At 45.1% G+C, this 230,686-nt stretch carries 225 protein-coding genes, 2 tRNA genes, 1 other RNA gene and 1 pseudogene (2 of these 229 only partly in view); 109 read left to right on the forward strand and 120 right to left on the reverse strand.

The window, feature by feature from the left end; translation table 11 throughout:
- The 6 genes in view from NHB35_RS09270 to panB are tightly spaced (at most 52 nt apart) and all read left to right on the forward strand, a layout consistent with a single transcriptional unit that may run on beyond the window.
- Positions 1–606: the 3' portion of an AI-2E family transporter gene (locus NHB35_RS09270; protein ID WP_353432077.1), read on the forward strand. The gene continues 384 nt to the left of window position 1, outside the view; 606 of the gene's 990 nt are visible here — the last part of the coding sequence; its start codon lies beyond the left edge, outside the window; its stop codon occupies positions 604–606.
- 10 nt (positions 607–616) lie between these two features.
- Positions 617–1,372 (forward strand): DnaA regulatory inactivator Hda, encoded by a 756-nt coding sequence (gene hda / locus NHB35_RS09275; protein ID WP_353432078.1) that lies wholly within the window; start codon positions 617–619, stop codon positions 1,370–1,372.
- A gap of 19 nt (positions 1,373–1,391) precedes the next feature.
- Positions 1,392–2,072 (forward strand): HAD family hydrolase, encoded by a 681-nt coding sequence (locus NHB35_RS09280; RefSeq protein ID WP_353432079.1) that lies wholly within the window; start codon positions 1,392–1,394, stop codon positions 2,070–2,072.
- Positions 2,069–3,472 carry a polynucleotide adenylyltransferase PcnB gene (gene pcnB, locus NHB35_RS09285; protein ID WP_353432080.1) on the forward strand — a complete coding sequence of 468 codons (1,404 nt, stop codon included), beginning with the start codon at positions 2,069–2,071 and terminating at the stop codon, positions 3,470–3,472. The genes NHB35_RS09280 and pcnB overlap by 4 nt, the downstream gene beginning before the upstream one ends.
- Positions 3,473–3,524: 52 nt before the next feature.
- Positions 3,525–4,052, forward strand: coding sequence for a 2-amino-4-hydroxy-6-hydroxymethyldihydropteridine diphosphokinase (gene folK / locus NHB35_RS09290; RefSeq protein WP_353432081.1), 528 nt, complete (start codon positions 3,525–3,527; stop codon positions 4,050–4,052).
- Positions 4,053–4,069: 17 nt separating this feature from the next.
- The gene (gene panB / locus NHB35_RS09295) at positions 4,070–4,885 is read left to right on the forward strand and encodes a 3-methyl-2-oxobutanoate hydroxymethyltransferase (protein ID WP_353432082.1); all 816 of its coding nucleotides are present in this window, start codon (positions 4,070–4,072) and stop codon (positions 4,883–4,885) included.
- An 8-nt stretch (positions 4,886–4,893) separates the two neighbouring features.
- Here panB and dnaJ read toward each other — a convergent pair whose 3' ends face one another.
- The 5 genes from dnaJ to hrcA form a co-directional block, all read right to left on the reverse strand.
- Positions 4,894–6,027 carry a molecular chaperone DnaJ gene (gene dnaJ, locus NHB35_RS09300; RefSeq protein WP_353432083.1) on the reverse strand — a complete coding sequence of 378 codons (1,134 nt, stop codon included), beginning with the start codon at positions 6,025–6,027 and terminating at the stop codon, positions 4,894–4,896.
- Between the two features lie 107 nt (positions 6,028–6,134).
- Positions 6,135–8,072, reverse strand: coding sequence for a molecular chaperone DnaK (gene dnaK, locus NHB35_RS09305; protein WP_353432084.1), 1,938 nt, complete (start codon positions 8,070–8,072; stop codon positions 6,135–6,137).
- A 191-nt stretch (positions 8,073–8,263) separates the two neighbouring features.
- Positions 8,264–8,818: a nucleotide exchange factor GrpE gene (grpE, locus tag NHB35_RS09310; protein ID WP_353432085.1), complete on the reverse strand. Its 555-nt coding sequence runs from the start codon at positions 8,816–8,818 to the stop codon at positions 8,264–8,266.
- A gap of 66 nt (positions 8,819–8,884) precedes the next feature.
- Positions 8,885–9,976, reverse strand: a complete 1,092-nt coding sequence (gene hemH, locus NHB35_RS09315) for a ferrochelatase (RefSeq protein WP_353432086.1) — start codon at positions 9,974–9,976, stop codon at positions 8,885–8,887.
- 52 nt (positions 9,977–10,028) lie between these two features.
- Positions 10,029–11,039 (reverse strand): heat-inducible transcriptional repressor HrcA, encoded by a 1,011-nt coding sequence (gene hrcA / locus NHB35_RS09320; RefSeq protein ID WP_353432087.1) that lies wholly within the window; start codon positions 11,037–11,039, stop codon positions 10,029–10,031.
- 37 nt (positions 11,040–11,076) lie between these two features.
- On the opposite strand from hrcA, the gene NHB35_RS09325 reads away from it, so the two are divergent.
- Together NHB35_RS09325 and recN are read left to right on the forward strand one after the other, a co-directional pair.
- On the forward strand, positions 11,077–11,982 hold the full coding sequence (locus NHB35_RS09325) for an NAD kinase (protein ID WP_353432088.1): 906 nt from the start codon (positions 11,077–11,079) through the stop codon (positions 11,980–11,982).
- A gap of 26 nt (positions 11,983–12,008) precedes the next feature.
- A complete protein-coding gene (gene recN, locus NHB35_RS09330) occupies positions 12,009–13,679 on the forward strand; it encodes a DNA repair protein RecN (protein ID WP_353432089.1) in 1,671 nt (556 codons plus the stop codon).
- Here the strand turns inward: recN and glnE are convergent.
- Positions 13,676–16,504, reverse strand: coding sequence for a bifunctional [glutamate--ammonia ligase]-adenylyl-L-tyrosine phosphorylase/[glutamate--ammonia-ligase] adenylyltransferase (gene glnE / locus NHB35_RS09335; RefSeq protein WP_353432090.1), 2,829 nt, complete (start codon positions 16,502–16,504; stop codon positions 13,676–13,678). The genes recN and glnE overlap by 4 nt on opposite strands.
- Before the next feature lie 78 nt (positions 16,505–16,582).
- Here glnE and NHB35_RS09340 point away from each other — a divergent pair, with 78 nt between their 5' ends.
- From NHB35_RS09340 to NHB35_RS09355, 4 genes are read left to right on the forward strand one after another with little or no spacing between them, the layout of a single operon-like run.
- Complete coding sequence (locus NHB35_RS09340; RefSeq protein ID WP_353432091.1) at positions 16,583–20,695, forward strand: YhdP family protein; 4,113 nt, start codon at positions 16,583–16,585, stop codon at positions 20,693–20,695.
- A gap of 14 nt (positions 20,696–20,709) precedes the next feature.
- Complete coding sequence (locus NHB35_RS09345) at positions 20,710–21,534, forward strand: carbon-nitrogen hydrolase family protein (protein WP_353432092.1); 825 nt, start codon at positions 20,710–20,712, stop codon at positions 21,532–21,534.
- 15 nt (positions 21,535–21,549) lie between these two features.
- A complete protein-coding gene (gene tldD / locus NHB35_RS09350) occupies positions 21,550–23,040 on the forward strand; it encodes a metalloprotease TldD (protein WP_353432093.1) in 1,491 nt (496 codons plus the stop codon).
- Between the two features lie 31 nt (positions 23,041–23,071).
- Positions 23,072–24,196, forward strand: coding sequence for a 3-deoxy-7-phosphoheptulonate synthase (locus NHB35_RS09355; protein ID WP_353432094.1), 1,125 nt, complete (start codon positions 23,072–23,074; stop codon positions 24,194–24,196).
- Positions 24,197–24,232: 36 nt separating this feature from the next.
- Here NHB35_RS09355 and NHB35_RS09360 read toward each other — a convergent pair whose 3' ends face one another.
- On the reverse strand, positions 24,233–24,802 hold the full coding sequence (locus NHB35_RS09360) for a cob(I)yrinic acid a,c-diamide adenosyltransferase (protein WP_353432095.1): 570 nt from the start codon (positions 24,800–24,802) through the stop codon (positions 24,233–24,235).
- A 42-nt stretch (positions 24,803–24,844) separates the two neighbouring features.
- Here NHB35_RS09360 and NHB35_RS09365 point away from each other — a divergent pair, with 42 nt between their 5' ends.
- The 5 genes from NHB35_RS09365 to proC are packed head-to-tail and all read left to right on the forward strand — an operon-like array spanning position 24,845 to position 30,386.
- Positions 24,845–26,335: an FAD-linked oxidase C-terminal domain-containing protein gene (locus tag NHB35_RS09365; RefSeq protein WP_353433437.1), complete on the forward strand. Its 1,491-nt coding sequence runs from the start codon at positions 24,845–24,847 to the stop codon at positions 26,333–26,335.
- Positions 26,335–27,486, forward strand: coding sequence for a glycolate oxidase subunit GlcE (gene glcE / locus NHB35_RS09370; RefSeq protein WP_353432096.1), 1,152 nt, complete (start codon positions 26,335–26,337; stop codon positions 27,484–27,486). Before NHB35_RS09365 ends, glcE begins: the two co-directional genes overlap by 1 nt.
- A 34-nt stretch (positions 27,487–27,520) precedes the next feature.
- Positions 27,521–28,798, forward strand: coding sequence for a glycolate oxidase subunit GlcF (glcF, locus tag NHB35_RS09375; RefSeq protein ID WP_353432097.1), 1,278 nt, complete (start codon positions 27,521–27,523; stop codon positions 28,796–28,798).
- Positions 28,795–29,520 carry a YggS family pyridoxal phosphate-dependent enzyme gene (locus tag NHB35_RS09380; RefSeq protein WP_353432098.1) on the forward strand — a complete coding sequence of 242 codons (726 nt, stop codon included), beginning with the start codon at positions 28,795–28,797 and terminating at the stop codon, positions 29,518–29,520. The genes glcF and NHB35_RS09380 overlap by 4 nt, the downstream gene beginning before the upstream one ends.
- An 8-nt stretch (positions 29,521–29,528) precedes the next feature.
- On the forward strand, positions 29,529–30,386 hold the full coding sequence (gene proC, locus NHB35_RS09385; RefSeq protein WP_353432099.1) for a pyrroline-5-carboxylate reductase: 858 nt from the start codon (positions 29,529–29,531) through the stop codon (positions 30,384–30,386).
- Here proC and ubiA read toward each other — a convergent pair.
- Positions 30,383–31,246 carry a 4-hydroxybenzoate octaprenyltransferase gene (gene ubiA, locus NHB35_RS09390; protein ID WP_353432100.1) on the reverse strand — a complete coding sequence of 288 codons (864 nt, stop codon included), beginning with the start codon at positions 31,244–31,246 and terminating at the stop codon, positions 30,383–30,385. The genes proC and ubiA overlap by 4 nt on opposite strands.
- Positions 31,247–31,254: 8 nt before the next feature.
- On the reverse strand, positions 31,255–33,324 hold the full coding sequence (gene recG, locus NHB35_RS09395) for an ATP-dependent DNA helicase RecG (RefSeq protein WP_353432101.1): 2,070 nt from the start codon (positions 33,322–33,324) through the stop codon (positions 31,255–31,257).
- Positions 33,325–33,354: 30 nt separating this feature from the next.
- Here recG and queA point away from each other — a divergent pair, with 30 nt between their 5' ends.
- The 5 genes from queA (at position 33,355) to secF (ending at position 38,875) form a co-directional block, all read left to right on the forward strand.
- Positions 33,355–34,401, forward strand: a complete 1,047-nt coding sequence (gene queA / locus NHB35_RS09400) for a tRNA preQ1(34) S-adenosylmethionine ribosyltransferase-isomerase QueA (RefSeq protein WP_353432102.1) — start codon at positions 33,355–33,357, stop codon at positions 34,399–34,401.
- Positions 34,398–35,555 (forward strand): tRNA guanosine(34) transglycosylase Tgt, encoded by a 1,158-nt coding sequence (tgt, locus tag NHB35_RS09405; RefSeq protein ID WP_353432103.1) that lies wholly within the window; start codon positions 34,398–34,400, stop codon positions 35,553–35,555. Before queA ends, tgt begins: the two co-directional genes overlap by 4 nt.
- A 132-nt stretch (positions 35,556–35,687) precedes the next feature.
- A complete protein-coding gene (gene yajC / locus NHB35_RS09410; RefSeq protein WP_353432104.1) occupies positions 35,688–36,014 on the forward strand; it encodes a preprotein translocase subunit YajC in 327 nt (108 codons plus the stop codon).
- 23 nt (positions 36,015–36,037) lie between these two features.
- On the forward strand, positions 36,038–37,897 hold the full coding sequence (secD, locus tag NHB35_RS09415; RefSeq protein WP_353432105.1) for a protein translocase subunit SecD: 1,860 nt from the start codon (positions 36,038–36,040) through the stop codon (positions 37,895–37,897).
- Between the two features lie 3 nt (positions 37,898–37,900).
- Positions 37,901–38,875 carry a protein translocase subunit SecF gene (gene secF / locus NHB35_RS09420; protein ID WP_353432106.1) on the forward strand — a complete coding sequence of 325 codons (975 nt, stop codon included), beginning with the start codon at positions 37,901–37,903 and terminating at the stop codon, positions 38,873–38,875.
- Positions 38,876–38,902: 27 nt separating this feature from the next.
- Here the strand turns inward: secF and NHB35_RS09425 are convergent, their stop codons facing one another.
- Positions 38,903–40,258, reverse strand: coding sequence for a 3-deoxy-D-manno-octulosonic acid transferase (locus NHB35_RS09425; RefSeq protein ID WP_353432107.1), 1,356 nt, complete (start codon positions 40,256–40,258; stop codon positions 38,903–38,905).
- Positions 40,255–41,640: an adenylosuccinate lyase gene (gene purB, locus NHB35_RS09430; protein WP_353432108.1), complete on the reverse strand. Its 1,386-nt coding sequence runs from the start codon at positions 41,638–41,640 to the stop codon at positions 40,255–40,257. Before purB ends, NHB35_RS09425 begins: the two co-directional genes overlap by 4 nt.
- Positions 41,641–41,729: 89 nt before the next feature.
- On the opposite strand from purB, the gene NHB35_RS09435 reads away from it, so the two are divergent.
- Complete coding sequence (locus NHB35_RS09435) at positions 41,730–42,344, forward strand: glutathione S-transferase C-terminal domain-containing protein (RefSeq protein ID WP_353432109.1); 615 nt, start codon at positions 41,730–41,732, stop codon at positions 42,342–42,344.
- Positions 42,345–42,372: 28 nt separating this feature from the next.
- Here the strand turns inward: NHB35_RS09435 and mnmA are convergent, their stop codons facing one another.
- Positions 42,373–43,485: a tRNA 2-thiouridine(34) synthase MnmA gene (mnmA, locus tag NHB35_RS09440; protein ID WP_353432110.1), complete on the reverse strand. Its 1,113-nt coding sequence runs from the start codon at positions 43,483–43,485 to the stop codon at positions 42,373–42,375.
- Between the two features lie 176 nt (positions 43,486–43,661).
- On the opposite strand from mnmA, the gene NHB35_RS09445 reads away from it, so the two are divergent.
- From NHB35_RS09445 to NHB35_RS09460, 4 genes are all read left to right on the forward strand, one after another.
- Positions 43,662–44,795 carry a Re/Si-specific NAD(P)(+) transhydrogenase subunit alpha gene (locus tag NHB35_RS09445; RefSeq protein ID WP_353432111.1) on the forward strand — a complete coding sequence of 378 codons (1,134 nt, stop codon included), beginning with the start codon at positions 43,662–43,664 and terminating at the stop codon, positions 44,793–44,795.
- A 29-nt stretch (positions 44,796–44,824) separates the two neighbouring features.
- Positions 44,825–45,175: a proton-translocating transhydrogenase family protein gene (locus NHB35_RS09450; protein ID WP_353432112.1), complete on the forward strand. Its 351-nt coding sequence runs from the start codon at positions 44,825–44,827 to the stop codon at positions 45,173–45,175.
- A gap of 41 nt (positions 45,176–45,216) precedes the next feature.
- Positions 45,217–46,584 (forward strand): NAD(P)(+) transhydrogenase (Re/Si-specific) subunit beta, encoded by a 1,368-nt coding sequence (locus NHB35_RS09455; RefSeq protein WP_353432113.1) that lies wholly within the window; start codon positions 45,217–45,219, stop codon positions 46,582–46,584.
- 111 nt (positions 46,585–46,695) lie between these two features.
- Positions 46,696–47,670: a tripartite tricarboxylate transporter substrate binding protein gene (locus NHB35_RS09460; RefSeq protein ID WP_353432114.1), complete on the forward strand. Its 975-nt coding sequence runs from the start codon at positions 46,696–46,698 to the stop codon at positions 47,668–47,670.
- Between the two features lie 96 nt (positions 47,671–47,766).
- Here the strand turns inward: NHB35_RS09460 and groL are convergent, their stop codons facing one another.
- Positions 47,767–49,419, reverse strand: coding sequence for a chaperonin GroEL (groL, locus tag NHB35_RS09465; protein WP_353432115.1), 1,653 nt, complete (start codon positions 49,417–49,419; stop codon positions 47,767–47,769).
- Between the two features lie 28 nt (positions 49,420–49,447).
- Positions 49,448–49,738, reverse strand: a complete 291-nt coding sequence (locus tag NHB35_RS09470) for a co-chaperone GroES (protein ID WP_173956397.1) — start codon at positions 49,736–49,738, stop codon at positions 49,448–49,450.
- A gap of 314 nt (positions 49,739–50,052) precedes the next feature.
- Between NHB35_RS09470 and NHB35_RS09475 the strand changes: the two genes are divergently transcribed.
- The 4 genes from NHB35_RS09475 to dacB are packed head-to-tail and all read left to right on the forward strand — an operon-like array spanning position 50,053 to position 55,522.
- Positions 50,053–50,895 carry a diguanylate phosphodiesterase gene (locus NHB35_RS09475; RefSeq protein WP_353432116.1) on the forward strand — a complete coding sequence of 281 codons (843 nt, stop codon included), beginning with the start codon at positions 50,053–50,055 and terminating at the stop codon, positions 50,893–50,895.
- Positions 50,895–51,518, forward strand: a complete 624-nt coding sequence (locus tag NHB35_RS09480; protein ID WP_353432117.1) for a response regulator transcription factor — start codon at positions 50,895–50,897, stop codon at positions 51,516–51,518. Before NHB35_RS09475 ends, NHB35_RS09480 begins: the two co-directional genes overlap by 1 nt.
- A gap of 7 nt (positions 51,519–51,525) precedes the next feature.
- Complete coding sequence (locus tag NHB35_RS09485; protein WP_353432118.1) at positions 51,526–53,934, forward strand: ATP-binding protein; 2,409 nt, start codon at positions 51,526–51,528, stop codon at positions 53,932–53,934.
- A gap of 46 nt (positions 53,935–53,980) precedes the next feature.
- Positions 53,981–55,522, forward strand: coding sequence for a D-alanyl-D-alanine carboxypeptidase/D-alanyl-D-alanine-endopeptidase (gene dacB, locus NHB35_RS09490; RefSeq protein WP_353432119.1), 1,542 nt, complete (start codon positions 53,981–53,983; stop codon positions 55,520–55,522).
- Here the strand turns inward: dacB and NHB35_RS09495 are convergent.
- From NHB35_RS09495 to NHB35_RS09525, 7 genes are all read right to left on the reverse strand, one after another.
- Positions 55,468–56,571, reverse strand: a complete 1,104-nt coding sequence (locus tag NHB35_RS09495) for an L-threonylcarbamoyladenylate synthase (RefSeq protein ID WP_353432120.1) — start codon at positions 56,569–56,571, stop codon at positions 55,468–55,470. The two genes, dacB and NHB35_RS09495, sit on opposite strands and share 55 nt — an antisense overlap.
- A gap of 2 nt (positions 56,572–56,573) precedes the next feature.
- Entirely contained in the window at positions 56,574–57,758 is a 1,185-nt protein-coding gene (locus tag NHB35_RS09500) for a 5-(carboxyamino)imidazole ribonucleotide synthase (RefSeq protein WP_353432121.1), read from the reverse strand.
- Positions 57,759–58,256, reverse strand: coding sequence for a 5-(carboxyamino)imidazole ribonucleotide mutase (gene purE / locus NHB35_RS09505; protein WP_353432122.1), 498 nt, complete (start codon positions 58,254–58,256; stop codon positions 57,759–57,761).
- A 64-nt stretch (positions 58,257–58,320) separates the two neighbouring features.
- Positions 58,321–59,220, reverse strand: a complete 900-nt coding sequence (locus NHB35_RS09510) for a phosphoribosylaminoimidazolesuccinocarboxamide synthase (protein WP_353432123.1) — start codon at positions 59,218–59,220, stop codon at positions 58,321–58,323.
- A gap of 5 nt (positions 59,221–59,225) precedes the next feature.
- Positions 59,226–60,290: a class II fructose-bisphosphate aldolase gene (gene fba, locus NHB35_RS09515; protein ID WP_215316174.1), complete on the reverse strand. Its 1,065-nt coding sequence runs from the start codon at positions 60,288–60,290 to the stop codon at positions 59,226–59,228.
- Between the two features lie 57 nt (positions 60,291–60,347).
- Positions 60,348–61,784 (reverse strand): pyruvate kinase, encoded by a 1,437-nt coding sequence (gene pyk / locus NHB35_RS09520; RefSeq protein WP_353432124.1) that lies wholly within the window; start codon positions 61,782–61,784, stop codon positions 60,348–60,350.
- A gap of 2 nt (positions 61,785–61,786) precedes the next feature.
- Entirely contained in the window at positions 61,787–62,998 is a 1,212-nt protein-coding gene (locus tag NHB35_RS09525) for a phosphoglycerate kinase (RefSeq protein ID WP_353432125.1), read from the reverse strand.
- A 211-nt stretch (positions 62,999–63,209) separates the two neighbouring features.
- On the opposite strand from NHB35_RS09525, the gene NHB35_RS09530 reads away from it, so the two are divergent.
- Genes NHB35_RS09530 through NHB35_RS09550 form a run of 5 tightly spaced genes read left to right on the forward strand, consistent with a single transcriptional unit; the run spans position 63,210 to position 66,512 of the window.
- The gene (locus NHB35_RS09530) at positions 63,210–64,133 is read left to right on the forward strand and encodes a branched-chain amino acid transaminase (RefSeq protein ID WP_215390642.1); all 924 of its coding nucleotides are present in this window, start codon (positions 63,210–63,212) and stop codon (positions 64,131–64,133) included.
- Positions 64,134–64,165: 32 nt separating this feature from the next.
- Positions 64,166–64,354 (forward strand): zinc-finger domain-containing protein, encoded by a 189-nt coding sequence (locus NHB35_RS09535; RefSeq protein ID WP_215316182.1) that lies wholly within the window; start codon positions 64,166–64,168, stop codon positions 64,352–64,354.
- 49 nt (positions 64,355–64,403) lie between these two features.
- Positions 64,404–65,438: a lipopolysaccharide heptosyltransferase II gene (waaF, locus tag NHB35_RS09540; RefSeq protein WP_353432126.1), complete on the forward strand. Its 1,035-nt coding sequence runs from the start codon at positions 64,404–64,406 to the stop codon at positions 65,436–65,438.
- A gap of 17 nt (positions 65,439–65,455) precedes the next feature.
- Positions 65,456–65,890, forward strand: a complete 435-nt coding sequence (locus tag NHB35_RS09545; protein WP_353432127.1) for a nuclear transport factor 2 family protein — start codon at positions 65,456–65,458, stop codon at positions 65,888–65,890.
- Positions 65,829–66,512 carry a DUF2946 family protein gene (locus tag NHB35_RS09550; protein WP_353432128.1) on the forward strand — a complete coding sequence of 228 codons (684 nt, stop codon included), beginning with the start codon at positions 65,829–65,831 and terminating at the stop codon, positions 66,510–66,512. Before NHB35_RS09545 ends, NHB35_RS09550 begins: the two co-directional genes overlap by 62 nt.
- Before the next feature lie 10 nt (positions 66,513–66,522).
- Here the strand turns inward: NHB35_RS09550 and NHB35_RS09555 are convergent, their stop codons facing one another.
- Positions 66,523–68,232, reverse strand: a complete 1,710-nt coding sequence (locus NHB35_RS09555; RefSeq protein ID WP_353432129.1) for a M48 family metalloprotease — start codon at positions 68,230–68,232, stop codon at positions 66,523–66,525.
- Between the two features lie 23 nt (positions 68,233–68,255).
- On the opposite strand from NHB35_RS09555, the gene moaC reads away from it, so the two are divergent.
- Complete coding sequence (gene moaC, locus NHB35_RS09560) at positions 68,256–68,732, forward strand: cyclic pyranopterin monophosphate synthase MoaC (protein ID WP_353432130.1); 477 nt, start codon at positions 68,256–68,258, stop codon at positions 68,730–68,732.
- Positions 68,733–68,784: 52 nt separating this feature from the next.
- Here moaC and NHB35_RS09565 read toward each other — a convergent pair whose 3' ends face one another.
- The 9 genes from NHB35_RS09565 to NHB35_RS09605 all read right to left on the reverse strand — a co-directional run bounded on the left by NHB35_RS09565 (position 68,785) and on the right by NHB35_RS09605 (position 76,673).
- Positions 68,785–69,303, reverse strand: a complete 519-nt coding sequence (locus NHB35_RS09565) for a pilin (RefSeq protein ID WP_353432131.1) — start codon at positions 69,301–69,303, stop codon at positions 68,785–68,787.
- A gap of 142 nt (positions 69,304–69,445) precedes the next feature.
- Complete coding sequence (locus NHB35_RS09570) at positions 69,446–70,150, reverse strand: TerC family protein (RefSeq protein ID WP_353432132.1); 705 nt, start codon at positions 70,148–70,150, stop codon at positions 69,446–69,448.
- Between the two features lie 87 nt (positions 70,151–70,237).
- Positions 70,238–71,131, reverse strand: a complete 894-nt coding sequence (gene sucD, locus NHB35_RS09575) for a succinate--CoA ligase subunit alpha (protein ID WP_353432133.1) — start codon at positions 71,129–71,131, stop codon at positions 70,238–70,240.
- A 15-nt stretch (positions 71,132–71,146) separates the two neighbouring features.
- Positions 71,147–72,316: an ADP-forming succinate--CoA ligase subunit beta gene (gene sucC / locus NHB35_RS09580; protein ID WP_353427238.1), complete on the reverse strand. Its 1,170-nt coding sequence runs from the start codon at positions 72,314–72,316 to the stop codon at positions 71,147–71,149.
- 187 nt (positions 72,317–72,503) lie between these two features.
- Positions 72,504–73,016, reverse strand: coding sequence for a recombination regulator RecX (recX, locus tag NHB35_RS09585; protein WP_353432134.1), 513 nt, complete (start codon positions 73,014–73,016; stop codon positions 72,504–72,506).
- A 17-nt stretch (positions 73,017–73,033) separates the two neighbouring features.
- Positions 73,034–74,125 carry a recombinase RecA gene (recA, locus tag NHB35_RS09590; RefSeq protein ID WP_353432136.1) on the reverse strand — a complete coding sequence of 364 codons (1,092 nt, stop codon included), beginning with the start codon at positions 74,123–74,125 and terminating at the stop codon, positions 73,034–73,036.
- Between the two features lie 119 nt (positions 74,126–74,244).
- Positions 74,245–74,778: a DUF2878 domain-containing protein gene (locus NHB35_RS09595; protein ID WP_353432137.1), complete on the reverse strand. Its 534-nt coding sequence runs from the start codon at positions 74,776–74,778 to the stop codon at positions 74,245–74,247.
- A gap of 61 nt (positions 74,779–74,839) precedes the next feature.
- Positions 74,840–74,916, reverse strand: a tRNA-Met gene (locus NHB35_RS09600).
- Positions 74,917–75,074: 158 nt separating this feature from the next.
- Entirely contained in the window at positions 75,075–76,673 is a 1,599-nt protein-coding gene (locus tag NHB35_RS09605) for an FMN-binding glutamate synthase family protein (RefSeq protein WP_353432138.1), read from the reverse strand.
- Positions 76,674–77,406: 733 nt separating this feature from the next.
- Here NHB35_RS09605 and NHB35_RS09610 point away from each other — a divergent pair.
- Positions 77,407–77,571 (forward strand): annotated as a pseudogene (locus NHB35_RS09610) (DUF6150 family protein); the annotation flags it as partial.
- 23 nt (positions 77,572–77,594) lie between these two features.
- Positions 77,595–78,206, forward strand: coding sequence for an MOSC domain-containing protein (locus tag NHB35_RS09615; protein ID WP_353432139.1), 612 nt, complete (start codon positions 77,595–77,597; stop codon positions 78,204–78,206).
- Positions 78,207–78,261: 55 nt separating this feature from the next.
- Here NHB35_RS09615 and NHB35_RS09620 read toward each other — a convergent pair whose 3' ends face one another.
- The gene (locus NHB35_RS09620) at positions 78,262–79,932 is read right to left on the reverse strand and encodes an MFS transporter (RefSeq protein ID WP_353432140.1); all 1,671 of its coding nucleotides are present in this window, start codon (positions 79,930–79,932) and stop codon (positions 78,262–78,264) included.
- Positions 79,933–80,265: 333 nt separating this feature from the next.
- Between NHB35_RS09620 and NHB35_RS09625 the strand changes: the two genes are divergently transcribed.
- From NHB35_RS09625 to ggt, 4 genes are read left to right on the forward strand one after another with little or no spacing between them, the layout of a single operon-like run.
- Complete coding sequence (locus NHB35_RS09625) at positions 80,266–81,351, forward strand: TRAP transporter substrate-binding protein (protein WP_353432141.1); 1,086 nt, start codon at positions 80,266–80,268, stop codon at positions 81,349–81,351.
- Positions 81,352–81,371: 20 nt separating this feature from the next.
- Positions 81,372–81,914, forward strand: a complete 543-nt coding sequence (locus tag NHB35_RS09630; protein ID WP_353432142.1) for a TRAP transporter small permease subunit — start codon at positions 81,372–81,374, stop codon at positions 81,912–81,914.
- On the forward strand, positions 81,911–83,356 hold the full coding sequence (locus tag NHB35_RS09635; RefSeq protein ID WP_353432143.1) for a TRAP transporter large permease subunit: 1,446 nt from the start codon (positions 81,911–81,913) through the stop codon (positions 83,354–83,356). The genes NHB35_RS09630 and NHB35_RS09635 overlap by 4 nt, the downstream gene beginning before the upstream one ends.
- 28 nt (positions 83,357–83,384) lie before the next feature.
- On the forward strand, positions 83,385–84,983 hold the full coding sequence (gene ggt, locus NHB35_RS09640; RefSeq protein ID WP_353432144.1) for a gamma-glutamyltransferase: 1,599 nt from the start codon (positions 83,385–83,387) through the stop codon (positions 84,981–84,983).
- Here ggt and NHB35_RS09645 read toward each other — a convergent pair.
- Entirely contained in the window at positions 84,970–85,599 is a 630-nt protein-coding gene (locus tag NHB35_RS09645) for a trimeric intracellular cation channel family protein (protein ID WP_353432145.1), read from the reverse strand. The two genes, ggt and NHB35_RS09645, sit on opposite strands and share 14 nt — an antisense overlap.
- Positions 85,600–85,688: 89 nt before the next feature.
- Between NHB35_RS09645 and maiA the strand changes: the two genes are divergently transcribed.
- Positions 85,689–86,387, forward strand: coding sequence for a maleylacetoacetate isomerase (gene maiA, locus NHB35_RS09650; protein ID WP_353432146.1), 699 nt, complete (start codon positions 85,689–85,691; stop codon positions 86,385–86,387).
- Here the strand turns inward: maiA and NHB35_RS09655 are convergent.
- From NHB35_RS09655 to NHB35_RS09665, 3 genes are read right to left on the reverse strand one after another with little or no spacing between them, the layout of a single operon-like run.
- Positions 86,358–87,287 carry an AEC family transporter gene (locus tag NHB35_RS09655; RefSeq protein ID WP_353432147.1) on the reverse strand — a complete coding sequence of 310 codons (930 nt, stop codon included), beginning with the start codon at positions 87,285–87,287 and terminating at the stop codon, positions 86,358–86,360. The two genes, maiA and NHB35_RS09655, sit on opposite strands and share 30 nt — an antisense overlap.
- An 18-nt stretch (positions 87,288–87,305) precedes the next feature.
- Entirely contained in the window at positions 87,306–87,830 is a 525-nt protein-coding gene (locus NHB35_RS09660) for a gamma carbonic anhydrase family protein (RefSeq protein WP_353432148.1), read from the reverse strand.
- Between the two features lie 51 nt (positions 87,831–87,881).
- Positions 87,882–89,084: an ammonium transporter gene (locus NHB35_RS09665; protein WP_353432149.1), complete on the reverse strand. Its 1,203-nt coding sequence runs from the start codon at positions 89,082–89,084 to the stop codon at positions 87,882–87,884.
- Positions 89,085–89,220: 136 nt separating this feature from the next.
- On the opposite strand from NHB35_RS09665, the gene NHB35_RS09670 reads away from it, so the two are divergent.
- Both NHB35_RS09670 and NHB35_RS09675 read left to right on the forward strand, forming a co-directional pair.
- Entirely contained in the window at positions 89,221–89,589 is a 369-nt protein-coding gene (locus tag NHB35_RS09670) for a Rap1a/Tai family immunity protein (protein ID WP_353432150.1), read from the forward strand.
- Between the two features lie 46 nt (positions 89,590–89,635).
- Complete coding sequence (locus tag NHB35_RS09675; protein WP_353432151.1) at positions 89,636–89,923, forward strand: membrane lipoprotein lipid attachment site-containing protein; 288 nt, start codon at positions 89,636–89,638, stop codon at positions 89,921–89,923.
- 55 nt (positions 89,924–89,978) lie between these two features.
- Here the strand turns inward: NHB35_RS09675 and NHB35_RS09680 are convergent, their stop codons facing one another.
- Together NHB35_RS09680 and NHB35_RS09685 are read right to left on the reverse strand one after the other, a co-directional pair.
- Positions 89,979–90,368, reverse strand: coding sequence for an OsmC family protein (locus tag NHB35_RS09680; protein ID WP_353432152.1), 390 nt, complete (start codon positions 90,366–90,368; stop codon positions 89,979–89,981).
- A 38-nt stretch (positions 90,369–90,406) separates the two neighbouring features.
- Positions 90,407–90,817 carry a rhodanese-like domain-containing protein gene (locus NHB35_RS09685; protein WP_353432153.1) on the reverse strand — a complete coding sequence of 137 codons (411 nt, stop codon included), beginning with the start codon at positions 90,815–90,817 and terminating at the stop codon, positions 90,407–90,409.
- Between the two features lie 58 nt (positions 90,818–90,875).
- Here NHB35_RS09685 and NHB35_RS09690 point away from each other — a divergent pair, with 58 nt between their 5' ends.
- From NHB35_RS09690 to NHB35_RS09730, 9 genes are all read left to right on the forward strand, one after another.
- A complete protein-coding gene (locus tag NHB35_RS09690; protein ID WP_353432154.1) occupies positions 90,876–92,138 on the forward strand; it encodes a putative Na+/H+ antiporter in 1,263 nt (420 codons plus the stop codon).
- A gap of 66 nt (positions 92,139–92,204) precedes the next feature.
- Positions 92,205–93,551, forward strand: coding sequence for a tRNA (N6-isopentenyl adenosine(37)-C2)-methylthiotransferase MiaB (gene miaB, locus NHB35_RS09695; protein WP_353432155.1), 1,347 nt, complete (start codon positions 92,205–92,207; stop codon positions 93,549–93,551).
- The gene (gene ybeY, locus NHB35_RS09700) at positions 93,541–93,999 is read left to right on the forward strand and encodes an rRNA maturation RNase YbeY (RefSeq protein WP_353432156.1); all 459 of its coding nucleotides are present in this window, start codon (positions 93,541–93,543) and stop codon (positions 93,997–93,999) included. The genes miaB and ybeY overlap by 11 nt, the downstream gene beginning before the upstream one ends.
- Positions 94,000–94,035: 36 nt before the next feature.
- The gene (locus NHB35_RS09705) at positions 94,036–94,863 is read left to right on the forward strand and encodes a transporter associated domain-containing protein (protein WP_353432157.1); all 828 of its coding nucleotides are present in this window, start codon (positions 94,036–94,038) and stop codon (positions 94,861–94,863) included.
- A gap of 17 nt (positions 94,864–94,880) precedes the next feature.
- Positions 94,881–96,401, forward strand: coding sequence for an apolipoprotein N-acyltransferase (gene lnt, locus NHB35_RS09710; protein ID WP_353432158.1), 1,521 nt, complete (start codon positions 94,881–94,883; stop codon positions 96,399–96,401).
- Between the two features lie 59 nt (positions 96,402–96,460).
- A complete protein-coding gene (gene glyQ, locus NHB35_RS09715; protein WP_353432159.1) occupies positions 96,461–97,345 on the forward strand; it encodes a glycine--tRNA ligase subunit alpha in 885 nt (294 codons plus the stop codon).
- A 31-nt stretch (positions 97,346–97,376) separates the two neighbouring features.
- Entirely contained in the window at positions 97,377–99,515 is a 2,139-nt protein-coding gene (gene glyS / locus NHB35_RS09720; RefSeq protein WP_353432160.1) for a glycine--tRNA ligase subunit beta, read from the forward strand.
- Positions 99,512–100,084, forward strand: coding sequence for a D-glycero-beta-D-manno-heptose 1,7-bisphosphate 7-phosphatase (gene gmhB / locus NHB35_RS09725; protein ID WP_353432161.1), 573 nt, complete (start codon positions 99,512–99,514; stop codon positions 100,082–100,084). The genes glyS and gmhB overlap by 4 nt, the downstream gene beginning before the upstream one ends.
- Positions 100,085–100,091: 7 nt before the next feature.
- Positions 100,092–100,826 carry a lysophospholipid acyltransferase family protein gene (locus NHB35_RS09730; RefSeq protein WP_353432162.1) on the forward strand — a complete coding sequence of 245 codons (735 nt, stop codon included), beginning with the start codon at positions 100,092–100,094 and terminating at the stop codon, positions 100,824–100,826.
- A 10-nt stretch (positions 100,827–100,836) separates the two neighbouring features.
- Here the strand turns inward: NHB35_RS09730 and rsmA are convergent, their stop codons facing one another.
- The 4 genes from rsmA to lptD are packed head-to-tail and all read right to left on the reverse strand — an operon-like array spanning position 100,837 to position 106,564.
- Positions 100,837–101,613: a 16S rRNA (adenine(1518)-N(6)/adenine(1519)-N(6))-dimethyltransferase RsmA gene (rsmA, locus tag NHB35_RS09735; RefSeq protein WP_353432163.1), complete on the reverse strand. Its 777-nt coding sequence runs from the start codon at positions 101,611–101,613 to the stop codon at positions 100,837–100,839.
- Complete coding sequence (gene pdxA, locus NHB35_RS09740; protein WP_353433438.1) at positions 101,597–102,616, reverse strand: 4-hydroxythreonine-4-phosphate dehydrogenase PdxA; 1,020 nt, start codon at positions 102,614–102,616, stop codon at positions 101,597–101,599. The genes rsmA and pdxA overlap by 17 nt, the downstream gene beginning before the upstream one ends.
- On the reverse strand, positions 102,591–104,012 hold the full coding sequence (locus tag NHB35_RS09745) for a peptidylprolyl isomerase (RefSeq protein ID WP_353432164.1): 1,422 nt from the start codon (positions 104,010–104,012) through the stop codon (positions 102,591–102,593). Before NHB35_RS09745 ends, pdxA begins: the two co-directional genes overlap by 26 nt.
- Positions 104,013–104,029: 17 nt before the next feature.
- Positions 104,030–106,564 (reverse strand): LPS assembly protein LptD, encoded by a 2,535-nt coding sequence (lptD, locus tag NHB35_RS09750; protein WP_353432165.1) that lies wholly within the window; start codon positions 106,562–106,564, stop codon positions 104,030–104,032.
- A gap of 32 nt (positions 106,565–106,596) precedes the next feature.
- Here lptD and NHB35_RS09755 point away from each other — a divergent pair, with 32 nt between their 5' ends.
- From NHB35_RS09755 to ruvB, 10 genes are all read left to right on the forward strand, one after another.
- Positions 106,597–107,598 carry a phosphotransferase gene (locus NHB35_RS09755; protein WP_353432166.1) on the forward strand — a complete coding sequence of 334 codons (1,002 nt, stop codon included), beginning with the start codon at positions 106,597–106,599 and terminating at the stop codon, positions 107,596–107,598.
- 11 nt (positions 107,599–107,609) lie between these two features.
- Positions 107,610–108,326, forward strand: a complete 717-nt coding sequence (gene murU, locus NHB35_RS09760; RefSeq protein ID WP_353432167.1) for an N-acetylmuramate alpha-1-phosphate uridylyltransferase MurU — start codon at positions 107,610–107,612, stop codon at positions 108,324–108,326.
- A complete protein-coding gene (pepP, locus tag NHB35_RS09765; RefSeq protein WP_353432168.1) occupies positions 108,319–109,680 on the forward strand; it encodes a Xaa-Pro aminopeptidase in 1,362 nt (453 codons plus the stop codon). The genes murU and pepP overlap by 8 nt, the downstream gene beginning before the upstream one ends.
- Positions 109,681–109,697: 17 nt before the next feature.
- Positions 109,698–110,855, forward strand: coding sequence for an FAD-dependent monooxygenase (locus NHB35_RS09770; protein ID WP_353432169.1), 1,158 nt, complete (start codon positions 109,698–109,700; stop codon positions 110,853–110,855).
- Positions 110,856–111,009: 154 nt separating this feature from the next.
- The gene (dusB, locus tag NHB35_RS09775; RefSeq protein WP_353432170.1) at positions 111,010–112,026 is read left to right on the forward strand and encodes a tRNA dihydrouridine synthase DusB; all 1,017 of its coding nucleotides are present in this window, start codon (positions 111,010–111,012) and stop codon (positions 112,024–112,026) included.
- A gap of 60 nt (positions 112,027–112,086) precedes the next feature.
- Entirely contained in the window at positions 112,087–112,326 is a 240-nt protein-coding gene (locus NHB35_RS09780) for a helix-turn-helix domain-containing protein (protein ID WP_215316311.1), read from the forward strand.
- A 55-nt stretch (positions 112,327–112,381) separates the two neighbouring features.
- Positions 112,382–113,962 (forward strand): bifunctional phosphoribosylaminoimidazolecarboxamide formyltransferase/IMP cyclohydrolase, encoded by a 1,581-nt coding sequence (gene purH, locus NHB35_RS09785; protein ID WP_353432171.1) that lies wholly within the window; start codon positions 112,382–112,384, stop codon positions 113,960–113,962.
- A 31-nt stretch (positions 113,963–113,993) separates the two neighbouring features.
- Complete coding sequence (gene ruvC / locus NHB35_RS09790) at positions 113,994–114,512, forward strand: crossover junction endodeoxyribonuclease RuvC (protein WP_353432172.1); 519 nt, start codon at positions 113,994–113,996, stop codon at positions 114,510–114,512.
- A gap of 47 nt (positions 114,513–114,559) precedes the next feature.
- Entirely contained in the window at positions 114,560–115,141 is a 582-nt protein-coding gene (gene ruvA / locus NHB35_RS09795; protein WP_353432173.1) for a Holliday junction branch migration protein RuvA, read from the forward strand.
- A 26-nt stretch (positions 115,142–115,167) separates the two neighbouring features.
- Positions 115,168–116,238, forward strand: a complete 1,071-nt coding sequence (gene ruvB / locus NHB35_RS09800) for a Holliday junction branch migration DNA helicase RuvB (protein WP_353432174.1) — start codon at positions 115,168–115,170, stop codon at positions 116,236–116,238.
- An 11-nt stretch (positions 116,239–116,249) separates the two neighbouring features.
- Here ruvB and tyrS read toward each other — a convergent pair whose 3' ends face one another.
- Positions 116,250–117,482 (reverse strand): tyrosine--tRNA ligase, encoded by a 1,233-nt coding sequence (tyrS, locus tag NHB35_RS09805; RefSeq protein WP_353432176.1) that lies wholly within the window; start codon positions 117,480–117,482, stop codon positions 116,250–116,252.
- 88 nt (positions 117,483–117,570) lie between these two features.
- On the opposite strand from tyrS, the gene NHB35_RS09810 reads away from it, so the two are divergent.
- Positions 117,571–118,698, forward strand: a complete 1,128-nt coding sequence (locus NHB35_RS09810) for an anhydro-N-acetylmuramic acid kinase (protein WP_353432177.1) — start codon at positions 117,571–117,573, stop codon at positions 118,696–118,698.
- A gap of 15 nt (positions 118,699–118,713) precedes the next feature.
- On the opposite strand, the gene erpA is transcribed toward NHB35_RS09810, so the two are convergent.
- The 4 genes from erpA to rplM all read right to left on the reverse strand — a co-directional run bounded on the left by erpA (position 118,714) and on the right by rplM (position 121,195).
- Complete coding sequence (gene erpA / locus NHB35_RS09815; RefSeq protein ID WP_215316323.1) at positions 118,714–119,088, reverse strand: iron-sulfur cluster insertion protein ErpA; 375 nt, start codon at positions 119,086–119,088, stop codon at positions 118,714–118,716.
- Between the two features lie 90 nt (positions 119,089–119,178).
- Entirely contained in the window at positions 119,179–120,237 is a 1,059-nt protein-coding gene (gene argC / locus NHB35_RS09820; RefSeq protein WP_353432178.1) for an N-acetyl-gamma-glutamyl-phosphate reductase, read from the reverse strand.
- Between the two features lie 118 nt (positions 120,238–120,355).
- Complete coding sequence (gene rpsI / locus NHB35_RS09825; RefSeq protein ID WP_173956463.1) at positions 120,356–120,757, reverse strand: 30S ribosomal protein S9; 402 nt, start codon at positions 120,755–120,757, stop codon at positions 120,356–120,358.
- A 9-nt stretch (positions 120,758–120,766) separates the two neighbouring features.
- A complete protein-coding gene (rplM, locus tag NHB35_RS09830) occupies positions 120,767–121,195 on the reverse strand; it encodes a 50S ribosomal protein L13 (RefSeq protein ID WP_173956464.1) in 429 nt (142 codons plus the stop codon).
- A gap of 406 nt (positions 121,196–121,601) precedes the next feature.
- Between rplM and NHB35_RS09835 the strand changes: the two genes are divergently transcribed.
- The gene (locus tag NHB35_RS09835) at positions 121,602–122,024 is read left to right on the forward strand and encodes an OsmC family protein (RefSeq protein ID WP_353432179.1); all 423 of its coding nucleotides are present in this window, start codon (positions 121,602–121,604) and stop codon (positions 122,022–122,024) included.
- On the opposite strand, the gene rnpB is transcribed toward NHB35_RS09835, so the two are convergent.
- The 13 genes from rnpB to NHB35_RS09900 all read right to left on the reverse strand — a co-directional run bounded on the left by rnpB (position 122,025) and on the right by NHB35_RS09900 (position 137,846).
- Positions 122,025–122,331: RNase P RNA component class A (gene rnpB / locus NHB35_RS09840), an RNA gene on the reverse strand.
- Positions 122,332–122,387: 56 nt separating this feature from the next.
- Complete coding sequence (gene pyrC / locus NHB35_RS09845; protein WP_353432180.1) at positions 122,388–123,452, reverse strand: dihydroorotase; 1,065 nt, start codon at positions 123,450–123,452, stop codon at positions 122,388–122,390.
- Between the two features lie 2 nt (positions 123,453–123,454).
- Positions 123,455–124,801, reverse strand: a complete 1,347-nt coding sequence (locus tag NHB35_RS09850) for a glycerate kinase (RefSeq protein ID WP_353432181.1) — start codon at positions 124,799–124,801, stop codon at positions 123,455–123,457.
- A gap of 9 nt (positions 124,802–124,810) precedes the next feature.
- Positions 124,811–126,634: an ABC transporter ATP-binding protein/permease gene (locus tag NHB35_RS09855; protein WP_353432182.1), complete on the reverse strand. Its 1,824-nt coding sequence runs from the start codon at positions 126,632–126,634 to the stop codon at positions 124,811–124,813.
- A 24-nt stretch (positions 126,635–126,658) separates the two neighbouring features.
- Positions 126,659–127,102 (reverse strand): dihydroneopterin triphosphate diphosphatase, encoded by a 444-nt coding sequence (gene nudB / locus NHB35_RS09860; protein ID WP_353432183.1) that lies wholly within the window; start codon positions 127,100–127,102, stop codon positions 126,659–126,661.
- A gap of 29 nt (positions 127,103–127,131) precedes the next feature.
- Complete coding sequence (gene aspS, locus NHB35_RS09865) at positions 127,132–128,931, reverse strand: aspartate--tRNA ligase (RefSeq protein ID WP_353432184.1); 1,800 nt, start codon at positions 128,929–128,931, stop codon at positions 127,132–127,134.
- A 16-nt stretch (positions 128,932–128,947) separates the two neighbouring features.
- A complete protein-coding gene (locus NHB35_RS09870; RefSeq protein WP_353432185.1) occupies positions 128,948–129,601 on the reverse strand; it encodes a DUF502 domain-containing protein in 654 nt (217 codons plus the stop codon).
- A 53-nt stretch (positions 129,602–129,654) separates the two neighbouring features.
- Positions 129,655–131,241 carry a ubiquinone biosynthesis regulatory protein kinase UbiB gene (ubiB, locus tag NHB35_RS09875; protein WP_353432186.1) on the reverse strand — a complete coding sequence of 529 codons (1,587 nt, stop codon included), beginning with the start codon at positions 131,239–131,241 and terminating at the stop codon, positions 129,655–129,657.
- 3 nt (positions 131,242–131,244) lie between these two features.
- On the reverse strand, positions 131,245–131,865 hold the full coding sequence (locus NHB35_RS09880) for a hypothetical protein (RefSeq protein WP_353432187.1): 621 nt from the start codon (positions 131,863–131,865) through the stop codon (positions 131,245–131,247).
- 53 nt (positions 131,866–131,918) lie between these two features.
- Positions 131,919–132,809: a Tim44-like domain-containing protein gene (locus NHB35_RS09885; protein WP_353432188.1), complete on the reverse strand. Its 891-nt coding sequence runs from the start codon at positions 132,807–132,809 to the stop codon at positions 131,919–131,921.
- A 56-nt stretch (positions 132,810–132,865) separates the two neighbouring features.
- Positions 132,866–133,609 (reverse strand): bifunctional demethylmenaquinone methyltransferase/2-methoxy-6-polyprenyl-1,4-benzoquinol methylase UbiE, encoded by a 744-nt coding sequence (gene ubiE, locus NHB35_RS09890; protein WP_353432189.1) that lies wholly within the window; start codon positions 133,607–133,609, stop codon positions 132,866–132,868.
- Positions 133,609–134,007 carry a DUF971 domain-containing protein gene (locus NHB35_RS09895; protein ID WP_353432190.1) on the reverse strand — a complete coding sequence of 133 codons (399 nt, stop codon included), beginning with the start codon at positions 134,005–134,007 and terminating at the stop codon, positions 133,609–133,611. Before NHB35_RS09895 ends, ubiE begins: the two co-directional genes overlap by 1 nt.
- Positions 134,007–137,846, reverse strand: a complete 3,840-nt coding sequence (locus NHB35_RS09900) for an FAD/FMN-binding oxidoreductase (RefSeq protein ID WP_353432191.1) — start codon at positions 137,844–137,846, stop codon at positions 134,007–134,009. The genes NHB35_RS09895 and NHB35_RS09900 overlap by 1 nt, the downstream gene beginning before the upstream one ends.
- Positions 137,847–137,979: 133 nt before the next feature.
- Here NHB35_RS09900 and ilvA point away from each other — a divergent pair, with 133 nt between their 5' ends.
- From ilvA to queF, 3 genes are read left to right on the forward strand one after another with little or no spacing between them, the layout of a single operon-like run.
- Entirely contained in the window at positions 137,980–139,500 is a 1,521-nt protein-coding gene (gene ilvA, locus NHB35_RS09905) for a threonine ammonia-lyase, biosynthetic (RefSeq protein WP_353432192.1), read from the forward strand.
- Between the two features lie 2 nt (positions 139,501–139,502).
- Positions 139,503–140,417 (forward strand): 5'-nucleotidase, encoded by a 915-nt coding sequence (locus NHB35_RS09910; protein ID WP_353432193.1) that lies wholly within the window; start codon positions 139,503–139,505, stop codon positions 140,415–140,417.
- Between the two features lie 2 nt (positions 140,418–140,419).
- Positions 140,420–141,247 carry an NADPH-dependent 7-cyano-7-deazaguanine reductase QueF gene (queF, locus tag NHB35_RS09915; RefSeq protein ID WP_353432194.1) on the forward strand — a complete coding sequence of 276 codons (828 nt, stop codon included), beginning with the start codon at positions 140,420–140,422 and terminating at the stop codon, positions 141,245–141,247.
- Between the two features lie 77 nt (positions 141,248–141,324).
- Here queF and ssb read toward each other — a convergent pair whose 3' ends face one another.
- Together ssb and NHB35_RS09925 are read right to left on the reverse strand one after the other, a co-directional pair.
- Complete coding sequence (ssb, locus tag NHB35_RS09920; protein ID WP_353432195.1) at positions 141,325–141,777, reverse strand: single-stranded DNA-binding protein; 453 nt, start codon at positions 141,775–141,777, stop codon at positions 141,325–141,327.
- Positions 141,778–141,869: 92 nt separating this feature from the next.
- Positions 141,870–143,036, reverse strand: coding sequence for an MFS transporter (locus NHB35_RS09925; protein WP_353432196.1), 1,167 nt, complete (start codon positions 143,034–143,036; stop codon positions 141,870–141,872).
- A gap of 37 nt (positions 143,037–143,073) precedes the next feature.
- On the opposite strand from NHB35_RS09925, the gene uvrA reads away from it, so the two are divergent.
- Positions 143,074–145,974: an excinuclease ABC subunit UvrA gene (uvrA, locus tag NHB35_RS09930; RefSeq protein ID WP_353432197.1), complete on the forward strand. Its 2,901-nt coding sequence runs from the start codon at positions 143,074–143,076 to the stop codon at positions 145,972–145,974.
- A gap of 41 nt (positions 145,975–146,015) precedes the next feature.
- Here uvrA and NHB35_RS09935 read toward each other — a convergent pair whose 3' ends face one another.
- Positions 146,016–147,998, reverse strand: a complete 1,983-nt coding sequence (locus tag NHB35_RS09935; RefSeq protein ID WP_353432198.1) for a monovalent cation:proton antiporter-2 (CPA2) family protein — start codon at positions 147,996–147,998, stop codon at positions 146,016–146,018.
- A gap of 11 nt (positions 147,999–148,009) precedes the next feature.
- Between NHB35_RS09935 and NHB35_RS09940 the strand changes: the two genes are divergently transcribed.
- From NHB35_RS09940 to rapZ, 9 genes are all read left to right on the forward strand, one after another.
- Entirely contained in the window at positions 148,010–149,002 is a 993-nt protein-coding gene (locus NHB35_RS09940; RefSeq protein ID WP_353432199.1) for a KpsF/GutQ family sugar-phosphate isomerase, read from the forward strand.
- 20 nt (positions 149,003–149,022) lie between these two features.
- Complete coding sequence (locus NHB35_RS09945) at positions 149,023–149,595, forward strand: HAD hydrolase family protein (protein WP_353432200.1); 573 nt, start codon at positions 149,023–149,025, stop codon at positions 149,593–149,595.
- Between the two features lie 17 nt (positions 149,596–149,612).
- Positions 149,613–150,254, forward strand: a complete 642-nt coding sequence (gene lptC / locus NHB35_RS09950; RefSeq protein WP_353432201.1) for an LPS export ABC transporter periplasmic protein LptC — start codon at positions 149,613–149,615, stop codon at positions 150,252–150,254.
- 9 nt (positions 150,255–150,263) lie between these two features.
- Entirely contained in the window at positions 150,264–150,815 is a 552-nt protein-coding gene (gene lptA / locus NHB35_RS09955) for a lipopolysaccharide transport periplasmic protein LptA (RefSeq protein ID WP_353432202.1), read from the forward strand.
- Positions 150,812–151,579 (forward strand): LPS export ABC transporter ATP-binding protein, encoded by a 768-nt coding sequence (gene lptB / locus NHB35_RS09960; RefSeq protein ID WP_353432203.1) that lies wholly within the window; start codon positions 150,812–150,814, stop codon positions 151,577–151,579. The genes lptA and lptB overlap by 4 nt, the downstream gene beginning before the upstream one ends.
- Before the next feature lie 201 nt (positions 151,580–151,780).
- Positions 151,781–152,104 (forward strand): ribosome-associated translation inhibitor RaiA, encoded by a 324-nt coding sequence (raiA, locus tag NHB35_RS09965; RefSeq protein WP_173956490.1) that lies wholly within the window; start codon positions 151,781–151,783, stop codon positions 152,102–152,104.
- Positions 152,105–152,137: 33 nt separating this feature from the next.
- Positions 152,138–152,599 carry a PTS sugar transporter subunit IIA gene (locus tag NHB35_RS09970; protein ID WP_353432204.1) on the forward strand — a complete coding sequence of 154 codons (462 nt, stop codon included), beginning with the start codon at positions 152,138–152,140 and terminating at the stop codon, positions 152,597–152,599.
- Positions 152,596–153,582: an HPr(Ser) kinase/phosphatase gene (gene hprK / locus NHB35_RS09975; protein ID WP_353432206.1), complete on the forward strand. Its 987-nt coding sequence runs from the start codon at positions 152,596–152,598 to the stop codon at positions 153,580–153,582. The genes NHB35_RS09970 and hprK overlap by 4 nt, the downstream gene beginning before the upstream one ends.
- Positions 153,583–153,585: 3 nt before the next feature.
- Complete coding sequence (gene rapZ, locus NHB35_RS09980; protein ID WP_353432207.1) at positions 153,586–154,476, forward strand: RNase adapter RapZ; 891 nt, start codon at positions 153,586–153,588, stop codon at positions 154,474–154,476.
- On the opposite strand, the gene mutY is transcribed toward rapZ, so the two are convergent.
- Both mutY and mutM read right to left on the reverse strand, forming a co-directional pair.
- On the reverse strand, positions 154,421–155,563 hold the full coding sequence (gene mutY, locus NHB35_RS09985) for an A/G-specific adenine glycosylase (RefSeq protein ID WP_353432208.1): 1,143 nt from the start codon (positions 155,561–155,563) through the stop codon (positions 154,421–154,423). The genes rapZ and mutY overlap by 56 nt on opposite strands.
- Positions 155,548–156,384: a bifunctional DNA-formamidopyrimidine glycosylase/DNA-(apurinic or apyrimidinic site) lyase gene (gene mutM / locus NHB35_RS09990; RefSeq protein ID WP_353432209.1), complete on the reverse strand. Its 837-nt coding sequence runs from the start codon at positions 156,382–156,384 to the stop codon at positions 155,548–155,550. Before mutM ends, mutY begins: the two co-directional genes overlap by 16 nt.
- 35 nt (positions 156,385–156,419) lie before the next feature.
- Here mutM and NHB35_RS09995 point away from each other — a divergent pair, with 35 nt between their 5' ends.
- From NHB35_RS09995 to pth, 6 genes are all read left to right on the forward strand, one after another.
- Positions 156,420–157,889, forward strand: coding sequence for a lipoprotein insertase outer membrane protein LolB (locus NHB35_RS09995; RefSeq protein ID WP_353432211.1), 1,470 nt, complete (start codon positions 156,420–156,422; stop codon positions 157,887–157,889).
- Entirely contained in the window at positions 157,882–158,766 is an 885-nt protein-coding gene (gene ispE / locus NHB35_RS10000; protein ID WP_353432212.1) for a 4-(cytidine 5'-diphospho)-2-C-methyl-D-erythritol kinase, read from the forward strand. The genes NHB35_RS09995 and ispE overlap by 8 nt, the downstream gene beginning before the upstream one ends.
- A 5-nt stretch (positions 158,767–158,771) precedes the next feature.
- A tRNA-Gln gene (locus tag NHB35_RS10005) sits at positions 158,772–158,848 on the forward strand.
- A 54-nt stretch (positions 158,849–158,902) separates the two neighbouring features.
- Positions 158,903–159,868: a ribose-phosphate pyrophosphokinase gene (locus tag NHB35_RS10010; RefSeq protein ID WP_173956498.1), complete on the forward strand. Its 966-nt coding sequence runs from the start codon at positions 158,903–158,905 to the stop codon at positions 159,866–159,868.
- Between the two features lie 148 nt (positions 159,869–160,016).
- A complete protein-coding gene (locus tag NHB35_RS10015) occupies positions 160,017–160,667 on the forward strand; it encodes a 50S ribosomal protein L25/general stress protein Ctc (protein WP_353432213.1) in 651 nt (216 codons plus the stop codon).
- 113 nt (positions 160,668–160,780) lie between these two features.
- On the forward strand, positions 160,781–161,371 hold the full coding sequence (pth, locus tag NHB35_RS10020; RefSeq protein ID WP_353432214.1) for an aminoacyl-tRNA hydrolase: 591 nt from the start codon (positions 160,781–160,783) through the stop codon (positions 161,369–161,371).
- Positions 161,372–161,374: 3 nt separating this feature from the next.
- Here the strand turns inward: pth and NHB35_RS10025 are convergent, their stop codons facing one another.
- Genes NHB35_RS10025 through NHB35_RS10045 form a run of 5 tightly spaced genes read right to left on the reverse strand, consistent with a single transcriptional unit; the run spans position 161,375 to position 165,505 of the window.
- Positions 161,375–161,641: a YfhL family 4Fe-4S dicluster ferredoxin gene (locus NHB35_RS10025; RefSeq protein ID WP_353432216.1), complete on the reverse strand. Its 267-nt coding sequence runs from the start codon at positions 161,639–161,641 to the stop codon at positions 161,375–161,377.
- 21 nt (positions 161,642–161,662) lie between these two features.
- A complete protein-coding gene (coaD, locus tag NHB35_RS10030) occupies positions 161,663–162,160 on the reverse strand; it encodes a pantetheine-phosphate adenylyltransferase (protein WP_353432217.1) in 498 nt (165 codons plus the stop codon).
- A gap of 36 nt (positions 162,161–162,196) precedes the next feature.
- Complete coding sequence (gene rsmD / locus NHB35_RS10035) at positions 162,197–162,793, reverse strand: 16S rRNA (guanine(966)-N(2))-methyltransferase RsmD (protein WP_353432219.1); 597 nt, start codon at positions 162,791–162,793, stop codon at positions 162,197–162,199.
- A 10-nt stretch (positions 162,794–162,803) separates the two neighbouring features.
- On the reverse strand, positions 162,804–164,141 hold the full coding sequence (locus NHB35_RS10040) for a pitrilysin family protein (protein WP_353432220.1): 1,338 nt from the start codon (positions 164,139–164,141) through the stop codon (positions 162,804–162,806).
- Positions 164,138–165,505, reverse strand: a complete 1,368-nt coding sequence (locus NHB35_RS10045; protein WP_353432221.1) for a pitrilysin family protein — start codon at positions 165,503–165,505, stop codon at positions 164,138–164,140. The genes NHB35_RS10040 and NHB35_RS10045 overlap by 4 nt, the downstream gene beginning before the upstream one ends.
- 63 nt (positions 165,506–165,568) lie before the next feature.
- Between NHB35_RS10045 and ftsY the strand changes: the two genes are divergently transcribed.
- Complete coding sequence (ftsY, locus tag NHB35_RS10050; RefSeq protein WP_353432222.1) at positions 165,569–166,459, forward strand: signal recognition particle-docking protein FtsY; 891 nt, start codon at positions 165,569–165,571, stop codon at positions 166,457–166,459.
- 95 nt (positions 166,460–166,554) lie between these two features.
- Positions 166,555–167,478, forward strand: a complete 924-nt coding sequence (gene rpoH, locus NHB35_RS10055; protein ID WP_353432223.1) for an RNA polymerase sigma factor RpoH — start codon at positions 166,555–166,557, stop codon at positions 167,476–167,478.
- Between the two features lie 30 nt (positions 167,479–167,508).
- Here rpoH and NHB35_RS10060 read toward each other — a convergent pair whose 3' ends face one another.
- Genes NHB35_RS10060 through NHB35_RS10080 form a run of 5 tightly spaced genes read right to left on the reverse strand, consistent with a single transcriptional unit; the run spans position 167,509 to position 171,557 of the window.
- Entirely contained in the window at positions 167,509–168,099 is a 591-nt protein-coding gene (locus tag NHB35_RS10060) for an SCO family protein (RefSeq protein ID WP_353432224.1), read from the reverse strand.
- An 11-nt stretch (positions 168,100–168,110) separates the two neighbouring features.
- Positions 168,111–169,004: a heme o synthase gene (cyoE, locus tag NHB35_RS10065; RefSeq protein ID WP_353432225.1), complete on the reverse strand. Its 894-nt coding sequence runs from the start codon at positions 169,002–169,004 to the stop codon at positions 168,111–168,113.
- Positions 169,001–170,104, reverse strand: coding sequence for a COX15/CtaA family protein (locus tag NHB35_RS10070; RefSeq protein ID WP_353432227.1), 1,104 nt, complete (start codon positions 170,102–170,104; stop codon positions 169,001–169,003). Before NHB35_RS10070 ends, cyoE begins: the two co-directional genes overlap by 4 nt.
- A complete protein-coding gene (locus tag NHB35_RS10075; protein ID WP_353432228.1) occupies positions 170,104–170,760 on the reverse strand; it encodes a hypothetical protein in 657 nt (218 codons plus the stop codon). The genes NHB35_RS10070 and NHB35_RS10075 overlap by 1 nt, the downstream gene beginning before the upstream one ends.
- A gap of 2 nt (positions 170,761–170,762) precedes the next feature.
- Positions 170,763–171,557: an SURF1 family protein gene (locus NHB35_RS10080; protein WP_353432229.1), complete on the reverse strand. Its 795-nt coding sequence runs from the start codon at positions 171,555–171,557 to the stop codon at positions 170,763–170,765.
- 14 nt (positions 171,558–171,571) lie between these two features.
- On the opposite strand from NHB35_RS10080, the gene NHB35_RS10085 reads away from it, so the two are divergent.
- Entirely contained in the window at positions 171,572–171,784 is a 213-nt protein-coding gene (locus NHB35_RS10085; protein ID WP_353432230.1) for a twin transmembrane helix small protein, read from the forward strand.
- A 64-nt stretch (positions 171,785–171,848) separates the two neighbouring features.
- Here NHB35_RS10085 and NHB35_RS10090 read toward each other — a convergent pair whose 3' ends face one another.
- From NHB35_RS10090 to NHB35_RS10120, 7 genes are all read right to left on the reverse strand, one after another.
- Positions 171,849–172,703 (reverse strand): cytochrome c oxidase subunit 3, encoded by an 855-nt coding sequence (locus NHB35_RS10090; protein ID WP_353432231.1) that lies wholly within the window; start codon positions 172,701–172,703, stop codon positions 171,849–171,851.
- Between the two features lie 29 nt (positions 172,704–172,732).
- A complete protein-coding gene (locus NHB35_RS10095) occupies positions 172,733–172,927 on the reverse strand; it encodes a DUF2970 domain-containing protein (RefSeq protein ID WP_353432233.1) in 195 nt (64 codons plus the stop codon).
- The gene (locus tag NHB35_RS10100; protein WP_353432234.1) at positions 172,924–173,508 is read right to left on the reverse strand and encodes a cytochrome c oxidase assembly protein; all 585 of its coding nucleotides are present in this window, start codon (positions 173,506–173,508) and stop codon (positions 172,924–172,926) included. The genes NHB35_RS10095 and NHB35_RS10100 overlap by 4 nt, the downstream gene beginning before the upstream one ends.
- 12 nt (positions 173,509–173,520) lie before the next feature.
- Positions 173,521–173,736, reverse strand: coding sequence for a cytochrome oxidase small assembly protein (locus NHB35_RS10105; RefSeq protein WP_353432235.1), 216 nt, complete (start codon positions 173,734–173,736; stop codon positions 173,521–173,523).
- On the reverse strand, positions 173,636–175,255 hold the full coding sequence (gene ctaD, locus NHB35_RS10110; RefSeq protein WP_353432236.1) for a cytochrome c oxidase subunit I: 1,620 nt from the start codon (positions 175,253–175,255) through the stop codon (positions 173,636–173,638). The genes NHB35_RS10105 and ctaD overlap by 101 nt, the downstream gene beginning before the upstream one ends.
- 42 nt (positions 175,256–175,297) lie before the next feature.
- Positions 175,298–176,455, reverse strand: a complete 1,158-nt coding sequence (gene coxB, locus NHB35_RS10115) for a cytochrome c oxidase subunit II (protein ID WP_353432237.1) — start codon at positions 176,453–176,455, stop codon at positions 175,298–175,300.
- Between the two features lie 180 nt (positions 176,456–176,635).
- Positions 176,636–177,436: a class I SAM-dependent methyltransferase gene (locus tag NHB35_RS10120; RefSeq protein ID WP_353432238.1), complete on the reverse strand. Its 801-nt coding sequence runs from the start codon at positions 177,434–177,436 to the stop codon at positions 176,636–176,638.
- A gap of 23 nt (positions 177,437–177,459) precedes the next feature.
- On the opposite strand from NHB35_RS10120, the gene NHB35_RS10125 reads away from it, so the two are divergent.
- Positions 177,460–178,206 (forward strand): ComF family protein, encoded by a 747-nt coding sequence (locus NHB35_RS10125; RefSeq protein ID WP_353432239.1) that lies wholly within the window; start codon positions 177,460–177,462, stop codon positions 178,204–178,206.
- A gap of 36 nt (positions 178,207–178,242) precedes the next feature.
- Positions 178,243–178,713 carry a tRNA (uridine(34)/cytosine(34)/5-carboxymethylaminomethyluridine(34)-2'-O)-methyltransferase TrmL gene (gene trmL, locus NHB35_RS10130; protein ID WP_353432240.1) on the forward strand — a complete coding sequence of 157 codons (471 nt, stop codon included), beginning with the start codon at positions 178,243–178,245 and terminating at the stop codon, positions 178,711–178,713.
- 10 nt (positions 178,714–178,723) lie between these two features.
- Here the strand turns inward: trmL and NHB35_RS10135 are convergent, their stop codons facing one another.
- Genes NHB35_RS10135 through NHB35_RS10150 form a run of 4 tightly spaced genes read right to left on the reverse strand, consistent with a single transcriptional unit; the run spans position 178,724 to position 181,003 of the window.
- Positions 178,724–179,746 (reverse strand): NAD(P)H-dependent glycerol-3-phosphate dehydrogenase, encoded by a 1,023-nt coding sequence (locus NHB35_RS10135; RefSeq protein ID WP_353432241.1) that lies wholly within the window; start codon positions 179,744–179,746, stop codon positions 178,724–178,726.
- 24 nt (positions 179,747–179,770) lie between these two features.
- Positions 179,771–180,295 (reverse strand): protein-export chaperone SecB, encoded by a 525-nt coding sequence (gene secB / locus NHB35_RS10140; protein ID WP_353432242.1) that lies wholly within the window; start codon positions 180,293–180,295, stop codon positions 179,771–179,773.
- Positions 180,296–180,321: 26 nt separating this feature from the next.
- Positions 180,322–180,576: a glutaredoxin 3 gene (gene grxC, locus NHB35_RS10145; RefSeq protein ID WP_215390516.1), complete on the reverse strand. Its 255-nt coding sequence runs from the start codon at positions 180,574–180,576 to the stop codon at positions 180,322–180,324.
- A gap of 1 nt (position 180,577) precedes the next feature.
- Positions 180,578–181,003 carry a rhodanese-like domain-containing protein gene (locus tag NHB35_RS10150; RefSeq protein WP_353432243.1) on the reverse strand — a complete coding sequence of 142 codons (426 nt, stop codon included), beginning with the start codon at positions 181,001–181,003 and terminating at the stop codon, positions 180,578–180,580.
- 19 nt (positions 181,004–181,022) lie between these two features.
- Between NHB35_RS10150 and gpmA the strand changes: the two genes are divergently transcribed.
- Genes gpmA through NHB35_RS10165 form a run of 3 tightly spaced genes read left to right on the forward strand, consistent with a single transcriptional unit; the run spans position 181,023 to position 183,925 of the window.
- Positions 181,023–181,712, forward strand: a complete 690-nt coding sequence (gpmA, locus tag NHB35_RS10155) for a 2,3-diphosphoglycerate-dependent phosphoglycerate mutase (RefSeq protein ID WP_353432245.1) — start codon at positions 181,023–181,025, stop codon at positions 181,710–181,712.
- A gap of 12 nt (positions 181,713–181,724) precedes the next feature.
- On the forward strand, positions 181,725–183,158 hold the full coding sequence (locus tag NHB35_RS10160; protein WP_353432246.1) for a S41 family peptidase: 1,434 nt from the start codon (positions 181,725–181,727) through the stop codon (positions 183,156–183,158).
- A gap of 8 nt (positions 183,159–183,166) precedes the next feature.
- A complete protein-coding gene (locus NHB35_RS10165) occupies positions 183,167–183,925 on the forward strand; it encodes a HesA/MoeB/ThiF family protein (protein WP_353432247.1) in 759 nt (252 codons plus the stop codon).
- Here NHB35_RS10165 and ptsP read toward each other — a convergent pair.
- The 8 genes from ptsP to NHB35_RS10205 form a co-directional block, all read right to left on the reverse strand.
- Complete coding sequence (gene ptsP / locus NHB35_RS10170) at positions 183,922–185,670, reverse strand: phosphoenolpyruvate--protein phosphotransferase (protein ID WP_353432249.1); 1,749 nt, start codon at positions 185,668–185,670, stop codon at positions 183,922–183,924. The two genes, NHB35_RS10165 and ptsP, sit on opposite strands and share 4 nt — an antisense overlap.
- Positions 185,671–185,672: 2 nt before the next feature.
- Positions 185,673–185,942: an HPr family phosphocarrier protein gene (locus tag NHB35_RS10175; RefSeq protein ID WP_353427375.1), complete on the reverse strand. Its 270-nt coding sequence runs from the start codon at positions 185,940–185,942 to the stop codon at positions 185,673–185,675.
- A gap of 18 nt (positions 185,943–185,960) precedes the next feature.
- On the reverse strand, positions 185,961–186,383 hold the full coding sequence (locus NHB35_RS10180) for a PTS fructose transporter subunit IIA (RefSeq protein ID WP_353432250.1): 423 nt from the start codon (positions 186,381–186,383) through the stop codon (positions 185,961–185,963).
- A 1-nt stretch (position 186,384) separates the two neighbouring features.
- Positions 186,385–187,326, reverse strand: coding sequence for a glutathione synthase (gene gshB / locus NHB35_RS10185; protein WP_353432251.1), 942 nt, complete (start codon positions 187,324–187,326; stop codon positions 186,385–186,387).
- A 24-nt stretch (positions 187,327–187,350) separates the two neighbouring features.
- Positions 187,351–188,649, reverse strand: coding sequence for a glutamate--cysteine ligase (gene gshA, locus NHB35_RS10190; RefSeq protein ID WP_353432252.1), 1,299 nt, complete (start codon positions 188,647–188,649; stop codon positions 187,351–187,353).
- A gap of 103 nt (positions 188,650–188,752) precedes the next feature.
- Positions 188,753–190,237, reverse strand: coding sequence for an ammonium transporter (locus NHB35_RS10195; protein WP_353432253.1), 1,485 nt, complete (start codon positions 190,235–190,237; stop codon positions 188,753–188,755).
- A gap of 13 nt (positions 190,238–190,250) precedes the next feature.
- The gene (locus tag NHB35_RS10200; protein ID WP_011903792.1) at positions 190,251–190,589 is read right to left on the reverse strand and encodes a P-II family nitrogen regulator; all 339 of its coding nucleotides are present in this window, start codon (positions 190,587–190,589) and stop codon (positions 190,251–190,253) included.
- 25 nt (positions 190,590–190,614) lie between these two features.
- Complete coding sequence (locus NHB35_RS10205) at positions 190,615–191,502, reverse strand: TorF family putative porin (protein ID WP_353432254.1); 888 nt, start codon at positions 191,500–191,502, stop codon at positions 190,615–190,617.
- A gap of 262 nt (positions 191,503–191,764) precedes the next feature.
- Here NHB35_RS10205 and NHB35_RS10210 point away from each other — a divergent pair, with 262 nt between their 5' ends.
- Positions 191,765–192,022: an accessory factor UbiK family protein gene (locus NHB35_RS10210; protein WP_353433439.1), complete on the forward strand. Its 258-nt coding sequence runs from the start codon at positions 191,765–191,767 to the stop codon at positions 192,020–192,022.
- A gap of 30 nt (positions 192,023–192,052) precedes the next feature.
- On the opposite strand, the gene NHB35_RS10215 is transcribed toward NHB35_RS10210, so the two are convergent.
- Genes NHB35_RS10215 through NHB35_RS10245 form a run of 7 tightly spaced genes read right to left on the reverse strand, consistent with a single transcriptional unit; the run spans position 192,053 to position 196,793 of the window.
- Complete coding sequence (locus NHB35_RS10215; RefSeq protein ID WP_353432255.1) at positions 192,053–192,643, reverse strand: hypothetical protein; 591 nt, start codon at positions 192,641–192,643, stop codon at positions 192,053–192,055.
- A complete protein-coding gene (gene lipA / locus NHB35_RS10220; protein WP_353432256.1) occupies positions 192,636–193,646 on the reverse strand; it encodes a lipoyl synthase in 1,011 nt (336 codons plus the stop codon). Before lipA ends, NHB35_RS10215 begins: the two co-directional genes overlap by 8 nt.
- Positions 193,643–194,305 (reverse strand): lipoyl(octanoyl) transferase LipB, encoded by a 663-nt coding sequence (lipB, locus tag NHB35_RS10225; RefSeq protein ID WP_353432257.1) that lies wholly within the window; start codon positions 194,303–194,305, stop codon positions 193,643–193,645. Before lipB ends, lipA begins: the two co-directional genes overlap by 4 nt.
- Before the next feature lie 9 nt (positions 194,306–194,314).
- Positions 194,315–194,581, reverse strand: a complete 267-nt coding sequence (locus NHB35_RS10230) for a DUF493 family protein (RefSeq protein ID WP_353432258.1) — start codon at positions 194,579–194,581, stop codon at positions 194,315–194,317.
- Between the two features lie 36 nt (positions 194,582–194,617).
- Positions 194,618–195,334, reverse strand: a complete 717-nt coding sequence (locus NHB35_RS10235) for an alpha/beta hydrolase (protein ID WP_353432259.1) — start codon at positions 195,332–195,334, stop codon at positions 194,618–194,620.
- Positions 195,335–195,371: 37 nt separating this feature from the next.
- Entirely contained in the window at positions 195,372–195,680 is a 309-nt protein-coding gene (locus tag NHB35_RS10240) for a ferredoxin (protein ID WP_353432260.1), read from the reverse strand.
- 12 nt (positions 195,681–195,692) lie between these two features.
- Entirely contained in the window at positions 195,693–196,793 is a 1,101-nt protein-coding gene (locus NHB35_RS10245; protein WP_353432261.1) for a VanZ family protein, read from the reverse strand.
- Between the two features lie 37 nt (positions 196,794–196,830).
- Between NHB35_RS10245 and NHB35_RS10250 the strand changes: the two genes are divergently transcribed.
- Together NHB35_RS10250 and NHB35_RS10255 are read left to right on the forward strand one after the other, a co-directional pair.
- Positions 196,831–197,628 carry a biotin--[acetyl-CoA-carboxylase] ligase gene (locus NHB35_RS10250; RefSeq protein WP_353432262.1) on the forward strand — a complete coding sequence of 266 codons (798 nt, stop codon included), beginning with the start codon at positions 196,831–196,833 and terminating at the stop codon, positions 197,626–197,628.
- Positions 197,625–198,437 (forward strand): type III pantothenate kinase, encoded by an 813-nt coding sequence (locus NHB35_RS10255; protein ID WP_353432263.1) that lies wholly within the window; start codon positions 197,625–197,627, stop codon positions 198,435–198,437. Before NHB35_RS10250 ends, NHB35_RS10255 begins: the two co-directional genes overlap by 4 nt.
- 24 nt (positions 198,438–198,461) lie before the next feature.
- Here the strand turns inward: NHB35_RS10255 and rfaE2 are convergent, their stop codons facing one another.
- Positions 198,462–198,950, reverse strand: coding sequence for a D-glycero-beta-D-manno-heptose 1-phosphate adenylyltransferase (gene rfaE2 / locus NHB35_RS10260; protein ID WP_353432264.1), 489 nt, complete (start codon positions 198,948–198,950; stop codon positions 198,462–198,464).
- A gap of 90 nt (positions 198,951–199,040) precedes the next feature.
- On the opposite strand from rfaE2, the gene NHB35_RS10265 reads away from it, so the two are divergent.
- From NHB35_RS10265 to NHB35_RS10285, 5 genes are read left to right on the forward strand one after another with little or no spacing between them, the layout of a single operon-like run.
- Positions 199,041–199,622 (forward strand): glutathione peroxidase, encoded by a 582-nt coding sequence (locus tag NHB35_RS10265; protein WP_353432265.1) that lies wholly within the window; start codon positions 199,041–199,043, stop codon positions 199,620–199,622.
- Complete coding sequence (locus NHB35_RS10270) at positions 199,619–201,004, forward strand: FAD-dependent oxidoreductase (RefSeq protein ID WP_353432266.1); 1,386 nt, start codon at positions 199,619–199,621, stop codon at positions 201,002–201,004. Before NHB35_RS10265 ends, NHB35_RS10270 begins: the two co-directional genes overlap by 4 nt.
- The gene (locus tag NHB35_RS10275) at positions 201,005–201,790 is read left to right on the forward strand and encodes a DUF1365 domain-containing protein (protein ID WP_353432267.1); all 786 of its coding nucleotides are present in this window, start codon (positions 201,005–201,007) and stop codon (positions 201,788–201,790) included.
- Positions 201,787–203,082: a cyclopropane-fatty-acyl-phospholipid synthase family protein gene (locus tag NHB35_RS10280; protein WP_353432268.1), complete on the forward strand. Its 1,296-nt coding sequence runs from the start codon at positions 201,787–201,789 to the stop codon at positions 203,080–203,082. Before NHB35_RS10275 ends, NHB35_RS10280 begins: the two co-directional genes overlap by 4 nt.
- The gene (locus NHB35_RS10285) at positions 203,079–203,855 is read left to right on the forward strand and encodes an SDR family NAD(P)-dependent oxidoreductase (RefSeq protein ID WP_353432269.1); all 777 of its coding nucleotides are present in this window, start codon (positions 203,079–203,081) and stop codon (positions 203,853–203,855) included. The genes NHB35_RS10280 and NHB35_RS10285 overlap by 4 nt, the downstream gene beginning before the upstream one ends.
- Before the next feature lie 40 nt (positions 203,856–203,895).
- On the opposite strand, the gene NHB35_RS10290 is transcribed toward NHB35_RS10285, so the two are convergent.
- The 3 genes from NHB35_RS10290 to argS form a co-directional block, all read right to left on the reverse strand.
- Positions 203,896–204,537 carry a thiol:disulfide interchange protein DsbA/DsbL gene (locus NHB35_RS10290; protein ID WP_353432270.1) on the reverse strand — a complete coding sequence of 214 codons (642 nt, stop codon included), beginning with the start codon at positions 204,535–204,537 and terminating at the stop codon, positions 203,896–203,898.
- Positions 204,538–204,546: 9 nt separating this feature from the next.
- Complete coding sequence (locus tag NHB35_RS10295) at positions 204,547–205,119, reverse strand: SPOR domain-containing protein (protein WP_353432271.1); 573 nt, start codon at positions 205,117–205,119, stop codon at positions 204,547–204,549.
- Between the two features lie 92 nt (positions 205,120–205,211).
- Positions 205,212–206,939, reverse strand: a complete 1,728-nt coding sequence (argS, locus tag NHB35_RS10300) for an arginine--tRNA ligase (protein ID WP_353432272.1) — start codon at positions 206,937–206,939, stop codon at positions 205,212–205,214.
- A gap of 35 nt (positions 206,940–206,974) precedes the next feature.
- Here argS and NHB35_RS10305 point away from each other — a divergent pair, with 35 nt between their 5' ends.
- Entirely contained in the window at positions 206,975–207,292 is a 318-nt protein-coding gene (locus tag NHB35_RS10305) for a DUF1840 domain-containing protein (RefSeq protein WP_353432273.1), read from the forward strand.
- Here the strand turns inward: NHB35_RS10305 and metH are convergent.
- Both metH and NHB35_RS10315 read right to left on the reverse strand, forming a co-directional pair.
- The gene (gene metH, locus NHB35_RS10310; protein WP_353432274.1) at positions 207,289–210,051 is read right to left on the reverse strand and encodes a methionine synthase; all 2,763 of its coding nucleotides are present in this window, start codon (positions 210,049–210,051) and stop codon (positions 207,289–207,291) included. The two genes, NHB35_RS10305 and metH, sit on opposite strands and share 4 nt — an antisense overlap.
- Entirely contained in the window at positions 210,048–211,109 is a 1,062-nt protein-coding gene (locus NHB35_RS10315) for a homocysteine S-methyltransferase family protein (RefSeq protein ID WP_353432275.1), read from the reverse strand. Before NHB35_RS10315 ends, metH begins: the two co-directional genes overlap by 4 nt.
- A 74-nt stretch (positions 211,110–211,183) precedes the next feature.
- Between NHB35_RS10315 and NHB35_RS10320 the strand changes: the two genes are divergently transcribed.
- Positions 211,184–211,636 (forward strand): PhaM family polyhydroxyalkanoate granule multifunctional regulatory protein, encoded by a 453-nt coding sequence (locus NHB35_RS10320; protein ID WP_353432276.1) that lies wholly within the window; start codon positions 211,184–211,186, stop codon positions 211,634–211,636.
- Here the strand turns inward: NHB35_RS10320 and NHB35_RS10325 are convergent.
- Positions 211,548–212,612: an MBL fold metallo-hydrolase gene (locus NHB35_RS10325; protein ID WP_353433440.1), complete on the reverse strand. Its 1,065-nt coding sequence runs from the start codon at positions 212,610–212,612 to the stop codon at positions 211,548–211,550. The genes NHB35_RS10320 and NHB35_RS10325 overlap by 89 nt on opposite strands.
- Before the next feature lie 53 nt (positions 212,613–212,665).
- Between NHB35_RS10325 and NHB35_RS10330 the strand changes: the two genes are divergently transcribed.
- Positions 212,666–212,836 (forward strand): DUF1289 domain-containing protein, encoded by a 171-nt coding sequence (locus NHB35_RS10330; protein ID WP_353432277.1) that lies wholly within the window; start codon positions 212,666–212,668, stop codon positions 212,834–212,836.
- Between the two features lie 25 nt (positions 212,837–212,861).
- Here the strand turns inward: NHB35_RS10330 and NHB35_RS10335 are convergent, their stop codons facing one another.
- A complete protein-coding gene (locus tag NHB35_RS10335) occupies positions 212,862–213,845 on the reverse strand; it encodes an MDR family oxidoreductase (protein ID WP_353432278.1) in 984 nt (327 codons plus the stop codon).
- A 69-nt stretch (positions 213,846–213,914) separates the two neighbouring features.
- On the opposite strand from NHB35_RS10335, the gene NHB35_RS10340 reads away from it, so the two are divergent.
- The 3 genes from NHB35_RS10340 to NHB35_RS10350 are packed head-to-tail and all read left to right on the forward strand — an operon-like array spanning position 213,915 to position 215,410.
- Complete coding sequence (locus NHB35_RS10340) at positions 213,915–214,211, forward strand: hypothetical protein (protein ID WP_353432279.1); 297 nt, start codon at positions 213,915–213,917, stop codon at positions 214,209–214,211.
- A gap of 6 nt (positions 214,212–214,217) precedes the next feature.
- Positions 214,218–214,718: a flavin reductase family protein gene (locus NHB35_RS10345; RefSeq protein ID WP_353432280.1), complete on the forward strand. Its 501-nt coding sequence runs from the start codon at positions 214,218–214,220 to the stop codon at positions 214,716–214,718.
- A 26-nt stretch (positions 214,719–214,744) separates the two neighbouring features.
- Positions 214,745–215,410: a glutathione S-transferase N-terminal domain-containing protein gene (locus tag NHB35_RS10350; protein WP_353432281.1), complete on the forward strand. Its 666-nt coding sequence runs from the start codon at positions 214,745–214,747 to the stop codon at positions 215,408–215,410.
- 24 nt (positions 215,411–215,434) lie between these two features.
- Here NHB35_RS10350 and NHB35_RS10355 read toward each other — a convergent pair whose 3' ends face one another.
- The 8 genes from NHB35_RS10355 to NHB35_RS10390 form a co-directional block, all read right to left on the reverse strand.
- Positions 215,435–218,470: an efflux RND transporter permease subunit gene (locus NHB35_RS10355; RefSeq protein ID WP_353432282.1), complete on the reverse strand. Its 3,036-nt coding sequence runs from the start codon at positions 218,468–218,470 to the stop codon at positions 215,435–215,437.
- A gap of 7 nt (positions 218,471–218,477) precedes the next feature.
- Positions 218,478–219,617, reverse strand: coding sequence for an efflux RND transporter periplasmic adaptor subunit (locus NHB35_RS10360; protein ID WP_353433441.1), 1,140 nt, complete (start codon positions 219,615–219,617; stop codon positions 218,478–218,480).
- Between the two features lie 169 nt (positions 219,618–219,786).
- Positions 219,787–221,271, reverse strand: a complete 1,485-nt coding sequence (locus NHB35_RS10365) for an efflux transporter outer membrane subunit (protein WP_353432283.1) — start codon at positions 221,269–221,271, stop codon at positions 219,787–219,789.
- A 185-nt stretch (positions 221,272–221,456) separates the two neighbouring features.
- Positions 221,457–223,289, reverse strand: a complete 1,833-nt coding sequence (gene glmS, locus NHB35_RS10370) for a glutamine--fructose-6-phosphate transaminase (isomerizing) (RefSeq protein WP_353432284.1) — start codon at positions 223,287–223,289, stop codon at positions 221,457–221,459.
- Positions 223,289–224,794, reverse strand: a complete 1,506-nt coding sequence (gene glmU / locus NHB35_RS10375) for a bifunctional UDP-N-acetylglucosamine diphosphorylase/glucosamine-1-phosphate N-acetyltransferase GlmU (protein ID WP_353432285.1) — start codon at positions 224,792–224,794, stop codon at positions 223,289–223,291. The genes glmS and glmU overlap by 1 nt, the downstream gene beginning before the upstream one ends.
- Positions 224,791–225,699 (reverse strand): tRNA 2-thiocytidine(32) synthetase TtcA, encoded by a 909-nt coding sequence (gene ttcA / locus NHB35_RS10380; RefSeq protein ID WP_353432286.1) that lies wholly within the window; start codon positions 225,697–225,699, stop codon positions 224,791–224,793. The genes glmU and ttcA overlap by 4 nt, the downstream gene beginning before the upstream one ends.
- 26 nt (positions 225,700–225,725) lie before the next feature.
- Entirely contained in the window at positions 225,726–226,121 is a 396-nt protein-coding gene (locus tag NHB35_RS10385; RefSeq protein WP_353432287.1) for a dihydroneopterin aldolase, read from the reverse strand.
- Positions 226,122–226,158: 37 nt separating this feature from the next.
- A complete protein-coding gene (locus NHB35_RS10390; protein WP_353432289.1) occupies positions 226,159–226,968 on the reverse strand; it encodes an SDR family oxidoreductase in 810 nt (269 codons plus the stop codon).
- Between the two features lie 25 nt (positions 226,969–226,993).
- Between NHB35_RS10390 and NHB35_RS10395 the strand changes: the two genes are divergently transcribed.
- Positions 226,994–228,181, forward strand: coding sequence for an SAM-dependent methyltransferase (locus tag NHB35_RS10395; protein WP_353432290.1), 1,188 nt, complete (start codon positions 226,994–226,996; stop codon positions 228,179–228,181).
- Positions 228,182–228,195: 14 nt separating this feature from the next.
- Here the strand turns inward: NHB35_RS10395 and NHB35_RS10400 are convergent, their stop codons facing one another.
- The 3 genes in view from NHB35_RS10400 to NHB35_RS10410 are tightly spaced (at most 18 nt apart) and all read right to left on the reverse strand, a layout consistent with a single transcriptional unit that may run on beyond the window.
- Positions 228,196–229,323 carry a polynucleotide adenylyltransferase gene (locus NHB35_RS10400; RefSeq protein ID WP_353432291.1) on the reverse strand — a complete coding sequence of 376 codons (1,128 nt, stop codon included), beginning with the start codon at positions 229,321–229,323 and terminating at the stop codon, positions 228,196–228,198.
- A complete protein-coding gene (locus tag NHB35_RS10405) occupies positions 229,320–230,231 on the reverse strand; it encodes a complex I NDUFA9 subunit family protein (RefSeq protein ID WP_353432292.1) in 912 nt (303 codons plus the stop codon). The genes NHB35_RS10400 and NHB35_RS10405 overlap by 4 nt, the downstream gene beginning before the upstream one ends.
- An 18-nt stretch (positions 230,232–230,249) precedes the next feature.
- A protein-coding gene (locus tag NHB35_RS10410) for a transglycosylase SLT domain-containing protein (protein WP_353432293.1) crosses the window boundary here: on the reverse strand, positions 230,250–230,686 show its 3' portion. It continues 1,450 nt past the right edge of the window; 437 of the gene's 1,887 nt are visible here — the last part of the coding sequence; the start codon falls outside the window, past its right edge; it ends in the stop codon at positions 230,250–230,252.

A 230,686-nucleotide genomic window follows, 5' to 3' on the forward strand; every position in this document is an offset into this window, starting at 1 on the left:
TCTGTCATTGCAGGTTTTGTGAACGCAATACTGATTATCTTTGTGATGTTCTATTTATTAATTGACTGGACCCATTTCTTTGGTCTACTCAGATCTATCGTGCCAGTGCGTGCGCAAAATACTGTGCATCACCTTGCAATGCATACTGATGGATTGCTTTCGCAATACTTACGCGGCATGCTGATTGTGGTGTCCATCATGGCGGCTTACTACAGTACTGGTTTAGCATTAATTGGTGTCAAGGGTGCCGTGGCCTTAGGTGTGTTCACAGCTTTAATGATTGTGATTCCCTACATTGGAATTGCTATAGGTTTAAGCCTAGCAACTATTTCAGCACTTTTGCAATTTGGCCCCAACGCAGAAGTAATTGGGGTTCTTATCCTTTTCGGCCTTGGGCAGTTTATCGAAGGCTTCTTCCTCACTCCGCGCCTAGTGGGCGAGCGGATTGGCTTACACCCCGTAGCCGTCTTGTTTGCATTGCTTTTATTTGGAAAACTATTTGGCTTCTTTGGCGTTCTTTTGGCGCTACCCATCAGCGCAGTGAGCTTAGTACTAGTGAAATACCTCTGGTCTGTTTATACACAAAGCTCTTGGTATCAAAAATAATTTCGTTGCAATGCATACACCGTCGCTTCCGAAACAATTTGCTTTAGATATTGGCCATACCCCAAAAGCCAGTCTCGAAAACTATCTGCCTGGAAACGATCGCGCCCTCATTTCGACCCTGCAAATACTCTCTGATTCATGGAAACAAAGCGCGCCAAAAGAGATTGGCAATCCACTGAATCATCGTTGGATGTATTGGTGGGGACCAAAAGGATCTGGACGCACGCACTTACTTCAAGCCATGGCAAATGCAGCCGAACTTGCCGGTCTCAAATCTTTTTCACTAACGCCCTCAGAACCCATCATCTGGGTGCGATTAGAAGAACAAATTACCGCATTGGCAGAAAATGAGCAGGCTTCTGTCATCACCGTTGATGATGTTGATCGCCTTGATGACAGGCTAGTAGGGGCGCTTTTTCGCATTCTCAATACCGTCCAAGCAAGTAAAAACATCCATATCTTTATGGCTGGCGATGCCGCGCCAGCCAATCTAGAACTACGCGAGGATCTACGAACACGCCTAGGCTGGGGTCTTATCTTTCAAACCCAGCTTCTAGATGATGATGAGAAAATACAAGCATTAGAGCAAGCGGCCAAAGAACGTGGGCTGGTACTGTCCCCAGAAGTGGTGCCATGGTTATTAAATCGCTTCTATCGTGATATGCCTAACTTAATGGCCTTAATTGATGCTTTGGATGCTTACTCGCTAGAAACAAAACGTGCTGTAACCTTGCCTCTGGTGCGAGATCTTCTCCAACCAAAATAACTTACTAAATATTTCATTTGTGACACAGTTAGCCCTTTTCGATTTAGATCACACCTTACTTCCCTGCGATAGCGACTATGAATGGGGACAGTTTTTGGCTCGCATTGGCGTAGTTGATAGCGAGTACTATGCCCGTCAGAATGAGCGCTTCTACCAAGATTACAAAGAAGGCAAGCTCGATATTCATGAATTTTTGCGCTTTGCGTTAAAACCACTTTCAGAGCACTCACGCGCACAACTCAAAGAATGGCATGATCAATTTATGCACGAAGTGATCAATGGACAGCTTCGTCAAAAAGCGATTGATTTAGTCAAACAACATCAAGATGCTGGTGATCTTTGTTGCGTTGTTACAGCAACGAATAGCTTTGTCACACGCCCGATTGTTGAACGCTTTGGTATTGAGCACCTTATTGCCACCGAACCAGCAACCAGTGGTGATAACCCATTGGCTGATTTCACGGGTGAAGTAAAGGGAAGCCCAAACTTTCGTGAAGGCAAAATTTTGAATTTGCATGCCTGGCTAGCAAAACAAGAACTAAAACTGGATCAATTGCCTCGCAGCTATTTTTATTCGGACTCCATGAATGACCTGCCACTTCTTGAGCAAGTTAGCAATCCTGTTGTTACCAATCCAGATGATCACTTGCGCAATGAAGCCCAAAAACGCAACTGGCCCATCCTCGAGTTGTTTGCATGATTACTAAGTTTTTTAAACGCATCTTGCGTCGCGACCCTATGGTCAAACACACGCATGCTAATCAGGCTGGAGCTCCAAAACGGATTACTAAAAAATCTCACCGCATTGATCCACACCTTCTATCTAAAAACGCAGTTAAGGTTACTCAAACCCTGCAACAAGCTGGTTTCGAGGCATTTATTGTCGGTGGCGCAGTACGGGATCTCGTTCTAGGAATTGAACCAAAAGATTTTGATGTGGCAACGAATGCTACTCCAGATCAAGTGCAAAGACTCTTTCGTAAAGCTCGCCTCATTGGTCGACGCTTTCAAATTGTTCACGTAACCTTCTTCGGCAAGGGCCACCCTGAAATCATCGAAGTCTCAACCTTTAGAGCCTTGCTAGATAACGCGGGTGATCATGTAGCAGAGAGCGGTCGCATTTTGCGTGACAACGTCTGGGGCTCGCAGGGAGAAGATGCTGCCCGTCGTGACTTTACGATCAATGCGATGTATTACGACCCCTCCACCGAGACTGTTCTTGACTATCACGGCGGTATGGCGGATATGCAAAGAAAAACTTTGCGCATGATTGGTGATCCAGCCAAACGTTATCGCGAAGATCCGGTAAGGATGCTCAGGGCCATTCGATTTGCCGCCAAGACAGGATTTAGTCTGGACTCCGATACTCGCTCGCCAATTGCAAAGTTAGGAAAACTATTGCAAGACGTACCAGCTGCAAGGCTCTTTGATGAAATCCTCAAGCTCTTGATGTCTGGCCATTCCTGGGCAGCCATTCAAGGGCTTCGTGAGGCTGGCTTGCACCATGGACTATTACCTTTGCTTGACCATATTTTGGATGAAGACGAAAACACTATTGGATCAAATGGCTTTGTGAAGTTAGCACTTGCTAATACCGATCAACGCATCCAATCTGGAAAAAGTGTATCGGCAGGCTTTTTATTTGCCACCCTGCTATGGCCAGACCTTCTCAAAAACTGGAAAGCCAATCTCGCCAAAGGCATGGCCAATATTCCAGCACTACAAGATGCCATGGACGAAACAATCGCCACTCAAAGTAGTGGCATGACGATACAGCGCCGCTTTGAAAGTGATATGCGAGAGATCTGGTCAATGCAACCTCGCTTTGAAAGGCGTGTAGGGCGTTACCCTTATCGCTTAATTGAAATGCCCCGTTTTAGGGCAGGCTATGACTTCATGCTTTTACGCTGCGCAACTGGGGAACAAAGTTCAGAACTTGGTGAGTGGTGGACCAGCTTCATTGCTGCAGATCCGGCAGGTCAAGAGGCATTGATGGCTAGCGCCAAGACTGAACTAGGTAATACCACTAACTCGCCAACAAAAAGACGTCGTCGTAGAAAACCCAAATCCACAAGCCCAGCAGAAGTTTCTTCGAGCTAAGCAAAGTTATAAAAATTTCGGTAAAGTAATTCCATCTCGAATTTGGAAACGTATGGCACGAGCTTTTATCGGATTTGGCGGCAACATCGGCGACACACGTCAGCTGATCACTGATGCCATTATTTGCTTAGCGCAGCGTGCTCAACTTCAGATTCTCGCTAAAAGTTGTTTCTATCAAAGCGCACCTGTTGAAGCTACCGGTGGCGACTACATTAATGCTGTAATTGAAATAGAGACAGAGCTAAGTCCCTATGGATTGCTGCACGTTTGCCAAGCAATTGAACAAGAGTTTGGTAGAGAGCGACCTTACGCAAATGCCCCCCGAACTTTAGATCTGGATATTTTGTTTTTTGAGGGCGTCACTCAGAATGAAACTGAGTTAATGCTTCCTCACCCCAAAATCATTGAGCGCTCATTTGTTTTGTTGCCCTTACTCGAAATTGCCCCTGATTTCTTTCTACCTAATTTAGGCGAATTAAAGGCCTACCTCCCTAAAGTGGCTCACCAGCGGATCGAAAAACTCCCTTGCCGTAACTGCAATTGCGGAGAAAAAGACGTTTATAGCCAAACGGCGCATTAATTCATTAAACTCTCGCCATGGGTTACTTACAGGGCGATAAGCCAATCACAATTACTAAGCTCCTCGCGATGCACGCTGAGGGTGAAAAGATTTCTATGCTGACAGCATATGATTCAACTATGTCAGCACTTCTCAATCGTTGTGGTGTTGAGGCCATTTTGATTGGTGATTCTCTTGGCAATGTGATTCAAGGGCACACCAGTACCACCCCAGTTACCGTAGAGCAAGTTGCTTATCACACTGAATGTGTAGCACGCGCCAATACGCACGTTTTTGTTATCGCTGATTTACCTTTTGCCAGCTATGGCGATCCGGTGCAGGCCCTAGATTCTGCTGCGACCTTAATGCGCGCTGGCGCCGATATGGTCAAGCTAGAGGGCGGCGATTGGCAAATCGACATCATTCAATATTTGGTTGAGCGTAGCGTACCTGTGTGTGCGCATCTCGGACTGCTCCCGCAATCCGTTCATGTTTTAGGTGGCTATAAAGTTCAAGGAAAATCCAAGGACGCTGCGAGTCTTATGCTCGAGCAAGCGATTGCATGTGAACAAGCTGGCGCGCAAATGATCGTACTCGAAGCCATTCCATCTTCGCTTGGTGAAAAAATTACTGAAGCACTATCCATTCCAACCATTGGCATTGGCGCTGGTCCAGATTGCTCTGGCCAAGTATTGGTATTGCAAGATATGTTGGGCATTAGCCCTGGCAAGCCTCCCAAGTTCGTGAAGAACTTTATGGAAGGTCACCATTCAATTGAAGCGGCCGTGAAAGCCTATGTTCGCGAAGTCAAGTCTGGAAAGTTTCCAGGACCTGAGCATGGCTTTGCTGGTTAATTAAAGAGTTAACTAAAGAAACTCTTTACGCCATCAAACCAGCCCTTTTGCTGTGGGCTATGTTTATCACCGGCCGACTTTAGGCTCTCATCAAACTGTTTGAGCAATTTCTTTTGATCCTCAGTCAATTTAACTGGGGTTTCAACCACTACGTGAACAAATAGATCTCCGACTAGTGTCGAACGCAAGCCTTTAATACCCTTGTTACGCAAACGGAATGTTTTACCTGTCTGCGTTCCCTCTGGAATAGGGAACTCAACACGACCAGAGAGAGTTGGCACCTCAATCTCGCCACCTATAGTAGCCGTTGCGAAAGAGATCGGCATTTGCACATGCAAATCACTGCCATCGCGCTCAAATACCTTGTGTGGCTTAACGCGCACTTCTACATATAAATCACCGGCGGGGCCGCCATTAATTCCAGGCTCGCCATTGCCAACGGAGCGCACGCGCATTCCATCATCAATACCTGCGGGAATTTTGATCTCGAGTGTTTTCTGTTCTTTATGTTTTCCAGAACCATGACAGGTTTTGCAAGGCTTCGGAATGTACTCGCCAGTTCCACGGCACTTTGGACAAGTTTGCTGCATTGAAAAAAATCCCTGCTGCACTCGCACTTGACCATGACCATCGCATGTAGAGCATTTTTCTGCTTTCGTGCCAGGCTCAGCGCCTGTTCCATGACAAGGCTTGCAATCACTCCAACTCGGCACACGAATCTGCGTGGTATACCCTTCAGCAGCCTGCTCAAGAGTAATGTCCATGTTGTAACGAAGATCCGCGCCTTTATAAACCTGTGGTCCCGAATGACGACCGCCGCCTTGACCAAAGATATCCCCAAAGATATCGCCAAAGGCATCAGCAAATCCTCCGCCGCCAAATCCACCACCAAAACCACCACCCATTGATGGGTCTACACCAGCATGACCATACTGGTCATAAGCAGCGCGCTTGTTGGGGTCAGATAAAGTTTCATAAGCCTCTTTCGCTTCTTTAAATTGCGCTTCAGCAGTTTTACTGTCTGGATTACGATCGGGGTGATATTTCATTGCCAGCTTGCGATAAGCTTTTTTCAGCTCATCATCACTAGCGCCCTTCGCTACACCAAGCACTTCATAAAAATCGCGTTTACTTTTAGGCACGGCCTATTCCTCTCCACTTCCCAACTACCTGAATGGCACAAGTCGGCGCTAGGCCGACTTGTTGTTTAAGCACTTCAAAACTTCGTTAAAAATAGTTTTTGACTAAATTATTTCTTGTCATCAACCTCTTTAAAGTCAGCATCGACAACATCAGCATCCGGTGCTGCACCAGGTGCTGAGCTACCAGGAGCCGCACCTGCAGCGCCAGCACCAGCTTTAGCCTGTTCAGCCGCCATCACCTTCTCGCCAAGCTTCTGACTTGCTTTACCCAATGCCTCGGTCTTAGCCTCAATGATCGCCTTGTCGCTACCTTTGATAGCCTCATCCAATTCTTTGAGTGCAGCCTCAATCGCCTCTTTCTCGGAAGCTTCTAAGCTAGCGCCATGCTCTTCCAAAGCTTTCTTGGTTGAGTGGGCCAATGCATCCGCTGTATTGCGTGCAGTTACCAACTCGAGCGCTTTCTTATCTTCTGCAGCATTTGCTTCAGCATCCTTAACCATGCGCTGGATCTCTTCTTCTGTCAAACCAGAGTTTGCTTTGATAGTGATCTTGTTCTCTTTGCCAGTATTTTTGTCTTTTGCAGTTACATGCAAAATACCGTTGGCATCGATATCAAAAGTCACTTCAATTTGTGGCAAACCACGTGGTGCTGGTGCGATACCTTCTAAATTAAATTCGCCAAGCAATTTATTGGCGGAAGCCATCTCACGCTCACCTTGGTAGCACTTAATGGTTACCGCAGGCTGATTATCCTCAGCGGTTGAGTACACCTGTGAATGCTTGGTAGGAATTGTGGTGTTCTTTGGAATCATCTTGGTCATGACGCCACCAAGAGTCTCGATACCCAATGACAATGGGGTAACGTCTAAGAGCAATACGTCCTTACGGTCGCCAGACAATACAGAGCCTTGAATTGCGGCGCCAACTGCAACTGCCTCATCAGGGTTTACGTCTTTGCGTGGCTCTTTACCAAAGATTTCTTTCACTTTGTCTTGAACCGCAGGCATACGTGTCTGACCACCGACCAAAATCACGTCATCAATATCAGAAACACTCACACCAGCATCTTTAATCGCAGTTAAGCATGGGCCCGCTGTGCGCTTAATTAATTCCTCAACCAAAGACTCTAACTTGGCACGAGTGAGCTTCAAGTTCAAGTGCTTAGGACCGCTAGCATCAGCTGTCACATATGGCAAATTGATTTCAGTTTGTTGAGCGGAGGATAATTCGATCTTGGCTTTTTCAGCAGCGTCTTTCAAACGTTGCAATGCCAATACATCTTTGCTCAAATCGACGCCTTGCTCTTTCTTGAACTCAGCAATGATCCAATCAATAATGCGTTGGTCGAAGTCTTCGCCACCCAAGAAAGTGTCGCCATTTGTTGAGAGCACTTCAAACTGCTTCTCGCCATCCACGTTTGCGATTTCAATGATGGATACGTCAAATGTGCCGCCACCCAAGTCATAAACGGCGATCTTACGATCAGCCTTGTCTTGTTTGTCTAGGCCAAATGCTAATGCAGCTGCGGTAGGCTCGTTAATGATGCGTTTTACATCTAAACCGGCAATACGGCCAGCATCTTTAGTTGCTTGACGTTGACTATCGTTAAAGTAAGCGGGAACTGTAATCACAGCCTCGGTCACTTCTTCACCAAGGTAATCCTCGGCAGTCTTTTTCATCTTGCGCAAGATTTCAGCGGACACTTGTTGTGGCGCCATTTTCTTATCACGTGCTTCAACCCAAGCATCGCCATTGTCAGCTTGAACGATTGCGTATGGCATCAGACTGATATCTTTCTGCACTTCAGGGTCAGTAAATTTACGGCCCATCAAACGCTTCACAGCGTAAATAGTGTTTTTAGGATTAGTTACTGATTGACGTTTTGCTGGAGCACCAACCAATACCTCACCATCCTCAACATAAGCGATGATGGATGGAGTAGTGCGAGCGCCTTCTGCATTCTCAATGACTTTAGGCGCATTGTTTTCAACGACTGAAACACATGAGTTTGTGGTTCCTAAGTCGATTCCGATAATCTTTCCCATAATGGCTCCAAAAATTAAAATTGCTTCGTAGTACTTCTAGGTTGTTTTTAGTGGCAACTCGCTGAACTACCGTGAATTGCCGCGAATATTCCAATACCCCATAGATGGGGTTGATTCACCTGAATTCAAGGGCTGAAATAGCAAAAAAGGCAGAAATCTGCCTTTTTTATGTATTTTTTAAGGTTTTTTCCTTATTTTGGGGCGCTTACTGTCACCAATGCTGGTCTTAAAACCCGGTCAGCTACGGTATAGCCCCGCTGCAACACAGAAACCACGGTATTAGGCTCCTGCTCTGACGGGACCGAAGCGATTGCCTGATGATGATGTGGATCAAACTTGTCCCCCACTGCAGGGTTAATTTCTGTCATCTTGCCTTTTTCAAAGGCAGACAAGAGTTGCTTGAGCGTAATCTCCAAACCCTCTTTAAATGCTTTTGCATCAACCGCATCGGTGTTGAGAGCAGCATACAAGCTATCAGTAACTGGTACTAAATGCTCAGCAAAGCTCTCAATAGCGAATTTATGGGCTTTAGCGACATCCTCAACAGCACGGCGACGAATGTTCTCACCTTCTGCTTTGGCGCGCAAAAAGTTATCTTGCAAATCCGCAATTTTTTGATTGAGCTCTGCAATCTCTTGCTCAGGAGTTTTCGCTACAGGCGTATCAGTAGGCGCTGGATTTTCAGCGCCAGATGGAACTGCAGAATTTTCTTGCTCAGCAGACGGATTTGGGGTTTCTTGTGTCATGGACGGAAATTCACTTTTCTATATTGAATGCAATTGCTTTGATATGTGGGGTCAGTTTATTCAATTTCAAGACTGATTCTTGACGAACTCAGCTCGCTCATGACGTTTTGCTAGCTCATCAGGAGATTCGGAGCCCAATGACCACCCAAGTAAATGCGTATACGCAATATCACTCAAAGCCTCAATCCACTTAGGGTTGCTGTTCAAGCAGGGAATATATCGATAGTCTTTACCACCACGCTCTAAGAACGACTCTCTCGCTTCCATGCCGATTTCTTCCAGGGTCTCTAAGCAGTCTGCCGGGAAGCCTGGGCAAAATACATCGACTCTCTGACAACCTTCTTTGGCTAATTTTTCTAATGTAGGGGCGGTATAGGGTTTTAACCACTCTGCTTTTCCAAAACGTGATTGGAATGTAACGATGTATTGATTGGGGTCTAGACCTAGAGCCTCTCCAAGTAGTCGACCTGTCTTAAGACATTCACAATGATAGGGATCCCCTTTCATCAAATTGCGTTTGGGCAGTCCATGAAAGGACATGACCAATCGATCGCCTCTTGCAAAATCTGGGCGTCCATCTTTATCCCAAGCACTTAATACTTGATCGCGCAAAGCAGAAATATAAGCGGGATTATCGTGATAATGCTTAACCAAACGCAGCTCTGGTTGATTGCGCCAAGTACCTAGTACTCGAAATACTTCATCAAAGCTGGATGCAGTCGTAGTGGCGGAATACTGAGGATACAAAGGCAATAGCAATAAACGCTCCATACCTTCTGCCTTCAGGTTCTCAAGTACCTCTTGAGTTGATGGCTTGCCATAGCGCATTGCTAAATCCACCAAAACGGTGTGGCCTTCATTAGCAAATCTTTCTTGGAGCTCTTTTGCTTGCAAACGTGAGTAATGCATCAATGGAGAACCTAATTGAGGTAGCCAAATCGATGCGTATTTCTTTGCGGATGCACTACTGCGGATTGGCAAAATGACGCTATTCAAAATGAACCACCAAATGAAACGCGGAATTTCAACAACGCGTGGATCAGAAAGAAATTCTTTTAAGTACGCCCTAACTGCTTTTGGTGTTGGTGCAGAAGGCGTTCCAAGATTCAAGAGCAATACTGCTGTTTTACTTTGGCGCAAATGAGGATTTTGATTCAAGATAATTTTCTCTAATAACTATGAACGATGAACAACTGTGAGAACTCGAGTCTCAAGAACTCAAAGCGCCTGATAATAATTTAGAAGTAATGTCCACAATTGGAATCACTCTGTCGTAAGCCATGCGGGTGGGGCCAATAACGCCTAAGGTACCTACGACTTGGCCATCTACGCTGTAAGGGGCACTAATCACCGCCAAATCTTCATAAGGCAAGAGATCGCTCTCGCCACCAATAAAAATCTGTATACCGTCAGCATGACTCGATATATCTAATAATTGCATGAGTACAGACTTTTGCTCAAGCATGTCGAACATCTTGCGCAATTTATCAAGATTAGAACTGAGATCACCGACATTCAATAAACGACGCTCTCCAGAAAGCAACATATCGCCCCGACTCATATCGTAATCTGCTACACCGCTTTGTAATGCCAATGCCATCAACCCAGAAATATCTGCACGCAAACTATCTAAGTCTGATCGTAGGTGTTGACGTACCTGCTCAAAACTTTTTCCAGCAAACTGTGTATTAATGTAATTACCTGCTTCAATCAGCTGGCTTGGCGTGTAGTCTTGATTAGTCGGCAGAATGCGATTCTGCACATCACCTTCTGGCGTCACCATAATGAGCAAAATTTTGCCCTCGCCCAAACGTAAGAACTCAATATGCTTAAACACTTGAGCTCGCTTTGGGGTCATCACCACTCCAGCAAAATGAGTGAGATTCGATAATATTTGTGCCGCTGAGTTCAATACGCGCTGCGGAGAATCTGGCAGGAGGCCCTTCTCCACCTCTTTTGCTGCCATCTCTTCCAATGGACGCACTGTGACCATCGTGTCTACAAAGAGTCGATATCCCCTAGGGGTAGGTATTCGACCGGCGGAAGTATGCGGACTAGTTACTAGGCCCATATCCTCTAAATCGGCCATAACATTGCGAATAGTCGCCGCTGAGAGGTCTAATCCCGAAAATCGGGATAGCGTACGAGAGCCAATAGGCTGACCCTCCTCGATATATCGCTCGATGAGGGTTTTTAGTAAGGCGCGGGAACGTTCATCCATGGTGGAAGGGATTTTATGCCTATGGTTTAATCATCATATGTTAAGCCCATCCCCAAATTCTTCCAAGAAGGTCTTCAGCCGAGTTGCCCTTGTGGGCAAATTTCAGGCGGATGGCATCGATGAACACCTTCGGGAATTAGCCAAACTGGTCAGCGGATTGGGCTGCGAGGTCTTTATAGAAGCCTCTACTGCCACCCAATTGAATCTAAAAGATTACCCGATCAAAGCTGCCGAAGATTTTGCGGGGACCATTGATTTAGTCGTTGTTTTAGGTGGTGATGGCACGATGCTTGGAATTGCCCGCCAAATAGCTGGCAGCCAAGTACCACTTGTGGGAATCAATATGGGGCGCTTGGGCTACATGACCGATATCCCATTTCAATCAGTCCAGGACACCTTACCCAAAATTATTGCGGGAGAGTATGAGGCGGATACACGCACACTACTTGATGCAGTTGTGATTCGCGCTAACAAAGAAATTAACCATGCTTTGGCACTCAACGATGTTGTTGTAAATCGCTCTGGTATTTCTGGCATGGTGGAATTGGCTGTTCATGTCAATGGCTCATTCATGTATAACCAAAGATCCGACGGCCTCATTGTTTCTACACCAACTGGCTCAACCGCATACGCACTCTCTGCTGGCGGACCAATATTGCATCCTCATGTTGCAGGCATATTGCTCGCCCCAATTGCGCCTCACTCCCTTTCTAATCGCCCAATAGTGCTACCCCAAGATAGCGTCACCATCATTGAAGTCATCAACGGGCTTGGCGTGATTGTCAATTTCGACATGCAATCACAGACCAACTTGCAAAGCGGTGACAAAGTTGAAGTGCGTCAGTCTAAAAAGACAATTACCTTCTTACACCCTCGCAGTCATAGTGACTACAAAACATTACGCGAGAAACTTCACTGGAATGAATACCCATCGACTTTTTAATGTTGGGTTTCTTGCTACGCTAATACATGCTTCAAACCATCTCCCTTCGTGACTTTGTCATTGTTGATCAACTTGAACTCGACTTTGCTAGCGGCTTCACTGTACTAACAGGCGAAACGGGTGCCGGTAAATCTATTTTGCTAGACGCTTTAGGCCTTGTTCTTGGTGAACGAGCCGACAGCAGCCAAATTCGAGAAGGTAGTAATCGCACAGAAATTACCGCCACCTTCAGAGTGGAACCTGAACTAGTTAAATCATTTGGACAATGGCTTGATGAGCAAGGATTTCCAAGTGAGGATGATGGTCAAACTCTTTTGCTCAAAAGAACGGTAGAGTCCAATGGACGTAGCCGCGCTTTTATTAATGGCAGTGTTGCCACACTAACGCAATTACGTGAAGCTGGCGATCAATTGGTCGATATCCATGGGCAACATGCTCATCAATTACTTCTTAAGAGTGGCGCCCAAAGAGAACTGCTTGACCGCCATGCTGGTTTATTGCAACTTGCCTCCGATGTTGCGCAAGCTTACAAAACACTCAGCGATTCTCGTCGACGTTTAACGCAAGCTGAGAACGCAGGACAAGACATTGAACGTGAACGTGAAAGACTGGAGTGGCAACTAGAAGAGCTAACCGAACTTTCTCCGCAAGAGGGTGAGTGGGCACTCATTCAATCAGAGCATGCACGATTAGCTAACGGCGCTAAATTAATTGGCGGTTGCCAAGAGGCTATAGAAATCTTGAGCGACGCCGATAACTCACTAGAGTCCTCACTATCCAAAGTGTGCAACAACATCAGCGCTTTAGCTGAACATGATGTTTCATTACAAGCCATCAGCGAATCCCTAGAGAGTGCTCATATTCAATTAGACGAAGCAATTCATGGCTTAAATCGATATTTACAGAAAATTGATTTAGATCCTGCCCGTCTTGAGCAAGTAGAAGAGCGAATGCAAGCATTGCATGGTGCCGCTAAAAAATATCGAGCCGATGTAGAAGGGTTACCACAGCTTCTATTAGAGACCACAGATCGCTTAGATGCGCTGACTGCCTCACAAAATATCGAAGCCCTGAGAGAAAAAGTAAAACAAGATGAAGCGGCTTACTTAAAGCAAGCAAAACAACTTTCTGAGAAACGCAATAAAGCCGCTATCGATCTTGGCAACCAAGTAACGAATGCAATGCAGGATTTATCGATGGCAGGTGGTCGTTTAGAAATCGCTCTAAGCCCACTTCAAGAGGGCAGCTCACATGGTCTTGAACAGGTTGAATTTTTAGTAGCTGGTCATGCGGGCAGCACTCCAAGATCATTGGCCAAAGTAGCCTCCGGTGGCGAGCTTGCTCGAATCAGCCTTGCGATTAGCGTCATCACCAGCAAAGCCTCATTTACTCCAACACTGATATTCGATGAAGTTGATGCTGGCATTGGTGGAGCAGTAGCCGAAACTGTCGGCAAACTATTGCATCAGTTGGGTCAATCCCATCAAATTTTGTGCGTCACCCATTTACCTCAAGTTGCAGCACAAGGTAACCATCATCTGAAAGTTAGCAAATCTCAGACTGGAGATAAAACAGTTTCACAAGTTCAAGCACTTGGAAGATCGGAACGCGTCGAAGAAATTGCCAGAATGCTCGGCGGCGCTACGATTACTGATACAACCCGCCGTCATGCACGCGAGCTACTAGAGCAACATTAAGTAGCCTCTATATTGGAGGAGGTCTTAAAGATTTCCTTCCACAGTAATGTGACGCTATCGCGCGCAGCAATCAGATCTGGCTCATCATTCAATTGAATGCGGGTTTTATCCGCACCATCCAAGCGCAAACGATGCTGTCTTGCCCTTAACAAGCGATAGGCATCACCAACTGCTTTAGCGATATCCGCCTGAATCAATCCGACTTCGGCAGCAATTCGTAATAAAGCAATATTGCCTAGATTGCCAATCAACTGTGGATGTTGATGTGAATACGCCAACACTAAAAACTGCACGATAAATTCAATATCAACCATGCCACCAGCGTCATGCTTTAAGTCAAAATCAGGTGTCGGATTGGGATGTCCTTCATGGACTTTACGTCGCATATCGACAATTTCATTGCGAAGATGATCAACGTTACGCTGTTGACTCAAAACTTCACTACGAATTAGATCAAACTCGCCACCCACCAAGGTATTACCTGCGGCAAAACGGGCACGAGTAAGGGCTTGATGCTCCCAAACCCATGCGGCATTATCACCCTCACGCATTTGATACTTTTTAAAGGCATCTACATTGGTCACCAAGAAACCTGCGGAGCCATTTGGACGTAGACGGGTGTCGATTTCAAATAGGCTGCCAGTGGAAGTAAAGGCGGTTAACCAATTGATCATGCGCTTGGCAAGCAAGGCATATATTTCTTGGGCATCATAATCATTTTCTGCGGCTTGATACAAAAAGACTAAATCTAGATCCGAAGCATAACCAAGCTCCTTACCACCGAGCTTTCCATAGGCAATGATGGCAAATGTCGGGATTGCTGTCTCTGATAAGCCAAATTTTTTCGCAACCATTGACCATGCACGTTCAAAAGTAGCCTGCAGAATTAAGTCCGCAAGTGCAGACAAGTGATCACTTACCTTTTCTACCGAAAGAGCACGCTCAACACCAATACCTAAATCTGCTAAAAGCGTAATAAATGTTTCGGTGTGATGAGTTACACGTAATATATCCATCGCCTGTTCTGAACCATCACCTTCGGCCATCACGTCATCTAAGCGCATATCCAGATGCGCCTTCACTTCTCGCCAATAATCTTCCGGGTGATTGATTAATGCTCGCTCCATATGCGAATTGAGTAAATAATCAAGCAAGTGTGGATGAGAGATAAGGTACTGCGCACCCCATTGAGATGATTGAAGTAAAGCTAGAACATTTGAGAGTGCGCCTGGGTACTCAGCCAATATTGATAAATAGGCGCTTCTTCTCGCAATGGCCTCAAGCAAATCAAAAAAACGGGACAAAGTCTGATCAGCATCGCCCGAATTACCCATTTCCCCTAACAATATAGTAGAAGCGCTGCGTACCAAGTTGTCGAATATCAAACGACTTTTCTCAGGCAACTGTTTTGCTTTAGCGCTTCCGATCCAAGCATTCCAACGAGCCAATGATTTTGGAAACACTTGTGCATCCGGTAACCAGCTCTCCTCTAGTGGCGCTAGGTCGAGTCGCGTCTCATCATCCAATAAAAATGCTTTTTCAAATAAGCGAGCCACATTGTTTTGGTGTTTTTGCAATTCAGCTAGAAAGCTGACTTCATCTTCAAAGCCCATTGAGCTAGCTAAGCGAGTACGGGCATCAGCTTCATCAGGCAAGTAATGCGTTTGCTGATCATCCCAAACTTGAATACGGTGCTCTAAGCGTCTTAAAAATACATAAGCCGTTTCAAGTTGCGCGATATCATCCGCGGGCAAGATGCCGCGCTGGAGAATCAAATCCAAAACTTGCAAAGTGGGGCGCACTCGGAATCGGGGGTCTGTACCACCCCGCATGAGCTGGAACATTTGCGCCAAGAATTCGATTTCACGAATTCCGCCACGCCCCAATTTAATATCATGCGAGCGCCCTTGATGCCCTGATGAACGCTTCTCTGCCTCTCGCTGAATTTGCGCATGTAAATCACGAATAGATGCTATGACCCCATAATCCAAATGCCTGCGATAGACAAATGGGCGAATTAACTGCTCCAGACCTTTTTCGCAATAGGCATAATCTTTGCTGCCTTGCGGCGGTGCAATTAATCTGCCTTTGATCCAGGCATAACGCTCCCACTCCCTGCCCTGCACTAACAAATACTCTTCCAACATATCGAGACTACATACCAATGGGCCTGAATCACCGTTCGGTCGCAACCGCATATCTACCCGAAATACAAAACCATTAGCATCATGCTCTGATAGAAGCTTGATCAAACGCTTCCCCATGCGGGTAAACCACTCATGATTCGACAAACTCTTAGGCCCATCTCGCGTCTCACCCTCATGCTCATACAAAAATATCAAATCAATGTCAGACGAGAGATTTAGCTCGAGTCCTCCTAACTTTCCCATTCCCACAACCATCAATGGCATTTCAGAATCAGTGGAGTCACTCCAAGGCACACCAAAGCGTTCCTGCAAATCCCGGCGAATAAATGTCAATGCATGATTCACTGCCAATTCAGCAAAATGGCTCAGGCTATGCGTGACCTCTTTTAGATCTGCCAAGCCATTAAGGTCACGGAAGGCCAGCCATAGCATTAATCGCTGACGGGCTAAACGCAAATCTGCCATAAACCGTGACTCATCTTGGTCCGCCGTATCTTGCCCCACTTCAAGACCATCCATCTTGCTTGACTCGATGAGTTTCTGGATTCCTTCTGAAGTAATTTTCTGAGGCCCATGAGACTGCAACCAGTCCCGCCACTCAGGTTTGGCGCTGAGCCAGCGGCGGGCGTAATTTGAGTGTTGCTCTAAAAACGCAATTTGTTTTGAAAAAGCATCCATTCCATCATCTTAATCCCGACCAAAGAGAACTCCATAGAAGCTTGGCGATGAGGCAAAGGCTGACGGATAATAGAACCCATGCCGCAAAATTTATTACCACCCCGCCTAATAGGCCTATTGGCAAAAGGCTTTCAGGATTTGAGTAAAAATTGGCATAAACGCGCCTTGATTTTGGCTGCCACCCTAGCAGCACTATTTGTACTGGGTCATCTAACGGTCAGATTTGTGGTTTGGCCACAAATTGAAAAATCCAAGTCTTCTGTTGAAAAACTCATTGGCGCTCGGGTCGGGGTCAATGTCTCTATAGATGATTTGCGTGTTTCATGGACAGGTATTAGGCCTGTTTTTGAAATTGATGGACTGCGCTTTACCGTTCCCGAACAAACAAAACCAACTCTTTCGATTAAAAAAATCTATGGCCAACTAAGTTGGAAATCTTTCTACCATTTGCTGCCTTATTTTCATGAAATCCATTTTGAAGGTGCCGAGATTGATTTCCAACGAAATACCAAAGGTGTCATTACGATTGCTGGCATCACGATTGATAGCGGCTCAAGCGACTATTCAGCTCAGAACTGGTTATTCTCGCAAGATTTGATCGAAGCAAAACAGGTCAAACTCAATTGGGATGATAAGCTCAATCAAAAATCATCAACCCTGATCGAAGTTCAAGATCTTTCCTTAACGAATGGCATTCGTCAACATACTGGTTCTATCATGGTTAGCACACCATGGAATCAAGGCCCTGCAGAAATAAAAGTAAATTTTGCGCATCATCTTGGTGGAGAGAGGGGTGATTGGCATAATTGGATTGGCAATGTTTCCTGGGACTTCAATAACCTCGATCTCAAAAAAATCGCTGATGAATTTCAACTCAAGTTAAGTGCCCTAGAAGGTATATTGAGTTCAAGAGGAAATTTAAAGATTGATAACGCCAACCCCGATGGTGGTGAATTCTTTGTTGCCGTTGATAATTTAGTAGTGCAAGCCTCAAAAAGTGAAGATGCTATTGCACTGGGAAGATTAGAAACCAAGCTCTCCCAAGAAACTACTGATGGCATGATTGCCATCACCACCAAAACATTTGCTTGGCGAGAGATGGGGAGTTCAAAATCTGCGCCATTAGACTATCTTAGTCCCATGACATTCCGCTGGCGACCGCCTGGTGCCGACGGAGAGATCAAAGAATTTGGTTTTTCATCGCCCAAAATTTCCGTAGAAGATGTTGCCTTATTTGCATTAAATCTTCCACTCTCTAAAAAAGTGCATCAATGGATCAAAGCATCTCAAGCTGAAGGTGATCTTGAGGATGTCGATATTCAATGGGCAGAAAGTAAGTCTCCTTTGTCCGCACTCAATATTCCTGGTGGCTGGTTTAAGTCCAACAAGCTCGATTTCAACGTCAGCGCAAAACTCATTAATTTAAGTTTTGTTGGCATCAATAAATCCATACCCTCTGTTTCAAATTTATCTGGTTTTGTTACCAGCAACCAAAAAGAAGGAAGCTTTTCTGTTGACTCACAAAATCTGGACTTGGAAGTTTATGACTTTTTGGACAACCCCAAAATTCAACTAGACCGAGCCACTGGACAAGTCAGCTGGTCCAAGCAGAGAGGCAATTGGGTCATTTCCACCAAAAAACTCACACTTAGCAATCCAGAAATTAGCACTAACCTCAGTCTCAATTACAAAATAGGTAATGGCAAAGAGCCTGACTTTATGACGCTAGATATGGACTTTGATCAAGCCAATCTCAAAACGGCATATCGCTACCTCCCCGTGGGAATGGGGAAAGATGTGAGAACTTATCTCAGCAAAGCTTTTGATGCTGGCCTCATTCGAAAAGGGCAATTGCATATTAAGGGCGACCCGAATCAAGCTCCCTTTCCAGACAAGCAGCAGGGTGAGCTCACTTTAAATCTTCCAATTATTGGCGCATCTTTTAGTCCAGCGCCATTGCTACCAAGCAATCAGGGGGCATGGTCAACCTTCACGGGCGTCAATGGCAAGATCACCATGAACAACGCCTACTTTGCAGTTGATATTGCAAAAGCAAATTACAAACAAGTGAGCCTAGATGACTTCCATGCTGAGATTCCGAATGTCAGCGCAAATCAATTAATACTATCGGTTAACGGAAACGCAAAAGGCGATGCACCTCAGCTACTTGAATACTTTTATCAATCACCTGCTGGCAAAAAAGGAGCTGGATTAGAGAAAAATTTACGCGTCACTGGACCAATTAATTTCAATCTTGGTCTAAAAGTACCTCTATCAGGCTCCGCTGATACGAATGTAGATTTGAAATTAAACCTACCGGGCAATCGTGCCCAGTGGGGAGATCTCCCCCCATTTGAAAACCTCAAAGGCGGCATCCGGATTACTGAAGTTCATCCAGAGTTTGAGAATGTCACAGCAATCTTTTTGGGAGGAGCCATCAATATCACCAGCACAGAAGAAAACAAAGATAAGCAACGCTTCAAAATTACTGGCGATATACAGTCCAAGTTTATGCAGGACTATTTTGCAAATTCCCCCAACCCAGAAGCGCAAGTATTTCTTAATAGCATGAGTGGCTCCATTAAATATGATGGGCTCATTGGCTTTAATAAAACAGGTAGTGATTCGAACTTGCAATTTGATCTTCGTAACTGGTCCATAAATGCACCAGCTCCAATCAAAAAGGTGAATGGCTCTACCATGACTGGACAGGTCAATATTAAAACCTCAAACGATATCAACAACACAAACCGTATCAGCTTGTCCGGAAAAATTGGCGAGCTCTACACTCTTGAAGGAGCGGTAAGTCGTGATGCTCAATTACGTTTTGGGCTTGGTATCGGTGGCGTAGCAACGCTCCCCCAACAAGGTTTTTCACTTAATATTGCAAGCAATGAACTCAATCTGGATGAGTGGCAACGTTTCTTGCAAACGAATAAAGTCGGCCGGACTCAAGAAAGCAAAACAATCTCCACCTCCAGCGCTAACAACGCCCAGATTACAGCGCAAGTAAAGAAACTGATACTCTTTGATCGCCCTTGGCAGGATGTCAATTTATCAGCAAACAATAAAAAGAGTGTGTGGGAGTTGCGTATTAACTCGCCCCAGGCTTCTGGACAAATTCAGTATCAAGAGGCACCAAAACCCGGCGCGAATGGCCTCATTAGCGGTCGCTTTACTAAATTAAAAATAGTTGATCAACCTACGCCTGCTGAGGCAACTACAAAACAAGCCTTACCTCCAAAGAAGGCATTAAGGCCTGAAGCCATACCAAGCCTGGACATCGTGATTGAGGATTTTTCTTGGTCAAAAGCCCAACTCGGTCAATTGAAAGTGAAATCAACCACCGTAGATAATGTCCTAAAGATTGATTCTATTCAGACGAATAACCCTCAAGGCAACTCTACGATCAGCGGTCAATGGACTGGGGCAACAAAAAATATTCCAGACCATAGCACTCTCAATATCGATATGGCCATTAAAGATGCTGGGCAAATTATTGCCCATTGGACGCCCCAAAAGTCAGTTGAAGGCGGGCAAGGCAAAGTTAGTGCCAATGTTCAGTGGGATGGCCCACCATTTGATCCTAAATATGAAACGCTAGTAGGCAAAGCTAGTCTGAACCTTGAAAAAGGTCGCCTACTAGAAGTGAACTCGAGCGGCGCTAAGTTGCTAGACGTGCTCAGCTTACAAAGCTTATTTCGATTTGCGACGCTTGACCTTAAAGGCAGCCTTGGCAATATCGTTACTAAAGGTACACCCTTTAATACCATTAATGGTAACTTTGATATCAACAATGGCATTGCCCAAACACAGCAATTTAATATGAATTTAGACCAAGCCAATATGGTGATGAGTGGTCAAATCAATATTCCAAAACAAACACAAGATCTTCGTATTACTATCTTCCCAACAATTGATGCGACAGCTGGTTCACTAGCGGCATTTGCGATTAATCCGATCGTTGGATTAGGTGCGTTGGTTGGTCAGTATCTTCTAACCAGTCAGATTAATCGCGGTCTGCAATCTGATTACCTAATTCAGGGATCGTGGGATGACCCAGAAGTGATTCCGTTGGATCAAAAAGGTCAGCCGATTGACTCCAACACTTTAAAAACGATTCGGAGTAAAAATTTACTCATCGAACAAAATAAACCTAGCGCCAATGGCACTACCAACCCCATAAAATAAGTTTATCAACTCTAATGAGCACAACAGCCAAGCTAAAGATCGCATCTGTACAGATGGTTTCCACGCCAGATCTTGAGCAGAACTTAAGTACCGCCACCAGACTAATAAAAGAATCTGCCAACCAGGGGGCTCAATTAGTGGTATTGCCTGAATATTTCTGCATGATGGGCTTAAAAGATACCGATAAAGTACGCATTCGCGAACCCCTTGGTAGTGGTCTTATGCAAGATAAGCTTGCCAAAATAGCTCAAGAGAATCAAATTCATCTCGTTGCCGGCACCATTCCACTGGAAGCCAAGGATTCAAACAAAGTTTTAAATACGACTCTTGCTTTTGATCCGAATGGAAAACAAGTTAGTCGTTATGACAAGATTCATCTGTTTGGTTTTCAAACACCGAAAGAGCGATATCAAGAATCTGAAACTATAGAGGCCGGCAATACACCAGGACTCTTAAAAATACACGTGAATGATCAAGATTGGGTGTTTGGACTCAGTATTTGTTATGACATTCGCTTTCCCGAGCTGTATCGAGCCATGGGTACTGTTGATTGCCACATTATCCCTGCCGCATTTACCTACACAACAGGCCAAGCCCACTGGGACATACTATTGAGAGCTCGCGCTATTGAAAATCAAGCCTACGTCATTGCTTCGGCTCAAGGTGGCACCCACCTCAATCAGCGCAGAACTTGGGGGCATAGTATGCTGATCGATCCCTGGGGGACGGTTTTAGAAGAACTTCCAGAGGGTGAAGGCTTTATCACCGGGGTCTTAAGCAAAGAAAAACTAAACGAGGTACGCTCTCAGTTACCAGCACTTGCGCATCGCAAGCTTTAACTGACAATACAAAACATGAACGCGCCTCAAGCATTATTCCCTGCCAATTGGAACAAATCCAAAAGCCAAGCGGATCTTGTCAAGCTCGCAAAATCTATCTTGCTAGAACCCACAGGATTATCAGAGCAAGACTTGCATCGCACCTTTGGCAATATGTTTACCCATCGCTTAGATGATGCAGATATATATTTTCAACATACGCGTAGCGAGAGCTGGAGTCTTGAAGAAGGTATTGTTAAATCGGGTAGCTTTAATATTGATCAAGGTGTTGGGGTTCGATCGATTTATGGCGATAAAACTGCTTTTGCCTATTCCGATGAAATCAATCTAGAGGCGCTGAATAAGGCTGCCAAGGCAACTCGCGTCATTGGACCTGCTGGCGGCAAGCAAGCCTTCGCGAGCAAAATATTTAATCCGCTATCCAATAAGTTATATGCGGATTTAAATCCGCTGGATTCATTAAAACCCCAAGAAAAAATTGCATTATTAGAAAGTATTGAGCATCGCGCAAAGGCACGTGATCCACGAATTATTCAAGTAATGGCCAGTCTTGCAGGTGAATTTGATGTGGTGCTCGTAGCGAGAGCTGATGGCTTGCTAGCAGCTGATATTCGCCCCCTTGTACGCGTTTCAGTTCATGTCATCGCCGAACAAAATGGTCGCCGTGAATCTGGATCATCTGGCGGTGGCGCACGTCATGACTATCTTTACTTCGATGCAGACCTCATTAACCGCTATGTTGATGAGGCGGTAGATGGCGCACTAGTAAATCTAGAATCTCGCCCCGCGCCTGCTGGCCCCATGACAGTGGTAATGGGGCCCGGTTGGCCTGGCGTACTTCTACATGAAGCGGTTGGACATGGACTTGAAGGTGACTTTAATCGCAAAGGCTCATCTGCTTTTGCAGGACGCATAGGTCAACGAGTGGCTGCTAAAGGAGTGACTGTTGTTGATGACGGTACCCTATCTGGACGTAGAGGATCTCTCAATATTGATGATGAAGGTACGCCCACACAATGCACTACCTTAATTGAAGACGGCATCCTGAAGGGATATATTCAAGATAGTCTGAATGCGCGCCTCATGAAGATGCCACTTACTGGCAACGGTCGCCGCGAAAGTTTTGCCTCACTTCCAATGCCACGTATGACAAACACCTACATGCTGGCCGGAAAAGATGATCCCGAAGAAATTGTGGCGAGCATCAAACGTGGCTTATACGCAGTCAATTTTGGCGGCGGACAAGTCGACATCACCAGTGGCAAATTTGTTTTTTCAGCATCGGAAGCCTATTGGGTGGAGAACGGCAAAATTCAATATCCCGTAAAAGGCGCCACCATTATCGGCAGTGGCCCAGAGTCCCTAAAGCAGGTATCGATGATTGGGAACGACCTCAAGCTTGATGGCGGAGTTGGGGTATGTGGCAAAGAGGGGCAAAGCGTTCCAGTTGGGGTTGGACAGCCAACTTTGCGAATTGATAGCCTTACCGTCGGTGGAACTGCCTGATTTTGTTCTAAATACGGCTTAAAATAGTCGTATGAGCCAACAAAATACAAACCCTACCAATTGGTACTCTGCCGTTGATAAAACGTCAGATACCGACGATCAACGCATTGCCACAATCTCTGTTCTGCCACCACCAGAGCATTTGATTCGCTTTTTTCCAATCTCGGGAACACCAACAGAAGCGTTGATTAGCAAAACACGCAAAAAGATTCGTGACATTATTCATGGCAAAGACGATCGATTACTGGTGATCATCGGTCCCTGCTCAATCCATGATCCTCGAGCAGCATTGGAATACTGTCATCGCCTTTTAGCGGAACGCGCTCGATTCTCAGGCGAACTCGAAATTGTGATGCGGGTTTACTTTGAAAAACCCCGCACCACCGTTGGCTGGAAGGGTTTAATCAACGACCCATACCTTGATGAGTCTTATCGCATCGAAGAAGGCTTACGTCTCGCGCGTCAAGTTTTAATGGAAATTAATCGCGTAGGCATGCCAGCGGGTAGTGAATTCTTGGACGTCATTTCTCCGCAATACATTGCTGACCTCATTTCTTGGGGTGCGATTGGTGCACGCACAACAGAAAGCCAAGTTCATCGCGAACTTGCTTCTGGACTATCTGCACCAATTGGATTTAAGAATGGCACCGATGGCAATATCAAAATTGCTACCGACGCTATCCAAGCTGCAGGGCGTCCACATCACTTCTTATCCGTCCACAAAAATGGTCAAGTATCTGTTGTGGAAACTAAGGGCAATAAGGATTGTCACGTGATTTTGCGTGGCGGCAAAGAACCGAACTACGAAGCCAAATTTGTTCAAGCAGCTTGCGCTGAACTTGAAGCTGCTAAGCTTCCAGGCAGCCTAATGGTTGACTTATCTCATGCCAATTCCAGCAAGAAACATGAGCGTCAAATCGTTGTAGCTGATGACATTGCTAAGCAAATTGAATCGGGCTCACACCTAATCTTTGGTGTTATGGTTGAGAGCCACCTTAATGATGGCGCGCAAAAATTCACGCCAGGCAAAGATGATCCAAGCAAATTGGAATACGGTAGAAGTATTACTGATGCATGTATTAACTGGGATGATTCAGTACAAGTACTAGAGCGTCTTGCTGCCGCCGTTAAAAAGCGTAGGACTAAGAAAAAGTAAAAGCTCGAAGCTCTCTAAAGATGAGAAGAGACTAATTTATTTAGTCTCTTTTTTTTCGTGCTTCCACAAAACATCGGACCCCCCAGCAGCGCGATTGAGAACTCGCGCTAGAACGAACAAGAGATCGGACAATCGATTGACATACTGTCGTGGAGCATCATACAAAGGCTCTTCCCAACCTAGACGCACAATTGAGCGCTCGGCCCTTCTGCATACTGTTCTACATACATGTGCTTGGGCCGCGGCACGCGTACCACCAGGCAAAATAAATTCTGTTAAGGGCGGCAATTGCTGATTGTATTTTTCAAGCCACACGTCTAACTGGGCTACATGCTCGGGATTGAGTAATTTGTAATTTGGGATACATAGTTCGCCACCCAAATCAAATAAGTCATGCTGAATCTGTAAAAACAGGTTTTTTAACTCCTCGGCAATACCTAGAGGAATATCTTCGGTCATCAAAACACCGATTTCAGAGTTGAGTTCATCGACATCACCCATTGCACAAATGCGTAAATGATCCTTTTCAACGCGGCTGCCGTCTCCTAGGCCGGTCATACCTTCATCACCGGTTCTGGTGGCAATTTTTGACAGTCGATTTCCCATAAGCTTAATTATAGGTAAATGGCTAAAATGAATGTTATGAATATGGTGACCCCACCCCCCGATTTAGCCGCAATTAGCGCCCTTCAATCCAAGCTGGTTTCTGCTTTGCGCCCTGTTCTTCCAGAACATGCCCTGCTTTGGGAGCCCGAAGATACGATTCCCTATGAATGCGATGGTTTAGCAGCTTATCGTCGCATGCCATTAGCAGTTGCTCTTCCCGAAACTGAAGAGCAAGTGGCCCAGATATTGAAGATTTGCTTTGCCATGGAAATTCCAGTTGTGCCGCGTGGATCTGGCACAGGACTTTCCGGCGGAGCTATGCCACTTTCCCAAGGCTTGGTTTTATCTCTCGCTAAGCTGAAGAAAATTCTCAGTATTGACCCCTTCACTCGCACTGCGGTTGTTCAACCAGGTGTACGTAATCTTGCTATCTCTGAAGCAGTTAGCCATCTTGGTTTGTATTACGCCCCGGATCCTTCATCACAAATTGCATGCTCAATTGGTGGCAATGTAAATGAAAACTCTGGTGGTGTTCACTGTCTCAAGTATGGCCTCACACTACATAACGTCTTACGTGTTCGTGGCGTTCTTATGAACGGTGAGATTGTGGAGTTCGGAAGCTTGGCACCAGATTCCCCAGGTCTTGACTTGCTTGCCATCATGATGGGTAGCGAGGGTATGCTCGCAGTAGTTACCGAAGTGACCGTGAAGCTTGTTGCCAAACCCAAATTAGCGAGAGTGATCATGGCGAGCTTTGATGACATTGAAAAAGGTGGCAATGCGGTTGCGGCCATCATCGCTGCGGGCATTATTCCAGCTGGTTTAGAGATGATGGACAAAGCTACCACCCGTGCCGTAGAAGAGTTTGTGCATGCGGGCTATGACCTAGATGCAGAAGCAATTTTGCTATGTGAGTCAGATGGCACACCCGAAGAAGTCGCTGAAGAAATTGAACGCATGACACAAGTTCTAGAAAAAGCTGGTGCCAGCGGCATTCAGATCTCTAAAGATGAAGCGGAACGTCTCAAGTTTTGGAGTGGACGTAAAAACGCATTCCCCGCAGCAGGTCGCTTGGCGGCCGATTATTACTGTATGGATGGCACCATTCCCCGTCGTCACATCGCCACACTACTCAAACGCATTCAGGGTATGGAAAAAAAATATGGTCTTGGTTGCTTAAATGTATTTCATGCGGGTGATGGCAACATGCATCCGCTTATTTTGTTTAACGGCGCCGACCAAGATGAATGGCATCGCGCTGAAGAATTTGGCACAGAGATTCTTGAAGCCTGCGTTGAGCTTGGCGGCACCATTACCGGCGAACATGGTGTTGGCATTGAAAAAATTAATTCCATGTGCGTTCAATTTGGTGAGGGCGAACGTGAATCCTTCTGGGGTGTAAAGGCCGCTTTTGACCCAGAGAAATTACTGAACCCTGACAAGGCTATCCCAACTCTCAATCGCTGTGCTGAATATGGACGTATGCGTATTAGCAATGGCAAATTACCTCATCCAGAATTGGAGCGATTCTAATGGCTAACTCCAACGCGCACCAGGCAGCGATTGAGGCGTTTCGTGAACAAATTCTGAGTGCGGCCAAGAGCAAGACACCCCTTTCTATTGAGGGTGGCGGAACCAAATTTTGGTATGGCAATCCAAATCAATACGCAAAATTAAATACACGCACCTATTCTGGAATTTTGGAATATCAGCCTGAAGAATTGGTGATTACTGCCTGCGCCGGCACCCCACTAAAAGAAATTGAAGCAGCTCTAAAAGAAAAAAATCAAGTGCTTGCTTTTGAGCCACCTCATTTTGGTGATCAGGCAACTTTTGGTGGCGCTATCGCCGCAGGACTTGCTGGTCCAGGACGCATTAGCGTAGGTAATTTTCGTGACTTTGTTTTAGGTGCACGCATTCTCGATGGCAAAGGACAGGATTTATCCTTTGGCGGAAAGGTTATGAAAAACGTAGCAGGATATGACGTTTCCCGCCTCATGCCTGGCTCCATGGGAACGCTCTCGCTGTTACTTGAAGCATCAGTCAAAGTACTTCCAAAGCCAGCTGCAGCAGCAACGCTGCGCTGTCGTATTAGCCAAGAAAAAGCGCTAAAAATTCTGAATGAATGGGCAGGCCAACCACTTCCACTCTCTGCAAGCTGCTGGATTGGAAACGCTGATGGTGATGGTAAACTGACGATTCGCTTAGCTGGTGCGGTAGCAGCAGTTAAGTCAGCTACTCCACTCATGAGCGCTCAGGTTAATGCGCAAATTGTTTCACCAGATGAGGCGGAAGACTTTTGGAATCAGTTACGCGAACAAAACCTCTCAGCCTTCACTAGTCTCGGTAATGATCAAACTCTATATCGCTTAGCTTTACCAGCCGCCTGCGGTTCGTTAAGCATTCCTGGATCTGAAAATGATGTTGTTCTGGAATGGCATGGACAGCAACGTTGGATCAAAGCCCCTGGCGATCAGGCGACATTCGATGCCATCAAAAAATTGGCAAGCAGTTATGGCGGACACGCAACTCGCTTTAAACAAGGGAGCAATGTTAATCCTGCGTTTGAGCGCTTTACCCTGCTGAGCGAACAAACACATTCCAAGGCGCTTGAAGCAGTTCAAGGGCGCCTAAGATCTGCATTCGATCCTGCAGGCGTATTCGCGACCAAACGCCTTCCTTAAGCGTCCCCCATAAGCACACCTTTTTCATTTTCATATGCAAACTCAACTCGCCCCCCAATTTGCTAATACACCAGATGGCATTGAAGCCGCGCGTATTTTAGGCAAATGTGTTCATTGCGGTTTTTGTACCGCTACCTGCCCTACCTACCAATTACTTGGCGATGAATTAGATGGTCCGCGTGGCCGCATCTACTTAATTAAACAGATTGCAGAAGGGCAAGCGCCTACTGAAAAAACTCGCTTGCACTTAGATCGCTGCTTAACTTGTCGCAATTGTGAAAGCACTTGCCCAAGCGGGGTTCAATACGGCAATCTAGTTGATATCGGACGTAAGTGGGCTGAAGAAAATACTTCCCCACGTCCAATAGGTGAGCGCCTTACCCGCTGGGCTCTCAAAGAGGGTCTTACAAAACCAGCTTTATTTAATTCAGCAATGACTTTGGGTCGCTTGGTTCGACCATTAATGCCAAGCGGCATTAAACGTAAGATTCCGCTGATAAAAAATAAGGCCCTAGATCCACAGATCAATCCTTACGCCAGACCTAATACACAGCATGCCCGAAAGATGCTCATTCTTGAAGGTTGCGTTCAACCTGGCATGCTCCCGAATATTAATTCGGCTACCGCAAGAGTATTGGATGCGCTCAAAATCCAACTTGTCAGCGCCCCAAGCGCGACCTGTTGCGGCGCACTTCGCTATCACCTTAGTGATCAAACGGGTGGCCTAGATAATGCCAAGCAAAACATTGATGCTTGGTGGCCTATGGTGGAAAGTGGCGTTGAAGCCATCATCATGACAGCCTCAGGTTGTGGCGTGATGGTGAAAGACTACGGACATCTATTGGCCAATGACTCTGCTTACGCAACTAAGGCTAAGAGAATTTCGGATCTGACAAAAGATATTTCCGAGGTAATGCCATCTTTACAAAATGAACTTGTCGAATTAATCGGTGCCGATCAAAAGCCGGGTGTGGTGTATCACCCACCTTGCACCTTGCAGCATGGTCAACAAATTCGTGGCAAGGTTGAAAGCTTGCTTGGTAGCTTGGGTATTGGTGTTCGCTTATGCAATGACAGTCATCTCTGCTGTGGCTCCGCCGGCACTTATTCAGTGACTCAGCCAGAGCTTTCTGAGCAATTACGTAAAAATAAGTTGAATAATTTAACCGTCGCCTGCGAAGAGTCTGGCGCCGATGTCATTGTTTCTGGAAACATTGGTTGCATTACCCACCTCCAACAAGATGAAAAACCTGTCTTACACTGGATCGAAATCGTTGATCAACTCATTGGCAAGCAAGTACGGAGCAAATGAATTCAATTGTTGTTAATCTGATTCAGGTTAAGGAGCGCATCGAGCTTGCAGCCCTAGCTGCAAAACGTGAGCCCGAAGAGATTGAACTCTTAGCAGTTAGCAAGACATTTCCGGCTAGCGCGATTGAGGAGGCAATGCACGCTGGCCAATCAGCTTTTGGCGAAAACTACGTACAAGAGGCCATTGAAAAAATTACTCAACTTGAAAAACTCCGCCCTTGGTTGGTGTGGCACTTCATCGGCCCACTGCAAAGCAATAAAACTCGTGATGTTGCCGAGCATTTCGACTGGGTACATAGCGTTGACCGACTGAAGATTGCAGAGCGCCTCTCGAGCCAACGTGGTGAGTTTCCAAACTTGCCTGAATTACAAGTCTGCATCCAAGTCAACGTTAGCGAAGAAGAAAGCAAAAGCGGTGTTCTTCTCTCAGATGCACCAGAACTCTGTGATGTTGTCAGCAAGCTACCAAATATTGTCCTTCGTGGCCTCATGGCGATTCCAGAGCCCACTACAGATCCATTAAAACAGCGCAAAGCGTTTGCAGCAGTCCGAGACTGCTTTAAGCAAATTCAATCGAATCGTTTAGTCGACCCAGGCTATCAATTTTTTGACACCCTATCAATGGGCATGTCGGACGATCTCGAAGCCGCCATTGCAGAAGGAAGCACAATGGTTCGGGTGGGAACCGCCATTTTTGGGAAGCGCGATAAGATTACAAAATGAGCCAACAAATGACTAATCAAAATAATAGCAACGCACACATCACCTTTATCGGCGGTGGCAATATGGGGCGCGCCTTAATAAGCGGCTTACTGGCAAATGGATTTGAACCCAATCAAATTTCTGTAGTAGAAGCAAATGCAAGTACCGCTCTCAAGCTATATGAAGATTTTGGCGTTCAAGGTATCGGCGCTCTCGAACAAATTGCATTTGATTTCACCAGAAACAATGTAGTGGTAATGGCAATCAAACCACAAGACTTTAATGTCGTTGCCAAAGGACTTGCTTCAAAACTTAAACATGCCAGTGCGCCAGGTCCTTTGATCGTAAGCATTGCTGCTGGCATACGACTCAAAGATATGAGCCGCTGGCTAGATCACACGCGTTGCGTACGAGCTATGCCAAATACGCCCGCCTTGATTGGTAAAGGTATTACCGGATTGTTTGCTGATGCCGCTGTTAACGACTCGGATCGCGCACTTGCGCAAACTGTTTGTAGCGCAGTGGGTCAAACTGTTTGGGTATCTGATGAAAAACTCATGGACGCAGTGACTGCAATCTCTGGCAGTGGCCCAGCCTATGTTTTCGCCTTCTTGGAAGCAATGCAATCTGCTGGTGAAAAATTGGGCTTAGATGCTAAAACTGCTCGTCAACTGGCCTATGCCACGCTTGAAGGTGCCACTCAACTAGCCCATAACTCTGATGAACATGCCGGCATTTTGCGCGAGCGCGTTACCTCTAAAGGCGGTACTACTGCCGCAGCCTTGGATGTCATGAAGCAACATGGCTGGCACGAAATCTTAGAAAAAGCGATTGATGCAGCCAGTCGGCGTGGCAAAGCGATGGGCGATGAGCTAGGGCAGCACTAATTGATGCTCAATCCGAGCACAATACCCAAGAATACAAATCCGCCCAACCAATTGTTATGACGAAAAGCGAGGAAACACTCCTCGCGCTTTCGGGTTGAAACCAGCTGCATGTGATAAATGGCGCAAGCCAGAGCCATAAACCAACCCACTAAAAAGTAATTACTCAAATCCGCTAATTGCGCTACCCACAACTGAGTAATAAACAGGATGCCGTAGCAAATACCAATTGCAACGACATCATATTTTCCAAAGGTAATCGCCGAAGTGCGCAAGCCTAAGCGTAGATCATCTTCTCGATCTACCATGGCATAGGCGGTGTCATAGGCAATCGCCCAAAAAATATTCCCCACAAACAAAACCCATGCTTCTAAAGGAATAAAGTCCAAGATAGCCGCATAAGCCATAGGGATGCCAAATCCAAAAGCAATGCCAAGAATCGCTTGGGGCATCGCAAAAAATCGCTTAGTAAATGGGTAAATAAAAGCCACCGCTAATGCAAGTACAGATAATTGCTTAGTAAAGGCATTTAATGGCTGAATTAATAGGAAGGCAATCAAAGCCAAAGTAAGAGCGACAGCCACAGCTTCCTTGCCAGAAATCTTGCCACTGGTTACTGGGCGCTCTTTGGTTCTTTGCACGTGACGATCAAAATCGCGATCAGCGTAATCATTCATAGCGCAACCAGCGCTGCGCATCAAAAAAGTACCGACTACAAAAATAAACAGGGTATTCAGGTCTGGTATTCCTGAGCTAGCCAGCCATAGGCCCCATAAAGTTGGCCACAATAGTAAAAGGGTTCCAATCGGCTTATCTAAGCGGATCAGATATGCATAAGCCCGTAATCGATCTAGAAAAGACATATCCAGAATTATGCCTTCAGAAATTCCGCGCGAGAACCGAGCCAACGCTCCAAATGACGCTCAACGATTTCACTATGGTCTGCCAACAAACGTTCGGCTGCGTTTTGCGCCAACTCAATTAACCAAGCGTCTCGCTGTAAGTCGACAAAGCGCAACATGGCATCTCCAGATTGCTTAGCTCCCAAGAGTTCTCCGGGGCCGCGCAAAGATAAATCACGCTCCGCAATCACAAATCCATCAGATGTTTCACGCAAGGTCTGCAAACGCTCTTTAGCAGCTATTGATAATGGTTCTGCGTACATCAAAATACACACCGAATCTGCTGATCCACGACCCACACGCCCACGAAGCTGATGAATTTGAGCGTAACCAAATCGTTCAGCGTGCTCTATCACCATTAATGCCGCATTAGGTACATCAACACCCACTTCGATTACTGTGGTTGCAACTAATAACTGGATCTCATTAGCTTTGAATGCTGCCATCACCGCAGCCTTCTCATCTGCCTTCAGGCGCCCATGAACTAAGCCCACTTTAAACTCTGGCAAGGCCTTAGTGAGCTCTTCAAAGCTCTCAACAGCCGTTTGTAGTTGCAGCGCCTCAGACTCCTCAATCAGAGGACATACCCAATATGCTTGCAAACCTTTGGAAAGCCAACTTTGTAAACCATGAATCACCTCTTCTCGTCGACTTGCTTTCACCACCTTAGTAGCAATTGGCTTGCGTCCTGGAGGCAACTCATCAATTACTGACACATCTAAGTCAGCGTAATACGTCATTGCTAAAGTTCGTGGAATTGGCGTGGCGGACATCATGAGTTGGTGGCAATAAAATAATTCTGAGCCGACTCTTTGTTGAATTTCTAAACGTTGACGAACACCGAATCGATGTTGCTCATCAATCACAGCCAAACCTAATTTAGCAAAGTGCACATTCTCTTGGATCAAGGCATGAGTACCAATGACTAGTTGAGCAATGCCACCCTCAATTAAATCTTGCGCTAATTTCTTTTCTTTGGCCCTCAAACTTCCCGATAACCATGCAATTTTGACTCCTAGGGGTTCAAACCATTCCTTCATTTTGAGGTAATGTTGTTCAGCCAGTATCTCAGTTGGAGCCATGATAGCTGCCTGATAACCATAATCTATTACCCGCGCAGCCGCCAAAGCTGCAATCACGGTCTTACCACTTCCCACATCCCCTTGCAATAATCGGTTCATTGGGTATGAATGCGATAAGTCTTCTCCAATTTCATCCCAAACGCGAGACTGGGCCCCGGTTAATTGAAATGGTAAGGTTTTTAGTAAACCTTTTTCAAGACTAGCGCTTGATTCATTGCTTTTATGGAAGCTTGGTGCCTGCCGTTCTCGACGAATTGCATGAGCGCGCTTTAATGAAATCTGTTGAGCTAGTAACTCCTCAAACTGAACACGACGCCATGCAGGATGTGTACGCTCCAACAATGCCTGTGTGTCTGCGTCAGCGGACGGTTGGTGAAGAAACGTAATAGCAGATTGCAAACTAGGCCAGTCATTGCTTGGTAATAACTGATTCATCAACCGGCTTGGCAAAAACTCCGCCAAACTATCTTTCAAACCTGGATCTCGCAATGCCTGAGTGACCGCTTTACGAATTGCCGCCTGAGAAACGCCTGCACTTGCTGGATAGACTGGAGTCAAGCTAGTTGGCAACGGTGCATCAGGTGCAACAGCACGCACGGTTGGGTGAACCATTTCTGAACCCTGAAACCCCTCACGTACTTCTCCGCGTACTCGAATGTGAGCACCAATAGCCATTTGCTTCTGCTGACTTGGATAGAAATTCAGAAAGCGCAAATGCAAAGTTTCTGTGTTGTCCTCTATCGTGACAACCATCTGCCTTCTAGGCCTGAACAAAACTTGGTTCCGAATAACTACACCCTGAGTCTGAACCGAACGAAATCGCCCCTGAATTAGAGCCTGATCAATCGAAAGCAACTCCGTCTCATCCTCGTAACGAGAGGGAAGATGCAAAGCAAGGGCCATTGGGCTATCTAAACCCATTTTTTGGAGTGTATTTGGCGCTTGCTTGGTAGTCATCGTTAAAATCTAATACCTGATGGTAATGCTATGCAACTCTCCGACTTTAATTACGAACTCCCCTCCGAACTAATCGCTCAGCATCCCTTGGCGAATAGAACTGATAGCCGCCTCCTAGAGCTTAAGCTAAATGGAGATGAGGGTGTTCAATTGCTAGATCGACAGTTTAAGGACATCCTAGACCTTATCAATCCAGGGGACTTGCTGGTCTTTAATGACACCAAAGTCATTCCCGCCAGACTACATGGCAAAAAAGAAACAGGGGGGAACGTAGAGCTCCTGATTGAACGTATCAGCGGCGATCGCCAAGCCTGGGTTAAAATTCGGGCATCAAGGGTACCAAAGAATGGTGACTTGATTCATATTCATAATGCTGTGGGCGAATCCTTCTCGGCAGAAATGATTGGTCACGATGGGCGCTTTTATGAAGTGCGCTTCCCAGAAAATATTTTCTCCTTACTTGAGCGCTTTGGTGAATTACCTTTACCGCCCTACATTGAGCATCAGCCCGATAGCAACGATGCGCAACGCTATCAAACCGTTGTCGCCAAAAATCCAGGCGCAGTAGCAGCGCCGACAGCTGGCCTTCATTTTGATGAAGCTATATTGAAACGACTTAGTGACTTAGGTGTTAATCAAGCCACCGTTACTCTGCATGTTGGCGCCGGCACTTTTACACCCGTTCGCGAGGAAGATTTATCGAAACACCAAATGCATTATGAGTGGTTCTCCATCCCAGACGCAACGCTGGAGGCAATTCATAAAACTCACGAAGCAGGAAAACGAGTCATCGCCGTTGGCACAACCAGCCTGCGTGCCTTGGAGAGTCAGGCTATTAGCCAGAAAAGTAGCGGTGAGACCAATCTTTTTATTACGCCTGGATTCCAATTTAAAACGGTAGACTGTTTATTAACAAACTTTCATCTGCCAAAATCAACCTTATTAATGTTAGTAAGCGCTTTTGCAGGCATGGATAATATTCGCGCTGCTTACCAGCATGCTATTAAACAAAAATATCGTTTCTTTAGTTATGGGGATGCGATGTTTTTAAGTCGACTCGGAAACCCATCATCATGACCAAACCCGTTCACTTTTCCATTTTGGCAAAAGACTCCGATAGCCCTGCGCGTCTTGGTCAGCTTGATCTCCCACATGGCAGCGTGCAAACACCTATCTTTATGCCGGTAGGAACCTACGGCACTGTGAAGGCCATGACTCCGCGCGATCTCAATGAGGCTAAGGCACAAATCATCTTAGGCAACACTTTCCACCTTTGGCTCAGACCAGGCTTAGATGTCATTAAAAAACATGGTGGCCTACATCGTTTTATGGGCTGGGATAAGCCCATTCTCACGGACTCTGGTGGCTTCCAAGTTTTTAGTTTGGGCGCACTGCGAAAAATTTCAGAGGAAGGTGTTACTTTTGCCTCACCCATTAATGGTGACAAACTATTTATGTCACCCGAAGTTTCAATAGAAATCCAGGCGGTGCTTAATAGCGACATTGCAATGCAATTTGACGAGTGCACTCCTTATGAAACCAAAGGTCAAGCCACTAGTGAAAAAACGGCGCGCGCCTCTCTTGAAATGTCATTACGTTGGGGTGATCGATCATTAAAACGGTTTCGTGAACTCAATACCGGCAATGGACTCTTTGGTATTGTTCAGGGAGGTATGTTTGAAAATCTGCGCGAGTTTTCGCTTGATGCAGTGAGTCAACAAGGCTTTGATGGTATTGCCATTGGCGGCTTATCTGTTGGAGAACCAAAACCAGAGTTTGAAAGGATTCTGAATTTCACTGCGCCAAAATTGCCAGAGCATATGCCGCACTATCTTATGGGTGTAGGCACCCCAGAAGATCTCATCTTAGGCGTCAGCCTGGGGATCGATATGTTTGATTGCGTCATGCCCACTCGCAATGCTCGTAATGGTTGGCTCTTTACTCGCTTTGGTGATTTGAAACTGCGTAACTCTGGCTACAAAGATGATGACCGTCCATTGGACCCAACTTGCGCTTGTTACACCTGCCAAAATTTCACAAGGTCTTACCTAAACCATCTCCAAAAAGCCAATGAAATACTAGGTTCTCAACTCAATACCATTCACAACCTCTCTTACTATTTGCAGCTTATGACCGAAATTAGGGAGGCCTTAAGTAAGGATCGTTTTAGCGCCTATCGCGAGGAATTTCATGCCAATCGCCAGCGGGGCGTTGAGCCAGGGCAGGATTAATCCCCTCTGGGGGCAATAAACCCCCTCAAATCACCTTCAAAGCCCCATACAGTTTAGAATTGCGGGTTTACGGCTTTCTCTTAAAAGCTTAAAAAGTAGCAGTTTCCAATTAGTCATTAACGGAGGTTTGATATGTGGATTAGTAACGCTTTTGCCCAGGCTCCAGCTGCGGGCGCAGATGCAGGTGGCTTGATGAGCTTCCTACCTTTAATCTTGATGTTCGCAGTTTTGTACTTCATCATGATTCGCCCACAAATGAAACGCCAAAAAGAAACTAAAGCGATGCTCGAAGCACTCGCAGTAGGCGATGAAGTTGTTACCGTTGGCGGGATTATGGGCAAAGTAACAGCATTGAAAGATCAAGTAGTTAGTGTTGAAATTTCTGCTGGGACAGAAGTGCAATTACAAAAAGGTGCTATCACTACTGTATTGCCAAAAGGCACATTGAAGTCCGCTTAATTTTTTATTAAAAGTATCTCGACATGAATCGCTATCCTCTCTGGAAATATTTGGTCATTGCCGTTGCCTTACTTATCGGCGGACTGTATTCATTACCTAATTTCTATGGAGAGGCTCCAGCGGTTCAAGTCTCATCTGCTAAACCAACCATTAAAGTTGATTTAGCAACACAATCTCGTGTTGAGAAAATTCTGGCTGATGCCAGCATTAATAACACTGGCGTATTTTTTGAAGCAGCAGGTAATGTAGGCTCAATCAAAATTCGCTTTAACAATACTGATATTCAGTTACGCGCCCGCGATCTCTTGCAGCAAAAACTGAACACAGATCAAAATGATCCTAACTACACCGTAGCTCTTAATCTCCTGTCGAATACGCCAGGGTGGCTTAATGCAATTAATGCCTTGCCAATGCCATTGGGTTTAGATCTACGCGGTGGCGTCTACTTCCTCTTGCAGGTAGATATGAAGGGAGCGGTACAGAAAAAGGTCACCTCGTTGGCTACTGATATTCGCAGCCAATTACGCGATAAAAACATTCGCCATCAAGGCATTGATCGCGGTACAGATTCAATCACCATTAATTTTGGCAGTGCTGATGAGGCTGAAACTGCGCGCTCACTGCTAAATACTTCCCAACCCGATCTCACTTGGCTGGTAAAAGCAAACGGCAGCTCTTCAAAACTATTGGGTGAGTTCAAGCCAAAAGCATTAAAAGACATTCAGGACAATGCGGTAAAACAAAATATCATCACCCTGAATAAGCGCGTAAATGAATTAGCCGTTAAAGAACCAGTAATTCAACAACAAGGGGCTGAGCGCATTGTTGTTCAACTTCCAGGAGTCCAGGACACTGCACGTGCAAAGGACATCATTGGTCGTACAGCAACCTTAGAAGCCCGTCTTGCGGATCCATTAATGTCGACTATTGGGGTTGGTGAAACGCCACCTCCTGGCATGGACACTTTCCGCTTTGGTGAAAACCGCTTGGGCGTCTTTAAAAAGTCCGTCATTTTTAGCGGCGACCGCATTACTGATGCTAGCGCTGGCTTTGATCAAAACCAACGCCCTGCAGTAAACATCTCCCTTGATGCCGCTGGTGGTCGAGTTATGCAAGAAGTAACTCGCGAAAACATTGGCAAGCCAATGGGCATGATTCTGTTTGAAAAAGGTAAAGGTGAAGTTCTCACAATTGCCACGATTCAAGGTGAGTTCGGCTCTAAGTTTCAGATTACTGGTCAACCAACCACTGAGAGTGCTAATGACTTAGCTCTCTTATTGCGCGCTGGATCTCTTGCAGCGCCAATGGAAATTATTGAAGAGCGCACAATTGGACCGAGTTTGGGTGCTGAGAATATTGAAAAAGGATTTAAGTCACTCTTGATTGGTTTTTCTGCAATTGCGATTTTCATGATGGCCTACTACATGCTATTCGGCACTTTCTCGGTTGTAGCTCTAGCAGTTAACTTACTCTTATTGATTTCAGTATTGTCAATGTTGCAGGCAACACTCACCCTTCCAGGTATTGCCGCTATGGCTTTGGCGCTTGGTATGGCGATTGACTCCAACGTTTTGATCAACGAACGTATTCGTGAAGAGCTACGCAACGGCTCCTCACCTCAAACTGCGATTGCAATTGGTTTCGATAAAGCTTGGGCCACCATCTTGGACTCCAACGTCACCACCTTAATCGCAGGTCTTGCACTATTAGCTTTTGGCTCTGGTCCGATCAAAGGCTTTGCCGTGGTTCACTGCCTCGGTATTTTGACTTCGATGTTCTCTGCAGTCTTCTTCTCACGCGGCTTGGTTAATCTTTGGTACGGCAGAAATAAGAAAATTCAGAAACTCGCGATTGGCCAGGTTTGGCGCCCACAGGAGAAATAAGCCATGGAATTTTTTCGCATCAAAAAAGATATTCCATTCATGCGCCATGCATTGGTGCTCAATGCGATTTCTTTAATTACTTTCTTAGCGGCGGTCTTTTTCCTTTGGCATAACGGCTTACACCTCTCTATTGAATTTACTGGCGGCACCGTTATGGAGGTGTCATATCCTCAGACCGCACCGCTGGACTCAATTCGTGCCAAGGTAGAAAAGTTAGGCTATGCGGATACGCAAATCCAAAACTTTGGTAGCTCGCGCGATGTGATGATTCGCCTGCCTTTGCAAAAAGATGCTGAGGGTAAGCTTATTTCGTCTGCGGATCAAAGCAATGCGGTAATGCAAGCGCTTGATCCTGCAAGCTCGGGCGTCAAGCTACAGCGCGTTGAGTTCGTTGGCCCACAAGTTGGCCAGGAGCTGGCGATTGATGGCTTAAAAGCTTTGGTCTTTGTGATTATCGGTATCGTGCTATATCTATCTTTCCGCTTTGAATGGAAATTTGCACTCGCTGGCATCATTGCGAACCTGCATGACGTTGTGATCATTCTTGGCTTCTTCGCTTTTTTCCACTGGGAGTTCTCGCTCTCAGTATTAGCGGCAGTGTTAGCAGTCCTCGGTTACTCTGTAAACGAATCCGTGGTGATTTTTGACCGTATTCGCGAAAACTTCCGCAAGTACCGCAAGATGAATACTCGCGAGATTATCGATAACGCAATTACCAGTACTATTAGCCGTACTGTCATCACTCACGGCAGTACTGAGATGATGGTTTTGGCGATGCTTATCTTTGGCGGTCCAACACTGTTTTACTTTGCCTTGGCGCTCACTATCGGTATTTTGTTTGGCATTTACTCCTCCGTTTTCGTCGCGGCAGCATTAGCAATGTGGCTTGGCGTAACTCGCGAAGATTTAGTGAAGAGTGATAAAAAGCCTGACGACAATGCTCGTAATGAAGATCCAAACTATGGAGCTCGTGTTTAACCAAAAGGGTTAAATAGACAAATTTGCCTAACCAGTAATTTGCTGATCAAGGGCGGCTAAGATATTTTTAGTTGCACCTTGATGTTCAACAGCATAGGCTTTAGCTGCTGCTGCCATCTTGGCAAGCTCAGCAGAATGCAAGAGCAGTTCTTTTAAGGATTCCGATAGCGCCACAGTCTGTCCAAGCAGTAATTCACCGCTAATTCGCTTGGCTGCCCCAATCGCAATTGCATCCAGAGCAGCCTGCTGAAAATTGTAAGTATGCTCACCAAGCAAGACAGGGCAACCCGCGGCGCAGGCCTCAATTAAATTCTGGCCACCGAAAGGCAATAGGCTACCCCCCATCACTACAAGATCTGAAGCACCGTAATACATGGGCATCTCACCCATTGAATCGCCAAGAACTACCTCTACCCCAGCAAAATCGCTCGAAACCTCTGTCAATTCAGAACGAGCTTGAAACCTCAAACCAGCATTCCGAATTTGATTCGTAACCTCTGTAAAACGCTCAGGATGCCTGGGGACTATACAAAGCAGTGGCGGTTTTTGAAAGATGCAATCTTGCAGTAAATCCTTCCAAGCCTTAAGAATAATTTCCTCTTCGCCATCGCGCGTACTCGCAGCGCAAACCATGAAGCGCCCATCCGCATGTAAATCTTGCTGCCATTGCTTACCTTGAGCAACCAACTTAGAATCCAAAGGAACATCAAACTTGAGATTGCCAGCAATCAGGACATTCTTCACGCCAAGACTGCGATAACGCTGCGCGTCAAATTCTGTTTGCGCCAAAATTCCTGCAAAGGCCTGGAACAATGCTCGCCCAGCATTACCGAAACGATTCACCCGACGTGCGCTTCTTTCAGATAGTCTGGCGTTGATTAAAAACAAAGGTAGTCCAATTTCTTTGCAGCGGAATACCACCGTTGGCCAAGCTTCAGTTTCCATGAAGAGCCCAAAACTTGGTTTAAAGGTCTTTAAAAAATATTCGACAGACCAACACAAGTCATAAGGCAGATAAACCTGACGAACTTTGCCAGTAGCGATAGCATTAGCAAAAAGTTGTTTGCCTGTTCTACGACCATTTAAGGTCATATGGGTCAGCAATATAGACTTGCCACGCGCTAAATAGGCTTCAATGAGAGGTTGTGCTGCACGCGTTTCCCCAACAGATACCGCATGTATCCAAATACAGTCTTTTGAAATCGGTTGCTCATACCCAAAACCAAGACGTTCAGGAATGTGGTGCAAATATGCAAAGGAATGCCTCGCGCGCCAGGCTAAACGCACAAATGCAAGTGGCAAAAGCAGATGCCACAGCAGTTGGTATGCAGCAAACCAGAACCGAGGACGCGCCCCGTATCCCGAGCTCGGGCTCACACTCACTTTTTGAGACGTTCGGTCAACTCGACCGCCTTACCTAAATAAGTTGAAGGAGTCATTTCCAGCAAGCGCGCTTTAGCATCCTCTGGAATATTCAAGCCACGAATAAAGTTTTGCAAATCTGCTTGATTGATACCCTTACCGCGTGTGAGCTCTTTCAATTGCTCATAGGGATTTTCAATGCCATAACGACGCATCACAGTTTGCACTGGCTCCGCCAATACTTCCCAGCACTCATCAAGATCAGCGGCGATAGCAGCATGGTTTACTTCCAGCTTACCTAGCCCGCGTAATGCACTGTCATATGCCAAGACACTGTGGCCAAAGGCTGGCCCCAAGTTACGCAACACAGTAGAGTCGGTTAAGTCACGCTGCCAACGTGAGACAGGTAATTTTTCAGCTAGATGACGCAACAATGCATTAGCAACACCTAGATTTCCTTCGGAGTTTTCAAAGTCAATCGGGTTGACCTTATGTGGCATCGTAGATGAACCAATCTCACCTGCTTTAGTACGCTGCTTAAAGTAGCCTACAGAGATGTAAGCCCAGAAGTCACGATCCATATCCAACAAAATCGTATTGGCTCTAGCAATAGCATCAAATAATTGCGCCATACCATCGTGGGGTTCAATTTGAATGGTGTAGGGATTAAAGGTGAGACCTAAACGCTTTTCCACCACATTCTTAGAAAAGTTTTCCCAATCGAATTCTGGGTATGCTGATAAGTGAGCGTTGTAGTTTCCAACGGCACCATTCATTTTTCCAAGCAATGGCACAGCGGCGATTGATTCAATGGCACGCTCTAAACGCTTTGCAATGTTCGCAATCTCTTTACCCAAAGTACTAGGCGAGGCGGGTTGACCATGAGTGCGTGAAAGCAAAGGCACTTTTGCATGCTCCACGGCTAAATCCGTTAAAACAGAAAGTACTTTACGAAGCTGTGGCAACAGTACTTCATCGCGCGCACCACGCAACATCAATCCATGGGAGGTATTGTTAATGTCTTCAGATGTGCAAGCAAAATGAATGAACTCGCTAGCTTTTAATAAATCAGGTCGGTTAGCAACTTTTTCTTTTAAAAAATACTCTACAGCCTTCACGTCATGATTGGTGACTGCTTCAATATCTTTAATACGTTGCGCATCAGCATCAGAAAAGTTCTCAGGCAGAGATAGCAAAAAAGCTTCATCAGCAGCATTGATCTTCGGTACATCAGGCAGGCCGGCAGCAGCTAAAGCAAGCAACCAATGAATTTCCACAAAAACACGTTGGCGCATGAAAGCTGCTTCGGATAACCATGGACGCAGTGCGTCCAGTTTTCCGGCATAGCGACCATCTAAGGGGGAAAGGGCATTTAAGGTTGAAAGCGGCTGACTCACGGGCATTGCCTTTGCTGGGAATATGTCAATAAAGCCTAATTTTAATGCGTTCTGGCATCAAGCAATCCAAGGTTGAGATGACTATACTGAGCCTTATGAAACTCATTTACTCCCCCACCAGCCCCTATGTTCGTAAAGTCAGGATCGTATTCCTGGAGAAAAAGGTCGATATTGACCTTGAAACTAATAGTGTTTGGGCCGCAGACACCAATATCACCACCTACAACCCTTTGGGCAAGGTTCCATGCCTTGTTTTAGATGATGGGGAATCCATCCAGGATTCTCGGGTAATTGCCGAATATGCAGATGCCTTGAGCCCTGTGAGCAAACTGATTCCAGCCGATCACCGTGAGCGCGCGACCGTTAAAACTTGGGAAGCACTGGCTGATGGATTGGTGGATGCCAGTATTTTGGCGCGCCTAGAAAAAACTTGGCGCCCAGCAAACGAGCAAAGCCAAGCTTGGGTTGACCGTCAAATTGGAAAAGTGCATGCCGCACTTCGTCAAATGTCAGAGCAGCTTGGTGAAAATGCTTGGTGCTTTGGAAATCAAATCACTCTAGCCGATATTGCAGTGGGTTGCGCCCTTGGTTATTTATCGTTTCGCTTCCCAGAAATTCAATGGCAAAGCCAGTATCCAAACTTAGATCGTTTGTACCAAAAATTGTTACAGCGTCCCTCGTTCAAAGAAACTGAACCACCAACAGCTTAATTTTGGAATGCTGAGAATATTGTTTGGTTTAGGCGGAAATAATTCCGCCACCCAAACAAATATCTCCGTCATATAAAACAGCGGATTGTCCAGGAGTTACTGCCCATTGAGGCTTAGGAAACTCTAGGCTAAAGTCTTGCGGCGAATTCCCTGCATTTAAAACGCAAGCAGAGTCGGTTTGTCGATATCGAGTTTTAGCCGAGTAGGAACCAGGCGCGGGTGCAGCTCCAGAAATCCAACTAGCATCCATCGCCTCAAGCCGCTTGGCCAATAGCCATGGGTGTTCGTGGCCCTGAACCACATACAAAGTGTTATTTGCTACATCCTTACGGGCAACGTACCAAGCATCACCATTACCATCTTGACTGCCGCCCAAGCCAATTCCCTTGCGTTGTCCCAAAGTGAAAAATGCTAGGCCCATATGCTCGCCAACAACTTTTCCTTCAGGAGTTTTGATTGGTCCTGGTATACGCGGCAAATAACGATTTAGAAACTCTCTAAATGGTCTCTCACCAATAAAACAAATACCAGTGGAATCTTTTTTCTTGGCATTATGCAAACCAATTTTCTCGGCAATAGAACGCACTTCTGTTTTAGGAATTTCGCCCAAAGGAAATAAAACATTTGCCAACTGTTGTTGAGTCAAGCGGTGCAAAAAATAACTTTGATCTTTAGAGGCATCCAGGGCTTTTAGCAATTGCACTTTTCCGCCCTCATGCCTCACTCTGGCGTAATGGCCTGTTGCAATCGCATCAGCACCTAAACTCATAGCATGATCTAAAAATGCCTTGAACTTAATTTCAGCATTGCACAAAACATCGGGATTAGGAGTGCGTCCAGCGGCGTATTCACGTAAAAAATCAGCAAACACTCGTTCACGGTACTCGGCGGCAAAATTGACTGCCTCCACATCAATTCCAATCAAATCCGCTACCGAGACCACATCCAGCCAATCCTGGCGGGCAGAGCAATACTCATCGTTATCGTCATCCTCCCAATTTTTCATAAAAAGGCCGATAACCTCGTAGCCCTGCTCTTTGAGCATCCAAGCTGCAACCGATGAATCTACCCCTCCAGACATGCCAATAACGACTTTCTTGGGGTTTGAAGGCGGGATTGCTGAGGAATTGAGCTGGATCATCAAAAAATGCGAGAATTCAATATAAGCTGACAGGCCATATTGTAGAAGTCTTAGCCTAGATTCACCGAAATTTAGGCAAAACGGCTACAGCTGCTTGTAGGGGTAATTAAATGGATGATTTTTAAGCCATTTAACTAAAATAGATTTTTTGAAAATTTTGCTTTTGGAGACATGCCATGCGCATAGGAGTGCCGCTGGAAACTAGAGCTGGGGAAACGCGGGTTGCCGCTACACCAGAAACCGTTAAAAAACTCATTGGCCAAGGTCATACTGTTGTCATCCAAAAAGATGCTGGTGTCCAAGCCAGCCAGCCAGATTCTGCCTATGAAGCTGTTGGCGCTTCCATTGGAAGTGCTGCCGATGCATTTGGCGCCGAGATTGTTCTCAAAGTGCGCGCACCTGAAGCTGCGGAACTCAAACAGATCAAAGCTGGCAGCGTACTCATTGGTATGCTCGATCCATTTGATAACGACAATATCGCCGCAATGGCTGCGCAAGGAATTACGAGCTTCTCATTAGAAGCTGCGCCACGTACTACACGTGCACAAAGCATGGATGTTCTCTCCTCTCAAGCAAACATTGCTGGATATAAAGCAGTCATGGTTGCCGCCAATGAATATCAACGCTTTATGCCGATGTTGATGACTGCTGCCGGTACTGTTAAGGCAGCGCGCGTATTAATTCTTGGAGCTGGTGTTGCTGGTTTGCAAGCTATTGCGACGGCAAAACGTCTTGGTGCCGTTATTGAAGCATCAGATGTGCGTCCTGCCGCTAAAGAACAAATTGAATCCTTAGGTGCAAAGTTTGTTGATGTGCCTTACGAGACCGATGAAGAGCGTGAAATTGCCCAAGGTGTTGGTGGTTATGCTCGTCCCATGCCAGAAGCATGGATGAAGCGTCAAGCTGCCTTAGTTGCCGAACGCGCTCAACAAGCAGACATCGTCATTACTACTGCATTGATTCCAGGTCGTAAGCCACCAGTTCTCTTGCATAGCGACACTGTTGCCAATATGAAACCTGGTTCTGTAGTGATCGATTTGGCTGCCGGCAAAGGTGATAACGGCTCGGGCAACTGTCCATTAACTCAAGCTGACAAAGTAGTGAATGCTAATGGCGTAAAGATCGTGGGTTACACAAATTTAGCTAGCATGGTAGCTGCTGATGCTTCTGCACTCTATGCGCGCAACTTACTTGACTTCATGAAATTGATTGTCGATAAAGAAGCGAAGTTAGTGATCCCAAGCGACGACGATATCGTGACTGCCTGCTTGATGTGCCGTGATGGCCAAGCCATTCGCAAAAACTCATAAAAATTCACAAAAAATAAGAAGGAACTATCATGGATCTCGCTGCTTTTCAAAGCATCCTCACAGTCCAAAACATCACCGTGTTTGTTTTGGCTATTTTTGTGGGTTACCACGTTGTATGGAACGTTACTCCAGCACTACATACCCCATTGATGGCGGTTACTAACGCTATTTCTGGAATCATCATTGTTGGCGCACTTCTGCAAACTGAAGTAATCGGCGGTGATGAAATTACTCTCACCAGCGTTATTGGTGCGATTGCCGTATTTTTAGCGTCAATCAATATTTTTGGCGGCTTCATGGTGACTCGTCGCATGCTTGAAATGTTCAAGAAAAAAGCGCCTAAAGCAAATTCAGCAACTGCAGCTGATGCAGCTAAATAAATAGAACAAGACCTCGATAGAGAACACAAGAGACCAAAACAATGTCAAACATAACTGCTATTTCTTATCTCATTTCATCGGTGTTGTTCATCCTCGCATTACGCGGTTTGTCTTCACCAACAACCTCACGCCAAGGCAACACTTTCGGCATGATTGGTATGCTGCTGGCGGTAATTACCACTTTCTTCATTCCTGACTTCAAGCCAGCTGTATCTCTTATTGCAGCAGCAGTCGTTGGTGGCGCAATTATTGGCACCCTCGCAGCGAAACGCGTACAGATGACCAAGATGCCCGAGCTCGTGGCATTGATGCACTCCTTTGTGGGCTTATCCGCAGTTTTAATTGCGATCGCAGCAGTATTTAATACCGCCCATGACCATACTGGTGCGCAAAAGATTGAGCTCTTCATTGGCGCATTTATTGGAGCGATCACTTTCACGGCATCTGTTATTGCGTTTGGCAAACTTTCTGGGAAAGTTAGCGGTAAGCCAGTCAGCTTCTCCGGCCAACATTTACTTAATTTGATTCTTGCTATCTCGATGGTTGGCGCCGGTATTGCTTATTACATGGCAGATAGTCATGCAGCATTTATGGCCATGTGCGCGATCGCATTAGTACTGGGTATTACATTGATTATTCCAATCGGTGGAGCGGATATGCCGGTAGTAGTCTCAATGCTAAACAGCTACTCTGGTTGGGCGGCTGCCGGTATTGGTTTCACACTCAATAACCCCGTTTTGATTATTGCTGGCGCATGCGTAGGCTCTTCAGGCGCGATTCTTTCTTACATTATGTGTAAGGCAATGAACCGCTCTATTCTCGCGGTATTGCTTGGTGGCTTTGGCGCTGAAGCGGCTGCTGGCGGTGCTGATGATGGCGGTCCAAAGAACTACAAGACAGGCTCCCCTGAAGATGCCGCATTCCTCATGGAAAATGCTGACACGGTAATTATTGTTCCTGGTTATGGCCTTGCTGTTGCCCGCGCTCAACATGCCTTGAAAGAGTTGACAGAAAAACTGACTCACCATGGTGTAACTGTTAAATATGCAATTCACCCAGTGGCAGGTCGTATGCCTGGCCATATGAACGTGCTATTAGCTGAAGCGGAAGTTCCATACGATCAAGTCTTTGAAATGGAAGATATCAATAGTGATTTCGGCCAAGCGGATGTGGTCTTGGTGCTTGGTGCTAACGACGTGGTTAACCCTGCAGCCCGCATACCAGGCAGCCCAATCTTTGGCATGCCAATTTTGGAAGCCTTTAAGGCTAAAACCATCATTGTTAATAAGCGCTCAATGGCAGCAGGCTATGCCGGCTTAGATAACGAACTCTTCTACATGGATAAAACCATGATGGTCTTCGGTGATGCGAAGAAAGTTGTGGAAGATATGGTTAAAGCAGTTGAGTAATAACCTGACCAGTCATTTATAGAAACCGCCTACGGGCGGTTTTTTATTGCGCTAATATATGAAAAAACATTCTGCATTGACAGAAATAAACAGAAAAAAGATTGAGACAAAATGAAAATGAAGACTTTTATATTGGTAGGCGCTGCTTTTATTCATTTGCTTTTTTGCGGACTAGCAAAAGCGCAAACTAACTATCCGAACCGCACCATTCAAACCATCATGCCACTCCAAGCGGGTAGTGGCGTAGATATTTTGATGCGTCCGATTGCGCAGAAAATGGGTGAAAGTCTTGGACAAGCCATCACGATTGAAAATATTCCTGGTGGTGCGGGACTGATTGGCACAGCAAAGGTAGCGCAGAGTCCTGCCGATGGTTATGTGCTGGGTGCATTTAATGACAGCATCCTCACAATGCTGCCTAATCTCTACAAAAAAATTGACTACGATCCTGTTCAAAGCTTTACCCCCATTTCAGAAGTAGCGGCGATTACATTTGTCATGGTTGCCAACCCTTCTTTTCCCGGAAACACTGCCGCTGATCTTGTGCGCATCGCCAAAGAAAAACCAGGCAAAATTGATTACGCTTCTGGCGGTAATGGCTCGCCACAACACATCGGCATGGAAATTTTCCGTCAATATACTGGTGCCCCAATTGTGCATATCCCCTATCGCGGAGCAGCAGCGGCAGTTACCGATGTCATGGCTGGCCAAGTGCCCGTTATGATCAGCGCTTTATCCGTTGTGCTACCACATATTCGCGCAGGCAAACTCAAAGTATTAGGCGTAGCAAGCAAAAATCGATCTCCTTTATTACCAAATACACCAACCATCAATGAAAGCGTCAAGGGATATGAATTCTCAACTTGGGGGGCTTTGCTTGCACCTAAAGGAACGTCGCCAGCCATTATTGAGAAGCTAAATGACGCATTGGCAAATGCCTTGAAAGATCCCAAACTACGTGAACAACTCATTCAGCAAGGTTTTGAATTTGTTCCGCTCGGACCGGATCACTTAAAAGAGATGATCTCGCAAGGTTTAGTTAAGATGAAAAAAGTCATCAAAGATGGTGGGATTCAACCTGACTAGTGACGACTTTGATTGAGTAATCAAAATAAAAAACGCCTGGTCTTTTGAACCAGGCGTTTTAACTTCTACGATCATGCGACCGTGGTGAAGGGCTTGTTACATCATGCCGCCCATACCACCCATGCCGCCCATGCCACCCATATCAGGCATGCCACCGCCAGCAGATTCTTCTTTTGGCGCTTCGGAGATTGCGCAATCGGTTGTCAACAACAAGCCGGCAACAGATGCTGCATTTACTAATGCAGTTTTTGTAACCTTGGTTGGGTCAATCACACCTTGAGATACGAGGTCACCATACTCGCCGGTAGCTGCGTTATAGCCGTTGTTGCCCTTGCTCTCTTGCACAGCATTAACCACCACACCAGCATCTTCGCCAGCGTTGCTCACGATAGTGCGTAGCGGTTCTTGCATTGCGCGCAATACGATGCTGATACCAGCGTCTTGATCAGCGTTATCACCTTTCAAGCCTTTGATACCTTGCATTGCACGAATCAATGCTACGCCACCGCCAGGAACAATACCTTCTTCCACGGCAGCGCGAGTTGCATGCAACGCATCATCAACACGAGCTTTCTTCTCTTTCATTTCAACTTCAGTAGCAGCGCCAACACGAATCACCGCAACACCGCCTGCCAACTTGGCAACACGCTCTTGCAATTTTTCTTTGTCGTAATCGCTTGTGGCTTCTTCAATTTGTACACGTATATTCTTCACGCGTGCTTCGATTGCTTTAGCATCGCCAGCACCATCAATAATGATAGTGTTCTCTTTACCTACTTCGATACGCTTCGCTTGACCGAGGTGCTCAAGAGTTGTTTTCTCGAGTGTGAGGCCAATTTCTTCGGCAATAACAGTACCGCCAGTCAAGATTGCGATGTCTTCGAGCATTGCCTTACGACGATCGCCAAAGCCTGGAGCCTTAACAGCACAGGTCTTGATAATGCCGCGGATATTATTCACAACCAAAGTAGCCAAGGCTTCGCCCTCAACATCTTCAGCAATGATCAACAATGGACGGCCAGACTTCGCTACTTGCTCAAGCACTGGGAGCAAATCACGGATGTTGGCGATCTTCTTATCAAACAATAGTACGTATGGGTTATCCAATACGGCAACTTGTTTCTCAGGCTGGTTAATGAAATATGGAGAGAGATAGCCACGATCAAACTGCATACCTTCAACTACTTCCAACTCATCATCCAAAGACTTGCCATCTTCAACAGTGATAACGCCTTCTTTACCTACTTTTTCCATCGCTTCTGCAATGCGCTGACCAATACTGTGATCACTGTTAGCAGAGATAGAGCCTACTTGAGCGATTTCCTTGGTAGTTGTGCAAGGCTTGCTGATCTTAGCGAGTTCGCCGATAGCAGCAGTTACTGCCTTATCGATACCACGCTTGAGGTCCATTGGATTGTGGCCAGACACAACATACTTCATACCTTCGCGAACAATCGACTGTGCCAAAACAGTAGCGGTAGTTGTACCGTCACCAGCGATATCAGCAGTCTTGGAAGCAACTTCCTTAACCATCTGCGCACCCATGTTTTGCAACTTATCTTTGAGTTCGATTTCTTTTGCTACAGACACACCGTCTTTGGTAACAGTTGGGCCACCAAATGAGCGCTCGATAACAACGTTACGGCCTTTTGGTCCGAGAGTTGTTTTTACTGCGTTCGCAAGAATATTGACACCCTCGACCATCTTGGTACGAGCGCTATCTCCAAATACAACGTCTTTTGCTGCCATGATTAGATTCCTCTCTTAAATACCGAAATTACTTCTGAACAACAGCCATGATGTCGTCTTCACGCATCACGATGAGTTCTTCGTTGTCGACTTTTACAGTTTGGCCAGCGTACTTACCAAACAACACGCGATCGCCAACTTTGACGTCTGGTGCATTTAATTTGCCACTGTCATCGCGCTTGCCTGGGCCAACTGCTAGAACTTCACCTTGATCAGGCTTTTCTGCAGCCGCATCTGGAATGATGATTCCAGAGGCTGTTTTTGATTCTTGATCCAAACGCTTGATGATTACGCGATCATGTAAAGGACGCAAATTCATCTCTTCTCCTATGTTAGTAAGTGTTAACTAATTAAATATCTATATAAATCAATGCTTTACAATCTCCCATACGATAACTAGAGTCTAAAAACCAAAGATTTTCAAATTTAGCACTCGCACGGAGGGAGTGCTGATTATATAGGTCTGCATCTTGGGATTTCAAGAGCTGATCTCCACAATTTATTTAAGGAATTAGCCTCTATCTATACTTTGGATAGGGCGGTAGGAAGATTCCTACAGATAAATCAACCCAAAGCCCTTACCGCTCCAATCTGACCTGCCTAGACTGAACAGTCACCGATTGGAGAATGCTGATGAGCCCGAAATCCCGGCTGTACACGCTTATAAAAGCATGGAAGAACAAGCCCTTCCAGGAAGTACGAGACGCCTGTGGCGCACCCTGGCTTGGCCTAAATAGCCAAGCTCTTGAAGAACATCAATCCTGGTCCAAGCGACAAGCGATTAGTCATGAACCTATTTTTAATAACAAAGGCACAAAACTGACAGGATCTTTATTCAGGCCACTACTGCAGGCCCCCGACATGCAATTACTTCGCTTATTCATGGAAGGTCTAGATACGATTTCTTACTGGCATCGTAGCGGTCGCTTCATTCTTGGAATTTTGCCCATTCCAATACATGCAATTGCCAACAGCGAATATGTTGACGCATTAAGCGACTTGATACTGAATTCTCGACTACCAGTTGGCCTAGTTGCGCTGGGCATTCAATCGCTTCCCGAACCTGATCTTGCCGATGCATGTATAGAGGGAATGCTACGCATGCGTCGTCTTGGTGTATTGCTTCACTTTATTCATTTCACCGGCAACCTTGAAGAGCTTAAGTGGGTGGATGAATTAAAGATGGAAGGAATTCATCTCAATATGAATGATCTTCGTGAGCAAACTCTTTCGCTAGAAGCCCTGTCTGACATTAGGCGAGGTCCGTACTCACCAACTCAGATCTACGCCAGCAATATAACGCTTGTGAAAGATTTAGAGAATGCAACCGCCTGGCAGATAGATCATTGCTATGGCGGCCTCATGATGCCTCCAATTAGTAGGCACCAGATGTTACAGATAAACGATAGTCGAATCGCTAAAGCCATTTTTTCGCTGCACCCTCATCAACACCTAAACCGAAATGGAGACAAGTAATGAGAAAACGCGTGATGTTGGTAGATGACCATCCTGCAATGCTGATGGCTCTAAAAAGTATGTTGCAAGACCAGTTGGTATTTGAAGTGGTCGGGCAATCCCAAAATGGCGAGGAATGTCTTCGATCCATTAAAGAAATTAATCCTGACATGGTAATTTTGGATTTAGATATGCCAAAGACAGATGGCTTTGATGTGATTCGTCGAATTGGACTCATGTATCCAGATATACGCATGTTGATTCTGTCCAGCATGGATGAAGCAGTGTATGGTGGGCGAGTTCGATCGCTTGGCGGACATGGCTTCGTTAATAAAACTGCTGGGGCAGATGTAATTCTGGCAGCCTGTGTCGCAATTTCCCAAGGCTACACATTTTTTACATATGGAAAAAATGGAAATAGCTCATTAACCGATAGTGAAAAGTTGGCGATGATCTCAGATCGCGAACTACAAGTCATGAAGTATCTTGGCAAAGGGAATTCTAATCAGCAAATCTCTGATTTATTGCACATTAGCAATAAAACTGTGGCCACATATAAAACACGCGTCTTTGAAAAACTTGGCATTAATAATATTGCCGACTTAATTCTATTCTGCAGAATGAATAACATTATCGAAAGCTAAGTGCGTCATGCATCGATTCTTTGTTAAATCATTTTTCTCTTGCGGACTTCTTTTCAGTGGAGTGATATACGCCACCTCAATCAGTTCCGCCGAGCAGCGTTGGATCGATGCACACCCTATTGTCCACTTTAGTATTCATGAAAAATATGCTCCTTATCTTTTAGAAGGTGAAGATGCTAGTTCTCATGGCGTCTTTCATAAGATCCTGCAAAAACTCAGTGAGTACACCCAACAAGAATTTCGTCCGAAGTGGCGAAAAACTGAACAAGAAGGTTTAAAACAATTAGTTAATGGGGAAGTGGATTTCATGATTGACCCACCATCTCTTAATGACGAATATCTTCGCTTTGGCTCTCTGTCAGAAGCCATTTTCTGGGGACAAGACGCAATTGTCACCAAAATAAATAATGGCGATGGAATTGGATCACAAGCAAAACTTGGCTATCTTGATCGAGGCTATGAAAACCCTCCTATCATTTCGGATCCACAAACCAAGCCATCAAATAATCCAGAAAAGTTGCTATTGAGCTTGCTAGCTAATGATATCGAAGCCCTAGTACTTCCAATTCGCTTAGCCCAACATCTACTCAAAAACCAAACGAATCCAGAGCTTCAAATAGATGGAATTTACCAACGAGAACCCTTTGCCTATCGTTGGCTTATTTCCCATGAAAACAAACCACTACATCAACTGTTAGAGCGATTTTTAAATCGTCTGGATCCTATTGAATCTCGGCATCTATTCGCAGTTGAACCATATCCCAGTGAGAATATTTCAAATCCAGTTAGCACACTAGGATGGTTTGCCAGTCTAGCGATTCTCATCATTGGAGGATCTTTAATTTGGAGCCTTTATCAAAAGCAATCCTTCCAAGAGCAAGCTTTGGCAAGCCTAAACACATCAAAAGAAATTGCAGAAAAGGCAAATGCCGCCAAAAGTTCATTTTTGGCAACAATGAGCCATGAAATTCGGACGCCTATGAACGCAATCTTAGGTGTTCAAGAATTATTACTTAATAGCAAGCAATTCCCCGTACATGAAAAATCTTTATTAAAGAGTGCACATGCTTCTGCTGAGTCTTTACTTGGAATCCTTAACCAGGTTCTTGACCTATCAAAGATAGAGGCTGGCAAACTCACTCTAAATTTGGAGCCCTGCTGCTTAAATAGCATTATCGACAACCTTAATCACGCCTTTTCAGCGGTTGCCACTAAGCACAACTTAATTCTTCACACTTCTAAAGACCCCAGAATCGCCGAAGTACTTATGATTGATGCCCTGCGCCTTCGTCAGGTACTGCAAAACCTTCTGAGTAATGCAATTAAATTCACGAACCAAGGTGAAATCTACTTTTCTATTAGTGTGCTAGCTGATGATCATGCAGGCCAGCTGATTGAATTTCGTATCATTGATACTGGTATCGGTATGGAAAAAGAAGATATTGCACTTGCTCTACAACCCTTTGAACAAATACCAGGCAAAAACAGCAGCGAGAATGGAACTGGCCTGGGTCTTACCATTACCAATCATTTAGTAAGCTCAATGAACAGTCAGCTCTATTTTGAGAGCGCGCCAGGCTTGGGAAGCAACATTCACTTTTCGATTGCCTTTCCACGCACCAGCATTGCAGCCTCACGCACCTCATATACCGAAGCTCCAGTAGTAAATGCTAAAAAATTCATCTCTAGAAACCATCCTAATCAACCCCTTAAAGCCTTGGTTGTAGAAGATCATCCCGCTAGTAGACAGATTATTTCCCTTCAACTTGAAGCTTTAGGAATTCAAGTTTCAGTTTGTGATAATGCGGATACGGCTTTAGAAAAAATTCATCAACATACTTTTGATTTGCTAATTACAGATCAATCCATTCCCGGCATGCAAGGATCTGAGTTGGCTAGACGTATTCGGAATATAGGCTTTAGCGATCTAGTGATTATTGGTGTCACTGCGGATATCTACGCGCTAGATTCCCGCCATCACTTTTTATCAGCCGGCATGAATGGAGTTCTTATTAAGCCTCTTAGCCTACTAGGTCTTGAAAATGAATTAGCGCGCTATTTCTCTATATCTACCGTAACCCCCTCAGCCCAGAGCAATGAAGAGGAAAGCTTTTCTTTTGATGCATTCGCAAACCTGATAGCTAATGATCCAAAGCAAATATTGATCATCCTAGATGAAATTAAAAAGGTGCATGATGAAGCGCTTTTAAAATTAAACGACCCGTCTATCAACAAAAGCGAACTTGCTAGCCTTATTCATAAGGTGAAAGGTGGCGCCCTTTTGCTTCAAGCAAGTCGTTTTGTCCAACGCTGTGAAGCTCTTGAGGAAGATGGCGATTTTTTGAAGCGACTAAGTACCTTTAAAGATCTTTTGCGTGAGCAAAATCGGCTTATTCGGCACTATCAAGAAAAGTAAGCGAGATTAATTTAATTTCTAGCCGTATCGGTTTATCCTATGCTCAATGAAAACCGCATCTCATTTAATAGCGCAATATGTAGTGACTATCCTGTGTTTTGGGGGGTGTATTTTTGGATTATCCGCAAAAGCTAAGGACAATCCCGATACCCAACTTCCTCGCACTGTTGTTAACAGTCTAGAGCGCAATCAAATCCCTCTGAGCGCAATTAGTATCTCTGTTACAGAAATTGAACCAGGAAAACCTGGAAAGCACTTGGGCAAAGCCATTTTGGGTTGGCGAGAATCCGAGCCCATGAACCCTGCATCAACTATGAAGGTGATAACCACTTTGGCAGGTCTAGATATTCTTGGACCACAGTATCGCTGGCGAACAAAAATCTTTACTGATGGCGTCATTCGTCAAGGCACACTAATAGGTAACCTTTATTTACAGGGCAGCGGCGATCCTAAATTTATCCCCGAAGAACTTGCTAAGCTCATGAAAGATTTACAAGCGCTTGGTATTCAAAAAATTGACGGTAATTTATTTTTTGATCGTAGCGCCTATGCGCCAAGCGTGATGGAGCACAATACGATCGATGGTGAGTCCTTAAGGGCTTATAACGTTCCGCCAGATCCATTGCTTTATGCATTTAGAACTCTCTCATTTCAGCTTGGCAAATCCCGTACAGCTGACTTTATTGACATTAACTACACACCAACCCTTTCTCAACTTAAAGTTGTTAATCAAATGCAACTCGTTGATCGATCTTGTGATAACTGGAAAAGCAATATTCGCTTTAATCTAGACCCAGAAGTCGTAGCAAGCACCGATCAAGCTATCACAGCCCAATTTTCAGGATCTTTTCCAAATGCATGCAAAAGCGTGAACTTCAATGTTGTCGCACTCGACCCAAACACTTTCTTGACACAGGGTTTTGCTGCGGCATGGGAGCTTGCTGGTGGAGCTTGGGTAAAGCCTCCCGTAGGAAAAGATGGCGCAGTTCCACTGGCAGCCAGACTATTACTGCAATTTGAAGGGATCCCTCTTGCTGATGATGTGCAAGATATTAATAAGTACTCTAATAATGTAATGGCTCGCCAACTACTGCTGACTTTGGCATTAGAAAAGATGGGTAAACCAGCCACTACCACTAATGGCGATTTAGTTATTCAGAGTTGGCTTAAACAAAATGGCCTTTATTTCAACGGACTTGTGATCGAAAATGGATCGGGCCTTTCTCGGAATGAAGCAATCACTGCAGACCAAATGAATCAGCTCTTATTAAAAGCGCGCAATCTACCTATTAGCGAAGTGTTCTACAACAGCCTACCCATTGCAGGTGCCGATGGAACAATGCGCAACCGCTTAATGACTCAACTACGAAAATTTTTACATCTCAAGAAAAAACCTGAAGTCAGAATGAAGACTGGCTCACTTGCTGATGTTCGAGCTATCTCGGGGTATGTGGTGAGTAAATCCGGAAAAATGTATGCCGTTAGCTCATTTATCAACCACCCTAACGCTTGGAAAGGACTAGAAGCCCACGATCAATTGCTATCGTGGCTACTTGAGGATGGTCCAGAACCAAAGCACGCGCGCTGAAGACGGTCTCTCACCCCATCCCACTCTTCGCCAGCAGGTGGCTCTGGGAACAATATGAGATCCCACCCCTGCTCATCCAAATCTCTGAGCGTGCGATACAAGCGACTTGCAAAGGTAATGCTATCACTCGGAACCTCCACTTCCTCGAGTTGCGCCGATGGATGCCCGTCATCCGCCAAAGGGGATTCAGAATCCCAAACAGCAACAGCAACCCGTGACTTTGTGTCTGGGAATTCAGTGAGGGCATCAAGGACTCGGCCAGAAGCGTACAAGCGCAAGGGGGTTGTAGGTGCGTAATGGGCCTTTAAGCTCCCAGATACTCTTGGTAAAGATTCTGGATGAACATTGGTATCCCCTATCTCACTAGGCCCATAAACTTGTACGCCAGTTTTGGCCAATATTTCTTTTGGTGTAATCACGCCTGGACGTAGAAGCACTGTGCGATCTCCACTGGAGACATCCACAATCGTCGACTCAATACCAACCTCGCAATCACCGCCATCAATTACTAGTAAATTTGCGTCATCTTCAAATTCACTGCGCACATCCGCCGCACTTGTTGGAGAAACTTTGCCGAAGCGATTGGCTGAAGGGGCTACAACCCCACCTTGGAATTGTCGTAATAATTCTTGTGCAATGGGGTGTGCAGGAGACCGAATGGCAACTGTGTCTTGACCGCCCGTAATCTCATTGAGCACATGCTTATCTTTTTTAAAAACCAAAGTTAATGGGCCGGGCCAAAAAGCATCCATCAGTTTGAGAGCATCCTCGGGAATATCTCTTGCCCATGGCGCTAGAACTGACACCCAATCAATTTGCCCATGTCCCAATTGTTCAGGAGCGGCGAGGTGAACTATCAAAGGGTGATTCGATGGTCGACCTTTTGTCGTAAATACTTTTTGAATGGCACTGGGATTGCAAGCATCAGCGCCCAAGCCGTACACCGTTTCCGTCGGAAAGGCGACCAAGCGTCCATTACGCAAGGCCTGAGCAGCTTCATTGATGACTAACGATTGTGGCGACGAACCGCCAGTTGTTGCCCCAGACATTTCTAGGGTTCTATGCCCAGCTCAGTGGCGACAGCGGCACAATTTTGACGAGCTTCATTTAATGCTTCGCCCAAGCAATTGATGTGACCCATTTTTCTACCCATGCGGGGGGCAGATTTTCCATAGAGATGTAATTTAGCATCCGGATGTGCAAGCACCTTATTCCACGCTGGCTCTTTTGCTTGATCTTCATTCTTACCAAACCAAAGGTCGCCCAAGAGATTGAGCATTGAAACTGGGGCTAATTGACGGGTATCGCCTAATGGTAGTCGAGCCATTGCCCTGACCTGTTGCTCAAACTGACTGCTAACGCAAGCATCCATGGTGTAATGCCCAGAGTTATGTGGTCTAGGAGCGATTTCATTAGCAACGATATCGCCATTCTTTAAAACAAAGAACTCGACACACAACACGCCAACGTAATCAATCTTCCGTATCAGCGCCTTAGCAGCATCGATAATTTTTTTCTCTTGCGCAGGCTTTAATGAAGGCGCAGGCACTGTAGAGGTATGCAAAATTCCATCGCGATGCACGTTTTGAGAGACTGGATAAGCAACTACTGAATCGTCGTAAGCTCGTACTACCAGAGCAGAGACCTCGAAATCTAATTCCAAGCGTTTTTCTAATACACAAGGAACTTTACCCAACTCTACCCAAGCATCAGTCAATTGATCTGCAGTATGAACGGTAATCTGACCTTTGCCGTCATAACCCATACGGGCTGTTTTCAGGATTCCAGGAAATAAATCTTTTGGCACATGAGCAATGTCGGCATCATGCTCAATCACGAAATTAGGTGCTGGACCAATATTAGTTTCAGACTTCCACGTGGCTAGGAAATTCTTTTCGGCAATGCGATTTTGGGCTAAAGAAACACAGCTACTACGCGGTGCTACAAAGACCCCTAAAGACTCAAGCTCATCAAGTGCCTGCGCAGGGACATTTTCGAATTCAGTGCTAACGGCTGCGCACAAAGCAGCCACCTCTTTTAAAGCGGCAGAGTCTGTGTAATCAGCTTGAATAAATTTCTCAGCGATTGAACCAGCAGGGCTATCAGATCCTGGATCAAGCACACAAACTTTATAGCCCATGGCTTGAGCGGCTTGAGTAAACATGCGCCCTAACTGACCGCCACCCAATATTCCCAAATACGAACCCGGCAAAATGGGTTCCATACGATTTGCCATCTAGTTATATCCTGGCAAATTCATTGAGCGCGCCGCATCGGATTGTTTTACGCGAAACTCTTCCAATCGTTTTGCCAAGTCAGCATCATGCAATGCCAAGCCTGCAATCACATGCAAAGCCGCATTTGCAGCACCAGCCTCACCAATGGCGAAGGTAGCAACAGGAATTCCTTTGGGCATTTGCACAATTGAATATAAAGAGTCTTCACCTCTCAAATACTTACTAGCAACAGGCACGCCATACACAGGAACAATTGTTTTTGATGCCAACATACCTGGTAAGTGAGCGGCACCGCCAGCGCCAGCAATAATGGCTTGCAAACCATTTGCTTGGGCGTTCTCTGCATACTGAAACATATCATCAGGCATGCGATGAGCGGACAACACCTTGGCTTCGTGAGCTACACCAAACTGCTCAAGCATTTGAGCGGCGTGCTGCATGGTGTCCCAATCTGAATTGGACCCCATCACGATTCCGACAACTGGCTTTTTGCTCATTTAGCTCTCCAAATAACTTACATGCCTTTAGGGCCCTTTAAGACCCTTAGGGGCTCTATTATCCCTAAGATCCTTGGGTTAAGCGAGTCAGCGCCTCACGATACTTTTGGGCAGTCTTTTCAATCACATCAGCAGGTAACTGAGGAGCTGGGGCTGTCTTGGGCCACAACTTACCGTTTACTTGGGCAGTTTCTAACCAATCACGCACGAATTGCTTGTCATAAGAGGGTGGGTTTGAGCCAACATAGTAGGTTTCTGCAGGCCAAAAACGGGAAGAGTCTGCGGTCAGAATCTCATCCATCAGTACTAATTGCCCTGCATCATCCAATCCAAATTCAAACTTGGTATCCGCAATGATGATGCCACGTGTCGCCGCATATTCAGAGGCTTCTTTATATAAGCGAATACTGATATCACGAATTTGATTTGCTAATTTTTCACCAATCAGTTCAATTACTTTTTCAAATGAAATATTTTCATCGTGCTCACCCACTTCCGCTTTTGCTGCGGGAGTAAAGATTGGTTCCGGTAATTTTTGAGCATTTTCTAAACCAGCAGGCAACACAATTCCACAGACCTTACCAGTCTCTTTGTAGTCTTTCCAACCACTGCCAGCCAGATATCCACGCACAACCGCTTCAACCAAAATTGGCTTTAAGCGCTTAGCGACTACAGCACGGCCTTTAACCTGATCCACCTCATCAGGAGCAACAACAGTTGCAGGATCGATTCCAGTTAAATGATTAGGAATAACCTTTCCCAATTTATCAAACCAGAAATTGGCCATTTGATTGAGGACGATACCCTTCTCAGGAATAGGTTCGCCCATGACCACATCAAATGCCGATAAACGATCGGTAGTGATCATTAATAACTTGTCATCGCCCAGAGCATATACATCACGCACCTTTCCCTTGGAGAGAAGAGGCAAAGATTTAATGGAAGTAGCGTAGAGAGCAGGCATAAAAATTACTTCACGATCTGAGCTAACTTACCGCTCTTGTATAACTCAGCCATTTTCTCCAGCGGAATAGGCTTAATCTTGGACGCTTGGCCAGCAGAACCAAAAGCTTGGAAGCGCGCAATACATACCTTCTTGGCTGCTTCACGAGCTGGCTTCAAATAATCACGTGGATCAAACTTGCTTGGGTTCTCAAATAGGTAACGACGGATCGCACCAGTCATTGCTAGGCGAATATCGGTATCAATATTAATTTTGCGAACGCCATTCTTGATGCCCTCTTGAATTTCTTCAACAGGCACGCCATAGGTTTCCTTCATGTCACCACCAAACTCACGAATCTCTGCGAGTAGCTCTTGAGGAACGCTTGAAGAGCCATGCATCACCAAATGAGTATTCGGGATACGAGCATGAATTTCTTTAATGCGGTCAATTGCCAAAATATCGCCAGTAGGTTTCTTAGTGAACTTATATGCGCCATGGCTAGTACCGATAGCAATTGCCAAAGCATCACACTGGGTGGCTTTTACAAAGTCGGCAGCTTGCTCAACATCTGTTAATAATTGCTCTCGAGTCATCATGCCATCTGCGCCATGACCATCTTCCTTGTCGCCCTTCATAGTCTCAAGCGAACCTAAGACTCCCAGTTCTGCTTCAACCGTCACGCCGATCGAGTGAGAAAACTTAACAACTTCTTTAGAAACATCCACGTTGTATTCGTAACTAGCTACTGACTTACCATCCGCCTCTAACGAACCATCCATCATCACACTAGTAAAGCCACTCTTAATCGCCGCCATACAAACTGCTGGACTTTGGCCATGGTCTTGATGCATGACTACTGGAATATGTGGGTAGGCTTCAACGGCCGCAGAGATCAAATGGCGCAAGAACGCCTCACCAGCATATTTACGCGCGCCTGCAGATGCCTGCATGATGACTGGAGAATCCGCTTCGTTAGCGGCTTCCATAATCGCAGTCACTTGCTCTAAGTTATTAACGTTAAATGCTGGCAAGCCATAGCCATTTTCAGCAGCATGATCCAAAAGTTGTCGTAAAGATACTAAAGCCATGATGATCTCTTAATTTGAAATAGGTTTAAGGTTGTATTAAATATTGATGATGTTGGTTTACTTCACATGAATAATCTTCAGAGTATTGGTGCCACCTGGTTCCCCCATTGGCTCGCCTGAGGTAAGCACTACGGTATCGCCCTGCTTAACAGCGCCCAAGCCCTTTAAACACGCCTCAACCTCTTGCAAGGCGGTATCTCTATCTTTGGTGTAATCCAATCCAATTGGAGTGACATTGCGGTAGGTGCTCAAAGCGCGTTGTGTTGCAATCTTCGAAGTCAATGCAAAAATTGGCACATGAATATTATGACGACTCATCCAAATTGCAGTTGATCCTGAGTCTGTTAAAGCAGCGATCGCATCAGCGTTGAGATGATGAGCGGTAAATAAAGCGCCCAGGGCAATTGTCTGATCAATACGTGTAAATGTTTGATCCAAGAAGTCTGTATCCAATTGAACGCGATCAGACTTTTCAGCCTCTACACAAATTTCAGCCATTGCCTTAATTGTTTGTACAGGGTACATACCCGCCGCAGATTCCGCTGAGAGCATTACTGCATCAGTACCATCAAGTACCGCATTCGCCACGTCACTTACCTCAGCGCGGGTTGGTACTGGAGCATTAATCATCGACTCCATCATTTGTGTTGCGGTGATGGTGAACTTATCGGCCTCTCGCGCCCAACCAATCATGCGCTTTTGCAATGCTGGTACTGCGGCATTACCCACTTCAATTGCAAGATCACCGCGAGCCACCATAATGCCGTCACTCTCAGCAATAATACTTTTCAAAGCTTCTGGTTCGATCGCCTCGGCACGCTCTACCTTAGCAATTGTTCTGACCTTTCCGACGCCATGTTTTTTACTGGCCTCATCTGCAAGCTTACGAGCGTAAGCCATATCAGCGCCATCTTTAGGAAAGCTAATAGCTAAAAAATCGACGCCCATCGCAATTGCCGCATCTAAATCAGCGATATCTTTCTCGGTCAGCGCAGGTGCGGTCAATCCACCACCTGCACGGTTAATGCCCTTGTTATTGGAAAGCGGTCCACCCTGTTCAACCAGCGTTAATATTTTTCCGCCCTGAACACTTTGAACACGCAATACCACCAAACCATCGTTTAATAACAACCGATCGCCCTGCTTCACATCATTTGGAAGCTCTTTGTAATCTAAGCCAACACAATCTTGATTACCTAGCTCGCAATCTACATCCAAAGTAAATTTATCACCCTCTTTGAGCAAAATTTTGGTATCAGCAAATTTGCCTACGCGAATCTTTGGCCCTTGTAAATCTGCCATGATGCCAACTTCTTTACCGACCTCAGCAGAAATGCTACGTACCAAATCATGGCGCGCTTTGTGATCGGCAACAGTGCCATGAGAAAAGTTCATACGAACTACATCTACACCCGCACGAATCATTTCGCGCAAGACTTCTGGTTTTTCAGAAGCCGGTCCTAAAGTGGCAATGATTTTGGTTGCTCTAAGCATATTTAATCTTTCGCTCTCTCGGCCAACACCGCAAAGGCGGGCAGTGTTTTGCCCTCCAAGAATTCCAAGAATGCGCCACCACCAGTAGAGATGTAATCTACTTGATTTTCAATACCGTATTTAGCGATCGCCGCCAAGGTATCTCCCCCTCCAGCAATCGAGAAGGCAGGAGAATGCGCGATAGCAGCAGCTAACATTTTTGTGCCACCACCAAACTGATCAATCTCAAATACACCAAGTGGGCCATTCCAAACAATCGTTCCTGCATGAGCCAACATAATAGAAAGTCGTGCAGCAGTCTTTGGCCCGATATCCAAAATCATATCGTCTTCAGCAACTTGATCGGCTGGCACTCGGTTTGCACGCGCCAATGGTGAGAGTTCATTCGCAACCACCACATCTTCTGGAATAGGTACATGGGCGCCACGCTTTTCCATGAGATCCATGATCTCTTTAGCTTCATTTACCAAATCAGGCTCTGCCAATGACTTTCCAATAGCTAGCCCCTTGGCCAACATGAATGTGTTGGCAATACCACCACCAACAATTAGCTCATCCACTTTTTCAGAGAGTGCCTTCAGGATAGTTAACTTAGAAGACACTTTTGAGCCAGCAACAATTGCCACAAGTGGGCGCTTAGGGCTTGCGAGTGCGCGGCTTAATGCATCTAATTCAGCGGCCATCAGTGGACCGGCGCAAGCAACTGGCGCAAACTTCGCCACGCCATTGGTAGTTGCCTCGGCACGATGTGCCGTGCCAAATGCATCGTTTACATAAACATCACAAAGCGCAGCAATTTTCTTTGCCAACTCATCGTTGTTCTTTTTCTCACCCACATTTAAGCGACAATTTTCTAAAAGCACCACTTCGCCTGGACTAACTTCAAATCCGCCCCCAACCCAATCACTAATCAACGGTACTTTGCGATTGAGTAAGGTTGCAATCCGATCTGCAACTGGAGCCAAACTATCTTCAGGCTTAAATTGACCTTCAGTGGGACGACCTAAGTGAGATGTCACCATTACAGCCGCGCCCGCATCTAAACACATCTGCACAGCAGGCATTGATGCACGAATACGGGTGTCCTCGGTGATATTTCCAGCGTCATCTTGAGGAACGTTTAGGTCAGCGCGAATCAGTACTCGCTTACCCTTTAATTGGCCCGATTGGGCTAATTCACTTAAACGCTTCACTTTAAATAAGGATTCGGGCATGAGATAGGCTAAATATGGTGGTTTATGGGGAATACTCCATTCTAAATCGTCCCGCCCCACAACCCCCTAGGTCCTTACCTACAAATGGGGTCGCCTGCTCTACAATAGAGGCTTGGACACACCCCGAGCCAAATGGTCACAGACCGCCTGGCCTGGCGCCCCGATTAATCCGCTATTTACAGATAGCCTATAGACACAAAAGGTAGAAAAAATGTCGATGTCCGACCGCGATGGTTTTATTTGGTCCGATGGGAAGCTAATTCCTTGGCGTGAAGCGAATGTTCACGTACTAACCCATAGCCTGCACTATGGAATGGGCGTATTCGAGGGAATTCGCGCCTATAAAACAGCCCAAGGCACCGCCATTTTTCGCCTGCCAGAGCACGTAAAGCGCTTATTCAATGGCACCAAAATCTTCCAAATGAGCATGCCATATAGCCCTGAGGAGATCAGCAAGGGCATTATTGATGTCATTAATAGCAATAAGCTCGAAGCTTGCTACATCCGGCCGATTATTTTTATCGGTTCACAAAAGTTAGGCATCTCCCCCAAAGGCAACAGCATTCATACCTCAATCGCGGCATGGGAATGGGGTGCTTATTTGGGCGAGGATGGCATTAATAAAGGTATTCGCGTCAAAACATCTTCCTTTACACGCCACTTTGTAAATTCATCTTTGGTTCGCGCTAAAGCCTCTGGTTATTACATCAACTCCATTTTGGCTAATCAAGAAGTGACTGCCAATGGATATGACGAAGCTTTATTGCTTGATACTGAAGGTTACGTTTCAGAAGGTTCTGGCGAAAACCTCTTTATGGTTCGCAATGGCATTGTTTACACCCCAGACTTAGCTTCTTGCCTAGATGGCATCACCCGTGATTCCGTAATTCAGATTGCTAAAGATCTTGGCTATGAAGTACGTGAGAAACGCTTAACACGCGATGAAGTGTATTCAGCTGACGAAGCTTTCTTTACTGGTACCGCAGCCGAAGTAACCCCAATTCGCGAACTTGATGATCGCACAATTGGTGATGGCAAACGTGGTCCTATTACTGAAAAAATTCAGAAGACTTACTTTGACGCTGTTTACGGCAGAAATGATAAGTACAAATCTTGGCTCACCTTTGTTAAATAAGTTAATAGTATTTAGCCCCTAGAAAGCAAGTGATGACTCAATCTCAAGCTGTGATGGTTGACGGTAAAGATCTTCCTTTACATTGCCCAACAAACAAAACGCCTGCATGGAACTCTCATCCACGCGTCTTTTTGGATATCACAAAGACCGGGGAAGCGAAGTGCCCATACTGTGGGGCTGAGTACAAACTCATTCCTGGCACTGAGCCGCACGGACACTAATTCGATCAGCGCCCCATTCATTAAGGGGTGCTGAGTCGGGATACATCTCATGCAAGGTATTCTGATCATCGCCCCAAACTGGATTGGGGATGCCGTCATGACACAGCCATTATTGGCTACTCTAAAGACTCAATATCCAGGTTCCACAATTGACGTACTTGCAAGTAATTGGGTAGCGCCCATATATCGCGCATGCACTGAAGTCAATAATGTAATCGAAGCCGATTTTCAGCATAAAAGATTACAGTGGGAATTGCGCAAGCAATTAGCAAAAAATCTTCGAACAAAAGACTATCAAGCATGTTTTGTGCTTCCAAATAGCTTTAAGTCCGCACTCATCCCTTGGCTAGCAAATATCCCCTTTCGCATTGGCTACCGTGGTGAAATGCGCTTTGGATTAATTAATGTGGCGATCGATAATCCAAACAAAGTGAACCGACCACCAATGGTGGAGCATTACTTGGCTCTGAGTACATTACTTTCGGATGGCGAGTCTCATGCACCAGAATCGCTTACACCCAAGCTTAATGTTGCTTCAAGCGCCAACCAATCCATCAACAAAAAATTGTCTGATGTAAATATTGACCCCAATTCAGTATTGGTATTTTGCCCAGGCGCTGAATATGGACCAACAAAACGCTGGCCAACGAATCACTTCGCTGCCTTAGCTAGTAAGCTTATCCATGCCCATTCAAATGCAAACATTATTCTTCTAGGCAGCAAAAGCGATCATCGCCTAGCCGAAGAAATTCTTCAGCAATCCCAGAGTCGAGCAAATATTCATAACTGGTGCGGCAACACATCCCTGGATGAGGCCATCGCATTAATTGGTAAAGCTAAAGCCGTTGTCAGCAATGATTCTGGATTGATGCATATTGCCGCAGCACTCAAAACACCCCAAGTAGCTATTTTTGGCTCAAGTGATCCTGCACACACTCCGCCCTTATCAGAAAAGGCCAAGGTGATTTGGCTCAATCTCCCTTGCAGCCCTTGCCATAAAAAGGAATGTCCTCTTGGCCATCTAAAGTGTCTAAATGACATCCTGCCGCAACAAGTATTCGCTACACTGAATACCTTGCTATAGCCCACAGGAAACTAGCTATGACCAAACTCGCTAGACTTTTTCATAATGCCGATGAAGTGGTTGACGCTTGGCGTGATGCCCTACGTCATCGCGATGTTCAAGGAGCACTAGCAATTTGGTTGGATGACGATTCCATCACCTGCGTACTGCCAGAGGGTCATCGCTTAAGTGGTCATGCTGAAATTCGGGATGGTCTAGAAAGATTGCTTTCTAAGCAAGCCTTATTTTTAGAGCCCATCGCCTGTATCAGCCACTCAATTTTAGGCGCAGCAATTTATGACACTACGGAAGCCGTTCATTTCAGGGCAGATCAAATTGAGGCAGAGTTTTTTTTAAACATCACGCTGGTACTCTTGCAAGATAGTCAAGGTTGGCGCATTGCTCATTTGCATGCCAGCCGATCAACTGACGATACCTTTGACGCACCGTCAACACCTCACGGTCTGCACTAATACTATGGATGAGCAAGTATTACGCTCACTCATTAAATGGCCTAATGTGCCAGATTGTTATGGCTGGCTCGCTTTAGATCGCAGAGGTCAATGGCGTATGCGGGATGAATTTGCCCAGCAAAATGGATTGCCAGGTCAAGTCATTGAACATGCAGCCCTCAAAGAATTTATTAACCGCAATTACGCATGCGATCAATCTGGCAGATACTTTTTCCAGAATGGTCCACAACGAGTCTTTATCACTCTAACTAGCACTCCATGGATTGCAAGCATCATTCCCGGCGTAGTTGCCCCAAAGATAATTACACAATGCCAGACGGAAATACATCCAAGCTCAGCTCTTAGCGATGAGAATGGCAATATTTATATTGTCGGATTAATTAAGCGAAGCATTTGTAAAGATCTAGCAACTCAACAGTTTGATACGGTAGATTGTCTTAGCATTGCCTTACTGCATGATCACGACTTGGATCATTTTTCTGGGCTGGCTCAATTACGCGAGGAAGCTTGCAGTTTTGGGGGTTCGTGGAATTGGCAAGGCAAACATCTAGCACTAGATCCCATTCATTCCGAGGAACTGGGCAAACGCTTTGGATTTATCAAAAATCCCAAGCCGCTTTAATTGGTCAAGGCTAGCCAGGAAATTGCTTACCCTGTTCTTTTAACTCGTCCCGATACTGTCTCTGCATTTCTCGTAGGCGGGCATCAATACTAGAACTTTGGTAAAAATCGGCGCCCCCCGCACTTCGTGCAATCTTGAGTTGTTCAATAGCAGAAGGCCACGCCCCCTCTAAAGCGTACTTTTCACCTAAAGCAAAGTGGCGCATTGGAACATTTTTAGCTTGATCATAGGCATTAGATAGCATGCTCCACCACAGGATTTCATTGGGTTGCGAACGCGTACGCGCTTTTAACCAAGCAATCGCTTCAGTAGTACGTCCCATCTTGAGTTCAGCATTGACCATTGCAGCACCGGCAGCATATGACTGAGGATAAGCACGCAATGCATTCTGCGCAATTTGAAGTGCTTCTTCATTTCTTCCTTTTGCCAAAGCCAACTCAGAAGCAGTGATTTCAAGCGATAAACTCTGACGCTGAATTGGTGAACCTGGTGCGCTTGCTTTCTGAGCTAAATTACGTGCTTGCTGAAGATCAGATTCGGCTTGATCCCACTTACCTTGTCGCTGCGCGATCAAAGCCAGGCCGTAAAAACCTTCCATTTGCTTACCTGCTTGGGATTGTTTACTCAAGCTATCAAATGTGTTTTTTAAGTCGTAGAGACCGCTGGAACTACCCGCTTGCTCCATTCGTGCCCGCGCTTTAATGAAATAAAACTCCACAGCCGTGGGAACATTTCGTGCTGGAACGGTGCGCGCCCTATCTTGCATATCCGCAATACGATCGGTTGTGAGAGGGTGAGTGCGGACATAAGCAGGAACCCCTTTATCCATAATTCCAGTAGCTTTTTGCAAGCGTTGGAAAAACCCAGGTGCGCCATTGACATCATACCCACTGGCATCCAAGATCTGAAAGCCAATACGATCCGCTTCTCGCTCCGCATCCCTGGAATAAGAAAGTTGATTATTAATAGCGGCAGCTTGACCACCTTGCATTAAACCTGCAGCTGCTTGTGGGTTTCGAGACATCGCCAATGCACCTAAGACCATTCCGGCAATCGCGATCATCGTATTAGTGGTTTGTTTGTCCATCTGTCTTGCTAAATGGCGCTGAAGAACGTGACCAGTCTCGTGACCCATGACTGAGGCAACCTCAGAGTCTGACTCTGCACTTACCAGAAGCCCCGTATGAAATCCGATAAATCCGCCAGGCAATGCAAACGCATTGATACTGCTATCTTTCACGGCAAACAATTCGAAGTTGTAAGCGCCACTACCTTGCTCATTCGCTCCGCCAAGCTGCAACTTCTTAGCAGCCTGCAATAGACGCCTCTCCATTTGATTGAGGTAATCGTAAATGGGCAAATCATTTGAATAATCCGCGTCAGGTCGAATCTGGCGCATGATCATTTCGCCATACTTACGCTCATCTACTCGACTTAATGCATCACCACCAGGATCACCCATATCTGGCAACACGATCGCAGGCTGAGTTTGTAAACCACTGCGGGTTGGAGCATTCGCAGGTCGCGCATCCGGGGACTGCATAGCGCGATTAATATTGGAGATTGCCGCTGAATTTCCTTCTACAGAGACATCACCCGCTGGAGCGGCTCCTGCAGAATATACGGGAGAAACACAGGAACACCATACAGCCAGCACAAGCTGACCCGCCACCAAGCGGCGCCAAATTGCGATTTTTTGTACTGACTTTATTTCCTTCATCCCTATATGGTAAAACTTATCCCATGAACAAACTAACTCATTTTGATGCCAGTGGCCAAGCCCATATGGTAAATGTGGGAGATAAGCCCCATACCCATCGCATTGCGATCGCTACAGGCCAAATTACGATGCTTCCAGAGACATTCAAAATGGTCGAGGGCGGCACTCCCAAAAAAGGGGATGTTCTTGGAATCGCCAGAATTGCAGGCATACAAGCATCAAAGAAAACCTCTGATCTAATTCCGCTCTGTCATCCCCTAGCGTTAACTCATGTCAGTCTCGAATTTGCACTAGATCCAAAAACCAACAGCATCCACTGTCAGGTTAGAGCGGAAACTACAGGGCCAACTGGCGTTGAAATGGAAGCCCTCACCGCAGTCCAGGTGGCCCTCCTCACAATCTACGATATGTGCAAAGCAGTCGACCGAGGTATGGTGATGGGTGACATCAAACTACTAGAGAAGAGTGGTGGCAAGTCCGGCGAGTGGAAGGCACGATAAATTAATTTAAATAAACCACCACAATTTAGGTGGTTTATTCAGCCTAAACAAGTTACTTACTGATTCTGCACTCCGAAGGCAATAGCTGCGGTATTAAATTAGTTTGCGCAGACCTACAAGACCATCCACCAGCCCAAGTCGCACCTTCGGGCATAGATAAATCAATTGGTTTCGGTGAATTTGCATCGGGCTCATTGGTAGGCACCAGATGCAAGGTATTTTTACCTTCTGGGGCTACGCTGACCTGGTAGTCAATTGCAATCGCGCCCGATGGGGTAATTTCAATCAACTTCACACTTCTCGTTGGGGTAAAGCTAAAAGATCCATGAGTGGCCTCATCCATTGGAACGGTGCCACGGCTTGCAAATGCTTCAGTTACCGCAAGCTTGGCGCTGGATGATAAATTCATCCCTTCTACAACGCGAGTTCTCGCAATATAGTCCTGATATTGTGGCACTGCGACTGCAACCAGAATACCAATAATGGCAACCACAACCATCACTTCAATGAGCGTAAATCCTGCCTCGCGATGATCCTGTGCCAATTGCGTTTCTCTAGTAAGTGATTTCATATCTTCTGCTCCTGAGGTCAAATACCTCATGTTCCAGTCTATACCTGATTTGAACAAGGCAATAGAAAATTAAAAAGCCGGCTATTGAAGCCGGCTTATTCTGAATCACATGCATGAAACTAATGACTCGCAAACAACTTACTTATGCCTCTTTATGGCTATTCTTTTTCTTTAAGTAAGTGCCAACCAAAATGACAATAGCCACGCCTATCACCTCAAAGGCTAACTTTGCATCACCCAAGGCATCTTGAATGCCGCTCTTAATTGCCGGATCATCTACCAACATTCCCCCAGCAAGCAAGCCCAACAAACCAGCACCCAAAGTAATGATGATTGGGAAACGCTCCATCACCTTCAATAGCATAGCGCTACCAAAAATAATGAGGGGAATAGACAAGCCCAAACCAATAATCAATAGCAGCAAACGAGTTTCTTCTGGTCCTTTTTGAGCGGCAGCTGCAACAGCCAATACATTATCCAAACTCATGACCAAATCAGCAATCAAGATAGTGCGAATTGCCGCCCAAATACTGGACTCCGCTTTCATATCCTCTTCACCACCACTATCGGCAAGTAACTGTATCCCGATATATAAAAGCAAGATGCCGCCAATAATTTTTAAATAAGGTAAGGTCAATAAGGCAACCGCAGTGATAGTAAGCACAATACGTAAAATAATTGCGGCGGCACTACCCCAAAATATTGCCAACTTTTGCTGATGTGGCGGCAAATTGCGAGACGCCAGTGCAATTACCACAGCGTTATCGCCAGATAGCAAAATATTTGCAACGATGATTGATAAAAGAGCTGCCCAAAAGGTAGCATCTGAAAATGCTGAAAAATCCATACTGTCTCCCTACGTTTTTATATGTTTTAATTTCTAATACTACAAAAAGGGTGCTAAAAAATATTAGCACCCTTTTCTTAAGGCTAATTACAACATAGCTTTCAATAAAGCAGCCATCTCGGATGGGTTCTTCGTTACCTTGAAGCCACACTCTTCCATCACTGCAAGTTTGGCATCAGCAGTATCGGCACCACCAGAAATCAATGCACCCGCGTGACCCATACGTTTACCTGGAGGAGCAGTAACACCAGCGATGAAGCCGACTACAGGCTTCTTCATATTTTCTTTGCACCAGCGAGCTGCTTCAGCCTCATCTGGGCCACCGATTTCACCGATCATGATGACAGCATCCGTTTCTGGATCCTCGTTAAACATACGCATCACATCGATATGCTTTAAACCATTGATCGGGTCGCCACCAATACCAACCGCTGTAGATTGACCCAAGCCAATTGCAGTTAATTGACCAACAGCTTCGTATGTCAAAGTACCAGAACGGCTTACAACACCAATGCGGCCTTTTTTGTGAATATGGCCAGGCATGATGCCGATTTTGATTTCATCGGGAGTAATAATTCCTGGGCAATTTGGACCCAGCAACAATGTTTTCTTCCCGCCTGCTGCTTCTTTAGCCTTCATCTTGTTACGCACTTCAAGCATGTCACGCACTGGAATGCCTTCTGTAATACAGATAACAAAATCAAGATCAGCATCAACGGCTTCCCAAATCGCAGCAGCCGCGCCAGGAGGCGGAACATAAATCACTGAGGTGGTTGCACCCGTTTGCTTTGCCGCCTCTTTTACAGTTGCATAAATGGGAATATCAAAAATAGATTCGCCAGCTTTTTTTGGATTTACACCAGCAACAAAACAGTTTTTGCCGTTTGCGTATTCCTGACATTTTTCAGTATGAAACTGACCGGTCTTACCAGTAATACCTTGTGTAATGACTTTGGTGTTTTTATTAATCAAAATAGACATGTTGAAATTCCTGGATTATTTGTTTTTAGCAACAGCAGCAACCACCTTAGTAGCAGCTTCAGCCATTGAGTCGGCGCTAATAATTGGCAAACCTGAGTCAGCAAGAATCTTCTTACCGAGCTCTTCATTTGTACCTTTCATGCGCACCACCAAAGGTACTGTGAGGTTTACTGCTTTACATGCTGTAACAACACCGTCAGCAATCACATCACAACGCATAATTCCGCCAAAGATGTTGACCAAAATTGCTTCAACACTCTTGTTTTTCAACATGATCTTGAATGCTTCGGTTACTTTTTCTGCAGTAGCACCGCCACCAACGTCCAAGAAGTTTGCTGGCTCACCACCAAATAACTTAATGGTGTCCATTGTTGCCATCGCCAAACCTGCTCCATTCACCAAGCAACCAATATTGCCATCTAAAGAGATGTAAGCAAGATCAAATTTAGAAGCTTCAATTTCTGCAGCATCCTCTTCATCAATATCGCGATAGGCCACGATTTCTGGATGACGGAACAATGCATTTGGGTCAAAGTTGAACTTAGCATCCAAAGCCTTGATCTTGCCATTACCCTCAAGGATCAATGGGTTGATTTCTACTAGAGATGCGTCTGTATCCCAATAGGTTTTGTATAAGTTCTTGAAGACGTCGCGGGCCATTGGAATGGAGGCTTCAGGAACACCAATGCCTTTTGCCACAATGTCGCAATCTGCATCAGTCAATCCGACCAATGGATCGACAAATACTTTAATAATTTTTTCTGGATGTGACTCTGCTACTTCCTCAATATCCATACCACCTTCGCTAGAAGCCATGATCACATTCTTTTGTGTCGCACGGTCAGTAACGATACTGAAGTAGTACTCTTTTTTAATATCTGCACCATCTTCGATTAAGAGGCGATTTACTTTTTGACCTTCAGGGCCAGTTTGGTGTGTCTTGAGTTGCATGCCCAAGATTTCAGAAGCATATTTCTTCACTTCATCCATACTTTTAGCCAACTTCACACCACCACCCTTACCGCGTCCACCAGCATGAATCTGAGCTTTCACAACCCATACTGGGCCGCCTAGTTTTTCTGCGGCTTTTACTGCCTCATCAACACTAAATGCAGGAATGCCGTTTGGAACAGGCACATTAAATTGGCGCAGAAGTTCTTTGCCTTGGTACTCATGAATTTTCATAATGACTCCGAAACGGTATCTTTTTTAGCAAGCGATGTGGATTTAAAAACAATGTCGCCAAAATCCCATACTTACTCTGGAAATAGCTAAATTAGCCAATTTTTGAATAAATGCGAACGGCTTGACCGACTTCCTAAGTCTATCATGTTGCAATGCCGCAAATAGGGTTTTCTGATCCGTAATTGCCCTAATCGGGGGTCTGGCCACCAATAATCCTTGCCACCACATCTAGACCAAATCCCTTGCTGGCCAAGAAGCGATATTGCCTTGCACGCTCCTTCTGGTCTTGCGCTTTTACCCCATATTTTTTGGACCAAAGTCCGTAAGCACGCTCAAACTCCGTTTCCCTCAAATCGGCCAAGAGTTGGGCTGACTGCTGGGCATCTACACCTGCTCTTTGCAGGTCTTCCTGAATTTTCCGGGTACCGTATCGCTCACTACGGCGTCGAACCAACGCTTCTGCAAAACGCTCGTCAGATAACCAACCTCGAGCTTCAAAATCATCTAGAACCGCATCAATGTTCGAGGCGCTAGCTTGTGGATTGAGCTCAAACTCAGTCAATTTCGCCCAGCGTGCCTCTGACTCAGCTAGCTTTGCCGCCAAACTTTTGCGACTGTATTCTCGTAAAGATAAAAGACGCAAAGCCCGAGCTTTGAGACTCGGGCTTTGTTTGGGCTTTTTACTACTGACTTCTGTCATGTAATAACTCTACTGCGTTATTCGACTTCTTCTTCCTCGCTTAAGACATCTGTCACTACAGCAGATCCAGTTTTAACGCCTAGTTTCTCGCGGATTTTTGCTTCGATGTCTTTAGCGATTTCTGGATTCTCTTTCAAGAACTCGCGCACATTGTCTTTCCCTTGACCAATCCGATCACCGTTGTAGCTATACCAAGATCCCGATTTTTCAACGATATCGGCTTCGACGCCCATATCAATAATTTCACCTTCTCTTGAAATGCCAGCACCATACATAATGTCAAAAATGGCCTCACGGAAAGGCGGGGAAACCTTATTCTTCACGACTTTCACACGAGTTTCATTACCAACAACTTCATCGCCTTTCTTGATGCTGCCAATACGACGAATATCTAAACGCATGGAAGCATAGAACTTCAAGGCATTACCGCCAGTAGTCGTTTCTGGAGAACCAAACATCACACCAATCTTCATGCGAATCTGGTTAATGAAGATGACTGTTGTATTGGTACGCTTAATTGCACCAGTTAATTTGCGCAATGCTTGACTCATTAAACGCGCTTGCAAACCTGGTAAAGAATCGCCCATGTCGCCTTCAATTTCAGCCTTCGGGACCAATGCAGCGACTGAGTCAACTACGATTAGATCAATCGAGCCAGAACGCACTAATGCGTCTGCAATTTCCAAAGCCTGCTCACCAGTATCTGGTTGGGAAATCAATAGGTTGTTTACATCAACACCCAACTTTCCGGCGTATTGAACATCCAACGCGTGTTCAGCATCAATAAATGCACAGGTTCCACCAAGCTTTTGCATTTCTGCAATCGCATGCAAAGTTAAAGTAGTTTTACCGGATGATTCAGGTCCATAAATTTCAATTACGCGACCACGTGCAAGACCACCAACGCCGAGTGCAATATCTAAACCCAATGAACCGCTGGAGACCACCTGAATATCTTGACTAATTTCAGCATCGCCCAATCTCATGATTGAGCCCTTGCCAAATTGCTTTTCAATTTGCGCTAAAGCTGCTGTTAACGCCTTTTGCTTGTCTCCACTCATTCCCTCAAATTCTGAGGAGGCTGACTTTCTTTTATCATCCAAGGCCATTTTTTATTCCTTTTTCGCTTTTTATTGGGCTATTTCCCAAAGTTTTATCTACTTTCTAACAACTTAAGAGTTACTGTATATAAAAACAGTATCCTTTGCAAGCGACTTTTCTAAAGAATTTACGTATTTCCAACTAATCCATGCTCAACTGGGGTTCGATCCCAATAGAAAAAGAGTGGAATAGCGAATGCCCAGACCACTCCAACCAACATTAAGCCGATTGTTTGGCTACCAGAACCCCAAGATCCAGCCCCCATTCTTATACCAGCCTCGTAGGACATTGGACCGCAAATACCACCCAAAAAAGCTCCCAAAATGGGTCTGCCCCGCAACCAAGAAAGTGATCCATTGATAGTGGTGGCTACCAGAATCCATAGAACCCACATCCAGACAGGAGAAAGATGGCTAGTAGGCCAAGAATCGTGGAAATTCAAATAACCGAGCTGCACCAAGAGGCTGTCAGTAACAATGCCATAGAGCAAGGCTTTGCTTAGCAGACCTAGCGACTCCTTAGGCTCATTCAGATACCAGACATGAAAAGCAATATAGGCCGAAGTGACAAGCACCGCCCAAAAGACTTGTTGATTGGCCGCGCCCAGCACACAAGCAAACCAGCCAAGCTGAAAAAAGACAAAGTTCCAAAATTTAGCCATATCTTAATATCCAGCCATCTTAAGAAAAAAGCCACTGCCGCTGGGCAATGGCTTTTAGATTTGGTGGCGAATCAGGGATTTGAACCCCGGACCTGCGGATTATGATTCCGTCGCTCTAACCAGCTGAGCTAATTCGCCGAAGGAGTGATTGTAGCAAATTTCACTCCATATCGCTATGTGAAATAACTTAGATTCTGTCGTCTTTGAAAACGGTCATTTTCACGATTTAGGAACGGTATACACCTTGTGTACAGAATTTGTCGTTTAAAACGACAGTAAAACGCACATTAAAAAATTTAATCTGCTGAAGCCAATCCAAATTTATTCGTTAAGGCCCTCTTCCAGTACAACTCATACTCCTGAGGCAAATGAGATTGACCATCAACCCTTTGCAATAAGGCGCCTGCACTTACAGTTGGCAATTTAGAGGAAAACGGTATTGCACTACCTGAAGCGTCTCTGCACATCAGGTAATCAGCTGTTATTTCCTTGGGATGCATGAGCCCAGCCGCACCAATCAACTCAGAAAGAGATGTAATCGTATTCTTATGAAAGGCGTGAACACGCTCTGCCTTATCAGGTACAACCAAAGCTTTTTGACGAAGCGGATCTTGTGTTGCAACCCCTGTTGGACATTTGTCGGTATGACAAGATCTTGATTGAATACATCCCAAGGCAAACATAAACCCTCTGGCTGAATTACACCAATCCGCACCTAAAGCAAGCGCTCTAATAATGTCATAAGCAGAAATAATCTTTCCAGAAGCGCCTATAGCTATTTCTTTTCGCTTACCGATACCAACCAAAGTGTTATGAACTAAGCGTAAGCCTTCGCGCAATGGCATGCCCACATGATCGGTAAACTCCACTGGTGCTGCGCCAGTTCCACCTTCGCTACCATCGACGACAATAAAGTCAGGGCTAATACCCGTCTCCAGCATCGCCTTTGCAATTCCAAAGAACTCCCAAGGCTGACCAATACACAATTTGAAGCCAATAGGCTTGCCACCGCTTAATTTTCGTAAACGTGCGATAAATTGCATCAACTCTATAGGCGAAGAAAATGCCGAATGCTTAGCCGGAGAAACGCAATCTTGACCAATAGGCACTCCACGTGTTAAGGCAATTTCAGCAGTTACCTTAGGTCCGGGCAAGACGCCGCCATGACCTGGCTTGGCACCTTGAGAGAGCTTGATCTCGACCATCTTAATTTGCGGATCTACAACTTGCGCTGCAAATTTTTCCTCGGAGAAAGTTCCATCATCATTTCGACAGCCAAAATAACCTGAACCAATTTCCCAAATAATATCTCCACCAAATTCTCGGTGATATGGAGATATCGACCCTTCGCCAGTATCGTGCGCAAAACCACCCAACTTTGCACCCTTATTTAAAGCTCTGATTGCATTTGAGGAGAGTGCGCCAAAACTCATTGCTGAGATATTGAATATGGAAAGTGAATAGGGCTGCAAACAACTTGGTCCGCCCACTTGGATCCTAAATGTCACAGGGTCGGGATGTAGTGGGGCATTAGAGTGCCCCAACCACTCTCCATCTTGCCCATACATTAATTTGGTTGAGCCAAACCCTCTTTTGTCATTTACCTTCTTAGAACGACTGTAGACCATCGCTCTTTGATTTCTTGAAAAGGGAATTTTTTCTTCATCATCCTCGAGGAAATATTGACGAATTTCTGGGCGAATATATTCAAGTAAAAAACGCAGATGGCCAATCAATGGGTAATTGCGCAAAATAGAATGGCGATTTTGAATAACATCTGTAAGACCCACTAAAAATAGCGCGCCAAAAAGAATCGCCAGTGGAATACTGTAAAAAAAGAAGAAGGTCGCCAATACCAATGTGGAGAGCCATGCGAAATATCTTGAGTAATTCATTTGTCTACTCCCTTTGGTAGGGTTTTATGATGACACCAAAATAGTATCACTCATCTAAACATTATTTATTGGTCTCGTTGATCGACTCAAAAACAAGATTATTCATAGGACAATATCTTGAAACCACACTAAATACTCTCGATCGAGCATGTCGTTGGAAAATACCAGGTGATTGCTTAAAAATTCAGTAATGACCAAACTGAGATTGAAGCTATTGATAAGTTAGACCATCATGAGGCATTTGTGAAGTTTCGTAATTTGATAATTGGGCAACAAAAGCCCAAAAGCAATTACTAGATTTTTGTCGTTTTAAACGACAACTTCCGCCACTACCCTCGGCTCCAAGTCGTCTGGTTACAGGGTTTCTTCCAAGAAAGCCCTATTTATCGTACTTTGCGGGCGGCATGTCATATGGGGTGTAACACGGCGAAGACCAAGATTTTTTAACTTATTGATTTTATTTGGGAAAGGGTTGGCAACCTAAGGACCTTGCAAGTTATGATTCCGTCGCTCTAACCGGCCGAACTAATCCACCCCATTCTGTAAAGGCTAAGACCATAAACCGTAATATAGGCACATGAAAACGTCCCTCTCAAAATTACTCTTATTGTTTATTTTGATCGCTTTTGTACCCTTAAGGGCATTTGCCGCTCAAATCTTCATCACCAACTACCCATCGGAGGCCAATGCAAAAGTCTTCGTCACGAAATACCCTTAGGAAGCCAATTGCGTTGTTTATGAGACCCAATACTCCAGTGATAACGAACCTGGCGTGTGGTTTTATACAAAATATAAAAGTGATGCACGTGCTGTGATCTATTACACGCAATACAAATCCGATGCTGACCTCATTGTCTATTACACAAAATACAAGAGTGATGCGCGTTGTCGTTATTAATGCAAATTACTAATCTTTAGCTAATGCGATTGCTCTCTATTTCCTCTGGCAAGGTGACGCCTTTATTTGGTAATCACCACCCAGATTACAAGTCTGTTCCCTCAGCAATTCGTAAGGTTAGTATCAGCAACCTACAAAACCCAATGGCTGTTCAGATCAATAATCTTGGTGTTAAAGGTGATGAACAAGCAGATCTGAATGTGCATGGCGGCCTTGAAAAGGCAGTTTACGTTTACCCAGCAGAACATTACGCATTTTGGAATGAATTACTAACTCGAGAAACCAAAAAACCGATTACTCTTCAACATGGTGCTCTTGGTGAAAACTTTACGATTGAGGGTCTACTCGAAACTGAAGTATTTGTCGGTGACAAACTGGAGATCGGTGAATTACAGTTCGCTGTCACTAAATTGCGTGAACCATGCTTTAAGTTCAATGCAGCGCTTGGCTATAAGGGTGCCGCTAAGGCTATGGTTCAATCTGGTTATAGTGGCTGGTATTTGCGGGTACTCAAAACTGGAATAGTGTCTGCAGGGGCAAAAATTCAGCTTATCCCAGGCCCAAGACACACTTCGATTGCCCAACAAAACCAAAATCTTCTCGCTAAGCGCAATCAAAAAGATCTTTGGGATTGAAATAAAAAACCCGATCATTTCTGATCGGGTTTAACTTACTGCAGACTAAATATATTTAGTCACGTGCATAGATATCTACATCTTTGGTTTCACGTACGAACAATGTACCGATTACCAATGTCATCGCAGCAATCACGATTGGATACCAGAGGCCGTAGTAAATATTGCCGTTTTGCGCAACCAAGGCAAAGGAGATTGTTGGCAATAAGCCACCGAACCAACCGTTACCAATGTGGTATGGCAATGACATAGAGGTGTAACGAATGCGGGTTGGGAACATCTCAACCAACATCGCTGCGATTGGGCCATAAACCATGGTCACCAAAATCACCAAGTAAACCAACAGGAGCAATACAGCAACATAATTAATTTGCGCTGGATCAGCTTTAGTTGGATAGCCTTCTTTGTTCAAAGCTTCGCGAATAGCTTTCTTAAATTCAGCATCTTTTGCTTTCGCTTCGGCAGGGTCCATACCTACTGGTGTGTAGCCTGGAACCTCAATATCACCAATCTTCACAACAGCATTAGTACCTGCTGGGGCTGGAATGGTGGAGTAGCTAGCAGAGTTAGACGCCATCACCTGTTTTGCAATGTCGCAAGAGCTAGTGAACTTCGCAGTACCAGTTGGGTTGAACTGGAAAGTACATTGCGCTGGATCAACTGTAATTGTTGCAGGCGCTGTAGACATTGCTTTTTCTAGCGCTGGGTTAGCGAAGTGAGTCAAAGCATTGAAAACAGAAACTGGGGTATTTGGAATGTAAGTAATTACAGCCAATAACAAACCACCCATAATGATGATCTTACGACCGATCTTATCTGACAAGCTACCAAACACCACGAAGAATGGTGTGCCGATCACTAGTGAGGCGGCAATCAACAAGTTTGCAGTCTTTGGATCCACCTTCAATACTTGAGTGAGGTAGAACAAAGCGTAGAACTGACCGGTATACCAAACCACCGCCTGACCTGCGACCAAGCCAAACAATGCCAAGATAACAATCTTCAAGTTCTTCCATTGACCGAATGACTCAGACAAAGGAGCTTTTGATAATTTGCCTTCTTCTTTCATCTTCTTGAAAGCTGGTGACTCATTCATGGACAAACGAATCCAAACAGAGATCGCCAACAATGCGATAGAAACGATGAAAGGAACACGCCAGCCCCAAACGTCAAAGTCTGGGCCAGTAAATTCACGTGTGAACAAAATCACGAGCAAGGATAAGAACAAGCCTAAAGTAGCTGTGGTTTGAATCCAAGCTGTGTACGCACCACGACGACCATTAGGAGCATGTTCTGCAACATAAGTCGCGGCACCACCGTATTCACCACCCAAAGCCAAACCTTGAAGCATACGTAATGCGATCAAGATAACTGGAGCAGCAACACCAATGGTTGCGTAGTTAGGCAGAATACCGACGATGAAAGTCGCGCCACCCATCAATAAGATGGTTACCAAGAAGGTATATTTGCGACCAATCAAATCGCCCAAACGACCGAACACCAAAGCGCCGAATGGACGCACGATGAAACCGGCAGCAAATGCTAACAAAGCGAAAATGAAGGCTGAGCCAGCATCTAGGCCTGAGAAGAATTGCTTAGCGATAACCGCGGCAAGTGAACCGTATAAATAAAAGTCGTACCACTCAAAAACCGTTCCTAAAGAAGATGCAAAAATAACTTTGCGTTCTTCAGCGGTCATTGGGGCTGCTTTATGTGCTGTTGACATCCGTAGCTCCTAACTATTTTTATTGAAGTAAAAAACAACGGATTGATTATGCTGTGAAAAAAATTAAAGAAATCCACTAGTTAGGGTAATTCCCCATCAAATAGAGTCGGGGTTTTCCCGAGAAATGTGGATTTGATGCAACGCATTTAATCCATGATGTCTTCATGGATTTGCACTATTTAATAGCAAGTCGCCCTAGCAAGGTGCATTCAGCGCAACCCAAGTGCAAAACCCTGTATTTGTCTTATTGCAATTCGCTTTAATGATTATTGAAGTTGGCACATAGCTTTACTAGCAACATCCCAAATAAATATTACATAAGGAGCAAATCAAATGAAAAGACGTGACTTTTTAGGTAAAACCGCACTTGGCGCAGCAGCAGGCGTTTTGGCTGCACCTGCAATTGCCCAATCCATGCCCGAAGTAAAGTGGCGTTGTGCTTCTAGTTTTCCGAAAAGCTTAGACACCATTTATGGTGGCGGTGAGTTTATTTCCAAGCGCGTAGCCGCACTCACGGATGGAAAGTTTCAAATTCGTATTTTTGGTGCGGGCGAGATTGTGCCGGCTTTCGGTACCGTTGATGCTGTCCAACAGGGTACCGTGGAATGTACCCACACAGCAGGCTACTACTTTGTAGGAAAGAATAAAACTTTTGCGTTTGACACTACCGTGCCATTTGGCATGAACCAACGCCAACAAAATGCCTGGATGTATTGGGGTGGTGGCTTAAAACTTCAGCGCGAGTTCTTACGTGACTACAACATCATTTCTTTTCCTGCGGGTAACACTGGAACCCAAATGGGTGGTTGGTTTAAAAAACCCGTTAAGACCGTTGCGGACCTCAAAGGCCTCAAGATGCGTATTGCAGGCCTAGGTGGCGAGGTGATGGCCCGTCTTGGCGCTATTCCACAACAAATCGCAGGTGGTGATATCTACCCCGCCCTTGAGAAAGGCGTGATTGATGCAGCCGAATGGGTTGGGCCATATGATGACGAAAAATTAGGCTTCTACAAAATTGCGCCCTTTTACTACTACCCTGGTTGGTGGGAGGCTTGCTCGATGTACTCCATGTACGTCAACATCAAAGAATGGGAAAAACTTCCTAAGCAGTATCAAGAAGCTCTTGCTTCGGCCTGTGCTGAATGCAATATCGACATGATGGCTGAGTATGACTACAAAAATCCAATTGCCTTACAAAGCTTGATTAAGAATGGCGTCAAGTTGCAGTCATATTCCACGGAAATTATGAAAGCAGCATCAACGGCTGCCTTTGAAATGTATGAGGAAGAAGCCGCCAAGAATCCATCGTTCAAGAAGATATACGAACCTTGGAAAAAATTCCGCAATGATCAGATGTTGTGGAATAAGGTTGCAGAACAAACACTGATGAGCTTCATGCTAAGCAACCCAGTTAAATAAATTTCAGCGAGACGAGCAAAATGCCAAAACAATTTTTAGTTTTTGCAAATTTCGTTGATCGCCTGAATGACCGTTTTGGAGTTTTAGCAAGCTGGATGGTTCTTATCGCCGTACTGGTCAGCACTGGAAATGCGCTGATCAGATACGGCTTTAACATCAGCTCAAACGGTTGGTTAGAGGCTCAATGGTATTTGTTCGCAGGTATGGTGATGTTTGGCGCTGCCACTACATTTCGCCTAAATGAGCATGTCAGGGTTGACGTGCTTTATGCGCTTTATCCCAACAAAGCACGTCTTTGGTTAGATTTTTGGGGTGGAATTATTTTCTTCCTACCAATGACGATCATTATTGGCTGGTATTCCTGGGAATTTTTTATCACCTCAGTAATTCAAGCCGAAACCTCCAGCAATCCTGGTGGCCTCATTCGCTGGCCAGTGCGAGGCGTGATTACATTAGGTTTCTTTTTGTTAACCCTTCAAGGTATCTCTGAAATCATCAAACGCTATGCGGCCATTATTGGCATGATTCAGATCGATCCTAAGTACGAAAGACCCTTGCAATGATTAGTTATGATCTGATGGCCCCCATCATGTTTGGGGGCCTGATTGTATTTTTACTGATTGGATATCCTGCCGCATTCTCTCTAGGTGCTGTTGGCTTATTCTTTTCTTTTATTGGCATCGAAATGGGTATGTTTCAGCCCACTTTCTTGCAAGCGCTGCCAGACCGAGTTTTCGGAATTCTCTCGAATGATTTATTACTCTCGATTCCCTTCTTTACCTTCATGGGCGCGATTCTAGAGAAGTGTGGATTGGCAGAGGACATGCTTGAGGGCTTGGGTCAGCTGTTTGGTCCGATTCGTGGCGGCCTAGCATACGCAGTCATTATTGTTGGAGCAATTCTTGGAGCCATCACAGGAACAGTTGCGGCGTCAGTAATTGCCATGGGTCTTATCTCGCTACCAATCATGTTGCGTTATGGATATAACCCGCGCGTAGCCACTGGCGTGATTGCAGCATCAGGAACGATTACCCAACTGATTCCACCTTCACTTGTCTTGATTGTATTGGCAGATCAATTAGGTAAATCTGTTGGTGACATGTATGCCGGCGCGATTGGACCATCGATTATTCAAGTGGTCTTGTTTTGTTTGTTTATTTTCTTCTTATCCATTTTTAGACCACAAGATGTGCCAGCACTTCCGCCCGAGGCACGCCCAAAAATCGATTGGAAGCTCTTTAAGCGAATTTTGTGGGGGATCGTTCCATCAATCGCATTGATCTTCCTAGTGCTTGGCACCATCTTAATGGGCCTTGCGACTCCCACTGAGGGTGGCGCTATGGGGTCTGTTGGCGCATTAGTTCTTGCTGCCATGAACAAACGTTTAGAAAAGCCTTTGGTTTGGGAAGCCATGACTTCCACGATGCGCATTAATGCGATGGTGATATTCATTCTCATTGGATCCACTGTATTTGGCTTAGCATTCCGCGGCGTTGATGGTGACCTCTGGATTGAGCATCTCCTGTCCGGCTTACCAGGTGGTCAAGTGGGCTTCTTAATTGTGGTGAATGTGTTTGTATTCTTTTTAGCCTTCTTCTTGGACTATTTTGAAATTGCTTTCATCATCATTCCACTGCTGGCCCCCGTTGCAGAAAAACTTGGGATTGACCTCATTTGGTTTGGGGTGCTACTCGGTGCAAATATGCAAACCTCTTTTATGCATCCGCCCTTCGGATTTGCCTTGTTTTACCTGCGCGGGGTTGCACCAAAGTCGCTCAAGAGCTCTGACATTTACTACGGCGCACTACCATGGGTAGCTCTACAGCTGATTCTGGTTGCAATTATTATTTTTGTTCCAGAAACCGTTACTTATTTTGTCGATAAGCCAACAGCAGCAATCGATATCAATGCACCATCTATCGATCCACTAGCTGGAGTTGAACAAAATGAAATCACGGTAGACTCTAGTTCAGAAATCGAGCGTCAATTGCGAGAAAATAAATAAAAAATAAGTCCAATAAGAAGGGGTCTACATGCAGTCAAAGTGGGGTATTCGGGGGATGGCAGTAGCACCGCACTCCCTCGCTTCAGAATCAGCCTTAGCAGTTCTTCGCGAAGGCGGTAACGCATTGGAAGCCATGGTGGCTGCGGCGGCAACTATCGCTGTTGTTTATCCACATATGAATTCGATTGGTGGTGACTCCTTCTGGGTTATGCACTCTCCTGGCAAAGCCATGGGTGGAATTGATGCTTGCGGTGCTGCTGCTGGCTTGGCAACAAAAGAGTGGTACAGAGAGCGCGGCATTACCAAAGCAATTCCCTTTAGAGGTCCAGTAGCCGCCAACACGGTTGCAGGAACGATTTCTGGTTGGGGTGCTGCTCACAAACTTTCCAAGCAAGGCTTGGGAGGCAAGATACCGCTATCAAGATTACTGGCAGATGCCATTCACTATGCCGAAACTGGGGTGCCTGTTACTTACAGCCAATCCAGCCTGACAGCAAAAAAACGGGAGGAACTGAAATCAATTCCAGGGTTTGCGAAAACATTTTTAGTTAATGGAAAAGCACCGGCTGTTGGAAGCATATTTAAACAAGCACGCCTTGCAAAAACATTACGACAGATTGCTGAAAAAGGAACAGATGATTACTATCGCGGTGAACTTGCAGAGTTAATCAGCAAAGAACTGACTGATATTGGAAGCCCTCTTCGTTTAGCTGATCTCCATCGTCATCAAGCAAAGCTGATTGACCCACTCGAGCTTAAACACAGCATGGGTAATGTCTACAACATGATTCCGCCTACGCAGGGCGTGGTCTCTCTCATGATTGTTGGCATCTTGGACCAATTAAATCTGAAGCGCTTCAAAGTCGATAGCGCCGAATATGTGCATCACTGTGTTGAAGCAACTAAGCAGGCATTTAAGATTCGCGACCAATTTGTTACGGACCCTGCTTACATGACTAAGAATGCGCAATCATTCTTATCCCCAGCTTTTCTGAAAAAGCTTGCCAAGAATATTGATCCCGATAAAGCTTTACCTTGGGGTCAAGGTAAGGGTCCTGCCGATACGATTTGGATGGGCGTAATTGATGGTGAAGGCAACTGCGTTTCCTTTATCCAAAGCATCTATCACGAATTTGGCGCAGGCATTGTTCTACCTAAGTCTGGAATTAATTGGCAGAACCGTGGTTGTAGTTTTTCTCTGGATCCAAAAACACTCAATCATCTTGAGCCCTATCGCAAACCATTTCATACACTGAATCCAGCCATGGCTTTATTTAAAGATGGTCGCTCAATGGTGTACGGCACTATGGGTGGTGATGGTCAACCGCAAACTCAATGCGCGGTTTTCACTCGCACGGCCACTTATGGGCTTGATCCACAAGATGCCATTAGTCGTCCCCGCTGGTTATTGGGTCGCACTTGGGGGCAGACAAGTGACAGCCTCAAACTCGAATCTCGCTTTAGTCCATGGGTTGCAAAAGAGTTACATGCTTTGGGTCACGAAATCGAAATGCTTGATGCATTTGATGAGACAGTTGGTCATGCAGGCTGCATCATTCGTGAACCCTCAGGAATACTCCGTGGCGGATGGGATCCGCGCAGTGATGGTGCAGTTAGCGCGTTTTAGTAATAAACAATTTGGGCACGCGCAGATCCCAATGAATGGCAGCTGCGCGCAATCCAAATATCCCCAACATACAGAGCACAGAACCCTCGACTGTAAATTGAGGTAAAAAATTCAGAATCAAAACGTAAACGCAACACCCCAAAGTCACAGGGATGGCATAAAGTTCGTGCGACATGATGAGGGTTTTTCTTCCAGCCAAAACATCTCGGATTAAACCACCACCAATGGCGGTAATCACACCCAGAATCACGGGAGCAACCGGTAGCCCGAAATTCATACTGGATGCTTTATCAGCACCTTGTATTCCAAAAAGGGCCGCACCAAAACCATCGATGTAAAGCATCCAACGATAAATTTGCGGTTGCGTAAAAAAAGATTCGGCAACAAATGTCAGAACACTTGCTCCAAGAGCAAGCCAAACGTATATTTGATTCTCAGACCAAAAAACAGGGGCTTCCAAAATAATGTCGCGAATAGTGCCACCCCCAATCGCAGTGATTAAGCCCAACACCAATACGCCGAAAAGATCGACTCCGCGATCCGCAATCGCCAATACGCCAGTTACCGCAAATGCCATGGTTGCGATGACGCCAACCCAAAATTGAATATGTTCCATAAAGATCAGTCTAAAACACTTTAAATAAACTTCATCCAAATGCATTGCCCTGCATATACTGAGAGCAACTTATTGATTAAAACCGTAATATGACCACGACCTCAAATTCCAAGCCTAGGCTTTATAGCTTTTGGCGCAGCTCAGCCGCATTCCGTGTTCGTATTGCCTTAAACCTTAAGGGCATCCCCTACGACACCATTCCAGTTCACCTTACTAAAAGTGGTGGCGCACAATTTAGTCCAGACTACTCAGAAAAGAATCCAACTCATCTAGTGCCCCTATTTGAAGATGGCAAAGTCAGTATTCATCAATCGCTGGCTATTATTGAGTATCTAGAAGAGATGTACCCCAGCCCATCTCTTTTACCCCCATTACCAAGTGATCGTGCTTGGGTTCGATCTTTGGCAATGGATATTGCTTGTGATATTCATCCCATTAACAATTTGCGCGTACTACGATATCTAGTAAAAAATGTTGGCAGCACCAATGAAACAAAAGATGCTTGGTATCAGCACTGGATAGAGTTAGGTCTAAACAGTTTAGAAAAACAACTCAGCGCCGATACTCGTGTTGGGCGATTTGCATCCGGGGATCAACCGGGACTGGTTGAAGTTTGTCTAATACCCCAGTTATTCAATGCACTCAGTAGCGGTATGGATTTGAGTATGTATCCGACTCTAGTCAAAATTTTGCACGAGTGCTTAAAGTTGCATGCTTTTATGGATGCCTCTTGGGAGAAGCAATTAGACGCAGAAGGCTCAAACCCCAGCATTCCACCACAAAAATAAGGATAGCGTTAATAAAGAGCCAATCGTAGTAATTAATACCACTCGCGATATCACACTGCTATCAGCCTTGTAATACTGAGCCAACATAAAAGGGCCCGTACCTGTTGGAAGTGCACTCAAAATCACAATCGCATTTAACCAAAGTGTTGGCAAGTTTAAGATGGGCCCTGCAATCAACCAAGCAACTAGAGGTTGGAAAACTAACTTCGCAATGCTGATACCCCATGTCTGACTAGCCGAGGCTTTGCTCTTTTGCAACAGAAACAATCCAATTGATACCAAAGCGCACGGTGTTGCCGCAGCCGCCAAGAAAGTAATCACTTGGGCAATAGGCTCATATAAGGTTTGGCCAGAGGATGCCCACAGCAAACCGGCAACTGGTGCAACCAACAATGGATTGGCACAGAGTGACTTCAATACACTGAACAATATCTCATGATGTTTTTTATGCGACAGAATATCGATCTCGATTAATACTGTTACTAATGCAAACATTACAAACACAATAAAAGTTGAAATGATTGCAGGAGCCATTCCCTCTTGGCCCAATGCAAGAGCGCAAAGCGGTATACCCATGTAGCCCGTATTTGAGTAGGACGCACTTAATCCATGAAAACTTGCCGCAGCTAAATCTTTGCTCTTACAGTAGCTAATGACAAGAACTGCTATAAAAACAATGAGGCAGCTAAAGAAAAAGGCGGCTATAAAGCCTGGCTGCCAAAGGGTTTGCCATCCGCTATTGGCGGCAAAATTAAAAAGCTGTGCTGGAAGTGCCAACCAAACGACAAATCGGTTCAGCTCAATCGAGGCACTTTCTCCTAACTTACCAGTACGCCCGCAAACATACCCAATCAGTATGAGTGCAAAAACTGGAAGGACTACATTGAATACGTAGAGCAAAGGAACAATTGAATAGAATTAAGAAATCTTTTTTAGCGTCTTCTGATAGCGTTGCGCATTTTTCACATAGCGTGCCGCGATCTCCCCAATCCCAGAAATTTGTTCAGGACTTAGAGCTTTCACTGCTTTTGCAGGTGACCCAATAATCATTGAGCCATCGGGAAATTCTTTCCCCTCGGTTACGAGAGCACCAGCACCAACTAAGCAATGTTTGCCAATTTTTGCGCCATTAAGAATCACTGCACCAATACCAATCAAACTCCCATCACCAATTTGACATCCATGCAACATGACTTTATGACCTACGGTGACATTCTTCCCAATGGTGAGTGGATAACCAGGATCAGTATGCAAAACAGATGCATCCTGTACATTGCTGCCCTCGCCTATCTGAATCAAATCGTTATCACCACGAATGACGACCTTGGGCCAAACGTTTGCATCTTTATGAAGTTCTACTTTGCCGATGACTTCAGCACTTTCGGCAACCCAAGCGCCCTCAGAGAGTTGAGGTGCATTTCCATCTAGTTCAAATATAGCCATGACCCATTATAGGTATGAATCAGGCTATATCAGTATGGCTCTTGAAATGACTTACCAGTTAGGTTCGCGATCTGGTGTGGCAGAAATGCGATGAACGCTTAAATCAGCGCCCTCAAACTCTTCCTCTTGAGACATCCGAATACCAATAACCGCCTTCAGCACACCATAGACTACAAAGCCGCCCACTAAGGCAATACCCACACCCATCAGACTACCAATCAGTTGACCTGTAAAAGTAATGCCACCGATTCCGCCAAGCGCCTTCGTTCCAAAAATGCCAGCAGCTAAACCACCCCAAAGTCCACACAATCCATGAAGAGGCCAAACACCCAATACATCATCCAACTTCCAACGGTTTTGGACTAGGGTAAACATATATACAAATAAAGCACCGGCAACCAAACCAACAAACAAAGCGCCAACTGGATGCATCAAATCAGAACCCGCGCACACCGCAACTAATCCAGCAAGCGGACCGTTGTATGCAAAGCCTGGATCATTACGTCCAATCACCCATGCAGCGAGTGTTCCACCAACCATTGCCATTAATGAGTTCAAGGCAACTAAACCGCTGATCTTGTCGATAGTTTGCGCGCTCATCACATTAAAACCAAACCAACCCACCGCTAAAATCCATGCGCCTAGTGCTAAGAAGGGAATGCTGGATGGCGGGTGCGCAGAGATTTGTCCTTCTTTGGTGTAACGGCCACGGCGAGCGCCAAGCAAGATAACAGCGGGCAATGCAATCCAACCACCAACAGCATGGACAACTACTGAACCTGCGAAATCATGAAACTCTTCGCCAGTGAAACCCTTAATCCATGCCTGAATACCGTAATGCTGATTCCACGCAATGCCTTCAAAAAAGGGATAAACGAAACCAACCAAAATAAAAGTAGCGATCAATTGGGGATTAAATTTCGCTCTCTCAGCTATGCCGCCAGAAATAATGGCAGGAATTGCAGCTGCAAAAGTAAGGAGAAAGAAAAACTTCACTAACTCGTAACCATTTTTTTCAGCCAGTAGTTCTGCACCCGAAAAGAAGTTCACTCCGTATGCGATGCTGTAACCGATGAAGAAATAAGCAATCGTAGAAACTGCAAAATCCACCAAGATTTTTACCAAGGCATTTACCTGGTTTTTCTTACGCACAGTACCTAGCTCAAGAAATGCAAAACCCGCATGCATTGCAAGCACCATGATGGCACCCAACAAAATAAATAGAGCATCACTGCCAGATTTCAAAATTTCCACTTGTTTCCCCCTTCTATTTTTTGCATCATTATGGGGAGTAAATAAACTTATTAAGGTGCAATATGCACTTTTTTAGTGCATATATCCTCTAGAATGATGGTTTATGATCGATTCACATTCACTTAAGGGAGAACCCATGAAGAAAGTCCTGATTTTTTTAACTGCTATCGCAGCGTTTTCTGGCTTGGCACAGGCACAAGGCAATGCAGGCGTTAAGGTTCTCAGCACACAAGAGCTGGTAAATGTCTGCAAATTACCTGCAAGCCCAGAATCTAGAAGCTTTTGTATTGGCTACTCGACCGCAATTTATGACACTTATTTGGCTACGCGTCATCCACAGCGCGCAAAACCATTTATCTGTGTAAAGCAACCTGCCCCATCCCGCGATGAAGTCATCGCTGATTTCGTGAAGTTTGGACAAGAGAATCCACAAACCGCTGACAAACCAGCAGCCGGTGTTTTCTTAGGTTTCTTGGCAGCGAAGTTTCCTTGCGCCAGAAAATAATCCGACCAATCCACTGAACTCAATTTAATTTAAAGGATCTGTTGATATGAAAAAAATTATCGCGATTACTGTAGCAACCCTTGCAATTGCTGGCTGCTCAAATATGAGCAATACTGAACAACGCACACTCTCTGGTGCTGGTATTGGCGCTGCAGCTGGCGCTATCGGTACCGCCATTTTCCATGGCAACCCAATCTGGGGTGCCGTTGGTGGCGCAGCTGTTGGTGCGGCATCAGGCTACATATATGATTCCTACAAAAAAGAGCAGGCATCTGAATACAACGCTGGATACAACGCTGGAAAAAATAACAAACCAGCAAACGCACCAAACTAATTACAAACTTACCTAACGCTTACTCTCAGCGTCACCAAAAACTACCCAGCTTGTATTAACTTACAAGCTGGGTTTTTATTTGGATATCACCTGCTAATGCTTTATGTATTGGGCATTTATTTGCAATTTCCATTAAGCGATTTTTTTCATCTTCAGTAAGATTGCCTTGCAACTGGATGTCGCGCGTGAATATTTCAACATCATTCGCACGTTCAATGTCTACCGTCACAATTGCATTTTCTAAGTTCATCGACTTACGACCCGCATACATTTTTAATGTCATGCTGGTACACGATGCTAATGCCGCTCCCAGATATTCATGGGGTGTAGGGCCAGTATCCTGCCCGCCATTGCTAGCGTAGGCATCGGATAGAAAATGCAAATCACCTGTTTGCAATTTCTGTTGTAGTGGCCCATTCCCAAACTGCGAAACTACTTTTCTCATACTGTCTCCAAAATAGATTAAATATTCATTAGCAAAACTTAACTCTTAGATGATTTTGATGGCTTCTCTGCGACCGGCAAATTGGCTTGTTTCCAGGCACTAAATCCACCTTCTAAATGACAGACATCAGGAAGACCCATGTCTTGCAATGTTTTCGTAGCAAGAGCAGATCGCCAAGCTGAAGCGCAATACAAAATGAAACGCTTGCCCTCCCCAAAAATGGGTTTGTAGTATGGGCTATCTGGGTCTACCCAAAACTCCAACATTCCCCGTGGGGCATGCAATGCGTCCGGAATCATTCCTTCGCGCTCAAGCTCTCGAATATCGCGAATATCTACAAACACCACATTCGAATCCTGGAGCAATTCTCGTGCCTGTTTTAGAGGAACAGTTTCAATTTTCTCCATGGCGGCATCAATTAACGCCCTATAACCAATCTTTAATTTCACCAAAATCTCCTAAAGTGACAATTCTCTTTATTTTTGAGTCACCTGCTAACATTCTCCTATGAACTTTACCCCTATAGAACTTGGTGCCAGCATTATTTTTGCAATTGCCGTTTTACACACTTTTTGCACTGGCTATTTTGAATCTCTATCAAAACGCTCGCCAAGACATGCAGGCCTTTGGCACCTCTTAGGAGAGGTAGAAATTGTATTTGGCTTTTGGGCGGCTGCCCTTGTTATATACATCTCTTTAATTGGAGATTTGCACACTGCTAAATCTTACTTAAACAAGCGAAACTTCACAGAGCCTTTGTTTGTTTTTGCCATCATGATCGTCGCCGGCAGCAAACCGATATTGCATTTTTCAACACAGCTACTCCATGCTGTAGCCAAGGTGTTAAAACGCTTGCTAGGGATTAGGGGTGCTCCAGCACTGTACTTTCTGACTCTCGGTTTAACACCACTTCTAGGATCCCTCATCACCGAACCAGCGGCTATGACCTTAGCAGCATTTTTATTGCGTGACCTTGTGTATCGGCATCAATGCTCCAAATCATTGCTGTTCGGCACCCTAGGTGTTCTATTTGTGAACATATCTATTGGCGGCACTCTTACAAATTTTGCTGCCCCGCCAGTACTCATGGTCGCTTCCACATGGGGGTGGAGCTCGGCATTCATGTTTACTAATTTTGGAATGGAATCCTGCATTGCCATATTCACCAATGCTCTTGTAGCAACTCTTTTATTTCATCGCCAGCTTGTTGATCCCTCCACATCAAGCCAGCAGGAAAAAATTCCATTGACTGTGATTGCGGTTCATTTACTATTCTTATTGGGAGTAGTGGTATTTGCACATGACCCCATTATTTTTGTATGGCTACTCTTATTCTTTATTGGTTACACCACCGCATATCCAAAATATCAAAGCCCACTCATTCTTAAAGAAGCATTGTTAGTTGGCTTCTTCTTAGCTGGATTAGTTGTACTTGGTGGATTGCAAGGTTGGTGGCTACAACCGATTTTAGAGATGATGAGTCCAACGGCTGTGTTCTATGGCAGCCTGGCTTTAACCGCAATTACCGATAATGCCGCCCTGACATATTTAGGATCATTGGTAACAGGTACTTCTCTAGATTTCAAACTCGCTTTAGTAGGCGGCGCAGTTGCAGGTGGTGGCCTTACGGTAATCGCAAATGCACCAAACCCGGCAGGCATCGCAATATTAAGAAATTACTTTCCTGGAGGCACAGTCTCTGCACTCTATCTCTTGATAGCCGCAATACCACCCACACTAGTAGCAATTGCTGCCTATCGACTGCTTTAGCTTCAGCAAACGCTATACACTGTAAAATCTGAGCTTCGCCCCCAGTTATAAATCTGAGAACGGCATATGAAAAAGCTCTATATCAAAACCTTTGGTTGCCAAATGAACGAGTACGACTCGGGCAAGATGGCCGACCTTCTCCATGCAGATGAAGGCATGGAAATGACCAACTCGCCAGAAGATGCAGATGTTGTTCTGCTTAATACATGCTCTATACGAGAAAAAGCGGAAGATAAAGTTTTCTCTGATCTTGGGCGACTAAGAGAACTAAAAAAAACAAGGTCCAACTTACTCATCGGAGTTGGCGGCTGCGTCGCCAGCCAAGAAGGTCAACAAATTATTAGTCGTGCACCCTATGTCGATGTTGTTTTTGGACCCCAAACTCTACATCGTCTAACCGATCTTATTGCCGAACGCCGCAAAACAGGAGTTCCCCAGGTTGATATCTCATTTCCAGAGATTGAAAAATTTGATCGACTACCAGCATCACGCCAAACTCGTGGCTCAGCATATGTATCGATCATGGAGGGTTGCTCCAAATATTGCAGCTATTGCGTTGTTCCATACACGCGAGGTGAAGAGGTATCGCGTCCCTTTGATGATGTTTTGACTGAAGTTGCTGGACTTGCTGCCAATGGAGTCAAAGAAATTGTTTTACTTGGACAGAATGTCAATGCTTATCGAGGCAAAATGGGTGACACTGCGGAGCTTGCCGACTTTGCTTTACTTATTGAATATATTGCCGAGATACCGGGAGTTGAGCGTATCCGTTTTACCACCAGCCATCCTAAAGAATTTACACAACGCCTAATTGATGTGTATGCCAAGGTGCCAAAACTGGTAAGTCATCTACATTTGCCAGTACAACATGGCTCTGATGCCATGCTATCAGCTATGAAGCGCGGCTATACGGCACTTGAATTCAAAAGCATTATTCGAAAAATGCGCGCAGTGCGCCCTGATCTAACCCTATCTAGCGACTTTATTGTTGGCTTTCCTGGCGAGACTGATGCTGACTTTGAAAAGCTTCTAAAGATGGTGCGTGACTTGAACTTTGATAACAGTTTTTGCTTTATCTTTAGTCCGCGCCCAGGAACCCCCGCAGCAAACCTAAGTGATAACACGCCATATGAAGTGAAATTAAAGCGCCTACAAACATTACTTGCCCTTGTTGAGGATCAAGCTAATCAGATTAGTCAAAAAATGCTGGGCAATGTTGAAACTGTTTTAGTTGAAGGTTTAGCAAAGGATGGGATTAATCTACAAGGCAGAGCTGAGAATAATCGCGTAGTCCACTTTGCTACCCCCACTGATGAAATTGAATCTCTCACAGGACAAATGGTTGATATCAAAATTACTGAAGTACTCAATTACACCCTCAGGGGTGAGATGGTAGAAGTACATGCCAGCTAAATTAATGATTGATCTTCAATTTGCTAGCGCAGCTCTTAAAAACGTTATTGAAAAGACTGCCTCGGAAGCGCTAATCAAAAAATGGATCAAAGGTACGGACGTAAAGTCAGGTTTAATTACCCTTCGGTTTGTAAATACAGCTGAAGGCAAAAAGCTGAATGCTTCTTTTCGCAAAAAAAATTATGCTACGAATGTGTTGACTTTTCCGTATGAGCGCTCAAAGGATAGTCTCACAGCAGACATCATTTTTTGCTTGCCCATCATTCAAAAAGAAGCAAAGGATCAAGAGAAGACATTAAAGGCCCATTTGGCGCATTTAATTATTCATGGATGTCTTCATGCTCAGGGTTACGACCATGAAAACCATCGGGATGCAAAAAAAATGGAAGCTCTGGAAATTAAGCTCCTTAAAACACTTGGATTTGCCAATCCCTACCTAAACGCATAATTTTCATTTGTCATCTTTCTACGCTATTCTTGCTATATGCCTGACCCCAAATCCCTTTTAGATCGATTGGCCGATTTCTTATCGCCACAGCCAACCAGCCCCAGTGAGCGACGCCAGGAACTAATTGAAACGCTACGCGAAGCCCAAACAGAGGGTCTAATTGATGCTGATGCACTTTCTATGATTGAAGGCGTCTTTCAAGTGGGTCAACTATCTGCGCGAGATATCTTGGTACCGCGAGCGCAAATCGACTGGATCGACATTAACCAGCCTCTTGCAGATCTCATGAAAACCGCTATTGAGGCTGCGCACTCTCGCTTTCCAGTCTTTGAAGGAACACGCGATAACGTGATTGGCATTCTGCTTGCCAAAGACTTGTTACGTCATGCAACTGAAAAAGATTTTCAGATACGAGACTGGTTACGTCCAGCAGTATTCATACCAGAATCTAAGCGATTAAGTGTTTTATTGCGCGACTTCAAAGACAACCGCAATCACTTAGCCATCGTTGTCGATGAATATGGTGGCGTAGCAGGCATTATTACGATTGAGGATGTTCTCGAGCAAATTGTTGGCGATATTGAAGATGAACACGATATTGATGAAGAAGCAGACAATATCATAGCGCTCGATAATGGCGACATTCGAGTTAAAGGCATGACTGAGCTCGAACAATTTAACCAAACGATCGGCACACACTTTGCGATTGACGATATTGATACCGTTGCTGGCTTGGTGATTCAGCATTTAGGGCGCGTTCCCAAAATAGGCGAACACATCACCATTGAAGGCATTGAATTTGTAATACAGCGCGCCGATCCCCGACAAATACATGTGCTGCTAGCCCGGCAATTACCTCAATAAACCGACCAGGGCGAATCTTGCTCATTTACAAGATATTTACCCAACGCATCTCGACAGGGGTTGCGCTTTTTGGACTTGGCGTACTGCTTGCCCTTGTTGCTGAACTGCCCTATGGTGGTTGGTATCAATTACCGATTCTAAGTATTGTCTGGTGGCTACTACGCAATGAGATGTCGCAAACAACAAAGCAATACTTCGCTTATGGACTTATTTTTGGACTCGGTTATTTTCTGATTGGATTGTGGTGGCTCTACATCAGCATGCACGATGTTGGGGGTATGAATCCAATCCTCTCAGCTATCGCAGTTTTACTATTATCCCTTTACATGGCCTCGTATTTTTGTGCGGCCACTTTTAGTATTCGCTATTTCAAGCAAAGTCAGATTGCCGGTTTATTACTTGCCTCTAGTTGGGTAGTTGCAGAATATTTACGTGGCTATATATTTACTGGCTTCCCGTGGATGGGGTTGGCAGAAAACCAATTTACTGGACCTTTCTCACTCATTGCACCAGTCTTTGGCGGTCTTGCCTGCACATTTTTAGTAGTATGGGCTTCGTGGGAAATTCTGCAAATAAGAACCCACCCCATCAAGCGCGCTGTTATGTTGCTCGCAACAATTGCATTGATTCAATTTACAGGAAAAATTTCCTATACCAAGCCTTTTGGGGAGCCAATCAGTGTGCGCCTCATTCAAGGTAATTTTGAGCAGAGTCTCAAATTTAATCCGCAAGCAATTAGTCAACAGATTGACTTTTATGTTTCAGAAATTGAGAAACAATCAGCTAATCTCATCATCATTCCTGAGACTGCCTTTCCATGGCCACAAAATAATCTTCCATCTGGATTGTTAAACTATTTGCAGAATTATTCCAACACAAGCCTCAGCAATCTCTTGCTTGGTTTAGTTGGTGAAGTTCCCAGCGATCAAGGATTGCAATACACCAATCGCGCAATTGGCTTGTCACCAAATACTGCGCCCTATCAATACGATAAGGTTCATCTAGTTCCATTTGGAGAATTTATACCTCCAGGATTTCATTGGTTTATCAAGGCATTTAATGTTCCCTTAAGTGACTTTGCACGAGGCAGCTTTGATCAAAAACCTTTTAGCATTGAACGCAAAAATCAAGCAAGTGTTAATGCAGCAATCACAATTTGCTATGAAGATGTCTTTGGGAGTGAGCTAGCTTCACGTATAAAGCACAATAAAGAGCCAGTTCATTTGCTAGTTAATATGACGAACTTAGCTTGGTTTGGTCAGTCACAAGCCCCTACTCAGCAATTACGTCTCTCACAATTAAGATCCTTAGAAACAGGCCTGCCAGCCCTAAGAGCGACTAATACTGGCATCACCGCCGTCTTAGGCTCGGACGGCAAATTGCTTCAAAACCTTCCAGAATTTACCCAAGCAACACTCGCCGCCAAAATCCAGCCCTATAGCGGTCAAACTCCTTATGTTAGATGGGGCAACCTGCCGATCCTAAGTCTTTCAGTAGCATTACTAATCTGGGGCTTTATTCGTCATCGTCGTTTTTGAGCATTTTTAACTCCATAGTGCGCTAGCCATGTAAAATCAATGGCTTAGCCAGGTTAATCATGCTTACTTTTCAGCAAATCATTCTCAAACTTCAAGATTATTGGGACCAACAAGGTTGTGCCCTTTTGCAACCCATCGACCTAGAGGTTGGCGCTGGGACCTCCCATACCGCAACCTTTTTAAGAGCAATTGGACCTGAGCCCTGGAAAGCCGCTTATGTGCAACCATCGCGACGGCCTAAAGATGGACGCTACGGCGAAAACCCAAATCGCTTGCAGCACTACTACCAGTATCAGGTTGTTTTAAAACCAGCCCCTGAAAATATTTTGGAGTTGTATTTAGGCTCTTTGGCAGCGCTCGGTTTAGATCTAAAACAAAATGACATTCGTTTTGTTGAAGACGATTGGGAAAATCCAACTCTTGGCGCTTGGGGCTTAGGTTGGGAAGTATGGCTGAACGGCATGGAAGTTACTCAGTTCACCTATTTCCAGCAAGTAGGTGGCCTAGACTGCAAACCTGTCTTAGGCGAAATCACCTACGGTATCGAACGCTTAGCAATGTACATCCAAAATTGCTCCAATGTTTATGATCTTGTTTGGGCCGATGGAATTTCATATGGTGATGTTTATCACCAAAACGAAGTTGAACAATCCCGCTACAACTTCGAACACTCAAACGCAGATCTCTTATTTGCAAATTTTGGAAACTACGAAAGTGAAGCAAAGCGCCTAATGGAAGTGCCGCTGGCGTTACCTGCCTATGAGATGGTTCTGAAGGCGGCACACACTTTTAATTTACTAGATGCTCGTGGCGCTATATCTGTGACCGAGCGTGCCGCTTATATCGGCCGCATTCGCAATCTATCCCGCGCAGTTGCACAAGCCTACTTTGACTCCCGAGAGAAACTTGGCTTTCCAATGTGTCAACGCCAAACCAAGGCTTAAGAGCCTGACTGATTGAAATTATTGTTTTCTTATGAGCTCATCTAATTCAAACACTCCATCAGCAAGTTTGTTGATTGAAGTCTTTACCGAAGAATTGCCCCCTAAGTCACTACGCCGTTTAGGTGATGCCTTTAGCGAAGGTATTTTTACCGCTCTCAAAGCAGCCAATCTCACTACCGAATCCTCTATTGCGACGGGATTTGCAACTCCACGCCGCTTAGCAGTTCAAGTTACCGGTGTACTAGATCAAGCCCAAGACTATCCGGTAAGGGAAAAGCTTTTGCCAACAAGTATTGCATTTGATGCAGATGGCAAAGCAACAGCTCCATTATTGAAAAAATTAACTGCTCTTGGTTTTTCTGATATTGACCTATCTACCCTTGAAAAATCGGGTGAAGGCAAAAATGAAGCGCTTTACCTTAATGTAGTTGCTAAAGGTGCTTCGCTTGAAAAAACTGCGCAAACTGCATTAGAACAAACACTCAACAAATTACCGATTGCCAAAATGATGCACTACCAAGTGCAACAGAAAAACGGTGAACTTAATGATGTTCAGTTTGCACGTCCAGCACATCGCATTATTGCGATTTATGGCAATAAAACCCTCAATATTCATGGGCTTGGCATTGATGCTGGCAATCAGACCGAGGGGCATCGCTTCTTAGCGCCTGGCGTATTTACGATTAGTAATGCAGATCAATACGAGAATGAACTTCAAGGTAAGGCAAAAGTAATTCCGAGCTTTACCAAGCGTCGTGAACAAATTAAGGCGGCCTTACTTAAAGCGGCAGGCGATGATCTCGTTTTAATGCCTGACAATTTGTTGGATGAAGTAACCTCGCTAGTTGAATGGCCTGCTATCTATGAATGTCACTTTGATCCAGAATTTTTAGAAGTACCACAAGAATGTCTGATTCTTACAATGCAGACAAATCAGAAATATTTTGCGCTAACCGATAAACAAGGAAAGTTGCGCAATCGATTCTTGATTGTTTCAAATATTGAAACTGCGACACCTAATGCAATTATTTCCGGCAACGAACGAGTTGTTCGCCCACGCTTATCGGATGCCCGGTTTTTCTTCCAACAAGACCAGAAGCGGCCCTTAGCTTCTCGTGTGGCAGACCTCGCAAAAGTCGTCTATCACAATCAACTTGGAAATCAACTTGATCGCACTAAACGCGTACAAGGTATTGCTGTTGGGATCGCCAAGAAACTCAAAGCCGATGAAAAATTAGCTAGCCGTGCCGCAGAGATTGCCAAGACAGACTTACTCACCGATATGGTTGGTGAGTTCCCTGAATTACAAGGCATCATGGGCACCTACTATGCGAAGCATGACGGCGAGAGTATGGATGTAGCATCAGCATGTAGTGAACACTATATGCCACGCTTTGCTGGCGACAGCTTGCCTCAAACTCAAACTGGAACAATATTGGCAATCGCAGACAAACTCGAGACGCTAATAGGTATTTGGGGTGTAGGGCTTGCACCAACTGGCGATAAAGATCCATACGCCTTACGTCGCCATGCACTTGGCATTTGTCGTTTACTTTTAGAAAAAAATCTTTCATTAAGCTTGCCAGATTTAATTGAGCTAGCGCGCACTCAATTTACCCAGAAAGATGTTCAAGAAAAAGCCAAAACGGCTGATATCTATGAATTCATTATCGATCGTTTACGTGCATATTTGCGTGATCAGTCCATAGCAGGAAAACCATTTACCAGCGCTGAAATTGAGGCGGTTCTCAGTCAGTCTCCAGAGCATATCAATGACGTAATTGATCGTCTAACCGCTCTTCCCCAATTTAACGCATTACCTCAGGCAGCTCAGTTAGCTGCTGCTAATAAACGGATTAGCAATATTCTAAAGAAGACAGCTACAGCCATTCCAGCAAGCTGCTCAAGCAAGCTTTTGCAAATTCCCGCTGAAATTTCCCTACATCAGGCCCTAAATTCTGTTATTCCAACACTCAATGCCGCTTATGAAAAGCGTCAATATGTTGAACTTTTGCAAGCATTAGTTGCGCTGAGTGCGCCTATTGATCAGTTCTTCGCGGATGTCATGGTAATGGATCCCAACACCGAACTACGTGATAACCGTTTAGCCCTTCTGCAAGAACTACATCAAAAAATGAACCTTGTTGCCGATCTCGGCAAGTTAGCATGAGCACTAGCTCTTCAAAACTCATTATTTTGGATCGCGATGGTGTGATCAATGAAGATCGCGATGACTATGTCAAGTCAGTAGATGAATGGGTTCCGCTTCCAGGTAGCTTGGAAGCTATAGCACTTCTCAATCAAGCCGGCTATCAAATTGCCATTGCCACCAATCAATCAGGATTGGCAAGAGGCTATTTCACGATCAATGAATTGCACGCCATGCATAGCAAGATGGAGAAGCTTCTCAAGCCCCTGGGGGGTAATATTGACAGCATCTTTTTCTGCCCTCATACCGATGCTCATGCTTGTGATTGCAGAAAACCTGCTCCGGGAATGATGAAAGAAATCGCTTTGCGGTACAAAAGAACGAATACAAAACATCCCCTATTGGGCGTTCCAATTGTTGGCGATTCTCTACGAGATTTACAAGCAGGCGTAGTTTTAGGCGCGTCACCACACTTAGTGCTGACTGGAAAGGGACAGAAAACCTTGGCAAAGGGTGAGCTTCCTGAGGGCACACAAATTCATGCTGACCTATTAGCATTCACGAACTCTTTACTAGCAAACAAAGTCTAGGATATTTATGGTGTTCATTCGTTCCACGATATTCACCCTCTTCCTATTGGTCTTCACGCCAATTTGGTCAGTACTATGTATGCTCGCCTTTCCCTTCCTAAGCCCAGAAAATCGCTATAACTTCATTGGAATTTGGAACAAAGTAGTCATTTGGCTCTTGTGGCATCTCTGTGGTGTTCATTATGAAATTCGGGGCATGGAAAGCATGCGCGCCGTTTTAAATCAACCTGTAGTCATTCTGAGTAAACATCAATCTGCTTACGAAACTATTGCTTATATAGCCTTATTACCGAAACAGCTCTGCTTTGTTTTTAAACGTGAGTTGCTTTGGATTCCATTTTTTGGCTGGACACTTGCTTTACTAAAAATGATCCACATTAATCGTGCCAATAAACAGACGGCAGCATTATCTGTAGCCAGCCAAGGCCGCAAGCGCTTGAGCGAAGGCAAGTGGATCATGTTATTTCCTGAGGGCACAAGAACGCCAAGGGGCTCGACCAAGCCCTACCGAAAAGGTGGCACCAGACTTGCGAGTGCTACTGGAGCTCTAGTAATTCCGATTGCACACAATGCCGGCATTTGCTGGCCAAAAAATAGCTTTCTCAAGCGCCCAGGAACTGTTGTTTTCTCAATTGGTCCAGCAATTACTTCCGAAGGAAAATCTGGAGAAGAGTTACAACAAGAGGTTGAGGGCTGGATTGAAGCTGAAATGCGCGTAATAGATCCAAGCGCATATAGGTAATTTAGAAGTTTTAAGCAGCTAAGATCTTAGCCCATTCAATGTAACGATTCACAGATATATCTTGAGCCCTGGCTTTCAGCTCCTCTTCAGAAAGCTTTAGCTTGCCAGAAAATTCTTGTAGATTTGTTCTGAGCATTTTTCTTCTTTGCGAAAAAGCAGCTGCAACCACTTGTTCTAGAGCGCTCCATTGAACATCATTTAAGCTGAAATCTCTTCTAGGAATCATTCGCACTACTGCTGAGTTCACCTTAGGCGCCGGCTCGAAAGCCTCAGGAGGCACCTCAAGAGCTAACTCCATATCGTAGCGAGCTTGCAACATCACAGAAAGCCTACTGAAATCAGAGCTTCCAGCTTGCGCCACCATACGTTCGACTACTTCAGCTTGGAGCATAAATACTTGCTCGTCAATATGTGAAGCGGCTGAAACCAAGTGAAAGAGTAAAGGCGATGAAATATTGTAAGGCAGATTACCAACTACCTTGCATAAACCTGATTTTTCAGAGCGTTGCTGCGCCCATTCATTAAAATTAAACTTGAGGGCATCCCCTTCAATCACTGTCAATCCCTGAAGATTTTCGTGATTCCAGTAACCCACCAAATCTCGATCAATCTCTAATAAATCAAGGTGAGAAAGGCTGCTTAGCAATGGTCTTGTTAGCGCACCAAGACCAGGTCCGATTTCAATAACGTGCATATCTGAACTCGGATTAATCAGACGCACAATTGCATGAATAACGCCCTGATCTTGTAAGAAATTTTGACCGAAACGTTTACGTGCGCGATGCATTAAGCAACCAATTTTTTTGCGTAAGCGCCATTTGATATGCCGCGCGAATAGCTTCTAGCATTGACCCTGAATCAGCTAGACCCTTACCGGCGATATCTAAAGCTGTTCCATGGTCCACCGAAGTTCGAATAATCGGCAAACCTAAGGTGATATTAACACCACCACCAAAAGTGACAAACTTAAATGGAGCCAAGCCTTGATCGTGATACATGGCGATAAAAGCATCTACCCCTTCCAAAGCCTTGGGTTCAAACATAGTATCTCCGGGATATGGGCCAGATACATCAATGCCTATTTTTTTAGCCGCTTCAATTGCCGGAGAAATCATCTCAATCTCCTCTTGGCCCAAATACCCAGATTCACCAGCGTGAGGATTTAGGCCTGATACGCGAATCACAGGATGATCGATACCCATCTTCGCTTCAAGATCTCGTTGCACAATTTGAATTGTTTCCAAAATCAGATCTTGGCTTAAAGAGGCGGAAACCTTATGTAATGGCAAATGAGTTGTTACCAAAGCTACCCTCAGATCTCTTGAACAAGACAACCCCAAAAACCCCTTTTCTAGATTTGCACTCAACATCATCACTACGTGTTTCACACCACAACGTTGCGCGAGATATTCTGTGTGCCCGGTAAAGGCGAGTCCAGCTTGATTAATAACACTCTTTTGAATAGGTGCTGTGACCATCGCATCAAACTGCCCCGCCATACAACCGTCAATAGCCTTATCTAAGAGTTGAATCACATATGGGCCATTTTGAGTACTTAATTGGCCAGGAGCGGAAGAAACAATAAGTGGAATAGCTTCCACTTGAAGACGCTCGGTATTAGCGCCTTGAGTTACCTCCTTTAAAAGGTTTTGATCCCCTAATAAAGTAATACTCACATTGGCTTGCTCTAGCAAAAATTGCTTGGCTGCAGCTATCGATACCTCAGGACCGACACCAGCTGGTTCACCAGTGGTAATAACGAGCTTAACGAGGGGCACCAGTTGCTGCATCTTCAACATTCAAGATTTTTACAGTCGCGGTATCTCGTATCTCGCGCAGCCAATCCTGATAGGCTTGCTCAAACTTTCTCTCACGAATTGCAGCACGCGCAAATTGACGTTGCTTTTCAACAGTTAGTTGAGCTTCGCGACGCTCTAAAACCTGTATCAAGTGCCAACCAAATTCTGTCTTCACTGGGTTGCTCACTTCGCCAATCTGCAAACGATTCATAGCCTGCTCAAACTCAGGAACCAAATCTCCCGGGCCCATCCAACCTAAATTACCACCATTTGGTGCAGATCCATCTTCGGAATATTTTTTTGCAAGCTCGCCAAAGTCTGCAGTCTTTGCACGAACCTGATCACGATATCCAGCCAGACGACGCTCAGCATCTTGGTCTGTTAAACCAGGGCGGTTGCGTAACAAAATATGACGAGCCATGGTCTGCGTAATGGGTATATTTTGCGGTGTATTCGAGCTTGCTGCAGCTGGCTCAATTTGTTGAGCAGCTTGACCAACAGCTATGGCACGGCGATCCATTACCTTGAGAACGTGATAACCAGCGGGACTTTTAACTACTGCGTTCGCAACTTGTCCGCCGCCTGTATTGCGAATTGCCTCATAAAATAACTGAGGAAGTCGATCGGGCGAGCGATAACCTAAATCCTGAAATTTAATTTTTAGATTTTCTTTGGCGGCCATAGCACCAAGTTGCATAAAGTCCACATCCCCTTTTGCGTCTCGCAAAAGTTGGTCCGCTTTTCTTTTGGCTTCAGCTTGTGCCCCAACACCAGCAGATGCATCTACTGGGATAAAAATTTGGGCTACATCAATTTCCTCTGGCTCGCCCTTAGCGGCAGGAGCAGACCGAGGCGCAGTGCCACCAATGGCTCGGGTTCTTTCGGCAATGAAGTTATCGATCTCGGCATCTGAAATCTTGATTTTTGCTTCGACTTCCCGCTCTCGATAACGACTCAGAATCACATCATCACGTAATAATTGCTTGTAACGCTCGAAAGTGCTTCCTGATGCAACTACCTTTGCCTTAAATTCAGCGACGCTCATTTTATTTTTTTCAGCAATATCGGAAATGATCTTATCAAGCTCTTTATTGGTCACCGTGACGCCCTCTTGCTCGGCGTTTTGTAACTGAATCTTTTCTATGATTAATCGCTCTAGGATTACCTTTCGTAACGATCCATCGTCTGGGAGTTTTGCACCTTGTTTTCTGAGGGCGGCAATTCGATCATCAATATCTTTGCGAGTGACATAGCCTGTATTCACCACTGCGGCAACGCCATCAATATTACGAATTTTGCTATCGCTCACGGTTGGCGCTTTAGCTACATCCTGGGCGCTCGCTACCCCAGCCAATATGAATATGGCAATACAAAAAATTTTTTTCAAACTGAACCTACAAAGCATCATTGGTAATTCTCATATATGGATGGAGGGATAGGCTTAGAAGTCGGCATATACCCAGGTACATTTAACTTCATGATATCAACTGGATTACTTCCTGCGCTAGCAAAGCCCCTAAATTCGACTTGAAACAGGACTTGGGTAGTTGTAATAAGGGATGTATTAACTGCCTGGGAATAAGCGCCTCGGAAAGTCCAGCAATCCTTAGTCCATTCCAAGCCAACCAAAGTATTTAGGGTTTTAGTTGTCAAAGCATCATAGCCCCAACGACCCAGCACTGAAACTTCGCGAGTCAATGGCCATTGCCCGGAGATATTGTATTGATCCGTAGTGGTGGCTGCAGGAGTTGCCACTTGATTATTTTGTGCTGATGCCTGGATTGGTGGCGACCATACATTACGGTAACCAAAGTTCAGGCTTCTACCAACTGTAGGGCGCCAACTCGCGCCAACTGTTGTCTGCACAAAACGATTTAACTGCGTGTTGTACTGGCCAAACATATCCGCACTAAAGTTGCCAAGCAATCGAACGGAAGCTGAACCTAAGGTATCTGAATATGTTGTTGGGTTAGCAATGTTTCCATTGAGGCCCACTTTTTGCCCAGTAAACTGTTGCTTCTGAGCCAGGGTCACATTCGCACGCTCTGCACCTGTATTTGATTCAATCATACGACTCGTTAAGCCTAGTGTCGCAGCATTCGTATCGGCAATACGATCATTGCCGATAAAAGTATTAGCCGTAAAAATTTGCGACACACCAAAACCAGCATCAGCAGTATCAAATACAGGCGTATTGGCCTGACTTTGATATGGCGTGTAGGCGTAAAACGCTCTTGGCTCCATTGTTAGCAACATATCGCGACCAAAGAAACCATGAAGCTCTTTAGCATCTCTTTCAAAGGCTAATCCCGAATCCAAACTAAATGTCGGTATCGTGAAACCTTGAACAGCTGCAGGACTTGTGCCGGTAAAAGCTGCTGGATTAGCAGTTGCATTGTAAGTATTCGACTGAAAACTCACTGTAGGCGTAATGTAATACCCAGGAGTAATTTGTGGCAGCGATAATCCAGCCTTTACTACAGTTCGATCTGCTTGCGTGTAAGCGCCTGGTGGCGGAGCATTAAAATTACTTCCCAATGCATAAGCAAAGCGAGTGTAATCAGCCGAGAAAGAGGTCTTCGGTCCTGTAGGCAATGCCAAATATCTTCCAGTTGGATCCGACACCACAGGACTAAGCTGACTGTTATAGGCAGCAGTAATATTTGGCAATACGTTGTAAGGCGCTTGCACTAAATTATTCGGATCAGGTTGCAAGGTTTGGAATGTAGCTGCCTTAGCCCCCACAACCCAATTACTTAATTCACCAGTCAACTGCTTAGATGTACCTAGCTCTTGACGGAATTGGCTGGTTACTTGACCAGCAATACTTTGTGAAAAGTTGGTTGGATACAAGCTATCCGAGACACGTGACATATTGGCATAGCCACTCCATGACCCAGGCATCGGGATGCCACCGGGCCCAACACCGCCTGAGAAGATTTGACGTTGTTGCCAATCGTACTTCCAACGATTCGTGCCAGTCTGCTTGTCATAAGGCAAATACTCACCAGTAGCAACACCGGAATACTCTCTCTCAAGAAAACGATAAGAGGCGCCAAGCATAAAACCGCGATGATTCATTTCACGTGGCAATAACAATAGATCACGATTGGGGGCGATGTTCACATAGTAAGGCGCTGTGATATCCAAACCATTATTGGAGTTATAGCCAACAACTGGTGCTAGCAAACCAGTCCTGCGTTCACCTGAAGTTGGCGCTGTGAAATAAGGAACATAGGCAATTGGCACATTAAAGAAACGCATCACACCATTAGTGCCAACCATTTCTTTTTGTTCGTTATCAATCTCAAGACTACTTGCCGTGAAATACCAATCCATATTCTCTGGAGTACATGTCGTATATGTCGCTCGATCAAATACAAAGATGTCCGAGTTTTCAATCGTTAACTTATTGGCCGTGCCATTTCCACGTGTATCTCTGAGCTCATAGGATGGTGACTCCATAAAACCTTCACGTGCATCCACCTTAAATTGTCCCTTTGGACCTTTGAAGGTTGTATTCCCTTTTGAAAGTTCAGCGTTACCAATTAAGTCGGCAATATCAGTATCAGGGTTATAGGTAATCTCATCAGCTTTTAGCGCTGCTCCATTACGACGAATTTGAGCGCGACCTTTCAGATGCATATCTCGCTCAACAACCCCGTCAATCACATCACTAGATGTAAAGGTCAGAGCCTCACCATCAGAGATTGGCTTGCCCACCCGCAGTTGATCATCCAACTTGAGAACAGTGACATTTCCTCGGTCTGGTAAGAGTGTGAAATTCTGTGTAGCTTGCGAAACTGGAGGGAGTGCCGCTGGCGCCTGAGCGTGTCCCAAAAGCGAAACTGGAAGCAATGCCACCCCGATCAGTATGCGCAGGGTTATGGCTAAAAAAAGAGGGGCGCAAAAGCCGGCGCGACGGCGATAATGACTCATGGATCCAGACCGCCTTATTATACGAATCGACCATGACTGACTCTCGCTTAAACACCCTAAAAAACTGGCTAAAAACCCTCCAGGCTAACTGGCAATTAGATCTCGACACTTTGGCCCCGGCTTCTGCGGACGCCAGCTTTAGACGCTATTTCCGTATTCAGTCCCAAAATCCGAAATTTGGGAGCCTAATCATCATGGATGCACCGCCCCAACATGAACCTCTAGACGCATTCATTCAGGTTGATTTACTGCTTTCTGAAGCAGGATTAAATGCGCCAAAAATCTTAGAGCAAAATTTATCTGAAGGATTTTTATTATTAAACGATCTTGGCAATCAAACCTATCTTGCAGCACTCAATGATCAAACTGCAAATGCACTGTATCAAGATGCCACACAAGCATTAATACAAATGCAAATGGCAAGTAAGCCCGACATTCTGCCAAATTATGATGAAGCATTACTTCAGCGAGAATTGGATTTATTTCCCGATTGGTATCTCAAGGCACATCTACAAATTGAACTCACTGCTATCCAAAAGCAACAACTTAAAGATGCTTTTGCATTAATCATTGAAAACAATTTGGCACAAGCTAAAGTCTATGTACATCGCGATTACCATTCACGCAACTTGATGGTTACAGCTGAAAATAATCCGGGCGTAATAGACTTTCAGGATGCGGTGTATGGGCCTATTACTTATGATGCTGCGTCACTTTGGCGCGATGCCTATATTTGCTGGCCTGAAGAGCGTGTTATTGATTGGGTTATTAAATTTTGGGAACAAGGTCGCAAAGCAGGACTAGCAATGCCTGATGACTTTGGACAGTTCTACCGAGATTTTGAATGGATGGGCTTGCAGCGTCATCTTAAGGTACTTGGTATCTTTGCAAGGCTATTTCATCGTGACGGCAAAGATGGTTATTTAAAAGATATCCCATTGGTCTTGGAATACGCCATTGCAACCGCAAACCGGTATATCGAGTTAAAACCCTTGGCAAGAATTTTGGAATCCACTCAAACCTCTCAGAAATAAGATTTACCAAAATGAAACAACGCACCTCTCTTCCATGCTTTTTGCTTGCTGCTGGCAGAGGAGAACGTATGCGTCCACTGACAGATACGCTACCAAAACCTTTATTGACAATACAAAATAAATCCCTACTAGCATGGCACCTGGAGGCACTAGCAGATGCAGGAATTAAAAAGGTGGTGATTAATCACGCATGGCTTGGTCACAAGATTGAGGAATCTCTTGGCAATGGAAACCAATTTGGCCTCCAAATCCAATATTCACCAGAAGAAACCGCACTTGAAACTGCCGGCGGAATAGCAAAGGCGCTACCTTTACTGCAAGCAGATGATTACTTTTTGGTCATTAATGGCGATGTGTTTTGTCCAAACCTACCAATACATCAAATTCTGGAAGAAGTTTCTAGAATAAAAAATCAGTCGAGTCCTGTATTGGCACATCTATTAATGGTGCCAAACCCCGTTCAGCATCCAAACGGTGATTTTTATCTTCAAGGTAATCGGATTAGTTCTCAAGAACTAAGTGACTCTGAAAAGCTAACCTTTTCTGGAATAGGCATCTATCACAAAGATCTATTCCAAAACATTGAGATTGGTAGCCCAGCAAAATTAGCACCTCTATTAAGGGCGGCAATGGACCAAAACAAAGTATCTGGTGAAAAATATCCAGGACCATGGCACGATGTAGGTACACCACAACGCTTACAAGAACTCAATGCAGCATATGAATAAAACGGATATCTATCAAAATCGCAGAAATACTTTAGCGAAACATATTTTTGCCAAAACCGGCGGTGGTATTGCTGTTATCTCTACCGCCCCAGAGCTTACGCGCAACCGTGACAGTGAATTTCCCTATCGCCATGACAGCGACTTTTTTTATTTAACAGGCTTTGGAGAGCCAGGCGCTACCCTGGTCATGAAAGTTAGCGATAGCGGGAAATCACATGCCGTCGAGTCTCACTTATTTTGCAGGCCGAAAGATCTTGAGCGTGAAATCTGGGATGGCATTCGTTTGGGGCCTGAGGCAGCACCCAAGGCATTAGGAATAGAGTTTGCTCACAGTAACCATGATCTTGATCAGAAGCTTGGTGAGTTGCTGGCGGATCAAACTGCGATATATATTCGATTGGCTGAAAATAAAGAAGCGGATGCGCAACTAAGACGTTGGATGAAACAAGTTCGTGCACAAGCGCGTAGCGGCATTAATCCGCCGTCAGAGTTGCACGATATTGAAGTGCTCATTCATGAAATGCGCTTATTTAAAGATGCGCATGAACTCGACATCATGCGTCGCGCTGCCGCTATTTCTGCGCGCGCCCATATTCGTGCCATGCAAATTTGCAAGCCTGGTATGCGCGAGTATCAATTAGAGGCTGAATTGCTTCATGAATTCCGTAATAGTGGCGCACAAAGTGTGGCATACAACAGCATTGTTGCTGGTGGTGCCAACTCTTGCATCCTTCACTATCGCGCCGGCTCTACCGAATTACGCAGTGGTGAGCTTTGCCTAATAGATGCAGGATGTGAATTAGATGGTTACGCTTCAGATATCACTCGCACCTTTCCAGTAAATGGCAAATTTACTGGGCCGCAACGTGCTCTATATGACATTACTCTTGCCGCCCAAGAGGCAGCAATTGCTATGACCAAGCCTGGCAACACTTTCATGCAACCCCATGAAGCAGCAGTCAAAGTGCTGACACAAGGTTTATTGGATGAGAAGTTAATCAAGCTAAATGATGTTGGCTCTCTAGAGAATGCTATCGAAACGGGTGCCTATAGACGTTTTTATATGCACCGCACCTCTCATTGGCTAGGCATGGATGTGCATGATGTGGGCTCTTATAGAGAAGAAATTTCTCAGCCCCAAACAGAAAAACCTTGGCGCATTCTCAAGAGTGGAATGGTTATCACCATCGAGCCAGGCCTTTATATTAGGCCCGCTGATGATATTGATGAGTCTTTCTGGAACATTGGTATCCGTATAGAAGATGATGCCGTCATTAATGACTCGGGTTGCGAACTCATTTCTCGTGGAGTGCCAGTAAATGCCGACGAGATTGAAGCCTTAATGAAGCACTAATTATTTGCATTAGATCAATGAGTACTCATTCTTGCGATATCGTGATTCAAGGTGGTGGCCCTGTTGGGCTCGCTTGTGCCGCCTGGATATTGCAAAAACTTCCTGAAGCTAAACTTACTCTGGTAGATCGAAATCCCAGCAATGATGCTGATTTAAAAGCAGGGGATAGTCGTGGGATTGCGCTTTCTCATGGAAGCAAGCTATTGCTCGAAACGATCAGTGCTTGGCCTAAAGATTACGCTGAAATTCATCAAGTGCATGTCTCACAAGCAGGTCGCTTTGGAAGGGCATTAATGACTCGGGAGGAGCTTAATCAAAGTGCGCTCGGACATATTGTTCGCTATCACGATATTCACCTTGCATTGCGCCAAGCCTTAAGAGTCATTCAAGAAAAAAGCTCTCGTTTCCAATGGCTGCATGCGACTGATGACACCGCACAAGCAACGATTCAAGCTAAATGTATCGTGCATGCTGAGGGTGGTTTGTTTAAGAAACAAGATTGGGTAGAGTCTGGAAGAGACTATGGGCAATCAGCCCTTGTGGGCTTAGTTGAAGTAGAAAAGGCAGCCCCTCACCAAGCTTGGGAACGCTTCACCGCTGAGGGTCCACTAGCTATTCTGCCAAGTCATTACGGCCCAAACATATTGAATCTCGTATGGTGTGGCTCTCCTGAATCTTCGAAACATCGCCTGCAACTTAGTGACGCCGATTTTCTAAACTCCCTACAAAATGAATTTGGCTCTCGTATCGGTAAATTTTTGAAAGTGCAAGATCGTCGCTTATTTGAACTAGGTTTGAACTATCGCAAAGAAATTATTAAAGGCACTGAAGTTTGGATCGGCAATGCTGCACAAACTCTACATCCTGTTGCAGGCCAAGGACTCAATCTTGGATTAAGAGATTCCTTTTTACTTGCAGAAAAATTGAGTTGTGTTTTTGCAGGCCCTACTGAAGAGCAAACCTCCGCACAAATTCATAGTGCGCTAGAAGAGTATGCGCAAAGCCGAAAGGTAGACCGAACTGCCACGATCGGCTTGACAGACTTCATGGCCAGAATTTTCACATCAAATTTAGTGCCAATTGTCTTTGCACGCGGGTTAGCCTTATCGGCCCTTCAGTGGCTTCCACCAGTCAAGACAGCCTTAGCTCGCCAAATGATGTTTGGCAGGCGCTAAGAGCCTCTCAAGGCCTGTGAACGACCTTTATTTCTTAGCTTGATAGCCCTTTATCATCTGCTTAAAAAATAGGCAGATTAGGGCTTAAATGTGCTAAAGTGTCATGCTTTCCGCAAGACAAATAAACGCATCCCCCAGCCCTAATTCACAATAAATGAAGATTGGCCCTCATACCCTCGCAAATCGACTTTTTGTTGCCCCAATGGCCGGGGTTACAGACCGTCCATTTAGACAACTTTGTAAAACCCTAGGGGCTGGTTACGCTGTTTCAGAAATGGTGGCATCAAATGCCTTGCTTTGGAAAAGCGAAAAGACACAACGACGCGCAAATCATCAGGGTGAATTCAAGCCCATCGCCGTTCAAATTGCTGGCGCAGATCCCGCGATGATGGCTGCGGCCGCAAAAGTAAACGTCGATCATGGTGCGCAAATTATTGATATCAATATGGGATGCCCAGCAAAAAAAGTTTGTAATGTTGCTGCAGGATCGGCACTCTTACGCGATGAACCGTTAGTCAAAACAATTCTGGAAGCTGTAGTAAATGCTGTGGGCATTGGACCAAATGCGGTACCAGTGACATTAAAGATTCGTACGGGCTGGGATCGTGAGAATAAAAATGCATTAGAGATCGCTCGCATTGCCGAACAATCTGGTATCTCAATGCTGACAGTTCATGGTCGCACACGCGCCGATCTTTATCACGGAGAAGCAGAGTACGAGACTATTCAAGCTGTAAAAAATAGTATCAGGATTCCCGTGGTTGCCAATGGAGATATTGATACTCCCGAAAAAGCCGAGTACGTTTTAAAAACTACTGGCGCTGATGCCATCATGATTGGTCGTGCTGCACAAGGCAGACCTTGGATCTTTCGGGAAATTAATCACTATCTAAATACTGGTGACAAATTACCTATACCTGAAATAAATGAAATTCAAAGCATCATGAATGTTCATCTCCTAGATCATTATGAGTTCTATGGTGAGCATATTGGTCTTCGTACGGCTCGCAAACATATTGGTTGGTACTGTAAGGGCTTAAGAAACTCTCATGCATTCCGTCAGCGCATGAATACTGCTGATGACTGCAAAACACAGCTACAGATGGTGAACGATTATTTTGATGAGATGAAATCTCACTCTGATCGCCTTGTCTTTTTAGAAGCAGCCTAATTCATTTATTTTGACTTATTCACTTTTCCTATTTTTATTTTTTAGCATTTATTGATTTATATGAGCAACAAGCACCCCATAACAGAATGTATTGAAACCCATCTTCAGGGCTACCTAAATGATCTTAAAGGTACTGCTCCAACCGATGTATATCAAATGGTATTAGCAGTAGTAGAGAAACCAATGTTAGAGCTCGTAATGCGCCATGCTAAGCAAAACCAATCGCTAGCAGCACAGTATCTGGGCATCAACCGCAATACCTTACATAAAAAATTAGTCGAGCATCAGCTTCTAAAGTAATTTGCAAATTTCCTTCAAGCTATTTAGCCATTAATTCATTTACTCATCTATCAATATGATCCGCACAGCACTCCTATCCGTCTCCGATAAAAATGGTATCGTACCCTTTGCTAAAGCCTTACATGATCAAGGCATCAAACTCATTTCAACTGGCGGCACGGCTAAATTATTGGCAGAGAATCAATTACCAGTGGTGGAAGTTTCTTCCTTGACCAAGTTTCCAGAAATGCTCGATGGACGCGTTAAAACTCTGCACCCCATGGTGCATGGCGGTTTACTGGCACGTAGGGACTTTCCTGAGCACATGGCAGCACTTAAAGAGCACGGTATTGATACTATCGATATGCTGGTGATCAACCTCTATCCCTTTAATGAAACCGTTGCCAAAGAAGATTGTTCTTTTGAAGATGCAGTAGAAAATATTGATATTGGCGGTCCAGCGATGTTACGTGCGGCCGCCAAAAATCATCGGGATGTCACAGTACTGATTTCTCCCGAAGATTACACGCCCGTTCTAGCGGAGATGAAAGCAAACAACAATACCGTCTCCTATAAAACCAACTTGAGTCTCGCTAAAAAAGTATTTGCACATACAGCCCAGTACGATGGTGCAATTGCTAACTACCTATCTGCCTTGGGCGATGATTTGAATCACAAAGCGCGTTCAGCTTATCCAGAAACCCTGCATCTTGCTTTTGAAAAAGTCCAAGAGATGCGCTATGGTGAAAACCCACATCAATCAGCCGCTTTTTATAAAGATATCTATCCTGTTGCTGGCGCACTCGCTAATTACAAGCAATTGCAAGGCAAAGAGTTGTCTTATAACAATATTGCTGACGCAGACTCTGCTTGGGAATGCGTGAAAAGCTTTACTGGCAATGCTGACGGTGCTGCAGCCTGCGTCATCATCAAACATGCAAATCCTTGTGGTGTTGCAGTGGCGGCAAACGCGCTTGAGGCCTACCAAAAGGCATTCAAAACAGATCCGAGCTCTGCATTTGGCGGAATTATTGCCTTTAATGTTCCATGCGATGGTACGGCGGCTGAAGCGATTTCAAAACAATTTGTTGAAGTGTTAATTGCACCTAGCTTTAGTGAAGAAGCGAAAGCCATTTTTGCAGCCAAGCAAAATGTTCGCCTTCTCGAAATTACATTGGGCACTGCGTTTAATACTTATGACTTCAAACGTGTAGGCGGTGGATTATTAGTCCAATCACCTGACGCAAAAAATGTCTTACAAAATGAAATGCGCGTAGTTAGTAAGAGACAGCCAACTCCAAGCGAAATGAATGACATGATGTTTGCATGGCGTGTTGCTAAATTTGTTAAATCCAATGCAATTGTGTATTGCGCTAACGGCATGACTTTGGGTATTGGCGCAGGCCAAATGAGCCGCGTTGACTCCGCGCGCATGGCAAGCATCAAAGCGGAGAATGCTGGTCTTAGTCTCAAAGGTTCAGCAGTAGCCAGTGATGCCTTCTTCCCGTTCCGCGATGGTCTAGATGTTGTGGTGAATGGTGGCGCTAGCTGTGCAATTCAGCCAGGCGGCAGTATGCGCGATGAAGAAATCATTGCCGCTGCCGATGAGCATGGGATTGCCATGATCTTTACTGGCACACGACACTTCCGTCACTAGGCTTTCAGAGAAGATAGGCTGATCAATATTCATGCGTTGGATCGGAATTGACCCAGGTCTACGTACTACTGGTTTTGGCGTCATTGATGTCGAAGGCCAGAAGCTGACATATGTAGCCTCGGGAACAATCGAAAGTGGAGACCCTGCCAAAGGATTGCCAGATCGACTAGGAACTCTTTATCAGGGTGTAAAAGAAGTTCTCGACACCTATCATCCAGAGTCTGCTGCAATTGAAGAAGTCTTTCTCAATGTCAATCCACGCTCTACCCTCATGTTGGGTCAAGCAAGAGGGGCAGTAATTGCTGCTTTAGTCTCAGCAAACTTACCCGTATCTGAATTTAGCGCATTAAGAGTCAAACAAGCGATTGTCGGTACTGGTCGAGCAGCCAAGCCCCAAGTACAAGAGATGGTGAAGCGTTTACTCAGGCTAAGTCGGGCGCCTGGAAGCGACGCATCGGATGCACTGGGAGTCGCGATTTGTGCGGCTCACCACGCACAAATTCCTAAGGCAATCACGTCTGCTTTAACACCCAAAAAATCTAGGCGCTAAGAGTAGTAGAAGCGATGTCAAAGTACATTACAGGTTAAGATCTTCATATGATTGGTCGCATTCAAGGAATCCTCGTTTCAGTTCACCCCCCTCGCTTATTGGTCGATTGCCAAGGCATTGGATATGAGGTGGATGTTCCGATGAGCACCCTATACCAATTGCCTCAAGTAGGACAAAAAATTACCTTACTGACTCACTTTCAGGTACGCGAAGATGCACAGCAGCTTTTTGGTTTTGCAACTGAAACAGAACGTGAAGCATTTAGACAGCTCATTAAGATTAGTGGCGTTGGCTCACGCACTGCTTTAGCCATTCTTTCCGGGATGAGCGTGAACGAGCTTGCCCAAGCTATTGCATTACAAGAAGCTAATCGCCTTACCCAAGTTCCTGGCATTGGCAAAAAGACTGCAGAACGACTTTGTTTAGAGCTCAAAGGAAAGCTTGCGCCTGATTTAGGAATAGCCCCAGGAAGAACCCATACGCCCGATACTAATAGCGAAGTCTTGCAGGCACTCTTATCTCTTGGTTATTCTGAGAAAGAAGCGCTCTTAGCGTTAAAGCAACTTCCGCCTGACACAACTGTATCCGACGGTATCCGTATGGGCTTAAAGTATTTATCGAAGGCTTAACCCGCCAAACCGAATAAACTCATAGCATGGCAATTCATACTGACGACCTAAGCTCTATCCCTGAGGATTTACCTGAAGGTAAAGATCGCCTTGTCAGTGGCGCCGCAGGAAACTCCGAAGCCATTTTTGAAAAAGCCTTGCGACCCAAGCAATTGGATGAATACGTCGGTCAAAGCAAAGCGCGTGCCCAATTAGAAATCTTTATCAGCGCTACCCGAGCACGACAAGAAGCGCTCGATCACGTTTTGTTATTTGGTCCTCCAGGTCTTGGCAAAACTACATTGGCACATATCATCGCCAGAGAACTTGGCGTAAATTTGCGCCAAACTAGCGGGCCTGTCTTAGATAGGCCAGGCGATCTTGCGGCTTTATTAACTAACCTAGAAGCAAATGATGTGCTTTTTATCGATGAGATTCATCGACTATCGCCAGTTGTAGAAGAAATTCTGTATCCCGCTTTAGAAGATTACAGCCTAGACATTATGATTGGCGAAGGACCAGCGGCCCGTAGCGTCAAGATTGATCTCAAACCATTTACTTTGATTGGCGCAACAACACGCGCTGGTATGTTGACCAATCCCTTACGCGATCGCTTCGGCATCGTTGCTAGATTAGAGTTCTATAACACCGAAGAACTCACAAAAATTATCGATCGCTCAGCAAATCTATTGAAAGCCAAGATTGATCCGGATGGATCAGTTGAGATTGCCAAACGTGCTCGTGGCACACCACGAATTGCAAACCGACTCCTACGTCGCGTACGCGATTATGCAGAGGTTAAAGGTACAGGAACGATTACCAAAGCTATAGCAGATGCCGCTTTGAAAATGCTAGATGTTGATCCTAGTGGGTTTGATGTCATGGACAGAAAACTACTGGAAGCCATTTTGCATAAGTTTGATGGTGGCCCTGTAGGAATTGATAACTTAGCCGCTGCAATTGGCGAAGAGCGCGATACCATTGAAGACGTACTCGAGCCCTATCTCATTCAACAAGGTTACCTACAGAGAACTTCACGTGGTCGCGTTGCTACGCGGCAAGCATACGAGCACTTCGGCCTGACTCCGCCAAGCGGAACAGGTAGCTTAGATATTTAATTAAAGCTGATTTAGCTAAGCGTAACCTTAGCAAACTTGCGTTTGCCTACTTGCACAACGTAAGTTCCTGCTTCAATCTTCACCTGCTTATCAGATACGGTTGTACCGTCAACCTTCACACCATTTTGCTCAACATTACGCATCGCCTCAGATGTGGATGGCGCCAAGCCAGCAGCCTTTAAGAGCGCTGCAATGCCCATGGGCGCACCAGATAAATTCACCTCTGGAATATCATCTGGAACACCGCCCTTCGCGCGGTGATTAAAGTCTTCTAGAGCCTTTTCTGCAGCAGCCTGTGAATGAAAACGCGCAACAATCTCTTGGGCAAGAAGTACTTTGCAATCTTTTGGATTACGTCCTGCGGCAACTTCCTGCTTCATCAAATCAATCTCAGACATGGGTCGGAATGACAGCAAGGTAAAGTAATCCCACATGAGATCATCAGAGATACTCAAAAGCTTACCGAACATATCGCCAGCGGGCTCGCTGATACCAATGTAGTTCCCTTTCGATTTACTCATTTTCTCAACGCCATCTAGACCTACCAGCAATGGCATAGTCAAAATGCATTGCGGCTCTTGACCATACTCCCTCTGGAGCTCACGACCAACGAGTAAATTAAATTTTTGATCGGTTCCACCGAGCTCTAGATCACTCTTGAGCGCGACTGAGTCATAACCTTGCATCAGTGGATACAAAAACTCATGAATTGAAATCGGCACGCCGTTGCGATAGCGCTTTGTGAAGTCATCACGCTCTAACATTCGTGCAACAGTATGTTTAGCAGCTAGCTGAATCATGCCCCTAGCTCCTAAAGGATCGCACCACTCGCTGTTGTAACGTACTTCTGTTTTAGCCGGATCTAAAACCATACTCGCTTGGCGATAGTAGGTCTCCGCATTCACAGCAATCTCTTCTGCGGTTAATGGAGGGCGAGTTGCATTGCGACCAGATGGATCGCCAATCATGCTCGTGAAATCACCAATCAAGAAAATCACTGTATGACCTAAATCTTGTAATTGGCGTAACTTATTCAAGACAACGGTATGACCCAAATGAATATCTGGCGCAGTTGGATCTAGGCCCAACTTAATACGCAAAGGAGTCTTGGTGGCCTGACTACGAGCCAATTTCTGGACCCAGTCAGCCTCTACCAACAGCTCATCGCAACCACGCTTCGTGATTTCGAGGGCAGCAAAAACCTCTGGGGTTAAGGGATATTTTTGTTCTGGTTTATCCGTCATGCTGATTCTGATAACTGATACAGTTAAATTAGTATTTAAATTGCTAAAGCATAATTGTCGCATTCCTGAGAACAAAGCCTAGAACCCCATGAATCAGCCCCATTCCCTCTATATCGGCATCATGTCAGGCACCAGCCTAGATGGGATTGATGCGGTGCTTGCCAAAATTGGCCCGAACGGGGAGGCTGTTGCCCTGGAAGCGGTAAGCCTCCCCTTTCAGCCAGAATTGCGTAAAGCCTTATTTGAGCTTCAAAGCCCTGGTCCTAATGAGCTTCATCGCGACAAACAGGCCGGAAATGCCCTAGCTTTTGCATATGCAGATGCGGTCAAACAGTTACTCGCAAAATCAAAATTGCATGCCTCTGATATTGCCGCTATTGGCGCTCATGGACAAACTGTTCGTCATCAACCGCAACTCGGCGAGCTTGCTTACACACACCAAACACTGAATCCCGCACTTCTTGCCGAAAAAACAGGAATCACAGTCATTGCTGATTTTAGAAGTCGAGACATTGCCGCAGGTGGCCATGGCGCGCCTTTAGTTCCTGCATTTCATGCACAGCAATTTTCATCGACAGAAGATATTGCCGTTCTGAACATCGGCGGCATAGCAAACTTGACCTTACTACCAGCAAACGGAGAGGTTTCAGGCTTTGATTGTGGGCCAGGAAATATGTTGATGGATGCCTGGATATATGAGCATCAAGGAAATGCCTTTGATAAAAATGGCAACTGGGCAAGCCAAGGAAATCCTAATCAAGCCCTGCTCAAAAATTTTTTAGCGGATTCTTTTTTCTCAAAAGCACCACCTAAAAGTACTGGCCGAGATGATTTTCATCTTGCTTGGTTGCAAGAAAAACTTGGAAATGAAAACCATACCTTGGAAGACGTGCAAGCAACCTTGCTTCACCTCACCGCACACTCATCATTAGAGGCGCTTGCTCGTCATGCCCCGAAAACCCAGAAGCTCATTGTGTGTGGCGGTGGCGCCCGCAATACCGCCCTAATGAACTTACTTAAATCCAAGAGTGCTGAATTCTTTAAGCATCCCCTAGAAATTACTACCAGCGATACCGAGGGGATTGATCCACAACTAGTTGAAGGCTTAGCCTTTGCATGGCTTGCCTGGGCTCACCAACAAAAACGGCCAGCAAATTTGCCAGCCGTCACAGGATCTAAGGGACCTAGAATTCTAGGTGCTTGCTATCCCGCTTAAATGCATTAATTGTTCTTACGCAGAAAAAGAAGAGCCACAACCACAAGTCGTTGTTGCATTTGGATTTTTGATAACAAATTGAGATCCATTAATGTCTTCTTTGTAATCAATTTCAGCGCCAACTAAATACTGGAAACTCATTGAGTCCACCAATAATGTCACGCCGTTTTTTTCAAACTGGGTGTCGTCTTCGTTTACAGCATCATCAAAGGTAAAGCCATACTGGAAACCAGAGCAACCACCACCTTGAACGAATACACGCAACTTCAACTCTGGATTACCTTCTTCTGCAATCAAGTCAGCCACTTTAGCGGCAGCAGCATCTGTAAACACCAAAGGGGTTGGTGGCTCAGCTAAGTCTTGTGTAGTTTGCGTAGCCAATTCAGTCATGATTTACTCCTAATTCAAAAGGCAATGTCTTATTTTAGGCTTTTAATGCCTAACTTGCTGAAGGGGAATAAATTCATACCCCCACGATCATTAAGGCGATACAGCAATCTGGGTAAGACCTGTGGTTTCAGGCAAGCCAAACATTAAATTCATGCACTGCACACCCTGTCCAGAAGCACCTTTTACTAGGTTATCCTCCACGACCAAAATGACTAATGTATCGCCACCGCCTGGACGATGGATTGCAATCCGAATCCCATTGCTACCCCGTACCGAACGAGTCTCAGGATGACTGCCAGCAGGCATCACATCCACAAAAGGCTCATCCTTATAAAAGTTCTCATAGAGCTTCTGATAATCCACATCTTTACCAGCCTCGGTCAAACGTACATATAAGGTCGAATGAATTCCCCGCACCATCGGCGTGAGGTGTGGCACAAAGGTCAAGCCAATTTGATCATGACCAGCAATCGCTTTTAAACCTTGTACGATTTCAGGAAGATGGCGGTGACCTTTAACACCATAGGCTTTGAAGTTATCACTTGCCTCGGACAACAAAGTACCAATCTCGGCCTTACGTCCAGCACCAGAAGTGCCCGACTTCGAATCCGAAATAATATGCTCGCCATCAATCAACTGCTTTCCACCCGTCGACTTTGGTGAAAACAATGGTGCAAGTCCTAGCTGCACTGATGTTGGATAGCATCCAGCCAAACCGACGACACGCGCCTTCTTAATTTCTTCGCGATTAATTTCCGCCAAGCCATATACCGCTTCAGCCAAAATTTCTGGACAGCTATGCTCCATGCCATACCACTTGGCAAACTCTTTCACATCCTTTAAACGAAAGTCAGCAGCAAGATCCAAAATCTTGACATTATTTGCTAACAACTCTTTTGCTTGAGACATTGCAACACCGTGAGGTGTCGCAAAGAAAACCACATCGCATTCATTCAGTTTGGCCTCATCTGGAGTTGTAAATTTCAGATCAACGCGACCACGCAATGATGGGAACATCTCAGCTACTGGCATGCCAGCTTCTGTGCGAGAAGTAATAGCGACGATCTTGACCTCAGGATGTTGTGCCAATAAACGCAACAATTCCACTCCGGTGTATCCAGTACCGCCAACGATGCCAACTTTAATCATGTCTTTCCCCAAGATGCCCAAATCGAGAAATGGTATTCAAACTCTATATACCTCATTGTAGAAACAAAAAGGGCCGCTTGCGCGACCCTTTCGATAAAACAACAGCGACCGAAAGAAATTAGCGCTTGCTGAACTGCTTACGACGACGCGCGCCATGCAGACCAACTTTTTTACGCTCAACTTCACGAGCATCGCGAGTAACCAAACCTGCCTTAGACAGAGTAGGCTTCAACGCATTGTCATAATCGATCAAAGCACGTGTTACGCCGTGACGTACCGCACCAGCTTGGCCTGTCTCGCCACCACCAGATACGTTTACTTTGATATCAAAGGTAGTGAGGTGAGATGTGAGAGCCAAAGGCTGACGAGCAATCATGCGTGATGTTTCACGAGCAAAATAAGCATCGATAGGCTTACCGTTAACAGTAATTTCGCCTTTGCCAGACTTGATGAAAACGCGCGCAACAGAACTCTTGCGGCGACCTGTACCGTAATTCCAACTTCCGTAATTAATAGCCATTTGGTTTCCTTAAATCTCTAACGCTTTTGGCTGTTGAGCCGCATGCGGATGATTAGCGTCGCCATAGACTTTCAATTTCTTGATCATGGCGTAGCCGAGTGGGCCTTTTGGCAACATACCTTTCACAGCCTTCTCCAAGGCGCGACCTGGGAAACGGTCTTGCATCTTGTCAAAGTTCGTCTCGGAAATACCACCTGGGTATCCGCTGTGACGGTAATACATTTTGTTCAAGCCTTTAGTGCCTGTAACACGTAACTTAGATGAATTGATCACGACGATAAAGTCGCCAGTGTCAACGTGTGGAGTGAATTCAGGCTTGTGCTTGCCGCGTAGACGGTGTGCCACTTCACTGGCGACACGACCGAGGACTTTGTCCGTTGCGTCAATCACGAACCATTCACGCTTTACCTCATGGGATTTTGCGGAAAAAGTTTTCATGATTTCTCAAATTGTTATAGTCAAAAAATACTCCAATCAAACAACATCCACTTTGGCCCTGCTTATGTTTGCAAGCTCGCAGATTCAGCGATTTAACTGGTACAACGATTGCCGCTGACTATTCGACAATCCAGTAAAGCCTTGAATTGTAACCCAAAAAAAACCCAGGAACTAGTCCTGGGTTGGAATCCACCTATGTTTGGGTGGAGGAGACACTGGGAGGTAAGTCGCAGTCTTGTATAAGACTGACTACCAATATGGTCATTCTACACAAAGAACTTACTGCAATGCAAGAAAATTGACCAAAATCAATAATTTTATGTTGCCCTGCAACAACTATGAACCCATTAAAAATTGATAAACTATTGATAATATTGATTAATTTTGTAAGTTAGGAGTCACTAATATGGAATGTCGAGTTTCTTGGTTGGGTAATGGCGGCATGACTTTTTCTGCAGAAACTGGCAGCGGGCACCTTGTAAACATGGATGGTGCCCCTGAAGCAGGAGGTAGAAACCTAGCCCCAAGGCCAATGGAGCTCATTTTGGCTGGCGCCGGGGGCTGCTCAGCCTTTGATGTCGTATTGATCCTACAAAGATCCCGTCAGGCTGTTAGTGGCTGTGAGGTGACCCTACAGGCAGAAAGGGCGACCGAGGACCCAAAAGTGTTCACCAAAATCAACTTGCACTTCAAGGTCAGGGGCAAAGATTTGGATACGGCAAAAGTAGATCGCGCCGTCAAACTATCACATGAAAAGTACTGTTCTGCCACAACAATGCTGGCAAAAACTGCTGAGCTGACATACAGCGTTCAAGTAATTGCAGAATAAGTGCAGAGTCAATCGATAAGCCGGATTCTGTCGCCTAAATTTTCATTTAGGGGCAATCATTCCTCTAGGCCGTCAGTTACCTGACGGCTCAAGCTCCCTACCCGCAGACTCAGCGGGACGCCTCATCGTCTGCATACTTGGGATTGCTCCAGGTGGAGGTTACCGCGTTTCACCGTAACTAAATACGCTCGTCTCTGTGGCCCTGTTCCTCACGTCACCGTGGATGGCCATTAGCCATCACCCTACCCTATGGAGTCCGGACTTTCCTCCCCCTCAACAAAGAGGCGGCGATTGCCTAATTGACTCTGCGCCTGCAGTCTAACGCAGTCAGAGCAAATTAGCTGATAAAAATAAAAGTGTCGATTAAACCAATGACCAAGCAATTGTTTCACTGGCACGCAGTGGAACAATCGTTGCGTCACCCAATGGCAATTCCGCTGGAATAGCTTGGGGCTGTTTGGACAATGTAATTTTTTTTGTGTTGCGCGGCAAAGCATAAAAGTCGGGACCAAAGAAACTGGCGAAACCCTCTAATTTGTCTAGCTTGCCAACACTCTCGAATGCTTCAGCATACAAACCTAATGCATTGAAGGCACTATAGCAACCCGCACAACCACAAGCAGCCTCTTTCGCTCCCTTAGCATGAGGAGCGCTATCCGTACCCAAGAAGAAACGTGAATTTCCACTAGTAGCAGCTTCAACTAAAGCAACTCGATGCTCTTCACGCTTTAATACTGGCAGGCAGTAGTTATGAGGACGAATACCTCCAGCAAAAATAGCATTGCGATTCATCAACAAATGCTGAGGCGTAATCGTTGCCGTAATAATATTTTTACCGCCAGTGTGAGCATCTCGTACGTAGTGAGCAGCTTGCTTAGTAGTGATATGTTCAAACACAATCTTTAATTCAGGAAAATCTTTACGTAATGGCTCCAGCACAGAGTCAATAAATACCGCTTCACGATCAAAGATATCAATATCGGCACTAGTCACTTCACCATGCACCAGCAATGGCATACCAACGGCTTGCATCGCCTCTAGCGCTTGATAACAACGCTTAATGTCACTAACGCCAGCATCGCTATTTGTTGTAGCCCCAGCGGGATATAACTTAAAACCAGCAATACCCTCGACCTTTGCTTTGCGAACCTCATCGGCAGTGGTGTTATCGGTGAGATACAAGGTCATCAGTGGAGTAAAGCTAGTAATGCCTAAAGCCTTTAAGTTGGCTTCAATTCTGGATTGGTATGCTTTTGCTAACTCTACAGTAGTCACTGGTGGCTTTAAATTCGGCATGATAATTGCGCGCGCAAATTGACGCGCAGTGTCAGCCAAGACATCTTTCATCACATCACCATCACGAATATGTAAATGCCAGTCATCTGGCTGGATCATTTCAATTCTTGAGAGCGTATTTAAATTCGACATAATTATTTATTAAGCAAGATGATGCGGAAATCATTGACATTCGTAAGTGTAGGGCCAGTTTCCACTAAAGCACCCAATTGCGCAAAGAATCCATAGCAGTCATGGGCGACTAAATATTCTTTTGGCTCTAGATTCATCGCTTTAGCAGACTCTCGAATACCGCCATCAAACCATGCGCCCGCATTCTTTTCACTACCATCAATGCCATCAGTATCCGCTGCTAATGCAGCCATCTTAGGCAAATCAGCGCTATTGGCAAACAGTGAAAGTAGGTATTCACTGCAACGGCCACCACGACCCTTAGTCTCCGCAGGGATCGTCACGGTACATTCGCCACCAGAAATTAGCGCAAGAGGTTTATCTGCTTTATCCATCTTTGCCAAATACTCGCGTGCCAACTGTGCCTGCATCGCTCCCACTTCCTGAGCTTCACCCGTAATCGTATCGCCCAATACAATAGACTCATACCCATGAGCATAGACAAAATTTGCGGCGGCCTCTAGGCTCTTATAAGCGGTTGCAATGACATGATTAGATACTCTTGCACTCACTAGATCAGCATCTTTTAGAGTTTCAGGTTTCTGACCTGCCAAGCCTTGCTTCAGATGATTCATTACTGATTCTGGAATCAGTTCTTGCAAGCGATAGGACTCAATAATATTAAGTGCATCTAAATAAGTTGAATAATCAGCTGCACAAGGGCCACTTGCAATATCCGCAGGCGAATCACCAGTAACATCTGAAATCAACAATGCCTCCACTCGTGCACCACGAGCAATTGCACATCTCGCAAGATTTCCTCCTAAGATCGCAGATAAGTGCTTGCGGACAATATTCATCTCTTCAATAGGCGCACCGCTACGAAGCAATGCTTCGGTGGTCTTACGCATATCATCGATAGAAATTCCTTCGACTGGCAGCGTTAACAAACTGGATCCACCACCAGAAACCAAAGCAATTAATACATCACCCTCTTTGAGAGCTTGTGTTAGTTCCAATATAGCTTTAGCACCATTCATCCCTGCTTGGTCTGGCACCGGATGACCCGCTTGAATGATTTGAATGTCAGAAGTGGGTGAGCTATGTCCATAGCGAGTTAATACAACACCTTCCATCTTGACTTGAGGCCAATGTTCTTTAGCGTACGTTTCTAAAGCACTTGCCATAGATGCGCTTGCCTTGCCAGCACCCACTACTAAACATCTCCCCTTAGGCTCTTGCCCCGCTGGAAATATCTTTGCTAAATATTGAGGAACAATCACTTGCGGATCTGCTACTGCCACCGCCGCAGCAAAGGCATTTTTGAGAATGGTCTCGGTACGTATTGGCTGGGAATGTTGCTGCGTCATTGGTCTATTCTAATCAAGCCCTGCACGCTCTTGCATTTGCCACATCTCGGCATATTTGCCTTTGGCTGACAATAGCTCTAGATGAGTACCCCGCTCTACTATCCGCCCATGATCCATCACCAAAATTTGATCGGCGTGAATAATGGTCGAAAGACGATGCGCAATAATGAGTGTCGTACGATTTTTTGCCAAATTGAATAATTCTTCCTGAAATGCACGCTCTGTTTTGGAGTCCAAGGCAGATGTAGCTTCATCAAAAATCAGCATTGCTGGTTTTTTTAATAGCGTTCTTGCAATAGCAACGCGTTGCTTCTCCCCACCTGATAACTTTAAGCCCCGTTCACCCACCTGAGTTTGATAAGCATCCGGCAAGTGCTTAATAAAGCCATCTATTTGAGCAGCTCTAGCGGCTTCCTGCACTTCTTCAAAACTCGCAGAAGGGTCACCGTATGCGATGTTGTAACCGATGGTGTCATTAAACAAGACGGTGTCTTGTGGAACGATGCCGATAGCTTTACGCAAACTTAACTGCGTCACATCTTGAATGTTTTGACCATCAATGATGATTTTTCCTGACTGCACATCGTAAAAGCGGAATAACAATCGTGCCAAAGTACTCTTGCCGGCGCCACTCTGACCCACAACCGCGGTCGTTGTACCTGCTGGAATATTAAAACTAACGTTGTGAAGAATTTCTCGCTTACTTTCATAATAGAAAGAGACATTCTCAAAACGCACATCGGGACCGCGACTCGGGTTGTCAATATGCAAGGGATGCGCATTGGGAGAGTCCGCAATTTCTTTTTCTGTGTTGAGCAAAGAAAACATACGATCCATATCTGTGAGGGATTGCTTAATTTCGCGATAGATGACCCCCAGAAAATTTAAAGGGATATACAACTGAATCATTAAGGTATTGACCAATACCAGGTCGCCCAGCGTCATCGATCCATTTACGACTCCAAGCGTGGCGCGCCACAAAATCAACATCAAACCAATCGCAATAATGATCTGCTGACCTAAATTGAGGAAAGCTAAAGTTTTCTGGGATTTAATGGCTGCAACTTGATAACGTAAAAGATTGTCATCGTATCTGGCAGTCTCAAAAGCTTCATTACCAAAATATTTAACAGTCTCGAAGTTCAATAAGGAGTCAATTGCCTTTTGATTGGCTTTTGAGTCCATTTCATTCATAGCGCGACGATAGTGTGTACGCCACTCGGTCACCACAATCGTGAATGCAATGTACAAAACTAAAGCTACAAGAGTGATTGCTGCAAACCAGATGTCGTATGAGTATGCGAAGTAGCCAAGCACTAAGCAGAACTCAATTAAGGTCGGCAAAATACTGTAGAGCGAATATGAAATCAGTGACTGAATGCCTCGAGTACCGCGCTCAATATCTCGACTCACACCACCCGTTTGACGAGCTAAATGAAAGCTAAGAGCAAGTGAATGTAAATGCTCAAAAACCTGAAGCGCTACCTTGCGTACCGCATTTTGAGTGACGCGAGCAAATAAGGCTTCACGTAGCTCGGCAAATAAAGAGGCTGAGATTCTTAATAAGCCATAAGCAACAATGATGCCAACAGGAACAACTAATATTGCTTGAGGGGAGTTCGCCTTAATATCCAAAGAGTCAATTAACTCTTTCATCAAAATTGGAATGCCTAAATTGGCGAACTTCGCAGCGACTAAACAGCTTAGAGCCAAAATGACTCTAAAGCGATATTCCAGTAAATAAGGGAGAAGATCGCGAATAACGCGCCAATCACCACGCTGAGACGTATTTAACTCGCCGCTAGACCGATGTTGACCCGATGAATGTCTCATCGTCCTATCTTATTCGCTTCCGCTTCACTTTGCTGAGAATAAGCTCATAATGGCTTCGCCATTGCTACGAGAAAAGCATTTCTTTGCAGCTTCTTCAAATGGCAACCATTCGTAGGCAACATGCTCCCGTGGCGCTAACCGAATCTGAATCCCATCGGGCACTTCAAGTGAAAACCAATGTTCAGTATTGCGGGTAACACCAGGGGCATAACGAAAGCGCCACTCAGGATAGATTTCGTATTCAATACGGTGATGCATATCGCGCAGAGATCCAGCTGGCAATTGATCAACGGCAATACCCGTCTCTTCCAACACCTCTCTGCTTGCTGCTAAAGCCAAATCTTCATTTGGCGCATCTAGGCTGCCAGTGACAGACTGCCAGAACCCTTGACGATCAGCACGTTCTATCAATAAAACATCCCTATTCGATTTGTAGATAACAACTAAAACCGAAATAGGGATTTTCAAGATAGATACTACTGGTTGATTTAAGTAGCTTATGCTGCAGGCGTAGCTTGACGCAAGCGAATATGTAATTCACGCAACTGACGCTCATCTACTGGGCTTGGAGCCTGAGTTAATAAACATTGCGCGCGCTGTGTTTTAGGGAAAGCGATCACATCGCGAATTGACTCAGCACCAGTCATCATCGTAACAATGCGATCCAAACCAAATGCAATACCACCATGTGGAGGTGCGCCATACTGCAAAGCATCTAACAAGAAGCCAAACTTTGCTTGCGCTTCTTCGGCACCAATCTTTAGCGCACGGAATACTTGGCTCTGAACTGCCTCTTGATGAATACGCACAGAGCCGCCACCAATCTCACTGCCATTCAAAACCATGTCATACGCTTTAGCCAAACACTTGCCAGGATCGGTTTCTAGATACTGCATGTGCTCATCCTTAGGACTGGTAAATGGATGGTGACAAGCTACCCAGCGTGCTTCGCCCTCGTCATAGTCGAACATAGGGAAGTCAACAACCCATAAAGGCTTCCAACCTTCTGTAAAGAGGCCATGCTCTTTACCCCAAGCGGAATGACCAATGCGTAGACGCAAATTACCAATAGCGTCGTTCACAATCTTTTCTTTATCAGCACCAAAGAAGATAATGTCGCCATCTTTTGCGCCAGTGCGCTTCAAAATACCTTCAATCGCCGCGTCATGTAAATTCTTGACAATAGGTGATTGCAAACCATTGCGACCTTCCGCAACTGAATTCACCTTAATCCAAGCCAAACCTTTGGCGCCATAAATGCTAACAAACTGTGTGTAGTCATCAATTTCACTACGACTAATTTCAGCGCCGCCAGGTACGCATAAACCCACTACGCGCCCACCAACCTGATTTGCAGCGCCTGAAAACACCTTGAAATCAACATCTTTCATCAAATCTGTTAACTCGGTGAACTCAAAGTTCACACGAAGGTCAGGCTTGTCGGAACCAAAACGCGCCATACCCTCTGAATACGGCATCGTTGGGAATGGGTTTGGTAATTCAACATTCATGGTCTTTTTGAAAATATGGCGAATCATGTTTTCAAACAAATCTCGAATTTCTAATTCGCTTAAGAAAGCGGTTTCACAGTCTATCTGAGTAAATTCAGGCTGACGATCTGCGCGCAAATCTTCATCGCGGAAGCACTTGGTAATTTGGTAGTAACGATCAAAGCCCGCCACCATCAACAACTGCTTAAACAACTGGGGTGATTGTGGCAGCGCAAAGAACTGACCGTCATGTACACGTGATGGCACTAAATAGTCACGTGCACCTTCTGGCGTACTCTTAGTCAACATCGGGGTTTCAATATCGATAAAGCCAGCGTCATCTAAATAACGACGACACTCCATTGCAACGTTGTAACGTAAACGCAAGTTCTTTTGCATTTGCGGACGACGCAAGTCCAATACGCGATGTGTTAAACGTGTGGTCTCAGATAAGTTCTCATCATCAATTTGAAACGGTGGTGTTACTGAAGCATTCAGAATCACTAAGCTATGGCAGAGCACTTCAACCTTACCTGTTGCTAGGTCATTGTTTTCTGTACCTGCGGGACGTGCGCGCACAAGGCCTTTAATTTGAATGCAATACTCATTGCGCACCTGCTCTGCGAGCGCAAACATTTCTGGGCGATCTGGGTCACAAACTACTTGAACAAAACCTTCACGGTCACGCAAGTCAATAAAGATCACGCCTCCATGGTCACGACGGCGATTGACCCAACCTGAGAGAATGACCTCTTGGCCGATCAGTACATCTGTTACCTGGCCGCAATTATGGCTACGCATTGACATAACAATTTCCTATAAATCAAAAATGGTGTGGTAACTCTTGAGAAGTTAATCCACTGGAATTATTTGGGGGAACCGAACCCATTGAAACAATATGTTTCAATGCTTCCTCTACGCTCATCTCTAGTTCGATCGTTTGCGAACGTGGCACGATCATGAAAAAACCAGAAGTTGGATTTGGTGTAGTTGGTAGAAATACATTTACGTAACCATCACCCAATTTGCTAGTAACCTCTTTAGCAGGAGTTCCTGTTTGGAATGCAATTACCCAAGAGTCAGCATGTGGGTAGCGAATTAACAAAGCCTTACTAAAAGCCTGACCGCTACCAGAAAATAATGTTGAGGATACCTGCTGTACGCTGGAGTAAATTGAACGCACAACTGGAATGCGATTTACAAACTTATCCCAAACCTTAATCCACCACTGTCCTGCAAAACTAATCGCGAGAACACCAGTCAACACAATCACTGCAACCACAATCAAAATGCCTACACCAGGTAACTCTCTGAAATGCTGTAAATCTGCAGCAAACTGATGCGGGAAGATCGCAATAATGGCCTGCATGACAGAGCCAAAAACGCCATCAAGCAAGCCAAGTCCCCAAGTAATCACCCAAATGGTGACCGCCATGGGAGCCCATACAAGAATGCCAGCGATAAAGTATTTTTTCATGGTGTTTTGCCTAACCCGCTATTTTAGCGGGTTAGAGCCCAATCAGCGAGAGGCTAATAAATGCCCAGGGTAATGATCAGTATTCCAGCTAAGAATCCGCCGGCAAATAGCAAGAAACCTGCCAGCAGGCGATGTGTACGCCTTTCTTGGAGCAAAAGCGCCTTTAAAACCTCTAATTCAGCATTTTGATCTTTTATTGGGCGTCGGTTTTGAGTCAAGCTATCAGCAATTAAGCGGGGTAAAGTTGGCAAAATTTTGGCCCAAATAGGCGCCTCTTCTTTTAAGCCATCAATTAACCCACGCCAACCCAATTGCTTACTCACCCATTTTTCGAGGATTGGCTTGGCAGTTTTCCATAAATCCAGATCGGGATCTAACTGTCGAGCAAGACCTTCGACATTCAACAAAGTTTTTTGCAACAAAGTTAACTGCGGCTGAATCTCTACTTTAAAACGACGTGATGTCTGGAACAAGCGCATCAACACTATGCCTAAAGAAATTTCTTTGAGAGGGCGATCAAAATAGGGTTCGCACACTGAACGCACTGCACCCTCTAACTCTTCAACGCGCGTATTGGCAGGCACCCAACCTGATTCAATATGCAGCTCCGCCACTCTACGGTAATCGCGATTAAAGAATGCCAAGAAATTCAACGCTAAGTAATTTTTATCTGACTCGCTAAGCGCTCCAACTATTCCAAAATCCAAAGAGATAAAACGACCGAAAGTCTCTGGCTCTAGACTGATCATGATGTTTCCAGGATGCATATCTGCGTGGAAAAAACCATATTCAAATACTTGTGTAAAAAAGATCTCTACGCCATCTGCTGCTAATTTCTTGAAGTCGACACCAGCCGCACGTAACTCTGCAGTTCGCCCTATCGAAATGCCATCCATCTTCTCCATCACAATGACATTTGTATGACATAAATCCCAGTACATTTCTGGAATCATCAGCTTTGTAGAGTCGACAAAATATCTACGTAACTGGCTAGCGTTGGCTGCCTCACGCATGAGATCAAGCTCATCGTGCAAATAAGTATCAAACTCAGCTACGTTTTCACGAGGCTTTAAACGACGGCCATCTTCAGAACTCTTTTCAATGATTTTTGCCAAGTCATACATCAAGGCAAGATCACCTTCGATCACTGGCAATATTCCAGGGCGAAGCACTTTCACAGCAACTGGCAGGCCCTGCCACTCAGGATGTTTTTCTGTTCCTCGCAAAACACCCAAATGAACTTGAGCAACAGAGGCGCTAGCTACTGGGCTAGCATCAAAACTAATAAATGTTTCATCAATCGACTGTCCTAAGGCTGCCTCTATTAAGCGTCTAGATTCCGCATTTGAAAATGGGGGTACTTGATCTTGTAGCTTTGCTAACTCATTAGCAATGTCTTCAGGCAATAAATCGCGACGAGTAGAGAGTACTTGACCAAACTTCACAAAAATCGGGCCAAGCGCCTCAAGCGTCAAGCGAATACGCTCACCCCTTGGCAGACCAGTTCCTGGTGAGGTCCAGCAAACTACCGTCAAGCAACCACGCCCAATACCTGGCTTTAGAACATCACGCAGCAATGGCAATAAACCATAACGCCAAGCAGTAAAGAAAATGAATGAGAGACGAGCAATTCGGCGCACGATTTATTTACCCTTTTGCCCTAAATGCTGAATACGTTTTTCCAAACGATCAACAGATTCGCGTAAATCACTTAACTCGGATTTATGAGCCATAAAGTCACGCATATTCAAAAGCACTTTTCTCTCTTCACTGACATATTCGACTAAATTGTCCAGCAAATCCCCAGCAGCTGACTTAGTAGCCGAAATAAACTTCTTTCCCTTTTGAACCGCAAAATGAGCAGGAGCATCGCCTAGGAGGCGAGCCAAATCCTCTTCATACTCCCAGCGCAATTGGCCAGCCAATCGACCAATCAACTGGGCCAAATCCGCATCACCAGTAATTTTGACAGCTTTAAATGCCTGCTCTTTTAAATTTCTAGGACTAGAAACTAAATCCCCGAAAGCACTAGCCGATAGCTCTAAAGCCAAGCTTGGATTCTCAACTACCTTTAAAGCCTCAAGACGACCAACATTACTAATACAAAAGCCAAGTTGCCCAAAAGGCAATTGCAGCAGGATTGTTTTCTCTGCGTGCTTCGATAATTCTGTACAGGCCCAAGATTCGCTTTCTAAAACATGGTTGATACCACGGCAAGCTGCTGTAGTGGCAATCGTATGTGTGGAAGAAGTTGGCGTATTCATTAGTGTAAAAAACCCGCACTAGTGCGGGTTTTCCGTCGGAAAGTACCTCAAGCTTAAACCAACTGAGAGATACCCGCTAGTACCCAGCCTCCAGGTCCCTCTAATGGCTTACTTAAATTCCAAATTTCTGAGAAGTCATTTGCCGGGGCCCCCGGCTGCTCATTAATGACCCCGCTAAACTGAACGCTACAGAAGTAATGCGTCTCATTGGTTTCAATCCCCAGCAAACGCGCATTAATCGTAATGACATCAGTCTGATTAGTAGAGTCCACGCGTCCCGCAAGATCCTGTGAAATTCTTGCGAACATCTCTGGAGTTGTGAATTCTTGTAAGGATTGCAAATCTCCTTGATCCCAAGCCTTTTGTAAAGCCACAAAAAATTGTTTGGAGTTTTCTAAAAAAGTACGCTCATCAAAGCCAGGCGGCAAAGTTGATTTGAATGTTTCAGGATCAGTATCAACATCTGCAAATGCGTTAGCTGCTGGAATAAATGCAGGCTCCTGTCTTGGAGGCTGTCCAAGGTTTGCGCGTTGCACTCCAGACGGCGACATTACTGGCAACAATCTACGGATCAAGAACATGATTACAAAGCCAGCCAACATCGCAATTAATAAGCCTGTAACCAATGAAGATGCTGCCTCACCTAAACCAAAGTGCGATAAGAGGTAGCCAATACCAAGACCTGCGGCTAATCCACCCAAAATTCCACCCATGCCACCAAAACGACTTGGTGCAGGTGCTTGTGGAGCAGCAGCTGGTGCCGGAGCTGTTGGCTGAGCCTGTTGCGCAGGTTTCTGTGCGGGAGTGGCTTGTTTTTGAATTGGCGCACTAGGGGCGCGGCCCAAATTTTTTCCTCCGCCAAGGCGAGCAGCCTCGACATGTCCAACGCTTGCAACAATCAAAGCGATACTCACTAATGCGGCTTTAAAAAAATGTTGATTCATTTTGATTACCCCTTTAATCGACTACTGGTATCTTTCTTACTGAAAATACACAACTATTAGTATTTAATACCAATATGTAAGGCGACGATACCCCCAGACATTCTATGGGTTTCTACCTCATCAAAACTGGCGTCTAACATCATTTGCTTAAGGGTATCTGCATCCGGATGCATACGAATCGATTCAGCCAGGTAGCGATAGCTTTCTGAGTCTTGCGCAATTTTTTCACCCAACCAAGGCAGAACCTTAAATGAGTAAGCGTCATACACAGGTTGTAAAAACGCATCTGGCTTTGAAAATTCCAATACCAAAACACGTCCACCCGGCTTAATCACGCGGCACATCTCGCTAAGAGCAACTTCCTTATGGGTCATATTGCGCAGGCCGAATGCCACAGTCACTACGTCAAAATAGTTCTTCGGAAAAGGAATTTTCTCGGCATCAAATTGCACGCAAGGTATCGCAATGCCACGATCCAATAAACGATCGCGACCAACACCGAGCATCGATGCATTGATATCACTCAACCAAACTTGAGCATCAGGATTACGGCCCCATTCGGTTGCTTTTGCAAATGCAGCAGCAAGGTCGCCCGTACCGCCAGCGATATCTAATATCTTCTGACCAGGGCGCACGTTAGCACGGGCGATCGTAATTTTTTTCCAGACCCGATGCAAGCCGAATGACATTAAGTCATTCATGACGTCATATTTACTAGCAACCGAGTGAAATACCTCAGCTACCTTGCCAGCTTTTTCTGCCTCATCAACGCTTTGGTAACCAAAGTGGGTTTTACTCATTAGTGACTTCCACAAGAATGGCCATGTGAATGACCCGTTGTCGCCATTGGGGTGTCGCGATCAAGCCCAGCGGCGGCTAACTTATCCAAATGCTCTTTCCATATTTGATCTTGGTTCTCACATAAAAACCGCAGATACTCCCAAGAGTACAAACCAGAATCATGTCCATCAGAAAAGGTTGGCTTTAAGGCATAGTGGCCAACAGGCTCAAGACTAGAAATCAGCACATCACGCTTGCCTGTTTGCAAAGTTTCCTGACCAGGACCATGACCCTGCACTTCGGCTGATGGAGAAACCACTCTCAGCAGCTCAAATGGCAAGCGATAGGTTTGGCCATCTTCATAAGCAAGCTCCAACACTTTGGATTGTTGATGTACTACCACATTGTTTGGAATCATTAAACCAATACCCTTTCAATACCGCCCTGGTTGGCTTTAGCAACATAATCTTGCATCCAATTGTCGCCAAGTAATTTTTGCGCCATCTCCACCACGATGTAATCCGCAGTGGTACCACTATCAGCATCAAATCGAGATAGGCCTTGCAAACAAGATGGGCAGCTGGTCAGAACTTTCACATCACCCGTGAAATTACCTTTGCGCAAATCGTTTGCGCCCTTTTCCATTTCAGCTTGTTTACGGAAGCGAACTTGGGTAGAGATATCTGGACGAGTAACCGCCAATGTTCCAGACTCGCCACAACAACGATCGTTTTTCGCAATCGCCTTACCGTCTTCTAACTGAATTAGTTCATTAACCGTCTTTAAAGGATCTTGCAGTTTCATAGGAGAGTGACATGGATCGTGATACATATACTTGATACCAGTGACACCAGAAAGCTTGACGCCCTTTTCCATCAAATACTCATGAATATCAATAATGCGGCAGCCTGGGAAGATCTGTTCAAACTGATAACCCGCTAACTGGTCATAACAAGTTCCACAAGAAACCACGACAGTTTTGATATCGAGGTAATTCAGTGTATTGGCAACGCGATGAAACAGCACGCGATTGTCAGTAATCATCTTCTCAGCTTTATCAAAGTCGCCATTGCCGCGTTGTGGATAACCACAACAGAGATATCCTGGAGGTAAAACGGTTTGCACACCGACATTCCAAAGCATGGCTTGGGTTGCTAAGCCAACTTGAGAAAACAGGCGCTCAGAACCACAGCCTGGGAAATAGAATACCGCCTCGCTATCGGCAGATGTCATCTTAGGATCACGAATGATGGGCACATAGTTCGCATCTTCGATATCTAATAAAGCACGCGCAGTTTTCTTAGGTAAATTACCTGGCATCTTTTTATTTACAAAAAAGATGACTTGCTCTTTGACGCTTGGCTTGCCAACCGTGGCTGGTGGATGTGCGGTTTGCTGTTTAGCAAACTTACGCAATACATCATTACCAAAACGTTGCAATTTGTAGCCCCAGCCAATCATGGTCTTGCGGGCAAGATGAATAGTGTCTGGACTTGTCGCATTCAAGAAGAACATCGAAGCAGCTGTCCCAGAATTAAAACGTTGCTGCCCCATTTTGCGTAACAAGTTACGCATATTCATGGTGACATCACCGAAATCAATCTTGACGGGGCAAGGAGTTAAGCACTTATGGCACACGGTACAGTGCGCAGCAACATCATCGAACATTTCCCAATGTCGAATCGAAACGCCACGACGTGTTTGCTCTTCGTATAGGAAAGCTTCAATCAATAATGAAGTGGCTAAAATTTTGTCACGTGGGCTGTAGAGCAAGTTAGCGCGTGGCACATGTGTTGAGCAAACTGGTTTGCACTTTCCACAGCGCAAACAATCTTTAACGCTATCAGCAATTGCACCAATATCACTCTGCTGCATGATGATGGACTCATGCCCCATCAAACCAAAGCTAGGGGTATAGGCCATACTCAAGTCAGCATGTGGCATGAGTTTGCCTTTATTAAAGCGTCCCTCTGGATCCACGCGGTTCTTGTAACTGCGGAAATCTTTGAGTTCTGCCTCTGTTAGATACTCTAACTTGGTAATACCAATTCCATGCTCGCCAGAGATCACTCCATCTAAGGATCTAGCCAACTTCATGATGCGATCTACAGCACGATGCGCATCTTGCAACATCTCGTAGTCATCGGAGTTCACTGGGATATTCGTGTGCACATTACCGTCGCCCGCATGCATATGCAAAGCGACAAACACCCTCTTGCGCAAAATATTTTTATGAATAGCTTCTAGTTCATTCAAAATCGGCTCAAAAGCTAAACCGCCAAAGATGATGCGCAACTCTGAGCGCACTTCATCTTTCCAAGAGGCACGCAGACTGTAGTTTTGCAACTGCGGGAAATAAGCATCCATTTGCGTCAGCCATTCAGACCAGCGCAAACGCACTTTTGCAATTAACTCTAGAGCCTGCTGAACACGGTCGCCCAGAATCTCGGCTGTGGGGATCTCATAATCTTCTTCATTCTTTCCTAATGGCAATGCACTCTTCTTTAGGAAAGATTCGAGGCCATCTAATACCTGAAGCTTATTTTTTAGAGAAAGTTCAATATTGATTCGATCAATGCCATCGGTGTATTCGCCCATTCGTGGCAACGGAATCACTACGTCTTCATTGATTTTGAATGCATTGGTGTGGCGAGCAATCGCTGCTGTACGAGCGCGATCCAACCAAAACTTCTTACGTGCATCTGCACTGACTGCCACAAAACCTTCGCCAACTCGCAAGTTAGCCATGCGCACCACTTCACTGGTGGCAGCTGCAACTGCCTCTTCATCATCACCGGCGATATCGCCAATCAAGACCATCTTTGGCAAGCTATTGCGCTTGGACTTTGTTGAATACCCGACCGCGCGTAAATAGCGATCGTCCAAATGCTCAAGGCCAGCCAATATCGGGCCGCCTTGTTTGCTTAATGTCTCAAGGTAGGCCTTAATTTCAACAATACTTGGGATCGCTTCACGAGCCTGGCCAAAAAACTCTAGGCAAACAGTACGCATGTATTTGGGCATGCGATGCAATACCCAAGTTGCGCTTGTAATCAAACCATCGCAACCCTCTTTTTGCACACCAGGTAAGCCAGCTAAAAACTTATCGGTAACGTCTTTACCAAGACCTTCTTTGCGGAATCGTTTACCTTCTACCTCTAATATCTCAGCCTTCAAAATGCGTTGGCCGGGCTCACTATTGCCATCCGACCAAGTCAGTTGAAAGCGAACTTTCTCGACATCATGAATCTTGCCAAGATTATGTTCAAGGCGCTCCACATCAAGCCAGTTGCCTTGTGGATCAACCATGCGCCAACTAGCTAGGTTATCTAGAGCAGTTCCCCACAGAACAGCTTTTTTTCCACCTGCGTTCATGGCGATATTGCCGCCAATACAACTTGCATCTGCTGAAGTAGGATCGACTGCAAACACAAGACCCCCCTGCTCAGCAGCATCAGATACGCGACGCGTTACAACTCCAGCGCCTGTAAAGATAGTTGAAACCTCGCGCTCAACACCTGGCAAACGTTTACCTTTTACGCCATCAATTTGTTGTAGCTTCTCAGTATTGATTACTGCAGACATCGCATACAAAGGAATGGCGCCGCCCGTGTAGCCAGTCCCGCCTCCACGCGGAATGATCGTCAAACCTAAGTCCACGCAGGCTTTTACTAAACCAGGAATCTCGGATTCATAGTCAGGCTTGAGAACCACTAAAGGAAACTCGACCCGCCAATCTGTCGCATCAGTTACGTGTGCGGCGCGAGAGACGCCATCAAAACAAATATTGTCACTAGCAGTGTGACGGCCCAATTCTTTTCGGGCACGCTTACGAATTTGCTCAACTTCTTTAAAGCCGTTCTCAAAATTTTCAATTGCGCGATAAGCGGCATTCAATAAAACTTCTACTTGCCCAGCAGAGTCACCATTGTTGCGCTTCTTAACCTCGCCCAAGCGATGCCACAAAGCGTCGATTAACTGTTGACGGCGATTGGGGTTATCTAGCAAGTCATCCTGCAAGAAGGGGTTGCGTTGCACCACCCAAATATCACCAAGAATTTCAAACAACATGCGAGCCGAACGGCCAGTTCTACGAACGCCACGCAAATCATTCAAGACGCGCCATGACTCCTCGCCCAATAGACGAATCACAATCTCACGATCAGAAAAGGAGGTGTAGTTGTAGGGGATTTCGCGAAGCCGGGGAGAGCTCGCCTCAAAATCCTGCAACTGGTTCAAAGCCAATGGTGCGTTCATATCGACATATTTGATAAATATGCATTTTAATTGAGCTATCCAGATACTGTCAGGAATCCAAGAAAGTTGCTCAAAAGGACATAAACCCTTGCAAAACTAAGGGCTTAGAGCCTATCCGTGGTACGCTCATCAGATGGCAACAAATTACTTAAAGAAAATTTTATCGGCTCGCGTCTATGACGTAGCAAGAGAAACTGAGCTTCAGGTCGCTCCAGAATTAAGCAAACGTTTGGGTAACCAAGTCTTGCTAAAAAGAGAGGATAACCAGCCGGTTTTCTCATTCAAGCTTCGAGGCGCCTACAACAAAATGGCGCATTTGACGCCAGAAGCCCTAAAAAGGGGGGTTATCGCCGCCTCAGCAGGCAATCACGCCCAAGGTGTTGCCTTGGCGGCAGCAAAAATGAAGTGCAAGGCCGTCATTGTGATGCCAGTTACCACTCCAAGCGTCAAAATTGATGCCGTCAAAGCTAGAGGTGGATCTTGGGTAGAAATCATTTTGCATGGAGAATCCTACAGCGATGCCTTTCAGTATTCAGAAGTTGTAGCAAAAAAACGGGGATTAACCTTTGTTCATCCCTTTGATGACCCGGATGTTATTGCTGGTCAGGGCACCATCGCTCAAGAAATTTTTGCTCAATATACAGATCCTATTGATGCTGTATTTGTTGCTATCGGTGGTGGCGGATTGATTGCCGGTATTGGCGAATACGTTAAAGCTGTCAGCCCAAAAACAAAAGTAATCGGCGTTCAAGCATCCGACTCCGATGCAATGAATCAATCACTCAAAGCAAACAAACGCATTGAGATGAAAGATGTTGGATTATTTTCGGATGGCACTGCTGTCAAATTGGTAGGTAAGGAAACTTTCCGCATTTGTAAAAAAGTAGTCGATGAAATCGTTACGGTTGATACCGATGAAATCTGTGCAGCGATCAATGATGTCTTTACCGATACCCGTAGCATCCTTGAGCCCGCAGGCGCCTTAGCTATAGCCGGCATGAAGAAGTATGTCGAGAAAAAACGGATCAGGAAAAAAACACTTGTAGCGGTAGCTTGTGGCGCCAATATGAACTTTAGTCGCCTGCGCTTTGTTGCCGAGCGCGCTGATGTAGGCGAATTCCGTGAGGCAGTATTTGCAGTGACCATTCCAGAAGAGCGCGGATCATTTAAGCGTTTCTGCGAATTGCTCGGCAAGCGCAATGTTACTGAATTTAACTATCGTATTGGCGATCAAAAAGAGGCACATATTTTTGTGGGCATCAGCACTCAAAAAGCGGGTGATAGCGATGCAATCGCAAAGCATTTCCGTAAAGCGAAATTCGCGACCATCGATCTCACCCATGACGAATTAGCAAAATCTCATTTACGCCATATGGTGGGGGGTCATTCAGCACTTGCTAAAGATGAGCTGCTTTATCGCTTTGAATTCCCTGAGCGTCCAGGTGCACTCATGAAATTTTTAACTAGCATGGCACCGAACTGGAATATTAGCCTCTTTCACTACCGCAATCACGGCGCAGACTATGGTCGCATTTTGGTGGGTATTCAGGTTCCAAAAAATGAGCAGAAGAAATTCCAGAAATTCTTGGCAACTCTAGGCTATCCACATTGGGATGAGAGCAATAATCCTGCTTATCGCTTATTCTTGAAATAACTATGTCGTACACGCTGACCGGAAAACTTGTTGTCGCGATTTCATCGCGCGCCTTGTTTGATTTCGAAGAAGAAAATCGAATCTTCGAATCTACCGATGACAGCGCCTATATGAAACTTCAGCTTGAGCGCCTAGCTACAGCAGCACAAACTGGCGTGGCTTTCCCGCTTGTCAAAAAACTCCTCGCCTTTAATGAAGCGGGGGAGCAACGGGTTGAGGTTGTGATTCTCTCGCGCAATGATCCAGTCAGCGGCTTACGAGTATTCCGCTCTGCAGAACATCACGGCCTTCATCTAGAGCGCGGTGTCTTTACCAGAGGGCGCCCGCCATACCATTACCTACGCTCTTTGCACGCAAACCTCTTCTTATCAGCAAATGAAGATGATGTAAGAGCCACCATCGATGCTGGGTTTCCAGCGGCGCGAGTATTCCCAGAATCCAGCAAAATTGCCGAGTCACATCCTAATGAAATACGGATTGCATTCGACGGAGATGCAGTACTGTTTTCAGATGAAGCGGAACAAGTTTTCCAGAAGAAAGGTCTTGAAGCCTTTGTCGATCACGAGAGTAAAAAGGTGGATATCCCCTTGCCCCCTGGTCCATTCAAGCCATTGTTAGAAGCATTACACAGACTGCAACGCTCGACTAGTGAAAATGGCATGCGCATTCGCACCGCCTTGGTAACCGCTCGTTCAGCGCCTGCGCATGAGCGCGCCATCCGCACGCTAATGGCCTGGGGCATTGATGTGGATGAAGCGATGTTTCTGGGCGGCCTATCCAAGAGTGAATTTCTTCGAGAATTTGAGCCAGACTTTTTCTTTGACGATCAGACGGGTCATTGCCAATCCGCTGCATCTGTTGCGCCGACAGGGCATGTAGTATCTGGCGTCTCTAATCAGCCAAAAAACCAAAAGTAATTATGGCGACACTCTCTCTTGGGCAAACAACCCAATATCCAAGTCAATATGACCCAAGCTTGCTATTTCCCATTCCAAGAACAGAGAATCGCACCAAACTTGGCTTAAAAGAGGGTCAAGCCCTGCCATTTGTTGGCGTTGATATTTGGAATGCCTTTGAACTCAGTTGGCTCAATAAAAAAGGGAAGCCTCAGATCGCCCTCGCTGAATTTCAAATTCCAGCTGATTCGCCCAATATGATTGAGTCTAAATCGTTCAAGCTTTATCTCAATAGCCTAAACAATGCGCGCTTTGAAGATGAAAGCGAGATTCGTGAATTACTCATCAAAGATATTTCAGCTGTCGCAGGAAGCAAGATCACGACACGCATTCAAGCAGCTGAAGCTGTAGCTAAAAGAGGAATTCAAGAAATGGGTGGCGTCCTGTTGGATAGACTGGATATTGAAGTAGACCCATCCAAGCCAGCAGACCCTAGCTTATTGGGCGTTAATGAATCATTCGGCCCAATCGAACAATGCCTAGTTTCCCATTTGCTGAAGTCTAACTGTCCTGTAACTGGCCAGCCGGATTGGGCTAGCGTCCAAATTCGATATCAAGGTCGGCCCATTCTTGAAGAAGGTTTATTGCGCTACCTCATTGGCTTTAGACAATTAGGGGAATTTCATGAGCACTGCGTAGAAACAATCTTTACGGATATCAAACGGCAATGTAAACCAGAAAAACTATCTGTGTACGCACGCTACACACGTCGCGGCGGTCTAGATATCAATCCATTTAGAACCGATCACAACTCACCTTGGCCAGATAATATTCGCCATGCTCGGCAATAAATAAAAAGCCCCTCAGAAATTTCTAGAGGGGCTTTTCTTATTAGCCACCAATCACTTGATGACTGAGTAGTTAGCGCTTAAAACGGAATATCGTCATCCATCGCGCCTAATGATGCGGCATTAGAGGCGGCTGAAGCTGGCTGCTCAGCAGACTTAGAACGGCTATAGCTCTCACCGCTATCGCCACCACCAACTGGCTTACCACCAAGCATTTGCATAGTTTCAGCAACGATTTCGGTGGAGTATTTTTCTTGACCACTTGCATCTGTCCATTTACGCGTACGTAAACGACCTTCCACGTAAACCTGTGAACCTTTTTTAAGATACTGCCCTGCAATCTCTGCAAGCTTTCCAAAGAATGCAACGCGATGCCATTCCGTGGTTTCTTTCATTTCACCTGTTTGCTTATCTTTGTAGCGATCTGAAGTTGCTACTGAAATATTAGTAACTGCGTCGCCACTTGGCATATAACGCGTTTCTGGATCGCGCCCTACGTTACCTACGATGATGACCTTATTTACCGAAGCCATGTTGTCTCCCGAAGAAAATACTACTGTTATTGCTACTTAAAAATTTGCCTTAATAAAAATCGATAAAGCTACGGCTGTGTCTTTGTTACGAACTACTTTGAATCTTTTGATTTCAGTGGCATTTCGCCCATAGACCAAGCAATTATAAGCCAGCATAGTAGGAGCGCAGCACCCATCACAAAGACCGATAGATCGCCATGGCTATCCATTAAATAGCCCCCTACAGAAGCCCCAGAAAACAAACCAATAGACTGCGTTGTGTTGTAAACACCTAGCGCGGTACCTTTGGATTCTTTAGCAAAACGCGAAACCAAGGAGGGCTGTAAGGCCTCTAATAGATTGAAGCCTACAAAATAAATTAAGAGTGCAATAGCAATCGATACCACCGAGGATGTATTGGTGAATAAAAATTCAGCGATTAGTAACAACACAATTGCTAGTAAAAGAATAGTGCGTAATTTTTGTTTCTTCTCACCAAAAATCAAAATGGGTGCCATGAAGAAGAATGACAAAAGCACTACAGGCAAATAAATTTCCCAATGCGATGCCAGAGGTAACCCTGCTTGCACCAATAAACGAGGTACAACTAAAAACATAGCTACCTGTGTCGCATGCAGAACAAAGACGCCTAAATTGAGGCGCATTAGCTCAGGACGCAAAAAGACTTCTCTTAATGAGGCTTGCTGGACATTCACCTCGGGTCTATTACTAGGCAAGACAAAATGCGTCACTAGTATTGCGGCAACGCCTAAAATCGCCAAGACAATAAAAATTCCACTAAGACTAATCAATCGATATATCGGTGCGGCAATCACCAAAGACAAAGCAAATGAGAGTGCGATACTGCCGCCGACCAAGGCCATCGCTCGCGTGCGAACCTGCTCACGCGTCAGGTCAGCAACCCATGCAGAAATCGCGGCCGATACCGCACCTGCGCCCATAATCCCCCGACCGATTGCAATCCAAAGTAAATCATCCTGAGCGGCGCAAATTAGCGCCCCAGCCACAAACAAAGAAAGACCCCAAAGCACCACTGGCTTGCGTCCAATGCGGTCAGAAAGACGTCCCAGTGGGATGTAAAAGCAGGCCTGGACGATATTGAAAATACCCAGAGTCAAACCCACCCAAAGGGCGTGTTCGCCACCCGGTAAACCCCGTGCGTGAATGCTAAAGACTGGTAATAGCAAGAAAAGGCCCAGCATTCTGAGGCCAAATATGCCTGCTAAAGCGAGAGTGGAGCGAAGTTCAGAAGGATTCATGGGAAAGAGCTATATTAACAAGTTACGCTAAAAAATCATGAATAACGAAATCAAGATCCGCGGTGCCCGCACCCACAACCTCAAAAATATCAATCTGGACATTCCTAGAGAGAAACTGGTCGTCTTAACAGGCCTATCCGGCTCTGGGAAAAGTTCGCTTGCTTTTGACACGCTCTACGCAGAGGGTCAAAGACGTTATGTAGAGTCTTTATCGGCCTACGCCCGTCAATTTTTGCAATTAATGGAAAAACCCGACGTTGATACGATTGAAGGCCTCTCCCCAGCAATCTCCATTGAGCAAAAAGCGACTAGCCACAATCCACGCTCCACCGTTGGCACCGTAACGGAAATTCATGATTACCTGCGCCTCTTGTTTGCACGCGCTGGAACACCGCATTGTCCAGACCATGATCTTCCACTAGAAGCGCAAAGCGTTTCTCAAATGGTAGATACGGTATTAGCAATGCCAGATGACACTAAGCTCATGATTCTTGCTCCTGTAGTCAGTGAGCGTAAAGGTGAATTTGTTGATTTTTTCCAAGATCTCCAAGCGCAAGGCTTTGTGCGCTTTCGCGTGCGCTCTGGCGGAGGCACAGCTAATGCCGCTAAGGCAGAAATTTTTGAAGTTGATCAATTACCAGCGCTTAAGAAAAACGATAAGCACTCTATTGAAGTTGTAGTAGACCGCATTAAAGTTCGACCAGATATTCAACAACGCCTTGCCGAGTCATTTGAGACTGCCCTGCGTTTAGCGGATGGCAAAGCAATGATTGTGGATATGGATACTGGCAAGGAAATGATTTTCTCGAGCAAATTTGCTTGCCCAGTTTGCTCATACTCCCTGCAAGAGCTAGAGCCACGTCTTTTCTCTTTCAATAATCCAATGGGTGCATGTCCTTCATGCGACGGACTGGGTCACCAATCTTTCTTTGATCCTAAACGTATCGTTGCGCATCCTGATTTATCACTGGCATCTGGCGCAATTAAAGGCTGGGATCGACGCAATCAGTTTTACTTCAAGCTACTACAAACTCTTGCCAAACATGGCGGCTTTGATGTTGAAAAGCCTTTTGAATCGCTTAGCAAGAAACAACAGGACCTGATCTTATTGGGGTCTGGTGATGTCACCATACCCTTTGAATACATCAATGAGCGCGGTAGAAATACTATTCGTGAACACGCCTTTGAAGGCATTGTTGCCAACTTTGAACGTCGCTATCGTGAGACAGATTCTGTCACTGTGCGCGAAGAACTCGCTCGCTATCAGAACATTCAAACTTGTCCTGAATGTAGCGGCAGTCGTTTGCGCAAAGAAGCACGCTTCGTTCGAGTGGGCGAGAAAAAACAGGCACGTGCCATTTATGAAATCAGCGCGCTACCGTTAAAAGAAGCAAAAGAATATTTCGAAACTCTTGAACTTAAGGGTGCCAAAAAAGAAATTGCCGACAAGATTATTAAAGAAATCAGCGCTCGTCTACGCTTCTTAAACGATGTGGGTCTGGACTATCTCTCACTTGAACGCAGTGCAGATACGCTCTCAGGCGGCGAAGCGCAGCGTATTCGTCTTGCAAGCCAGATTGGATCAGGCTTGACGGGCGTGATGTATGTGTTGGATGAGCCATCGATTGGACTGCATCAACGCGATAATGATCGACTAATTGGCACTCTCAAGCATTTACGTGACCTTGGTAATAGCGTTCTAGTCGTTGAACACGATGAAGATATGATTCGCGCATCTGATTGGGTAATCGATATCGGCCCCGGCGCCGGTGTTCATGGCGGTGAAATTGTTGCGCAAGGTACGCCCACGAAAGTTGAGGCTGATGCTAAATCTTTGACCGGTGCTTATCTTGCAGGACGCGAAGCAATTGAAGTTCCGGAAAAACGCATTCCTGTAAATGATCTTTTCTTAGAAATCATTGGCGCCCGTGGGAATAATTTGCAATCCGTCTATGCCAAGATTCCCGTGGGATTGCTAACTTGCGTGACTGGTGTTTCTGGATCTGGTAAATCAACCTTGATTAATGACACCCTTCATCATGCTGTTGCACAACATTTATATGGCTCGAGTACTGAGCCAGCTGCGCATGACGCTATTAAGGGTTTAGAGCACTTCGATAAAGTTATTAGCGTAGATCAGTCACCGATTGGTCGCACACCGCGCTCCAACCCAGCCACTTATACCGGTCTTTTCACACCCATTCGCGAGCTGTTTGCAGGAGTCCCTGCGGCGCGTGAACGTGGTTACGAGGCTGGACGTTTCTCCTTTAACGTCAAAGGTGGTCGTTGTGATGCCTGTGAAGGTGATGGTGTTCTCAAAGTAGAAATGCATTTCTTGCCAGATGTTTATGTGCCGTGCGATGTTTGTCACGGCAAGCGCTATAACCGTGAAACATTAGATATCCGCTACAAAGGAAAAAATATTCATGAAGTGCTTTCAATGACAATTGAGCAAGCACATGAATTCTTTGAAGCAGTTCCGGTGGTTAAGCGCAAACTCAAAACGCTTCTGGATGTTGGTTTGGGTTACGTGCAACTAGGCCAAAGCGCAACAACTCTATCAGGTGGTGAAGCGCAACGTGTAAAGCTGTCGCTAGAACTTTCCAAACGCGATACCGGAAGAACGCTCTATATCTTGGATGAGCCTACTACGGGCTTACATTTCCACGACATTCAGCTCTTACTAACCGTCATCCAAACACTCAAGAAACAAGGCAATACGATCGTCATCATCGAACATAATCTTGATGTTATTAAGACTGCCGATTGGATTATTGATTTAGGCCCCAAAGGTGGCGCTGGTGGTGGGCAGATCATTGCAACCGGCACGCCTGAAGAAGTTGCCAAGAATGATGTGAGTTTTACTGGGCATTATTTGGCGCCTCTCTTAACTCGGAAAACGAGTAAGAGTACAAGCACTACCAAAAAGAAAAAGTAGATAGCGAAATTCGCTATCTACTGAATACTTAAGGCAGGCATTTACAACAATTTAGCCTCGGCTAAATCAATTGCCTCTGGGTTACCAGAGATTACCAAGATATCGTTTGCCTGAAGCAGCAAGTCTGGAGCAAGCGCTAACTTACTGTAGTCAGCGTTACGTCCCTTACGACGAACCGCTTGAACACTAACACCTTCATTTTCTATATGGAGCTCGGATAGCGTTTTGCCTACAGCCTGAGAATTTGGCAGCAAGGTAATAGAGTGCAGTCGCCAAGATTCATTCGAACCGAAATCATCATCACTCGAGCCTCGGAAGTAGCCTCTTAATAAGCTGTAACGCTCTTCACGCGCGGTCGTAATACGTCTCACCACCTTGCGCATGGGCACACCCATAATGAGCAAGACGTGTGATGCAATCATCAAGCTGCCCTCAATTAATTCAGGCACCACTTCAGTCGCGCCTGCTGCTTGTAGCTTAGCAATATCAGCATCATCTTTAGTGCGAACTAACACAGTCATACCAGGGCGTAAATGCTCAACCTGACGCAAAACTCTTAAGCTTGCAGCAGTATCGGCGTATGTGATGACGACAGTTTTTGCCCTTGAAAGGCCAGCGGCGACTAAATAATTTTCACGACTAGCATCCCCGTACACAACATTGTCGCCAGCGGCAGCAGCTTCCTTCACGCGATCAGGATCCAAATCTAAAGCAATGTATGGAATTTTTTCCTGATCTAACATACGTGCCAAGCTTTGCCCAGATCGACCAAAACCACAAATGATCACGTGATTTTCATTGCGAACACTTTTCGCAGCAACCCGAGTTAAAGCAAGAGATTGCAAAAGCCATTCGTTACTTGAGAAACGCATTGCGATACGGTCGCTGTACTCAACCAAAAATGGGGCGCAAAACATCGAGAGCAACATGGCGGCTAAAACAGCTTGACTCAAAGTAGGATCAATAAGATCTAAGCCATCAATCTGCGTAAGAAGCACAAAACCAAACTCACCTGCTTGCGCCAAACAAAGTCCAGTCCGTATTGAGATGCCAGTACTAGAGCCAAAGGCCTTCGAGAGTAAAGCAATGAGTCCGAACTTAAATATCAAGGGGCCAACTAATAAAGCCACTACCAACATCCATTGCTCTCGAATTACATTGAAGTCGAGCAACATGCCGATCGTAATAAAGAAGAGTCCTAGCAAAACGTCACGGAATGGTTTGACATCTTCCTCGACCTGATGACGATAGGGCGTTTCAGAAATCAACATGCCCGCCAAGAACGCTCCAAGCGCTAGTGATAAACCGAAATGCTCAGTCAGGCCAGCCATTCCAAGCACAATCAATAACAGATTGAGCATGAATAATTCTTGCGAACGTAACTTAGCAACCAATCTAAACCAATGGCTCATTAAAGATTGGCCAATAAAGAAAATCAGCGTCAGAGCAACGGTGATTTTGATGGAAGCAGCTGTTAGCGCCACAAAAAGATCTTTGGGATTTTTTCCCAAGGATGGCAACAAAATCAATAAGAAGACCACGGCCAAATCTTGGAACAGCAAAATGCCGACTACATTACGACCATGCTCTGTCTCTAACTCAGCGCGATCAGAAATCAGCTTGGTCACAATGGCGGTAGAGGACATTGCCAGCGCGCCGCCCAAAGCAATTGCCGCCTGCCATGAGATCGGATAAATCCAATTCATCAATAAACTAGCTGGCACTGCAAGCACCATCGTCAGAATAACTTGACTGCCACCCAAGCCAAATACGATGTAGCGCATTGACCTGAGCTTGTGCAGATTAAATTCCAGGCCAATTGAGAACATTAAGAAAACAACCCCAAACTCCGCCAAATACTTCACCGTAGCGGAATCACTGGCCAAGCCCAAGGCATTGGGCCCAATCAGCACACCAATGGCTAAATAGCCCAAAATAGGGGGTAAGCCAAAATAGCGGAAAATAACTACTCCAGCCACACCAGAGGCTAAGAGAATAAGGGTTAATTGAAGGACTGACGGCATATACTTACTCGATGATAGCTAAGACTCGTGAACGTACCCTAAAGCTTGCCCGCGATACCCTCACTATTGAGGCTGCTGCACTGCAAACAATGCGTGATCGCCTAGAGGGCCAAAACGCAGACGCCCTGATCCATGCAGTGGAATTACTACATGGATGCAAAGGCAGAATCGTGGTGTCCGGCATTGGCAAGTCAGGCCATATTGCCCGCAAAATTGCTGCTACGTTTGCCTCAACAGGATCCCCCGCTTTTTTTGTACACCCCGCAGAGGCCAGCCATGGCGATTTGGGCATGGTTACCCGTGAAGATGTTTTTGTAGCGTTATCCAACTCTGGCGAAACTGATGAGTTACTAACAATTGTTCCAATCGTCAAGCGTACTGGCGCAAAGCTCATCGCATTGACCGGAGCGCCAAATTCGTCTCTAGCAAAATTAGCGGATGCGCACCTAGATACCAGCGTAGAAAAAGAAGCGTGCCCACTTAACCTCGCGCCAACCACCAGCACTACCGCTGCACTTGCTATGGGCGATGCACTTGCAGTTGCACTGCTTGACGCTCGTGGCTTTCAAGCTGAAGACTTTCAACGTTCCCATCCTGGTGGCCGCTTAGGTCGCAAACAATTGATGCATGTCAGCGAAGTAATGAGAAGCTTTGATGACACGCCAAAAATTTCAATTCAAGCTTCTTTGCAAGCTGCTTTATTAGAGATGACCGCAAAACGTATGGGTATGGTCGTCATACTAGATGAAGACAATAAAGTGTTTGGCATTTTGACCGATGGCGATTTGCGTCGTTTACTCGAGAAAAATACTAACCTTAGCAATGTTACTCTTAAAAGCGCTACGACTTCCAGCCCTAGAACTATTCCGCCCGAGCTATTAGCAGAAGAAGCAATTGAGATGATGGAAAAGCATCGCATAAATCATCTAGTGGTGACTGATAAAGCTGGGGTTTTGCTTGGTGCATTGAATTTACATGACCTTTTTGCAGCTAAAGTTATTTAACGAGTTAACCATTCAATTCCATGCCGAGCGCTTTTAATACTCATAATACAAATCCTCTATCAAGCTACCCACAAGCGTGGGAACGCGCCAGCAAAGTTAAGTTATTGGTTTTGGACGTAGATGGGGTGTTAACAAATGGCCAAGTCTGGATTGGCGCTGAAGGAAAAGAATCCTTAAAAGCATTCGACATTCAGGATGGTCTAGGCATCAAATTACTAGAGCAATGTGGCATTGCGACTGCAATTATTACTGGTAGAAATTCCAAAATGGTATTGGCTCGCTGCGATGAGCTTGGTATCAAGCATGTACATATGGGTGTTGAGAATAAAGCGCTTGCCTTAGAAGAAGTACTCAAGTCACTTGGACTTAAGCCTAGCGATTGCGCAGTTATGGGTGATGATTGGCCGGACTTAGCCATGATGAAGCAAGCAGGACTTCGCATCGCTCCAGCCCAAGCCCATGAAGCTGTTAAAGAATTTGCGCATTTTGTCACCTCACGTATGGGCGGCAATAGCGCGGTAAGAGAAGCTTGCGATTTAATTCTGAAATCCCAGAATCGCTATGAAGAATTACTCAATAAAGCTCGCAACTGAGTTTATTTAATTTGGCAATGCAACTCAATTCCCAACAAATCAAATTTAGTATTGGCCGCACCCTGTTGCGTCTGATGCCTTTGATATTGATGGGTCTGCTTACATTAGTCACATTTTGGTTGGTACGAAAAAATACTCCGGCTGAACACTCTGGACTAGAGCGAGTACGCCTTCATGAGCCAGACTACATTATTCAAAATGGCACACTATCTGCATTAAATGAACAAGGCAATACAAAATACCGAATTCTGGGGGATAAGGTCACTCACTACGATGACGATGCTTCAATCGATATTGATTTGCCTCGCATGCGTCTTTTTCAGCCAGGTAAGGCGCCTGTTACCGTTAGATCAAATACTGGACATCTGGATGGCGACCTAACGATTTTGGAGCTATTTGATAACGCATCAATCTACAGACCGCCTCAGCCTGCTAACGCAACAGAACCTGCAACGCTCAGAATGCTTGCCTCATCTAGCTATTTCAAAGTGCTGATTAACGATGATATCGTTCAAACCGATAAACCTATTACGCTTGAACAGGGCATGTCGGTGATGCACTCTACCGATGGCGGAACATTTGACAATATCGCGCAAAGCATGACTTTGTCAGGGCAGGTAAGAGGTCGAATTGAACGCGCCCCACGCAATGGCCAATAAAATACTCACATGATTCGACTCTCAACTTTCTGGGCTGCATTTTGCCTCCTTCTATGCGTGAACTTTGTTCATGCAGAAAAAGCTGATCAAGATAAGCCAATCATCCTTGAAGCCGAGAGCGTTTCAGTAAATGATGTTCAGCAGATTTATGATCTCAAAGGCCAAATTCTGCTAATTAAGGGCAGTATGGTTGTGACGGGTGATGATGGTCATATCCAAGTCGATCCTGAAGGCTATGAATTTGTTGATATCAAAGGTACCGCTGACACTGCTGCAAGCTTTAGGCAAAGAAGAGAGGGTTCAGCTGATGAGTTTATGCAGGGACATGGCACTCAGGTTACCTACAATGCAAAAACAGAGTTACTAACCATCACTGGCGATGCCAGATTAAAGCGTTTATTAAACATGCAGATGCTTGATCAACTGCAAGGCTGGAAAATTGAGTACGATGACATTACTGAACGTTATCGCGTAACACCACCAAGCAGCACAAAACCAGAGGACCTTCCCTTGGCAAGAGCAATCCTTTCACCAAGAAGAAAAGCCACACTAGAAAAATGACAACGGATCAAGCTCAAGACAATTCAACTGCAACACTCAGCGCCCATAAATTACAAAAACGTTATGGCTCAAGAACCGTAGTACGCGATGTTTCGGTAGAAGTGAAATGTGGTGAAGTGGTTGGACTTCTGGGACCAAATGGTGCCGGCAAGACCACCTCCTTTTACATGATTGTCGGTCTAGTGCCGGCAGATGGCGGTCAAATAGTGCTAGATGGCAAAGACATCACACATTTACCTATCCATGAGCGCGCTCGAATGGGTCTTTCCTATTTGCCTCAAGAAGCATCTGTTTTCAGAAAACTCAATGTTGCTGAAAATATTCAAGCCGTTCTGGAGCTCCAAGTTCAAGGCGGCAAGCCATTAAGCAAAGCCGAGATTACTAATCGATTAGATGAGCTCTTAGGAGAACTTCAAATCGGCCACCTGCGCAATAATCCAGCACTGTCTCTTTCGGGTGGTGAACGTAGACGCGTAGAAATTGCTCGAGCTTTAGCTTCACAGCCTAAATTTATTTTGTTGGATGAGCCCTTTGCCGGTGTTGACCCCATTGCCGTTGGGGAAATTCAGCGAATCGTTCGTTTCTTAAGAGACCGACAAATAGGCGTTCTAATTACAGACCATAATGTTCGAGAAACCCTCGGTATCTGCGATCATGCCTACATCATTAGTGAAGGTAGCGTTCTAGCAGAAGGTCAGCCAGATCAAATCATCCAAAATGACGCGGTTCGCCGGGTCTACCTGGGTGAGAACTTCCGGATGTAATTCCCCATCCTTGTGCAAAGCGCAGGGCTTCTATCCGTATAAGTAGTAAAAAAATCCCTTTCTCCTCTTGGATTTGGGCAAATTCGCTGATACGCTGGAGGTTCATGCATTACTTCTCAAAAAAAACAGCTCAAATTCTACAGGGGCATGCTGCGCACCCCAGCTACAGCTATGCGCAGGCTTTGATATAAGGAGTCGCTAATGAATTTAAAAATTAATAGCCGTCATGTTGAAGTTACCCCCGCCATGCGAACACATCTAGAGGCCGGCTTAGCGAAAATTCGAAAGCACTTCGACCATGTTATAGATGCCTCAGCATTTTTAGTCGTTGATAACGCCAAAGAAAAAGATCTACGTCAAAGCGCCGAGATCACCATTCACCTCAAAGGCAAAGAATTATTTGCCGAAGCCCATAACGCCGATCTTTACCACGCCATGGATGCCGTCGTTGACAAACTGGAGCGCCAGGTCGTTAAACATAAGGAAAAGATCCAGGATCATCATCACGAAAAACGTTTTGAGTGATCTCCAGCGTCAGGACACCTATAATCATTTCCAATGAATGCCCTGACTAATCTTTTCACCCACGACTGCATCGCATTAGACAATCCTGCTAAAAACAGGGCTGATGCGTTTGCAGCCGCTGGAGCACTATTTGCCAAGCAAGTTGGTATCGAAGCAAGCTCAGTCATCGAGTTCTTAAACGCTCGTGAAGAATTGGGCTCAACCGCCCTTGGAGCAGGAGTCGCCATACCGCACGGTCGAGTAAAAGGATTAAAGCAACCGGCAGCTGCGCTTATTCGCCTCAAAGACCCAATTGAATTTGCCGCACCCGATGGCGAGCCTGTCAAAACCCTCATATTCCTATTGGTGCCTGAGAAGGCAACACAGCAACACCTAGAAATTCTCTCCTCGATTGCGCAACTGTTATCAGATGCGGATGTTCGTGAAATATTGAACACCTCTACCGATACAACAAAAGTTTGTGAGCTGTTGCAGCATTGGGGTAATACAAAATGACACAGCCATTACTCCTAGATGGAGTAACTGCTCAGCAGATTTTTGATGACAATGTCTCCGATCTCAAGCTATCTTGGATCGGCGGCCTTGAGGGTGCCGATCGAACCTTTCCGCCTGAAGCAGTCAAGGCAGCGGCCGCCAGCTCTGACCTTGTAGGTCACTTAAATCTTATTCATCCAAGCCGTATACAAATTTTTGGCGAACAAGAAGTTGATTACCACGCAGCCTTGGAGCCCAAACAAAAACAGGAGCAAATTGCGAGCCTGATTTCAAAAACACCGCCTTGTGTGATTGTGGCTGATGGCAAGACTGCTGATCCAGATCTACAACTGTTCTGCCAGCGATCTTCAACACCATTATTTACAACGCAAATTTCTGCAGCAGAGGTGATTGACCATCTGCGCACCTATCTCACCAAAATCGGCGCCCCACAAATCACGATGCATGGCGTCTTCATGGACATTCTGGGATTGGGCGTCTTGCTTACTGGTGAATCTGGTTTAGGTAAAAGTGAATTAGGCCTTGAGCTGATTTCACGCGGCCATGGTCTTGTTGCTGATGATGCGGTTGATTTTGCACGACTTGGCCCAGATTACATTGAGGGCCGCTGCCCAATCATTCTCAGAAATCTACTAGAAGTTCGTGGTCTGGGCTTACTCGATATTCGTACTATCTTTGGTGAAACTGCGGTACGCCGCAAATTAAAGCTTCGCCTCATTGTTCAACTCGTTCGCAGAACTGATGGTGAATTTGAGCGGCTTCCACTGGAAGATCAACACGTTGATGTCTTGGGCGTGCCCATTCGTACCGTAAAAATCCAAGTGGCAGCAGGTCGAAACTTAGCCGTCCTTGTTGAAGCAGCAGTACGCAATACGATTTTGCAACTGCGCGGTATTGATACCCTAAAAGAATTTATTGAACGCCAGCGTATTCAAATGAATGCTGAGGCAGATTCGACAAAGTCCCAAGGACGCCTGCTGTAAGTCATGCAAATCAATCTGATTACCGGAATCTCAGGCTCAGGTAAATCAGTTGCCCTGAGGGCATTCGAGGATGCTGGATACGATTGTGTCGATAACCTTCCTGTATCTTTATTGGAAAATCTGATTGACACCCTAGCACGAGAAAATAGTGAACGAGTTGCTGTAGCGATCGATGCGCGCCGTGGTCAATCTATTGCCGAACTCCCCTCAATTCTTGACACCCTAAAGCGCAAGCATCAAGTCAGGGTTGTATTTTTAAATGCTGATACCAACACCTTGGTACAGCGATTTTCAGAAACACGGCGTCGACATCCTTTATCAAGCGATGCCGAACAATCACAATCAGCCACTTTAATTGAGGCAATTGATAAAGAACGGAATCTACTTGAGCCCCTACGTGCGCAAGCCCACAGTATCGATACCAGCAATCTTCCTGCTCACGCCCTGCGCTCTTGGATTCAAGACCTCCTGAAAGATAAACCTGTTGGACTCACCGTTATTTTTGAATCCTTTGGTTTTAAAAAAGGTGTCCCCAGTGAAGCAGACCTTGTTTTTGATGTACGCTGCCTCCCCAATCCTCACTATGACAAAGTGCTCAGACCACTTACAGGTAACGACAAACCCGTTAAGGAGTTTTTAGAGAAAATTGCTGAGGTTGTGAGCATGGAAAGTGACATTACCCAATTTATTGAGAAATGGTTGCCCCATTACATCGCGGATGGACGTAGCTACTTAACAGTTGCCATAGGTTGCACTGGTGGGCAGCACCGCTCAGTCTATTTAGTCAACCGTATTAGCGAACATTTCCGAGCCAAAAAAGATCTGATCGATTTGCAGCTTAATTTTTTAGATCGTCATCGAGAACTAGACTCAATCCCTGCAACAAAATCTTAATAGGCTGTGGCAAACCATAGCGGCCCAACTGCCTGATGGGCACCCATCGTAAGTCTTCACCTTTTGGCTCCAAACTTCGAGAAGCAGCTACCTCCCAAATCTGCATCCACAATCGTCTATGGGTAAAGACATGTTTAATCTGAGGGCCTAGAGTTGTACCTTTACAAGCCTTCTGCCATGAGGCTATGTTTTCATTTGGCAAAGCCTCTTCAAATATATTTTTGAACGCTGGTAGTTTTCTTTTTTTATCAGACTTTACAACCCAAGCTGATTCTGGCAAGGACCATAAGCCGCCCCAAATGGCTTTGCTCGGACGCTTTTGTAACAGGATGGAATTGCCGGACCGAATCAGCAGCATATCGCAATCAAACTCAGGTGACTTTGCTTTCACTGTCTTGTGTGGAAATGAGAGTACTTGATTGCTGAGATTCGCTTGGCAATCTTTTTCAAAGGGGCACTTTTGCTCATTACCAAGACAAACTGGCTTACGAGAGGTACACCAAGTAGCACCAAAATCCATTAAGGCCTGAGTGTAGACAGGCATATCTGAAGGCTTCTTTGGCAATAACTTATCTGCCAAATTCCACAAGCCATCGTTAACAAGCTTATTTTGTAATGCGCCTTCTACTGCAAATAAACGAGCCAATATTCGTTTAACGTTAGCATCCAGAATTGGCGCTCTTACATGAAAAGCAAATGCCGCAATAGCCCCTGCCGTTGATAGACCAATTCCCTTTAATTTTTCAAGTAAAGCAGGATCACTTGGAAACTTTCCATTGAACTCATTAACTACTTGCTGCGCACACGCATGTAAATTTCGCGCGCGAGAGTAATACCCCAAGCCAGCCCACTCCGCTAGCACTTCATCTATATGCGCAGCAGCTAGTTTTTTTACTGTTGGAAAACGTTTCATAAAACGAGGGTAACGCTCTAATACGGTAGCCACTTGTGTTTGCTGTAGCATGATTTCTGAGACCCAGACAGCGTAGGGGTCTCGAATGCCTTGCCACGGCAAACCAGATCGGCCATAACGAGAATGCCAAGTAATTAACTTCTGCGAAAAAAGATCAACTAACGTTTTTGACATGTAGGGCAGAAGTAGGTAGATCGTTGCCCTTGCACGATTTGTTTAATCGGTGTTTTGCACACTTTGCATGGCTGATCTTTGCGATCATAGACTTTGGTTTGCACCATGAAATGGCCAGGATCGCCATCGCTATTCACAAAATCTTTCAGGCTACTGCCACCTGCGGCAATTGCTTTTTTCAAAATGAATCTAACTGCTTCAGCCAATCGAGAGCACTGAGGGCGCGTTAATTTACCCGCTGGTTTTGCTGGATGAATTCCTGCCTTGAACAAACTTTCAGAACAGTAAATATTGCCGACGCCAACAACCACTTGTCCTGCCAATAAAAATTGCTTTACAGCGACACTATGATTTCGAGAAGATTGGTACAGTAACTCTGCGCCAAGCTCACCCTCAAACTCTTGAGAAAAAGGCTCAACGCCTAGTTTTTGCAAGAGCAGATTTTTCTCTATAGGCCCTTTTGATACCGGATGCCATAAAACCGCTCCGAATTTTCTTGGGTCATGTAGGCGTAAGCTCAAACGCCCAAACTCCAAAATCACACGATCATGGGGTTTCAAAGGCTCTTTAAGAGGAAGTACTCTTAAAGTTCCCGTCATACCTAAGTGAATCAATAAATGGCCAGTGGCAAACTCAATTAATAGGTACTTTCCTCTTCTCTGAATATCCTTCACCTTTTGCCCAAGCAATAGCTTGGATAGATTTTTAGGGACGGGCCAACGTAAACGCCCATCCAATATCTGGACGGCGGAAACGGCTTGTCCCTGAAGATGCGGGGCAATACCCAATCTGGTGACTTCTACTTCTGGAAGTTCTGGCATAAATGAATTGTAGATTCGCAGATTAGAATGTGCTTATGAGCAAATTATCATTTTTCTCCCTGGTGATCCTGACTGGCGGAGCTTTGCTAATCGGCTCAGCTCGAGCTCAAACGGATGAAGCGCCAACAGGGCAAGCAGTCTTTGAAGTTTTAGCCTCTGAGATAGCATTGCAACGGGGTGAGGCAGGCCTAGCCTATAACACCTATATGGAAATGGCTCGGCAATATAAAGATCCTCGCCTCGCTCAGCGAGCGATGGAGATTGGCATTGCAGGTGGTTCGCCTGAGCTTGCTTTACAAGCCGCCAAGGTTTGGGATAGCCTAGCGCCCGCTTCCGATACCAAACCCAAAGAAGTATTTATCACCCTTCTGATTCTGAATAATCGCTGGTCCGATGCGGTGAAACCGGCGGTTTCCTTGCTACGCCAACAAACACCTGCTCAGCAAGAAAACACGCTTGTGCAACTACAAGCATTGCTAGGCAAAGCCAAGAATGAGTCTGAAGCTTTGCGCGCTTTTTATGAGATCGCTTCGAATGCAAAACTAAGTCCCAAGAATTTAAGTTTGCTTTATACCTATGCCATGTCAGCCGAGAAAGTTGGTCGGGTTGATGTCATGGAAAAAACTTTGCGAGAAATTTTGCGCAAGAGCCCCAATGATGTGAATGCTCTTAATGCCCTTGGCTACTCTCTTGCTGATCGCAATACTAAATTACAGGAAGCATTTGCACTTATTAGTAAAGCGCATCAACTCTCCCCTCAAGATGCTTTTATCCTAGATAGTTTAGGTTGGGTAAATTTCCGTCTTGGCAAAAATGAGCTTGCACTAGAACAATTACAGCAAGCATTTCGGATGAAGCCCGAAGCAGATATAGCCGCACATACTGGTGAAGTTTTATGGTCCATGGGACGAAAAACTGAAGCAGAAGCCATGTGGCAAGAGGGTCAAAAATTAGACGCCAATAACACTACTCTTCAAGAAACTTTAAAACGCTTAAAGCCTGACTGGTTAAGCCCAACTCAAGCCCTAAAGGGCTCATGGGATGGACGTTTTGCCGTGAAGGTTACGGGCCTAACTGAGGCCCAAAATCAAGGGGGTTCTGGTGGCTTTACCTTAGTTCAAGACAATCTCAAAGATACTCTTGAGATTCGCAACCCTGTCGGTGGAGCAATTGCAAAAATTACGATTACTCCAGGAGAAGCCACCCTAGAACGAGATGGTCAAATCACTAGCGCGATTGACGCCGATACTCTGGTGCAAAACACTTTAGGGCTTCCCTTGCCAGCAAGAGGTTTATCGAATTGGCTAAGGGGAGAAACTCGTCCAGGTAGCGAAGCTAGCATAGAGAGAAATAACAAGGGGCAGGTAAGCGAAATTCGTCAAGATGGATGGAATTTACGCTACACCTGGAGCGATTTGAACCGTCTCGATAAGTTAACGATGACCAGAAGCTCAAACATCGGATCGATTGATATTCGTCTTGTTTTTGATCAAGCAAATGAGTGATGCCATTCACAGCGAGCTAGTACTGGAATCACCTGCCAAGATCAATCTGTTTTTACATATTGTGGGCCGCAGACCTGATGGATACCACCTACTGCAATCAGCTTTTCAGCTAATCGATTGGTGCGACACGATTACGCTCAAGCAAATTTCAGAAAATGAAATTCGTCATGCAAATCCAATCCCAGGTGTTCTGCCAGAGCATGATCTTGTAGTGCGTGCAGCCGCGCTCTTGAAAGATTTTTGTCAAATCAAGGCTGGGGTAGAAATTCACCTCAAAAAAGAAATTCCAATGGGCGCTGGTTTAGGCGGAGGGTCATCCGATGCAGCCACTACCTTAATTGGCTTAAATAAACTCTGGGGGCTTGGCCTCGATACCAATACACTCTGCAAACTTGGTCTCCAACTTGGGGCTGACGTTCCTTTCTTTATTTTTGGCAAAAATGCTTTTGTAGAAGGTATCGGGGAGCAATTACAAGAAATCAGCCTAGATCAGCGCGATTTTTTGGTGATCTTTCCCAATCAAGGCATCCCAACTATTCGCATCTTCCAAGACCCTCAATTGACCAGAGATCACGGTCAGATTACAATAGATGGCTTTCTTGCATCGCCATGGTCCAATCTTTCGAATGATTGCCAGGCAGTAGCGATGCGGATATGTCCTGAAGTGAAGCATGCTTTGAATTGGATTAGTCAGGCAATACCGGGTTCTGAGCCCCGTATGTCAGGCTCCGGAAGTAGCGTTTTTGCCATCTTAGACCCTAAGATTGAGCGCGAAAGACTGGAAAATCTTCTACAAAATCTTCCTAAAGGGTGGAAAGGTCGGGTTGTTCGGGGGCTAAACAAAAATCCCGCTTACAATTTGATTTCTTCAGATTGAGCTGTAGGGGAATCGCCAAGCTGGTTAAGGCACTGGATTTTGATTCCAGCATGCGAAGGTTCGAATCCTTCTTCCCCTGCCAAATACTGTAGAAATGACAAAGATAACCTTTTGACCCTACAAAATCTCTATAACTATGTCCTCCACCAGCTCAGATTTATTGACTTTATTTACAGGCAACGCAAATCCGATTTTGGCGCAGGCCGTAGCCAAAGAACTAAAGTTACCACTGGGCAAAGCTTTTGTTGGCCGTTTTTCTGACGGTGAAATTCAGGTTGAGATTCAAGAAAACGTACGCGGCAAAAATGTCGTGGTTATTCAATCAACCTGTGCCCCAACAAACGACAGCTTAATGGAGCTCATGATCATGATTGATGCGCTAAAGCGCGCATCTGCAAGTCGCATTACCGCTGTCATTCCCTATTTTGGATATGCCCGCCAAGACCGCCGCCCTCGCTCGGCTCGCGTGGCAATCTCCGCCCGCATCGTAGCGAATATGCTTCAGTCTGTTGCAGGTATTGAGCGCGTGCTCACTATGGACTTGCACGCCGACCAAATTCAGGGCTTCTTTGATATTCCTGTAGATAACATCTACGCCTCGCCTGTTTTATTAGCAGACTTGCAAGCGCAAAAAACACATAAGGATTTGATTGTTGTATCCCCTGACATTGGCGGCGTTGTTCGCGCTCGCGCCATGGCAAAACAACTAGGCACTGATTTAGCGATTATTGATAAGCGTCGTCCTAAAGCAAACGTTTCTGAAGTAATGCATTTAATCGGTGAAGTAGAGGGGCGTCACTGCGTAATCATGGATGACATCATCGATACAGGTGGCACACTTTGCAAAGCGGCCGAAGCGCTCAAAGAACGCGGCGCTAAGGGCGTAACTGCTTACTGTACTCATGCAGTTTTATCTGGTGGTGCGGTAGCGCGTATCGCTGCCTCCGAGTTGGATGAGCTAGTGGTAACTGACACCATCCCTCTGACAGCAGAGGCCTCAAAAGTCAGCAAAATTCGCCAATTGTCTGTAGCCCCATTGCTTGCCGAGACCCTGTCCCGCATCAGCAAGGGTGACTCAGTCATGTCTATGTTCGCCGAATAAGCCAAAAAAACGCTGTTTTAACCCCCTTTTGGACTGTTTCTGGGTGTTTTTTTACCGTTTATAGGTGAAAAACATCGTTCCCACGATATAATTTATGGCTTTTCCGTTTGGTCGCGAACGGAAATTAACCTCAAAAAGGGAATTTAATATGAAAGTTGTCGCCTTTGAAAGAAGCGTACAGGGAACGGGTGCGAGCCGCCGTCTGCGCAATTCTGGAAAAACTCCAGGAATCGTTTACGGAAGCAAAGAACCAGCCTTGGTTATCGAGTTAGATCACAACGCTTTATTCCATGCTCTCCGCAAAGAAGCATTTCACTCATCTATCCTGGATTTGGAAATTTCTGGCAAAACACAAAAGGTGTTGTTGCGTGATTACCAAATGCATCCATTTAAGCCATTGGTTTTGCATATTGACTTCCAGCGCGTTTCCGCGACTGAGAAAGTTCACATGCGCGTTCCATTGCACTTCACTAACGCTGAAACTTCAGCTGCTGTGAAATTGCAAGGCGCTGTTGTAAGCCACATCCTCAATGACATCGAAGTTTCTTGCTTACCAGCAGACTTGCCAGAATTCATTGAAGTGGACTTAAGCAAGATTGAAGTAGGTCACTCAATTCATGCGAAAGACATTACTTTGCCAAAAGGCGTTTCATTGGTATTGCACGTTGAGCAAGAAAACCCAGTGATCGCAAACGCACGTATTCCAGCCGTTAAAGCCGCTGAGACTGAAGAAGCTGCTCCAGCAGCTGCCGCAGCTCCAGCAGCCGCGCCTGCTGCTGATGCCAAGGACAAAGCTTAATTTATTAAGATTTACCAATGCATCCAAAGCCCGCGCAAGCGGGCTTTATTTTTTGAGTAATCTTTTGCTTGGATTTTTTTGTCGAAACTATTTTATATCTTTAAACTCCCACCATGAGCAAATTAATTGTTGGCCTTGGCAATCCTGGCGATGAACACGAAGAAGATCGGCACAACGCCGGCTTTTGGTTTGTCGACGCCCTCGCAAAACAATTAAATGCCCGCTTTGAAACTGAAAAACGCTTTCATGGAAAAGTGGCTAAAGCAAAATGGGAAGGGGAAGAGCTTTATCTTCTAAAGCCGACCACGTATATGAATTTGAGTGGGCAAGCGGTTGGCGCTTTGTGCCGTTTTCATAAAATCAATGCTGAAGATATTTTGGTGATTCAGGATGAGCTTGATTTAAAGCCTGGAACCGCTCGATTAAAACTAGGTGGTGGCACTGGCGGCCATAATGGCCTTAAAGATATCCAGGCACACCTTGGGACCCCTCAATATTGGCGTTTACGTCTGGGTATAGGTCATCCACGAGATTTGGCTGGCGATGGGCACCCAATGGATGTAGCTGACTATGTTCTGCGCAGACCTCAACTAGCCGAACAAAAACTCATTGATGCGAGCATTGAAAATGGTTTACAAATATTGCCGCTGTTTTTGAAGGGCGATCCCCAAACCGCCATGATGGAGCTTCACTCTAAAGGCTAGATACTAGCTTTGGCTCGCTTTTTTATTAGCAGTTAACAGCCTGAATTTCACCATTAACTGCTCTTGGGTTTCTTTGTGTTCTGGATTAAATGGAATGCAGTCAACTGGGCAGACTTGACGACATTGAGGTGCATCGTAATGACCTACGCACTCAGTGCACTTATTGGGATCAATCTCATAGATCTCTAGTCCCATGTAGATTGCATCATTGGGGCATTCTGGCTCACATACATCGCAATTGATGCATTCGTCAGTGATCATTAGAGCCATACTTACTTATACCAATCTGACTTATTTTGTTTTTTGCTGTGAAGACTCAATCTTCTTCACTAACCACTTCTCCACGGAAGGGAAAACAAACTTACTAACATCGCCGCCCATTGAAGCAATCTCACGAACGAAGGTTCCTGAGATAAATTGATACTGGTCAGATGGGGTCAAGAATAATGTCTCTACATCAGGCAACAAGTAACGGTTCATACCTGCCATTTGAAACTCATACTCAAAATCGGACACTGCGCGTAAACCACGCACAATCACTCGTGCATTGTGCTCACGCGCGAAATCTTTTAACAAGCCATCAAAGCCAACGACCTTCACGTTTGGGTAATGCCCTAGAACTTCTCTGGCGATATCGATACGCTCTTCGAGAGTAAAGAATGGGTGCTTGCTTCGACTTGAAGCAACACCAACGATGAGCTGATCAAAAATATTAGATGCGCGACGCACCAAATCCTCGTGACCACGAGTTAAGGGATCAAACGTTCCTGGGTATACAGCTACAGTCATACATCTCCTAAGGCTTTATCGGCTACACGCAAGAGTTTAGCCTCTTCCACTCCGAAATAGGCAGGCTTTTACCTGTCCAGCCTCTAAGTACTTTCCACAATGCCAAGAGGGCAATAGGGACTCCACTTCTTCACGCGAACGATTTGCAGGAAATTCCACATAAATTCCGCCCCCCATAGTGTCATCACATACTCTGGCAGCTTCGTGCACTGCGCGATTCAATAAGTCCGAATCCTGAAAGGGGGGATCAATAAAGATCAAGTTGACAGATTTATCGGGTTGCCCTTTGAGAAATTCCAAGCTATCGCCTTGCATGATTTCTACCGAACCTGTTGCTGGAGATGACTTCAGTAAATCAAAATTTTTCAATAAATTGGCGTGTGCTTTTTTATCTTTCTCAAAAAGAGTAACCGCACTTGCACCACGAGATGCAGCCTCAAAACCTAGAGAGCCTGTACCCGCAAATAAATCTAAGCATCTCAAGCCTGTTAGATCCTGCCCTAACCAATTAAATACAGTTTCACGAATACGATCGGTTGTTGGGCGCAAACCCGGCAAGTCTATTACGGTGAGCAAGCGACTTCTCCAGTTACCGCCAATAATCCGCACCTTCTTTGGCAGCTCGCTCTTCAAGGATTTCGGTTTATTTATTTTGTGCTCCCAACAAAACAATCTTCATCCGATCCATAGCGAGATATTTTTGAAAGGCTGCAGTCACTTGATCTAAGGTAACTGCTTCTACCTGCCTGGTCCAGACCTCCATCGTATCCAAAGGTAGATCATTCCAAACAATCGAAGAAACGTTGTCCAATAATTTTCGATTGTTGTCTATTCGTAATGGATAACCATTGACTAAATTTGCTTTAGCAGCAACTAACTCAGAATCCGTTGGGCCCTTGGTGATGAAATTTGCAATCGTCTCGGTCATGACCTCAAGAGCCATAGACCCCTGATCACTCTTAGTCTGCAAGCCCGCCTGAAAAATGCCAACATCTTTTCCAGGAGAAAAATAGCTAAAGACGCTATAGGCTAAACCACGCTTCTCACGTACCTCCGCCATCAATCGTGATACAAAACCTCCGCCCCCCAAAATGTAATTACCTACCAATAGAGGAAAGTAATCTGGGTTACTACGCGTAACAGCAGTCATTCCCATGGCGATGTGAGCCTGTTGAGAATCAAATGGAATAGTGACCTGACGCTCAGCTAATGGCTCTACAGGAGAGCGCTGCAATTGCGGGAGCGCAGGAATAACTGCGCCAGATTGAGGAACCCTCTTTAATAAACCTTGCACAATCTCATTTGCTTGCGCCTGATTAACATCCCCAACAATATTGACGATCATGCGATCGCCTCGATAAAAGCGCTTATGAAACTGCGCGAGCTCAGCAGAAGTGATTGAAGAAACCGATTTAACCGATGGGCTCTCTGCTAAAGGATACTTACCGTAAACCATAGACTTAAAGCGACGTTCCAAGACATATTCTGGCTTTGTCTCCGCCTCAAGCAAGCTTGTAATGGTGCGCTGCTTTTCACGAGCAACTATATTGGCATCGTAAGTTGGTGCACTCAACATAGCGGCGGCAAGCTGGACTGCTCGATCACGTAAGTCTTTTCTGCTCAAACTACGAATACGCAAAATGGCACGTTCGCCACTGACTGAGAAGCTAATATTCGCCCCAAGATCAGCAATCTCATCAGCAATTTGCGCTTCACTTAAAGGGCCTTTTTCACCTCGAGCGCCATAGGTCATTAGGCCAGCGGTTAAATCCGCCAGACCACTTTTGCCCGCAGGATCGTAGCGATCACCAGCGTCAATACTGACCTCAATATCCACCATCGGTAAAAACTTGGTTTGCACAAGATACGCTTTTGCACCTTGGAAAGACTCTAATTTTTCAATAGGCAAAGTCGCACAAGCATTAGTCAGCAAGCCGAAAATTGATAAAAAAAGAATAGATATTTGCTGAAGGAGTCTCATGGCTTGCCCACTTTATCGCCTGATTTACGAGCCTGTGGATCTAATATGGCAATTGTTAATTGATCATCCACTAAGTATTTTTTAGCGACGGCTTGCACCTGCTCAGGAGTAATCGATTGCATTCGTTCCAACATAGAATCGATTTCTCTCCAAGAAAATCCAGCCATTTCTGTCCCACCAATTTCCATTGCCTGACCAAAAATAGAATCGCGCTTATAAATTTGATCAGAAAGAATCCGAACTTTAATACGCTTGAGCTCAGACTCTAAAATACCGTTTTTCTTAATCTCATTAAGTGCTTTGCGAATGCTCGATTGCGCTTGCTCTATTGTCTTTCCCTTAGCAAGGGTGGCGCTAATCACAAATAACGCTGGACCTCGAGAAATCATGTCATATCCAACACCAATATCATTCACTACTTTTTCTTGCTTTACTAAGCTTCGATTGAGGCGCGCATTGTCATAACCGTCCAAGACCGCTGTTAATAACTCAAGCGCATATGAATCTGGCTCATCAAGCTTGCCTGGCTCAAGTCGAGGAACCTTCCAGGCCATAGTGAACTGAGCGCTATCCGCCGGAGCCTTTACTTGGACTTGCTTCATCCCTCTCTGTACTGGCTCAATTTGTGGTTTACGAACAGGAAGTTCTTTGGCAGATACAGCGCCGTAATATTTTTCTACGATCGCCAACACCTGCTGAACATCCACATCACCAGCAATGACTACAGTCGCATTATTTGGCTTATACCAACTACGATACCAATCGCGCGCATCTGAAGCTGTCATGTTTTGTAAATCATTCATCCAGCCAATAACTGGATGACGATAAGGAGAACTCATAAATGCAGTTGCCATTAGGGCTTCGTTTAGCAAACTACTCGGATTATCTTCTGTTCTTAGGCGACGCTCTTCCATCACTACTTGGATTTCTTTTAGGAATTCAGCATCGTCAAAATTTAAGTTAGACATGCGATCAGCCTCTAACTTGATCACCTCTTCTAATTTTGATTTTTCTACTTGTTGAAAATAGGCTGTATAGTCGCGCGAAGTAAAGGCGTTCTCACGCCCACCAACTGCAGCAACCAAACGCGAGAATTCCCCCGCCTTTACCTTGTCAGTCCCTTTAAACATCATATGCTCAAGAACATGGGCAACACCTGTTCTGCCATTTGTCTCGTCCATAGAGCCCGCACGATACCAAACCATATGCGCAACAGTCGGCGCCCGGTGATCTTCGCGCACAATCAACTTGAGACCGTTGCTTAGTTGAAATTCATGTGTATCCGATGGATTTTTATCTGCCGCCCAAGAAAATTGAGTAAACAGCAAGAATAGGAAAGAAATTCGGAGTAAATTGGAACGCATCTGCTAAATCACCATATCCCAAGAATTAAATTGATAAGATGCAAGGATTAAATTGTATCGATTATGTTTGGATTACGTAAAACCCTAGGATCTCTATTTAAATCAAGCAAATTAGATGATGCTTGGTTTGATCATTTGGAAGAATCACTCATTCAGAGTGATGTGGGTTTGCCTACGACCGAACAATTAATGGCTAAGCTGCGCAAAGCCGCTAAATCGGAAAAAGCATCTAGCGCACAAGAGCTACAAGCATTGCTAGTTCAAGAGGTTACAAGCTTATTACAAAGTCTTGAGCCTAGCCCGAATCCTTTATTTACAAGCACTTCAAGCCATATTCCTGAAGTATGGCTAGTAGTTGGCGTCAATGGCGCAGGCAAAACAACCACTATTGGAAAGCTTTGTAAGCTCTTTCAATCTCAAGGCAAATCGGTGCTACTGGCAGCAGGTGATACCTTTCGAGCTGCTGCACGAAATCAATTGCAAGAATGGGGTGGACGCAACCAAGTTGACGTTATTACTCAAGAGGGCGGGGATGCAGCAGCTGTTGCACACGATGCAATTCACTCTGCAGTCTCTCGCAAAAATGATGTTCTGATTATCGACACTGCAGGTCGCCTTGCCACTCAAGACCATCTGATGGAAGAGCTCAAGAAAGTCAAAAGAGTGATTGGCAAAGCCCTTCCTGGAGCACCTCACCATACCCTTCTAGTTCTAGATGGCAATACCGGACAAAATGGCTTAAGCCAAGTAAAGGCATTTCATGCTGCTCTGGGCCTTACTGCAATCATCGTTACCAAGCTTGATGGCACCGCTAAAGGGGGTGTTATTTGCGCCCTAGCCCAAACCCTCAAAGATGGCCCCAAACCAGCAATCTTGGCACTCGGTAAGGGTGAGGGAATTGATGATTTAGCCCCATTCAAAGCAGGGCAATATTCCTCTGAATTATTCAATTAATTCAATAACTTACAACCACTAGAAACCATTAGCACTCTATTGACAAGAGTGCTAAAATGTAAATCTATTAACACCTCATATTTATATAAAGAAAAATGGTTCAAAAGAAATCTGACAAACCGAATTTGCAAAGGCTGCCTGTAGCGCAGGCTGCAGCGGCGTCCGCATTTCCAATGCTGCCATCCCTTGGGGTTGGCACACTCGATTCTTACATCGCGTACGTAAATCGCGTACCGATGCTTAGCGCTGCGGAAGAGTTACATCTTGCGCAGGAGTTTCGTCGCACTGAAAATGTGGAAGCTGCAAAAACATTAGTGCTCTCACATTTACGCTTAGTTGTCTCTATTGCTCGTCAATATCTTGGTTATGGCATTCCGCATGCCGATCTCATTCAAGAGGGCAATGTTGGCCTCATGAAAGCAGTGAAGCGTTATGACCCCAGCAATGGCGCCCGCTTAGTCTCTTATGCAATCCATTGGATCAAAGCGGAAATTCATGAGTACATCCTCAAAAATTGGCGCTTGGTAAAAACAGCAACAACCAAAGCACAGCGTAAGTTGTTCTTTAATTTACGTAGCAATAAGCCTACCTTGAATTCGCTAACTACAGCGGAAGTAGATGCACTCGCAAAAGCTTTGGATGTCAAAGGCTCTGACGTTAAAGAAATGGAAATGCGTCTTGCTGGTGGCGATATTGCGCTTGAAGGCGATGACATCGATGATGAGGCAGCTTATGCCCCAATTCAGTGGCTTGCCGATAACAGCCAAGAACCAACTGAGCGCATTGCTAGCGCTCAAGCCGAGGCATTACAAGGCCCCAAGCTTGATCAAGCCCTAATGGCTCTTGATGAGCGCAGTCGCAATATCGTTCAATCTCGCTGGCTAGCAATGGATGCGGATGGTAACGGCACCAAGACCTTGCATGATCTTGCCGAGGAGTATGGTATTTCTGCTGAGCGGGTTCGCCAAATTGAAACGGCAGCGCTCAAAAAGATGCGCGGTCTGCTTGAGGCAGCCTAATTAAAAGGGTTTTTTACAGAACCCTTTTAATTACTTCATTAGTTCTTTCAAATCATGTGCCAAGGTCTCTGGGCCTTGCGCATGCTTAATGTAAAGACGTAAACGTCCCTCTGGATCAAAGACGTAACTGCCTGCCATATGATCCATCGTGTACGAGCCCGGACTCTTCCCCGGCACTTTCTTGTAATAAATTTTGAAGTCCTTCGCCACCTTTTCTAAGGCAGCCTCATCTGCTGGACGCAATCCCAAAAAGCGGGAATCAAAAGAGGGGACATACTGCTTCAAAATTGCCGCAGTATCGCGCTCAGGGTCAACAGTAACAAACAAGACCTGCACCTTATCAGACTGTGGGCCCAACAAACTCATCACTTGCTGCATCTCCGTTAATGTTGTTGGACAAACATCAGGGCATTGGGTATAGCCAAAGAACATGACTACAACCTTGCCATTGAAATCAGCCAATGTTCTGACATTTCCATCGGGATCGAGCAAGCTGAAGTCTTTTCCAAATGCGGTGCTGCCAGTGATATCGATATTTTTAAACTCTGGCTTTGGGCTACATGCGACCAAAATCATTGCCATAGCAGCAATCAAAAAACTACGTAATGCAAACATATTCATTCCAAATGATCTCAAAGGAAATAGTGATCTATTAGCAATGCTGCAAAGAGCAAGGATAAATAGGTGATAGAAAAGCGAAATGTCTTTTTAGCCAAAGCATCGCTATATGAGATAAATAGAGCAATCACATATGCTAAAAATATCAATCCCAATATCACGGCTGAGACCAAATACACCATGCCACTCATCCCGTAAATATAGGGCAGCAAGGTTGCCGCAATCAGAATCAAGGTATAGAGCAAAATGTTCAACAAGGTAAAACGCTCACCATGCGTTACAGGCAGCATTGGTAAACCTGATTGCACATAATCATCGCGACGATATAAGGCAAGCGCCCAAAAATGCGGTGGTGTCCAAACAAAAATAATCAATACCAGAAGCCATGCTTCGGCCGAGAGACTATTAGTGACCGCGGCCCAACCCAAAGCAGGTGGCATTGCCCCCGAAAGCCCACCAATCACAATATTTTGGGGTGTTGCTGGCTTTAACAGCCAGGTATAAATCACTGCATAACCAACAAAGGTGGCTAATGTCAACCACATTGTCAGTGGATTACAAAAATTCCACAAAATTATCATTCCGAGAGAACCAAGAATGATCGAAAAAAGAACAATATGAAACGGTGTTACTTCACCGGTAGCCGAAGGGCGCCATGAAGTACGTTTCATCTTGGCATCTACTGCCTGCTCTATTAGGCAATTCATGGCAAAAGCCGCGCCCGCCAACAACCAAATACCAACTATTCCGCCGAAGAGGACGGGGTAAGGCACCATCCCTGGGGTAGCCAAGAACATACCAATCACGGCACAAAAAACGGCGAGTTGAGTCACTCTAGGTTTAGTTAAAACCCAGTATTGACGCCAACGTGGCATAGCCTGTTGCTCGCCTGTGTTTGTTATGCTCATAGGGGCTTCCAAGAAGTCCAATAACCAATTCTGACCATGCAGAATACCAAAGCGGCAGAACCTGCTGTATGCATCAGGGCAGCAACTAAGGGCCACTGGAAAACCACATTTGAAATCCCAGTAATAATCTGTAACGCAAGCAGGCCAACCAAGAGCTTAGCAAAACGATTCAAACTCTCTGTTGCTGGGTTTGACTGTCGTAATACCCGCCAAGCTAAAACCGAAAGCACTAGCAAGACCAAGCATGCAAAGAGACGATGCGCCCAATGAATGGTTTGTAAGGCTACTGGGGAAATAAATTCGCCTTGCGCATTCAAGCCAAGCTGACGCCATAGCGTAAAGCCTTCTTGCCAGTTAGTTTCAGGCCAAACCGAACCAAGACAAGTAGGAAAATCTGGGCAAGCCAACACTGCGTAATTGGTACTCACCCAAGCACCTAAAAATATTTGACAAAAGAGAATAACAAAAGCCGTTAACCATAAAAAACCAGGAACAGGTCTTACCCGCAGCATTCGTACTGATGAATTTTTTTCAACCCAAATTTGTTGGGCATAGGTAGTTAAAGCGGCCAATAAAAATAATGCCAAGATTAAGTGAAGGCTAACAATAATGGGCTGTAATTTTAGGGTCACCGTCCAAGCACCAAAGGCACCTTGAATACAAACCAACAACAGCAAACCCAAGCTACCTAGTAGCGGGCCTTTGCCCAAAGACCTCAACTTAGTAAATGCCACCCCCACCTGCACCAAAATAAGAGCGCCAACAGTCATCGCCAAATATCGGTGAATCATTTCAATCCATGCCTTCATTACCGTAACGGGACCATCGGGCAAAAGATGTTCGGCCTGCTTAATGTCTCCAAGAGCATGTAGGGGATTAGAGCTTCCATAGCAACCAGGCCAGTCAGGACAACCCAGACCAGAATCAGTCAAACGGGTAAAGGCACCAAAAACAATTAAGTCAAAAGTCATAAATACCAAGACCCAATTGAGCTTTTGAAAGAAGTTATAACCAGGCTTCGTCCACAAATAGGCGAGCGGCAATCCCGCAAATACGATTGCAATTAAAGCCAATTCCAAATGTAAGATAAAACTGGGCATTACAAATTCTCGCCCTTGTGGTTTAACTTCAGGAGCTTTTCTAGATCTTTCTTCATGCCAGCAAACTCTTTAGGGGAGTTTGTTACTGGGAAGTACATCATTTTTGCAGGGCTTGGGTCTACTAACTGAATTTGCTGACCCGCACCCTCTTTATTAAGCCATGCCTCAAAGTCAGAACGAAGTTTAGGATCTGAGGGAAAAGAGACAATTTTGAAGCCTGCCGCTTTTTCGTCATACGCTTTTATGACTTCTGGATCAACAGGCTGACCATCTGTGTTAACCCATAGGAGCTGTAGACGACTTCCCTCTCTCCCCATGGCAACCTTTACTTGACGCATCAAAAATAAGGCCTCAATACATTTCTCATCCCCAATCTTGCATTCGCCAGCAGGACGTGCGATTAAAAGACTCCACTTACCTTTAGTGGTCGTATCGAGCCATGCCGTATTGAATTCTTGAGCCGGGTAAACCAGAGTGCCTAAATTGGTTTTACCGCCCGCAGGCTTAATTACGTAGTACGTAAAATAGGATGCAATTACTGGGGAGGCGCAAGCCAACAGTAACAACAGCATCTGAATACGACCACGACGGGTACGTGCATTGATAGCATCTGAATCTACCTGTGATGCTGGTATCAATAAATCTTTATCGCTCACTCTCAATCCCCATGTGCTGCACTTTGTCGCCAATATTGACGCAAACCGCCAGCTAACCAAAATACAAAGCCCGCAAATGCTAATGCAAACCACTGGAAGGCATAAGCATAATGGCGATCAACCCCAGTTGTCAGAGGGACCCATTCTCGGACTAGACCATCAGCAACCCCAGTTTCCTCTAAACGCAAAATAAAGGGTGTTTGTAACCAGCCATGAAGTTGGCCTTCTCGCACTAAATCAAAATTTTGCACAATACGGGGTTTATTTATATCCACATTTAGATCCTCGGAACCTAATGCATACACCTTTCCGGGATGAGCAAAAACGATACCCTCAATATTCAAGGTCCCGACGGGAGTCTCAATGCTTGGCAATATCTCTCGATTCTCGTGATTACGTGGTGCCCAACCTCGATTGACCCAAAGCACCTCATCACGACCCTCCAGCAGAAAAGGCATCATTACATAGAAGCCGGCTTGTGCAGCCGCTCCAGCACCACCCGCGGGAACAGGTTGCGGACGATTGTCTAGCCAAACAGCAGCCTCAGGAATATATTTACCGCGAGCAATCATGCGACGCTCACTGGCCTCTTCTAAAGTCCACGAATGAGTATTTGCATTCAATATCGGCATCTGCTGACGGGCCAACAAATTGGCAGCCAAAGCAATCTTCCCGTGTGCCCTGCCAACCTGCCAAATTCCAGCCCCACAACCAATAGCAACCACCAATAAGGCTGATACAGTAGCAACTACACGCTTTACTACCAAGGCATCGAAGAGACTGTTTTTACGATTCAAGATAAGGATTTGAAATGAAGTGGATTATTCCAATTGTCCTACTAATGATTGTTTTTAGCCTAGGATCAGCTTTGTATTACATGATGAAAGATCGTGGCAATAGCTCTCGAATGGTTCACTCACTGATGCTACGTATTGGCTTATCAATTGCCCTATTCCTGGGAATTTTGCTGGCCCATTACTTTGGGGTAATCGAGGCAACGGGAATCAAAGTGGGAACCAACTAAGCTAACAACAAACAAGTGTGCTTAAAACTGAATCGGGGCTTACAAGCCCCGATTTTTATTTATCTTACATCCAGTAAACAGCGATGTACAAACCAAGCCATACGACGTCAACAAAGTGCCAATACCAAGCGGCACCTTCAAACGCAAAATGATGCTTAGCTGTAAAGTCACCACGAATCATACGGCGCAAAACAATCGCCAACATCGTGCCACCAAGGAAAACGTGAAAGCCGTGGAAACCAGTCAACATGAAGAATGTAGAGCCATAAATGCCTGAAGTCAGCTTCAAATTCAACTCATGATATGCATGGTAGTACTCGTACACTTGGAAACCCAAGAAAATAGCGCCCAAACCAACAGTAGCAGCCAAGCCAATGATGGCTTTCTTCATGTGATTTTCAACCAATGCATGGTGAGCGATAGTAATCGTTACACCAGAGCTCAAGAGCAACAAAGTATTGACTGTTGGAATTGGCCAAGGACCCATGGTCGTAAATTTCTCAACCAAACCAGCAGGACCGTCATTTGGCCAAACCGCCTGAAAATCAGGCCAAATCAATTTGCTCTCGACATCACCCATCCAAGGCATCGCGATGTTGCGAGCATAGAAAAGGGCCGCAAAGAATGCGCCAAAGAACATAATTTCAGAGAAGATGAACCAAGCCATAGACCAGCGATAAGAGATGTCTACGTTGACACCGTTCTTGCCAGCATTGGATTCTGCAATCGTGTCGCCAAACCAGTTATAGAGAACGTAGAGAACAAATGCAACGCCCGCGAGCGTCAAAGGCCCGCCCCACGAGGCGTGATTTACCCATCCAGAAATACCAAAGCCAAAAGCAATTAAGCCAAAAGCTGCCATTGCTGGATGTCTAGATAGTCCAGGGACGAAATAGTATGGGGTTGAATTGGATGACATCTTATTCTCTCTATTCAATCAAAAAATAATCAATGGGACACAACTACTTTCACTATCAACAGGAGCACTCCCATAAAAATCAGGGCACCAATAACTCCTGCAATGATAATGTGCACAAAACTCAATGAAGCAACATCTTCCTGCAAACCAGACTTCTTACGCACACCTAAAAAGCCCCACATCACGGCTTTCATAGACTGCATAAAACTACCTTTCTTTTTCATGATGCCAGCCTTGATTTAGGAGCTGGTGGCGTACCACCTAAACCCAACTCAAAGAAGGCGTATGACAAAGTAATTGTTTTTACATCATCCGGTAAACCCGCATCTATTACAAAGACTACCGGCATCTTTTTTGTTTCTTTTGCTGCTAACGTTTGCTCCTGGAAGCAAAAGCACTCTAATTTAGTAAAGAACTCCGTTGCACTTTTAGGCGCATAACTTGGTATTGCTTGAGCGCGTACTGGGCGATTCTGATTATTGGTTACTTCATAAACAATCTCTGTCATTTCACCAGGGTGCACTTCTAAAAAATTCTTTACTGGCTTAAAGGTAAACGGGCCACGGCTATTCGAATCAAACTCAATAGTTACTGTACGAGCATAGTTAACTTGCGTATTGCCAACCTTATTAGGACTGAAGGCTCTAACACCATAATCATTCTTACTTGTTACTACATTAATTCCAGTGACCTCACACAAGGCCTTATACATCGGAACCAACGCATAACCAAAACCAAACATCATCACAGCCGCAATTAAGAGCTTCAACAAAATTTGACGATTTAGCGCTTGATCTACAACCATTTCTACAAGGGATTAACCCAACAAACTCCGTTTAATCAAAATACCAATAAAAAATGTCACTACGATACTCACGAGAATCAAGCCCATCCTACGATTGTTCGCAGCTAGGGCTTGCTTCCTTGAATTATTAAATTCCTGCTTCACGCATTTGCTCTGCACTAGGCGGATTCTCAAAAGTGTGATGTGGCGCTGGTGAAGGCACGGTCCACTCAAGACCCTTCGCACCATCCCATGGCTTCATTGGAGCTTTTTCGCCTTTGCCGTTATATGCAGGCAGCACAACGAAGAGCAAGAAGTAAACCTGCGCCAAACCGAAGCCCAATGCACCGATAGATGCAATCGCATTAAAGTCAGCAAACTGAGTAGGATAGTCAGCATAGCGACGTGGCATACCCGCTAGGCCCAAAAAGTGCATTGGGAAGAAGGTGATATTGAAGAAAATCATAGAAGCCCAGAAATGGATCTTGCCGCGTGTTTCGCTAGCCATGAAGCCAGTCCACTTTGGACACCAGTAATAGAAGCCAGCAAACATGGCAAACAATGAACCCGCTACCAATACATAGTGAAAGTGGGCAACGATGTAGTAAGTATCTTGAATGCCGATGTCAATTGGAGCCATTGCGCAAATCAAACCAGTAAAGCCACCCATGGTGAAAACGAAGATAAAGCCGATGGCCCACAACATCGGGGTTTCAAAGGTCATCGAACCCTTCCACATCGTTGCAACCCAGTTGAAAATCTTCACGCCTGTTGGAACAGCAATCAACATCGTTGCATACATAAAGAACAGTTGCCCTGTTACTGGCATGCCAGTTGCAAACATGTGGTGAGCCCAAACGATGAATGACAAGATTGCAATCGATGCAGTTGCATAAACCATTGAACTGTAACCAAACAATGTCTTTCTAGAGAAAGCAGGAACGATTTCACTAATGATTCCGAATGCTGGAAGAATCATGATGTAAACCTCTGGGTGACCAAAGAACCAGAAAATATGCTGGAACATAATTGGGTCACCACCGCCAACTGCGGAGAAGAATGAGGTACCGAAATGACGGTCAGTCAGAACCATGGTAATTGCGCCAGCCAACACTGGCATCACAGCAATCAACAAGTAAGCAGTGATCAACCATGTCCAGCAGAACATTGGCATCTTCATCAATGTCATGCCAGGTGCGCGCATATTCAAAATGGTTACGATGATATTGATCGAACCCATGATTGAGGAGGCACCCAATAAGTGGAGGGCAAAAATAGCCATATCCATGCCAGGACCCATCTGTGAGGTCAATGGAGCATAGATAGTCCAGCCACCTGAGGGAGCACCACCAGGAACAAGGAATGAACTCAATAGCAATGTTGCTGCCACAGGAAGAATCCAGAAACTAAAGTTGTTCATGCGGGCAAATGCCATATCTGATGCGCCGATTTGCAAAGGCACCATCCAGTTAGCAAAACCAACGAAGGCCGGCATAATCGCACCGAACACCATCACGAGGCCGTGCATAGTAGTGAGTTGATTAAAGAACTCTGGGCGCAGGAACTGCAAACCAGGTTGGAATAATTCCAAACGAATTCCCAATGCCATTACGCCACCTGCCAACAAACTGACAAATGAGAAGATCAAATACATCGTACCGATGTCTTTGTGGTTGGTTGCAAACAACCAACGACGCCAGCCGTGTGGCGTGTGATCATCATGCGCGTGGTCGTGTGCGTGATCGTGGGTAGTAGAGACTGTGCTCATGGATTACTCCGGTTTCGTTTTATCTGTATTAGTTAATCTGAATTAGTTGCCGCCGCGTGCGGTAATAATTTCTTGGGTCTGAATGACTTCACCCGTCTTATTACCCCATGAGTTACGGGTATAGGTAATGACTGCAGCAATATCGCCATCAGAAATTACGCCAGCCCACTTAGGCATCGCACCTTTACCATTTAGCAAAATATTGAATTGGCCAGCTTTAGGACCATTCACTACTTTGCTGCCATCCAACGCAGGGAAAGCGCCAGCACCTTTTCCATTTGGCTGGTGGCATGCGGCACAGTTAGCAGCGTAGACTTTCGCACCACGCTCTTTCTGCTCGTCCAATGTATAAACCTTGGAAGGATCATCACCTGCAGCACCCATTTCTTTTTTCTTCTGAGCAACCCAAGCGGTGTAGTCATCTTGTGAAACTACTTTGACAACGATTGGCATAAACGCATGCTCTGCACCGCACAATTCAGAACACTGGCCGCGGAATGTGCCGATAGTTTCTGCCTTGAACCATGTATCACGAACAAATCCTGGAATCGCATCTTGCTTAACACCAAATGCTGGGATAGTCCACGCATGGATAACGTCATTTGCAGTAGTGATCAAACGAATTTTCTTGCCAACTGGTACAACCATCTCGTTATCCACTTCCATCAAATAGGTATTTGATTTTGGTGCAAGGTTGTTGATGGCTTCGCGTGGAGTAGAAAGAGTGGATAAGAAACTAATGCCTTCGCCTTCGCCCTTAATGTAGTCGTAACCCCATTTCCACTGATAACCTGTTGTCTTAATGGTGATATCGGAGTTGGTAGTATCTTTCATCGCCACAACTGTTTTCGTTGCAGGCAAAGCCATACCAATAACAATTAATAATGGAATGACTGTCCATACAATTTCAACTAATGTGCTCTCGTGGAATGATGCTGACTTATGTCCGAGTGATTTGCGATGTTTCAAAATCGAATAGAACATCACACCGAAGACACCCACAAAAATCAATGCGCAAATAACAAGCATCATCCAATGTAACCAGTGGATTTCTTGCATGATTTTGGTTGCTGGGGCAGCGAAATTCAGCTGGTTTACAGCTGGGCCGCCAGGCATGTTTTCTGTTGCATAAGCAAAAGCAGTGCCAAAGGCTGCTACTAAATAGAGCGATGCCCTAGTGACTTTTCCAAATAAATTCATCTTATTCTCTGTTTATTGTCGCGGGCACTGCAGCAAAAAACGCCACAAAATGCCCAAAATGCGGTCTCAAGCCAATACATCCAGCGGTGATTATAGGGTTAATTAGACTCAACAACAAACAGGGATAACCCCCCTACACCCAATCTTGGTGTAGCTTAAAATGATAGTAAGTACTTACACTTAATGAGAATCTGTCCTAGTCTTGAGCCCAATTTGATTTACGTCAATATAAGCAACGCTATCTTGTGATTTAGAAAGGTGTTTTCCAAGGACCCAGGCATGTCCATAAACTACCTCTAAGGTCAGTTTTTGGGGCAAATTGCTTATTTCAGCCTCTAAATGAGAGTTTGCATTTGCCAACTTCAAAGCCTCCACATCCCCCAATAAAAGCTTGGGCTCCTTGTAATCCAGAGTCAAATACTCCATATCCATTACAGGGTCAGAAAATCGCTCCGCCACCAAAGCATCGCCTAAATCATGCATATCCCAAGGACTTCTTAAATTTTTGAGCTGTAGGGCGCCACACTGCATTGCACGCAATTCTTTTCCAGTGTCAGGCCCAAGATAGCTAAATACAACGAGGCCACCCTCACGCAAAACACGCCAACACTCTCGCAAAAACAATTTGGGATCTGTTAAGTCCTGCAGCAATAAATTACTAAAAACTAAATCTACAGAATTGTCAGGGATATCAAATTTATTAGAAGCATAAAGTTGTGCAATTGAACTTGTTTTTACACCTCGAAATATTGATTGCCAACTTGCACGAACTTTTACAACCCACAATTGCAGTCTTGAGGATCCGTCCTCAATGACACTATGAATGCGAGCATGTGGAAAACGCTTTGCTAATATCGCTTGATGATTTCCTGGATAGTCTGGAGTCACCAAAATATCCCGAACATCCAGCTTCACGATGTCGAGCTTTTGCAGCATACGATCTGCGATTTCATCTTGTAACCATCTGATGGATTGGGTCATTAGCTCAGTATACTCAGCGCCCCATGCGAATTCTAGATAATCTTATTCAATCGTTCAGCAATTCGGTCTTACCAACGGCATGTATCGTTTGCCAACAATATCAATCCGCAGGCATTTGCACTCAATGCCTGCAAATGATTTATTACAACTGTCTTTTGCAATATGAATGCTGCCATCTCTGTGGAATTCCATTGCAATCTGCAGAGATTAAGCAACAGAAGTGCAATGCTTGCATTGCAGAAGCGCCCTGGTTTGATCAAACGATTTGCCTTGATCGTTATGACGGCCTCCTTCAAGAAGCGCTCCATCAATTTAAGTATCAAAAGCGTCTTGCATGTGCTCATGGACTTAGCGAGATTTGGAATACAGTACTTGCAAACGAAATTGACGATCGATCGATCGATTATTTACTACCCGTTCCGCTAAGTCAGAAAAAGCTACTTGCTCGTGGCTTTAACCAAAGTTGGGAGCTTGCAAAAAGAATTGAATGTGGAAAACATCTAAAGAAACTACCCCATGCTCTAAAACGATTTCACCATGTAGAGGATCAAGCAGCTAAAAATTATTCTGCGCGACAACATGACATACGCCAGATGTTTTATATTGATACAAAAGATGTCAAAAAACTTGAAGGTAAATCTATTGCAGTTTTTGATGACGTTATGACAAGCGGGGCGACACTCAATGAGATCGCACGCACGCTCAAGATGGTCGGGGTGGCTCGAGTCAGCAATTGGGTCCTATTAAGAACAACTAAACTGAGCCTATAAGCCGAGCTCATGAGCTACTTAAAGTAAAGAATTCGTATGTTTAATATCGTTTTATTTGAACCAGAAATCCCACCCAACACTGGGAACATCATTCGCCTATGCGCCAATACAGGGGCAAAACTTCACCTGATAGAGCCGCTAGGATTTCCAATGGAAGATGCAAAATTACGACGCGCTGGATTGGACTATCACGAGTTTGCAAGCATTGCAGTTCATCGAAACTGGGCTGAGTTTCTCAAAAATGAATCTCCTAAACCACAACATTTATTTGCCTTAACCACTAAAGGTAGCGGAAAGTTTCATGAAGGTAAATTTCAAGCGGATGATTACTTTATTTTTGGCTCTGAAACAAAAGGTATTACCGATGAGGTTCGGAGTTCAATTCCAACCGAAAATCAATTGCGCCTAGCAATGAAAGACAATAGTCGCAGTCTAAATCTTTCTAATACTGTAGCAATTGTTGTTTATGAAGCATGGCGCCAAAATGGATTTATAGGCGGCAAATAAAAACAATTAATTACGATTCAATTTTAGGATCGCGTCCCATTAATTTTTTGACAGCGTCTTGTGCTTGAAGTTTGCCTGCCAGTACATCACCCATCATGGTGGTGATAGGCATCTCAACGTTTAATCGCTTAGCAAGATCTCCTACAGCGGCGGCACACAAGACACCCTCTGCGACGTGCCCCAAGTTCGCCAAAATTTCATCTAAAGACTTACCTGATGCCAGCTCAAGGCCAACTCGACGATTGCGAGAAAGGTTTCCTGTCGCAGTCAAAATTAAATCTCCAACGCCCGTAAGTCCCATGCAGGTTTCTGATTTACCGCCCGCAGCTTTAACTAAACGCATCATTTCAGCCAAGCCACGAGTTAAGACTGCTGCACGTGCGTTCAAGCCGAGATCTAGGCCATCACCAATACCAGCGGCAATCGCTAAAACATTCTTAACAGCGCCGCCTAGCTCAACACCAATCAAATCATCACTTGAATAAACGCGCATATTGCCATGATGAAAAGCGGCCTGAACAATTTTGCACAGACGCTCAGATGGGCTGGCAACTGTTAGCGCACAAGGCATTCCAGAACCAACCTCGTGGGCAAAACTTGGTCCTGATAATGCACCATATGCATGCTGGATGCCGCGACTATGGAGTCGATCTTCACGCTCAACCACTTGATGTGGCAACAGGGCTGTTGTTGGCTCCAAACCTTTGCATAGCCAAACAATATTTAATGAATGATCGGCTATCTTCAGAACCCGTGCAATAGTTTCTGACAAACCCAACATAGGAGTCGCGATTACCAAAAGATCATCTACCCCCAGTCTTTTTACTGCCGCATCAAAATCACTTTCGAGGTGAAGATTCTTTGGCAAAGAAATGCCAGGTAGGTAGGCATGGTTTTCGCCGCTTTGAGCAATTGCTCTTAGCTGATCTGCGCTTCGAGACCATAAACAAACATCTTCTTCACGCAGTTGACGAGCCGCTTGGGAGGCCATTGCCGTCCCCCACGCGCCAGCGCCAAGTAATGTCACTTTCATAATGAGTGACTCAGCCTAGCAAATTTAATTGGGGAGAATGATTTTGCTCTCATCAGCACCATCATTATCAGCGCTGGTTGCGGCCTGTTGTGCCTGCATCAACCTGTGCTCATACATGCCGTGGAAATTAATTTCATTCAAGTGGATTGGCTGGAAGCCAGCACGACTGATCACATCAGCCATATTTGAACGTAAGTATGGATACAAAATGGTTGGGCAAGTGATGCCTAACATCGGATCTATTTGTTCTGCGGGAATGTTATTAAATTCAAAAATGCCGGCTTGATTGGCTTCAACTAAGAACAATACTTTGCCTTCAACTCGCGCTGTCAGAGTAGAGCTCAAAGAGACCTCAAATAATTCGTCATTAATTCTCTTTACCGCAATATCGACTTCAACTTGCACTTGTGGCTCAGCTACTACCAAGAAAATCTCTGGAGCATTTGGCTGCTCAAGAGACAAGTCTTTCAAATAGATTCGCTGAATACGAAATGATGGGTCTTTGGATTCAGAATTTGCAGCACTAGGTGCAGAAGATTGTTCAGTCATTACAAACTTTCTTAATGTTGTATCTATTAAACCAATAATGGATCAAGCTTACCAGCGCGATCTAGAGCTACCAAATCATCATATCCGCCAACATGAATGTCGCCAATATAGATTTGCGGGACAGTTCGTCGCCCAGTTCTTGTCATCATCGTTTCACGTTGGGCTGGATCACGATCAATCAAGATTTTTTCCAAATTAGTCACGCCCTTTTTTACCAATAGCTTTTCAGCCATCACGCAATATGGGCAAACTTGTGTGCTGTACATCGTTACTTGAGGCATATCACTTACCTTGCTTCACTAAAGGAAGAGCGGCAACTTTCCATGCCTGCACTCCACCTTCTAAAAAACCCACTTCAGCAAATCCAAGGCTTTTCGCTTCTGCAAGAGCTTTACGCGAATGAGAGCCGGTATCACACACCAACACTACTGGATGCTTGCGATCTAACTTCATACCCTCAATCGAGGCAGCTAGGCCAGAACGATTGGCTAGTTTTGCACCTGGCAAATGACCAGCCTTATAGGCATCTTCAGAGCGCAAATCAAGAACATATGCCTTGCGACGATTAATCCAAATAGTAGCCTCTGTCGGCGACAAGCCTTTACCGCTGATAAGCGTAGATAATGTAGGTAGGAAAAGCGCGGCGCCCGATATTAGTAAAAGGGCTATAAGCGCTAAATTATCGATTTGCGTGAGAAAGTTCATCATCAGATTATAGAATGGCTCTATGAAACAACTTGTCCTTATTCGTCATGGCGAATCCGCCTGGAACCTTGAAAACCGCTTCACTGGATGGGCGGACGTTGACTTGACCCCAAAAGGCACTGAACAAGCACTAGCAGCTGGTGAAAACCTTCGAAAAGCAGGCTATGAATTTGATATTGCCTACACCTCCGTTTTAAGACGTGCAATTCGTACCCTTTGGCATGTTCAAGACACCATGGACCTCATGTGGATACCAGTAGTCCATAGCTGGAGATTAAATGAGCGACATTACGGTGCACTCACCGGCTTAAACAAAGCAGAGACTGCGGCTAAATATGGCGATGAACAAGTTCATATCTGGCGACGCTCATACGATGTTCGCCCACCACTTCTAGAAAAGGATGATGAACGCAATCCAAAAAATGACACGCGTTACTCTAAGCTCAATCCTTCCGACATTCCTCTTGGTGAGTGTCTCAAAGATAACGTTGAGCGTGTATTGCCACTTTGGAATGAATCCATCGCCCCCGCACTAAAAGCAAACAAGCGTGTATTACTTGTTGCACACGGCAATAGTATTCGCTCTTTAATTAAGTACCTTGACCAAATGTCTGATGAGGCCATCATGGAAGTCAATGTACCGAACGGTGTACCTCTGGTTTATGAATTAGACGATAACCTTAAGCCAATACAACACTTCTACTTGGATTAAACCCTGAAAAATATGCGTCAATTTCTTAAGAACTTTGCACTAATCGCAATTGGCTTGATAGCTGGTGTAGCTGCCACTATTCAGCTTTCAGCAACTGCCCAACAAGGCGGGCAACTCCCGCTAGATGAGCTACGTACACTCTCAAATGTATTTGCCCAGATCAAGCGGGAGTATGTTGAACCTATTGAAGATAAGCAGCTCTTAACAGATGCCGTCAAAGGTATGGTCAGTAGCCTTGATCCTCACTCTACGTTTTTAGATAAAAAAGATTTCACAGAAATGCAAGAGCAAACTTCTGGGAAATTCGCAGGACTCGGAATTGAAATTACTTCTGAAGATGGTGTAGTAAAGGTTCTCAATCCAATTGAAGACAGCCCAGCCGCACGCGCCGGTTTACAAGCCGGAGATTTAATCACTCGCTTAGACGACAAACCTGTTCGCGGTATGTCTCTTGACAAAGCAGTGCGCACTATGCGCGGCACCCCTGGTACCAAAATTACCTTAACGGTTTATCGCAAAAGCGAGGAACGTAGCTTCCCAGTAACGATTACCCGCGCTGAAATCAAAGTGCAATCCGTTAAAGCAAAAATTGTTGATAACGATATCGCTTGGGTTCGCATTACCAGCTTCCAAGAGCGCACCGTTCCAGATCTTGCTAAAAAACTCACCGACCTTGCTAACCAGAATCCAAAGCTAAAAGGTGTCATTTTGGATCTTCGTAATAACGGTGGTGGCCTATTACAAGGTGCCGTTGGGGTTGCCGCGGCATTCTTGCCTGCGGACTCTGTAATTGTTTCAACCAAGGGGCAAGCGCCAGATTCCAAGCAAGTCTTTAATGCGACTCCAGCAATGTATCGGCTTAGCGAACCGGGCGATCCATTGGCGGGTGTCCCACCCATCTTCAAGAAATTGCCGATGGTCGTTTTGGTAAATGCCTATTCAGCTTCTGCATCTGAAATTGTTGCGGGTGCCTTACAAGACTACAAACGAGCAACCATTATTGGCAAAACTACTTTTGGTAAAGGTTCTGTGCAAACCGTTCGTCCATTAACAAATGATTCGGCCCTCAAAATCACAACCGCTTATTACTACACACCAAGCGGTAAGTCCATTCAGGCGTTTGGCATCAAACCAGATATTCCTGTTGATCAAAATAAAGATGGCGATCCTGATGATGTATTAATTACGCGTGAGATTGATAGCGAAAAACATTTACGTAATAAGCAATCTGCCGAAGATAAATTAATTAAGGATCGTGAAGAGCGCCGCCTACAAGAGCTTCAACGCATTGAAGATAAGAATGCTAAGAAAACTCCTGAAGAGAAAGAAAAGGACAAGAACAAGAAGCCTGTTGAACTGGGTAGCGCTGATGATTTCATGCTCACGCAAGCAGTGGCATTTATTAACGGTCAGCCGGTCAAGCGCTCATCATCCAAGCTTGAGTAATCAGCAATATGAATGATGAGCAGTTGCTTCGCTATTCAAGGCATGTATTGCTTGAGGATATCGATGTTCAGGGCCAAGAGAAGTTATTGCATGCCCATGCGTTAATCATAGGCGCCGGGGGTTTAGGTAGCGCAGCTGCACCATACCTAGTAGCTGCAGGTTTTGGGAGAATTACTCTCGTTGACCATGATGTTGTAGAGCTCACTAATCTACAACGACAAATCATGCATACCGAGCAAACAATTGGCAAAAGCAAAGTAGCTTCTGGCCAACAGTTCCTAGGGCAACTTAACTCTGGCGTTAAAGTTGATATTTTTCAAGAGAGAATTACGACTAATCTACTTGAAAAGCTATTACCAACAGTTGATATTGTTTTAGATTGCACCGACAACTTTAAAACTAGACAACTGATTAACGCGGCTTGTGTTCAATATCAAACACCACTCGTTTCTGGCTCTGCTTTGCGCTTTGATGGGCAGGTTTCTGTGTTTGATCCCCAAACCAAAACCTCTCCTTGCTATGCCTGCATCTTCCCCCCTGAAGAAGAATTCGAAGAAGTCAGTTGCTCGAGCATGGGCATCTTTTCTCCGCTAGTTGGCATCATCGGCGCCATCCAGGCCGCGCAAGCACTACAGGTCATTATTGGCTTCGGGGAGTCATTAGTGGGGCGAATGTTGCTCTGGAATGCTCGCACCACACAAGTAGATCAAATCAAAATTACTCGCAACCCCGACTGCCCAGTTTGCGGAAAAAATCACTCTAGCTAGGAGAACAAACGCTCTAAGGCTTTTGCTTGAGCTTCAGGCTCGTAAGCCTTAAGAACACGTGGGAAGCGAGCCTTTAAAATACCCGCATTAGCCTGTAGAATTTCTCGCTTGACAAATAAAAGCTGACTGAAGTGCATAGAGAAATCAGTCAAACCCATCGCAAGCAATAACTTCGTCAAACTGGGATCCCCGGCCATCTCTCCACAAACCGCCACAGGCACACCAGCACGCTTTGCTTGATCAATGATGTTGGCAATTAAATTCAGAATTGCGGGATGTAATGGGTCATATAAATGCGCCACTGCATGATCTGCGCGGTCAATGGCTAAGGTGTATTGAATTAAGTCATTGGTGCCAATAGATAAGAAATCAAATCGCTCAATAAACAAAGGAAGCACTAATGCAGCTGCTGGAATCTCAATCATGGCACCCACTTGAATATTGGGGTTAAATGACTGTCCACGCTGCAGTAACTGCTGCTTTGCTTTTTCAATTAGACGAAATGTTTCATCAATTTCTTTTGCATGAGCAAGCATTGGAATCATGATGCGTGCTTGGCCGTGTGCAGAGGCACGCAATATTGCCCTTAGCTGCGTAAGGAAAATTTCTGGCTCTGTTAAAGACCAACGAATAGCCCTTAAACCTAACGGTGATGTACCGGTTTGCGATACATCAGCACCACCCATACCCAATGCCTTATCAGCACCAACGTCAATCGTCCGAATATTGACTGGCAAACCATGCATGAGGTCTACAACACGACGGTATTCTTGATACTGCTGTTCTTCGTCTGGCAAGGCTTGCTTGCGATCCATGAATAAAAACTCAGAACGGAATAAGCCAACACCGACCGCACCTAACTTCACCGCTTGTATAGCATCTTCAGGTAACTCGATATTGGCAAAGAGCTCAATATCAACACGATCTAAAGTTTCTGTTTTAGCGTGCTTTAACTGTTGAAGTTTTCGTGCATCCTTTGCGGCCTGAGTTTGTAGCTTGCGATATTCGGCTAATAATTGCTCATCCGGAGCAACAACGACCACGCCTTGCTCGCCATCCAAAATAAGCCAGTCGCCATGACGAATCATTTCGCTGGCATGACGCACACCAACTACCGCCGGAATTTCCATGCTGCGCGCAACAATCGCAGTGTGAGAAGTTTTTCCACCAAGATCGGTTACGAAACCAGTAAACGCATGATCTTTGAAGCGCAACATGTCATGCGGAGCAATATCATGGGCAACAATGATGGACTCGACACCCACATCGCTCGATGGCAAGAATTCGGTCTCGAGAGTATCTTTTTGTGAATTGATTGCCTTAATGACGCGCTCTGCAACCTGACGAATATCATTCGCGCGTTCTTTTAGGTAAGGATCTTCAATTTCCGCAAACTGCTCAAGAAGGTCATTTAGCTCCGTAGTCAAAGCCCAGGCGGCATTCAGTCGTTGCGTCCGAATTAACTTAAGCGGTTTTTCTGCAAGGGCAGGATCTGCCAAGATCATGCCATGCACATCCAAAAATGCAGCCATCTCCTGAGGCGCATCTTTAGGCAAGCCTTGGCGCAACTGATCAAGCTCTAAACGCACTTGATCGAAAGCATCTAATAATTTTTTAGCTTCTGCATCTTCTTTGCCAGGCTCAACTAAATAATGACTAACCTCTAATGCTGCACGTGAAATCAGCACGGCCTTGCCAATGGCAATACCCTTTGATACTGGAATTCCGTGCAATGCAAATGTCATTCCTATTCGCCTTCTCCAAAGCGATCATTAATTAATGCAGTGAGAGCTTCCATAGCTTCATCCGCTTTTTCACCAACAGTCTCAAGCGTAACAGTGCTACCAATTCCAGCTGCCAACATCATCACACCCATAATACTTTTGGCATTAATTTGACGACCATTGCGTGACAGAAATATTTCGCAAGGAAATTGGGCTGCTAGCTGAGATAGCTTGGCTGAGGCTCTCGCATGTAAACCCAATTTGTTAATGATCTCAATTTCAGCAACAGGCATGTTTTTCTTCTCTCCTATTTACGCTTGGCTTACTTTTGCACCTAAGCGCAAAATACCGTTCTGGCCACCAGCCAAAGCCTTTTGGGCTAACTCTTCGAGATCTTCGGTGCGATGAGAAACGCAACGCATTAGCATCGGAAGATTTAGCCCAGCCAAAACAACCACGGGCGTATTTAATCCTGATAGCGGACCCAAGCCCTCTAGCTTAGAAGCCACGTTTGCGGGTGTCGCACCCATCACATCAGTCAAGATCAAAACACCGTTACCCGAATTCACTCCATAGGCAGCTTTTAAGACTCGGTCAAAACTAGCTTTGACATCTTCATGAGGTGGAATATCCACAGCCCGAATACGCTCAGGCAAAGCACCAAACGTATGCTCTACAAATCCTAGCATTGCGCTGGCTACAGGGGTATGCGCAACAATTACAATTCCTGCCATGTTATGACACCGCCCTTTCAAGCGCCTTTAACCAAAATTGAGGTACATCAAAATGGGTTTGATCTGTTATTTCAACAAAACAGGTCGGGCTAGTCACATTAATTTCAGTAAGACGACCGCCGATCAAATCCAATCCCACTAAGAATAAACCGCGTTGATTCAAAATAGGGGCTAACTTCTCTGCAACGTGTTTTTCAGCATCCGTTAAAGGCATTGCAACTCCTTTGCCTCCAGCTGCCAAATTACCTCGAATTTCTGCGCCCTGTGGAATACGAGCTAAAGCGAACGGCGCTACTTCGCCACCAATCAGCAATACACGCTTATCGCCTTGGGCAATCTCCGGCAAAAAGCGTTGAACCATCAATGTTCTTGCGCCGTTTTCGCCAAGCGTCTCAACAATACTTGCCAGATTTAAACCATCAGCACCAACTCTAAATACACCCATCCCACCCATGCCATCAAGGGGCTTAATCACGATGTCACGATGTTGACGATGAAACTCTTCAACCGCACTTAACTCTCGAGTGACTAATGTCGGTGGAATTAATTCAGGGAACTCAGTAATGGAAAGTTTTTCAGAATGATCGCGGACCGCGCTTGGGCTATTAAAAACTTTTGCGCCCTGTCTAACTGCCGCAGAGAGCAACCAAGTTGTATTCAGGTACTCAATATCAAACGGGGGGTCCGTCCTCATAAGCACAGCAGAGAAAACATTTAAGGATCGTGACTCAAGTTCACCCAATTCATACCAAGACGAGGAGGTTGGCTTAATGACTAAGCTCTGACAATCAGCAACTACTAAATTGTCTTTCCATAGAACATTGCGACTTTGGCAAAACCATAAGCGATGACCCGCCTCTTGAGCAACACGCATCATCGCTAGAGTGGAGTCTTTCTTTATCTTGAAAGATTCTAGAGGGTCCGCAATAAATAAAAGATCCATATAGTTTACGGCTCTATTGGCGGGTTATGCCGCCTCCATATCAGGATCGGTTCTCTCTAGCTCCAACGATGCAGCCAGCAAAGCTAAACGAGCAACAACACCATACAAATAGAATCGATTTGGTGCCGCACTACCTGGCTTAGCAGATAGATCGGGCATCGAGTTTTGCTCAAATGCTAGCGGAACAAAATGCATACCTGGAGCGTTGAGATTTTCATCGGGGCCACGATCAGTATGAACGCGATAGAAACCACCAATCACATATCGATCGATCATGTAAACCACTGGCTCTGCAACAGCCTCATTGACTTTCTCAAAGGTGTAAACCCCTTCCTGAATCAATACATCACTAACCTCAAGACCTTCTTTGACAACACTCATTTTGTTGCGGTCTTTGCGGTTCAGGCCTTTAAGCTGGGCTGGATCATTCACCACCATCACGCCCATGCCATAGGTGCCAGCATCCGCCTTCACAACAACATAAGGCTTATCTTTAATGCCATATTCACGATATTTCTTAGCAGTCTTTTTTAGCACTTGCTCTACAGCCGTCTGAAGTTCATCTTCACCCTTGCGCTCATGGAAATTGATATTTGAGCAACTTGTGAAATACGGATTAATCATCCACGGATCAATATCAACAACTTTTGCAAACTTCTTAGCAACTTCTTCATACGCAGCAAAGTGATTGGACTTACGACGCACATGCCAACCAGCATGCAAGCCTGGCAATAAATACTGTTCGTAGATATTCTCTAAAATTGGAGGAATGCCCGCAGACAAATCATTGTTTAGCAAAATAGAACAAGGATCAAAGTCTTTCAAGCCCAAGCGTTGTTTCTTCAAACCCAAGCGCGACAGAGGCTCCATAAGGAGTCGATTACCATCTGGCAATTCAATCCAAGTTGGCTTCTTAATCTCTTCAGAAAAAGTTCCTAGGCGAACATTCAATCCTGCTTGACGCAAGATTGAGGACAAGCGAGCAATGTTTTGGAGATAGAAGGTATTACGAGTATGACGCTCTGGTATCAATAGTAAATTTTTGGCTTCTGGACAAATCTTCTCGATAGCAGCCATCGCAGCTTGCACTGCCAAAGGCAACATTTGCGGAGAGAGATTATTAAATCCACCAGGAAACAGATTGGTGTCGACTGGGGCCAGCTTGAAACCGGAATTTCGTAAATCAACCGAGCAATAGAATGGCGGCGTGTGCTCTTGCCACTCAAGCCTGAACCAGCGCTCAATAGTTGGGGTTGCTTCAAGCACCTTTGACTCAAGTTCGAGCAAGGGGCCACTTAGGGCGGTAATGAGATGTGGAACCATTCCACCATTGTAAGATTTTTAAAAGAAAGACGCGGGATCCTAGGATCCCGCGCTTAAAATACCGAACAGCCCTTAAAAGCCATCCGGTGAGGGGTAAAGCAGATTAAGACTCGTAGGCAGACTCGCCATGAGAGGTGATATCCAAGCCTTCGCGCTCTTCTTCTTCCTTCACACGTAAACCGATCACGATATCGATCAATTTGAATGCAATGTAAGAAACTACGCCAGACCAGATCACAGTGGTAATTACACCCTGCGCCTGAATCCACAATTGGCTAGCAATAGAGTAATCAGGAGCAACAGCGTTCGCTACGTAATCCCACACACCTGAACCACCCAACGCAGGGTCAGCGAATACGCCGGTCAATAAAGCACCAGTAATACCGCCTACGCCGTGAACACCAAATACGTCCAAGCTGTCATCAGAGCCAAGGATTTTCTTGAGACCAGTAACACCCCAAAGACAAACTACGCCAGCGATCAAGCCAATGATGATTGAGCCCATTGGGCCAGCAAAACCAGCTGCAGGAGTAATTGCAACTAGACCCGCTACGCAACCAGATGCAGCGCCCAGCATAGAAGGCTTGCCTTTAAGAACCCACTCAGCAACAGACCAACCCAACACTGCAGCAGCAGTTGCCAAGTAGGTGTTTACGAATGCCAATGCAGCGCTTCCGTTTGCTTCGAGTGCAGAACCTGCATTGAAACCAAACCAGCCAAACCACAAGAGTGCAGCACCAGTCATTACATAAACTAAGTTATGTGGCTTCATTGCTTCTTTACCGTAACCAATACGCTTGCCGATTACAAATGAACCTACCAAACCAGCGATCGCGGCATTGATGTGCACAACGGTGCCGCCAGCAAAGTCGAGAACACCTTTCTGCCACAGCCAACCAGCACGAGCAGTAATAGCTTCGAGCGATGCAGCATCTTTGATGTCATCTGGACCAGGCCAGAACCAAACCATATGAGCGATAGGCAAGTAGCTGAATGTGAACCAAATAACCATGAACACTAGGATTGCAGAAAACTTAGCACGCTCAGCAAAAGAGCCAATGATCAAGCAGCAAGTAATCGTTGCAAACACTGCCTGGAAAGCCATGAATACATATTCAGGAATCACAACACCCTTACTAAAGGTTGCCGCAACTGAATCTGGATTCATGCCACCCAAGAACAGACGATCAAGCCCACCCAAGAATGCCCCGCCTTCCGTGAATGCAAAGCTATAACCGTATATAGACCAGAGCACTGTAATCAAAGAGAAGACCATGAAGCATTGCATGCAAATGGAAAGAATATTTTTGCTACGAGTTAAGCCACCGTAAAACAAAGCTAAGCCTGGAAGTGTCATCAATAACACTAATGCAGTGGAAACCATCATCCATGCTGTATCAGCTTTATTGCACTTTTCAGAGCAAAGTACAGGCGCAGGTTCTGCAGCTGCTGGTGTTGCGGCAGGAGCAGTAACTGCTGGCTTTTTAACTTCATCAGCGTGCGCTGGCGAAGTCACCATTACGCCAGTAGCGCCAATAGCCAAGGCCATCGCGCCACCAGCAACAAGTCGTTTCATCCAAGTTAACATTTTGAACCTCTCTTTAAAGTGCTGACGCGCCGGTTTCACCGGTACGAATACGAATGACGTGCTCAACTGGGGAGACAAAAATCTTGCCATCGCCAATCTTGCCAGTACGCGCAGATTTTTCAATCGCTTCAATCGCACGCTCCAAGATGCCATCTTCAACAGCAGCTTCAATTTTTACCTTAGGTAAAAAATCAACAACATATTCAGCACCGCGATACAACTCGGTGTGACCCTTTTGACGACCAAAGCCTTTAACTTCAGTGACGGTGATGCCCGAAACTCCAACTTCTGAGAGAGCTTCGCGCACTTCGTCAAGCTTGAAGGGCTTGATGATTGCGGTAATTAATTTCATATTTTTCTCCGTTCAGAGGTGGAAATTAGAAAGTCTTAGTTAAAGAAATTAAGCCTGTGGATTTACCCAAGTTCTTGCCTTGTGGGCTGAGGTAGGTATAGGATCCTCCATAGGTAGCAGCGTTTGTACCGACATATGCAAGGGCAGCCGATAAACCTCCTCCAAAATCTTTAGTAATTCCTAACTTCCAATCAGTATAAGAATACAAAGTGCTATTGCTAACGTTTGGTGTAGAGGATGCAGCAGGCTGATTTCCAGCAACATACTGATATCCAACATGTCCATTTAATGACAGACCCCATACGCCAGTGTCGTAATTTAAAGTTAAGTCTGGATAATATGAGCCAGTAGAATTAACGTTTCCAAATAAAGTGCTAACAGCATAAGATACTTTTGCAAATCCAGTCACAGGACCAAAAGTAAAGTTTTGTGCCGCATAAATTTCAGTGGTGTTTGGATTTGCCATCACATTGCTTGTGGGATAACCCGAGGTTGGATAAAAGTACTGCAAAACACCAACATCTGTTGCAAAACCTTCACCAATTAACTCTTTCTTGTAACCAGCATAGAAGTCCATCTCAATGGGCGCAGAAATTGACTTTGTAGTGTACCCAGAGTTGACGCCGCCTGTTGATGTTGAATCACTGATCCAGCTAATCGAGCTGTTCCAGTTTCCGATGTAGAAACCACTCTCATGAGCGTAATCAAAACCTCCTTGAATCGCTGGCTTAAAGTTTGATTGGCTGATACCACGATAGCGGTAGTCATTAACAATCGTTACGTTTGCAGCGATTGGGCTACCAGCATCTTCTGGATCGGTTGGTGTGTCAGCAGCAAACGCAGCCGAACACGCCAAACCTGATAGCAATGCAACTGCTGCTGCAGAAATTGCTCTCTTATGTAAAGTTTTCATGTATTACTCCTTACTGTTTGTAATCAAAAAAGGGATTAATGCTTATTGCATGGGGTGATGATGAAGGGCAGGCCTCTATTGAATTTCCAGCCATTCCCCTTATTAATGCCATTGCACTCTTTTAGTGCTTTTTATTGCACCGATAATGTGCATTTCTTCAATTTTTAGGCTTTTTTGGCGTTTTTCCCCATTTTTGGTGCCTCAAATTAAAATATGAATGTGTATCTTTTACGCAACTACTAATCTCACTAAAGAACCCATCATGCAAAAACCTGGCGAAATCCTCGAGCAAATTCAACGCATCGCTAACGACATGCAAAACAAAGTAGGGGAAGCAATTCGCAATTCTCCGGCTCAAGAAATTGAAAAAAATGTTCGAGCCATGATGAATCAAGGTTTCCAAAAAATGGATTTGGTTACTCGTGAAGAATTTGAATTGCAAACAAAGGTTCTTGCCAAGACCAGAGAAAAACTAGAGGCACTAGAGGCAAAGGTTGCCGCTCTAGAGCAAATAAAGTAATTGCTCGATTGATTTAATTACCTAGTGTTTTTAGTCAGGATAAAACTCGTTAAAGAAGTTTGCGTATTCTTCTTTTGCTAAAAGTGTCTTTGCGTCACTGGTATTTGCATTGGAGTGCAATACCGATACTTGATATAGCAGCACATTCTTATTGTCATCTGCTCTTGTAATCCACCGAACTCGCATTACTTGCTGAGCTTTGCTGGTTTGATTAAAGACAATATAATAGTCAGTTGTTGCAATACGCTGATGTTGGCTGTTTTGGAAATAGGCTGGCTCACTAATTACAGATCCTCCAGAGGCTTTCGCTCTATCCAATAAATTACTTTGTAACTGTTTCGTGATTTTTTGTACTAAATCGGTATTCACTTGTTTCGCAGGAATATCAATTGAACTGATGGAGTAAATATCATCATCTATCTTGACGGCTTCGAGAGTCTGACGAAACTCTTGATCGCCAATTGGAATCTGACGCTCTAACTTGTCTGGCTTACCTGGAAATAAGGCTGTATATCGTTGCTCAGGCGATTGCATTGTTCGCCAGTTGAGCTTTGGACTGCAAGCAACTAACAGTAGAAAAAGGGTTGCAAGTAGGTAAGACCGAACAAGACCCTTAAACAACACCCGCTCCATGTGCCTGCTGATCAGCGTGATAGCTAGAGCGCACCATAGCGCCCACTGCCGCATGAGAAAAGCCCATTTCATAAGCCTTTTCTTCAAACATTTTGAATACATCTGGATGCACATAGCGTGTCACGGGCAAGTGATGACCCGAAGGCGCAAGATATTGACCAATAGTCAACATATCAATATTGTGCTCGCGCATATCACGCATGACTTCCAATATTTCTTCATCAGTTTCACCAAGTCCAACCATTAATCCACTCTTAGTTGGAATATGTGGAAAGCGCTCTTTGAACTCTTTCAATAGCTTTAAAGAATTTAAATAATCTGCGCCTGGACGAGCCTGCTTATACAAACGCGGAACTGTTTCTAAATTGTGATTCATGACGTCTGGCAAACCTTTGGGGGCATGCTCAGCAAAAATATCCAATGCCTTATCTAAACGCCCACGAAAATCTGGCACCAAAACCTCTATGCGAGTAGTTGGCGATAGTTCACGAGACTGCGTGATGCAATCTACGTAATGCATAGCACCGCCATCGCGTAAGTCATCGCGATCCACACTAGTAATGACTACATAGTTCAGCTTTAAGGCTGCAATAGTGCGAGCCAAATTCGCTGGCTCTTTTTGATCGAGGGGATCAGGTCTACCATGACCTACGTCACAAAACGGACAACGTCTTGTGCACTTGTCGCCCATGATCATGAATGTCGCGGTACCTTTACCAAAGCACTCGCCGATATTTGGGCAGCTTGCCTCTTCACAAACTGTTACTAATTCGTTTTCACGCAAAATCTTTTTGATTTCAGCAAAACGAGAATTTCCGGAGGCGGCCTTCACCCGAATCCAGTCGGGCTTTTTTAATACTTCTTCAAGAGGAACAATTTTGATCGGAATACGAGCAGTCTTCTCACTCGATTTTTGTTTACGAGTGGCATCGTATTGAAGATCTTGACGTTCTTCAACTGTCTGCTTGGTATCGGATTTATTTATTGTCATCTGGTGTTATCTAACTCATTCAAGCTTAGTTGCTTTTGTAAATACTTCAAAAGCACTTGGCTAATAGTGTCTATATTGTCCTTGATCCCGAGAGTTTGCATATCAACCGTCTTTAAGCCCTCATAACCACAGGGGTGGATACGCCCAAATGCCTCTAAGTCGGTGGACACATTTAACGCCAACCCGTGATACGAGCAGCTTCTAGAGACTTTGAGCCCCAAAGCAGCAACCTTAGCTCCCACCCACTCACCCGATACTCCATCCTGCTCTGACACATAAATTCCTGGGGCGCCCTGCTTACGCTCAGCTTGCACGCCAAAATCTGACAGGGTGTCAATCACCGCTTGCTCAATGCGAAATACTAGTTCTTTAACAAAAATTCCTAAGCGCTTCAGATCAAGCAATAAATAAACGACAAGCTGACCTGGACCATGATAAGTAATCTCACCACCCCGATCGACCTGAACCATCGGAATTTGATTGCTGGGAGTATGCAAATTACTAGCGTCTCCGGCCAAACCCAAAGTAAATACCGGAGGATGCTCTAAGACCCAGATCTCATCTGGAGTATTAGCATCGCGTTCCTTAGTAAACGTCTGCATTGCTTCATACGTTTTAGCGTAATCCGCTACACCAAGATGTTTAACTAAAGCCTTCATCGAGTGGTTTTAAAGAACAATGCTTACCAATGGATGAGTAGACAAAGTGCGATAAAGCTCATCTAATTGCTCGCGACTAGTTGCCGTGATAGGCAATGTAATACCTAAATAATTTCCATCTTTTGAAGGTCGCTGCTCTACCTTGCCTTCATCAAAAGTGGGATCAAACTGTTTTGCAATGTGCACAATGGCAGGCAAATATTCAGGAATATTTTTTCCCATAACCTTGATGGGAAACAGCGACGGATATTCAATTAGCGATTTTTCTTCAGCCATAGCGATGTTCTTTTTTCTTGTTCTGTTCTTTGGGTTTTATTGTTTTCGGTGATCTGGCATTCCCAGCCAAGCACCAGTAATGATGTTGCGAATGCAATGTAATCTACGATGGAAAAAATGATCGGCTCCAGGAACCACTTGAACTGTTAATTCTTGGGGGCGCGCCCAATCAAGCACATCAATCAATGGAATCGTTTCATCCAGTTCACCATGAATCAAAATTGTGTCTGCAGGTACTTGTGCCAAAGTCCATTTGCCCGCAGCACTTCCCACCATGACTAATCTCTCAGCAGGTCGACCCAGCTCTGCCAAGCGCTGAACCAAATGACTGCCTACAAAGCTGCCAAATGAAAACCCAGAAACTACCAGCGGTAAAGTGTTCGCCGAATTAACCCAAGGGTGACTAGCAGTTGCCTCAAACTGAGACCAACTAGATGGGGTTTGCATCCACTCAGTGACATGCAATAAATCTTCTAACTCGCCAACGCCGTCATCATGCACCCCAGCCGTACCGCCAACGCCACGAAAATTCGGCCGTACACTTACATAACCCAATTGGTTGAATGAACGAGCCATTGTTTGTGCAACCTTGTTATCCATGGTTCCGCCCATCAATGGATGAGGGTGGGCCACCAATGCTAGGCCACGCACTGCAAAGTTAGGATCGTTTTTCAGCTCATCCGGAAGATCAATCGACATTTCGATTGGGCCAACAATTCCATCAATCTGAATTAATTTAGTACGGCTATTCATACAAAATACTTTCAACAATAAAAGCGGCTATATCTATCTAAGCAAGCTGTAAGCGGGCTACAGGAAAGCCTTTAATTAAGTGAGATTGAATAATCTCTTCTACATCCTCTTGATCAATCAAGGTGTACCAGATGCCCTCTGGATACACAACCATTACCGGACCATCAGCGCAACGATCTAGGCAGCCTGCTTTATTGACCCGAATTTTTCCAGGGCCCGCAAGACCTAATTCTCTAACTCTGTTCTTCGCATACTCAAATAGAGCAAATGCGTTATGACGATCGCAACAATCATCACCATTGCTGCGCTGATTTAAACAAAAGAATAAATGATGAGAAAAAGTCATAGATAAATAATTTCAGTATTGAGAGTGTGGTTGAGGACGAAATGCGTTGCGAATCATCCAAACAAAAGCCATGGGCAACCATATCACCGAAACCCACTGCATCAACTCATTAAAGTGCAATAGCCGTCCTTGATTCCAATGTCTTAAAGTCAAAATGAAATAAGGATTATCAGGCATTATGTTAATGACGACAGTGATGCCAATCAAACAACTTATTGCCAAAAACCATTTGGTTCGCTGAGGCAAGCCCAAGGCCCAACGTAAGGCGATGGTTGCTAAAAACATGCCCCAAAAAGCACCCGTAGTCAGCCAAATAAAGCTGAACTCAACGCCAAATTGCAGCGCTGTAAAGAAAGTTTTCAGAACAACCGTAAAGCAGAGCAAGCCATTTAAGATTTGCCACTGCGGCGCTTTGGCACGCATCCCCAAAGAAAGAAGCAAGGCCACACCAAGCCAACAAAAACCAGTAATGAACATCTCTTGAGCAATTTGATTGACCACAAGAGTTCCCCAATCAATTGAACCAAAAATGACATGTCCCCAAACGCCCACTCCCAGCCATGAACTTTGTGGATAAATTTGTGACCAAGGAAAAAGCAAAAAGAGCGCACAGACTGCCCAATTCAAACCAAACCACTGATCAAACCTTCGTCGTATTGCGCTACCAGATAACCACTGGGGACCTAAAGGAATCGCCAGCAAGGCGCCCAATAGACCTCCAAATACATTTGCCCACCAATCCATCAGACTAGGGATGCGCGTTGGTAACCATGACTGCAAAGTTTCTACACTCAATGCCAGTGCTGCACTCAAACTAATAGCTATACCTAATGCCACAAAATTTTGCCAACGGGGATATGCAGCGAAAACCAATAAAAATCCAAAGGGGATATACGCCAGAATGTTTACCGAAACATCGAAAAGGGTAATAAATCGTGGCAAAGGGGCATCAATCCATGTATATGCGCCAATACCGTTATGAAAATTAAAATCAAACGGGTTTAAGCTCATATATACAATCAACAAGGCATAAACAAGACTCATTGCGCGCGCAAGTGGCATGGCCTGCAATGGCCACAACAACTGACGGGGGCGGTGATCTTTTGAATGCATTCCACAATTCTAGGTCAGACCTTTCTACAATGGCGAAATGACTGCTAATTGCATCCTCGAACGCGTTGCCGAGACCAAGTCCACCAATGATGATCTTTTGGAGCGTTGGCGTACGGGTCAGTTAATTGACCCCGTAGCCAGAATTGCCCATAGACAGACTGCTGGAAAAGGAAGGGCTGGGCGGGCTTGGCTATCGAACCCAGATGACTCCATCTGCTTTTCTATGGCCTACCCCTTCAAGAGAAGCCCCGCACAATTAGCAGGCCTTAGCCTATTGGTAGGCTTAGCGGTAATTGAAGGCATCGCAAAAGCTTGCGGTCTGGATAAGTCTCTACTTTTGCAAGCCGGTCTTCGTCTGAAGTGGCCAAATGATCTGCTGTTAAACAATGCCAAGCTTGGGGGAATTTTGATCGAGGGCGGACAAGCAAAACCCGCTGACCCTAGTTGGATGATTATTGGCATTGGCCTCAATTTACGCAACGCGAGCTCAATAGAAAAAAATCTTCATGAGGTCGGCACAAAAGTCAGCGCTATTGAAGATTTACTGCCAAAGGATTCGGCGCTACCAGACGCGGAGTATCTTTGGTTAAGTTTGCTTGACTCCTTAGAGCAACACTTGCAGAATTTCGATGCCCAAGGATTTACCCCATATCAGCAAGCATGGAGCGAATGGGATGCCTATGCAAATCAAGCTGTCTGCCTTTCGGGAGCTGGTAAAGAGCCTATCTATGGTCTAGCAAAAGGCATTGGTGCAGATGGCGCGCTTCTGCTTGAAAAAGATGAAAAAGTGATTTCAATTTATGCAGGCGATGTTTCTTTAAGAGTGCAGTCATGAGCCTATATTTAATTTTTGATGTTGGTAATACGCGTCTCAAATGGGCTGCCGTGGAGTCCACAAAACAACCATCTGATCAACAAAAAAAATTATGGGATTACTCTGGCTCCATTAATACTCAATCACTGCAGTCTGCCGAACATCGTGCAGAGTTAGCTGATTACATCTCTAAAACATTACCTAAGCCTGATGTCATTGCTTTTAGTTGCGTTGCTGGTAAAGAAGTAATAAATCAACTTCAGTCACTATTTCCACAATGGCAAGATATTCAGTGGAAACAACTTGGTGGCGATAGCACCTTTGATGGAATACGTACCCTTTATCAAGATCCAAGTAAATTAGGGTCTGATCGCTGGAGCGCTATTATTGGCGCCCGTTCCTTATCCAAAACAAATGCGCTCATCATCAATGCAGGCACTGCAACGACTATCGACCTACTAGGCTCAAATGGTGTGCACTACGGCGGCTGGATTCTGCCAGGTCTCAGTTTGATGCACCAAAGCCTAGAAGCTAACACGGCGCAACTACCACTTGCAGTTCGCGATGCATCTGAGCAAGGATTTGGAACATCTACAAACGAAGCCATTATTGGTGGGTGTGATGCAGCACAAATTGGTGCTATTCAATACGCACTAGATCTGGCTAAACAAATGAATCTGCCAGTAGAAAAAATTTGGTTCGATGGGGGAAACGCAAAAACGCTGATGAATCAAATTCGGCAAGCGAATATACTAAGCACCCAGAAGATTGAAGTCAGCGAAGGTCTAGTTTTGCGTGGTGTTTGGGCCTGGCTGTTAAAAAATCTCTAAAAGACAAACAAAGTAGGCAACATCCTAGGAACGTATTTTTCCAAGCAAACTAGTAGTTGAGCGTTCATATAAAAATGGGATGGCAACAGCCTTGCCTCCCCACGTTTTTACCAGCTTAGTCTCCGCTAAGGTATCGATTTCATAATCCCCGCCCTTGACATAAATATCTGGATGAATTTGCTCAATTAAATTGACTGGGGTTTGTTCAGAAAATACGACCACCAAGTCAACGCTCTCCAATGCTGCCAGCAATGCTTGGCGATCAGCTTCTACATTGATTGGCCTATCATCGCCTTTGCCTAACATCTTGACCGAAGAATCTGAGTTAACACCTACCACCATGCTAGCTCCCAGTGCTCGTGCTTGGGCGAGATAACTGGCATGCCCGCGATGCAAAATATCAAAGACGCCATTGGTAAAAACAAGGGGTCTTGGTAATTTTGAAATACGCTCCTGAAGTTGCGCTGGGGTGCAGACTTTAGACTCAAAAGAGGGCGAAGGATATGTACTCATACTGCAATATTAATAGCTTTGAGTCCCCTCCTGCGATATTCATCAGAATGTCTTAGACTTGGTAGGCATAACTAGAAGAAAAGAGACTTTATGAACCCTAGAGTAAATAGCCGCCTGACCGCTTGGCTCTTCATATTTTTTATTGGCTTTCCCTTATTTAACAGTGCACAAGCAGCCTCCAGCTGCAGCCCCTTGTTATCCCATACCTTCCCTCGTCTACAAGATGAGGCTCTTCAAAATCTCTGCCAATACCAAGGCAAGGTTATTTTGGTAGTTAATACCGCCAGCTTTTGTGGATTTACAAGTCAATATGAGGGTCTGGAAAAAATTTATGCCAAATATAAGGACAAAGGATTTGTCGTTTTAGGATTCCCATCAAATGATTTTGGGCAACAAGAGCCTGGCAGCAATAAAGAAATTGCTGATTTCTGCAAAAACACTTATGACGTCAAATTTCCGATGTTTGCAAAGAGCAGTGTTTATGGAAACAATCCAAACCCACTCTTCAAAATGCTGATTGCAAAAACTGGCACCACACCAAAGTGGAACTTTTATAAATATTTGATTGATCGCAAAGGTAACGTGGTAGATTCGTTCGGTAGCGTCACAAAACCAACAAGCAGTTCTATCACCGATCAGATTGAAAAACTTTTAGAGGAAAAAGCGCAGTGAGCAAAAAAAGAATTGCCATCATTGGCGCTGGCATTTCTGGCTTAGGATGCGCATACGCTCTTCGCCAGCAGCCTAACATAGAGCTTACCGTCTATGAGGGTGGGAACCATATTGGCGGCCATAGTAATACTGTTGACTTCACATATGAGCACGCTGGCAAGCAATTGTCTTATGGTGTAGATACTGGTTTTCTAGTTTTCAATCGCAAAACTTATCCGCGCTTAGTGAGGCTATTTGAAGAGATTCAGGTCCCAATAGCACCCTCTGAAATGTCGTTTTCAGTTTCAATTGATACCTCCGAGAAAAATCCATCCCACCCCAAGCTTGAGTGGGCTGGTAATGACATTAATTCTCTCTTTGGTCAGCGATCCAACCTGCTTTCACCCTCTTTCTGGCGCATGACATACGACATCTTGCGCTTCAATCGCCTAGCAACAAAGTTGGCTCACGATCAAATTGCAGCCGGCCATCAATATTCAGAACCGGATGAAACAATTGCAAGCTTCTTAGATCGCAATCGATTTAGCCAAAGCTTCAGAGAAAATTATTTTTTACCGATGATCGGCGCAATTTGGTCATGCTCTGTTGAGCAAATGCTCGAGTTCCCGATTCAAACTATGATTCGCTTTTGTCACAACCACGGCCTTTTGCAAATTCAGAATCGGCCTCAGTGGCTTACTGTTCGTGGTGGGTCGCGTGAATACGTCAAGCGTATCGTGCATGCCCTAGAACAAAATAAAGTCACTATCAAGCGAGAGGGTGTATTGCGTGTTAATGCGGCGCAAGATGGATCCGCTGCAGAAGTTATTAGCACCTCAGGATCTGCCTTTTTTGATGAGGTAGTAATGGCCTGCCATAGCGATCAAACCCTAGCCTTGCTTCACGGCATTGGCCAAGAGGCTAAAGATATTTTGGCTGCAATTCCATATCAAGAGAATCGCGCCATTCTCCATACTGACACCAACTTTCTACCGAAAACGAAACGTTGCTGGGCGGCATGGAACTACACCGCTAAATCAGGCGCCACACCATCATCCAAGCAACATGTGAGCGTAAATTACCTCATTAACCTTTTACAGCCCCTACCAAAAGAGCTGAAAGGCACACAAATCATTGTGAGCTTAAATCCCTCCGCAGAACCTAATCCAAAATTAGTACAACAAGAAATTCAGTATTCGCACCCCGTGTTTGATATGAAGGCAATTCAAGCGCAAAAAGCATTGCCACTCATTCAAGGAACATCCTCAATCTGGTACTGTGGTGCCTGGACTGGCTTTGGCTTTCACGAGGATGGATTGCGCTCGGGGGAGCTCGTTGCAGAGGCATTAATTGAGGGCCTGCACTCGCCATTAAATTCCATGCCCAAGCAAGATGCTTGCTAAATGAATCAAGCAAAGATTAATTTTGGGGTAGTTAAGCATAGCCGCTTAAGGCCAGCAAGAAATGCGTTCTCTTATGGTGTTTTCACCATCTCCATTCCTATGCGGGCGCGTAAACACGACCCATTTCTTTTGGTTGACTCAGGCTTAAGCGACAATCGCCCAGGCTTATGTTCTTTCTACGATAAAGATCATGGTCGTGGTGAAACTGATAGCCTTGCATGGATAGAAGAGGTTTTACAGAAGCATGGCATCAGCCAAATTGATGGCGAAATTTGGTTGCAGACTTTTCCTAGAGTCCTAGGTTATGTCTTTAATCCCGTCAGTTTTTGGATTTGTACCAATAAAGACAATACAGTCCGCGCAATATTGGCTGAAGTAAATAATACCTTTGGAGAGCGACACTGCTATTTACTACACAAGGATTCTGGCGAGCAGATCAGATCTGGTGAAACGCTTATCAGTAAAAAAGCATTTCATGTCTCGCCATTTTGCGAGGTTCGTGGCGAGTACCAATTTCGGTTTTTGTTCCCCGAAGATAGCCAATCCAAAAGAAATATCCTTGCCAGAATTGAGCTACATGAAGATGGGCTACCGCTCATAAACACCAGCATCAGCGGAATAGGTCGCCCCCTTACTAAATCTGCTCTATATCTAGCTCTATTGCGCTATCCCTTGATGAGTCTCGGGGTGATATTTCGCATTCATTGGCAGGCATTGAAATTATGGCTAAAAGGTGTACCCTTTCATTCAAAGCCAAAACCACCGAAGTTTGAAGTCAGCAAATGAATCGCCCAGGACAAAATTTACTTTCACGCCTCAATTTTTCAAATCATAAAAGAGGCGCATCGCATTCACCTAAAGGTGACTACAGCACAAAATTTATTCTCAACTTACTATCCCAGCTCAATAGCGGCTATCTCAAAATGACTTTGCCGGATGGCCAGGTAAGAGAATTTGGCAATAAAGCAGATGCGCTGCAAGCTAACATTCAAATCTTCGACTGGATTGTATTCAAGGATCTAATGTCTCATGGAGATATTGGTTTTGCAGAAAGCTACATTCGAGGTGAATGGGATAGCACTGACCTAAAAAAGATTTTAGAACTTGCTGTTCGGAACCGCACCATCCTTGAAAAAGCAATTTACGGCAGCTGGCTTGGATCCATTTTCTACCGCTTGAAGCATTGGTTAAGAGACAACACAAAATCCGGAAGTCGCAAGAATATTCATGCGCACTACGACTTAGGCAACGCATTCTATAGCCTGTGGCTTGACCCTAGCATGAGTTATTCCAGCGCATGGTTTTCTGATAGCACAAAGCAAACTCTTACTGATGCGCAAAGATCCAAAATTAAACGCATCTTAAGCTCTCTCAATACCAAGCCAGGTGATCACATTCTAGAAATTGGCTGTGGCTGGGGCGGAGTAATGGAAGAGGCATTGCTCAGCGGTAGATCCATCACAGGACTTACTTTGTCTACCGAACAAAAAGCATTTGCAGAAAATCGACTGAAAAACCTTGAGGCTATTTCAGGCAACCAAAATCATTTTGAGGTTCGTCTACAGGACTATCGCGATTGCCAAGAGCAATTTGATGGGATCGCCTCAGTTGAAATGTTTGAGGCGGTTGGCGAAAAGCACTGGCCTGAGTATTTTCAAACACTTGCAAAATGCCTTAAGTCTAGCGGTAAAGCATGTATTCAAACAATTGTCATTGCCGATCATCTATTCGAGCGCTATCGTCACAGTACAGACTTTATTCAGCAATATGTATTTCCTGGGGGCATGCTTCCGTCACGTGCTAGTTTTAAAGCTGCCGCCACTAAAGCAGGATTGATAATAGAAAACGAATTTGCATTCGGGCTGGATTACGCCAAAACACTCTGTATTTGGCGCGACAACTTTAATCACAAACTTCAAGAAATTCGTAATCTAGGTTTTGATGAAGCCTTTATTCGACTCTGGAATTTTTATCTTATGTATTGCGCTGCCGGATTTGCTGAACGCAGCATTGATGTTGTTCAATTCACCCTTAGCCACGCATCACCAAAGGCATCACCTGATGCCCTGACTTTATGAAGCAAACCGGAATCGATAGCTTCTCAGATAAGCGCATTTGGATTATTGGCGCCTCTAGTGGAATTGGTGAGGCATGTGCCAGATCACTAATCGACCAAAATGCACGGGTTATTCTTTCAAGTAGACGGATTGAGCGCTTAAATGCAATTGCACAAGACGCAAAAGCTGATCAAGCATTAGTAATTCCACTAGACGTAACCAATGATGAGCAGTTAGCCACTTCTTATGAAAAGATCATCAACATGTGGGGTGGCATCGATTTACTCTTATTTGTATCGGGCATCTACACCCCCTTGAGAGCAGATGCCTTTGATATCCATATTGCCGAACAAACTATTGATGCCAATCTTCTTGGGCCCATGAAAGCGGTAGCACTCGTTCTGCCAAAAATGCTACAAGCACAAAGAGGCAATATTGCGATTGTTGGCAGTGTTGCTGGCTACAGTGGCTTACCTAAGGCTTTGGCATATGGTCCTAGCAAAGCGGCCATCATTAACTTTTGCGAAATCCTATACTACGACTTGCTCCCTAAAGGCATTGGAGTGCATATGATTTCTCCAGGCTTTGTGGCAACAGAAGCGACCGCACAGAATGATTTTGAAATGCCAGCCTTAATTAGTGCCGAAGAAGCGGCTTCAGAAATATTAAATGGCATTCAGAAAGGCGAATTTGACATTCACTTTCCCAAACGATTCTCAAGATTTTTGAAATTCCTGAGAATATTGCCTTACCCAATCTATTTTTGGATTGTGCGCCGTTTCGTCAAAATCTAAAGCCTGATTAATCTCGGGCTTGATTAATCATTATTAGCGACTACTGCCGATATTTATCTTTGCGGATTTTTTCTTCAAGATAATCCATCACCGCAATCGCCTTAGCTTTAGTGCCAGCAATCGATGGTGAGGTTACATACTTACCTTGCATCACAATAGTTGGGACACCGTCGATACGATAAGCCTCGGTCAATTGTTTTGCAGCTCTAGCCTTTGAAACAACTGCAAAAGAACGGTATGTCGCAAGGAAGGTATTGCGATCAACGCCCTGTGAAGCAACCCAATCTGCAATTTCAGTTTCAGTAAGTAGGCGCTTATTTTCTTTATGCATCGCATACATCACCTTTTCATTGAGTGCATCGCCTTTGCCCATCGCCTCAAGAGCGTAGTACAACTGGCTATGCGGCAAGAAATCATCTCGAAATGCTACTGGCACCCTACGGAAAACAACGTCTTTAGGCTGACGCTTAACCCAAGCGCTTAACTCAGGTTCAAAGTCATAACAATGTGGGCAGCCATACCAAAAAAACTCAATAACCTCAACTTTGCCTTTTGTCTCTACCGGCTGAGGAACTGGCAGGATGCGGTAATCAAAACCTTCTTCAATTTTTTGCGCTTGAACAGCACCACACAAAACTATTAGAGTAAAAGCCAAAAAAATACGTTTGCTCAATGAGATCATATTGACAGTTTATTTACTTGATTTAATAAGATTAGATTTAATGCCCATACTATTTAATTTATCGCGAGCTGGACTACTTTCTTCAACGCTCGTGTAGGGTCCAGTTCGAACACGCCACAAAGTGTTGCCGTCACTTGTTACCTCGCTCAATTGCGCCTGAATTCCTTGAATCGCTAAGGCTGCTTTTTGCGCATCTGCATCTGCCCGCTTTGTAAACGCACCAACTTGCAAGAAATAAATCGCATCGCTCTTTGAGTCTACTGAAGAATTAGCCCCATCCGCTGATTTTTTGCCGCCGACCAAATCACCAATTGGGTCGTTAGATGCGGGCGCTGGGAGTTTGCCTTGCAAAGGCTTATTTAAATCCGACTGATCAGTCGGGGCGGCTGCCTCACTCTCAGCAGGAGTTACGGGCTTAATTGTCATCGGCAAATTCGGTGCACGAACCCCAGGTCTCTCTTGCGGAGTATTTTTGGAAAGATAGAAAGCAATGACAAAAGCAATTCCTAGACCGGCACCCAAGCCAAGCACAAAACCCAAAATAGTGCCGCCATATTGGGAACTGCGATTTGAAATGTTCATATGGGTGTCTATGTTTTGCTGTTTGAAGCTTGTTAGTTGATTCGGTTTTTTCATCATATCCTCATCTTACATATTCACTTCGTTCATTGCCACTACATCTTTGCTGGAGCAGATACCCCTAAGACTCTCAACCCATTTTGCAGAACCTGACGCGTTGCTGATAACAAGGCAAGGCGTGCAAGCTTCAGGGCTTCATCGTCTACTAATACCCGATCGGCGTTATAGAAGGTATGAAAATCACCAGCTAAATCACGCAAGTAAAAAGCGAGGGCATGTGGCGCCAATTCTGCTGCTGCATTTGTTAACACCTCTGGATACTCTGCAAGTCGTCTTAACAAATGATCCGAAGCCTTGCTTTGTAATAAGGACAAATCTGCGTTGACTAAATCGGCCGGCTTACCACCCCATTGCTGCAGAATTGAACTAATGCGCGCATGTGCATATTGCACATAAAACACAGGATTTTCATCATTTTGTTGAAGCGCTAAATCAACATCAAAGACAAATTCAGTATCTGCTTTACGAGAGATCAAGAAGAAACGCACCGCATCACGTCCGCGCTGGAGCGCCAATTCTCTCTCTTCGAGAGTCATATCGGGAGTAACGCCGCCAGACCATTCAACTAGATCTCGCACGGTCACATAAGAACCTGCGCGTTTAGAAATTTTGACCTCTTCACCATGACGCATCACGGTAACCATTTTGTGCAATACATAATCTGGGTAATCTTTCGGAATATCCCAGCCACGCTTCTGAGCTACGCCCTGCAAGCCTGAACGAACGCGTGCGATCGTTCCGTGGTGATCGCTGCCTTGAACGTTAATCACTTTCTCAAAGCCGCGATTCCATTTACTGGTGTGATATGCCACGTCTGGAACAAAATAAGTAAAGCTGCCATCTGACTTTCGCATCACGCGATCTTTATCGTCGCCGTCATCAGTTGTTCTGAGCCAAAGCGCGCCTTCAGCCTCATAGGTTTTTCCGATTGCCTGCAAATCTTGAACGATCTGGTCGACACTACCATCGGTATATAAAGATGATTCCAAATAGTAACAGTCGAACTTCACGCCAAAAGTCTTCAAATCAATATCTTGCTCGTTGCGTAAATATGCCACTGCAAATTTACGGATCGACTCTAGGTCATCCTGATAATCAGTCGATGCTTTAAATGCAGAAGCAATTTCTGCAATGTATTCCCCGTTGTAAGCTTGCTCAGGCCAATTGGCATCCCCTGGCTTTAAACCATGTAAGCGCGCTTGAACAGACAGAGCAAGATTGGCGATTTGTACGCCAGCATCGTTGTAGTAAAACTCACGATGTACTTTTACTCCCTGAGTAGCCAATAAGTTAGCCAGAGCATCGCCGAGAGCGGCTTGTCTACCATGCCCAACATGCAGGGGGCCAGTTGGGTTTGCTGAAACAAACTCAATCATGGCACTACCAATCGGTCCAGAGCCCTGACTGACTTCGCCAAAATGAACACCGGATGATAGGATCTCACCAATAACCGCAGTTTTAGCTTGGTTACTCAATCGAAAATTAATAAAACCGGGCCCAGCAATTTCGCAGGACGAAATGAGCTGGCCAAAACCAGCCTCTTTTTGCAATCTATCCACCAAGGCTTGAGCTAGATCTCGAGGATTGAGCTTCCATGCCTTTGAAAGCTGGAGGGCGATATTGCATGCCACATCCCCATGATCGACTGCCTTTGGCCTTTCTAAACGGGGGGTTGGGGCATCATCTAAGCCACGCTCCTGAGCTAGGCCTTTGAGAGCCGAACTCAACATATCAATTAAACGGTTTTTATTGGTCTGCAACATAGATAAGTGAGTTTATCAGGTGGTAAGCTGTTGAAATGATCTATCACTTTCGCTCTAAAGCTGGTCCGGATGTCATCATGCTGGCTGATCTGACCAAGCGAATCTTCGATATCTTGGGTCGCCCGCTTGAGCCCAGGGGAATATTGACTGAGGAGCAATTGCCCGCACTAATTACCGCCCTAGAAACCGCCATCTTGAATGATCTCGAGGAACGCAAAAAAGCGAATGAAAACAAAGATGGTGAATCCGAGAAACCAAAACTAGCAGATCGACTTGGTCAAAGGGCATATCCATTTTTAGAACTCATGAAGCAGGCGCGAGCAAAAAATGAACCTGTCATGTGGGGCGTTTAATCCACCAAACTTGCAAGTTGACGACGCACGTCATCAACTGATTGACCACGACGTTTTGCTAAATCCTCAACCTGCTCAGAGCTAATTTTTCCAACATTGAAATATTGCGCGTTAGGATGAGCCAAATAGAAACCGCTTACGCTTGACGCAGGATTCATAGCCAGAGATTCTGTAAGGGTCATTCCGATATCTTCAGACCCAATTACACGCAGCAAATCTTCCTTCACCTCATGTGCAGGGCAGGCAGGATAACCAGGTGCTGGACGAATGCCGCGATATTCCTCATTGATCATTTGATCATTAGTTAGCAACTCATCGGTTGCATAACCCCACAAATCAGTTCGAACGCGATGATGCATTAATTCAGCAAAAGCTTCTGCCAGGCGATCTGCTAAAGCTTTCAACATAATGGCGCTGTAATCATCATGCTTTGCCTGGAACTCGGCTACTTTCTTTTCAACACCGTGGCCAGTAGTTACCGCAAAACAACCGACGTAATCAGCAACGCCGGTATCTTTTGGCGCAACATAATCTGCTAAGCAACGATTCGGCCTACGAACACCATCAACTACAGGACGTTCTGATTGCTGGCGCAAGTTATGCCAAACAAACAAAGGATGCTTACGCTCTTCGTCGCTATAGAAAACAATATCGTCGCCAATAGTATTGGCGGGATAGAAAGCGACAACACCATCAGCCTGAAGCCATTGCCCTTTAATCAGCTTATCCAACATGATCTGAGCATCGGCATAGACCTTACGCGCTTCCTCACCAACTACTTCGTCATCCAAGATCGCTGGGAATTTTCCTGCCAAATCCCAGGTCTGAAAGAATGGAGTCCAATCTATGTACTTAGCAATATCGCTAAGAGCAAAATTCTTAAAGACACGACGTCCAATAAATTTTGGCTTCTCTGGAACATATGAAGACCAATTAATCATCTCGCGATTTTTGCGCGCTTCTTCCAGAGAGATGCTTGGTGTTGCCTTCTTATTCGCGTGCTGCTCACGAATACGAGCATAGTCATCACGCAAATCTTGAATAAATTTCTTTGCGCTCTCATCAGATAATAGACTTGATGCTACAGACACGGAACGAGATGCATCAGGCACATACACAACCGGGCCATCATAGTGAGGCGCTATCTTTACAGCGGTGTGAACTCGTGAAGTCGTAGCGCCACCAATCATTAAAGGAATTTGACGAGAACGGAAATACTCATCGCGCTGCATCTCTTGTGCAACGTATGTCATTTCTTCTAGCGATGGAGTTATCAATCCTGAAAGACCGACAATATCTGCATTTTCTTCTTTGGCACGCTTCAAGATTTCCGCGCAAGGCACCATCACGCCCATGTTAGCAACTTCAAAATTATTACATTGCAGTACTACAGTAACAATATTCTTACCAATATCGTGCACATCACCTTTGACGGTAGCCATCACAATCTTGCCTTTGGCTTTGGCCTCGCCACCCGCCGCGATATGTTGACGCTTTTCTTCCTCAATATAGGGTATGAGCATCGCAACAGCTTGCTTCATTACACGCGCACTCTTTACCACCTGCGGCAAGAACATTTTGCCGGCGCCAAACAAATCGCCTACAACATTCATACCATCCATGAGCGGGCCTTCAATGACCTCGATTGGTCTACCACCCGCGCCCATGATCTGCGCGCGTAACTCTTCAGTATCTTCTTCTATAAATGTCGTGATGCCATGCACTAAAGCATGCGTTAAACGCTCGCGTACTGGCGCTTCTCGCCACGCTAAATTCTCAACCTGCTTAGTACCATCGCCTTTAAATTGATCGGCAATCGCCAAGAGTCTCTCGGTTGGGGTTTGACCTTCTTTTAACTTAAAACGATTGAGTACTACGTCTTCAACTCGCTCGCGCAGTTCTGGGTCAAGGTCAGCATATACGCCTAATTGACCAGCATTAACGATGCCCATGTCCATGCCGGCTTGAATCGCATGGTAAAGAAATACTGTATGAATTGCTTCTCGTACTCGATCATTTCCACGGAAAGAGAAGCTCACATTTGAAACGCCACCGCTGACCTTAGCTCCAGGAAGATTCTCTTTTATCCAACGTGTAGCGTTAATGAAATCCACGGCATAGTTATCATGCTCTTCAATACCCGTCGCAATCGCAAAGATATTGGGATCGAAAATAATATCTTCTGCAGGAAAGCCAATCTCATTTACCAGAATGTCATAGCTTCTCTGACAAATTTCTATCTTGCGCTCAAATGTATCAGCCTGACCTACCTCATCGAATGCCATCACCACTGTTGCTGCACCATAACGACGTATCAGAGCAGCTTGCTTACGGAAAGGCTCCTCGCCCTCCTTCATAGAAATTGAATTGACGATGGGCTTGCCCTGAATGCACTTCAGACCTGCCTCAATCACACTCCATTTTGAGGAGTCAATCATGATGGGTACGCGTGCAATATCAGGCTCGGATGCAATTAGATTGAGGAAGCGCGTCATTGCCGCTTCTGAGTCAAGCATTGCCTCATCCATGTTGATGTCAATGACTTGGGCACCGTTTTCAACTTGCTGGCGCGCTACAGCAAGCGCTTCATCAAATTGATTATTCAAAATCATTCGTGCAAATGCTTTGGAGCCCGTCACATTAGTACGCTCACCAATGTTCACGAAGCCTACAGCGTCAGTTACATTGAATGGCTCCAATCCAGAGAGCTTCATTGCTGGAATCATTTGCTTCTGATTTTTGTTTTCTATCTTACTCATGCTTCTTCAGCCTCTTCTCGATAGAAAACTCTCGGCTTGCGTTTTGCAACTGCACTTGCAATCGCGCGAATGTGGTCAGGCGTAGTTCCACAACAACCGCCCACCAAGTTCACCAACCCATCTTTCGCAAAACCGTCTACTAAACCCGAGGTAATTTCAGGCGTCTCATCAAATCCAGTATCACTCATCGGGTTAGGTAAACCCGCATTTGGATAGCAAGATACTGCGGCATCACATATGCGCGCTAGCTCCGCGATATAAGGGCGCATCAGGGCTGCACCCAAAGCACAGTTGAGTCCAAAAGTCAGCGGCTTGATGTGGCGAAGGCTATTCCAGAATGCTTCTACAGTTTGCCCTGAAAGAATTCTTCCGGAGGCATCTGTTACGGTTCCGGAAATCATGACTGGCAAGCGCTCGCCTGTCTCTTCAAAGAATTCATCGAGGGCAAACAACGCTGCTTTTGCATTCAGAGTATCGAAAATAGTTTCAACTAAAAATAAATCCACTCCGCCCGCAAAAAGCCCTTCAATTTGTTCGCGATAAGAAGTGCGCAAAGCATCAAAAGTAATATTGCGCGCACCCGGATCATTTACATCGGGAGAAATACTTGCAGTCTTTGGAGTTGGACCAATCGCGCCAGCAGCAAAACGCGGCTTATCAACAGTGCCGTACTTATCACAGGCAGCACGTGCGAGTTTTGCCGAGACTTCATTCATCTCTCGCGCCAAGCCAGGCATCTTGTAATCTTCTTGAGCTACCGAGGTTGCGCCAAATGTGTTCGTCTCAATAATGTCAGCGCCAGCATCTAAATACTTCTCGTGTATCTCGCTGATGATTTGAGGCTGGGTCAGCACTAATAATTCATTATTTCCTTTGAGGTCGCCAGGATGTTCTGCAAAACGAGTATTTCCTGGCAGCCCCCGATAATCCGCTTCGGTTAACTTATATTGCTGAATCATGGTGCCCATTGCGCCATCCAATATGAGGATGCGCTGCTTTAAAAGCTCAGGAAGTGCCTGACCGCGGGTGTAAGGCTGGGACAAACCATTAAATTGCATTGCTTAACCGGGATTGATCTCTAGAATCCCTTATTCTATTGGAAAAGCCACCTTTTATTTACCCTGGAGTCGCTATGTTTGGAACCATTCCCGAATTCAATCAAAGTCTTGAGATGTTTAAAACCATGTGGGGACAAGGCGCAACAGGCCAAGCTGGACAGTTCCCCTTCACCACGGACGCCTCTAAAGCGGCTGGCGGCTTTGGTGCGGCCTTTCCAGGCATGGACATCGAGGAACTTGAGAAACGCATTAAGGACCTGAAAAGCGTTGAAAACTGGCTCAATCTCAACCTCAATATTCTGAAGTCCACGATTCAGGGACTTGAAGTACAACATGCAACAATGATGGCCCTGAAATCATTTGGGGATGCAGTTTCTGCGGCAAGTGCTGCAGCCACACCCAAATCAGAATCTAGCGAGAGTCCTAAAGCAACAAAAGCTAAACCGCGTAAAACCGCAACACGCCGTCCTCGCAAAGCTGGCGATCCAACTTACCTCGACGAAGTAGGTAATTCAGATGAGCAATAGCCTCACCCATTGCAAAAGTGAGTTGGTGAATATCGAGTTCTCGTTTAAATAAAACAGGAACAATTTCGCGAGCAGTAATCGGCTTTTGACATGCCGCCAATGCATCTGCCAAACGCTCATCGTGATGAGCGTTTAACTGCATGATTCTGGGCTTTATACCAACAAAAGGTTTTCCATGGGATGGCAGCACTAATGTGTCATCTGGCAAGGGTAAATACTTTGCCAACGATTGCAGATACAAGCCTAATGGATCAGCATCTGGATCAGCGTCATAAACGCTAACGTTCGTAGAGATCCTCGGCAACAACATATCTCCTGAAATCAACACTTTCAGGTTTTTGCAAAATAGTGATGCATGCTCTGGTGCATGACCATAACCCATGATGACTTGCCAATCATTTCCACCAATGGAAATAAACTCACCATCAAGGATGCGGCGATATTGGCGGGGCACACCAGGAACCATATTGCTATAGTAATTTGATCGCGCCCGAATTTTTTCCAAATCCTCTGGTGCGGTTAAACCATGCTTTTGAAAATGGTCCGCAGAACCACCGCCGCCTGCACGCGCACCTACCGCTGCGCCACCCTCTTTGCAACTTAACCATTGCGCTGTCAAATAATCTGTCATGGAAATCCACAAAGGGGCATTCCATTTTTCACATAGCCACTGAGACAAACCAACATGATCTGGATGCATATGCGTCACAATCACACGCAATACCGGCAAGCCTTCTAATTGAGTTGCAAAAATAGTTTCCCATGATGCTTTTGTCTCATCATTGGCAATACCGCAGTCCACAATTGTCCAACCCTCAATTCCATTGAATTGATCGCGCAACAGCCAAAGATTAATATGATCTAAAGCAAAGGGTAGCTTCATACGCAACCAGCGAACGCCGGGCGCAAGCTCAATGCTTTGCCCCACTGGTGGAAGTTGATCCCCTAATGGATAATGAATGGCATCTTCATTCATGGTTTGCTGTTGCTTACTCATATTTAATTTCTTTTATTGCACTCAAGATTACTTTGACAACAGTTCCATCACCCTGCATTAATTGGTGCGATATCAACCCTGAAAACGGCTATTGTCGCGGCTGTTATCGCACACTTTCTGAAATCGCAGATTGGTCAGAATTACCCAACGAAGATAAACTCAAGATTTGGGAAGCCATCACCACTCGTAAATTGCAAGCTTAGATTAAGCTGATCTTCAAGTCATCTCTTAGCGATTCACATCTATAATCAAACGACCGCGCACATTGCCAAGCATCAACTCCTGCGCATACTTTAAAGATTCTTCCAGAGTAATTTCTTGAGAAATTTCATCGAGCGTCTTCAGATCAACTAATTTACTTAACTGCTCATAAGCGGCAATTCGTTTTTCACGAGGCACTGTAACGCTATTAATTCCATAAAGTGTTACGCCTCGCAAAATAAAAGGTGCCACACTTGAAGGAAAGTCCATGCCTTGGGCGAGCCCGCAAGCAGCTACCGCACCATTACTCTTGGTTTGTGCGCAGGCATTTGCAAGCGTGTAACTACCGACACTATCTAATACCGCAGCCCAACGCTCTTTAGCTAAAGGTTTGCCTGGCGCTGACAAGCTTGCGCGATCAATAACTTCACTGGCGCCTAATTTTTTTAGATAATCCGCTTCAGCCATCCGCCCCGTACTAGCAACCACAGTAAACCCGAGCTTACTTAATAAGGTGATCGCAAAACTGCCGACACCACCAGCTGCACCAGTAACCAAAACTTCACCATCACTTGGTTTGAGCCCATGCTTTTGTAAAGCCATTACACACAGCATAGCGGTATATCCAGCAGTACCAATTGCAAGGGCTTGTTTTGCAGTAAATCCTTTTGGCAATGGAATAAGCCAATCAGATTTCACGCGAGCCTGTTGAGCCAAACCACCCCAATGGCCCTCGCCAACTCCCCAGCCATTTAAAAGCACCATATCGCCCGCCTTAAAGTCAGGACTAGCGCTCTCGATGACCTCTCCCGCAAAGTCAATTCCAGGAACCATAGGGAAACTGCGCACAACAGGGCCCTTACCGGTAATGGCCAAACCATCCTTGTAATTGAGGGTGGAATAGAGAACTTTTACCCTGACATCACCCTCTGGAAGGCTGGATTCATCGACCTGACCAAGCTCTGCTCTGTACCCCTGGTCATCTTTATTAATCAAGATTGCTTTAAACATGTCTCTTTTCCCCGCATCTTTTGTGTAATAGGTTTATCCTAACGAGCATTGTCGATTATGGAGGCTTCCATGAAAAAAATTCTACTATTAACTGCAATTTCTGGCTCATTACTTACAGGCTGCTATTCGACCGAAATTAATATGTCGATGGGCAATATGCGTCTGATTACCTCCAGCGCTAGCCCGCAAGACGTCATGGACTTCGCTACCAAGACCTGTAAAAACGATTTTTACCAAGGTGCAAGCTTTTTATCTAAGGCTGGTAAGGAATATCGCTTTAAGTGCGTAAAGGCTGAAGAAAACGAAGTATTGATTCCAATTCCAGGCACTACGATTGAATCAACACCTAAAACAGACAGCAAGTAAAGAGAGATGGCCCCATTTACATCGCAGGAGCTTCGCAAGGGATTTGCTTCCTTTGCAACTGGGGTCACTGTTATTACCTGTGTTGACGAGAATCAAAATCCGCACGGCATCACAATTAGCTCATTTAATACTGTCTCCTTAGAGCCACCATTAATTCTATGGAGTCTTAAGAAGCACTCTCGCTTTATGCCCTGGGTTGAAGTTGGCAAAAAGCATTTAATACACGTGCTAGAACGCTCACAAGAGTCGCTAGCAATGCACTTCGCAACAGTGAAAGTAAATCAATTTGACGCAATTGCTCATCAGCACTCCGATAGTGGCCTAACGCAAATTAAACACTGTGTAGCCTACTATGAATGTGAAACTGTTTCAGTTCATACCGGTGGCGATCACAATATTATTGTTGCTAAAGTCATTCAATTAAAAAATCATCCTGAAATGGAACCGCTCATTTTTGCGCGCAGCAAATTTGTTGGTCTAGATTTTTCTGAGGCTAAAACTAGCTAATCACTAAAATTCTTATAGGAATAAATATGATGCGTTTATGGGGGCGGAAAAGCTCTATTAATGTCCAGAAAGTTCTGTGGTGTCTTGCTGAATTAGGGCTTAAGGAAGGCGTTGATTTTGAACGTATTGATGCCGGCCTTCAGTTTGGTAAAGTGCGCACTCCTGAGTTCTTAAAACTCAATCCCAACGGTTTAGTGCCTACGCTGGAAGATAAAGGTCTCGTGCTGTGGGAATCCAATACCATCATGCGATACCTAGCTTCGCAGTACAACAAAAATAAGCACTTTCCTGCGGACATTGCCTCTCAATATGGCTCTGAAAAGTGGATGGATTGGCAGGTCGGTACGCTATGGCCAGTTTTACGTCCTGCCTTCATCGGCCTGACGCGAGTTCCAGTTGCAGAACAAAACCACGAACTTATCTTAAAGTCTTATCAAGAAACAAATCAGTTATTCGAAGTTCTCGATAAAACTCTAGCATCACAGGCTTTTTGCTCTGGAGAGAAATTTCACCTTGGAGATATCGTTCTCAGCCTATGTGTGCACCGCTGGATCTTGATTAACAACACATTTGCAAAAGAAACTGGCACACGAGCAAACTTACAGAATGTCGATCGCTGGTTAAATCAAATTAAGTCAGAAACTCATTTTCAAGAATTTGCGGAAAAAGAGCTCAACATCATTAACAAGTGATATTGAGCTTTATTTCATTAAAAATTATTCTTGCTTGAATTTCTTCTGGTGGTGATCTGCCCCCATATAGAGATACATCGCAGGCACTACAAAAAGCGTGAATAAGGTGCCAATTGATAATCCTGTAAAAATCACGATACCCATCGATTGACGGCCGGCCGCACCAGCTCCAGAAGCAATCACCAAGGGCACAACCCCTAAAACCATCGCTGCGGTCGTCATCAAAATTGGCCTTAAACGAACGCTGCTTGCCTCAACAATGGCGTCTAATTTGCTGCGACCAGCTTCTTGCAATTCATTTGCAAATTCGACAATCAAAATACCGTGCTTACTAATCAAGCCCATCAGAGTGACTAGACCTACCTGCGTGTACACATTGAGGGTGGTGAAGCCTAGATTAATAAAAATTAATGCGCCAAAAAGAGCTAAGGGCACCGACACTAAAATGACGATCGGATCGCGGAAACTTTCAAACTGGGCCGCAAGCACCAGAAAAACAATCAAAATCGCAAAGAACATCGTTACAAGAAAGCCGCCTGACTCAGACATAAACTGACGTGAAGGGCCCGCATAGTCCATTGAGTAACCATTGGGCGCAACTTCTTTTAAAGTTTGGCGCATGTATTCCAATAAATCAGCTTGAGAGATAAACGGCGTACTCACTCCAGAAATAGTTGCGGAGTTTAATTGCTGAAAGTGATTAATCGATTGCGGCACTACGCGCTGCTTAATACTTGCAATCGTACGCGCCTGGATCATTGCGCCGCTTGGAGTTCGGATGTAGTAATCCAATATCTGATCTGGATTGAGACGGTCTACCTGCTTCACTTGCGGGATCACTCGATATGAACGGCCTGAGACAGAAAAATAGTTCACATAACCACCGCCCAAAGCTGCAGAGAGCGCTGCACCAACTTGCTGCTGAGTCATTCCTAAAGCAGCCACCTTCTCGCGATCAATCACAAGAACATCTTGCGGCTTATCAATCTTTAAGTCGGAGTCTACAAAGAAGAAGTTGCCACTGCGACGTGCTTTATCCAAAACCGCTTGGGACACCTCATTCAATTGCTCATAAGACTCAGTAGTATTAATTACTACCTGAACAGGTAAGCCCTGCGCCCCGGGTAAAGCGGGGAATTGGAATGCCGCTACACGTGCACCAGCAATCGTATTCCACTTTTGCTGCATGTCTTCTTGAAACTTGGTCGCATTACGACTACGTGAGCTCCAATCTTTTAATAAGATACCGCCAAAGCTAGATGTCGGACTGGTTATCTGAAACGCTTGTTCGTATTCTGGTTCAGCCGCAGCAATAGCGTAAATTTGATCTGCATACGTTTGCATCTGATTAACAGTACTGTTAGGCGGTCCAGATGCCTGCATCAACACAATACCTTGGTCTTCTGTTGGAGCCAATTCAGCGCGCGCAGTTGCGTAAAGATAAGCAACTCCACCGAGCAAAATCGCGCCCATCACAATAATCACTTGCCAGGTACTTAATAAATCACGCAAAGTAGATTGATAGCTGTGATGCACTCTATCAAATATCTGATCGATCTTGTGTACAAAAGAAGAAGCTTCTTGCTCTTCAGTAAAAATGCGCGAACACATCATTGGTGACAAAGTTAATGCAATCAAGCCCGATACCGCTACAGCACTGGCTAAGGTAAATGCAAATTCCGTGAAAAGAGCTCCGGTTAGACCACCCTGAAAACCAATCGGAATGTATACAGCGATCAATACAACCGTCATCGCCAAAATTGGGCTACCTAATTCACGAGCGGCGATTAATGAGGCCTCCAAAGGAGATTTGCCTTCTTTCATATGCCTGTCAACGTTTTCGACCACGATGATGGCATCGTCTACTACTAGACCAATTGCTAGCACCAACGCTAAAAGTGTTAGCAAATTAATGGAGTAGCCCAATATTTGCATTAAGAAGAAAGTGCCAATCAGAGACAGCGGCATCGCAATTACCGGCACCGCAACCGCACGAACGCTCCCTAAAAACAAGTAAATCACAACTGTCACAATGACTAAAGCCTCAAGCAAGGTTGAGATCACTTCATCAATTGAGCTAGTAATAAATTCTGTAGAGTCGTAAACGATTTGACCATTCATACCAATCGGTAATTGCTTCTGGATGTCTGGAACCACATCTCTAACGCGCTGAGCTACATCAAGCAAATTAGCTTGTGGTGCAACCTTGATACCAATAAATACAGATTGCTTACCGCTGAAAGCCACATTGGTGTTGTAATCTTCAGAGCCTAAAGAAACATTTGCCACCTGTTCTAGATAAACAATATTGACGCCATCCTTCTTAACCACCAGCTTGCGAAATTCTTCTAGTGTGTGCAAGTCAGTACCGGCAACCAAGTCAACAGAAACCATGTCGCCTTTTGTGCTACCTACCGCAGATAGATAGTTGTTCGCAGACATTGCGCTGTACACATCATCCGCACCAACGCCAAGTCCTGCCATTTTTTCACGATCTAACCACGCGCGTAGAGCAAACTTTCTGCCACCAATGATCTCGGCATTCTGTACACCCTCAACAGAATCTAACTTAGGCTTTACAACACGTAATAAATAATCTGTGATCGCATTGTTGGGCAATTGATCGCTATAAAAGCCCATATACATCGCAGCAGTAGATTGGCCCACTTGAACAGTCAAAACAGGTTGTTGTGCTTGTGGAGGCAATTGATTTTTTACTGCACTGATTTGCGTCTGAATCTGCGTCAGTGCAGAGTTCGAGTCATAGTTCAGTTTTAGTGTCGCAATGATGGTAGAGACACCGCTCACGCTAGTTGAAGATAGATAATCAATGCCCTGCGCTTGAGCGATTGATGCCTCTAAGGGCTGCGTAATAAAGCCAGCAATCGTTTCTGGGTCAGCACCGTAATATGCAGTCGTAATCGTAACGATGGCATTTTGGGTTTGTGGGTATTGGTTAACCGGCAGGGAGCCAATCGCCTTCAATCCAAAGACGAGCACAAGCGCGCTGACTACCAACGATAGCACTGGCCTGCGGATGAATATATCAGTCCAATTCATCGACTCGTTATTCCTGTGGCTTAGGATCAGGAGAGTTTGCGGGCTGCACCTTATTATTAATAATCAGAGGTGTGCCATTCTTCAACTTCAACTGACCGCTAGTGACAACAGTATCACCTTCATTAATACCTTTCAGAATAGCCACTTGATCGCCACGAGTCGCGCCAGTGGTGACAAATACTTGCTGCGCTTCCAACGCTGGCTTTCCTTGCTTATCTTTCTTACCAGTAGGCTTAGCTATGAAAACAGTTGAGCCATATGGGTTATAGGTCACAGCCGTTTGTGGCAAGGTAAGCAATTTCACTTCATCACCAAGCTTAATATTCACATTTGCAAACATGCCAGGCAATATTTTTTTATCTGGGTTGGCAATCTGCGCCTCAATTTGAATATTGCGAGTATTGGTATCCACCTTTGGGCTAACCGCAGTAATCTTTCCAGTAAAACTTGCATCTTTAAAAGCATCAGTAGTAACAACAACGTCTTGTCCCACTTGAATTTGTTCTGCATTACCTTGAGGTAATGTGAAATCCACAAATATAGGATCCAAAGTTTGCAAGGTAATCAATTTATCGCCTGGATTAACAAACTGACCAGGGTTAATCGACACAATTCCAACACGACCACTAAACGGAGCCTTTAGGTTTTTCTTGGCAACCAAAGCAGTTTGTGCCTCGACCTGGGCTTGCTTAGACTTTGCATCGGCTTTACTGGTATCAAAAACGTTTTTACTAATGGCCTGAATCGCAAGTTGCTGCTTATCGCGCTCATTAATAACTTTTGCGAGGTCCGCCATCGCTTTTAAGGAATTTAATTGAGCCACATCAGAAGCATCATTTAATTTAATGAGTAAATCACCCTCTTTAACATCTTGACCAGATTTAACAGGTACAGCTTGAACTAAACCACCAATTTCCGTACTGAGATCAACCCCCCTGAATGCACGCACGTTACCAACGCTAGTTAACTTTGGCTGCCATTCTGAAGTTGCAACCACCATTGTTGAAACCGTAGCCGGCGGCAAGCCCATTCCTGATATGAAATGCTTAATCATGAATGACTTGAACTGATTAAAAGCAAAAATCAGCCCTAATAATAAGAAGACTCCGCACAACATAATTGTCATACGACGTGGCAAAGGCTCCATTGCCATTAACTTGGCATACGCCTTTGTGCTGCGCCACTTCAGCCCCATGCGTGCATAAAATGCTTTGGCTTTTTCCCAAAGGGAAAGGGCCTTTTCGCGCAGCTGCCATTGCACTGCTTTCAGCTTTAACCATGTCCAGACGCCAATAACAGCAGCAATCAGTTTGCTTTTAATTGTTTCCAGAAGTTTCATTTTGATCTTTGTTCGCTATGTCTTTTGGTTTGAAGGCTGGACCAACTCGATTCCACCAGCCACCGCCTAATGCTGCAAATAATGCTGCCGTATCTGAGAATCGTGTTGCTTGCGCAGCGACGGATTTCACTTTAGCTTGTTGATACTGATTTTGGTAATAGAGCACAGCCAAATAACTTGCTGTTCCCAGTTTGTATTGTTGTTGCACAAGATCCAAAGTTTCATAGGCATAGCGCTCTGCATCAGACGCCGCCTTAAGTGCTTGAGCTCCAGTCTCTAAAGCACGTAAGGCATTGGCAACTTCCTGAAATGCATTTAAGACCGTAGCCTGATATTGAAAAGCAGCCTGTTCATAATTAGCCAGTGCACCACGACGCTGGGCTAACAATTGACCACCCTGGAACAAGGGCTGCAATATTCCGCCGCCAATAGACCATAGAGCAGAGTTGGGGCCAAATAGCGCCGCAGAAGTAAGCGCGGCAGAACCAATAGATCCAGTGATATTAAATTGCGGCAATAAGTTTGCTGTGGCAACTCCAACAAATGCATTCTGCGCTTTTAATTGAGCTTCAGCTGCGCGAACATCTGGACGTTGGCGTACAAGACTTGAAGGAACTGACAGTGGCAATTTTTCAGGTAAATGCAATTTACTCAAATCAAAATGTGCAATATCAGCATTACTAGGTACTTCGCCCACTAAGACTGCGAGTTGATTACGTGTGAATGCTAAATTTCTCTCGTAATTCAATAAATCGACTTGTGAATTCGATACTAATGTTCTTTGGGAGGTGACATCAACTTTGGAAACAGTACCAATCACTAATTGCTTTTCTGTTACCTCAGCAAGATTAGTTTGTGCTTTCAAGATTTCTTCCGTAGCACTCATCTGTGCACGAAGTGCAGCTTCTCTTACTGCGCTAGTAACCACATTTGCTGTTAAGGAAAGATATGCGCCCTCTAGCTGGAACTGCGCAACTTCTGCCTGTGCTCTTGCGCCCTCTACGGCGCGGCGAGCCCCTCCAAACACATCCAGCTTGTAACTAACATTTACAGAGGTGTTGTAAAGATTGTAGGTATCAGACCCATATGGCAAGCCATAAATGGCCGAAGGTTGCAATTGACGACTAGCGCCAGCACCAAGACCGATAGCAGGAAAGTATTGCCCGCCAATTTGAGCATTCACATTCTCTTGAGCCGCACGTAATGCAGCATCGGCAGCACCTAAGTTTGGATTTTGTTCCAATGCTTTTTTAATGAGCGCATCAAGCTCTGGAGATTTATACAGCTCCCACCACTGCGCCTCTATATCAGCGCCCTCAACAAACTCTTGATCCGTTCCACCTGGCACCCCAGGAGCAGTTGCCAATTTATTGGCTACAGGGGTTTCGGTATAAGAAGAGGTTTTGGGTGCTTCAGGTTGCTTAAAGTCAGGACCAACTGCACATGCTGAAAGCAAACTCACGCACAGAATCGGGAGCAGCTTGGAATACGAGAAAGAAGGGGGCTTTAAAAAAAACATGAGTGCGACAAATATTCTCTTTTGTAAGAGTTATTTGAACACAAAAATGACGCAGGGGTTATGTAACACCCTGATTTATCTACTGAAATTTGTACACAAGTTTGTGTGAAAGTCAAATAGGCAAAAAATTATTCGACTGTTACGCTTTTCGCTAAATTACGTGGCTTATCAACATCTGTGCCACGAGCGCATGCTGTGTGATATGCCAATAACTGCAGTGGAACAACATGCAGAATAGGTGAAAGGTTTCCATAATGCTCTGGCAATCGAATCACATTGATGCCATCGCTATTCACGATTTCGGTATCTTGATCAGCAAAGACATATAACTTACCGCCACGTGCCTTTACCTCTTGCATATTGGACTTCAGCTTTTCAAGTAGTACATCATTAGGTGCAACTGTCACTACTGGCATTTTGTCTGTTACTAGCGCCAATGGCCCATGCTTAAGTTCACCTGCAGGATAAGCTTCCGCATGAATATAAGAAATCTCTTTGAGCTTCAAAGCACCCTCAAGGGCGATTGGATAGTGAAGACCGCGACCCAAGAAGAGTGCGTTCTCGCATTTTGAGAACGCATCACTCCAAGCCATGATCTGCGGCTCAAGCGCTAACACTGCATGTAATGCTTTAGGCAAATGACGCAACTCGCGCAATAACTCTTTTTCTTTTTCGGCGCTTACTTTTCCAGCGCGCTTTGCCAAAGATATGGCTAGCAGATATAAAGCTAACAACTGCGTGGTAAATGCTTTAGTTGAGGCAACGCCGATTTCTGTACCAGCCTTGGTTAAAAAATGCCAGAGGGTCTCACGAACCATCGCGCTACTTGCAACGTTGCAGATTGCCAATGTGTAACGATGTCCAAGCTCCTTGGCGTGACGCAATGCCGCCAAAGTATCGGCCGTTTCACCCGATTGTGAAACCACAACAACTAACGCTTTCGGGTTTGGGACTGTTGTGCGATAACGATACTCGCTAGCAATCTCGACTTGCGTTGGAATACCCGCAATATCTTCTAGCCAATATTTAGCAACGCACGCCGAGTAATAACTAGTTCCACAAGCCAAAATCAAAATTTGATCGAATGCCTCCCACTCACCTGGTTTGGCTCCAAATAACTCTGGTCCAAATGAAGCGATATTGGCAAGCGTATCGCCAATTGCTCTGGGTTGTTCAAAGATTTCTTTTTGCATGTAATGCTGATAAGGGCCAAGATCGACGGAATCCGCTTGCGCTGGCATAGGCTTGCGCTCGCGCTCCACCGACTTACTACTTTGATTCAATACTTCGACACTATCAGCCTTCAAGACAGCTACATCACCCTCTTCTAAATACATCATGGAGTGAGCACGGCCTGCTAATGCAAGAGCATCTGATGCTAAAAAATTTTCATGGTTACCTAACGCAATTACTAAAGGAGAGCCAACTCGCGCACCTATCAATGTGTCTGGACTATCTTGGGCAATCACTCCAATTGCATAGGCTCCATGCAACTTTGGTAATACCGTCTTTACTGCATCTGCAATACTTTTTTGACCGCTACCAACATATTGCTGATGAATTAAATGAGCAATCACTTCTGTATCGGTCTCAGAACTAAAAACATATCCAGCCGCTATTAACTCTGTGCGAAGAACTTCATAGTTTTCAATAATGCCGTTATGAACTACCGCAATCAGTCCATTTGAAATGTGAGGATGAGCGTTTTGAGTATCCGGCTTTCCATGCGTTGCCCAGCGAGTATGGGCAATCCCAAGAGTTCCCTTGAAATCTTTACCTTGCTCAGCTAATTCAGAAACGCGAGCAGTAGTACGAGCCCGCTCGATAGGATGCCTTGCGTCATCACCATTTATAACCGCAAAGCCACAAGAATCATAGCCACGATACTCAAGACGGCGTAAACCCTCTACCAATACCTCAACGATATTTTGGTGAGAGGCTGCACCAACAATGCCGCACATTATTTTTTACCCTTAGCTTTAATCACTTTTTTCAAGGGCTTTTTTGATGTCGTTTTTTTAGTCGTTACTTTTTTGGCGGCCAACTTCTTAGAAACAACTTTTTCTTTCTTGACAGGGCGCTGCCACTGCAAAGAAACTTGTTTTGCTCTTGAAACAGTAAGTTGATTGGCTGGCGCATCTTTAGTAAGAGTTGTTCCGGCGCCCAAAGTAGCGCCACGGCCTACACGGACAGGTGCAACTAACTGGGTGTCGGAACCGATAAATACATCATCCTCAATAATGGTCTGGTGCTTGTTAACGCCATCGTAATTGCAAGTAATAGTTCCTGCGCCAATATTGACTCTTGTACCAACAATAGAATCGCCAACATAAGCCAAATGATTTGCTTTGCTGTTTGCCGCAATCTTGCTATTCTTCACCTCAACAAAATTTCCAATATGCACATCATTTGACAAATCAGTGCCAGGTCTTAGTCGTGCATAAGGGCCAATGAGGGATTGATTGCCAACCTTAGCGCCATCGAGATGACTGTATGCATGAATAGCGACACCTTTACCAATGGTGCTATTGCGAATAATGCAATATGGTCCAATTTTTGCTCCAGCAGCTAAGGTAACGCAGCCCTCAAATACGCAACCAACATCGATAAATACATCGGGTCCGCACTCTAAATTCCCACGAACATCAATACGCGCAGGATCAGCAAGCGATACTCCTGAGTCCATTAACTGATTTGCGATATTGAGTTGATGAACGCGCTCTAAGCTTGCTAATTGCTCACGACTGTTAACGCCAACAGTTTCATATTCATTGTCAGCCTGGGCTGTGCGAATGGGCACACCATCTTTTACCGCCATTGCAATCACATCAGTTAAGTAATACTCGCCCTGCGCATTGCTAGCACGCAATGCTTTGAGCCATTTTTTTAAAGAGTTTGTTGGCAACACCATGATGCCGGTATTAATTTCTTGAATAGCCTTCTGCACCACTGAAGCATCTTTTTCTTCAACAATTTCTTTTACAGAACCATCAGCATCTCGCACGATACGACCATAGCCCGTTGGATTACTCAAATTCTGGGTCAGCAAAGCTAAGGCGCAATCTTTACCACGCACACCGTCAGCTAATTTGGCCAACTTACTTAAGGTTTTTTGCGTTGTAAGAGGAACATCTCCATACAAAACCAAAGTTGGCTCTTGTGTATCCAATTTTGGCAATGCTTGCAAAAGAGCGTGGCCTGTACCTTTTTGCTGCGCTTGAAGTGCAGTGCTCACCTTGCTAAATCTAGGATCTTCTTTAGCGGTGCTAGATAAAAATTCTTTAACGTCGACAGCGCCATGTCCAATAACCACCACTGGACCTTTTTTGGAAGACTTACCTTGAAGCGCTAGTGCAGTATCGAGAACATGATGCAAAAGGGGTTTGCCTGCCAGCGTTTGTAAAACCTTTGGTAACGCGGATTTCATCCGCTTTCCCTGCCCAGCAGCCAATATGACGATATTCATAAGGGGGAATTATAAGTCCCTTGCACAAGGGTTCCGCAAGCCAATTCGTCTAATTCCGATTCATCAATTGCCTTGTCCCCCAAAGATCTTGCAGCAATGCCTGTTAACTTTGTTGAAATCTCGAGATTTTTAAAGTCAAAAGCCTCGGCATCCATTAAATGCGAAGGAACAATATGGTGCATCGAACGGAATAGATTTTCTACACGGCCTGGGTGCTTCTTTTCCCAATCACGCAACATTTCTTTCATTACCTGGCGCTGTAAATTAGGCTGACTACCGCAAAGATCACAAGGAATGATTGGGAAGTTCATATCGCCTGCATAACGTTCCAATAATTTCTCGGGCACATAAGCGAGCGGCCTAATCACAATATGCTTACCATCATCGGATCGCAACTTTGGCGGCATGCCTTTGAGCTTGCCTGCGTAAAACATATTAAGCATTAGCGTTTCAAGAATGTCATCTCGGTGATGGCCTAATGCAATCTTTGTAGCGCCCAACTCATCTGCCACCCTATATAAGATACCGCGACGCAAACGTGAACAGAGTCCACAGGTTGTTTTACCTTCTGGAATAACACGCTTTACGATGCTGTAAGTATCTTGCTCTTCAATATGAAATTGAATGCCCAAACTCTTCAAATAGTTCGGCAATATTTCCGCTGGAAAATTGGGTTGCTTCTGATCTAAATTGACGGCCACAATTTCAAAATGAACCGGCGCGCGTTCACGTAATTTCATCAAAATATCTAGCATGGCATAACTATCTTTACCGCCAGATACGCACACCATTACCTTATCGCCATCTTCAATCATGCCAAAATCGCCAATAGCCTGGCCAACTAGACGGCAGAGCTTTTTCTCTAGCTTATTTTCTTCAAAAGCAACTTTACGAATATCGCCCATAAGCACTCAATTCTTTTGTAATAGATTCAAGACTGCTTTATACGAAATACTTCTACGCCCACTGAATGGCAGTCTGAATACACATCGGGTTTTGATGTACTGACGCGCGCTGCTAAAACCTTAGGATGCGCCAACATGGCAGTAATAATGTCATCGCAAAAGGTCTCTTGAAGCTGTATATGCCCCTTAGAGGCAAGCTCTTTGATCGTTTCGCGCATAAAATCGTAATCCACTACTTCATTCAATTGATCCTGAGTTGGCGTATTCATGGCAAGAGGAATGTACAGATCGACATTCAAAATTACTCGTTGTTCTGCCTTTTTCTCAAAGTCATGAACGCCAATATTGATATAGATTTCATAGTCACGCAAAAACAAACGTCGACAGTCAATTAAAGCAGGATGCGAAAGAATGGCGTGCATAAATAGGGAATTTTTTCTAAACGCTTAGTTTGAATACTTAGTTGGTTTTAAACATCACATCACGTGATGAGGGTAATAAATGTTGGCCACCATCTACATAGAGTGTCGTTCCGGTGATGGCATTAGCATTAGCCAAGAATACAGCCGCACTAGCAATATCAGCTGGCGTAGATGATTGACCTAGTGGCGTCATTTTATGAGCCTGAGCGAACCCGGATTGCGACTGATCACCCGATGGTAATGAAATACCTGGTGCCAATCCAAGTACCCTGAGATGAGGAGCGAAATCCATTGCCAAAGTTTCAACTGAAGAAGCGAGGGCTGCTTTTGATAATGTGTAAGACAGGTAATCTGGATTGAGATTAATTAACTTTTGATCAAGCAACTGAATTACAGATGGAATCACATCGAACGTTTGCTTTTTCTCTTTTTGAAATGTAAACATGGATTGCGCCAGTAAAACAGGTGCTAGTAAATTGACCTGCATATGATCCAGCAAGGATTTACCAGTTAAAGGCGTACCGGAATTAGCTCGGTCATATTCAAAAATTGAAGCGCTATTAACTAAACAATGCAAATTAGGAAATTGTCGAGTTACATCGGCAAATAGACTTTTGACGGCCTCCTCAATCGCCAAATCAGCCTGAAATGCAATGGCCTTGACGCCAAGACGCTGTATATCAGCTACAGTTTCCTCTGCTTCTTGCCGAGAACGGCCATAATGAACTGCCACCTCCCATCCCTGGCACGCAAACTGCAAAGCAATTTCACGACCAAGGCGCTTACCAGCACCAGTCACTAAAACTGCTTTTTGTTGCTCTGAAGGATGGGCTGAACTCGGGTTCAATTAAATTCTCTTAGACTAGCGAGCTATGGATATTACCTTGACCAGCCAAGAAACGGAGCATAGCGAGCTTCTAAAGGCAAAAATAGCCTCTCAGATCGCCTCCCAAGGGGGCTGGCTGCCTTTTTCTCGCTATATGGAGATGGCCCTCTATGAGCCCGGAATGGGCTATTACAGCGCGGGCGCTCACAAATTAGGTGCTGGAGGGGATTTCACGACAGCCCCTGAACTTAGCCCGCTATTTGGGGCCGCGATTTGCTCGACCCTCATTTCAGTGCTAGAGGGTCTTCAGCAGAGAGGATTGCCTACCCAGATCTTGGAATTTGGTGCAGGCACTGGGAAGTTAGCCGCGTCCATACTGACGCGACTTCATGATCTTGGATTTGCTTTAGATCACTACAGCATTATCGAAATCTCTCCGGACCTTGCTCAGCGCCAAAAAGAGCGCATTCAAAAGACTATCGAAGAACTCAATACGCCAACTCAATGTCAGTGGCTAAATGAACTGCCAAAAAATTTCTCAGGCGTGATCTTGGCAAACGAAGTAATCGATGCGATTCCCTGCGACACCATCATTTATCAAAACGGGTTTTGGTATTCGCATGGCGTAGCTTTTGAAAACAATAAACTTGTTTGGAAAACAGGTGCCCCTGTTAATCAAAGTCTTCTTCCTGAAACTTTATTGACTGGAAATTTTTCTGAAGGCTACGTCACCGAGCTACATACGCCGGCAATCGCCTGGATGCATCACGTTACACAGCACTTAGATAGTGGTTTATTTCTAACGTTTGATTATGGTTTTCCAGAGAGCGAGTATTACCACTTACAAAGAACTGAGGGAACGCTGATGGCACATCATCGCCATCATGCGATTCAAGATCCGTTTTATCTACCGGGGCTATGCGATATAACAACGCATGTTGAATGGTCGCAAATTGCACGTGCTGCGCTAGCAGAAAACGCTGATGATGTTTATTTAACAAATCAGGCAGCCTATCTTTTAGATGCTGGCATTGGTGACATCGCACTCGAAATTGGCGACCCTGATAATCCAGAAACATTTCTGCCAATCTCTAACTCACTGCAAAAACTTCTATCTGAAGCAGAGATGGGCGAATTATTTAAAGCCTTTGCTTTTTCCAAAAGACTTAAGCAAATCCTGCCAGGACATACTTTGGAAGACTTACCAGGATTGCGCGGTAGAAATCGGCTTTAGCAAATTTTAGAAAATTAACCTTGAAGCGCCGTAGTAATTGCGGCCAATCTTGCCGCCTCAAATGCACTGCCGATACGCTCACCATTAGAGCGATCTTCGGCAGCAACCCCAGCAATGATCTCTGCAGTGTTGATCGCTTGTGCGTTACGCATCGCTTTCACTAAAGGCGCAACACCTAACCCAATATTTTGAGCAAGATTCAGCAGAGCTTGTCCACGATCAGGCTTGCGCCAAATATCCGCGCGGTTGAACCAAGCTAATACATCAACAGGTTGAAAATGAAGTGGGCTCTTATTGGTCAATGCCAATAAATCGCTAAAAATTTCGCTAAAGTCACGAACCTCTATTGGCATGCGAACACAATCAGCCCAGGAACGAATCTCTGCAGCAGATATATTCATCAAAACCACTGCGCAGCGCTCTTCTAATGAATTTCCCGCCGCACCCAAATGAGCCAACATTGCTTCACGAAATTCTTCTTGTGATAGTTGGCTTGCGAGCGTCGGCGCCAATATTGTTTTTGCAGCCCCAGTATCCAGTAGAACCTGGAACATATGCATAGGCTTGCTAGCCACCAAGCCCCTGGCCAATTCCTGCCAAATACGTTCAGCAGACAAAACGCGCAACTCATCTGCCCGAACAATTGCCTTTAAAGCCAGCATCGTTTCATCGGCAATACTGAACTCCGGAAAGCGCGCAGCAAAACGAGCAATACGCAATAGACGAAGTGGATCTTCTGCAAATGCATCTGAAACATGTCGAAAAACTTTAGCAGCTAAATCTTCTTGACCGTTATAAGGATCCAAAATTGGCCCATGCAAGCTTCCATCTTCGCCAACCTCTTGAGCCATCGCATTAATCGTCAAATCACGACGTAATAAATCCTGCTCTAGAGTGACAGATGGGTCGGCATAAAAATGAAATCCTTTATAGCCTTTGCCAGTCTTACGCTCAGTGCGAGCTAAAGCGTATTCCGCTTGAGTATCGGGATGCAGAAAAACAGGGAAATCTTTGCCCACAGGGCGAAATCCTTTGGCAAGCATCTCCTCTACGCTCGAGCCCACCACGACATAATCAATGTCATGCACTGGCAAGCCCATTAAGGCATCGCGTATCGCTCCGCCGACAGCGTAAAACTTCATCCCGAGGTGCTTTCCATATGACGACGACTGATATTAAATACTTGCGTTAATGCATCGATACTATTTTCAGGAAGAATGTTTGGCAATTGCATTGAAGCGATATTGTCTCGGGACATTAGCGTAGGCCCAGGTAAAAACTCAAAGGCTAATGCCTGTAAATAACCTACAAAGGCTGGCACAGGGATAATCCAGCAAGAAGTTTTTGTTTTTTGTTTAGCCAATTCCACAATTTCTTGCATCGTATATACCTGAGGACCCACTAAATCATATGATTGGTGAATTGTCTGAGGTAATTTCAGCGCTTTAACAAATGCAGAGGCAACATCATCAACACTAACTGGCTGAAACCTTGCTTGATAGTTAGCCAGCGGCATTAATGGCAGCAACTTTGTTAACTTAGAAAATAAATTAATAAATCGGTCCTGTGCGCCAAAAATGACTGATGGTCTAAAAATAGTCCAATCTAAATTGCTAGCTTTGACTGCCAACTCGCCATCACCCTTGCTTCGTTGATACATAGATGGGCCATCAGCGTCTGCGCCGAGCGCGCTCATATGAAGATAACGCTTGAGACCATGTAACTGCATCGCAGTAATAATGTTTTTAGGTAAATCTACATGAGCAGATTTAAATACCTTGCCATAAGGCTGGGCTGGCTTATCGTGCAACACACCCACTAAATTAATTACTGCGCCGTTAGGCTTAATACGCGAGCACAAATCTTGCAAAGCATCAAACTCATGAATGTTTGCGTCTTCAATATGCACCTTAGGCAACAGGCGCAATTCACGGCCAGTTGATGGGTGTCTAGACGGAATCAAGACAGAGTAACCAGCTAACTGCAGTTGCGCAGCCAAGACTCTCCCTACAAAGCCATTGCCTCCAATTAACAAAATGTCATATTGCATAGCATTCCTCTTAACAACTTAAGGTAACTCAGATTGTGTAGCAGCTTTAGGTGTAATTACACCTAAACGTTGTTTTAAAGACTGTGTCTGGCTATTCAATACTGAAGAATAGTAATTTGCGTTTGATAACACATTCTTAACGTAAGTGCGGGTTTCATTAAATGGAATAGTTTCAGCAAAAATCGCACCCTCGGTAGGACCGGTCAACTTTTCTCGCCATGCCTTAGAACGAGAAGGACCGGCATTGTAGGCAGCGGAAGCTAAAACCCAAGAGCCATCCAAATCAATCAAAACCATATTGAGATAGTTACTACCCAAAGTGAGATTGGTGTTGGTATCGCTTAATTTATCATTGGTGTAATTAGTCATACCAATCTTCTTGGCGACATACTTTGCAGTATTAGGCATAACCTGCATCAAACCAGATGCGCCTACCGAAGAAGACGCATTCATGA

Source organism: Polynucleobacter sp. MWH-UH23A (assembly GCF_040409805.1).
GTDB lineage: Bacteria > Pseudomonadota > Gammaproteobacteria > Burkholderiales > Burkholderiaceae > Polynucleobacter.

Coding starts and splice junctions, on each gene's coding strand:
- hda (WP_353432078.1), top strand. CDS start 617: ATGCATACACCGTCGCTTCCGAAACAATTTGCTTTAGATATTGGCCAT.
- pcnB (WP_353432080.1), top strand. CDS start 2,069: ATGATTACTAAGTTTTTTAAACGCATCTTGCGTCGCGACCCTATGGTC.
- folK (WP_353432081.1), top strand. CDS start 3,525: ATGGCACGAGCTTTTATCGGATTTGGCGGCAACATCGGCGACACACGT.
- panB (WP_353432082.1), top strand. CDS start 4,070: ATGGGTTACTTACAGGGCGATAAGCCAATCACAATTACTAAGCTCCTC.
- dnaK (WP_353432084.1), bottom strand. CDS start 8,072: ATGGGAAAGATTATCGGAATCGACTTAGGAACCACAAACTCATGTGTT.
- grpE (WP_353432085.1), bottom strand. CDS start 8,818: ATGACACAAGAAACCCCAAATCCGTCTGCTGAGCAAGAAAATTCTGCA.
- hrcA (WP_353432087.1), bottom strand. CDS start 11,039: ATGGATGAACGTTCCCGCGCCTTACTAAAAACCCTCATCGAGCGATAT.
- NHB35_RS09325 (WP_353432088.1), top strand. CDS start 11,077: ATGTTAAGCCCATCCCCAAATTCTTCCAAGAAGGTCTTCAGCCGAGTT.
- recN (WP_353432089.1), top strand. CDS start 12,009: ATGCTTCAAACCATCTCCCTTCGTGACTTTGTCATTGTTGATCAACTT.
- glnE (WP_353432090.1), bottom strand. CDS start 16,504: ATGGATGCTTTTTCAAAACAAATTGCGTTTTTAGAGCAACACTCAAAT.
- NHB35_RS09340 (WP_353432091.1), top strand. CDS start 16,583: ATGCCGCAAAATTTATTACCACCCCGCCTAATAGGCCTATTGGCAAAA.
- NHB35_RS09345 (WP_353432092.1), top strand. CDS start 20,710: ATGAGCACAACAGCCAAGCTAAAGATCGCATCTGTACAGATGGTTTCC.
- tldD (WP_353432093.1), top strand. CDS start 21,550: ATGAACGCGCCTCAAGCATTATTCCCTGCCAATTGGAACAAATCCAAA.
- NHB35_RS09355 (WP_353432094.1), top strand. CDS start 23,072: ATGAGCCAACAAAATACAAACCCTACCAATTGGTACTCTGCCGTTGAT.
- NHB35_RS09360 (WP_353432095.1), bottom strand. CDS start 24,802: ATGGGAAATCGACTGTCAAAAATTGCCACCAGAACCGGTGATGAAGGT.
- NHB35_RS09365 (WP_353433437.1), top strand. CDS start 24,845: ATGGTGACCCCACCCCCCGATTTAGCCGCAATTAGCGCCCTTCAATCC.
- glcE (WP_353432096.1), top strand. CDS start 26,335: ATGGCTAACTCCAACGCGCACCAGGCAGCGATTGAGGCGTTTCGTGAA.
- glcF (WP_353432097.1), top strand. CDS start 27,521: ATGCAAACTCAACTCGCCCCCCAATTTGCTAATACACCAGATGGCATT.
- NHB35_RS09380 (WP_353432098.1), top strand. CDS start 28,795: ATGAATTCAATTGTTGTTAATCTGATTCAGGTTAAGGAGCGCATCGAG.
- proC (WP_353432099.1), top strand. CDS start 29,529: ATGACTAATCAAAATAATAGCAACGCACACATCACCTTTATCGGCGGT.
- ubiA (WP_353432100.1), bottom strand. CDS start 31,246: ATGTCTTTTCTAGATCGATTACGGGCTTATGCATATCTGATCCGCTTA.
- recG (WP_353432101.1), bottom strand. CDS start 33,324: ATGACTACCAAGCAAGCGCCAAATACACTCCAAAAAATGGGTTTAGAT.
- queA (WP_353432102.1), top strand. CDS start 33,355: ATGCAACTCTCCGACTTTAATTACGAACTCCCCTCCGAACTAATCGCT.
- tgt (WP_353432103.1), top strand. CDS start 34,398: ATGACCAAACCCGTTCACTTTTCCATTTTGGCAAAAGACTCCGATAGC.
- yajC (WP_353432104.1), top strand. CDS start 35,688: ATGTGGATTAGTAACGCTTTTGCCCAGGCTCCAGCTGCGGGCGCAGAT.
- secD (WP_353432105.1), top strand. CDS start 36,038: ATGAATCGCTATCCTCTCTGGAAATATTTGGTCATTGCCGTTGCCTTA.
- secF (WP_353432106.1), top strand. CDS start 37,901: ATGGAATTTTTTCGCATCAAAAAAGATATTCCATTCATGCGCCATGCA.
- purB (WP_353432108.1), bottom strand. CDS start 41,640: ATGCCCGTGAGTCAGCCGCTTTCAACCTTAAATGCCCTTTCCCCCTTA.
- NHB35_RS09435 (WP_353432109.1), top strand. CDS start 41,730: ATGAAACTCATTTACTCCCCCACCAGCCCCTATGTTCGTAAAGTCAGG.
- mnmA (WP_353432110.1), bottom strand. CDS start 43,485: ATGATCCAGCTCAATTCCTCAGCAATCCCGCCTTCAAACCCCAAGAAA.
- NHB35_RS09445 (WP_353432111.1), top strand. CDS start 43,662: ATGCGCATAGGAGTGCCGCTGGAAACTAGAGCTGGGGAAACGCGGGTT.
- NHB35_RS09450 (WP_353432112.1), top strand. CDS start 44,825: ATGGATCTCGCTGCTTTTCAAAGCATCCTCACAGTCCAAAACATCACC.
- NHB35_RS09455 (WP_353432113.1), top strand. CDS start 45,217: ATGTCAAACATAACTGCTATTTCTTATCTCATTTCATCGGTGTTGTTC.
- NHB35_RS09460 (WP_353432114.1), top strand. CDS start 46,696: ATGAAAATGAAGACTTTTATATTGGTAGGCGCTGCTTTTATTCATTTG.
- groL (WP_353432115.1), bottom strand. CDS start 49,419: ATGGCAGCAAAAGACGTTGTATTTGGAGATAGCGCTCGTACCAAGATG.
- NHB35_RS09470 (WP_173956397.1), bottom strand. CDS start 49,738: ATGAATTTGCGTCCTTTACATGATCGCGTAATCATCAAGCGTTTGGAT.
- NHB35_RS09475 (WP_353432116.1), top strand. CDS start 50,053: ATGAGCCCGAAATCCCGGCTGTACACGCTTATAAAAGCATGGAAGAAC.
- NHB35_RS09480 (WP_353432117.1), top strand. CDS start 50,895: ATGAGAAAACGCGTGATGTTGGTAGATGACCATCCTGCAATGCTGATG.
- NHB35_RS09485 (WP_353432118.1), top strand. CDS start 51,526: ATGCATCGATTCTTTGTTAAATCATTTTTCTCTTGCGGACTTCTTTTC.
- dacB (WP_353432119.1), top strand. CDS start 53,981: ATGAAAACCGCATCTCATTTAATAGCGCAATATGTAGTGACTATCCTG.
- NHB35_RS09495 (WP_353432120.1), bottom strand. CDS start 56,571: ATGTCTGGGGCAACAACTGGCGGTTCGTCGCCACAATCGTTAGTCATC.
- NHB35_RS09500 (WP_353432121.1), bottom strand. CDS start 57,758: ATGGCAAATCGTATGGAACCCATTTTGCCGGGTTCGTATTTGGGAATA.
- purE (WP_353432122.1), bottom strand. CDS start 58,256: ATGAGCAAAAAGCCAGTTGTCGGAATCGTGATGGGGTCCAATTCAGAT.
- NHB35_RS09510 (WP_353432123.1), bottom strand. CDS start 59,220: ATGCCTGCTCTCTACGCTACTTCCATTAAATCTTTGCCTCTTCTCTCC.
- fba (WP_215316174.1), bottom strand. CDS start 60,290: ATGGCTTTAGTATCTTTACGACAACTTTTGGATCATGCTGCTGAAAAT.
- pyk (WP_353432124.1), bottom strand. CDS start 61,784: ATGCTTAGAGCAACCAAAATCATTGCCACTTTAGGACCGGCTTCTGAA.
- NHB35_RS09525 (WP_353432125.1), bottom strand. CDS start 62,998: ATGCCCGAATCCTTATTTAAAGTGAAGCGTTTAAGTGAATTAGCCCAA.
- NHB35_RS09530 (WP_215390642.1), top strand. CDS start 63,210: ATGTCGATGTCCGACCGCGATGGTTTTATTTGGTCCGATGGGAAGCTA.
- NHB35_RS09535 (WP_215316182.1), top strand. CDS start 64,166: ATGACTCAATCTCAAGCTGTGATGGTTGACGGTAAAGATCTTCCTTTA.
- waaF (WP_353432126.1), top strand. CDS start 64,404: ATGCAAGGTATTCTGATCATCGCCCCAAACTGGATTGGGGATGCCGTC.
- NHB35_RS09545 (WP_353432127.1), top strand. CDS start 65,456: ATGACCAAACTCGCTAGACTTTTTCATAATGCCGATGAAGTGGTTGAC.
- NHB35_RS09550 (WP_353432128.1), top strand. CDS start 65,829: ATGCCAGCCGATCAACTGACGATACCTTTGACGCACCGTCAACACCTC.
- NHB35_RS09555 (WP_353432129.1), bottom strand. CDS start 68,232: ATGAAGGAAATAAAGTCAGTACAAAAAATCGCAATTTGGCGCCGCTTG.
- moaC (WP_353432130.1), top strand. CDS start 68,256: ATGAACAAACTAACTCATTTTGATGCCAGTGGCCAAGCCCATATGGTA.
- NHB35_RS09565 (WP_353432131.1), bottom strand. CDS start 69,303: ATGAAATCACTTACTAGAGAAACGCAATTGGCACAGGATCATCGCGAG.
- NHB35_RS09570 (WP_353432132.1), bottom strand. CDS start 70,150: ATGGATTTTTCAGCATTTTCAGATGCTACCTTTTGGGCAGCTCTTTTA.
- sucD (WP_353432133.1), bottom strand. CDS start 71,131: ATGTCTATTTTGATTAATAAAAACACCAAAGTCATTACACAAGGTATT.
- sucC (WP_353427238.1), bottom strand. CDS start 72,316: ATGAAAATTCATGAGTACCAAGGCAAAGAACTTCTGCGCCAATTTAAT.
- recX (WP_353432134.1), bottom strand. CDS start 73,016: ATGACAGAAGTCAGTAGTAAAAAGCCCAAACAAAGCCCGAGTCTCAAA.
- recA (WP_353432136.1), bottom strand. CDS start 74,125: ATGGCCTTGGATGATAAAAGAAAGTCAGCCTCCTCAGAATTTGAGGGA.
- NHB35_RS09595 (WP_353432137.1), bottom strand. CDS start 74,778: ATGGCTAAATTTTGGAACTTTGTCTTTTTTCAGCTTGGCTGGTTTGCT.
- NHB35_RS09605 (WP_353432138.1), bottom strand. CDS start 76,673: ATGAATTACTCAAGATATTTCGCATGGCTCTCCACATTGGTATTGGCG.
- NHB35_RS09615 (WP_353432139.1), top strand. CDS start 77,595: ATGCGATTGCTCTCTATTTCCTCTGGCAAGGTGACGCCTTTATTTGGT.
- NHB35_RS09620 (WP_353432140.1), bottom strand. CDS start 79,932: ATGTCAACAGCACATAAAGCAGCCCCAATGACCGCTGAAGAACGCAAA.
- NHB35_RS09625 (WP_353432141.1), top strand. CDS start 80,266: ATGAAAAGACGTGACTTTTTAGGTAAAACCGCACTTGGCGCAGCAGCA.
- NHB35_RS09630 (WP_353432142.1), top strand. CDS start 81,372: ATGCCAAAACAATTTTTAGTTTTTGCAAATTTCGTTGATCGCCTGAAT.
- NHB35_RS09635 (WP_353432143.1), top strand. CDS start 81,911: ATGATTAGTTATGATCTGATGGCCCCCATCATGTTTGGGGGCCTGATT.
- ggt (WP_353432144.1), top strand. CDS start 83,385: ATGCAGTCAAAGTGGGGTATTCGGGGGATGGCAGTAGCACCGCACTCC.
- NHB35_RS09645 (WP_353432145.1), bottom strand. CDS start 85,599: ATGGAACATATTCAATTTTGGGTTGGCGTCATCGCAACCATGGCATTT.
- maiA (WP_353432146.1), top strand. CDS start 85,689: ATGACCACGACCTCAAATTCCAAGCCTAGGCTTTATAGCTTTTGGCGC.
- NHB35_RS09660 (WP_353432148.1), bottom strand. CDS start 87,830: ATGGCTATATTTGAACTAGATGGAAATGCACCTCAACTCTCTGAGGGC.
- NHB35_RS09670 (WP_353432150.1), top strand. CDS start 89,221: ATGAAGAAAGTCCTGATTTTTTTAACTGCTATCGCAGCGTTTTCTGGC.
- NHB35_RS09675 (WP_353432151.1), top strand. CDS start 89,636: ATGAAAAAAATTATCGCGATTACTGTAGCAACCCTTGCAATTGCTGGC.
- NHB35_RS09680 (WP_353432152.1), bottom strand. CDS start 90,368: ATGAGAAAAGTAGTTTCGCAGTTTGGGAATGGGCCACTACAACAGAAA.
- NHB35_RS09690 (WP_353432154.1), top strand. CDS start 90,876: ATGAACTTTACCCCTATAGAACTTGGTGCCAGCATTATTTTTGCAATT.
- miaB (WP_353432155.1), top strand. CDS start 92,205: ATGAAAAAGCTCTATATCAAAACCTTTGGTTGCCAAATGAACGAGTAC.
- ybeY (WP_353432156.1), top strand. CDS start 93,541: ATGCCAGCTAAATTAATGATTGATCTTCAATTTGCTAGCGCAGCTCTT.
- NHB35_RS09705 (WP_353432157.1), top strand. CDS start 94,036: ATGCCTGACCCCAAATCCCTTTTAGATCGATTGGCCGATTTCTTATCG.
- glyQ (WP_353432159.1), top strand. CDS start 96,461: ATGCTTACTTTTCAGCAAATCATTCTCAAACTTCAAGATTATTGGGAC.
- glyS (WP_353432160.1), top strand. CDS start 97,377: ATGAGCTCATCTAATTCAAACACTCCATCAGCAAGTTTGTTGATTGAA.
- gmhB (WP_353432161.1), top strand. CDS start 99,512: ATGAGCACTAGCTCTTCAAAACTCATTATTTTGGATCGCGATGGTGTG.
- NHB35_RS09730 (WP_353432162.1), top strand. CDS start 100,092: ATGGTGTTCATTCGTTCCACGATATTCACCCTCTTCCTATTGGTCTTC.
- rsmA (WP_353432163.1), bottom strand. CDS start 101,613: ATGCATCGCGCACGTAAACGTTTCGGTCAAAATTTCTTACAAGATCAG.
- pdxA (WP_353433438.1), bottom strand. CDS start 102,616: ATGCAGCAACTGGTGCCCCTCGTTAAGCTCGTTATTACCACTGGTGAA.
- lptD (WP_353432165.1), bottom strand. CDS start 106,564: ATGAGTCATTATCGCCGTCGCGCCGGCTTTTGCGCCCCTCTTTTTTTA.
- NHB35_RS09755 (WP_353432166.1), top strand. CDS start 106,597: ATGACTGACTCTCGCTTAAACACCCTAAAAAACTGGCTAAAAACCCTC.
- murU (WP_353432167.1), top strand. CDS start 107,610: ATGAAACAACGCACCTCTCTTCCATGCTTTTTGCTTGCTGCTGGCAGA.
- pepP (WP_353432168.1), top strand. CDS start 108,319: ATGAATAAAACGGATATCTATCAAAATCGCAGAAATACTTTAGCGAAA.
- NHB35_RS09770 (WP_353432169.1), top strand. CDS start 109,698: ATGAGTACTCATTCTTGCGATATCGTGATTCAAGGTGGTGGCCCTGTT.
- dusB (WP_353432170.1), top strand. CDS start 111,010: ATGAAGATTGGCCCTCATACCCTCGCAAATCGACTTTTTGTTGCCCCA.
- NHB35_RS09780 (WP_215316311.1), top strand. CDS start 112,087: ATGAGCAACAAGCACCCCATAACAGAATGTATTGAAACCCATCTTCAG.
- purH (WP_353432171.1), top strand. CDS start 112,382: ATGATCCGCACAGCACTCCTATCCGTCTCCGATAAAAATGGTATCGTA.
- ruvC (WP_353432172.1), top strand. CDS start 113,994: ATGCGTTGGATCGGAATTGACCCAGGTCTACGTACTACTGGTTTTGGC.
- ruvA (WP_353432173.1), top strand. CDS start 114,560: ATGATTGGTCGCATTCAAGGAATCCTCGTTTCAGTTCACCCCCCTCGC.
- ruvB (WP_353432174.1), top strand. CDS start 115,168: ATGGCAATTCATACTGACGACCTAAGCTCTATCCCTGAGGATTTACCT.
- tyrS (WP_353432176.1), bottom strand. CDS start 117,482: ATGACGGATAAACCAGAACAAAAATATCCCTTAACCCCAGAGGTTTTT.
- NHB35_RS09810 (WP_353432177.1), top strand. CDS start 117,571: ATGAATCAGCCCCATTCCCTCTATATCGGCATCATGTCAGGCACCAGC.
- erpA (WP_215316323.1), bottom strand. CDS start 119,088: ATGACTGAATTGGCTACGCAAACTACACAAGACTTAGCTGAGCCACCA.
- argC (WP_353432178.1), bottom strand. CDS start 120,237: ATGATTAAAGTTGGCATCGTTGGCGGTACTGGATACACCGGAGTGGAA.
- rpsI (WP_173956463.1), bottom strand. CDS start 120,757: ATGGCTATTAATTACGGAAGTTGGAATTACGGTACAGGTCGCCGCAAG.
- rplM (WP_173956464.1), bottom strand. CDS start 121,195: ATGAAAACTTTTTCCGCAAAATCCCATGAGGTAAAGCGTGAATGGTTC.
- NHB35_RS09835 (WP_353432179.1), top strand. CDS start 121,602: ATGGAATGTCGAGTTTCTTGGTTGGGTAATGGCGGCATGACTTTTTCT.
- pyrC (WP_353432180.1), bottom strand. CDS start 123,452: ATGTCGAATTTAAATACGCTCTCAAGAATTGAAATGATCCAGCCAGAT.
- NHB35_RS09850 (WP_353432181.1), bottom strand. CDS start 124,801: ATGACGCAGCAACATTCCCAGCCAATACGTACCGAGACCATTCTCAAA.
- NHB35_RS09855 (WP_353432182.1), bottom strand. CDS start 126,634: ATGAGACATTCATCGGGTCAACATCGGTCTAGCGGCGAGTTAAATACG.
- aspS (WP_353432184.1), bottom strand. CDS start 128,931: ATGTCAATGCGTAGCCATAATTGCGGCCAGGTAACAGATGTACTGATC.
- NHB35_RS09870 (WP_353432185.1), bottom strand. CDS start 129,601: ATGAAAAAATACTTTATCGCTGGCATTCTTGTATGGGCTCCCATGGCG.
- NHB35_RS09880 (WP_353432187.1), bottom strand. CDS start 131,865: ATGAATACGCCAACTTCTTCCACACATACGATTGCCACTACAGCAGCT.
- NHB35_RS09885 (WP_353432188.1), bottom strand. CDS start 132,809: ATGAATCAACATTTTTTTAAAGCCGCATTAGTGAGTATCGCTTTGATT.
- ubiE (WP_353432189.1), bottom strand. CDS start 133,609: ATGAGTAAAACCCACTTTGGTTACCAAAGCGTTGATGAGGCAGAAAAA.
- NHB35_RS09895 (WP_353432190.1), bottom strand. CDS start 134,007: ATGATTCCAAACAATGTGGTAGTACATCAACAATCCAAAGTGTTGGAG.
- NHB35_RS09900 (WP_353432191.1), bottom strand. CDS start 137,846: ATGAACGCACCATTGGCTTTGAACCAGTTGCAGGATTTTGAGGCGAGC.
- ilvA (WP_353432192.1), top strand. CDS start 137,980: ATGGCAACAAATTACTTAAAGAAAATTTTATCGGCTCGCGTCTATGAC.
- NHB35_RS09910 (WP_353432193.1), top strand. CDS start 139,503: ATGTCGTACACGCTGACCGGAAAACTTGTTGTCGCGATTTCATCGCGC.
- queF (WP_353432194.1), top strand. CDS start 140,420: ATGGCGACACTCTCTCTTGGGCAAACAACCCAATATCCAAGTCAATAT.
- ssb (WP_353432195.1), bottom strand. CDS start 141,777: ATGGCTTCGGTAAATAAGGTCATCATCGTAGGTAACGTAGGGCGCGAT.
- NHB35_RS09925 (WP_353432196.1), bottom strand. CDS start 143,036: ATGAATCCTTCTGAACTTCGCTCCACTCTCGCTTTAGCAGGCATATTT.
- uvrA (WP_353432197.1), top strand. CDS start 143,074: ATGAATAACGAAATCAAGATCCGCGGTGCCCGCACCCACAACCTCAAA.
- NHB35_RS09935 (WP_353432198.1), bottom strand. CDS start 147,998: ATGCCGTCAGTCCTTCAATTAACCCTTATTCTCTTAGCCTCTGGTGTG.
- NHB35_RS09940 (WP_353432199.1), top strand. CDS start 148,010: ATGATAGCTAAGACTCGTGAACGTACCCTAAAGCTTGCCCGCGATACC.
- NHB35_RS09945 (WP_353432200.1), top strand. CDS start 149,023: ATGCCGAGCGCTTTTAATACTCATAATACAAATCCTCTATCAAGCTAC.
- lptC (WP_353432201.1), top strand. CDS start 149,613: ATGCAACTCAATTCCCAACAAATCAAATTTAGTATTGGCCGCACCCTG.
- lptA (WP_353432202.1), top strand. CDS start 150,264: ATGATTCGACTCTCAACTTTCTGGGCTGCATTTTGCCTCCTTCTATGC.
- lptB (WP_353432203.1), top strand. CDS start 150,812: ATGACAACGGATCAAGCTCAAGACAATTCAACTGCAACACTCAGCGCC.
- raiA (WP_173956490.1), top strand. CDS start 151,781: ATGAATTTAAAAATTAATAGCCGTCATGTTGAAGTTACCCCCGCCATG.
- NHB35_RS09970 (WP_353432204.1), top strand. CDS start 152,138: ATGAATGCCCTGACTAATCTTTTCACCCACGACTGCATCGCATTAGAC.
- hprK (WP_353432206.1), top strand. CDS start 152,596: ATGACACAGCCATTACTCCTAGATGGAGTAACTGCTCAGCAGATTTTT.
- rapZ (WP_353432207.1), top strand. CDS start 153,586: ATGCAAATCAATCTGATTACCGGAATCTCAGGCTCAGGTAAATCAGTT.
- mutY (WP_353432208.1), bottom strand. CDS start 155,563: ATGTCAAAAACGTTAGTTGATCTTTTTTCGCAGAAGTTAATTACTTGG.
- mutM (WP_353432209.1), bottom strand. CDS start 156,384: ATGCCAGAACTTCCAGAAGTAGAAGTCACCAGATTGGGTATTGCCCCG.
- NHB35_RS09995 (WP_353432211.1), top strand. CDS start 156,420: ATGAGCAAATTATCATTTTTCTCCCTGGTGATCCTGACTGGCGGAGCT.
- ispE (WP_353432212.1), top strand. CDS start 157,882: ATGAGTGATGCCATTCACAGCGAGCTAGTACTGGAATCACCTGCCAAG.
- NHB35_RS10010 (WP_173956498.1), top strand. CDS start 158,903: ATGTCCTCCACCAGCTCAGATTTATTGACTTTATTTACAGGCAACGCA.
- NHB35_RS10015 (WP_353432213.1), top strand. CDS start 160,017: ATGAAAGTTGTCGCCTTTGAAAGAAGCGTACAGGGAACGGGTGCGAGC.
- pth (WP_353432214.1), top strand. CDS start 160,781: ATGAGCAAATTAATTGTTGGCCTTGGCAATCCTGGCGATGAACACGAA.
- NHB35_RS10025 (WP_353432216.1), bottom strand. CDS start 161,641: ATGGCTCTAATGATCACTGACGAATGCATCAATTGCGATGTATGTGAG.
- coaD (WP_353432217.1), bottom strand. CDS start 162,160: ATGACTGTAGCTGTATACCCAGGAACGTTTGATCCCTTAACTCGTGGT.
- NHB35_RS10040 (WP_353432220.1), bottom strand. CDS start 164,141: ATGAGACTCCTTCAGCAAATATCTATTCTTTTTTTATCAATTTTCGGC.
- NHB35_RS10045 (WP_353432221.1), bottom strand. CDS start 165,505: ATGCGTTCCAATTTACTCCGAATTTCTTTCCTATTCTTGCTGTTTACT.
- ftsY (WP_353432222.1), top strand. CDS start 165,569: ATGTTTGGATTACGTAAAACCCTAGGATCTCTATTTAAATCAAGCAAA.
- rpoH (WP_353432223.1), top strand. CDS start 166,555: ATGGTTCAAAAGAAATCTGACAAACCGAATTTGCAAAGGCTGCCTGTA.
- NHB35_RS10060 (WP_353432224.1), bottom strand. CDS start 168,099: ATGAATATGTTTGCATTACGTAGTTTTTTGATTGCTGCTATGGCAATG.
- cyoE (WP_353432225.1), bottom strand. CDS start 169,004: ATGAGCATAACAAACACAGGCGAGCAACAGGCTATGCCACGTTGGCGT.
- NHB35_RS10070 (WP_353432227.1), bottom strand. CDS start 170,104: ATGCCCAGTTTTATCTTACATTTGGAATTGGCTTTAATTGCAATCGTA.
- NHB35_RS10085 (WP_353432230.1), top strand. CDS start 171,572: ATGAAGTGGATTATTCCAATTGTCCTACTAATGATTGTTTTTAGCCTA.
- NHB35_RS10090 (WP_353432231.1), bottom strand. CDS start 172,703: ATGTCATCCAATTCAACCCCATACTATTTCGTCCCTGGACTATCTAGA.
- NHB35_RS10095 (WP_353432233.1), bottom strand. CDS start 172,927: ATGAAAAAGAAAGGTAGTTTTATGCAGTCTATGAAAGCCGTGATGTGG.
- NHB35_RS10100 (WP_353432234.1), bottom strand. CDS start 173,508: ATGGTTGTAGATCAAGCGCTAAATCGTCAAATTTTGTTGAAGCTCTTA.
- NHB35_RS10105 (WP_353432235.1), bottom strand. CDS start 173,736: ATGGTGCGAAGGGTCTTGAGTGGACCGTGCCTTCACCAGCGCCACATC.
- ctaD (WP_353432236.1), bottom strand. CDS start 175,255: ATGAGCACAGTCTCTACTACCCACGATCACGCACACGACCACGCGCAT.
- coxB (WP_353432237.1), bottom strand. CDS start 176,455: ATGAATTTATTTGGAAAAGTCACTAGGGCATCGCTCTATTTAGTAGCA.
- NHB35_RS10120 (WP_353432238.1), bottom strand. CDS start 177,436: ATGACCCAATCCATCAGATGGTTACAAGATGAAATCGCAGATCGTATG.
- NHB35_RS10125 (WP_353432239.1), top strand. CDS start 177,460: ATGCGAATTCTAGATAATCTTATTCAATCGTTCAGCAATTCGGTCTTA.
- trmL (WP_353432240.1), top strand. CDS start 178,243: ATGTTTAATATCGTTTTATTTGAACCAGAAATCCCACCCAACACTGGG.
- NHB35_RS10135 (WP_353432241.1), bottom strand. CDS start 179,746: ATGAAAGTGACATTACTTGGCGCTGGCGCGTGGGGGACGGCAATGGCC.
- secB (WP_353432242.1), bottom strand. CDS start 180,295: ATGACTGAACAATCTTCTGCACCTAGTGCTGCAAATTCTGAATCCAAA.
- grxC (WP_215390516.1), bottom strand. CDS start 180,576: ATGCCTCAAGTAACGATGTACAGCACACAAGTTTGCCCATATTGCGTG.
- NHB35_RS10150 (WP_353432243.1), bottom strand. CDS start 181,003: ATGATGAACTTTCTCACGCAAATCGATAATTTAGCGCTTATAGCCCTT.
- gpmA (WP_353432245.1), top strand. CDS start 181,023: ATGAAACAACTTGTCCTTATTCGTCATGGCGAATCCGCCTGGAACCTT.
- NHB35_RS10160 (WP_353432246.1), top strand. CDS start 181,725: ATGCGTCAATTTCTTAAGAACTTTGCACTAATCGCAATTGGCTTGATA.
- NHB35_RS10165 (WP_353432247.1), top strand. CDS start 183,167: ATGAATGATGAGCAGTTGCTTCGCTATTCAAGGCATGTATTGCTTGAG.
- ptsP (WP_353432249.1), bottom strand. CDS start 185,670: ATGACATTTGCATTGCACGGAATTCCAGTATCAAAGGGTATTGCCATT.
- NHB35_RS10175 (WP_353427375.1), bottom strand. CDS start 185,942: ATGCCTGTTGCTGAAATTGAGATCATTAACAAATTGGGTTTACATGCG.
- NHB35_RS10180 (WP_353432250.1), bottom strand. CDS start 186,383: ATGGCAGGAATTGTAATTGTTGCGCATACCCCTGTAGCCAGCGCAATG.
- gshB (WP_353432251.1), bottom strand. CDS start 187,326: ATGGATCTTTTATTTATTGCGGACCCTCTAGAATCTTTCAAGATAAAG.
- gshA (WP_353432252.1), bottom strand. CDS start 188,649: ATGGTTCCACATCTCATTACCGCCCTAAGTGGCCCCTTGCTCGAACTT.
- NHB35_RS10195 (WP_353432253.1), bottom strand. CDS start 190,237: ATGTTAACTTGGATGAAACGACTTGTTGCTGGTGGCGCGATGGCCTTG.
- NHB35_RS10200 (WP_011903792.1), bottom strand. CDS start 190,589: ATGAAATTAATTACCGCAATCATCAAGCCCTTCAAGCTTGACGAAGTG.
- NHB35_RS10205 (WP_353432254.1), bottom strand. CDS start 191,502: ATGAAAACTTTACATAAGAGAGCAATTTCTGCAGCAGCAGTTGCATTG.
- NHB35_RS10210 (WP_353433439.1), top strand. CDS start 191,765: ATGCAAAAACCTGGCGAAATCCTCGAGCAAATTCAACGCATCGCTAAC.
- lipA (WP_353432256.1), bottom strand. CDS start 193,646: ATGACAATAAATAAATCCGATACCAAGCAGACAGTTGAAGAACGTCAA.
- lipB (WP_353432257.1), bottom strand. CDS start 194,305: ATGAAGGCTTTAGTTAAACATCTTGGTGTAGCGGATTACGCTAAAACG.
- NHB35_RS10230 (WP_353432258.1), bottom strand. CDS start 194,581: ATGGCTGAAGAAAAATCGCTAATTGAATATCCGTCGCTGTTTCCCATC.
- NHB35_RS10235 (WP_353432259.1), bottom strand. CDS start 195,334: ATGAATAGCCGTACTAAATTAATTCAGATTGATGGAATTGTTGGCCCA.
- NHB35_RS10240 (WP_353432260.1), bottom strand. CDS start 195,680: ATGACTTTTTCTCATCATTTATTCTTTTGTTTAAATCAGCGCAGCAAT.
- NHB35_RS10245 (WP_353432261.1), bottom strand. CDS start 196,793: ATGCATTCAAAAGATCACCGCCCCCGTCAGTTGTTGTGGCCATTGCAG.
- NHB35_RS10250 (WP_353432262.1), top strand. CDS start 196,831: ATGACTGCTAATTGCATCCTCGAACGCGTTGCCGAGACCAAGTCCACC.
- NHB35_RS10255 (WP_353432263.1), top strand. CDS start 197,625: ATGAGCCTATATTTAATTTTTGATGTTGGTAATACGCGTCTCAAATGG.
- rfaE2 (WP_353432264.1), bottom strand. CDS start 198,950: ATGAGTACATATCCTTCGCCCTCTTTTGAGTCTAAAGTCTGCACCCCA.
- NHB35_RS10265 (WP_353432265.1), top strand. CDS start 199,041: ATGAACCCTAGAGTAAATAGCCGCCTGACCGCTTGGCTCTTCATATTT.
- NHB35_RS10275 (WP_353432267.1), top strand. CDS start 201,005: ATGAATCAAGCAAAGATTAATTTTGGGGTAGTTAAGCATAGCCGCTTA.
- NHB35_RS10280 (WP_353432268.1), top strand. CDS start 201,787: ATGAATCGCCCAGGACAAAATTTACTTTCACGCCTCAATTTTTCAAAT.
- NHB35_RS10285 (WP_353432269.1), top strand. CDS start 203,079: ATGAAGCAAACCGGAATCGATAGCTTCTCAGATAAGCGCATTTGGATT.
- NHB35_RS10290 (WP_353432270.1), bottom strand. CDS start 204,537: ATGATCTCATTGAGCAAACGTATTTTTTTGGCTTTTACTCTAATAGTT.
- NHB35_RS10295 (WP_353432271.1), bottom strand. CDS start 205,119: ATGAACATTTCAAATCGCAGTTCCCAATATGGCGGCACTATTTTGGGT.
- argS (WP_353432272.1), bottom strand. CDS start 206,939: ATGTTGCAGACCAATAAAAACCGTTTAATTGATATGTTGAGTTCGGCT.
- NHB35_RS10305 (WP_353432273.1), top strand. CDS start 206,975: ATGATCTATCACTTTCGCTCTAAAGCTGGTCCGGATGTCATCATGCTG.
- metH (WP_353432274.1), bottom strand. CDS start 210,051: ATGAGTAAGATAGAAAACAAAAATCAGAAGCAAATGATTCCAGCAATG.
- NHB35_RS10315 (WP_353432275.1), bottom strand. CDS start 211,109: ATGCAATTTAATGGTTTGTCCCAGCCTTACACCCGCGGTCAGGCACTT.
- NHB35_RS10320 (WP_353432276.1), top strand. CDS start 211,184: ATGTTTGGAACCATTCCCGAATTCAATCAAAGTCTTGAGATGTTTAAA.
- NHB35_RS10325 (WP_353433440.1), bottom strand. CDS start 212,612: ATGAATGAAGATGCCATTCATTATCCATTAGGGGATCAACTTCCACCA.
- NHB35_RS10335 (WP_353432278.1), bottom strand. CDS start 213,845: ATGTTTAAAGCAATCTTGATTAATAAAGATGACCAGGGGTACAGAGCA.
- NHB35_RS10340 (WP_353432279.1), top strand. CDS start 213,915: ATGAAAAAAATTCTACTATTAACTGCAATTTCTGGCTCATTACTTACA.
- NHB35_RS10345 (WP_353432280.1), top strand. CDS start 214,218: ATGGCCCCATTTACATCGCAGGAGCTTCGCAAGGGATTTGCTTCCTTT.
- NHB35_RS10350 (WP_353432281.1), top strand. CDS start 214,745: ATGATGCGTTTATGGGGGCGGAAAAGCTCTATTAATGTCCAGAAAGTT.
- NHB35_RS10355 (WP_353432282.1), bottom strand. CDS start 218,470: ATGAATTGGACTGATATATTCATCCGCAGGCCAGTGCTATCGTTGGTA.
- NHB35_RS10360 (WP_353433441.1), bottom strand. CDS start 219,617: ATGGAGCCTTTGCCACGTCGTATGACAATTATGTTGTGCGGAGTCTTC.
- glmS (WP_353432284.1), bottom strand. CDS start 223,289: ATGTGCGGCATTGTTGGTGCAGCCTCTCACCAAAATATCGTTGAGGTA.
- glmU (WP_353432285.1), bottom strand. CDS start 224,794: ATGAATATCGTCATATTGGCTGCTGGGCAGGGAAAGCGGATGAAATCC.
- ttcA (WP_353432286.1), bottom strand. CDS start 225,699: ATGGGCGATATTCGTAAAGTTGCTTTTGAAGAAAATAAGCTAGAGAAA.
- NHB35_RS10385 (WP_353432287.1), bottom strand. CDS start 226,121: ATGCACGCCATTCTTTCGCATCCTGCTTTAATTGACTGTCGACGTTTG.
- NHB35_RS10395 (WP_353432290.1), top strand. CDS start 226,994: ATGGATATTACCTTGACCAGCCAAGAAACGGAGCATAGCGAGCTTCTA.
- NHB35_RS10400 (WP_353432291.1), bottom strand. CDS start 229,323: ATGAAGTTTTACGCTGTCGGCGGAGCGATACGCGATGCCTTAATGGGC.
- NHB35_RS10405 (WP_353432292.1), bottom strand. CDS start 230,231: ATGCAATATGACATTTTGTTAATTGGAGGCAATGGCTTTGTAGGGAGA.